224 protein-coding genes, 8 tRNA genes and 2 pseudogenes (2 of these 234 running past the window's edge) are annotated in these 227,962 nt (G+C 58.0%); 92 read left to right on the top strand and 142 right to left on the bottom strand.

What is annotated here, in order from left to right; all coding sequences use genetic code 11:
- The 9 genes from NXC24_RS08345 to NXC24_RS08305 form a co-directional block, all read left to right on the top strand.
- Nucleotides 1-427, top strand: partial view of an ABC transporter permease subunit gene (locus NXC24_RS08345; RefSeq protein ID WP_104822857.1) — the 3' portion only. Its footprint begins 416 nt before the window's first position; 427 of the gene's 843 nt are visible here — the last part of the coding sequence; its start codon lies off the left edge, out of view; the stop codon is at nt 425-427.
- Between the two features lie 566 nt (nt 428-993).
- Nucleotides 994-2,367 (top strand): FAD-binding oxidoreductase, encoded by a 1,374-nt coding sequence (locus NXC24_RS08340; protein WP_199773540.1) that lies wholly within the window; start codon nt 994-996, stop codon nt 2,365-2,367.
- A 29-nt stretch (nt 2,368-2,396) separates the two neighbouring features.
- Nucleotides 2,397-3,281 carry a dihydrodipicolinate synthase family protein gene (locus NXC24_RS08335; RefSeq protein ID WP_104822856.1) on the top strand — a complete coding sequence of 295 codons (885 nt, stop codon included), beginning with the start codon at nt 2,397-2,399 and terminating at the stop codon, nt 3,279-3,281.
- A 62-nt stretch (nt 3,282-3,343) separates the two neighbouring features.
- Nucleotides 3,344-4,849 (top strand): aldehyde dehydrogenase, encoded by a 1,506-nt coding sequence (locus NXC24_RS08330; protein ID WP_104822855.1) that lies wholly within the window; start codon nt 3,344-3,346, stop codon nt 4,847-4,849.
- 13 nt (nt 4,850-4,862) lie between these two features.
- Nucleotides 4,863-5,876: a hypothetical protein gene (locus tag NXC24_RS08325; protein ID WP_104822854.1), complete on the top strand. Its 1,014-nt coding sequence runs from the start codon at nt 4,863-4,865 to the stop codon at nt 5,874-5,876.
- Nucleotides 5,877-5,886: 10 nt separating this feature from the next.
- Entirely contained in the window at nt 5,887-8,337 is a 2,451-nt protein-coding gene (locus NXC24_RS08320; RefSeq protein ID WP_199773570.1) for an FAD-dependent oxidoreductase, read from the top strand.
- A gap of 38 nt (nt 8,338-8,375) precedes the next feature.
- Nucleotides 8,376-9,158: an SDR family oxidoreductase gene (locus NXC24_RS08315; protein ID WP_104822852.1), complete on the top strand. Its 783-nt coding sequence runs from the start codon at nt 8,376-8,378 to the stop codon at nt 9,156-9,158.
- Between the two features lie 11 nt (nt 9,159-9,169).
- Entirely contained in the window at nt 9,170-9,979 is an 810-nt protein-coding gene (locus NXC24_RS08310; protein ID WP_104825071.1) for an SDR family NAD(P)-dependent oxidoreductase, read from the top strand.
- A gap of 240 nt (nt 9,980-10,219) precedes the next feature.
- Nucleotides 10,220-11,212, top strand: coding sequence for a LysR substrate-binding domain-containing protein (locus tag NXC24_RS08305; protein ID WP_158704442.1), 993 nt, complete (start codon nt 10,220-10,222; stop codon nt 11,210-11,212).
- A gap of 28 nt (nt 11,213-11,240) precedes the next feature.
- On the opposite strand, the gene NXC24_RS08300 is transcribed toward NXC24_RS08305, so the two are convergent.
- Nucleotides 11,241-12,320 (bottom strand): GlxA family transcriptional regulator, encoded by a 1,080-nt coding sequence (locus tag NXC24_RS08300; protein WP_104822850.1) that lies wholly within the window; start codon nt 12,318-12,320, stop codon nt 11,241-11,243.
- Between the two features lie 78 nt (nt 12,321-12,398).
- Nucleotides 12,399-13,160: a class II aldolase/adducin family protein gene (locus tag NXC24_RS08295; protein ID WP_104822849.1), complete on the bottom strand. Its 762-nt coding sequence runs from the start codon at nt 13,158-13,160 to the stop codon at nt 12,399-12,401.
- Between NXC24_RS08295 and NXC24_RS08290 the strand changes: the two genes are divergently transcribed.
- A complete protein-coding gene (locus NXC24_RS08290) occupies nt 13,136-14,158 on the top strand; it encodes a GntR family transcriptional regulator (RefSeq protein WP_158704441.1) in 1,023 nt (340 codons plus the stop codon). The two genes, NXC24_RS08295 and NXC24_RS08290, sit on opposite strands and share 25 nt — an antisense overlap.
- Before the next feature lie 475 nt (nt 14,159-14,633).
- On the opposite strand, the gene NXC24_RS08285 is transcribed toward NXC24_RS08290, so the two are convergent.
- From NXC24_RS08285 to NXC24_RS08255, 7 genes are all read right to left on the bottom strand, one after another.
- Nucleotides 14,634-15,587: a hypothetical protein gene (locus NXC24_RS08285; protein WP_104822847.1), complete on the bottom strand. Its 954-nt coding sequence runs from the start codon at nt 15,585-15,587 to the stop codon at nt 14,634-14,636.
- Between the two features lie 254 nt (nt 15,588-15,841).
- Nucleotides 15,842-16,738: a hypothetical protein gene (locus tag NXC24_RS08280; RefSeq protein WP_158704440.1), complete on the bottom strand. Its 897-nt coding sequence runs from the start codon at nt 16,736-16,738 to the stop codon at nt 15,842-15,844.
- A gap of 188 nt (nt 16,739-16,926) precedes the next feature.
- A complete protein-coding gene (locus tag NXC24_RS08275; RefSeq protein ID WP_245463950.1) occupies nt 16,927-17,718 on the bottom strand; it encodes a DUF3800 domain-containing protein in 792 nt (263 codons plus the stop codon).
- Nucleotides 17,719-17,881: 163 nt separating this feature from the next.
- Nucleotides 17,882-18,403 (bottom strand): hypothetical protein, encoded by a 522-nt coding sequence (locus NXC24_RS08270; protein ID WP_104822845.1) that lies wholly within the window; start codon nt 18,401-18,403, stop codon nt 17,882-17,884.
- Nucleotides 18,404-18,438: 35 nt separating this feature from the next.
- On the bottom strand, nt 18,439-18,723 hold the full coding sequence (locus tag NXC24_RS08265) for a hypothetical protein (RefSeq protein WP_104822844.1): 285 nt from the start codon (nt 18,721-18,723) through the stop codon (nt 18,439-18,441).
- Nucleotides 18,724-18,947: 224 nt separating this feature from the next.
- Nucleotides 18,948-20,156, bottom strand: coding sequence for a trypsin-like peptidase domain-containing protein (locus NXC24_RS08260; RefSeq protein ID WP_104822843.1), 1,209 nt, complete (start codon nt 20,154-20,156; stop codon nt 18,948-18,950).
- Between the two features lie 169 nt (nt 20,157-20,325).
- Nucleotides 20,326-20,679, bottom strand: a complete 354-nt coding sequence (locus NXC24_RS08255; RefSeq protein WP_104822842.1) for a hypothetical protein — start codon at nt 20,677-20,679, stop codon at nt 20,326-20,328.
- Nucleotides 20,680-20,817: 138 nt separating this feature from the next.
- Here NXC24_RS08255 and NXC24_RS08250 point away from each other — a divergent pair, with 138 nt between their 5' ends.
- The 5 genes from NXC24_RS08250 to NXC24_RS08230 all read left to right on the top strand — a co-directional run bounded on the left by NXC24_RS08250 (nt 20,818) and on the right by NXC24_RS08230 (nt 32,453).
- The gene (locus tag NXC24_RS08250) at nt 20,818-22,092 is read left to right on the top strand and encodes a hypothetical protein (RefSeq protein WP_104822841.1); all 1,275 of its coding nucleotides are present in this window, start codon (nt 20,818-20,820) and stop codon (nt 22,090-22,092) included.
- Nucleotides 22,093-22,233: 141 nt separating this feature from the next.
- Nucleotides 22,234-26,982 (top strand): DUF3320 domain-containing protein, encoded by a 4,749-nt coding sequence (locus tag NXC24_RS08245; RefSeq protein WP_104822840.1) that lies wholly within the window; start codon nt 22,234-22,236, stop codon nt 26,980-26,982.
- A 377-nt stretch (nt 26,983-27,359) separates the two neighbouring features.
- Nucleotides 27,360-29,624 carry an AAA family ATPase gene (locus NXC24_RS08240; protein ID WP_158704439.1) on the top strand — a complete coding sequence of 755 codons (2,265 nt, stop codon included), beginning with the start codon at nt 27,360-27,362 and terminating at the stop codon, nt 29,622-29,624.
- Nucleotides 29,621-30,673: a hypothetical protein gene (locus NXC24_RS08235; protein WP_104822838.1), complete on the top strand. Its 1,053-nt coding sequence runs from the start codon at nt 29,621-29,623 to the stop codon at nt 30,671-30,673. Before NXC24_RS08240 ends, NXC24_RS08235 begins: the two co-directional genes overlap by 4 nt.
- Before the next feature lie 778 nt (nt 30,674-31,451).
- Entirely contained in the window at nt 31,452-32,453 is a 1,002-nt protein-coding gene (locus NXC24_RS08230; protein ID WP_158704438.1) for a hypothetical protein, read from the top strand.
- 110 nt (nt 32,454-32,563) lie between these two features.
- Here NXC24_RS08230 and vsr read toward each other — a convergent pair whose 3' ends face one another.
- Nucleotides 32,564-33,040, bottom strand: coding sequence for a DNA mismatch endonuclease Vsr (vsr, locus tag NXC24_RS08225; protein WP_104822836.1), 477 nt, complete (start codon nt 33,038-33,040; stop codon nt 32,564-32,566).
- 2 nt (nt 33,041-33,042) lie between these two features.
- Complete coding sequence (locus NXC24_RS08220) at nt 33,043-34,410, bottom strand: hypothetical protein (protein ID WP_104822835.1); 1,368 nt, start codon at nt 34,408-34,410, stop codon at nt 33,043-33,045.
- A 275-nt stretch (nt 34,411-34,685) separates the two neighbouring features.
- On the opposite strand from NXC24_RS08220, the gene NXC24_RS08210 reads away from it, so the two are divergent.
- The 4 genes from NXC24_RS08210 (at nt 34,686) to NXC24_RS08195 (ending at nt 37,431) form a co-directional block, all read left to right on the top strand.
- Nucleotides 34,686-35,129, top strand: a complete 444-nt coding sequence (locus tag NXC24_RS08210; RefSeq protein ID WP_104822833.1) for a polynucleotide kinase — start codon at nt 34,686-34,688, stop codon at nt 35,127-35,129.
- Between the two features lie 139 nt (nt 35,130-35,268).
- Nucleotides 35,269-35,727, top strand: a complete 459-nt coding sequence (locus NXC24_RS08205; RefSeq protein WP_104822832.1) for a hypothetical protein — start codon at nt 35,269-35,271, stop codon at nt 35,725-35,727.
- Complete coding sequence (locus NXC24_RS08200) at nt 35,728-36,867, top strand: hypothetical protein (protein WP_104822831.1); 1,140 nt, start codon at nt 35,728-35,730, stop codon at nt 36,865-36,867.
- Between the two features lie 90 nt (nt 36,868-36,957).
- Nucleotides 36,958-37,431: a hypothetical protein gene (locus NXC24_RS08195; protein WP_245463949.1), complete on the top strand. Its 474-nt coding sequence runs from the start codon at nt 36,958-36,960 to the stop codon at nt 37,429-37,431.
- A 50-nt stretch (nt 37,432-37,481) separates the two neighbouring features.
- On the opposite strand, the gene NXC24_RS08190 is transcribed toward NXC24_RS08195, so the two are convergent.
- The 3 genes from NXC24_RS08190 to NXC24_RS08180 all read right to left on the bottom strand — a co-directional run bounded on the left by NXC24_RS08190 (nt 37,482) and on the right by NXC24_RS08180 (nt 40,411).
- Nucleotides 37,482-38,732, bottom strand: coding sequence for a hypothetical protein (locus NXC24_RS08190; RefSeq protein WP_158704437.1), 1,251 nt, complete (start codon nt 38,730-38,732; stop codon nt 37,482-37,484).
- Between the two features lie 480 nt (nt 38,733-39,212).
- Nucleotides 39,213-39,845: a glycoside hydrolase family 25 protein gene (locus NXC24_RS08185; protein ID WP_104822829.1), complete on the bottom strand. Its 633-nt coding sequence runs from the start codon at nt 39,843-39,845 to the stop codon at nt 39,213-39,215.
- Between the two features lie 314 nt (nt 39,846-40,159).
- A complete protein-coding gene (locus NXC24_RS08180) occupies nt 40,160-40,411 on the bottom strand; it encodes a hypothetical protein (RefSeq protein ID WP_158704436.1) in 252 nt (83 codons plus the stop codon).
- A gap of 270 nt (nt 40,412-40,681) precedes the next feature.
- Between NXC24_RS08180 and NXC24_RS35055 the strand changes: the two genes are divergently transcribed.
- On the top strand, nt 40,682-40,858 hold the full coding sequence (locus tag NXC24_RS35055; protein ID WP_158704435.1) for a hypothetical protein: 177 nt from the start codon (nt 40,682-40,684) through the stop codon (nt 40,856-40,858).
- 181 nt (nt 40,859-41,039) lie between these two features.
- The gene (locus tag NXC24_RS08175; protein WP_104822827.1) at nt 41,040-41,285 is read left to right on the top strand and encodes a DUF6429 family protein; all 246 of its coding nucleotides are present in this window, start codon (nt 41,040-41,042) and stop codon (nt 41,283-41,285) included.
- Here the strand turns inward: NXC24_RS08175 and NXC24_RS08170 are convergent.
- Genes NXC24_RS08170 through NXC24_RS08160 form a run of 3 tightly spaced genes read right to left on the bottom strand, consistent with a single transcriptional unit; the run spans nt 41,254 to nt 43,720 of the window.
- Nucleotides 41,254-42,897 carry an IS66 family transposase gene (locus NXC24_RS08170; RefSeq protein ID WP_104822826.1) on the bottom strand — a complete coding sequence of 548 codons (1,644 nt, stop codon included), beginning with the start codon at nt 42,895-42,897 and terminating at the stop codon, nt 41,254-41,256. The two genes, NXC24_RS08175 and NXC24_RS08170, sit on opposite strands and share 32 nt — an antisense overlap.
- 47 nt (nt 42,898-42,944) lie before the next feature.
- Entirely contained in the window at nt 42,945-43,295 is a 351-nt protein-coding gene (gene tnpB, locus NXC24_RS08165; RefSeq protein WP_104822825.1) for an IS66 family insertion sequence element accessory protein TnpB, read from the bottom strand.
- Entirely contained in the window at nt 43,292-43,720 is a 429-nt protein-coding gene (locus NXC24_RS08160) for a transposase (protein ID WP_104822824.1), read from the bottom strand. The genes tnpB and NXC24_RS08160 overlap by 4 nt, the downstream gene beginning before the upstream one ends.
- 682 nt (nt 43,721-44,402) lie before the next feature.
- Between NXC24_RS08160 and NXC24_RS08155 the strand changes: the two genes are divergently transcribed.
- The 7 genes from NXC24_RS08155 (at nt 44,403) to NXC24_RS08120 (ending at nt 54,988) form a co-directional block, all read left to right on the top strand.
- On the top strand, nt 44,403-45,449 hold the full coding sequence (locus NXC24_RS08155) for a hypothetical protein (RefSeq protein ID WP_104822823.1): 1,047 nt from the start codon (nt 44,403-44,405) through the stop codon (nt 45,447-45,449).
- A 105-nt stretch (nt 45,450-45,554) separates the two neighbouring features.
- Nucleotides 45,555-47,861, top strand: a complete 2,307-nt coding sequence (locus NXC24_RS08150) for a DNA cytosine methyltransferase (RefSeq protein ID WP_104822822.1) — start codon at nt 45,555-45,557, stop codon at nt 47,859-47,861.
- A gap of 832 nt (nt 47,862-48,693) precedes the next feature.
- On the top strand, nt 48,694-48,882 hold the full coding sequence (locus NXC24_RS08140; RefSeq protein WP_104822820.1) for a hypothetical protein: 189 nt from the start codon (nt 48,694-48,696) through the stop codon (nt 48,880-48,882).
- A gap of 129 nt (nt 48,883-49,011) precedes the next feature.
- Complete coding sequence (locus NXC24_RS08135; RefSeq protein WP_104822819.1) at nt 49,012-49,854, top strand: hypothetical protein; 843 nt, start codon at nt 49,012-49,014, stop codon at nt 49,852-49,854.
- An 11-nt stretch (nt 49,855-49,865) separates the two neighbouring features.
- Nucleotides 49,866-52,097, top strand: coding sequence for a Mu transposase C-terminal domain-containing protein (locus NXC24_RS08130; protein WP_104822818.1), 2,232 nt, complete (start codon nt 49,866-49,868; stop codon nt 52,095-52,097).
- Nucleotides 52,098-52,112: 15 nt separating this feature from the next.
- Nucleotides 52,113-53,180, top strand: a complete 1,068-nt coding sequence (locus NXC24_RS08125; RefSeq protein WP_104822817.1) for an ATP-binding protein — start codon at nt 52,113-52,115, stop codon at nt 53,178-53,180.
- Between the two features lie 8 nt (nt 53,181-53,188).
- Nucleotides 53,189-54,988, top strand: coding sequence for a TniQ family protein (locus NXC24_RS08120; protein ID WP_104822816.1), 1,800 nt, complete (start codon nt 53,189-53,191; stop codon nt 54,986-54,988).
- A gap of 267 nt (nt 54,989-55,255) precedes the next feature.
- Here NXC24_RS08120 and NXC24_RS08115 read toward each other — a convergent pair whose 3' ends face one another.
- Complete coding sequence (locus NXC24_RS08115) at nt 55,256-56,461, bottom strand: alpha/beta fold hydrolase (RefSeq protein ID WP_245463948.1); 1,206 nt, start codon at nt 56,459-56,461, stop codon at nt 55,256-55,258.
- Nucleotides 56,462-56,614: 153 nt separating this feature from the next.
- On the opposite strand from NXC24_RS08115, the gene NXC24_RS08110 reads away from it, so the two are divergent.
- Entirely contained in the window at nt 56,615-58,237 is a 1,623-nt protein-coding gene (locus NXC24_RS08110; protein WP_104822814.1) for an ABC-F family ATP-binding cassette domain-containing protein, read from the top strand.
- Between the two features lie 24 nt (nt 58,238-58,261).
- Here NXC24_RS08110 and NXC24_RS08105 read toward each other — a convergent pair whose 3' ends face one another.
- From NXC24_RS08105 to NXC24_RS08090, 4 genes are read right to left on the bottom strand one after another with little or no spacing between them, the layout of a single operon-like run.
- Nucleotides 58,262-59,275: an OmpA family protein gene (locus NXC24_RS08105; RefSeq protein ID WP_104822813.1), complete on the bottom strand. Its 1,014-nt coding sequence runs from the start codon at nt 59,273-59,275 to the stop codon at nt 58,262-58,264.
- On the bottom strand, nt 59,269-60,294 hold the full coding sequence (locus NXC24_RS08100; protein ID WP_104822812.1) for a hypothetical protein: 1,026 nt from the start codon (nt 60,292-60,294) through the stop codon (nt 59,269-59,271). The genes NXC24_RS08105 and NXC24_RS08100 overlap by 7 nt, the downstream gene beginning before the upstream one ends.
- Nucleotides 60,294-61,112, bottom strand: coding sequence for a hypothetical protein (locus NXC24_RS08095; RefSeq protein WP_104822811.1), 819 nt, complete (start codon nt 61,110-61,112; stop codon nt 60,294-60,296). The genes NXC24_RS08100 and NXC24_RS08095 overlap by 1 nt, the downstream gene beginning before the upstream one ends.
- Nucleotides 61,090-62,538 carry a hypothetical protein gene (locus NXC24_RS08090; protein WP_104822810.1) on the bottom strand — a complete coding sequence of 483 codons (1,449 nt, stop codon included), beginning with the start codon at nt 62,536-62,538 and terminating at the stop codon, nt 61,090-61,092. The genes NXC24_RS08095 and NXC24_RS08090 overlap by 23 nt, the downstream gene beginning before the upstream one ends.
- Before the next feature lie 313 nt (nt 62,539-62,851).
- Between NXC24_RS08090 and NXC24_RS08085 the strand changes: the two genes are divergently transcribed.
- The 6 genes and pseudogenes from NXC24_RS08085 to NXC24_RS08060 all read left to right on the top strand — a co-directional run bounded on the left by NXC24_RS08085 (nt 62,852) and on the right by NXC24_RS08060 (nt 66,304).
- A complete protein-coding gene (locus tag NXC24_RS08085; protein WP_104822809.1) occupies nt 62,852-63,868 on the top strand; it encodes a 2-dehydropantoate 2-reductase in 1,017 nt (338 codons plus the stop codon).
- Nucleotides 63,869-64,041: 173 nt separating this feature from the next.
- Complete coding sequence (locus tag NXC24_RS08080) at nt 64,042-64,269, top strand: hypothetical protein (RefSeq protein WP_104822808.1); 228 nt, start codon at nt 64,042-64,044, stop codon at nt 64,267-64,269.
- Nucleotides 64,270-64,296: 27 nt separating this feature from the next.
- Entirely contained in the window at nt 64,297-65,223 is a 927-nt protein-coding gene (dapA, locus tag NXC24_RS08075; RefSeq protein WP_245463947.1) for a 4-hydroxy-tetrahydrodipicolinate synthase, read from the top strand.
- A gap of 141 nt (nt 65,224-65,364) precedes the next feature.
- Entirely contained in the window at nt 65,365-65,562 is a 198-nt protein-coding gene (locus NXC24_RS08070) for a hypothetical protein (protein ID WP_104822806.1), read from the top strand.
- A gap of 30 nt (nt 65,563-65,592) precedes the next feature.
- Nucleotides 65,593-65,861 (top strand): annotated as a pseudogene (locus tag NXC24_RS35665) (hypothetical protein).
- Nucleotides 65,862-65,971: 110 nt separating this feature from the next.
- Nucleotides 65,972-66,304 carry a DUF1883 domain-containing protein gene (locus tag NXC24_RS08060; protein WP_104822805.1) on the top strand — a complete coding sequence of 111 codons (333 nt, stop codon included), beginning with the start codon at nt 65,972-65,974 and terminating at the stop codon, nt 66,302-66,304.
- Nucleotides 66,305-66,312: 8 nt separating this feature from the next.
- Here NXC24_RS08060 and NXC24_RS08055 read toward each other — a convergent pair whose 3' ends face one another.
- Nucleotides 66,313-67,629 (bottom strand): replication-associated recombination protein A, encoded by a 1,317-nt coding sequence (locus tag NXC24_RS08055; protein ID WP_104822804.1) that lies wholly within the window; start codon nt 67,627-67,629, stop codon nt 66,313-66,315.
- Nucleotides 67,626-69,029 carry a DegQ family serine endoprotease gene (locus NXC24_RS08050; protein WP_104822803.1) on the bottom strand — a complete coding sequence of 468 codons (1,404 nt, stop codon included), beginning with the start codon at nt 69,027-69,029 and terminating at the stop codon, nt 67,626-67,628. Before NXC24_RS08050 ends, NXC24_RS08055 begins: the two co-directional genes overlap by 4 nt.
- Before the next feature lie 175 nt (nt 69,030-69,204).
- On the opposite strand from NXC24_RS08050, the gene NXC24_RS08045 reads away from it, so the two are divergent.
- On the top strand, nt 69,205-69,552 hold the full coding sequence (locus tag NXC24_RS08045; protein WP_104825068.1) for a lysozyme inhibitor LprI family protein: 348 nt from the start codon (nt 69,205-69,207) through the stop codon (nt 69,550-69,552).
- A 60-nt stretch (nt 69,553-69,612) separates the two neighbouring features.
- Here the strand turns inward: NXC24_RS08045 and ilvD are convergent, their stop codons facing one another.
- Nucleotides 69,613-71,451: a dihydroxy-acid dehydratase gene (gene ilvD, locus NXC24_RS08040; protein WP_104822802.1), complete on the bottom strand. Its 1,839-nt coding sequence runs from the start codon at nt 71,449-71,451 to the stop codon at nt 69,613-69,615.
- A gap of 343 nt (nt 71,452-71,794) precedes the next feature.
- On the opposite strand from ilvD, the gene msrP reads away from it, so the two are divergent.
- Together msrP and msrQ are read left to right on the top strand one after the other, a co-directional pair.
- Nucleotides 71,795-72,745 carry a protein-methionine-sulfoxide reductase catalytic subunit MsrP gene (gene msrP, locus NXC24_RS08035; RefSeq protein ID WP_104822801.1) on the top strand — a complete coding sequence of 317 codons (951 nt, stop codon included), beginning with the start codon at nt 71,795-71,797 and terminating at the stop codon, nt 72,743-72,745.
- A complete protein-coding gene (msrQ, locus tag NXC24_RS08030) occupies nt 72,742-73,398 on the top strand; it encodes a protein-methionine-sulfoxide reductase heme-binding subunit MsrQ (RefSeq protein ID WP_104825067.1) in 657 nt (218 codons plus the stop codon). Before msrP ends, msrQ begins: the two co-directional genes overlap by 4 nt.
- A gap of 52 nt (nt 73,399-73,450) precedes the next feature.
- Here msrQ and NXC24_RS08025 read toward each other — a convergent pair whose 3' ends face one another.
- The 5 genes from NXC24_RS08025 to NXC24_RS08005 all read right to left on the bottom strand — a co-directional run bounded on the left by NXC24_RS08025 (nt 73,451) and on the right by NXC24_RS08005 (nt 77,873).
- Entirely contained in the window at nt 73,451-74,344 is an 894-nt protein-coding gene (locus NXC24_RS08025) for an HlyD family secretion protein (protein ID WP_104822800.1), read from the bottom strand.
- Nucleotides 74,341-74,550 carry a DUF1656 domain-containing protein gene (locus NXC24_RS08020; RefSeq protein ID WP_092844950.1) on the bottom strand — a complete coding sequence of 70 codons (210 nt, stop codon included), beginning with the start codon at nt 74,548-74,550 and terminating at the stop codon, nt 74,341-74,343. Before NXC24_RS08020 ends, NXC24_RS08025 begins: the two co-directional genes overlap by 4 nt.
- Nucleotides 74,551-74,554: 4 nt before the next feature.
- Nucleotides 74,555-76,627, bottom strand: coding sequence for an FUSC family protein (locus tag NXC24_RS08015; RefSeq protein ID WP_104822799.1), 2,073 nt, complete (start codon nt 76,625-76,627; stop codon nt 74,555-74,557).
- On the bottom strand, nt 76,624-77,100 hold the full coding sequence (locus NXC24_RS08010) for a MarR family transcriptional regulator (protein ID WP_104822798.1): 477 nt from the start codon (nt 77,098-77,100) through the stop codon (nt 76,624-76,626). The genes NXC24_RS08015 and NXC24_RS08010 overlap by 4 nt, the downstream gene beginning before the upstream one ends.
- A gap of 146 nt (nt 77,101-77,246) precedes the next feature.
- Nucleotides 77,247-77,873, bottom strand: coding sequence for a TetR/AcrR family transcriptional regulator (locus tag NXC24_RS08005; RefSeq protein ID WP_245463946.1), 627 nt, complete (start codon nt 77,871-77,873; stop codon nt 77,247-77,249).
- Between the two features lie 70 nt (nt 77,874-77,943).
- Between NXC24_RS08005 and NXC24_RS35050 the strand changes: the two genes are divergently transcribed.
- Entirely contained in the window at nt 77,944-78,120 is a 177-nt protein-coding gene (locus tag NXC24_RS35050; protein ID WP_158704434.1) for a hypothetical protein, read from the top strand.
- An 11-nt stretch (nt 78,121-78,131) separates the two neighbouring features.
- Here NXC24_RS35050 and NXC24_RS08000 read toward each other — a convergent pair whose 3' ends face one another.
- A complete protein-coding gene (locus tag NXC24_RS08000) occupies nt 78,132-78,545 on the bottom strand; it encodes a DUF2809 domain-containing protein (protein ID WP_245463945.1) in 414 nt (137 codons plus the stop codon).
- A gap of 194 nt (nt 78,546-78,739) precedes the next feature.
- Here NXC24_RS08000 and NXC24_RS07995 point away from each other — a divergent pair, with 194 nt between their 5' ends.
- Nucleotides 78,740-79,609 (top strand): DUF817 domain-containing protein, encoded by an 870-nt coding sequence (locus NXC24_RS07995; protein WP_104822796.1) that lies wholly within the window; start codon nt 78,740-78,742, stop codon nt 79,607-79,609.
- Between the two features lie 94 nt (nt 79,610-79,703).
- Here the strand turns inward: NXC24_RS07995 and rplQ are convergent, their stop codons facing one another.
- From rplQ to rpsL, 31 genes are all read right to left on the bottom strand, one after another.
- Entirely contained in the window at nt 79,704-80,126 is a 423-nt protein-coding gene (gene rplQ, locus NXC24_RS07990; RefSeq protein WP_104822795.1) for a 50S ribosomal protein L17, read from the bottom strand.
- A 47-nt stretch (nt 80,127-80,173) separates the two neighbouring features.
- Nucleotides 80,174-81,184 (bottom strand): DNA-directed RNA polymerase subunit alpha, encoded by a 1,011-nt coding sequence (locus NXC24_RS07985; protein WP_028753958.1) that lies wholly within the window; start codon nt 81,182-81,184, stop codon nt 80,174-80,176.
- Between the two features lie 103 nt (nt 81,185-81,287).
- Nucleotides 81,288-81,677, bottom strand: coding sequence for a 30S ribosomal protein S11 (rpsK, locus tag NXC24_RS07980; protein WP_004118426.1), 390 nt, complete (start codon nt 81,675-81,677; stop codon nt 81,288-81,290).
- Nucleotides 81,678-81,810: 133 nt separating this feature from the next.
- Complete coding sequence (gene rpsM / locus NXC24_RS07975) at nt 81,811-82,179, bottom strand: 30S ribosomal protein S13 (protein ID WP_004118424.1); 369 nt, start codon at nt 82,177-82,179, stop codon at nt 81,811-81,813.
- A 209-nt stretch (nt 82,180-82,388) separates the two neighbouring features.
- Nucleotides 82,389-83,048 carry an adenylate kinase gene (locus tag NXC24_RS07970; protein WP_104822794.1) on the bottom strand — a complete coding sequence of 220 codons (660 nt, stop codon included), beginning with the start codon at nt 83,046-83,048 and terminating at the stop codon, nt 82,389-82,391.
- A complete protein-coding gene (gene secY / locus NXC24_RS07965) occupies nt 83,045-84,385 on the bottom strand; it encodes a preprotein translocase subunit SecY (RefSeq protein WP_104822793.1) in 1,341 nt (446 codons plus the stop codon). Before secY ends, NXC24_RS07970 begins: the two co-directional genes overlap by 4 nt.
- 224 nt (nt 84,386-84,609) lie before the next feature.
- Nucleotides 84,610-85,080 carry a 50S ribosomal protein L15 gene (gene rplO / locus NXC24_RS07960; protein ID WP_104822792.1) on the bottom strand — a complete coding sequence of 157 codons (471 nt, stop codon included), beginning with the start codon at nt 85,078-85,080 and terminating at the stop codon, nt 84,610-84,612.
- 16 nt (nt 85,081-85,096) lie between these two features.
- Entirely contained in the window at nt 85,097-85,309 is a 213-nt protein-coding gene (gene rpmD / locus NXC24_RS07955; protein WP_007690786.1) for a 50S ribosomal protein L30, read from the bottom strand.
- Nucleotides 85,310-85,322: 13 nt separating this feature from the next.
- Nucleotides 85,323-85,892, bottom strand: a complete 570-nt coding sequence (gene rpsE / locus NXC24_RS07950) for a 30S ribosomal protein S5 (RefSeq protein ID WP_104822791.1) — start codon at nt 85,890-85,892, stop codon at nt 85,323-85,325.
- Nucleotides 85,893-86,020: 128 nt separating this feature from the next.
- The gene (rplR, locus tag NXC24_RS07945; protein WP_104822790.1) at nt 86,021-86,383 is read right to left on the bottom strand and encodes a 50S ribosomal protein L18; all 363 of its coding nucleotides are present in this window, start codon (nt 86,381-86,383) and stop codon (nt 86,021-86,023) included.
- Between the two features lie 12 nt (nt 86,384-86,395).
- Entirely contained in the window at nt 86,396-86,929 is a 534-nt protein-coding gene (gene rplF / locus NXC24_RS07940) for a 50S ribosomal protein L6 (protein WP_104822789.1), read from the bottom strand.
- 42 nt (nt 86,930-86,971) lie between these two features.
- The gene (gene rpsH / locus NXC24_RS07935) at nt 86,972-87,370 is read right to left on the bottom strand and encodes a 30S ribosomal protein S8 (protein ID WP_104822788.1); all 399 of its coding nucleotides are present in this window, start codon (nt 87,368-87,370) and stop codon (nt 86,972-86,974) included.
- A 12-nt stretch (nt 87,371-87,382) separates the two neighbouring features.
- Entirely contained in the window at nt 87,383-87,688 is a 306-nt protein-coding gene (rpsN, locus tag NXC24_RS07930) for a 30S ribosomal protein S14 (RefSeq protein WP_028753966.1), read from the bottom strand.
- A gap of 33 nt (nt 87,689-87,721) precedes the next feature.
- Nucleotides 87,722-88,279, bottom strand: a complete 558-nt coding sequence (gene rplE, locus NXC24_RS07925) for a 50S ribosomal protein L5 (protein ID WP_004118404.1) — start codon at nt 88,277-88,279, stop codon at nt 87,722-87,724.
- The gene (gene rplX, locus NXC24_RS07920) at nt 88,272-88,580 is read right to left on the bottom strand and encodes a 50S ribosomal protein L24 (protein ID WP_104822787.1); all 309 of its coding nucleotides are present in this window, start codon (nt 88,578-88,580) and stop codon (nt 88,272-88,274) included. Before rplX ends, rplE begins: the two co-directional genes overlap by 8 nt.
- A gap of 11 nt (nt 88,581-88,591) precedes the next feature.
- Nucleotides 88,592-88,960: a 50S ribosomal protein L14 gene (gene rplN, locus NXC24_RS07915; RefSeq protein WP_003573790.1), complete on the bottom strand. Its 369-nt coding sequence runs from the start codon at nt 88,958-88,960 to the stop codon at nt 88,592-88,594.
- 225 nt (nt 88,961-89,185) lie between these two features.
- Entirely contained in the window at nt 89,186-89,425 is a 240-nt protein-coding gene (rpsQ, locus tag NXC24_RS07910; protein ID WP_028753969.1) for a 30S ribosomal protein S17, read from the bottom strand.
- Nucleotides 89,426-89,437: 12 nt separating this feature from the next.
- Nucleotides 89,438-89,638, bottom strand: a complete 201-nt coding sequence (gene rpmC, locus NXC24_RS07905) for a 50S ribosomal protein L29 (RefSeq protein ID WP_007690763.1) — start codon at nt 89,636-89,638, stop codon at nt 89,438-89,440.
- A gap of 11 nt (nt 89,639-89,649) precedes the next feature.
- Nucleotides 89,650-90,063, bottom strand: a complete 414-nt coding sequence (gene rplP, locus NXC24_RS07900) for a 50S ribosomal protein L16 (RefSeq protein WP_004118395.1) — start codon at nt 90,061-90,063, stop codon at nt 89,650-89,652.
- 36 nt (nt 90,064-90,099) lie between these two features.
- Nucleotides 90,100-90,825: a 30S ribosomal protein S3 gene (rpsC, locus tag NXC24_RS07895; protein ID WP_104822786.1), complete on the bottom strand. Its 726-nt coding sequence runs from the start codon at nt 90,823-90,825 to the stop codon at nt 90,100-90,102.
- Nucleotides 90,825-91,214: a 50S ribosomal protein L22 gene (gene rplV, locus NXC24_RS07890; protein ID WP_004118391.1), complete on the bottom strand. Its 390-nt coding sequence runs from the start codon at nt 91,212-91,214 to the stop codon at nt 90,825-90,827. Before rplV ends, rpsC begins: the two co-directional genes overlap by 1 nt.
- 2 nt (nt 91,215-91,216) lie before the next feature.
- On the bottom strand, nt 91,217-91,495 hold the full coding sequence (rpsS, locus tag NXC24_RS07885) for a 30S ribosomal protein S19 (protein ID WP_004118389.1): 279 nt from the start codon (nt 91,493-91,495) through the stop codon (nt 91,217-91,219).
- A 15-nt stretch (nt 91,496-91,510) separates the two neighbouring features.
- The gene (gene rplB / locus NXC24_RS07880) at nt 91,511-92,347 is read right to left on the bottom strand and encodes a 50S ribosomal protein L2 (RefSeq protein WP_104822785.1); all 837 of its coding nucleotides are present in this window, start codon (nt 92,345-92,347) and stop codon (nt 91,511-91,513) included.
- Nucleotides 92,348-92,358: 11 nt separating this feature from the next.
- Entirely contained in the window at nt 92,359-92,652 is a 294-nt protein-coding gene (locus tag NXC24_RS07875; RefSeq protein ID WP_015339600.1) for a 50S ribosomal protein L23, read from the bottom strand.
- Nucleotides 92,649-93,269: a 50S ribosomal protein L4 gene (rplD, locus tag NXC24_RS07870; RefSeq protein ID WP_104822784.1), complete on the bottom strand. Its 621-nt coding sequence runs from the start codon at nt 93,267-93,269 to the stop codon at nt 92,649-92,651. The genes NXC24_RS07875 and rplD overlap by 4 nt, the downstream gene beginning before the upstream one ends.
- Nucleotides 93,270-93,283: 14 nt before the next feature.
- On the bottom strand, nt 93,284-93,925 hold the full coding sequence (gene rplC / locus NXC24_RS07865) for a 50S ribosomal protein L3 (RefSeq protein WP_028753974.1): 642 nt from the start codon (nt 93,923-93,925) through the stop codon (nt 93,284-93,286).
- 39 nt (nt 93,926-93,964) lie between these two features.
- Nucleotides 93,965-94,273 (bottom strand): 30S ribosomal protein S10, encoded by a 309-nt coding sequence (gene rpsJ / locus NXC24_RS07860; RefSeq protein WP_003547547.1) that lies wholly within the window; start codon nt 94,271-94,273, stop codon nt 93,965-93,967.
- A 311-nt stretch (nt 94,274-94,584) separates the two neighbouring features.
- Nucleotides 94,585-95,760, bottom strand: coding sequence for an elongation factor Tu (gene tuf / locus NXC24_RS07855; protein WP_104822771.1), 1,176 nt, complete (start codon nt 95,758-95,760; stop codon nt 94,585-94,587).
- A gap of 67 nt (nt 95,761-95,827) precedes the next feature.
- On the bottom strand, nt 95,828-97,927 hold the full coding sequence (gene fusA, locus NXC24_RS07850) for an elongation factor G (protein WP_104822783.1): 2,100 nt from the start codon (nt 97,925-97,927) through the stop codon (nt 95,828-95,830).
- A 30-nt stretch (nt 97,928-97,957) separates the two neighbouring features.
- Nucleotides 97,958-98,428: a 30S ribosomal protein S7 gene (gene rpsG / locus NXC24_RS07845; RefSeq protein ID WP_028755233.1), complete on the bottom strand. Its 471-nt coding sequence runs from the start codon at nt 98,426-98,428 to the stop codon at nt 97,958-97,960.
- Nucleotides 98,429-98,505: 77 nt separating this feature from the next.
- Nucleotides 98,506-98,877 (bottom strand): 30S ribosomal protein S12, encoded by a 372-nt coding sequence (gene rpsL / locus NXC24_RS07840; RefSeq protein WP_003507760.1) that lies wholly within the window; start codon nt 98,875-98,877, stop codon nt 98,506-98,508.
- A gap of 507 nt (nt 98,878-99,384) precedes the next feature.
- On the opposite strand from rpsL, the gene NXC24_RS07835 reads away from it, so the two are divergent.
- Entirely contained in the window at nt 99,385-99,678 is a 294-nt protein-coding gene (locus tag NXC24_RS07835) for a transcriptional regulator (protein WP_104822782.1), read from the top strand.
- A gap of 106 nt (nt 99,679-99,784) precedes the next feature.
- Here the strand turns inward: NXC24_RS07835 and rpoC are convergent, their stop codons facing one another.
- From rpoC to NXC24_RS07775, 12 genes are all read right to left on the bottom strand, one after another.
- Nucleotides 99,785-103,996 (bottom strand): DNA-directed RNA polymerase subunit beta', encoded by a 4,212-nt coding sequence (gene rpoC, locus NXC24_RS07830; protein WP_104822781.1) that lies wholly within the window; start codon nt 103,994-103,996, stop codon nt 99,785-99,787.
- Nucleotides 103,997-104,186: 190 nt separating this feature from the next.
- Nucleotides 104,187-108,329 carry a DNA-directed RNA polymerase subunit beta gene (rpoB, locus tag NXC24_RS07825; RefSeq protein ID WP_104822780.1) on the bottom strand — a complete coding sequence of 1,381 codons (4,143 nt, stop codon included), beginning with the start codon at nt 108,327-108,329 and terminating at the stop codon, nt 104,187-104,189.
- A 263-nt stretch (nt 108,330-108,592) separates the two neighbouring features.
- Nucleotides 108,593-108,976, bottom strand: a complete 384-nt coding sequence (gene rplL, locus NXC24_RS07820) for a 50S ribosomal protein L7/L12 (protein ID WP_104822779.1) — start codon at nt 108,974-108,976, stop codon at nt 108,593-108,595.
- A gap of 58 nt (nt 108,977-109,034) precedes the next feature.
- Nucleotides 109,035-109,553 carry a 50S ribosomal protein L10 gene (gene rplJ, locus NXC24_RS07815; protein ID WP_104822778.1) on the bottom strand — a complete coding sequence of 173 codons (519 nt, stop codon included), beginning with the start codon at nt 109,551-109,553 and terminating at the stop codon, nt 109,035-109,037.
- A 332-nt stretch (nt 109,554-109,885) separates the two neighbouring features.
- A complete protein-coding gene (rplA, locus tag NXC24_RS07810; protein WP_104822777.1) occupies nt 109,886-110,584 on the bottom strand; it encodes a 50S ribosomal protein L1 in 699 nt (232 codons plus the stop codon).
- Nucleotides 110,585-110,588: 4 nt separating this feature from the next.
- Nucleotides 110,589-111,020: a 50S ribosomal protein L11 gene (gene rplK, locus NXC24_RS07805; protein ID WP_104822776.1), complete on the bottom strand. Its 432-nt coding sequence runs from the start codon at nt 111,018-111,020 to the stop codon at nt 110,589-110,591.
- A gap of 178 nt (nt 111,021-111,198) precedes the next feature.
- Entirely contained in the window at nt 111,199-111,729 is a 531-nt protein-coding gene (gene nusG, locus NXC24_RS07800) for a transcription termination/antitermination protein NusG (protein ID WP_028755226.1), read from the bottom strand.
- 18 nt (nt 111,730-111,747) lie between these two features.
- The gene (secE, locus tag NXC24_RS07795) at nt 111,748-111,948 is read right to left on the bottom strand and encodes a preprotein translocase subunit SecE (RefSeq protein ID WP_028755225.1); all 201 of its coding nucleotides are present in this window, start codon (nt 111,946-111,948) and stop codon (nt 111,748-111,750) included.
- 197 nt (nt 111,949-112,145) lie between these two features.
- Nucleotides 112,146-112,221: transfer RNA gene (locus tag NXC24_RS07790), tRNA-Trp, on the bottom strand.
- Between the two features lie 214 nt (nt 112,222-112,435).
- Complete coding sequence (locus NXC24_RS07785) at nt 112,436-113,293, bottom strand: 3-deoxy-manno-octulosonate cytidylyltransferase (protein WP_199773568.1); 858 nt, start codon at nt 113,291-113,293, stop codon at nt 112,436-112,438.
- A gap of 44 nt (nt 113,294-113,337) precedes the next feature.
- Entirely contained in the window at nt 113,338-114,024 is a 687-nt protein-coding gene (locus NXC24_RS07780) for a glycosyltransferase (RefSeq protein WP_104822775.1), read from the bottom strand.
- 335 nt (nt 114,025-114,359) lie between these two features.
- Nucleotides 114,360-115,253, bottom strand: coding sequence for an NAD(P)-dependent oxidoreductase (locus NXC24_RS07775; protein ID WP_104822774.1), 894 nt, complete (start codon nt 115,251-115,253; stop codon nt 114,360-114,362).
- Nucleotides 115,254-115,397: 144 nt separating this feature from the next.
- Between NXC24_RS07775 and NXC24_RS07770 the strand changes: the two genes are divergently transcribed.
- Entirely contained in the window at nt 115,398-115,901 is a 504-nt protein-coding gene (locus NXC24_RS07770; RefSeq protein ID WP_104822773.1) for a GrpB family protein, read from the top strand.
- Nucleotides 115,902-115,932: 31 nt separating this feature from the next.
- On the opposite strand, the gene NXC24_RS07765 is transcribed toward NXC24_RS07770, so the two are convergent.
- The 4 genes from NXC24_RS07765 to NXC24_RS07750 form a co-directional block, all read right to left on the bottom strand.
- The gene (locus tag NXC24_RS07765) at nt 115,933-116,451 is read right to left on the bottom strand and encodes an AAA family ATPase (protein ID WP_104822772.1); all 519 of its coding nucleotides are present in this window, start codon (nt 116,449-116,451) and stop codon (nt 115,933-115,935) included.
- Between the two features lie 77 nt (nt 116,452-116,528).
- Nucleotides 116,529-117,704 carry an elongation factor Tu gene (gene tuf / locus NXC24_RS07760; RefSeq protein ID WP_104822771.1) on the bottom strand — a complete coding sequence of 392 codons (1,176 nt, stop codon included), beginning with the start codon at nt 117,702-117,704 and terminating at the stop codon, nt 116,529-116,531.
- Nucleotides 117,705-118,155: 451 nt separating this feature from the next.
- Nucleotides 118,156-118,229 (bottom strand) — tRNA-Gly (locus NXC24_RS07755).
- Nucleotides 118,230-118,253: 24 nt separating this feature from the next.
- Nucleotides 118,254-118,338: transfer RNA gene (locus NXC24_RS07750), tRNA-Tyr, on the bottom strand.
- 198 nt (nt 118,339-118,536) lie between these two features.
- Here NXC24_RS07750 and rlmB point away from each other — a divergent pair.
- The 3 genes from rlmB to NXC24_RS07735 all read left to right on the top strand — a co-directional run bounded on the left by rlmB (nt 118,537) and on the right by NXC24_RS07735 (nt 121,092).
- Nucleotides 118,537-119,445, top strand: a complete 909-nt coding sequence (gene rlmB, locus NXC24_RS07745) for a 23S rRNA (guanosine(2251)-2'-O)-methyltransferase RlmB (RefSeq protein WP_104822770.1) — start codon at nt 118,537-118,539, stop codon at nt 119,443-119,445.
- Nucleotides 119,446-119,484: 39 nt separating this feature from the next.
- Nucleotides 119,485-120,183 carry an AprI/Inh family metalloprotease inhibitor gene (locus tag NXC24_RS07740; protein ID WP_104822769.1) on the top strand — a complete coding sequence of 233 codons (699 nt, stop codon included), beginning with the start codon at nt 119,485-119,487 and terminating at the stop codon, nt 120,181-120,183.
- A 114-nt stretch (nt 120,184-120,297) separates the two neighbouring features.
- Nucleotides 120,298-121,092 carry a class I SAM-dependent methyltransferase gene (locus NXC24_RS07735; RefSeq protein ID WP_104822768.1) on the top strand — a complete coding sequence of 265 codons (795 nt, stop codon included), beginning with the start codon at nt 120,298-120,300 and terminating at the stop codon, nt 121,090-121,092.
- Between the two features lie 73 nt (nt 121,093-121,165).
- Here NXC24_RS07735 and NXC24_RS07730 read toward each other — a convergent pair whose 3' ends face one another.
- The 5 genes from NXC24_RS07730 to NXC24_RS07710 all read right to left on the bottom strand — a co-directional run bounded on the left by NXC24_RS07730 (nt 121,166) and on the right by NXC24_RS07710 (nt 124,880).
- The gene (locus NXC24_RS07730; RefSeq protein ID WP_104822767.1) at nt 121,166-121,450 is read right to left on the bottom strand and encodes a hypothetical protein; all 285 of its coding nucleotides are present in this window, start codon (nt 121,448-121,450) and stop codon (nt 121,166-121,168) included.
- Nucleotides 121,451-121,537: 87 nt separating this feature from the next.
- Nucleotides 121,538-121,807 (bottom strand): hypothetical protein, encoded by a 270-nt coding sequence (locus NXC24_RS07725; RefSeq protein WP_104822766.1) that lies wholly within the window; start codon nt 121,805-121,807, stop codon nt 121,538-121,540.
- Nucleotides 121,808-121,999: 192 nt separating this feature from the next.
- Nucleotides 122,000-123,181 carry an MFS transporter gene (locus NXC24_RS07720; protein ID WP_104822765.1) on the bottom strand — a complete coding sequence of 394 codons (1,182 nt, stop codon included), beginning with the start codon at nt 123,179-123,181 and terminating at the stop codon, nt 122,000-122,002.
- A gap of 156 nt (nt 123,182-123,337) precedes the next feature.
- Nucleotides 123,338-123,856 (bottom strand): cyclophilin-like fold protein, encoded by a 519-nt coding sequence (locus tag NXC24_RS07715; RefSeq protein ID WP_104822764.1) that lies wholly within the window; start codon nt 123,854-123,856, stop codon nt 123,338-123,340.
- A 7-nt stretch (nt 123,857-123,863) separates the two neighbouring features.
- Nucleotides 123,864-124,880 (bottom strand): zinc-dependent alcohol dehydrogenase family protein, encoded by a 1,017-nt coding sequence (locus tag NXC24_RS07710; protein ID WP_104822763.1) that lies wholly within the window; start codon nt 124,878-124,880, stop codon nt 123,864-123,866.
- 165 nt (nt 124,881-125,045) lie between these two features.
- On the opposite strand from NXC24_RS07710, the gene NXC24_RS07705 reads away from it, so the two are divergent.
- Nucleotides 125,046-125,942 carry a LysR family transcriptional regulator gene (locus NXC24_RS07705; protein ID WP_104822762.1) on the top strand — a complete coding sequence of 299 codons (897 nt, stop codon included), beginning with the start codon at nt 125,046-125,048 and terminating at the stop codon, nt 125,940-125,942.
- A 156-nt stretch (nt 125,943-126,098) separates the two neighbouring features.
- On the opposite strand, the gene NXC24_RS07695 is transcribed toward NXC24_RS07705, so the two are convergent.
- Nucleotides 126,099-127,337, bottom strand: coding sequence for a site-specific integrase (locus NXC24_RS07695; RefSeq protein ID WP_104822761.1), 1,239 nt, complete (start codon nt 127,335-127,337; stop codon nt 126,099-126,101).
- Nucleotides 127,338-127,363: 26 nt separating this feature from the next.
- Between NXC24_RS07695 and NXC24_RS35660 the strand changes: the two genes are divergently transcribed.
- The 9 genes from NXC24_RS35660 to NXC24_RS07650 all read left to right on the top strand — a co-directional run bounded on the left by NXC24_RS35660 (nt 127,364) and on the right by NXC24_RS07650 (nt 134,774).
- Complete coding sequence (locus tag NXC24_RS35660; protein WP_245463944.1) at nt 127,364-127,726, top strand: helix-turn-helix domain-containing protein; 363 nt, start codon at nt 127,364-127,366, stop codon at nt 127,724-127,726.
- Nucleotides 127,723-127,932, top strand: coding sequence for a hypothetical protein (locus NXC24_RS07685; RefSeq protein ID WP_104822760.1), 210 nt, complete (start codon nt 127,723-127,725; stop codon nt 127,930-127,932). Before NXC24_RS35660 ends, NXC24_RS07685 begins: the two co-directional genes overlap by 4 nt.
- Nucleotides 127,933-127,952: 20 nt before the next feature.
- Complete coding sequence (locus NXC24_RS07680; RefSeq protein ID WP_104822759.1) at nt 127,953-128,222, top strand: hypothetical protein; 270 nt, start codon at nt 127,953-127,955, stop codon at nt 128,220-128,222.
- Complete coding sequence (locus tag NXC24_RS07675; protein ID WP_104822758.1) at nt 128,203-129,852, top strand: AAA family ATPase; 1,650 nt, start codon at nt 128,203-128,205, stop codon at nt 129,850-129,852. Before NXC24_RS07680 ends, NXC24_RS07675 begins: the two co-directional genes overlap by 20 nt.
- A gap of 167 nt (nt 129,853-130,019) precedes the next feature.
- Nucleotides 130,020-130,898, top strand: a complete 879-nt coding sequence (locus tag NXC24_RS07670; protein WP_104822757.1) for a hypothetical protein — start codon at nt 130,020-130,022, stop codon at nt 130,896-130,898.
- Nucleotides 130,899-131,142: 244 nt separating this feature from the next.
- On the top strand, nt 131,143-131,586 hold the full coding sequence (locus NXC24_RS07665; RefSeq protein WP_104822756.1) for a hypothetical protein: 444 nt from the start codon (nt 131,143-131,145) through the stop codon (nt 131,584-131,586).
- On the top strand, nt 131,567-132,781 hold the full coding sequence (locus NXC24_RS07660; RefSeq protein ID WP_281060666.1) for a phage portal protein: 1,215 nt from the start codon (nt 131,567-131,569) through the stop codon (nt 132,779-132,781). The genes NXC24_RS07665 and NXC24_RS07660 overlap by 20 nt, the downstream gene beginning before the upstream one ends.
- On the top strand, nt 132,778-134,325 hold the full coding sequence (locus NXC24_RS07655) for a phage major capsid protein (protein WP_104822755.1): 1,548 nt from the start codon (nt 132,778-132,780) through the stop codon (nt 134,323-134,325). Before NXC24_RS07660 ends, NXC24_RS07655 begins: the two co-directional genes overlap by 4 nt.
- 68 nt (nt 134,326-134,393) lie before the next feature.
- Entirely contained in the window at nt 134,394-134,774 is a 381-nt protein-coding gene (locus NXC24_RS07650; RefSeq protein WP_104822754.1) for a hypothetical protein, read from the top strand.
- A gap of 507 nt (nt 134,775-135,281) precedes the next feature.
- Here the strand turns inward: NXC24_RS07650 and NXC24_RS07640 are convergent.
- Entirely contained in the window at nt 135,282-135,479 is a 198-nt protein-coding gene (locus NXC24_RS07640; protein ID WP_158704433.1) for a hypothetical protein, read from the bottom strand.
- A gap of 128 nt (nt 135,480-135,607) precedes the next feature.
- Here NXC24_RS07640 and NXC24_RS07635 point away from each other — a divergent pair, with 128 nt between their 5' ends.
- Genes NXC24_RS07635 through NXC24_RS07625 form a run of 3 tightly spaced genes read left to right on the top strand, consistent with a single transcriptional unit; the run spans nt 135,608 to nt 137,893 of the window.
- Complete coding sequence (locus NXC24_RS07635; RefSeq protein ID WP_104822751.1) at nt 135,608-135,901, top strand: head-tail connector protein; 294 nt, start codon at nt 135,608-135,610, stop codon at nt 135,899-135,901.
- A complete protein-coding gene (locus NXC24_RS07630; RefSeq protein ID WP_104822750.1) occupies nt 135,901-136,302 on the top strand; it encodes a phage terminase small subunit P27 family in 402 nt (133 codons plus the stop codon). The genes NXC24_RS07635 and NXC24_RS07630 overlap by 1 nt, the downstream gene beginning before the upstream one ends.
- Nucleotides 136,271-137,893 carry a terminase TerL endonuclease subunit gene (locus NXC24_RS07625; protein WP_104822749.1) on the top strand — a complete coding sequence of 541 codons (1,623 nt, stop codon included), beginning with the start codon at nt 136,271-136,273 and terminating at the stop codon, nt 137,891-137,893. Before NXC24_RS07630 ends, NXC24_RS07625 begins: the two co-directional genes overlap by 32 nt.
- Here NXC24_RS07625 and NXC24_RS36175 read toward each other — a convergent pair whose 3' ends face one another.
- A complete protein-coding gene (locus NXC24_RS36175; RefSeq protein ID WP_281060665.1) occupies nt 137,894-138,022 on the bottom strand; it encodes a hypothetical protein in 129 nt (42 codons plus the stop codon).
- A gap of 158 nt (nt 138,023-138,180) precedes the next feature.
- Between NXC24_RS36175 and NXC24_RS07620 the strand changes: the two genes are divergently transcribed.
- Nucleotides 138,181-140,364 carry a hypothetical protein gene (locus NXC24_RS07620; RefSeq protein WP_104822748.1) on the top strand — a complete coding sequence of 728 codons (2,184 nt, stop codon included), beginning with the start codon at nt 138,181-138,183 and terminating at the stop codon, nt 140,362-140,364.
- Here NXC24_RS07620 and NXC24_RS07615 read toward each other — a convergent pair.
- Nucleotides 140,350-142,311 (bottom strand): acyltransferase family protein, encoded by a 1,962-nt coding sequence (locus NXC24_RS07615; protein ID WP_158704432.1) that lies wholly within the window; start codon nt 142,309-142,311, stop codon nt 140,350-140,352. The two genes, NXC24_RS07620 and NXC24_RS07615, sit on opposite strands and share 15 nt — an antisense overlap.
- Before the next feature lie 175 nt (nt 142,312-142,486).
- Nucleotides 142,487-142,726, bottom strand: a complete 240-nt coding sequence (locus NXC24_RS07610; protein WP_104822746.1) for a helix-turn-helix transcriptional regulator — start codon at nt 142,724-142,726, stop codon at nt 142,487-142,489.
- A gap of 93 nt (nt 142,727-142,819) precedes the next feature.
- On the opposite strand from NXC24_RS07610, the gene NXC24_RS07605 reads away from it, so the two are divergent.
- Both NXC24_RS07605 and NXC24_RS07600 read left to right on the top strand, forming a co-directional pair.
- The gene (locus NXC24_RS07605; protein WP_104822745.1) at nt 142,820-143,221 is read left to right on the top strand and encodes a hypothetical protein; all 402 of its coding nucleotides are present in this window, start codon (nt 142,820-142,822) and stop codon (nt 143,219-143,221) included.
- 13 nt (nt 143,222-143,234) lie between these two features.
- A tRNA-Arg gene (locus NXC24_RS07600) sits at nt 143,235-143,311 on the top strand.
- Nucleotides 143,312-143,663: 352 nt separating this feature from the next.
- Here NXC24_RS07600 and NXC24_RS07595 read toward each other — a convergent pair.
- Nucleotides 143,664-143,906 carry a hypothetical protein gene (locus NXC24_RS07595; protein ID WP_104822744.1) on the bottom strand — a complete coding sequence of 81 codons (243 nt, stop codon included), beginning with the start codon at nt 143,904-143,906 and terminating at the stop codon, nt 143,664-143,666.
- 226 nt (nt 143,907-144,132) lie between these two features.
- Nucleotides 144,133-144,208 (bottom strand) — tRNA-Thr (locus NXC24_RS07590).
- Nucleotides 144,209-144,374: 166 nt separating this feature from the next.
- On the opposite strand from NXC24_RS07590, the gene NXC24_RS07585 reads away from it, so the two are divergent.
- Nucleotides 144,375-145,148: an NAD kinase gene (locus NXC24_RS07585; RefSeq protein WP_104822743.1), complete on the top strand. Its 774-nt coding sequence runs from the start codon at nt 144,375-144,377 to the stop codon at nt 145,146-145,148.
- A gap of 88 nt (nt 145,149-145,236) precedes the next feature.
- Here NXC24_RS07585 and prfB read toward each other — a convergent pair.
- From prfB to NXC24_RS07570, 3 genes are all read right to left on the bottom strand, one after another.
- Nucleotides 145,237-146,368, bottom strand: a protein-coding gene (prfB, locus tag NXC24_RS07580) for a peptide chain release factor 2 (RefSeq protein ID WP_104822742.1) whose coding sequence is annotated in 2 segments (ribosomal slippage) — nt 145,237-146,298 and nt 146,300-146,368 — 1,131 coding nt in all. Because the reading frame shifts where the segments join, the coding sequence is not laid out codon by codon here.
- Nucleotides 146,369-146,494: 126 nt separating this feature from the next.
- Complete coding sequence (locus NXC24_RS07575) at nt 146,495-148,960, bottom strand: penicillin-binding protein 1A (protein ID WP_104822741.1); 2,466 nt, start codon at nt 148,958-148,960, stop codon at nt 146,495-146,497.
- A gap of 260 nt (nt 148,961-149,220) precedes the next feature.
- The gene (locus NXC24_RS07570; RefSeq protein ID WP_104822740.1) at nt 149,221-150,435 is read right to left on the bottom strand and encodes an N-acetylmuramoyl-L-alanine amidase; all 1,215 of its coding nucleotides are present in this window, start codon (nt 150,433-150,435) and stop codon (nt 149,221-149,223) included.
- Nucleotides 150,436-151,128: 693 nt separating this feature from the next.
- On the opposite strand from NXC24_RS07570, the gene NXC24_RS07565 reads away from it, so the two are divergent.
- Nucleotides 151,129-154,017: a ribonuclease E/G gene (locus NXC24_RS07565; protein ID WP_104822739.1), complete on the top strand. Its 2,889-nt coding sequence runs from the start codon at nt 151,129-151,131 to the stop codon at nt 154,015-154,017.
- A gap of 212 nt (nt 154,018-154,229) precedes the next feature.
- On the opposite strand, the gene NXC24_RS07560 is transcribed toward NXC24_RS07565, so the two are convergent.
- Nucleotides 154,230-155,387, bottom strand: a complete 1,158-nt coding sequence (locus NXC24_RS07560; RefSeq protein WP_104825062.1) for an aminotransferase class I/II-fold pyridoxal phosphate-dependent enzyme — start codon at nt 155,385-155,387, stop codon at nt 154,230-154,232.
- A gap of 211 nt (nt 155,388-155,598) precedes the next feature.
- Here NXC24_RS07560 and NXC24_RS07555 point away from each other — a divergent pair, with 211 nt between their 5' ends.
- From NXC24_RS07555 to NXC24_RS07530, 6 genes are all read left to right on the top strand, one after another.
- Nucleotides 155,599-156,366 carry a DsbA family protein gene (locus NXC24_RS07555; RefSeq protein ID WP_104822738.1) on the top strand — a complete coding sequence of 256 codons (768 nt, stop codon included), beginning with the start codon at nt 155,599-155,601 and terminating at the stop codon, nt 156,364-156,366.
- 226 nt (nt 156,367-156,592) lie between these two features.
- A complete protein-coding gene (aroQ, locus tag NXC24_RS07550) occupies nt 156,593-157,030 on the top strand; it encodes a type II 3-dehydroquinate dehydratase (protein WP_104822737.1) in 438 nt (145 codons plus the stop codon).
- 23 nt (nt 157,031-157,053) lie between these two features.
- Nucleotides 157,054-157,524: an acetyl-CoA carboxylase biotin carboxyl carrier protein gene (gene accB, locus NXC24_RS07545; RefSeq protein WP_104822736.1), complete on the top strand. Its 471-nt coding sequence runs from the start codon at nt 157,054-157,056 to the stop codon at nt 157,522-157,524.
- Between the two features lie 5 nt (nt 157,525-157,529).
- Complete coding sequence (gene accC, locus NXC24_RS07540; protein ID WP_199773538.1) at nt 157,530-158,882, top strand: acetyl-CoA carboxylase biotin carboxylase subunit; 1,353 nt, start codon at nt 157,530-157,532, stop codon at nt 158,880-158,882.
- A gap of 3 nt (nt 158,883-158,885) precedes the next feature.
- Nucleotides 158,886-159,509 (top strand): leucyl/phenylalanyl-tRNA--protein transferase, encoded by a 624-nt coding sequence (aat, locus tag NXC24_RS07535; RefSeq protein WP_104822735.1) that lies wholly within the window; start codon nt 158,886-158,888, stop codon nt 159,507-159,509.
- 70 nt (nt 159,510-159,579) lie between these two features.
- Nucleotides 159,580-160,536 (top strand): DUF2167 domain-containing protein, encoded by a 957-nt coding sequence (locus NXC24_RS07530; protein ID WP_104822734.1) that lies wholly within the window; start codon nt 159,580-159,582, stop codon nt 160,534-160,536.
- A gap of 163 nt (nt 160,537-160,699) precedes the next feature.
- Here the strand turns inward: NXC24_RS07530 and NXC24_RS35045 are convergent, their stop codons facing one another.
- Nucleotides 160,700-160,867, bottom strand: a complete 168-nt coding sequence (locus NXC24_RS35045; RefSeq protein WP_158704431.1) for a hypothetical protein — start codon at nt 160,865-160,867, stop codon at nt 160,700-160,702.
- 34 nt (nt 160,868-160,901) lie between these two features.
- Here NXC24_RS35045 and NXC24_RS07525 point away from each other — a divergent pair, with 34 nt between their 5' ends.
- Complete coding sequence (locus NXC24_RS07525; protein ID WP_104822733.1) at nt 160,902-161,540, top strand: DUF1062 domain-containing protein; 639 nt, start codon at nt 160,902-160,904, stop codon at nt 161,538-161,540.
- Between the two features lie 81 nt (nt 161,541-161,621).
- Here the strand turns inward: NXC24_RS07525 and NXC24_RS07520 are convergent, their stop codons facing one another.
- From NXC24_RS07520 to NXC24_RS07510, 3 genes are all read right to left on the bottom strand, one after another.
- Complete coding sequence (locus tag NXC24_RS07520; protein WP_104822732.1) at nt 161,622-162,062, bottom strand: DUF2155 domain-containing protein; 441 nt, start codon at nt 162,060-162,062, stop codon at nt 161,622-161,624.
- Between the two features lie 104 nt (nt 162,063-162,166).
- Nucleotides 162,167-162,565, bottom strand: a complete 399-nt coding sequence (locus NXC24_RS07515; protein WP_104822731.1) for an NADH:ubiquinone oxidoreductase subunit NDUFA12 — start codon at nt 162,563-162,565, stop codon at nt 162,167-162,169.
- Between the two features lie 105 nt (nt 162,566-162,670).
- The gene (locus NXC24_RS07510) at nt 162,671-163,138 is read right to left on the bottom strand and encodes a GNAT family N-acetyltransferase (protein ID WP_104822730.1); all 468 of its coding nucleotides are present in this window, start codon (nt 163,136-163,138) and stop codon (nt 162,671-162,673) included.
- Between the two features lie 53 nt (nt 163,139-163,191).
- Here NXC24_RS07510 and NXC24_RS07505 point away from each other — a divergent pair, with 53 nt between their 5' ends.
- Nucleotides 163,192-163,851, top strand: a complete 660-nt coding sequence (locus NXC24_RS07505) for a hypothetical protein (RefSeq protein ID WP_104822729.1) — start codon at nt 163,192-163,194, stop codon at nt 163,849-163,851.
- Here NXC24_RS07505 and NXC24_RS07500 read toward each other — a convergent pair.
- From NXC24_RS07500 to NXC24_RS07490, 3 genes are all read right to left on the bottom strand, one after another.
- A complete protein-coding gene (locus tag NXC24_RS07500) occupies nt 163,844-164,344 on the bottom strand; it encodes a GNAT family N-acetyltransferase (protein WP_104822728.1) in 501 nt (166 codons plus the stop codon). The genes NXC24_RS07505 and NXC24_RS07500 overlap by 8 nt on opposite strands.
- A gap of 6 nt (nt 164,345-164,350) precedes the next feature.
- Nucleotides 164,351-165,856, bottom strand: coding sequence for an Asp-tRNA(Asn)/Glu-tRNA(Gln) amidotransferase subunit GatB (gene gatB, locus NXC24_RS07495; protein ID WP_104822727.1), 1,506 nt, complete (start codon nt 165,854-165,856; stop codon nt 164,351-164,353).
- Nucleotides 165,857-165,933: 77 nt separating this feature from the next.
- Nucleotides 165,934-166,443: a GNAT family N-acetyltransferase gene (locus tag NXC24_RS07490; protein WP_104822726.1), complete on the bottom strand. Its 510-nt coding sequence runs from the start codon at nt 166,441-166,443 to the stop codon at nt 165,934-165,936.
- Between the two features lie 299 nt (nt 166,444-166,742).
- On the opposite strand from NXC24_RS07490, the gene NXC24_RS07485 reads away from it, so the two are divergent.
- The gene (locus tag NXC24_RS07485; protein ID WP_104825060.1) at nt 166,743-167,000 is read left to right on the top strand and encodes a YjhX family toxin; all 258 of its coding nucleotides are present in this window, start codon (nt 166,743-166,745) and stop codon (nt 166,998-167,000) included.
- Between the two features lie 74 nt (nt 167,001-167,074).
- Here the strand turns inward: NXC24_RS07485 and gatA are convergent, their stop codons facing one another.
- The 3 genes from gatA to NXC24_RS07470 form a co-directional block, all read right to left on the bottom strand.
- Nucleotides 167,075-168,556, bottom strand: a complete 1,482-nt coding sequence (gene gatA / locus NXC24_RS07480) for an Asp-tRNA(Asn)/Glu-tRNA(Gln) amidotransferase subunit GatA (protein ID WP_104822725.1) — start codon at nt 168,554-168,556, stop codon at nt 167,075-167,077.
- 56 nt (nt 168,557-168,612) lie between these two features.
- Nucleotides 168,613-168,900 (bottom strand): Asp-tRNA(Asn)/Glu-tRNA(Gln) amidotransferase subunit GatC, encoded by a 288-nt coding sequence (gatC, locus tag NXC24_RS07475; protein ID WP_104822724.1) that lies wholly within the window; start codon nt 168,898-168,900, stop codon nt 168,613-168,615.
- Between the two features lie 88 nt (nt 168,901-168,988).
- A complete protein-coding gene (locus tag NXC24_RS07470) occupies nt 168,989-169,693 on the bottom strand; it encodes a metal-dependent hydrolase (RefSeq protein WP_104822723.1) in 705 nt (234 codons plus the stop codon).
- A 118-nt stretch (nt 169,694-169,811) separates the two neighbouring features.
- Here NXC24_RS07470 and ruvX point away from each other — a divergent pair, with 118 nt between their 5' ends.
- Nucleotides 169,812-170,306, top strand: coding sequence for a Holliday junction resolvase RuvX (gene ruvX, locus NXC24_RS07465; RefSeq protein ID WP_104822722.1), 495 nt, complete (start codon nt 169,812-169,814; stop codon nt 170,304-170,306).
- Here the strand turns inward: ruvX and NXC24_RS07460 are convergent.
- From NXC24_RS07460 to NXC24_RS07450, 4 genes are all read right to left on the bottom strand, one after another.
- A complete protein-coding gene (locus NXC24_RS07460; protein ID WP_104822721.1) occupies nt 170,243-170,575 on the bottom strand; it encodes a DUF6105 family protein in 333 nt (110 codons plus the stop codon). The two genes, ruvX and NXC24_RS07460, sit on opposite strands and share 64 nt — an antisense overlap.
- Complete coding sequence (locus NXC24_RS35445; protein ID WP_199773537.1) at nt 170,572-170,745, bottom strand: hypothetical protein; 174 nt, start codon at nt 170,743-170,745, stop codon at nt 170,572-170,574. The genes NXC24_RS07460 and NXC24_RS35445 overlap by 4 nt, the downstream gene beginning before the upstream one ends.
- Nucleotides 170,746-170,874: 129 nt before the next feature.
- Nucleotides 170,875-171,534 carry a TetR/AcrR family transcriptional regulator gene (locus tag NXC24_RS07455; protein ID WP_104822720.1) on the bottom strand — a complete coding sequence of 220 codons (660 nt, stop codon included), beginning with the start codon at nt 171,532-171,534 and terminating at the stop codon, nt 170,875-170,877.
- A 103-nt stretch (nt 171,535-171,637) separates the two neighbouring features.
- On the bottom strand, nt 171,638-172,255 hold the full coding sequence (locus NXC24_RS07450; RefSeq protein WP_104822719.1) for a GNAT family N-acetyltransferase: 618 nt from the start codon (nt 172,253-172,255) through the stop codon (nt 171,638-171,640).
- 85 nt (nt 172,256-172,340) lie between these two features.
- On the opposite strand from NXC24_RS07450, the gene NXC24_RS07445 reads away from it, so the two are divergent.
- Both NXC24_RS07445 and NXC24_RS07440 read left to right on the top strand, forming a co-directional pair.
- Entirely contained in the window at nt 172,341-172,541 is a 201-nt protein-coding gene (locus NXC24_RS07445) for a type II toxin-antitoxin system VapB family antitoxin (RefSeq protein WP_104822718.1), read from the top strand.
- Nucleotides 172,538-172,936 (top strand): PIN domain nuclease, encoded by a 399-nt coding sequence (locus NXC24_RS07440; protein ID WP_104822717.1) that lies wholly within the window; start codon nt 172,538-172,540, stop codon nt 172,934-172,936. The genes NXC24_RS07445 and NXC24_RS07440 overlap by 4 nt, the downstream gene beginning before the upstream one ends.
- 16 nt (nt 172,937-172,952) lie before the next feature.
- Here NXC24_RS07440 and NXC24_RS07435 read toward each other — a convergent pair whose 3' ends face one another.
- A complete protein-coding gene (locus NXC24_RS07435) occupies nt 172,953-174,611 on the bottom strand; it encodes an acyl-CoA dehydrogenase family protein (protein ID WP_104825059.1) in 1,659 nt (552 codons plus the stop codon).
- A 185-nt stretch (nt 174,612-174,796) separates the two neighbouring features.
- Here NXC24_RS07435 and NXC24_RS07430 point away from each other — a divergent pair, with 185 nt between their 5' ends.
- The 10 genes from NXC24_RS07430 to rpmG all read left to right on the top strand — a co-directional run bounded on the left by NXC24_RS07430 (nt 174,797) and on the right by rpmG (nt 186,384).
- Nucleotides 174,797-175,753, top strand: coding sequence for an aspartate carbamoyltransferase catalytic subunit (locus tag NXC24_RS07430; protein ID WP_104822716.1), 957 nt, complete (start codon nt 174,797-174,799; stop codon nt 175,751-175,753).
- On the top strand, nt 175,750-177,039 hold the full coding sequence (locus NXC24_RS07425) for a dihydroorotase (protein WP_104822715.1): 1,290 nt from the start codon (nt 175,750-175,752) through the stop codon (nt 177,037-177,039). The genes NXC24_RS07430 and NXC24_RS07425 overlap by 4 nt, the downstream gene beginning before the upstream one ends.
- Before the next feature lie 29 nt (nt 177,040-177,068).
- A complete protein-coding gene (gene plsY / locus NXC24_RS07420; protein WP_199773536.1) occupies nt 177,069-177,689 on the top strand; it encodes a glycerol-3-phosphate 1-O-acyltransferase PlsY in 621 nt (206 codons plus the stop codon).
- On the top strand, nt 177,689-178,840 hold the full coding sequence (dprA, locus tag NXC24_RS07415; protein ID WP_104822713.1) for a DNA-processing protein DprA: 1,152 nt from the start codon (nt 177,689-177,691) through the stop codon (nt 178,838-178,840). The genes plsY and dprA overlap by 1 nt, the downstream gene beginning before the upstream one ends.
- A 240-nt stretch (nt 178,841-179,080) precedes the next feature.
- Nucleotides 179,081-181,768: a type I DNA topoisomerase gene (topA, locus tag NXC24_RS07410; protein WP_104822712.1), complete on the top strand. Its 2,688-nt coding sequence runs from the start codon at nt 179,081-179,083 to the stop codon at nt 181,766-181,768.
- Nucleotides 181,765-184,143, top strand: coding sequence for a ribonuclease R (rnr, locus tag NXC24_RS07405; protein WP_104822711.1), 2,379 nt, complete (start codon nt 181,765-181,767; stop codon nt 184,141-184,143). The genes topA and rnr overlap by 4 nt, the downstream gene beginning before the upstream one ends.
- Before the next feature lie 30 nt (nt 184,144-184,173).
- Complete coding sequence (locus NXC24_RS07400) at nt 184,174-184,629, top strand: DUF983 domain-containing protein (RefSeq protein WP_104822710.1); 456 nt, start codon at nt 184,174-184,176, stop codon at nt 184,627-184,629.
- A complete protein-coding gene (locus NXC24_RS07395) occupies nt 184,626-184,925 on the top strand; it encodes a hypothetical protein (RefSeq protein ID WP_104822709.1) in 300 nt (99 codons plus the stop codon). The genes NXC24_RS07400 and NXC24_RS07395 overlap by 4 nt, the downstream gene beginning before the upstream one ends.
- Before the next feature lie 10 nt (nt 184,926-184,935).
- Nucleotides 184,936-186,120 (top strand): MFS transporter, encoded by a 1,185-nt coding sequence (locus NXC24_RS07390; protein ID WP_104822708.1) that lies wholly within the window; start codon nt 184,936-184,938, stop codon nt 186,118-186,120.
- A 96-nt stretch (nt 186,121-186,216) separates the two neighbouring features.
- Entirely contained in the window at nt 186,217-186,384 is a 168-nt protein-coding gene (gene rpmG, locus NXC24_RS07385; protein ID WP_003587245.1) for a 50S ribosomal protein L33, read from the top strand.
- Between the two features lie 813 nt (nt 186,385-187,197).
- Here the strand turns inward: rpmG and NXC24_RS07375 are convergent.
- On the bottom strand, nt 187,198-188,571 hold the full coding sequence (locus NXC24_RS07375; protein WP_104822706.1) for a PleD family two-component system response regulator: 1,374 nt from the start codon (nt 188,569-188,571) through the stop codon (nt 187,198-187,200).
- A 15-nt stretch (nt 188,572-188,586) separates the two neighbouring features.
- Nucleotides 188,587-188,958, bottom strand: coding sequence for a response regulator (locus tag NXC24_RS07370; RefSeq protein ID WP_007531841.1), 372 nt, complete (start codon nt 188,956-188,958; stop codon nt 188,587-188,589).
- A gap of 131 nt (nt 188,959-189,089) precedes the next feature.
- On the opposite strand from NXC24_RS07370, the gene NXC24_RS07365 reads away from it, so the two are divergent.
- Together NXC24_RS07365 and NXC24_RS07360 are read left to right on the top strand one after the other, a co-directional pair.
- The gene (locus NXC24_RS07365) at nt 189,090-189,398 is read left to right on the top strand and encodes a DUF3572 domain-containing protein (protein WP_104822705.1); all 309 of its coding nucleotides are present in this window, start codon (nt 189,090-189,092) and stop codon (nt 189,396-189,398) included.
- Between the two features lie 2 nt (nt 189,399-189,400).
- Nucleotides 189,401-190,048 (top strand): hypothetical protein, encoded by a 648-nt coding sequence (locus tag NXC24_RS07360; RefSeq protein ID WP_104822704.1) that lies wholly within the window; start codon nt 189,401-189,403, stop codon nt 190,046-190,048.
- A 17-nt stretch (nt 190,049-190,065) separates the two neighbouring features.
- Here NXC24_RS07360 and NXC24_RS07355 read toward each other — a convergent pair whose 3' ends face one another.
- On the bottom strand, nt 190,066-190,647 hold the full coding sequence (locus NXC24_RS07355; protein ID WP_104822703.1) for a GNAT family N-acetyltransferase: 582 nt from the start codon (nt 190,645-190,647) through the stop codon (nt 190,066-190,068).
- 79 nt (nt 190,648-190,726) lie between these two features.
- Between NXC24_RS07355 and NXC24_RS07350 the strand changes: the two genes are divergently transcribed.
- On the top strand, nt 190,727-192,016 hold the full coding sequence (locus NXC24_RS07350) for a DNA polymerase IV (protein ID WP_104825057.1): 1,290 nt from the start codon (nt 190,727-190,729) through the stop codon (nt 192,014-192,016).
- Here NXC24_RS07350 and NXC24_RS07345 read toward each other — a convergent pair.
- Nucleotides 191,986-193,746 carry a GNAT family N-acetyltransferase gene (locus NXC24_RS07345; protein WP_104825058.1) on the bottom strand — a complete coding sequence of 587 codons (1,761 nt, stop codon included), beginning with the start codon at nt 193,744-193,746 and terminating at the stop codon, nt 191,986-191,988. The two genes, NXC24_RS07350 and NXC24_RS07345, sit on opposite strands and share 31 nt — an antisense overlap.
- Nucleotides 193,747-193,938: 192 nt before the next feature.
- Between NXC24_RS07345 and NXC24_RS07340 the strand changes: the two genes are divergently transcribed.
- Nucleotides 193,939-195,204 (top strand): L,D-transpeptidase family protein, encoded by a 1,266-nt coding sequence (locus tag NXC24_RS07340; RefSeq protein ID WP_104822702.1) that lies wholly within the window; start codon nt 193,939-193,941, stop codon nt 195,202-195,204.
- A gap of 97 nt (nt 195,205-195,301) precedes the next feature.
- Here the strand turns inward: NXC24_RS07340 and dnaE are convergent, their stop codons facing one another.
- Nucleotides 195,302-198,799, bottom strand: coding sequence for a DNA polymerase III subunit alpha (gene dnaE, locus NXC24_RS07335; RefSeq protein WP_199773567.1), 3,498 nt, complete (start codon nt 198,797-198,799; stop codon nt 195,302-195,304).
- A 356-nt stretch (nt 198,800-199,155) separates the two neighbouring features.
- Here dnaE and NXC24_RS07330 point away from each other — a divergent pair, with 356 nt between their 5' ends.
- Both NXC24_RS07330 and NXC24_RS07325 read left to right on the top strand, forming a co-directional pair.
- Complete coding sequence (locus NXC24_RS07330; RefSeq protein ID WP_104822701.1) at nt 199,156-199,743, top strand: hypothetical protein; 588 nt, start codon at nt 199,156-199,158, stop codon at nt 199,741-199,743.
- Between the two features lie 84 nt (nt 199,744-199,827).
- Nucleotides 199,828-200,295, top strand: coding sequence for a DUF5680 domain-containing protein (locus NXC24_RS07325; RefSeq protein WP_104822700.1), 468 nt, complete (start codon nt 199,828-199,830; stop codon nt 200,293-200,295).
- A gap of 9 nt (nt 200,296-200,304) precedes the next feature.
- On the opposite strand, the gene NXC24_RS07320 is transcribed toward NXC24_RS07325, so the two are convergent.
- The 26 genes and pseudogenes from NXC24_RS07320 to NXC24_RS07195 form a co-directional block, all read right to left on the bottom strand.
- Entirely contained in the window at nt 200,305-200,988 is a 684-nt protein-coding gene (locus tag NXC24_RS07320; RefSeq protein ID WP_104825055.1) for an ABC transporter ATP-binding protein, read from the bottom strand.
- Between the two features lie 15 nt (nt 200,989-201,003).
- Nucleotides 201,004-202,314: a lipoprotein-releasing ABC transporter permease subunit gene (locus NXC24_RS07315; RefSeq protein ID WP_104822699.1), complete on the bottom strand. Its 1,311-nt coding sequence runs from the start codon at nt 202,312-202,314 to the stop codon at nt 201,004-201,006.
- A 22-nt stretch (nt 202,315-202,336) separates the two neighbouring features.
- Nucleotides 202,337-203,659: a proline--tRNA ligase gene (gene proS, locus NXC24_RS07310; protein ID WP_104822698.1), complete on the bottom strand. Its 1,323-nt coding sequence runs from the start codon at nt 203,657-203,659 to the stop codon at nt 202,337-202,339.
- Between the two features lie 639 nt (nt 203,660-204,298).
- Nucleotides 204,299-204,577 (bottom strand): DUF1467 family protein, encoded by a 279-nt coding sequence (locus NXC24_RS07305; protein WP_104822697.1) that lies wholly within the window; start codon nt 204,575-204,577, stop codon nt 204,299-204,301.
- A gap of 131 nt (nt 204,578-204,708) precedes the next feature.
- A complete protein-coding gene (gene mce, locus NXC24_RS07300; RefSeq protein ID WP_104822696.1) occupies nt 204,709-205,122 on the bottom strand; it encodes a methylmalonyl-CoA epimerase in 414 nt (137 codons plus the stop codon).
- Nucleotides 205,123-205,157: 35 nt separating this feature from the next.
- Entirely contained in the window at nt 205,158-206,831 is a 1,674-nt protein-coding gene (locus NXC24_RS07295) for a ribonuclease J (protein WP_104822695.1), read from the bottom strand.
- Between the two features lie 13 nt (nt 206,832-206,844).
- Nucleotides 206,845-207,612 (bottom strand): biotin--[acetyl-CoA-carboxylase] ligase, encoded by a 768-nt coding sequence (locus NXC24_RS07290; RefSeq protein WP_104822694.1) that lies wholly within the window; start codon nt 207,610-207,612, stop codon nt 206,845-206,847.
- Nucleotides 207,612-209,054: an NADH-quinone oxidoreductase subunit NuoN gene (gene nuoN, locus NXC24_RS07285; protein WP_104822693.1), complete on the bottom strand. Its 1,443-nt coding sequence runs from the start codon at nt 209,052-209,054 to the stop codon at nt 207,612-207,614. The genes NXC24_RS07290 and nuoN overlap by 1 nt, the downstream gene beginning before the upstream one ends.
- An 18-nt stretch (nt 209,055-209,072) precedes the next feature.
- Nucleotides 209,073-210,584, bottom strand: coding sequence for an NADH-quinone oxidoreductase subunit M (locus tag NXC24_RS07280; protein ID WP_104822692.1), 1,512 nt, complete (start codon nt 210,582-210,584; stop codon nt 209,073-209,075).
- A complete protein-coding gene (gene nuoL, locus NXC24_RS07275) occupies nt 210,584-212,578 on the bottom strand; it encodes an NADH-quinone oxidoreductase subunit L (RefSeq protein WP_104822691.1) in 1,995 nt (664 codons plus the stop codon). Before nuoL ends, NXC24_RS07280 begins: the two co-directional genes overlap by 1 nt.
- Nucleotides 212,579-212,585: 7 nt before the next feature.
- The gene (gene nuoK, locus NXC24_RS07270) at nt 212,586-212,894 is read right to left on the bottom strand and encodes an NADH-quinone oxidoreductase subunit NuoK (protein WP_004122490.1); all 309 of its coding nucleotides are present in this window, start codon (nt 212,892-212,894) and stop codon (nt 212,586-212,588) included.
- Nucleotides 212,895-212,925: 31 nt separating this feature from the next.
- On the bottom strand, nt 212,926-213,540 hold the full coding sequence (locus NXC24_RS07265) for an NADH-quinone oxidoreductase subunit J (RefSeq protein ID WP_104822690.1): 615 nt from the start codon (nt 213,538-213,540) through the stop codon (nt 212,926-212,928).
- Between the two features lie 150 nt (nt 213,541-213,690).
- Nucleotides 213,691-214,182: an NADH-quinone oxidoreductase subunit NuoI gene (nuoI, locus tag NXC24_RS07260; protein WP_104822689.1), complete on the bottom strand. Its 492-nt coding sequence runs from the start codon at nt 214,180-214,182 to the stop codon at nt 213,691-213,693.
- Between the two features lie 40 nt (nt 214,183-214,222).
- A complete protein-coding gene (gene nuoH, locus NXC24_RS07255; RefSeq protein ID WP_104822688.1) occupies nt 214,223-215,266 on the bottom strand; it encodes an NADH-quinone oxidoreductase subunit NuoH in 1,044 nt (347 codons plus the stop codon).
- Nucleotides 215,267-215,278: 12 nt separating this feature from the next.
- Nucleotides 215,279-217,360 carry an NADH-quinone oxidoreductase subunit NuoG gene (gene nuoG / locus NXC24_RS07250; RefSeq protein WP_104822687.1) on the bottom strand — a complete coding sequence of 694 codons (2,082 nt, stop codon included), beginning with the start codon at nt 217,358-217,360 and terminating at the stop codon, nt 215,279-215,281.
- A 249-nt stretch (nt 217,361-217,609) separates the two neighbouring features.
- Nucleotides 217,610-218,353 carry a 5' DNA nuclease gene (locus tag NXC24_RS07245; protein ID WP_104825054.1) on the bottom strand — a complete coding sequence of 248 codons (744 nt, stop codon included), beginning with the start codon at nt 218,351-218,353 and terminating at the stop codon, nt 217,610-217,612.
- Between the two features lie 8 nt (nt 218,354-218,361).
- Nucleotides 218,362-219,666 (bottom strand): NADH-quinone oxidoreductase subunit NuoF, encoded by a 1,305-nt coding sequence (gene nuoF, locus NXC24_RS07240; RefSeq protein WP_104822686.1) that lies wholly within the window; start codon nt 219,664-219,666, stop codon nt 218,362-218,364.
- 49 nt (nt 219,667-219,715) lie between these two features.
- A pseudogene (gene nuoE, locus NXC24_RS07235) lies at nt 219,716-220,501 on the bottom strand (NADH-quinone oxidoreductase subunit NuoE); the annotation flags it as partial.
- Nucleotides 220,502-220,516: 15 nt separating this feature from the next.
- A complete protein-coding gene (locus NXC24_RS07230; RefSeq protein ID WP_104822684.1) occupies nt 220,517-220,834 on the bottom strand; it encodes a hypothetical protein in 318 nt (105 codons plus the stop codon).
- Nucleotides 220,834-222,024, bottom strand: a complete 1,191-nt coding sequence (locus NXC24_RS07225) for an NADH-quinone oxidoreductase subunit D (protein ID WP_104822683.1) — start codon at nt 222,022-222,024, stop codon at nt 220,834-220,836. The genes NXC24_RS07230 and NXC24_RS07225 overlap by 1 nt, the downstream gene beginning before the upstream one ends.
- A gap of 60 nt (nt 222,025-222,084) precedes the next feature.
- Complete coding sequence (locus NXC24_RS07220) at nt 222,085-222,480, bottom strand: four helix bundle protein (protein ID WP_281060674.1); 396 nt, start codon at nt 222,478-222,480, stop codon at nt 222,085-222,087.
- 27 nt (nt 222,481-222,507) lie between these two features.
- Nucleotides 222,508-223,110, bottom strand: coding sequence for an NADH-quinone oxidoreductase subunit C (locus NXC24_RS07215; RefSeq protein ID WP_104822681.1), 603 nt, complete (start codon nt 223,108-223,110; stop codon nt 222,508-222,510).
- 18 nt (nt 223,111-223,128) lie between these two features.
- Entirely contained in the window at nt 223,129-223,710 is a 582-nt protein-coding gene (locus NXC24_RS07210) for an NADH-quinone oxidoreductase subunit B (protein WP_104822680.1), read from the bottom strand.
- Nucleotides 223,701-224,066, bottom strand: coding sequence for an NADH-quinone oxidoreductase subunit A (locus NXC24_RS07205; RefSeq protein ID WP_028754004.1), 366 nt, complete (start codon nt 224,064-224,066; stop codon nt 223,701-223,703). The genes NXC24_RS07210 and NXC24_RS07205 overlap by 10 nt, the downstream gene beginning before the upstream one ends.
- A 260-nt stretch (nt 224,067-224,326) precedes the next feature.
- Nucleotides 224,327-224,403, bottom strand: a tRNA-Asp gene (locus NXC24_RS07200).
- Between the two features lie 50 nt (nt 224,404-224,453).
- Nucleotides 224,454-224,530: transfer RNA gene (locus NXC24_RS07195), tRNA-Asp, on the bottom strand.
- Nucleotides 224,531-224,921: 391 nt separating this feature from the next.
- Between NXC24_RS07195 and NXC24_RS07190 the strand changes: the two genes are divergently transcribed.
- A tRNA-Val gene (locus NXC24_RS07190) sits at nt 224,922-224,997 on the top strand.
- 278 nt (nt 224,998-225,275) lie between these two features.
- Here NXC24_RS07190 and NXC24_RS07185 read toward each other — a convergent pair.
- A complete protein-coding gene (locus NXC24_RS07185; protein WP_104822679.1) occupies nt 225,276-226,616 on the bottom strand; it encodes a capsular biosynthesis protein in 1,341 nt (446 codons plus the stop codon).
- Nucleotides 226,616-227,962: the 3' portion of a sulfatase-like hydrolase/transferase gene (locus NXC24_RS07180; RefSeq protein WP_245463942.1), read on the bottom strand. 231 nt of this gene lie beyond the right edge of the window; the window shows 1,347 of its 1,578 coding nt (coding positions 232-1,578); its start codon lies off the right edge, out of view; it ends in the stop codon at nt 226,616-226,618. Before NXC24_RS07180 ends, NXC24_RS07185 begins: the two co-directional genes overlap by 1 nt.

The following is a 227,962-nucleotide window of genomic DNA, read 5'->3' as shown; positions in this document are numbered from 1 at the left end:
ATACCTCATCCCTGCCGTTATCTTCTTCAGCCTTGGTCGGACGCCCGCGCTGATTGCCACCGTCATTTACGGTGTACCTCCCATGCTCCGCTTTACGACCCTCGCGCTGATACAGGTACCGACACCTTTCCTGGAACTCGGGAAGGCTGTTGGTGCGACCAAAATGACCACCCTATGGAAGATTGAGCTGCCTTTGGCAAAGCCCACGCTTCTTGTCGGTCTGAACCAATGCATTCTTCTTTCGCTGTCCATGGTTGTTCTCGCTGGACTGGTTGGTGCAGGTGGCCTGGGCGGTGAGGTTACGCGCGGCCTAACCAGAATGCAGCTCGGACTTGGTCTCAGATCCGGCCTTTGCATCGTTGCAATCGCTTTGCTACTCGATCGGTTATCACAAGCAGCACTCACTCGATCGCCGAAGCGCAGCTAGAAACACTTCCAACAGAATCCTTATGAAAAATTCAGCGCCGTGTGATCTTCACACGGCGTTCTGGTTTTTGGTGACCCGGTTGGTCGGAACCGGCATAAGGATACGAGGGGGACTGCAACCTTTCCGCGTCCATCTACTGTCACTGAAGAACTACCACGCTTTTCAGATTATCTGTTTTCGCTCTCCAAGCGATTTTTGGGCCAGTCTAGTGACAAACGCCTACCATCAGTTCCGCCAACTTCGGAAACAACTGATCCAAGTGCAAACCCCGCGTGGCTGTGGAAATCGTCAAACGCTGTCACTCATCCCTACCCCTTTCTGCCCTGTAAATGAGTGACCGTTTATGCGGCTCGGCATATCGCGCACGGCCGGTTCGAGAACGGCATCAGCTACTCTTTAACTCATAAATCCATTCTATCAAAGACGTGAAAAAATGCCGCTGTCTTTCGGTAGTTTTTGCTCATCAAAACCCAGCAATCATAATAAAGTAGTCATCATCAAAGGCCGGTGCAGAACAACTAGCCGCACAGCCTTAACCCAATCCTTTTTATCGAAAGCGGCACATCATGGGGCTTCACGACGTCAAGAAAACCGAGCCATCACCGACGACTCAGCGGGTCGTGAAGATTGAGAAGTTTCCATCTGAAATCAGTATGAGCGGTTGGTTCGCCACATTGCCGAATGTCAGCCTAGCACCCTCTCTCAAGGGGCGCGTTGAAGCCGATTGGGTGATCATTGGTGGTGGTTGGTTTGGGGTAAACGCGGCTCGCCGCATCGCCGAATTGCGTGGCCAGGATGGCGTAATTCTCCTTGATGCGGGTGCAATTGGAAACAACGCGGCAGGTCGTTGCGCAGGCTACGCCATCGACCTGGCACACAACCCACGCAACGCAAATTTTGCGGAAGACGAACAGGGCAATATTGATGAGCGGGACATCAACGTTGAAGGCATAAACTACCTTCGCGATGGACTTCAGAGATACAACATTCAGTGCGATTGGAGCGAAGAGGGAAAGACGCACGCGGCCGTGACCGATCGCGGCGAAGCTTGCCTGACAACATTCGCTCAAGCACTCGACCGCATTGGCGTGAAGTACGAGTGGTATAACCAGGCCCAGATGCGCGAGATGGTGGGTAGCAAGTATTATACCCTCGGCCTGCACACCCCTGGTACGGTCTTACTTCAGCCTGCAGCGATGCTACGGGGTATTGCAGCAAACCTTGGCAACAACGCTACCGTCTACGAAAACTCCCCCGTAGTTGAGATCCGTTACGGGAGCCCATGGCATGTTGTGCGAACGGCTAATGGCGAAGTCCACGCTAGAAACGTCATTCTGGCCAACAATGGTTTCATCAGCCAATTCGGATTCTACGAACACAGCGCCATTCCGGTTTACACTTACGCGAGCATGACCCGTCCGTTGACGGTGGCCGAAATTGCGAAGATCGGTGGCCGCAATACCTGGGGTCTTATTCCCGCAGAAAGTTTCGGGACAACCGTCCGCCGTACCGCCGACAACCGTCTTTTCATCCGAAATATCTATGATTATGCCGACGGCTTCCACACAACGCAGCCTCAATTGGAACGAGCCAAACGGAGCCACCAGAAGTCGTTCGACCGACGCTTTCCGGAAATTTCGCATATCGGGTTCGAACACACCTGGGGCGGCGCCCTAAGCTTAGCTCAGAACGGCGGAACAGTATTCGGACAACTCGGTGACCGCGTGTTCGGCGCTGCTTTCTGCAATGGCACGGGCGTGTCCAAGGGCGCCATATTCGGCAAGTCGATTGCCGAACTTGCCTGCGGTCAAGACAGCAAAGCAATTCGAATTCTTAAGAACAAGGCACGGCCAAGCCGAGCTTACCCGAAGATCATCACTTCACTGGGCGTAAAATGGTCCACGCGATACCGGCTATGGAAAGCCGGTCTCGAAGTCTGAACAGCCATATCAATTCAGGAGTTTCTAACATGGCGAATCTACGCGGTATCAACCTCGCAATGCAGACCCCTTTCAACCAAGACGGGTCGATCGAATATAAGCGTTGGGATCATCTTCTTGACCAGTATCTCGACACGGGGATGCATGGCTTCGTCCTTAGTTCAGGAACGGGTCAGCACGCCTATCTGACCGAGGACGAGTGCAACAAACTCTTCACAACAGGCGTAAAGCGCATCAACGGCCGTGCGTCCATCACAGCTCAGACCTCTGCGCTTAACTTGCAGGAAGTAATCCGCCGGTCAAAAGCAGCCCAAGACGCAGGTGCTGACGCTCTTATGATCCTCCCGCCCTTTTTCGAAGGTCCCAAGCACGACGACGGAATTTTCGCGTTCTACGAAGCCGTCTGTAAGGAAGTTTCGATCGACGTCATTGGCTACAACATTCCTGCCGCAACCGGCATTGAGCTGACCCCTGCCCTCTACACCCGCCTTATGGAATTGGACAATTTCAACTTCATCAAGGATAGCTCGGGCGATTTGCTCAAGCAGCAGGCACTCCTCGCCTGCGGCGGTCAGATTCTCAATGGTGCAGACCCGATCGCACCGTTCTCATTCATGATCGGAACTTCGGGAACCATCTGGGGTTGCGCGAACATCTTCCCGCGCGAAGCGATCAAGCTGTTCAATTTGATTGAGGCCGGAAAGCATCAGGAGGGCCTGAAGCTTTGGAAGACCATGTTCCCGATCGTCCTTTACTGCTGGCAGAACGACTACATTCCAGCAGTTAAGGCGGCAGCCCGCCAGATGGGCTTTGACGGCGGCACGGTCCGAGCACCGGTCTGCGAAGTCGGGCCGGAAGAGGAAGCCAAAATCGCCGAGGCCCTCAAGTCCCTCACGTTGGCAAAGGCAGCTTAACTCCAACATCAATTGCGGCAAAGCGCAGGCAAAGACCAAGCGCTCGGAACGGAAGAAGATCAATGACAAACTTTACTCGGGATGACGCGGTTGCAGTGGCTGCAGCGCTCAGGCTGCCTACGAGACCTTTCATCAACGGCGCCTATCGCAAGACCACCGGCGGTAAGCTTCTCGAAAGTGTCAACCCTGCGACGGGTAAGGCTTTTGCCGAGATTGAAGCTTGCTCAATTTCAGACGTGGACGCAGCGGTAGCAGCAGCGAAAGCTGCATTTACGTCTGGGGTTTGGTCTGCCAAACATCCCGCCGAGCGAAAGGCGGTGCTTCTGCGCTTTGCCGACCTCATCCGGGCAAATCTCGTTGAGCTGGCAGTTATGGAGAGTCTGGACTCGGGCAAGCCAATCACAGACTGCCTAACGGTCGACGTGCCAGCGACCGCCGATTCCATCGCGTGGCACGCAGAGGCGCAAGACAAGCTGTTCTCGCGGGTCTCATCAACTGACAAGGATACGCTTGGCCTTATCGTTCGTGAGCCCTTAGGGGTTGTAGGCCTGGTTCTGCCCTGGAACTTCCCAATGCTTATGGCTGGGTGGAAAGTCGGTCCGGCACTCGCGACTGGCAATTCCGTGGTACTCAAACCATCCCAAATGACGACCCTAACCGCGCTCGCAATGGCCGAGCTGGCACTTGAGGCCGGGATACCCGAGGGCGTATTCAACGTTGTCACCGGATCCGGCGCAGTTGGAGAAGCGCTAGGGCTACATCCGGACGTGCGCATCATCTCGTTCACGGGTTCGACGGAAGTCGGCAAGAAATTCCTAGATTATTCTCGCCTGTCCAATCTTAAGCGGATTGTTTTGGAGTTGGGCGGAAAGAATCCGGCGGTCGTGCTAGCCGATGCTCCAAATCTGGACTTCGTCGCAGAGCAGCAGGCGTTCTCCATCCTCACTAACATGGGACAGAACTGCGCCTCGAATAGCCGCTTAATCGTCCACAAAGCAGTCAAAGAAGAGTTGGTCGAGAAGCTCGTATCTGTCTGCAAGGGCTGGAAACTGGGCGACCCGCTCGATCCGACTACGCAGTTGGGTCCTGTCATTGGCGAGAACCACTGCAAAAGCATCGAGCGATATCTCGATAAGGGCAAGTCTGAGGGAGCCCGTCTAGCATGCGGCGGAAATAGATTGGACCGCGACGGGTACTTTATCGAAGCTACTGTCTTCGACCGGGTAACGCCTGAGATGACGATCTACCGCGAAGAAATCTTTGGCCCGGTGCTCACTATCATCGAAGCGCAGAATGATGACCATGCCATCGAACTCGCCAACGATACCGAATATGGGCTCACCGCCTCGCTCTACACCACCGACGTTGGCAAGGCACACCGGCTTTCTCGTCAGATCAATGCGGGTACGGTCTCTGTGAACTGCTACTCCGAAGGAGATATGGCAACGCCTTTCGGCGGCTTTAAACAATCTGGCTTCGGAGGCCGAGACAACGGGCTTGAGGCACACGAACAGTACACCGAAGTGAAGACCGTTTGGATGAATCTGAACGCGCCGTCTCGTAGTTAGGAAGAGGCGCAACATGAAAGCCGTTAGAGTGGTCGACGAGATCAAGGAGTTCGTTGTCAGAGAGATCGAACGTCCCGCGATGCCGACCGGCGCCGTCCGTGTCAAAATTGAAGCCGCATTCCTTCCGCCCTACTTCGAGCATCTGCCCGAGGGATCGTGGCGGACACCTCCCCGCCCCTTCACTGCGGGTCAATGCGCAATCGGCACCGTTCTTGAGACAACTCAAGGCGACAGCCCTTTCAGGCCGAGGCAGTTGGTCTACTGCGATATGTATATCCAGGGATCCGGCTCTGAGGCTGATCATGGCTTTATCGGATGCTTCGGCCTTACACCTGCGGCTTCGCGTCATCTGGCTGTCTGGCCTAATGGGACCTTTGCCGAAGAATTCGTGGGTCCTGAACAATGCTTCACACCGATCCCGGATGGCGTGACAGCGCCACCAGAGATTCTGTGCCGGATTGGTTGGTTCGGAACGGCTCTGGCGGCCTTTCAGCGCGGAGGCTTTAAGCCGGGGATGACCGTGGCGATTAACGGTGCTGCTGGGCTTCTAGGCGCTTCTGCGATGCTGGTCGCGCTGGCGATTGGCGCCTCTCAAGTTCGCTTGATTGGCCGACGGACGAACCTGCTGCATGAACTAGCCGGTTTGGATCGCCGTATCGTGGTCGAGGAGGCCGGTGACAAGACCCCAATCGATTTCGTGCTCGATTGCTCTGGCGGCGAAGACGTCGCCAAAACCGAGACACTTGCAGAGAGATTGCGTCGCTTCGGCGCTCTTACATTCGTAGGTGCATTGACTAGACGAGCATCGTTCGACACCAGCGCATTGATGCGTAACAGCAATTCGTTGGTTGGGTCATTTTGGTTCCCGCACGCCGTCGCTGCAGAGGTCTTGAGCCTAATCGCTTCTGGCGCACTCGATCTCTCGAAAATCCGTGCCGAATGCTTCGGTATCGAAAACATCAAAACAGCGATGGAATACAGCGTCCAAAAATCGGGCGGTCTGCTGCACGTCGCGTTGAAACCGTAAAGTGAGGTTCATTATGTCTGCCCTTCCGGAAGAGGTTCAGGTCGTCATTATCGGCGGTGGGATCGGAGGCGCTTCGATCGCCTACCACCTGGCAAAACGCGGCGTCTCAGATGTATTGCTGCTCGAACGTGGCCAGCTTACTTGTGGCACGACATGGCATGCCGCTGGACTGGTCGGCACACTGTGGCCTACTAAAAATATGACGCAGCTGGGCGCCTATTCGCACCGGCTCTATCAGGAGCTTGAAGCCGAGACCGGCCAGGCCACCGGCTACAAGCGTAACGGCTCGATCTCTCTTGCTCAGACGACGGCGAGGCTAGAGGAGCTGACCCGTACTGCAGAGATGGCGCGGGTTTTCGGTGTTGAGGTTGATGTTGTTGGCCCCAAAACGCTCGGAGAACTTTATCCCGGCATTGATACCAGAGACATCGTCGGCGGCTTGCACCTACCCAAGGATGGTCAGACTAACCCCATCGACGTGACCATGGCTCTTGCCAAGGGGGCACGTATGAACGGTGCAACCGTCCGCGAGGGGGTCACCGTCACAAAAATTTTGACTGACGGCGACAAGGTCACTGGCGTTGAAACAACCCAGGGCACGGTACGCGCAAAAAAGGTCGTGCTTACAGGCGGCATGTGGTCGCGTGACCTAGCCAAACAGGTGGGAGTGGTCTTGCCGCTCTTTGCATGCGAGCACTACTACGTGGTAACCGACGCAATTCCAGGTTTGCCCAAGAACCTGCCAATCATGCGTGACCTCGATCATGGCGTATATTTCAAAGAAGATGCGGGCAAGCTGCTGATCGGCTTCTTCGAGGATAACGCGAACCCACTGCCGATGTCGAAGGTCCCTGCTGATTTCAGCTTTGGCGAACTTCCGTATGAGTTTGACCACTTCGAGAAATACCTTGAACGGGCGATGATCCGCTATCCAGCGTTGGAAAACGTTGGGATTCCGACGTTCTTCAACGGTCCGGAAAGCTTCACGACGGACAATCAACACCTTATGGGCGAGGCCCCTCTCCTGAAGAATTTCTTCGTCGCATGCGGCTTCAACAGCCGTGGTATTGGCGGTGCTGGCGGGATCGGCAAGGTGATGGCCGAGTGGATCGACCTTGGCTACCCGCCGGTCGATGTCTGGGAGAGCGACTGCCGTCGAGCGATGCCTTTTCAAGGTGACGAGACCTATCTCGAAAATCGCGTTGCAGAAGCGCTTGAGCGCTCTTACGCGATGCATTGGCCATATTACCAATACCGCTCCAGCCGAGGAATTCGGAAATCGCCTTTCTACGACCGGCTCGTGCAGCTGGGAGCAGTCCATGGAGAGGTGGCCGGATGGGAACGCCCCAACTGGTACGCACCTGAAGGCGTCAAGCCGGAATACGAATACAGCTATGGGCGCCAGAACTGGTTCCAGTATAGTGCCCAGGAACATCTGAATGTCCGCGAGAACGTCGGTTTTTACGACCTGACGTCACTTGCGAAGTTCAAAGTCACGGGCAGCGACGCGGAGACGTTGCTCCAGCGTCTTTGCTGCGCAGATGTAGCTGTCCCGGTTGGCAAGCTCGTCTACACCCAGTGGCTGAATGAGCGTGGCGGCATCGAAGCCGACCTTACCATCAGCAAGATGGGCGATGATGAGTTCCTCATTACCACGCCGTGCGGCAGCCATGTGAAGGATTGGTCTTGGCTGCATAGGCACGCTGGAAAAGGCCACGATGTCAAAATCGAAGATGTGACTGATGATTACGGCGTGATCGCCCTGCAGGGTCCAAATGCGCGTAAAGTGTTCCAGACGCTCACTGATGCGGATCTGTCGAATGAAGCTTTCGCATTTGGCACGGGTCGCTGGATAAAATGCGGAGGGGTAGAGCTTTGGGCGCAGCGTATCTCCTACGTGGGCGAACTCGGCTGGGAAATCTTCATTCCTAGAGGCAACGCGCTACGCTTCCTCGACGCGCTGCTTGATGCTGGTAAGAGCTTCGGCCTGCGGCCGCTGGGCATGCATGCGGTTGATGCGCTGCGAATGGAAAAAGCGTTCCGTCACTGGGGACACGATGTCGTTTATGAGGACAATCTCGTCGACGCAGGGTTGGCATTCACTGCCAAGCCGGAGAAGAACGTTGAGTTCATTGGTCGAGAAGCGTTTCTTCAGCAGAAGGCGGGTGGCGTCAGCAAGAAGCGCATGATCTCATTCCTTCTCGAAGATCCCGATCCGCTTCTCTTCCACAATGAACCGATTTTGATGAACGGCAAGGCAGTCGGATACCTGACGTCCGGCAACTATGCGCATCATCTGGGGGCGGCCATCGGCATGGGCTACGTGAGTGCCGACGAACCGCTTACCGCTGATCTTCTCGCGAAGAGCCAATTTGCAATTCAGGTCAATGGCAAGGCACAACCCGCGAAGGCAAGCCTGAAGCCGTTCTTTGACCCGACATCGGCGCGGATGCGGGCCTAAATCCAACACCCTACCGTACTACAATCAGGACAGATGTAATGAAGAACCCCTTCTCACTCGACGGCAAAGTCGTATTTATCACAGGGTCAACCCGAGGTCTCGGATGGGCGTCGGCACGTGCTGCGGCAGAGGCTGGCGCGACGGTAGTGCTGCACGGCCGTACTGAAGAGGCGGGACGCGCTCGGAAGGCCGAACTTGAAGCAGATGGTTTGAAGGCCGACTATCTGGCATTCGATATGGCAGACCACGCAGCAGTGGCGGCCGCTGTGCCCACGATCGTCGAACGGCATGGCAGCATCTGGGGGCTGGTGAACAACGCCGGTATGCTGCTCCACGACTCTATATGGGACGAGACGACAGAGAGCTATGAGAAGATCATGGCTGTACACATGATCGCTCCGTTCATCCTCACCAAGGCCGCTGCGTCAGAAATGAAGAAGTCAGACGCAAACGACCGTGGTCGTATCGTGAACGTTTCCTCGATCGCCTTTACGAGCCCGAGGGCGGGCATCTGCAATTACACCTCTGCGAAAGGGGCGATTGTGGGCTTCACGCGAGCCGCTTCTGCGGAGCTTGGCCGGTTCGGCATTCGTGTGAACGCAATCGCGCCAGGTTACTTTGTAACGGACATTAATAAGGAACGTCTGCAGGACGAGGCCTTTGCAAATAAGATCAACGTTCGGACGCCCGCCGCTCGCTGGGGCGATCCGGCTGAACTTGGTGGACCGACTGTCTTCTTGCTTTCGGGTGCGTCGTCTTATGTCAGCGGCCAGTTGCTGAACGTCGACGGCGGAATGAGCCACTTCCTTCACAGCGTTTAATGGAGATAGAGATGACGGGTCGTCTTAATGGAAAGTCGATACTGGTAACCGGCGCTGGCTCGATGGGGCCGGGTTGGGGCAACGGCAAGGCAGCGGCAGTGCTGTTTGCACGCGAAGGTGCGAAGGTTCTCGCAGTTGACCTCAATGAGGCTGCAGCCGCCGAGACCGTAAAGATCATTCGCGAAGATGGCGGCCAGGCAGAAGTTTTCGCGGGTAACGTTACCGACGAAGCTTCGGTCAAGCAGATGGTGGCCGCGTGCGTTGATGCTTTTGGAAGCATTGACGTTTTGCACAATAACGTTGGCATTCTGAAGGCGGGCAGTCCAGTCGACACTACAGTCGAGGATTGGGATCTCGTGATGAACGTCAACACGAAGGCGTTCTTCCTACCTTGCAAGCACGCCCTGCCCCACATGATCAAGCAGGGTAAGGGCTCGATCATCAATATTTCTTCAATCTCGGGCTTTAGAAATCTTGGTGCTCCTTACATCGCGTACAACGTCTCGAAGGGCTCTGCGGTATCCTTTACTCGCAACCTCGCGGCCACGTACGCTGCGAACGGCATCCGAGCGAACTCTATCCTGCCTGGCATCATCGATACCCCGATGGCTCGGGACGCCACCATCCAGAATAGTGGCAAACCGGAATCCGAGATCAACTTTGAGGAACTGGCGAAGACTCGCGCCGCCCGCGTCCCGCTAAGGCGGACTGGCACGGCTTGGGATATTGCAAACGCAGCGCTGTTTCTCGCCAGTGACGAGTCCTCGTACATCACCGGATCCGAAATCTACGTGGATGGCGGCCTCAACTGCGTGGCGTAAATCACGCCCTAGCCTCTCCCCGTCGCGGTTCCACGCGACGGGGCTACAATGAACGAAGGCTCCTTGCCGGTGTGATCCTCCCAAGCCACCGGCCGGGACATTGATTAGGTTGATGTGACACCCTGTCACCAGTCACCCATCAATTTGCGTAAGGCCCCTCACAAAGCCGCGACCCCGCTAGCGGAACGACAAAGTCGTTTGCGCCAACGATAAATCAGGCTTATGTTTAAGGTTGCTGCCATGGCTAATCTCTCAAGGGTCCGTATGTCGGATAGTTTGCGTAGACAGATCTCATCTCCTGTGGCCCTCTTCGTATTCGAGGCAACGGCACGGCTCGGAAGCTTCCATGCCGCAGCTCTCGAAATGAACGTTACTCAGCCTTCGGTCTCCTATCAGATAAAAAATCTTGAAAAGCATCTCGGCACCCGTCTGTTTGATCGCAAAGGACGCAATATCGAGCTGACTGACGATGGTGAAATCCTGTTTAAGTCGGTGGAGCGAGGTTTCGGGAATATCCAGACTGGCCTTGCGGAGATCGCGCACAAGGCAAACGGCAATCTGGTGACATTTTGCGCGTCATCCTCTGCTGCAGCGCACTTCTTGCTCCCGCGCTACCTGGAACTTCGTGCCTCGGCACCCGATATTGATTTGAGCTTGAAAATAATGAGCCGGGACATCAATCCCGCTGCCGAGAATGGTGATTTTTCAATCCGGCTCGGCCATGGGCATTGGGAGGACCTCGATGCATGGCGGCTTTTTGATGAAGTTTATTTCCCACTTTGCGCCCCTCGCTACTTTGAATCAGTCGAAGGCCCTGTGACGTTAACCCAACTTAAATCCAGCAATCTTCTTTACCTAAAGGAACGCTTCCGTCCTCGTGAAGATTGGCGTGACTATTTCGAAAAGGCTGGATCGCCCATCGGTAGTACGCATGAGCGTATTACGTTTTCTGACCAGCAAGCCTTGCTGGCTGCTGCAATCGAGGGTCAGGGGATTGGCCTTGGTTGGCTAGGTATGACCGACCATCTTCTTGATACTGGGGCGTTGATTAAGCCAGCTACCTATGAAGTCCACACTGATCGCTCGTTTTACCTTGTGGCCCCAGCGGGAATGCGCCTCACCGGAATGGCGAAGCGCTTCCGAGATTGGATGATCGAAGAAGGTCGCAAGATCCAAGAACGCTGGGAAGCGCAGAATGCAACCAACGGGATTTTCTCAGCCAAAGCTTCCTGACAATCAAGACGAATTGCAAGGCGGCGAATTACGCTGCTTTTGCAAAGCGATGAGATCTTGCATCCGTCGACGCCACGCCCGGTCGCATGCCAGTTTCGCCGATCCTCCACGCCGCTTTTCTTTCGCCTCTAGCATCACGCGGCGCCATTCCAAAGGCATCACGAAATACCTTCGAGAAATGTGATGTCGAGACAAAACCGCAGGCAATAGCGACGTCGATGACCTGCATTTCGGATTGCATGAGTAGTAAACGTGCTCGGTCCAGCCTGAGTTCTCTGTAGTAATTGACCGGCGACCGATTAAGCTCTTGTCTGAATAGCCTCTCGATCTGACGCCTGGAGAGAGAGATACGCGAAGCAACTGTAGAAATCGAGATTGGCTCAGCAATGTTCTGTTCCATTTGCTCGATCGCTCTTATTATCGATTGGTTTTGCAACCCTAACCGTCGCGAAATTGGTATGCGTTGGCGCGATTCTGCCGCACGCGCGTGCTCGACAACTGCATATTCACAAATGCTGGCAGCTGCGGCTACACCAAAGTCCCGCTCCACGATACTTAACATCATATCGTAGGACGCGGCGCCACCTGCGCACGTCCAGATGTCGCCATCCGAGGTGTAAATGGAGGCGTCGAGGTCGACCGTCTTGAATCTTTCAGCGAAACTGGGTTGCATCTCCCAATGGATGGTGCATCGCTTATTCGCCAACAGCCCTGCATTTGCCAGCACATAGGTTCCCGTTCCGAGCGCACCCAAGACAATCCCGCGCTTCTTACAATCTCGCAGCCAGGCTTCCAAAGCCTTGTTCGTGTGTGTCTCAATGCGATCTTCTGCGCAGACTATCGTCATATACTGCCTGCGTGCTTCGAGAAGCCTGCGTTCGTTGGCTAGACTACTTGTGACCCTGAAAAGCAGACCGCAGTTTGCTAGCACGGGCTCACCGTCTTCCGATACCATGCGCCAGCTATAAGCTTCATACCCCAACAGCCGATTGGCCAAGCGAAGCGCTTCCAACGCAGAGGAGAGCGTGTACATCGAAAATTCGGGCACGAGGTAGAAGACGAAAGCTATCGCTCCACGGGGCGAAGATTTCGAAAGATCACTGGTCATTCGTTTTACTCCCACGCGGCCGATTAAGGCCTGCACACGATTTCTCGCTGTAGTCTTTGGATGCTGCCATCAGGGCTACTAGTCTTTGAAGCTTGGGTCGTCCTCGTCGAGCATGTCCTTCAATTGCTCAAAGTGGGCATAGGCTTGATTCGTGTAGGCGAGCCATTCCGCAGCAGTCTTGAGGGCGAGGTCGTGAGACATGATCGATAGAGGCTGTCCTGACGAGTATGCCAAGATCATATTTTTGGCCGCTCGTTCAAATAGGTAAAGGTGCTCAAAGGCCTCGGGAATTGTTTTCGCGGAGACGGTCACGCCATGGTTACCCATCATGAGGATGGGTGCCTCTCCCAGGGCGGCAGCCAACCTTTCCGCCTCTCCGTCACCATCAGCAAGTCCGCCGAAACCCAAATCGACATTCACTAGCCCATAAAATCGCGCGGTCGTTTGATCGATCGGCTTCAGACCAGGGTCACGCAAACTGGATAAAGCAGTCGAGTAAGGGGGGTGCGCGTGCAGGACAACCCGGGCATCAACGTTTTTGCGATGCACCGCGCCGTGAATTGACCAGGCTGTAGCATCCGGCGCGTTCGCTCGACGCATAGTCTCCGGATCACTGACATCCAGCAACAGAAGGTCGCTTGCCCTAATACGGGCGAAGTGCTTCCACTTGGGGTTCAATAGGAATTTGCCGCCGTCCGCGCCTACTGCGCAGCTGAAGTGATTGCTCACTGACTCGTTCCAACCAAAGCTGGCAGCGAGCCTGAACGCGGCGGCTAAGTCGATGCGAAGCTCAGTCTCATTCTGGAGCTGACTTTGTGAACCCATATTGGCTTGATCCATGTTCGCTTTTCTTCGATCGCCAAAGCCTCCAGATTGCAGCGCGCCCAACAGTCGACGCTATGAAACCTGAGAGTTTGCGACGCTCTCTTCCGACAAATCTCGCGGAGAATAATACAGGGAAACTGCCAGAATGGAAGACGAAAATTGTCGATGGTCGACCATTTTTAGATAGAAACATGCTGCTACAAAACGTCTGTCGACAATTTTTCTGCTATCCATTAACGTATGCACATGAAAATGGTCGACCACATGAGGGCGCGTTCTTGCAAAATTTCGGCGTGGAGAAAATTGTCAAAGTTCCTGCGGAGATTAAAGCTGCAGACGTTATCCGAAACGCGATCATCGACGGGACGATCGCGCCGGGGAGCCGCATCACAGAGGGTCAGCTCTCCGAAGAACTGGAACTGTCGCGGGCAACAATCCGAAGTGCTCTCCAGCAGCTCGCAACTGAAGGGCTAATGAGCCTTAAGCGATACGCTGGATGGTCTGTTGCCTCCCTGTCGTCTACTGATGTGTGGGAGCTTTACACGGTACGATCATCGATGGAGCGCTTGAGCGCACTGTTGGTGGCCAAGTCAATTGATCCACGATCGACCTCGGTTCTAAAAAAGGCGCTTGGCCACCTTGAGAAGCAATGTGATGGAGGGTCGTGGAGCAAGATCGCCGAGGCAGATTTTAAGTTTCACAAAACCATCGTCGAGCTGGCTGGGAACCAACGCCTGATAGCCCAATACGCTTCGATAGAGTCTCAGATACGAATGTACATTCGTTCAGTCGACTCATTGCTGTTCGAGCCAGCAACTATCGTGTCACAGCACGAGGCGATTGCAGGAGCAATCATGTCGGGCGACGCCATTAAAGCGAGCGAATTGGCAGAGGCACATAACCTCGTGGATGGAGAGCGATTGGCCAAGCATCTCGCAGCACAAGAGTTTGAGGCCACCCTCCGATCCGCCACCGGCAAGGCCACATCATCTAAGCAGTCCACATCTCTCTAGCGGAAGCGTCTGAGCGGAGGCCTATGAGCCATCTAGTTTTTCCAAACTTCTCTATAGCAAAATCCAGGCAACGTCGGAGTTTAAGCGTCATCTGACGGCGGGGGCATAGAGCATTGGCAATTGGCGATTGGGCAGGCGATAATCGCAAAGAATCGGCTCCAAACGACCGGCCTTGATGTCAAGGCCCTAACGAGTTCTTCCGGCTGGAGCACAATTCCCAGCCGGAAAGCCGATCTTACATCGAGAGCGAGCGTAAGCGGTTACCCGGACGTGTGAGGCCGTTTCCAGCGGATCGCTGATTTTTGTCTCACTCCGCAGGACGAAAAGCCTCCCATCCTAGTTCAAAGAGTGGGTCCCCTCGTTCGTGACCAATGAACCACCGCTTCCACCTCTGAGGTCCTGTCGATGATAGCTTTGTTAATTGTGCACAGCACGGGCTTTCGGTCCATTCGGGCCTTCCCAACGCGGTCCCTAATCACCAACCGCTAGCCTTGAGATTGATTTTGATGTTCCCGCAGGTCAGCTTACCAATCACGTCGTTGGCTGTGCCGTCGGATTCAGGTGCTGCTCTCAAATCACTGATATGATAGGAGCCAAAAAACGCCAACACATTGCTTTCACTGACGTTTTTCACGGGGTCGCAGCTTCCGGGCAACCACAGCCTGTCGAATGGGTCGATGTAAACTCCGTAAACGCTGCGGTCCGCACCGTCAGGTGTCTCGTCATTGCCGTCGACAGTGAGCTTACCGTCGTCCGCTATCCCAAAGAATCTGTCAAAGGAAAGGTCATTCGTCTCACTAGACCCCGAGTTGGGACAGATATGTCTTTGGTTCTCAGCAGCTGCAATGACGACGAGGCATCCATCGACCATTTTGTGATCAAACTTGACCTCGCTTTCGCCGTCCCCGTCGTCGATCGAAGCGTCGACCCGCGCGACCTTTCGGAGTTTTTTTCCTTCAAGTGCAAAGATTTCGATTATGGGAACGGAGCTTTGGGAGGGTGTCGCGATGAGGAACGGCCCATCGTTTTCCACGTCCAGTCCAATAAAACCATATCCGGAAAAATCTCCGGCAAACTCGTAGTGATTTTTACGAAACGCGAATACGGCTGCAGACACGGGTGGAGGATATTCTCCGGTTTGACATGTGCCGTCAGGGCTGAAAAAGAACCAGGCTATCAAGTCGTTTTGGCGACCATCCTCATCCAGCGCAACGGGCTGAGCACTTTGAAAGCAAGCCCGTCCCTCATAAATCTCGGCAATCTTCCTGCGGGCGATAAAATTGCTTCCAATATTGGTGAGCAGAATTGCGGTAGCAGATTGTTCGGCTGCATAGGCGAGTCCACCGACCGTCCAATCATACAGCTTCCAACCATTTGTCAGAAGGGCGACGACAATACCTGTACCCGCCGCGTATGCTGCGAAAGTCATCCACGCCTGTTGAATTCTGCCTTTTCTAGGCCTGCGTGCTTTCCCTCCAAGTCGATGGGTCACCCCGCATCCCCTTAGCCGCCAATCCCGCTCCAGCCGACTGCAATCCGCCGCCGTACCATTGACATGCAAGCTATCACACCACCCCCCGGAATGCATCGGGTGCGCGCGTTCTCGGCCCGCGATGCTGTGTCGAATCTGCATGAAGAACCGCCCACAACTTCAGGCGGGACCGCCGCCCGATGCCCAAACAGTTATTTGCTCTGGTTTTTAACCGCTGCACGAATAAAGGAGAAAATTTCGCGATCAATCGATCGCACCTCTTTTCGCTTTTCGTCAAATAGCTTGCCAATGGGCTTGTCGGCCGCTCGCGGGCTCTCTTCACTTTGAGAGAGGATGAGATGACATGCAATGACGGCGATATACAGTATCGTCAGACCGTTGATGACATGCTTTTCGTCATATTCTTCGGGGACCCCGTGGCAAACGCGGTGGCGATTCGGAATTTTCGCAAAAGCACGACGATATCTTTGCCTGATGTCTTCATTTGATCGGGCATATGCGAAGTCGATCGCGCCGAGGTTTGTGAAAATGAACCTCTCAGCGGCCATAGCAGTTCCAGCTGTCCCGAGCGGGGCATCTATATAGAGGTTGACCATACCCAAGCGCATGTCGAAGACGCTTGCGAGGCTGCCTTCTTCGCCCGGCTCGTAAAAGTGTCGCCGAACAACCGCCTCCACTTCTGGGAAAATGGCCCGCAGGGAATATACAGGCGGCACGATCTGCACGAATTTGCCGATCGCCTCCATGATCCGCGCGTCTTCCAAGAGTCCCATCGCTTCTAGCGAGGCAGCATATCTCTGCGAGACGGATCCCGCTTCTACTGGCTGCGATTCCGCGACGTGTTCGCACAAAGGCAGCGATGGCAGAAGACCCTGTCGAAGAAATCGAAAACGATTTTTGGCCCTTTGATCTATCTGGTAGGGAAATTTGAGTAACATCTCGAACGCTTGCTGCACTTCTGGGCGCTTAAGCCATCCATCCAACTTTTGCAGTGCGTCCGAGATGAATGCTGCCAGGCCTCCGATACCTTTGAAGTCGAGCGTCTGTGGTTCTGCCAAAGCCTTCCTGCCTTCGATATGCGAGATCACTCTTCGACTCGCGTTGTTTCGACTTGTACCTGCTTCGAACCACCTATCGCGAGCATCAGTTCTTCCGCGATGTCGTTCAGGTGGAGAGCGAGAAGGTCGTGAGAACAGCGGTTGCGAATCTCGCAACTTCTCACTACCCTTTATAATGTCGGTGTGGACGAAGCCCTGGGTTTCAAACCAGATCGCCTCTAACCGAGGCTAGTCCCTCCGGCCGCGCTCTCCTTCTTGAGCTTTGGGACAGCATTCCATCTGTTCAACTTCTTCTTCTGCCAGCAATTCCCATGGATATCTGGCCATTCGGTCAGTTCGAACGCCAAGGTTGCTAACCGCTTCTTGGTGTCGCTGATCCCTTCTTTCTCGTGTCGCCCGTTCCTGTAAGCCGCCAGTGCACCTAACGTGCAATCGAGAAGCTGCAGCATCGGCTCACGTTCCGAGCTGCGTGGCTGCACCAGCTTGACGATATTCTGAGCACCGCACATTCGGCGGCCGACGAAGTTCAGGGCGTTGATCTGATCGGGCAGCTGCTTCGTGCAGTCGCCATCGTCCGGATGAACATAGAGGTCAGCTTCAGCACCGTAAAACGCGACCGGGCGATGCAAGAGCAGCTGGAAAAACGCCTTGCTGACGGTGTCAATCTTCCGTCGAGGGCCCGACCTCCTATGGTCGTATTCGTCCATTCGGGAAAAGCGGATGTGAAAGTGAAGCCTACCCTCTGCCACAAGCTTGAACAGAAGCTTGATGTAGGCCTCATGGACCAAGCCATTACGGCTCTTCGCGTTCTTCCACTTGACTTCACCCTGCTTGCCGTAGGTCGTCCTAATATCCGTTATTTTCCCGAGGATATACGGAATGGCATCACGCGCCACCGCGATACCCGCGACGGCCATGTAGGTGTCGTCGGATTGAGAGCTTTCATCGCAAAAATAGAGGATTTGCTTGCGAGGCTTTTCTTCAGCAGTCGGCTCTGCAGGCTCAGGCATCGGCAGGAAAATCGGCGTAGTCTCCAGCGATTCAAATCATCTGCGGATTATATACCGAAAAAATCTTCGCCAATCCAAACGACAGCGCTGCGCCCAAGGAACTTTGTTCTTTCTATTGTTCTGATTTATTCCTTGAATTCGGTCAGCACGCGGCCAGTAGCCCCTAATCCTCCAGAGGCCGCTCATCTTCTTCCCACAGTCCCTCATCAGCCAGGAACTGCTTCCACTGGTCAGCCATGTCTTGGAACAACTCGATCACGAAGAAGCGCTCTTCGTTGACGATGATATACGCGTACGCGAAGACGGTCTGACCCTTCGTAGGACCCTTTACAGCGTTATAGCTCGGGTTGAACCGTATGGATCGTCCTGTTTCGATGCCATCTATTGGCTTGCGGCGCGTCAAAACGACGTGCTTGCTGTGGTTGGCAATATCGCGACAGAATGCGAGCGCTCGCAACCTGTCGCCGCAGACGTGATCGAACCCCTTTAACGAAATATCGTTGTCTTTAGAAATGGGTTTGCCCGTTAGACGGATGTGATGGTCGTTGTCGACAGCACGTAGAACCCAGTCTGCCAGATGCGTGGCATCGATGGCACAGTCCATTGCAGCATAGGCAACGGACGCAGACGATCCACCAGACCGCAGCCGCTCGATGTCAAAGAGGAGCTTCTTGTGAAGGTCCATCGGCGTCTGTAAGCCAAATGTCCTGGTCGGCGGCGTCACGAGAAGCTGGCTGCCAAATTGACGGCGTGCGCATCCGATATTGTGCACGTAATCCGCTTTTTTACCGGTGCGGAGATCTGTGGTGCTTTGCCAATGACCAGCTTATCCACACCGCCCGTCAGCCGTAAGACTTCGTAGTCTCCAGACTGGCTCAGGTGATGGATGTCCACTCCAGGCCCACCGCCTATTGCATCGATCATCTCCCGATCACTTGGATCATCTGGCAGGGTGACGGTCTTCACGTTCTTGGCGCCGTCAACGATCTTGGCTTCAATAGGCATGCGACCTCCTGGTTGCATCCTTCTTACTGCAGGAAACATTGTTTCTCCAGATGAGGAACTAAGAACGGTTGTTTCGACGCCCAAGGCCATCGGCACTGCAATAACGGCCTTCCTGCTATTCCAATAGTCGGAGCCGCGATAGTGAGCTTGTGGAGCCTCGTTTCCGAATAGCCGGGCACAAGCTCGCGTCGTCTCCATTGGCTCTAGCGCATGCTCTCCCGACGCTACTTCACGCCTAGCTCAACCCCCTTCGTGGCGCGTGGGTGACCCAGCGAATCCTTGAGCCAGCACTCTGACTTCTTGGGGATATAGGAGAACGCTTTGCACGCATTGTCACCGATACAGGCCGTAAAACACTCTAGGTAGTTGGTGTTCCGCAACCGCTTATAATCGCCGCCAGGAGTGTCCATTCCTGAATAGCTGGTGAAATCGGACACTATGACGCTGGCTGCCTTCGTTGAAGAGTATGCCGCCAGCGCATCGCCATTCCTGATCAATGCAACAACGTTATCTTTCAGAAAGCAGACGCCGTATTTTGTGTTGTAGGTTATCGCCTTGCAACGGTCGTCGCCTTCGCAAATCTGGTGGCAATCGGCGTAGGTGACGTCTTTCAATGTCCGATAGTCGAAGCCAATCGCGTCATAACCACGGGCGTCTATCAGAGATGGAGTGACGGGCTGAGCCGGAAGGCTTGTCGAGGCTTCCGGCGGTTTAGTCGATGCCTGCATGTCCGGCTTGCCGTAGCAGAGTATCTGAAACACTGACGGCGTTAGTTTTTCGGCGAGATCGGCCGTCGAGATCGCCTGCTGATCTGGGGCTCTATCGCCTGACTGACTGTCGATACTCTGCGATTGCATGAATAGGTCCGCGACCGAAGCCCGTATCGCGAAGTGCACATTCTGCGCCGTTATGCCAATTTGATCGGCGGTCTCCTTTGAAAGCGTTGCGCTGGTGATGCCCATCAGGAAACCATCGCGATCAACCACCGGGCCGCCGGAATTGCCCGGTTGGATCGGCGTGGATATTTGGATGTACCGCGTATCGTTTCGCAATCCGGCAAGCGCGTTGACGTTCCCGGTTGTTACCTTCACGGAGTCCGCTAACAGGGTAGCAAGAGGATAGCCGATGGCGATGAGGTCCTCACCAAGCCTTGTCGGTGCGCGTCGAAAAACGAGGGGCTTCAGCGGCTCCGGAGCAGCAATCTTAATAAGGGCGAGGTCGTTGTTCGCGTCGACACGCGGGTCACTGGCATCGCCCTTTCCCCTCACCTCAACCCGCACACATCCTTCAACGACGTGGGCATTCGTGAGCAACCATCCGTCGCTGGTGACCGCAAAGCCAGTGCCATAAGAGGTTGGGCTGTCAGCCAGGCAATTTGACGCGATGCTGGCACACGAAACTAAAACGAAAAGAACGCGAAACAGAACCGACATGCGAAGCTCCCCAAAGTATTGGGACACTAGAACTCAGCGGCACGGTTACGCAACCGGATCTTGTGTGCAAGGTTTGCTGTTCTTGAACGAGTGCTCTATTTGTGCTGAGCGAATGGCCCAGAGCATACCCCTCATAGCCGCTAAATTTCCGCGCTGAATAATTTGACGTTCAGAACAGCTCGCCTACTGCCTGATCCAGGAGTCTGCACGCTTCTCGCAACGGATCATCCTTGTCATCATCGCTGAGAAGAGGCTCCAACTGTGTGTAAGCCAACGCCATACTCTGAATCGCATCGTCGACCGACCCGTTGCGAAGATCGGCCACGTTCAGTTGAATTCCTTTCAGAACGTCTGCGGTTGAGTTGTTCTTGACGTCGCCTTCTCTCAGATATTGCTCGCGTTGGCGAATGATTGCTTCCGCCGCCGCTGCTGCCTCCCAAACACTCTCCAGATCGGTATCAGCGCGTTCTTTGATAGGCTCGCCCCATATGAACGTTGATATTTGACGTAACCAGTGAGGCATTGCACGTTATCTCACAACTGTCGCTAGATAGTACCCGATGCCAATATCGGGGACCACAACCATAAATACAAGGAGATTTACCCAATAGCCATGAGGACAGTGTGATATCAACCGGCGTTGAGATCGGGATTCTTCACCATGAAATTGACACGTCTTCAGCTTTACGAGCGGGTCTGTGGCTTACCGCTTAGTAAGCTCGCGCCGGAATTTGGCATTTCCGGCACGGCACTGGCAGCGGTCTGCAGACAGCATCAGATTCCGTACCCCGGATCTGGCTATTGGACACGTAAATCACTCGGGCTAGCGGCAGAGCTGCCAGTGCTGCCAGAAGCATCCAACGAAACCATTGAAATAATACCTTCGAGCCCGAAGCCACGGCAAAAGAGGTTGCTCGACGATAGCCCTGCCCGTAAGACCAAGGCCGTCAAAAAGGCCCGTCGCATGGAACATCATCCATTGCTCTCTGGTGTCGAAGAGCAATTGCGGAAGACCCGGGATATAAAAGAAGGGGAGTTTCTGCGGCCATATAAGAGAATCCTGCCCGACCTGATATCATCGGAAGCTGGCCTACCTCGTGCGCTCTCGATCGCCAACGATCTTTACCTAGCACTGGACCAAGGGGGATATCGAGTGCACATCGCCCCACCCAGCGATGAACTACATCGCACTCCCGTCAAGGAGCAGGAGGTCGAGCACAAAGATAGAAAATACGGGCGCTATCATACAGGTAGAATCTGGGGACCGGACCGGCCGACGATATTCTACATCGACACCGTGCCGATAGGACTGGCTCTCACCGAAATGACAGAGAGGGTTACGATGCGATACCTTAACGGCGATTACCACCGTGAGGACAGCAGGCTTGTCCAATCAGCCAAGCCCTGGCAGCTGACGCATTCCTGGACAACCGAGCAGGATATACCCTCCGGCCGCTTTCGGGTCATTGCCTACTCTCCAAAGAAGGGCGTCGACTGGACCCTTAGCTGGCAGGAGACGCAGCTGGAGTCGCTTAACAAGATGATCCCAAAAATCATCGAGACTTTGCAATCGTCAAAAAACAATCTGCAACGCCTTATGACAGCCGAAGATCAGGCGGCAGCCAAGCGAAAGAGAGAAAGGGAGGACGAGTGGGAACGTTACGAACGACGCGAGGATGCCCGCAAGGTCGCTCAAGCTCAAACAGACAGTCGACAGCAGCTTGCCGAGGTCATCGAGAAATGGGGCAAGGCAATGACAATCGAGCGCTTTTTCGCCGATGCCGAGGAGCGACTGAGAGGCGTTGATGAAGAGCGCCGCCAGCGCGTGGTAGAACGGCTGACGCTTGCACGGGCAATGATGGAAAGCGTGGATCCTCTGGATTTCATCGAAAATTGGCTGGCCCCCGACGAAAGATATCGTTCCAAATTCAGCTAGCCCGCTGTGCGACTAGGAGACCCACCATCCCGGCCTGCGGCGCCAATCAACCTAAATGGGGATTTCTAAGTCTCTTCAAAACGTATCGGTTGCATGATAGCCACCTGCCGATATTCTCCCTCCTATTGTTGAGGGACTGTCATGGATACTTTGGCGACTGGAAACACGCTTCGCGATCAGCTTTTGGCAGATCGGAAGAACCTTCTCGATCTCGGCACGCGAAACCGACTGATCCATTTACCGCTCCGCTCCAAAAACAACAGGATCGTGGAGATCGTCGACGAAAAATCGGTCGAGGTTTGCAGGATGTTGTCCGAAGGGCGCGGCATGACGTTCTTGCCTGGCGTCAAGCTTACAGAAGAAGAAAAGAAAGAACTTGGCCTCGATGGCGACGACATGGTTGGAGGTATCCCGCAGCCGGATGACCAAGACCTCGACGAAAAGGGCATCGCGCGCCGACACACGGATAGCCGCCTCCAAACTAGACTGACATCAGAGGGGCTGCAGAAGCGGCTCTTCGACATTTGGTACGATAGCCGCACGCTGGAAGAGGAACAGGGTGTCAACATTCTCTATTTGGCTATCGGGCTTTTGCGTTGGTTCGAAGATGACAAGTCGGATGTCGAGCGAAACGCTCCGCTAATTCTGCTGCCAGTCAAGCTCGAACGAACATCCGCGTCTGAGCGCTTTACGCTCAAGGGGCGTGGCGAAGCGCCGTCAACCAACCTTTCTTTGCAAGAGAAACTCAACGGGGAATTTGGCATCAAGCTTCCTGACCTTCCCGACGATGATGATCTGAATGTCGAGAAGTATCTGCAGGTTGTCTCCGAGGCCGTCTCAGCAAAATCACGTTGGAACGTGATGGCCGACGCGATAGTGCTAGGTTTCTTTTCCTTCTCGAAGTTCCTGATGTATCGAGACCTTGATCCTGAGAATTGGCCGAGTGGCGACAAGCTCGATGAGCATCCGGTTGTTGCCGGTCTGTTGCGCGACGGCTTTCCTTACCGCGATTCTATTGTTCCGGAAACTGGTCGTATTGATGAGGAGATTACACCCGAGCGCATATCGCATGTCGTCGACGCAGATTCTTCCCAATCCATCGTCATCGAGGAAGCCACACGTGGCCATCATCTGGTCGTTAAAGGACCTCCAGGTACAGGCAAAAGCCAGACAATTACCAATATCATCGCTTCAGCTGCCGCAGAAGGAAAGCGCGTACTGTTTGTGGCGGAGAAAATGGCCGCTCTTGAGGTCGTGCACCGGCGTCTTCGCGACTCCGGTCTCGGCGCTCTCACTTTTGAACTGCATTCGAACAAAGCGAACAAAAAAGGCGTACTGGAAGAGCTGAGAAAAACTAAGGAACTAGTTACTCGGCAGCCGAAGTCCGACGTCACCGTGATTGAGCGGCTGAAGGACATCCAGGCGACTTTGAACGGCCACGCCGACCTGATGCATATTCGGCAGGATCCGAGCGGCCTGACTCCGTTTGCCCTCATCGGCCACCTTATGCGAACGCGAGATCATGGGATCGAAGGCTTCAATCTCAAGGACCCGCATACCTGGACGCCCGCTGATTTTCTGAAGCGAGTAGATTGTTGTGACGAGCTTGCCGATCGTCTCAGAACGACCGGAGCACCGCCTGATCACCCCTGGTACGGCGTGCAGCGCGACGCGCTAATGCCTGAGGACATCGACCGACTGTCGAAGGATGTTGGGGCTTTGCACGATGAACTCGGGGCTCTAATGGAAGCCTGCGAAACCACCCGTGCAATTCTCGAACTCAGATCCCCCAGCACCTTGGATGATATCGGTTTGCTGATGAAGATCAGCGAGGCGGCTGTCACCTTCCCTGGCGATAGATCGAAAATGATTGATGCCAACTGGGATGATCCCGCAGCGGTTGCGGAACTCGTCAACGAGGGGCAAAAACTGCGTGAGATAGTTGGCAAGATCGATGCCACTTTCTCGGAAGCCGCATGGGACGCGAACCCCGCGGAGACGCGATCTGCAATTGCTGCACACGGAGCCTCCCTATTCCGCTTCCTGAACGGAGGCTATCGGAGCCAGCTTTCCGTTCTTCGATCGTATATGAAGGCCGATCTACCCAAAGGGCAGAAAGCCCGGTTGGACGCCATTGATCTCCTCATGGCTGGACAGAAGCGGCGGAAGGCCATCGTTGCGCATAGCGAGCTTGGAAAATCAGTCTTTGGAAACGACTGGAAAGGCGAAGCGTCAGATTGGTCCAAGCTTTCACGGATCGTTTCGTGGGACATGCAATACCGCCCGGTGCTGGACGCCGAAGCCAGAACCAGGATTGCCAAGGTTTCCGATATTGCTGCTCTCAAAAACAGCCTGCTTGCTCTCGACGTTCACTATCGTGAAGTGGTTCGGCAGTGGGGAGAATTGGTCCAATTTATCGATCTCAACGAGCTTCATGCGATTGGGAGCAATGAGCTGGCGAAAGCGCCACTCGAAACAATCCGTGCAAAGGTCGACGCCTGGCACGCGAACGTCGAAAGCATTACGAAGTGGATTTCCTTCGTCGATAGATGCCACCACGCCTCGTCCCTGGGTCTGCAGGAAATAGTCGTTGCAACGACGGCGGGCCGCCTTGATGCTGCGTCGCTTAGGCCATCCATGGAACGTGCCTACTACCAGGCAATTCGCAACGCCTTTTTCGAAAAGATGCCCGAACTCAAGCGGTTCGACGGCGATCTGCACAGTCGTACGGTCGGAAAGTTTCGAGAGCTGGAGGCCGCACGAGTTAGCCTGACACGCGAAAAGATCGTGACCAGACATGCTGAAGAATTGCCACGTGGGAACGCCGGAATCGGGCCATTGGGAGTGCTGAACGCGGAACTGGCGAAGAAGAAAAATCATCTGCCCATCCGTATGCTTTTGGAACGCGCAGGACCGGCGATCCAGCAGATCAAACCGATTTTCATGATGAGCCCACTTTCGGTGGCTCAGTTCCTGAAGCCAGGCGCGGTGGCTTTCGATCTTCTGGTGATCGACGAGGCTTCACAGGTTGAGCCCGTCGACGCACTGGGCGCCATCGCACGTGCCAAGCAGGTCGTGATCGTTGGCGACGAGCGTCAGCTTCCCCCTACCCGCTTCTTCGCCAAACTGACCACCGACATTAATGAGGCTGATGAGGACGCGGAGGATGTCACGCTACGAGCTCGCGACGCGGAATCCATTCTCGATCTCTGCCTCGCCAAGGGCATGCCCGACCGAATGTTGCGGTGGCACTATCGAAGCAAGCACCAATCCCTCATCGCGGTTTCCAACCGAGAATTCTACGACAACCGCCTGTTTATTGTCCCTAGCCCCTACGATGCGATCGCAGGCATGGGCCTGCGGTTCAACTATCTGCCGAATGCCCATTACGACCGGGGTAACACTCGGACGAACCCGATCGAGGCACGGACGGTTGCCGAAGCAGTCATTGCCCACGCTAGATCGAATCCGGGCCAATCGCTTGGCGTTGCAACGTTCAGCGTTGCTCAGCGGCAAGCCGTTTTGAAAGAGCTTGAACTCTTGCGACGACAGAATCCTGACGTCGAAGATTTCTTCAACAAAGTCTCGACTGAACCGTTCTTTGTGAAGAACCTGGAGAACATTCAGGGGGACGAGCGCGACGTGATTTTCATCTCGGTTGGCTATGGCCGGACCCAGCAAGGCTACATCTCCATGAGCTTTGGTCCGCTGAATAGCGACGGTGGTGAGCGACGTCTTAACGTTTTGATCTCTCGTGCCAAGCTGCGCTGTGAGGTATTCTCTTCTATTACCGGCGATGACATCGACCTTGAGCGCGTAAGGAGCCGGGGCGTCGTAGCGTTCAAACTCTTCCTGACCTTCGCTCAAACCGGAAAGTTTGGGATCGCCGAAGCGACGGGCAATGACGCGGACTCTATATTCGAAGAGCAGGTTGGCGATCGGCTCCGGAGTCTGGGCTACGATGTCAAAAACCAGATCGGATCAGCGGGCTTTTTTGTGGACCTCGCGATTTCCGACCCTGAAAAGCCAGGCCGGTTCGTGCTCGGCATAGAGTGCGATGGCTATCAATACCATTCGTCGCGATCCGCAAGAGATCGCGATCGGTTGAGGCAGAATGTTCTCGAAAGCCATGGATGGATCATTCATAGGATCTGGTCGACAGATTGGTATCTGCGTCCGCAAGACGAGCTCAACAAAGTCGTCGCCGCGATCGAGGCGGCGAAGGGCGAATGGCGTGCCCGCGATGAAGATCTTGCCCGACCGAAGCAAGCAGTTCCCCTCCACTTCACCGTCGAAGAGCGGGAAGAGGTCGACGTGGTAACGGCACATGCCGCGCCCGAACGGAAACAAATCTCTATACCTTACGAAGAAGCCAAGATCGGCGTTCGAAGGGACTGCGAGCCTCACGAGGTAAGTGTCGGTGAAATGGCCCGCTATGTTACCTCCGTGGTCGCGGCGGAATGTCCAATCCATAACAGCGAAGTCGTCGTCCGGATCCGTTCTGCATGGGGCCTGGCACGAGCCGGAAATCGTATCCGAGACGCAGTTGAAGCCGGTCTGTCCGCAGCAGTGCGATCCGGCTCAATCGTTGGGAACGATGGCTTCTACACAGTGGCGAACAAGGAAATCGTGATCCGAGACCGTTCAGATGCTTCCCTAAGCGTGCGTCGACCGGAAGCGCTCCCTCCTTCTGAGATCGCGGCGGCAGCCGTTGCCGTTCTGAAGGAAAATTTCGGGGCATCCAAGGATCAACTAGTCCTTGCGGTCGCTAGAGTGTTCGGCTTCCTATCGACCAGCTCTCAACTGAGGTCGGTTTTAGTATTAGCTATCGATGGCGCTGTTGCTGCAGGCCAGATCGTTGAGAAGGACGGAATGTTCGTCGCACATTGAGGCGCCCGATCGGCCGAAGGTTGCCGGGAGCGGTGAATGATGTTGAAAATTGCGGGCTCCGTGTTCCTGGGTATCATTTTTTGGCGGCCCGAAGCGAACTGACAATTCATTGTGTGGGACTGCTGCTTTGTGACATCGTGAAACATGCACTCCAGAAGACCGTCTATATCGGACAGCCGACCTTTTCATTCTGACCGTAGTTGATGGCCTTCGTCAGTGCGTCCGTCTGGCCGCACTGGGGGACGAGCATGACGCAGTGGTCGGAGGATTGCTTCTTGCCGTCCGCACTAGGACACGGCGAAACGAGCGTCTTTACGAAGCAATAAACCTGAGGTAGTCGAACATTTAAACGCAGTTGAGAGATGGATTCGAGCTCGATGATCAGGATTGATCGAGATAGTGTATCGGCGCCTGACATTCTCCACCGATCTCCGGGGTCGAAAGCAGATAGGGAATTTCAAGCGGCAAGTAGATTTTACGAGAACTTTGCAGGAAATCGTCAGCGCGGCGCTTTCGAGTTTAGGATTTTTCGGGACCCTTCGGTCAAAGAGGCGCTTCAAAGGTTATTCCATAACAAGTGCGCCTATTGTGAATCGGTGATTGCAGCGACCGGTCCCGGCGATATCGATCAGTTCCGGCCCAAATCGGGCTTGATTTCAGACGATGGGCAGCATTTTCCGCTACATTATTGGTGGCTCACCAACGAATGGTCAAATCTCTACTTGAGCTGCATGGAGTGCAACCGCATCTCCTATCGTTCATCGTCGGGATCGGGATCGCGATCGCGCTCAGGAAAGGGTTCGCAGTTTCCATTGGAAGACGAAAGCCTGCGCGGAGAAGTGCTTTCGAGCGTCGAGCAACTGGCGGCGGAGCGCCCTCTCCTTCTCGATCCGTGCAGTGACGACGTAGAATCGATTCTGGTCTTTTCTTTCGATGGCACGGTCTCAAGCGCCGATCGAAGGGGCCTTACCACGATCACTCTACTGGGCCTGAATCGAACAGGTCTCGTTGAAGAAAGGCGGAGAACAGCGGTTAAGGCTTCCGATCTGATGAACAACATGGTTCGCGCAGTCGAATTTAACAACTACGATCTAGTCGGGAGTATGATCGAACAGTTAAAAAGTATGATGAGGCCGTCTGCCGCCTATGCCGGAATGTGCAGACAACTCATCGGTCGAGCAATCTCCGAACTGCCAGGAGAAGGGTTTGCAGAATTTCCTGAGATTATGGAATTGGCACGACCGGGTGTTGTTGAGGCAAATCGAAGGCAAGAACGGCTTGCTCAAAGGGCGCTAATTGACTTTGAGGTTCAGCGTGAAAGTTACTCGCTCGAAGAAGACAGCGCAGATTCAACGAACGCCTATCGCCAGATTGGTAGTCGCTTCATCGAGTCTATTTCCATCCAAAATTTCCGAGCTATTTCCCGGCTGGATCTGAAGATTGCTGACGGTTCAGAGCGAGCCCCTTGGCTAATGTTGTTAGGCGAAAACGCCGCCGGAAAGAGCACCATACTACAAGCGATCGCGCTGGCGTTGCTCGGAGAGCAATACCGCAACAGTCTGACCGGTGCGCTGAATCTCGATTTGGGTGGTATGGTCAAGGCTGGAGCAGAATGCGCCGAAATACACCTCAACCTCAGCGGCGCTCGCGATCCTCGAATTTTGAAAATCTATCGCGATGGTAGTGTTTCGACCGGTGGCCGTGCTGCCCAACTAATTCTCGCCGCTTACGGCTCGACAAGGCTTTTGCCGCGACGGCCAGAGCAAATTCCTACCGGTGCGCGCTATGCTCGGATAGAAAATCTTTTCGATCCGTTCGTTCCTTTGATTGACGCAAGAAATTGGCTGCTCGATGCAACTCCCGAGGAATTCGACTATGCCGCGATCGCAATCAAAAATGCTCTCGCCATCGACCTAGACCGCGAACTTGTCCGTCGTGACGGTGACGTGGGACTGTTCGAGTTCGGCAAGTTCATACCGCTAGGTCGGCTGTGTGACGGATATCAAACGGTTATCGCACTTGTCGTCGATATCCTCTCACTCGTTCTGCCGACATGGAAGACACCGGAGCTTGCTCAGGGCCTGGTGCTGATCGACGAGGTAGGAAACCATCTGCACCCCTCGTGGAAGCTGCGGTTCGTCGAGAGCATGCGTTCCGTTTTGCCCGGAATGCAAATTATAGCAACGACGCATGAGCCCCTCTGTCTTCGAGGCCTACGCCACGGAGAAATCGCGGTTCTGCACAAAGGTCCCCGTGGAGGCGTGAAACTCGTCTCGGATTTACCCTCGATTGAAGGCATGCGCGTTGACCAAATCCTCACTTCCGAACACTTCGGTCTTGCTAGCACTCTCGATCCAGCACTGCAGGCTCAGTTCGATCGATACAATTTCTTGCTAAGAAAAACGACGCCAACTGAGCGGGAAAAGGCAGAAATTCTGCGCCTGCGCGATGAAATCAATCGCGTACAACAATTGGGAAACACCGAACGTGAGCGACGGCTTCTGACTGCGATAGATCGCTTTTTGGCGCTACGGTCTGATATCGAAAACGAGACAGAGCAGACGCAGAGCGAGGAAGATCTGAACGCAGAATTGGCGGCCATTTGGCAGGAAGCCGCTCGCCGCAGTGGACCCCAAACATGATCAGAATAGAACGGGGACCGGCGGCGGATGCCGAAGCGGCTCTGCAGAGGCTTGGCCGAAATGGTCTCACGGAAAGCGAACATGCGCTTTGGTTCTTTGGGGGAATCGAGCCGGTGAGACCGGGACTTCCGCCAGCACCAACCAAAGCACCAAAATTCTCCGTCTACAAATCTGAAGCGGTTAAAGAAGCTCTGGAGGCACTTTTCGGAACGAGATGCGCATATTGTGAGAGCCCATACGCGCACACCAACTCGATGGAAGTCGAGCATTTCCGCCCGAAGGGCGGCTACATCGATGACGATGGTCGACGTTGTGCCCCAGGTTACTACTGGTTAGCCGCAACTTACGATAACCTTTTGCCATCATGTGTAGATTGCAATCGTGAGCGGAAGCAGTTTCATCGACTGAAGAATGGCGAGCGCGTTTTGCGCAAATCTGGCAAGGCGAACCGCTTTCCGATTAGTCCGGGCACGCCCCGAGCAACTTGCCAGGCCGAGCTAGTCAACGAATGCCCGTTGCTCTTAAACCCTTGCACTGATCAGCCTACTGATCACCTTCGCTTTCTATCCAACGGCTTTGTCGAGCCGATCCAAAGCCCGCAGGAAGCGATTGCACCTAAAGGTCAGACGACGATCGACGTCTACGGATTAGTCCGTGAAGCGCTCGTCGGCGAGCGGCATTCCTGGTCCAAGCGAATGCAATCCGAGATGCAAAAAGTATTGTCGGCTGAGCGAAATCGACGCAGACACCCCGACGATGAGGAAATGGAAGCTCAACTCGCGGCAGCACAGGTCGAACTGGACTCTTTTTTGAATTTAGGGTCGAAGTATCTTGCGCTGACGCGTGCGATGGCCTCTACATTCGCCAGACTCAAGCCGGTAGCAATCGATTATCTCTTCGCGCGGTCCGCTTGGATAACATCGAGATCCGCAGAACATCGAGCCGAATTGGTTGCCTGCACCGCAAGGGTTCAGGAGCTGCTGAGCGATCCGAGCCTGGACCACGATCTTATAAATCGACTGATCGAGCCAACTGGCGTCTTAGCATAGCTCTGGCAGTTATTCCGACCGGCCGTGAAAACCGTTAGCGTGTATCTCGGACGCCTGTCGCCTCATCACTTCGAATTACAAGACATTTGGAACCAATGTCAGATATTACTCCAACTCAAGAGCGTCATACAGAATTTACTCTTCCTCTGGCACGCCATCAAAATACAACACCTGCGCGAGCTTCTGCTAAATCATCAACAAGTTTATTTGGCAAACCTCGATCCTGGAGGATCGACTTGATGAAATGTATTCGGGCGCCATGACGACATTTGTCTGTCGGTCCTCGTCATCCATGGTATGCCGGATGTAATTTTGCTCAGAGCCGAACGAGATAATTGGTTTTGAGCGGCCTCGCTGGTCAAGGCCAGCACCGCGTCGCGCAGTTCGGTGAAATAACGCCGCCGAAGACTAGTCGCTGAGCTCGAGTGCCAAAAACTAAGGCGTGCGGACTCGCTTTTGCGTCAATCGGCCAATGTAGCGATCCGGATTATGGTTCAACACCCCCGAATTTGCCTTGATGAGGACATCAATGGTTTTGGGAACTCATGTTGCGGCAAATCCGCGAACTGTCTCGCCCTTAATGCAACAGCAAATGCCGGTACCGCTTTTGTTGGCCCGTGCCACGCGCGAACGCCCGTTACAAAATCAACCTGAGATACAGAATCCGCTTCCTTGATTTGAAAATCATAGTAGGCTCACTCCCAAATAATAGGGGTGAGAAGTCATGCGATATACTAACCTTACTTTACTATCTTTGCTCCTACTCAGTGGATGCGGCGTGACACCATCTTTTGACATGGTAGGAACAGACGAAACAAACGAAGCGGCGACTCGATCTAGACTTGCCTCCATTATAGCGAACTTCAAGTGCGAGCTTTTTCAGGCCACTAACAGTTCGAGATCACTTCCACTGTACTATAATACCCCAAAGTATTCGGGCGAAAGCCAACTTCGGCCACTTCAAACCAAAAACGAGGAGCAGGAATTCACACTTAAGAACATTTTCTCGGCGATCGAATATATCGGCGGTGTCTCAGTGACGATGGATGCTACCAACACAGTCGGAAGCAGTGCCAAGGCCGATTTCTCGAAATGGGGAGCAGCGAAATATCCCCTCAGCCTGAACCTCGACGCTTCAATCAGTGAGGCAAGCCATCTTCAGAACCATTATTATTTTAGCGCGGATTTCTCACGCCTCGTGGGAGATAATCCTTCGAAGGCGCATTTCTATCCTCGCATCGTCGATGATCAAGCGCAAAGGACGAGCGCTGTTCCAGGCTGCGGGGGTGGGAATGAATTGGAAGGAAAGCTACGCCTCTTTGGGACCCTTGCGAACGGGATTATGCTTGGCGATGAAAATGATATTTCGGTTTGGCCCGGAAACGCAGACTACCCAGCCGCGTCCAAGACAGCGCTCGATTCAAAGTATTCCGGCGAGATCGATACAACTGTTGATTTCACGACAACTAGTTCGTTCGCCGGTGGACCGACATGGGAGTTTACCCACGTCTCGCTCCCTAACGGAAACGATGGTCTGCTAAATGCCAGAAGGGTGGCAAGAAACGAGCTGTCCGCCGTATTCTTCCCGATCTGCATCACGGCGAAATATCACGTCCAAAACAAATCCGCGCCCTACGAATACAATCCCCATCTGCCGTTCGGCACGCCCCGATGGGCTAACTATCTCCCACAATGCGGAACTCAGAAGGCAGTCGAGAATAAAATCGACCTTTTCAGGCACGCTATCGACACAATCAAGCAGCGCCAGATTGAGTTCTAGCCCTCGTTCTAACACGCCCGGCGCTCAATTAGCGATATGGCTTATCGCGTCGCACAAGTGCCCACTGCCAGTAGTATAGCTGGTCCATTGCTATTCGGGAGTCGTTGCTTCTAACCAAACGGCTCTCCCGACGCCACGCTCTTAGCCTTGCTCTGCTCCCCATCAGTTGCTCCCTTCACTGCTCGCGCTATGCTAGCGGCGGCCTCGCCGATAGCCTTCATCGACGATAGCTCGCATTCCCATACTATGTTCACTTGCCAGCCGAGGCGGGATAGTTCATCCGCAACACGTAAATCCCGCTGTACATTCCGCTCGAACTTGTCGAGCCAAAACTCGGTGTTCGATTTTGGCGTCGTAGCAACTTTGCAATCCTCATGGCGATGCCAGAAGCATCCGTGCACAAACACCACTGATTTGTATTTCGGAAGCACGATGTCGGGTTTACCCGGCAATCGCCTCGATCCAAGCCTGAAGCGAAACCCGAGTGCATGGAGCGCCTTCCGCAACGCGACCTCGGGAACGGTATCCCGGGACTTGATACGTGACATGCGCTTCGATCGTTCCTCGGGCGTTAGGAAGTCTACCATCTTCAGCTATCTTGATCGTGCCGACCTCTCATGAGCTCGAAAAAAGGCAGGCCACGGATCATTTCTCCGGGTGTATCGTGTGTATTGTAGAGGCACTGGTGATTGGCAAGGCCCTCTATCCGCTCTGCAACTTCAGAGGCCGCCATTGACAAGCCTAGTTTCGAAAGCTCCGCAGCCGTAATGTTGGGCACCTTGTGTACGAACCATGTCAACAAGGGCTCCCTGTAGTCCGTCGCGTTTACCTTGAAATGGCGGAGATATTGTGACGCGAGGATCACGCCGGCGCCAAACTCTCGCCCCTGCAGGAGAAGCCTCTTTAGCACGTCGAGCTCGTACTTCATGATGTTGTCTGCTTCATCGACCAAGAGGTAGGAATCGATGGCGCGCAGTTGCGGCTCACTCCCGATAAATGGGCGTTTTGGCGTTTGCAACATGTTCTCATAGAACATGTTCAACATCACCGCGACCAGCATGTTCTTGCTGTAGTCGTCAGTCCCGAGCGCATCGAGCGAGATTACCACGACCCCATCGAAGAACTCGTTGAAGGGAATGGCTTCTTGGTCCCTGCTTGCGAATATCTCCATGTCGACTAGGTCGCCAATGATGGACAGTGGGGAATCGACCTTGCCCTCGACAATCCCGGAGTATGCCCGATGCACATCGTTGAGCGTAGGTTGGCGGCCAGGTCTAACGCCTTCGTAGGCGCTTTTCACGGCCCTTTTCAGGTTATCCCTCTGGACGGCGCCTATGTTGGAATAGATCTTGGACAGCACGTCCGCGAAGAAGCGAAAGCGATCGAGCCAAGGCGCCACGGTCTCCGGCATTTGCCTTGTATCGAAAAGGTTTAAGGGAATACGGTGCGGCTTGATAACCTTCGCTCCGGTCGCAGCCACGAAATCGTCGCTGCCATAGTCCTTCTTGTAGTCGAAGATAAGGAAACGCGGCTTGATGCCACGGTTGTACCGTGCCGAAGCCGAGATTTGCATAATGAGCGACTTGAGCAACTGCGTCTTGCCGGTCCCAAGGTCACCGACAACGCCGATATTCAACTGGTTGAGCTTCGTATCGGAGAGGTTGAGTTGCAGCTGCCGCGTCCGGAAGCCATCGATCGTGCTCCCAATCGACAAGACAACTCCCGTTCCGGCATCGCCCGGCGTACTGCCGCCTGCCCCAGCCGATCCCCCAACTTGCTCGGCTGGGAGCCCGGCCGTTGCGGTCGTTCCATCTCGTGGTCCGGGAGGATTGCCATCCCCGGAAGTAGGCTCCTCGCCAGAAGGTGGCATGCCACCAATGAAGGGCAGCATTCCCCAGTCGCCTAGCCGAGCCCGGACAAGTTCATAGTAGGGGAAGGGATCGCCAGCAACGATCAAGCCCGCTTCCTCGCGTCCGATCGTTATGGTTTCCTCAAAGCCATCCCCGTCGCTGTCGCGAGGTTCACTGCGGGCGCTAGCCCCGGCATGGCTGACTACTGCTCGGTCCTGCAAAGATTTATTGAAGCCAAGGGGCTAAACAGCATTCGAAACAACTACGCACACCGTACTGCCGAGGCGCTTGCTGCCGACCATAGCCACGAGCTATGCACCTTGATCCGGCGCAGCACCCGCGAGCAAATCGACAACATCCGGCAGATACTAGAGGCCTACAATTGAAGCCGGTGGTCGTCTTCGACTTAGACGGCACTTTGGCCGACATCAGCGCAAGGCGTATCCATCTCGAGGGCGACAGACCGGACTGGACCAGTTTCAACGGCGAAATGTGGTCTGATGTTCCCAATCACGCGATCGTAGAGCTCTACAAGGTCCTCTGGCAAAGCGACCAGTTTAACGTCATCCTTACATCAGGGCGCAACGAGCGGCATCGACAATTTACCGAGAACTGGCTTTTCTGGAATAACATCCCCTTCGGCAAGATCTACATGCGACCCGACGGCGACAATCGTGCTGACCATGCCCTCAAGAGCGAGTTCCTCGCCGATATTAGGAGGCATCATGGCGATGTCCTTTTCGCCGTTGATGACCGGCAGAAGGTGGTAGACATGTGGCGTAGCAACGGCATCGTGTGCCTCCAATGCGACCGTGGCGACTTCTAGTCCGGGCACAACGCAGGAAATACTACAAGCGAGCTACTCTAAACGCACGATTGTAAATATGCGCAAGTTAGCTTAAATATTTCGAGCGCGGCCGCAGGATAATTAGGATTGCGAACGGGATGGTCGCCGGGAGGTAAAATTGACGCGCCTTCTCGAGCCCATAGAACCGGGCCTCGCTGGTAAAACTCGCGGCGATGGTTTTCTTTCCAGATTGGCTAAGTTCATTCCCAGCGAGACCGGGACCCTATTTACGATTTGCAATGCGACGCTTTCGGACAATCTGGGGCCGGAAACCAGTGGCAAGCTGTTTCTTGGCCTCAACTACTGGAGTTGGTCGCTCGTTGTGCTCCTTGCTTGCTTTCTCGGGAATATCCTGCTGCTAAGCCGAATGTACGACAAAGAGTACAAGGGCGTCGAAATTAAAAGGCTGCTGAAGGCACGACATATATTTGCGAGTTCCTGCGGGTTTGTCATCTGGGCCTACGCAATCAAGTCTCCGGTCTTCAGCGACTATTACAAAGAATTCTTTTCGCTTTTGCTCATTGGTCTCTTCCTCATAATCGTCGACAGGGTGAAACCACCAAAATTGGGGGGCTAGATGCAGGAACTCCAGAGTTTTTCCCGAACCGACGAATTCCGCGCTTTCGTTGATCGGGTCCACCAGCAAATCGACCCCGGCGAGAATAAATTCTTCCTCGGATTCGTCGTCACGCGCCATCCATACTGGAATAGCCTAAAGCAAATTCGAGCGGGAGGGTTCGACCTCCTGTACCCTAATTATTGGCCTCCTCCTCTAGGACCATATTGGGTCGATTCTGATATGTTGCGCCCTCCGATGTACTATACCTCGGACAACAACGATGACTATCTTACGTCGAAGTGGGCTAATTTTTCTGAGAAGCAGTCGTTTCTGGTGAAGGTATGCTTTGCGCCTACTGAAAAAGCCTCGTTGGGGCTGCGCAGACGTTTGGAAGCCGTTTGCCAAGCGGAGCGCAACTTCTTCGCCATCGTCGAGGACCGTGCCCCCGCGCGGCTAGCATCTCACGAGGGCGGCAGGCAGCTAGTCACCGGAGGCCAGAATGGGACCATAGGAGGCTTCCTCCGCGACCAAAATGGCCGCTTCCACGGCCTCACCTGCGGTCACGTTGCGCGCACTAAGGGTGACGTCGTCAGTGCTGATGATGCTAGCAACGTACTAAAGACGCTAGGGAAGGTTGGTGAGACGAATTGGCCGCTTAATCCTATTGGCGGCAATACCCTCTGCCAGCCCCACCCAGGGAATCACGACCTTGATATCGCGATCGTAAACGTGGCAAGCGGTGTAGTTCCACAAAATACCGTTAGGGGGATTGGCCAAATAACCGACATCTACGGCTTGAGCCAGTTGGGTTCGGGTCATCAGGTACGGATGAGCGGCGCTCAATCGGGTGCAGAAGACTACACGATTACTGGCTATGTCGTAACGTACCGGACGCCCTACCAGGGCCATTACTATTGTTTCTCCGACGTGTTCGAGATCTCCGGCATACCCTCGACGACGTGGTTCCAGTTATTCGGCCAATATATACCAACGCCAAGCCTTGGCGATTCGGGTGCCTGGGTAACCACGGACACGGCGACAGGAAACGCGCTCTGCGGCATGTTATACGCAGTCGACAACGCCCGTGGCTATGTATGCTTCACCGACCAGATCCAATCCTGGACAAGGCATCATGGATGGGACCTCTCCGTATTTTAAACCGATAGCAGCGCTCCTGCCTGTAAACTTGCCGATTCGTCCGGAGTCGATCTGCCAGTACCGGAGCATCAATACTCCTCGATAGCGCCGATGGCGATCCAGCCCAGTCGCGAGGTTCTCATGCCAAAAGGAAAACAAAAGCGGCGTCCAAGGCTCTCATGGCCAGAAATTGAAGTCGGTGCCTGGCTAGGTGAGTTCGCTGGAGGACCGTCCGGCGCCATTGGGCAACATGTACAGCCAGGCCCTCCCTGTATGGTAGTAGAATTTACCTATCTAATTGTCGGCGCGGCAGTCGTTTCACCAATTTCCAAATTTCGTTGGCCTGCGGTAGTCTCGTTCTGGGTGCGGACCCCGTTAACGCCGGACGGAATTGAAGCCGGTTTCATGTTTAAATCTGAGAACTCCCCTACTCTCAATATCAGTTTCGAGGTTACACGGCAGCAATTCACCGAGACTGCTTGGCTGTTTAGGGAAAAGCTTATGAAAGACTTCCATTTCACCGCTGGACCCGGGGCCGACCAACATTGGCCGCTGGAAAGCTGGGGCGCTGGCTTCAAGCTATAGAACGGCAACCGAAGTCAGGCTTTGCAGGTCAGGTCTACTCGAGCCCGACTTCATTGCGTCGCTGCAGAAAGTTGCCGCCTCTCTGCAGATTGTGCTGACTTCTTCAAACGACGGTGGCAGATGCATTGGCACAGATACAATGCTATAACTGAAGCAGAAATATTCAGGAAACTTATAATAAGAATATAGTCAATTGCAATTGATTGGTGAAAATCGAAACGCAATCGTACAATTGCGTAAAAACATGACAGAGCTGCAACCGAAACTATCATCGCAATTATGTATTTTATTGAAACACCAGCTGTTTTAGTTTGTCCTCTAATTACATAATTTAGAATAACAATACACACAGACATTGATATAATTGCGTGAAGAACATTATACGGTATCCACCTAGCTATAAAAATCCAAAATGAAGTAGTTATGACGTTATTGTACATTCCATAATCAGACATCATTTGTATATAATCAAACAAAAAAACAACTATAGTTATGGAAAGTAGCAATACTGCATGTTTCTCAAATATTCCTCTGAAGGTTATATTTTCCATCTCTGTCCCGGCCGACGGGGAAAGCGAAATTACCAGTATAGTTACGGCCAAAAGAACAGGTATCGCTTGAGCAAGCAAATAGAGACCGGATATTGTGAGCTCGTCCTCGCCATGAGGCCAATACTCCAGCGGCGGCGGTCCATTCAACCAGTCCACAACCGGCCCTAATAGGGGAATGGCGAACCAGAGTATCGTCAGCGCCACGAGTGACAGCAGGGCGCCGGCAACGAGTCCCCTGATGGGAAGGTTCATGGAAGGCGGCTCATGCACGCCTAGGTCACGCGCAAGCCTTCTAAGCGCTATTCCTCCTCCCTTACGCACAGTGGCGATGGAAGCAACGTATACAAGTTGTTCAAGTAGACTTTTCAAATCCTTTTCGGAGCTTGTGGATAAGTTCTCAAGGGCATCGGCTCGTCGAGAAATTTCAGCCTCATAAAACGTAATATCTGCATATGGCCTAATCTTGTTGCGCCAATTAAGCTTCGTCCAATTGCTCAATTCAGCGGCCCGTTGCTGATTAGTCTCGAGCTTGTCCCATAGTTCAGTAGAGAAGTCTGTCGCAGTATTCGCGACAATCCTTGGAACTCCAACGAGGTCATGAAATATGTCTCGTTGCAGGTTTGCAATCTTCGAGAAGCCCGGGATTGCCTCGTGAGTTAAGCCCATGAACGCCGCTGATATAAACAGCGGATATGGAACAGATTTGATTAGCTCTTGAAATTTTTCGACATCCCCATCTTGCGTGGTCACACGAAGCCAGCCGGAGATTACCGATGGGGAAATAAGGCAAGCGAACAAATATCCTACAAAAGTAACCAACAAGAATAATAGTAGCGTACCCATATAAGACCGGAGTCTAAGAAAGTCCCTGGCTCGCAGGTTCGGTACCGCGCCAAACCAGCGTTTCAAGTCCTCGTCTTGATCGTTGAGTTCGCTATATTTCCCAATTTGAAAGCAAAGAAGAAGTACAGCGCCAAGCCAAAACTGCGTGGAAGTCAATAGATCCGACATAGCGTCACCGAGGAGGACATCTGCCGTTCGGACAGGCCTGCGCGTGCGTCTCAGAACCAAAAAGCGGATTGATAGCCAATGATGTGGTCGCCAAACAACTGAGAATTACGAACCACTTCAATACTTTAGACATCATCTCTCTCCCAGAAGATGGAAAGCGTCAAGGCCAAGGGATGTCAGCAGCAAAAGGCCTTAGGCCCCTAGACGTGCCTTCTTGAGTTAGCGTCCCCACCAGGTGGACAAAGCCTCTTCAGTTCCTTGAAAATTGTTGCGATCGCATCTTCCGATTCCATCAACTTCATGCGGAGCTTCACCGACAGCGCCATCTGTATACTGCCACAAGGTCCAGGTAGTCCAACAAGGTGGGACTACGGGTGTCGGGCCGTATTGTGCGAGCCAAAACCAGCAGTTAGCCAACACGGGATCAGAAGCAACACCGAGGGCACGTTTGATCGTATGCCCGCTGTAAAAACCGGGCCATCGACCCGTCGCGGCCTTAACGTGCGTCACAAATGCACGTGCTTCTTCAAGCGACATACTCCCGCCGGTAGGGTTATCCTCGAAGTCGAGGACCAGAAGCGTTTTCTCAGTCGGTTGAACCACATCTAAAAAGTGTGCAGCCTGTGAAACTCCATTAGCGCCCGTCCCGAAGTGGTACGCGCCAAACAATAAGCCCGTATCAAGAATTCGTTGGCGATTGGCGACTAGCGTTGGATCGACGTACAGCTCACCTTGGGTGGCCTTGTGAATTACGCCCAGAACACCGCCCTCCTTTGCTCGGTCGAAACGGAGCCGAGTGCCGTTATGATGTGAAATGTCTATGACCGAATTACTGATTGAAGCGCTCGCCATCGAATCGCCCTCCCGATGACCAACTGTTCTGCACAACTATTTATGCAGCTAACAATCTTGCGACGATCGCGAAACGAGTGCAAATATCCAATTTTAGCTAAATATAAAATTCAATCAAATTGCTTATTTCCTAGCTAAAAGCACGCAAATATTACAACCATTCTCCCAAGTCGCTCACACGCCTCAGCAGAGCTCGCCGAAGTCACTATGAAGTGCGCTGATTTTGAGTCAGCGGGAGCTCGAATTTTCCGGTTTAAAGCTCAGCCTACAGGTGTGTCTATGATTGGCTCCTGGGCGGGATATGCAGCAAGTTATTACATTTCCAGCCCGCCATCATCAACAGGTCCCCCTTTAATGAGCAAACGACGAGCATCGTTCGAAATGTGAGCGTGCGCAATCGTAACGACGAATTGTTCCGTTCCTTGCTCGATCACCACGGTGCCGCGCGCGCGAAGAACCTCAAGGAAATCCGCGAGTGATTCCTTTCCAGTAAGAACAAGAATTTCTTGCCGCTTTGCCAGGGGGTGCGATCCGGTATTGTCAGCGTATAGATGACTGTCGCTCACTCGCTCGCCGTTGTCGAGAATTCCTTTGGCGTATATTCCAGGATGTACCTCGCCTCGATCGAAACCCGGGAGCATCCGATGGCCGTACACCTGTTATGCCGAGCTTCACGAATTGATTCAGTTAAGCCCTACTAACACCCTCGCCCAATAGGGCTATCGGTCAGGCGATTGACCACAGGATTGTGGGCGTTCATCGTCGCCAACTTCAACGAATACGGAAGCAGCAGGAGCGCGAAACATTCGGAGATTGTGATCAGAGGAGGCTCTCCAATGGGCATGGCATTCATACTCGACACATCAGTCCTGTCTGAAACCAGCAAATCCCGGCCAGACGCCAACGTCGTGCGATTTCTCGAAGAGGCCGATGATCTAAACATCCCGGCCGGGGTCATAATGGAGATAAACCTTGGCATCTCGCTCATATGTGGGCGCAAGCCGTCAAACTGAGCGAGTGGTATCAACGCCTGCTCAATAGCGGCCTCAAGATCATCAATACCGATACACGCATCGCTGAAACATGGGGAACGCTCCTCAGCGCACGCGATCTTTGGAGCTTAATGTTCCCGACTGGTATCCATCCGAGGTAGGCCGCAGGGATCTTTGGGGTCGCGCGTGGTAAGCTTGCGGAATGGAGATCGACGAGGACAAAATTGACGACACGGTGCTGGCGTTGCTATGGCTGACGCTTCACAACGAGCGTTGCGCCTGGAAGGGGTTTGAGTGGGCGACGACTGATCGCTTGTATCAGAAAGGCCTGATCGGCGATCCGGTGAACAAGTCGAAGTCACTGGTGCTGACGGACGAGGGTCTGCGCCGGTCGGAAGAGCTGTTTCGGAAACTGTTTACGCGGCAGCCGGGATTTCCATCGCCTTGATCACCTTCCACTCCCAAGGCAAGAGCTCATGCAGGCGGGAGACGGGAAGCTCGGCGATGCGGGCCAGCACGTCGGCAAGCCAGACCTTTGGATCGATGTCGTTGAGGCGAGCCGTCGTAATCAGGGTCAGCATGATGGCGGCCCGGTCGGCGCCGCGATCGGAACCGGCGAAGCTCCAATTTTTTCTGCCGCAAGCCACGCCGCGCAGGGCTCTTTCCGCCGCGTTATTCGTCATGCAAATCCTGCCGTCATCGGCGTATCTGGCAAAATCGACCCAGCGCGACAGCATGTAGTTGATCGGTTCGATGACCGGTGAGGAGCGTGAGAGGCCCTCCTGTTCCTGGCGCAACCAGGCCTCCAACTCGATGAGCAGCGGCTTGCTCTTTTCCTGGCGCACGGCAAGCCGCTCCTCGGCGCTTGTGCCGTTGATATCGCGCTCGATGGCAAACAACGCGTCGATGCGTTTAACCGCTTCCAACGCCGTCGCCGAGACAGGCCGTGCGCCTTTACCGCGGCGCGCACTGCGAGAGACGTCGGCCAGCTCGAAGAACTTCCGGCGCGCGTGGGCAAAACAGAAAGCCGGCGTCACCGGTATTTGTTTCTTCGTACGATCAAAGAGCGGATTGAAGCCATTATAGCAGTCAGCTTGCAGAATGCCTTTGAACTCGGCCAGATGTCGTTGTGGATGTTCGCCACGCCGGTCGCTGGAGGCGTAGAAGACGGCGGCCGGTGGCGACTGTCCCCCAAAGGGCCTATCGTCGCAAACGTAGGTCCAGATCCGGCCGGTGATGCACTGCCCTTTGGCGAGAATCGGGATAGTGGTGTCGTCGCCATGCAATCGCTCGGCCGCAAACACGTGCGTCTCGATGAGATCGAAGAGCGGCTTGACGGCGGCGCTGACGTAGCCAACCTGGTCGGCAAGCGTCTGGGTGGACAGATCAATTCCCTCGCTGCGGAAACGCCGGCTCTGGCGGTTGAGCGGCTGATGCTCGGAGAATTTGTCGAAGACTATAGTGGCGAGAAGGTTGGGGCCGAGAAAGCCGCGCGGTGTGGCATGGAACGGCGCCGGCGCCTGGCTGATGCAGCCGCACTCCCGGCAAGTAAACTTATCCCGGACGGTCTCGACCACCTTGAAGCGGCGTGGGATCTCCTCCAGCGTCTCGGTAGTATCCTCGCCCAGCTTCGACAGCCGTTCGCTACCGCAATGGATGCAGGCGCCAGGAGCTTCGATGACGACACGTTCCCGCTCGATATTGTCCGGCCAGGGTTTGCGCACCGGCCGCTTGCGAGTGAAGGCCCGAACGGTCTGGCTTTTGGCAGAGGCCGCTTCGGACGCAAGCTCGTCCTCGGTCGCGTCGGCGACCAGCTCTTCGAGCTGCAATTCCATCTGGTCGATCAGCCGCTGGGTGCGCTCCCGGCTCGGACCGTGTTTGTCGCGTTCCAACTTGGCGATCAGCAATTGCAGATGGGCGTTGAGCGCCTCGATGCTGGAAAGCTCTGCCTTGGCTTTGGTCGCTTCGGCCTCCGCCTGCAACCGCGCCTCGCGTTCCGCCAGCAGCGCGGCGTGGGCGCTGGCAAGATCGTCCGGAAGGGAAAGCGGTGGCAATGACATGCAAATTTTAGAGCATATTTCCTGAACAAATTCAATGAAGAAGGCGCTCAAACCCGTGTCGGACGCCAGGTTTCCTGCGGCGCCCGCCAGTCAATTCCCGACAGCAAATAAGAAAGCTGTGCGGCCGAGATCGCGACGGCGCCGCCTTCAACATTGGGCCAGATAAACCGCCCGCGCTCCAATTTTTTCGTGAACAGGCAGGCGCCTTGGCCGTCATGCCAAATTAATTTTACCAGATCACCTCGTCGACCCCTGAAGCAGAACAGATGACCGCCCAGAGGGTCATGTTTCAACACCTCCTGCACCCGAAGGGCCAGCGAAGGAAAGCCGCACCGCATGTCTGTATGTCCCGTCGCCAGCCACACCTTGACCCCCGTTCCCATCGGAAACGGGTTCATCGCAACGTCTCCAGACCACAAATGAGCCGCAGCAGGACGTCCACGTCGACATCCCGACCGACGATCACACGCCGGCCGTTCGCACTCACCACCTCCATGCGACCGGGCGCGGTGACAGAAGGCGGCACAGCGACAGTCGCCGCAGGTGGCGTATTCGCAACATTAGGCTCGGTAACAACGATCGCTGGAACAAATCCGTTCGCCGAGCGGGGGACAAGCCGTCCTTCCCGCGCGGCCCTGCGCCAGGCATTCAACTGCCAGCGCGTGATCCCATGACGCTGCGCCGTGGCCGTCACCTGTCGCGGGCCGTTATAACTCTCAGCCACGATCGCCAGCTTCGCTTCATCCGTGAAACGCCGGCGACGCCCGCTATCGACAATCTCCATCCGGCTGAAATGCCCGGTGAGATCATTCCTCAAGTCCATGTGTGAAGCACCGTCTATATTGCCGTCTATATAGACAGAGCATCCACACTCTCACTCACTGCACAATGCGGCCCAACTCGGATGCGTACCCCGACTGCAGGATCGGAACGCATCAAAGGTGGACAAGATCTACATATAGCGGCCGCCGCTCTCATTCACCGGCTGCCCATCGCGAGTCTAAACCCGAAAGACTTCTTGAGAATTCACAGCGTCTTTCCGATCCCAGGCCTTTACGATCCACGAAGCGACATCTGGCACGTTCAGCCGATGTCGGTAGCGGATTTTAAACCGAAGCGGGTTCGGCTCACCGAAGTGGCTAAATGCTGATTGGCTGCTTTTGCCCCATATGGCTCAAACCGAGAACGCACTGCAATTTCAGCTTACATCATGCCAAATTGCACTCGATCTCACATTGGGTGCAATTTTCTAATGACAGAAAATAACGAAGCCCGGGTCGTCTACGCGAATCCCCTAATATCGATCCCCGGATCTCTGCGGACCGACAAGCTTCGGAAGCTACGTCGGAACGGCTGAACTGATGCTCAAAGAGCATCCAGACCCGAAGTCGATACTTGACCAGCATGGAATATTTGCGCCGTGCCGACCCTCGGCCTGCGAGAGGCAAGATTGGTGGTAAGCGCCGCCGACAGCAATCCTCGATTTAACATAACGAGGATTTGCGATGTTCGACCCAAAGTTACTCGAAGAAGCGGCCACCGCGTCGCGTGAGATATTGGCCACGACCGATGGCAGCCGCATGTTCTATTTGGTCGACCAAAGTCTCGTCCGCCTCATCATCGCGGACGCCCAAGCTGGGCGAGACTGGCGAAAGATCATATCGCAGCAGGAACAACGAAATGTCCTGGCTTGGATTCGAACCGCAATCGCCAACGACGAGGAGTGGACCCGAGATTTATTGACTTCCGCAAACCGCATGCGTGCGATTCCGACATTGTCTGATCTAGTCACCGAGGCAACAAAAGCCAACCTTATCCAAAGGATCTGGAGAGCGAAGCTCGTGGGTCGAAATGAGAGCCTTTTCTACAAGGATGAGAAAACAAATCTCTTTTTCGTTCGTCTGCACAACGAAGATGCACTCATTCGCGAGTGCGCCACCATGCAGCATAGAATGGAGAAGACACCGAACGATGTCGCCCTCTCCTATCTATCGCTTCGAGACGCCAGTGGCAGACGTCACGCCACTATCGAATTCGTGGGTCGGAAAGTCGCGCAGGTGCTCGGCGCACATCGCCGACCGATTGAGGGAAGATGCCTGGACGCTGCCATTCGATACATCGACGAAAGGAACTTGAAGTGCGTCGCGCCGCTAGCGCACCTAAACCGGATCATGAACAAGGATGGGGTATGGCTCGATGGCTCCAATTTGCAACCAGGCACAGTCACGCTTGGCGATCTAGACATGGTAGACTCCACCCTTAAGTCGCTGCCAGAACACCTCACGGTAACCGGCGACCTCAGGGTTAAGGGCTGCTCCCTTGTCGATCTTCCTGATCATCTTACGGTCAATCAGTCGCTCGACCTACGGGGCACCCATTTTCCACGATTGCCTGACCATCTCAAGGTAAGATGGACTCTCAATATCGAAGCCACCAATTTCGAGGTGATGCCAGAAGGACTGAAAGTCGGCGACCTGCTCGCAAAAGGAAGCAGCCTTGCTAAATACCCGCTTGGGCTGATGGCCAAAATCAGGGGCGAAGTTTACCGCTGAACGAAAAAATAAACCTCTGATTGTCGCGTATTTTACCTAACCTGTTTCCCTAGTCGAAATTCCCGGAATGATACATCTCGGGCGTTCAATCGGGGACAGACCCAAATGCCCAAGACCCAAAAGGCCGAAGCACAGCGTACTCCTGCCGAACGCTGGCGGCTTGCGCGTGCTCAGATCAAGACATCTCGCCGTCTGAGCGCCGCGTCCGCTTTGAAACTCGTTCAGGCCGTTCTGGAATTGACCGGCACCGAGGATGACATCTCGGACGACGTTGCTAACCGGCTGTCGTTCGAGTGCGGAATTTCAATCGAGGAATTGGACGCTGTGCGCCTCATCAAGAAGGCCACGGGCGAAGATCGGGAAAGGCTCATATCAAGCGGCTTGTCGCTCTCTGTGATCTCGGCAATATTGGTCGCGAGTGATGCGACACGAGAAGAAACCTTCCGCAGGATAGAAGACGACGAGCACCTCACTGGCTCGATCATCGGGCAAATCGACAAAGAGGAAAAGGAAGCTGCAACGTCGTCTGCCGAACTTCTTTTGAAACAATGGCAAAAGATCATGCGCCAGAAAATCAAAGAACACGGTCAGAGGGCGATAGACGAACTGCAACGTTCAGCGCGGCAACTTTTGGCTATGTATGGCGAGTATAAAGAGATCTTTGGCTCACACGTAGACGATGATGATACAACAAAGCCGCAAGATGTTCCCGAGAGCGTGCTTCTAGGCCATGAGGCGGCGATGCGGGAACAGGCGAAGCGTCTGCATCCAACATTCGTCAAGCTTTTTGGCGATGATCACGCTGATGAGGTGCAATGGGCTTTTATTGCCATCCACGATCCAGACACCGCATCGATAGCACGCGTCGCTTTTGTTCTTCGAAAAATGTGCCAGGGTGAATTTGGTGTTGGCCAAACATACGGCGGAGTGCATTGTGGCGTCGATTTCATGTTCAGTTCTCTGGCTTATTTAGCCGGGACCTTCGTGGCTGCTGGTCAGCGAGATCGACGTCGGCCGCTCAAAAAATTGAAGTCGATCATTTTGAACGCCGGAATCGGCGGCGAAGCCATTGGCTTGCGAGGCGCAAACTTTTATCCGGCTGCGTTGTTTGAGGATGTGGACGAGTATCGTTCCGTGATCAAAAAAAGCATGGCCCACTGGCCCGTCAGCGATGCAAGACTAGGCACCAACAATATTCGGACAGAGATCGCCAAATTGCGAAAGGACCTGGCCGTTGTATGCGGTGGTCTTCTGAGTGCCTACAACGTTCAGCGCAACAAGGACACGATCGATCTCATTCGCCTCGCCGACCCAAAGGCGTTTTTCTTCGGCCTGCCGCCTCGCATCTCGCGAAACATGAGAAACACGATCAACGAAAATCTTATCGGGCTAGTTGAAAGCGGCTATGAAATTGAGCCGTTTAGATTGTCCTTATCAGACTTCGGTCTGGCGCAGAACGGCAAATGCGAGGTGATCGTCGGCCTGAAGCCTGAGTACGCAAAAAACTTTATACTCCCCCAAATGCGTCCGGTCGAAGTTGATGGCAGCCTCCTACCCCAGGATTATCTTGATCCAATATCCGGAGAAACCCGCGCATCAATGTTAGAGCGATATGCGCGGCTCGACTCCAACCTCTCCGACTATATGGAAGCGCTGATTAAATCGGACGTTAAGATTGGGCACTATCGGATAACGCGCGGCGATCGAAAGTTCGAAAATCGAGCCCGAGAGGAAGCGCGAGAAGAGGCACGAGCGCGTTGGTGCGCCACGTATGGGACGAATAAGGTTCCGATGCTGACCCCTTGGACGAAGAACCCCGGCGACAAACGGAAAAAGGATTGGAAGGCAGCAGGATTTAAGTTTAGCGCGATGTCACAATCCGTTGAGACGACCATAGCTACTGGCGACTTTGAGGGTTGCATTGGACTCAGCGTTCACGCCTATAAGGCTCTCCAAGGATTCCCCCTCACCTGGAAAACTGAGGGAATGAGGAGGGCAACGGCCTCGAAAGCCATTGCTCTGTGCCTCCCGCCGCCCATTTCGACAGCGATCGGGTTTTGCCTTTACGCTGCGATTACCGGCAAGAAGATTCGCATTGCCGACGGACTGCGTGCGCCACCAATTCCGGCTGAGGCAATCGGTATCGTCGCTCTGGCCAAAGGCCCAGGTTTGAATTTGGCCGCCGTTATGCCCAAACGCCACCCAGATCCAGAGATTGCTCTTGCCGAAGAAATACGAGACCTCGTGATTATGCCCGACCCTTTTCCAGATCAGCTAGGAGAAAATGATCCCGCGCCCAAGCGACCTAAAACGGAAGCGCCGAGGTTTCCGCCGCCCCCGAAATTCAAGCGGTTCGAGATAGGCTATCGCGAACCTCCTGCTGTCGGGGTGCATCGCTGCCGAGCATACTAGTCCTTCCACGGAGGCCGCCGAGGCCGCCCCCACTTTCTCGTGCGAATTCGGTACAATTTTAGCTAATAGGGATTATCGACATCAAAACGGAGCCATGGCACGTTGGGATAACACAAACTAAGGGAGCCACCATGCTGGCCGAAGAGATATGTAAAACGCTCTGGTTTGGCGCTGACTGATCTCGATTGATGCTGGTCAATTTTCGTTTTTCCGTGATTTTTCAAGCGCTTTTACTCTGCACGGACTTCCTCCACAACCTTCGGAGCAAGTAGCGCATGACCTCCGTTAGTTCCATCCACCCCAATGCTCGGTCCTTGATGGCACCCTTCGCCTGTCTCCTGTCCGGCGTCGCCCTGTTCTGCAAAATCTACGAATTTTCCATACGTTTATAGGCTGCCTCCGACACTTTCGCGATTGATTTCGTTGAGCTATTTCCAGCTTAACAAGAAATTGGAGCGCAACGTCATGTCAGCAGTTGGCAAATTCGACTTTCAATCCGAGCGTTTCGAAACCTCCGATGTTTCCGGAGCTAGCTTGCTCATTTGCCGGACGTTCCGTCAGGCAGCTCTCCCCATAAGCAGGTTCGGTATCGGCCCGCGCGCGTTCGACACGATCGTTGAACGTAGCGGGCCGAATGCTGTCGGGCGTCAAGCGTGTCCGCAGCCGAAAGGCTCGGGCGTAGGGCCTCCGCCGCCCTAATACAAACAAACCCTATGCAGGAACACGCAGTTGAACGCGGGCAAAACCCGCGACCGGCGAAGCCATGCCTTCACCCACGTGCCTTCCGTTTCCTCGACTTCTTGAATCTTCAGACGCAAATCAGGACACAGCAATGACCATTTTGAAAGATGCATTTCAATTTATGGCCGATGGCGACGCCTTCGATACATTGATCGACCGAAATGAGCGCGGTGCTCGCGACCACCGCTATCGCCAGGAGCCCCTTGGTTTCACATCGGAACGCGACCGCAATTCATTGGACCGGAGGTTCGGGTTCAGCAAGCGAATACCGCGCCTCTAACATGTGATACCACATACCAATTGAGCGGAGGCCTCCCGCCCCGCTCCAGTGACCAATCCAAAATCGATATGGCCGCTCTCCCTCGACGAAATCGGGGATCGATCAGTCGCGTCATGAAAGTCGAACATCATGCTGGAAGCTCGTGTCCACCAAATGCTCAAATGCGAACAACGTGGCCTTCGCTTTGAAATCCCTGAAACCTTCAAATTCGCAGATCCGGACCGGCCTGTCGCCGGGCGCTTCGTTATTCCCGGGGTAACCCACGACGATGATCCCGGCCTTACGTTTGCGGAGGCAGAAAGCCGTATGGATGTCGCTTGGATTCCGCCTAGCAAATCGCTCGCCAGCAGAAACATTTCCCTGAAAAGCATGGCGTCTGTGCGTGGCCACATGGTCGACATCAGGCAAAACCAAGTCCTGATTTTCGAGAGCATCCTCGAATATTTTTTCACCAATGTCCTATTGGCACAGAAGCAAATCGTGAAGGTCGAAGATCAGCCGGGCGAACTCGAATACGAGCTGGATGGTCAGCGCGCATGGCATACCCTCGACTATCGATCGACCGACCATTCGAACCGCCGAGTGGCATATCAAGTCAAACCGTCTGAGATGCTAAAGCCCGACCGGACCTTGGAAAAGCTCAACGCGCTAAAAGCGATTCACGTCCCAACTTTCGCGCTTGATATCATCGCTGTGACCGAGAGACAAATCACGCGAGGTAAGGCCCTGAACGCAATCGATATCAACAACGCAAGGAAGGAGCGGCGGCAGGAAGATTGCGATAGAGTTCTGGATGTCGTTCGTGGCATCGGACGGCCAATTGAGATGTGGCGTCTGCAACTCCGGATGGGCGATCCGGGTACGGTCTGGAACGCCCTACTCTGCCTCCATTACGACCGGCTGATCAATATCTCGCGACCAGGCGAGCGCTTCCACGACAATTGCCTCGTTCAAGCCCGCTGGGTCCAGTGAAGGAGTCGGCTATGGCCATTCGTCCCGGTGTGCCTCCACTGCCGATCTCCGCCTTCGACCGTGCCAAATTAGACGGGAAGGAACTTCACGTCGTCCAGGAGAGTCCACACGGGAAGGTCTTCGCCGCTATCGACGGTAGCGGCGCACCCATTCCGGTATCGAACGCTGAAATTGCGAGCTGGCTCGGCGACGGATCGCTCACCATCGAGAAACGTTATTACGATCCTCGTCGCATTGCATTGGCAGAGAAATGGCCTTGGCTGCGTAATCTGTCGAAGCGGCAGCAAATGGTTGTTGCCTTCAAGCTGGAGTGGATCACCCGGTTCAATGATAAAAAAGCCGAGTTAGGCCGGGTCTCCAGTGATGCCCTCATGGTTTCGATCATGTTTGACATCCGCAAAGAATACGAAACCGATCTGGAAATCGCCGAGGCAAACGCCGACTACAAGGGTGGAAAGCACTATAAGCTTGACGTTTCAGGAAAAGATTCGAAACCTCAACTCGTAAATGTTACGGCAAGGTCCGTCCGGGGCTGGTGTAAAAAATATGAAGACTCGGGCAATGACTGGCGCGTCCTTATTGACAATCGTACTAGCGAACGTCGGGAAAGCAAATTTTCTTCCCTTGAGCTGAATATCCAGGGTCGGTTTGTATGGCGTTACCTGTCCACGACGCGCACCAAAGCCCCCTACCTCTTCCGCTTGATGAAGGCGATGGAGCGCCGGATTAACAAGCCGAGAAACAAGGAAGATTGGATCAACCTTGGCAGCAGATCGACGTTCTATAATCGGATCGATGCGCTTCCTGACTATTTGAAGTACAACCGAAAGTGGGGCGAGATCAAAACCGCCCAAAGATATACTATCGTGGTGGCCAAGGAGCGTGGCTATCCAATGGATTTGATCGAGGCCGACGAATGTCGCCTTAACCTCGTCACGATCCTGAAAAACAGCAAGGTTTGGGATGAGTTATCGGAGGAGGTGCAGAAAGCCTATCGTGAGGCTTCGCGTAGACTTTGGTTCTCAGCCGTCATCGACTATGCCACAAACTCATTTTTGTCCTTTCGTATCCATGTCCGCAATCCCTGCACCGAGACGGCATTGGCTACGTTCCAATTGGTTGAGCGAGACAAAACTACGATTGCCAAGGCAGCGGGTTGCAAGTCGTCATGGCCAATGCGTGGCGGTCTGCGGCTGATCCGCGTCGATTGCGCAAAGTGGTACACGAATGCATCTGTCACAGCCACGCTCCTGGATGCAGGCGCTACGAAGATCCACCCTCCCGCAAAAATCAGCACACTCAGAGGTACGATCGAACGCATCTTTGGGATCGTCGGCCATCGCGGCGATCAAGACCCACGCAAGGGTGCTTCGGTGAACGTCGATAGGCTTCATGACGTCTTTGTGCGAGCCATTGTCGACGTTTGGCACAACATTAGGCACGGCGGCAAGCTTGGAGGCATGTCGAGCAGGCAAGCTTGGCTGTTAGGGTGCGAAGCTAAACTCCCACCCAACCCACAAAAAGACTATCTCTTGCGTACCATCTACGGCGTGAATCTTAAGCGCGTAATTGGACGCGAGGGAATCCGCTTTCTCGGCTTCTATTACCAGAGTGACGAGATCCAACGCATGTTCCGTGAGAACACAGGCACCGAAGTCGACATCCGCGTCGATTTTTGGGACATCGGCGAAATCACTGTGTTCGACGGGAAGTTTTCCTATCGTGTAGGCTCGCAGTTCGGCTTCCTTAAGGGCGTTTCCTTCTGGAAGGTGACAGCGTTGCTCGAAGAAATAAACCTTGTTGATACCGAGTACACGGATCGCACGCAGGACACCGTCGATGAAGCTTTCGAATACATCGACGGCATCGCGGAAATTTCGCGAGCCATGCATAATTTGGCAAGCCCGGTACCAACCTCCGAGATGTGCGACCGGCTTGAGCGTCGCATCCGCCGCGCGCTCCACATCGTCCCTGAGTCTGACTACACCCGCGCCGTACGCGACCAGGATTGGCGGCTGACGCCATTTCTTGAGGAAGCTTGGGGTCTCGGAGACGAGTTGGAAGAGGATGATTTGGACGTGCCCTCCAGCCAATCCAAAAAGGCGCAAGAGGAAAAATACGGCGCTCCAACGAGAGGTAAACCCAGCGCGGACCAAAAGGCAAAGGCAATTGAAAATCCCCGGTCCACTGAACAGCTCTCTCTGCCTGCCAGCAAAACCGCGATCTATCGCGACGATTTTTAACAGGAGAAACGAGTGATGGAACCCTCTCTGCTAAACCTGCGACGCGCATCAATCGAACATCTTCGTAGCACTATGGCACCCAAAGACTTGGACCTCAGTGACTTCATGGCCAATCTCCGAGCCCAACACTGCGCAATCGAGCCCCGTGATGCAATTTTTGCCGACCTCGTGCACGCGCAAAAAATGAGCTTGTTGTCGCCGCAAGCGGATGACGACAAGGAGAGAAAGATTCTCTTCGTCGTGGGAGGCAGCGATGCGGGAAAATCCAAAATGATCAAACACGCGATCGCTACCGATCCAGCGTTTGCACTGCGTCACGACGAGTACGGCAGGCCAGTCAACCCGATCGTGAGAATTCGCGCCCCCAATCCATGTTCGCTCCGCAACATTGGCATATTGCTGCTGGAGGCTGTTGGCTATCCAATCAGGAGCGATGCGAAAGAAACGTATGTGTGGCCATTGGTTCCAGGGCAACTCGCGCGGCGCGGAGTCATGTTCGTCGTGATCGAGGAAGCTCAGCGTGTCATGAAGCTCGACGATTGGTACGAACAGAGTAAGGTCTGGGATACGTTGATCAACCTTGTGGACAACGAGCACTGGCCCGTCAGACTTATTCTGGCTGGCATGCCCATCCTGGAGAAATTACGAGAGGCCGAGGAGCAGATCCAAAACCGCTCTAAGATCCAAAAACTGATGCCAATTCCAGCTACAAAATATCCAATTGTCAGCACCTGGATCAAGACCATCATCTCCGAACACGCAGGATTAGAATTGCGAAATCTTCCGGTCGACGACGTCAGCAAGCGTCTCATTCACGCTAGCGAAGGAAATACCGGAGCAATATTCAAGCTGATTATGTCATCGGTCGAGCTTGTTATGTCATTGGGCGACCGCAAAACCGTTACAACGATCGATTTCGCGCAGGCTTATCACAACGCGACCGGCTGCTCGATCGACACAAACATCTTTGAACAGAGCAATTGGAAAAACTTGCCGAGCGGTGCCGCCAAAACCAAGAATCCTAAGAAAGATCTCCAAAACGTCGCCGGAAAGGCAAGGAAGGCGGGAGATCGGCCCCGGTGAGAAGGTTGATGCTGACGGTACCCTTTTATGAAGACGAAACCATCACCAGTTTCGTCTCGCGGCTCGCGATCGCGAATTTCGTAGAGGACGTTTGGGAATTCTGCCGTCATATGGGGCTCAGCTATCGTCGGATCATCGACGGCGAGCTGTCAGAAATTCGAAGGGTCCTAGATCTGGCAGGGCATACGTCGATCGAAATCGGCAGCAGACACGTCGAGCGCATCGACAGGCACGTGCAAATCAATGGCGAAGCTCTCTCCAGAGCCTCCTTTCATCGATATCGTCTTCGATACTGTCCCCACTGTATCGAAGACGATATCAAAACGCGCACGGGCGATCCTCTGTGCAGGACCTATGGTCGCCTTCATTGGTGTGTCATCCACGTCCGCACCTGCTCAAAGCACCATGTACCACTCCTTCAAACGGACATCTCAGCTCTAGCTGGTTCTCACAATATTGCGGCGATGATTGCCGCTAGGCCTTCTGCCACCTTTCAGAACGAACCACAGCAGTTCAGTCCCTTCGAGGCCTACATTGAAGACCGGTTATGGGGCCGATCGGAGCGGAAGTCTTGGCTCGATCGGCTACCATTGTTTGTGGCCGGGAAACTGTGCGAAATGGTCGGGGCGACTAAGCTATTCGGCAAGAGCTACTTTGCCGAAGAAATCAGTGAAATTGATTGGATCAAGTGCGCGCAGACCGGGTTCGAGATCCTCTCTCCGGGTGAAGATTCATTCCGCGATTTTTTGCGGTCCCTCCATATCGATTTTTGGAAACAAGAGAGTAGCTTTGGCGGCCGTCTGCTCTACGGCAGACTGTACGAACGACTGGCATTTGAAATCGACGACGCCGCCTACGACGGCATCCGCGATATTATGCGGGATGTCGCTTTGTCGTCAGTCCCCTTTGCAATTGGAGCCGAGCTTTTCGGCCCCGTAACGGTGCGCCGATTACATTCGATCCACTCCGCCTCACGCCAATATGGCATCCACGCGGCGACCGTCAGAAAGCTCCTTGTCAAAGCGGGATTATTGGACGCGAACCAATCTATTGCGACGGACAGTCGCACCGTTTTTGCTGCAGCGCGGGTGGACGAATTGATGGAGGATTTTACATCGAGCATGAAGCCAGCTGCAGCGCGAGAGTATCTTTCCACGGGGCGAACACTCTGGCGAACCTTGGCCAGAGGGAACTATGTTGAGCTGGCACTAGCAAGCGGACCAGACGTCAGCTTGACCCCATTCTATTTCAAAAGGGATCTGGATGGTTTTCTAGATCGAGCTACCAAATGCGTGACAAGAGAGTTCAATCAGGAGGCCGGATACCTCACATTTGCAGAAGCGGTTAAGGCGGCGAACTGTCGCTTCGAGGAAATCCTCGATCTCATGCTAGGCGGCAGTTTGAAAAACGTGTCAACTAACCCTGGCAAAATGGGCCTTGACGCCTTTCGATTTGATGTTGAGGAAATCCGTCGTCTCACAATGCTGCCAGATCATGGCGGCCTCAGTCTTTCGGATGCGGAGAAAAGATTAAGGTTGGCGCGACCTGTATTGGCGGCGCTGATCGACCAAGGCTTCATAGAGGCTGAGCATGCGATCAACCCGGTCAACAGATGCCTCCAACGCATCGTCCGGCCGGAAGTCGCTGACAGGTTTGCCGCTGAGTACGTGACACTGATTGCCTACGCCAAAGAGCGGCAACGTCATTTCGCGGGCATGAAGAGAGATCTGACCGCCGCTGGTATCCTGCCAGTGATAACCAAAGAGAGCGTTGGCAGTACGTTTTACCGTCGCGCTGAATTGCCTTAGTTGACGCCCGTTTCATTTTCAAACCAACCCGGCCGTCAGCCGGTTTTTTTTGGCATCTTCAGGAAAAGTATTTTGGATGAAGGAGAACAATTTTGGAAAAGATGGTGGGACTGGCTTTCAAAAGCAGCCGCCCAGGGAAAAGTAGATTTGGACGCGACAGATTGAAACTGTAGACATTGGAAAGCCCCGAAGCTCTCGCTTTCGGGGCTTTTAATTCGACTGAATTAGATCCATTCCGAGGGGAAATCGATAATCCAAGAAGAGGAGTTACGGTAACGCTCCCGATCCTTTTGCCGTCCCGTCGATGACCGGGCAAGATGGCGGCATCGGTCGATCAAACAATACCGCGATGCCGCAATCCGATGTGAACATCGCTTCCTCGTCATGTCCGACGCCGGGCACCTCTACGACCTTCTGGTTGAGGTCGGACGGATGCCGCTTTTCCATATAGTCGAAATAGGTCAGCCCGCGTGCAAGCCGGTAAGGGCCTTGCGCCATCGCGGCGCAGGAGCGGTCGATGAAATGGGTGTACGGGTTGGTGTCGGCCTCACCCAGCAGGTAGATAACGTTCCGCGCGGCATATGCGGCCTCCATATCCCTGGGATTTTGCGAGGACACATATTGCGGTGCGGACGTCAGCCCGTATCGCCATTGCGTCGCCTTCGGGCATGAAGCCAAACCGCCGGATTGATCCGGTGCGGCCGGCCGCTCGTTGTCGAAATACAAATAGCTCGATGGATTGGCGACCAGGTAGCGAACGGAGACGCCGTCGCTCGCCAAGGTTTCCGCCTCCCGTCCGACCACCGCATAGCGCTGCACCAGTTGAGCGCCCGCCGAATGACCCATTACGACGACAGACTTCAGCGAAGGATACAAGCGGCGATCCGCGAAATGCTGAAGCAAGGCATCAAGCGCAGAAAAGGAGCTAATCGGCGCGGCTTGGCGTGCCGGCTCACCGCTCTTCCAGCCGCTCTGCGTCCAGGCCAGGGTCTGGGCGGACAGCGAGAAAGCTTTGGCATCGGATCTTATCAGGAACTGAGGTGCGACAACCATGGTTCCCTTCGCCAAATCACCTGCTTTTGCGAGCAGCCTCTGGCCGGCGGCATAGTAGGCATCGGCGTTTCGAAGCGTGCCGTGGATCACGATCAGCACTTTCGTCACGTCGGGTGCTGCCGCATCAATCGCATGATCCGCGTAGAGGGGCATTTCCCCTTTCCCCTCCGCTGTATCGATCAGCAGGCGTTGATCCGCGACCTGCTTGACCGGTTCATGGAGCCGCGCATGTTGAGAGGCTGCGTTGGCAGGCCATGCCTCACTCGATATGCCGGTTGCAAACAATGCTGCCATTGACAGTAGGATACAGGCCCTGGTCCGGATGCTTCCCAGAATGTCCATTTGCAAAAACTCGGCTGAGGAAAGTGCACGATCGACTATCTCGACTTTTCGTCGGCCTGAAGACGGCCGGCCCTTCAATCAAGCACCTGTGAATGGCTGCTCCGGACCTCAGAAATCGCCAGCCATGAACACCGATCTGCAACGGATATCATTCTCCTTCCCAAAAAGCTGCGACAGAGCGCACGACCCGTGGCATAAGGCGCCAAAACTTTCTTCGGGCCTCGCGTAGACATGATTCGTATCGAAAACATCAGCAAGCAGAACAGCCATCGCATCCTCTTCATCGAGGCGTCCGCGGCGCTCAACAGGGGTGAAAGCGTCGGGCTCGTCGGTCCCAACGGGGCCGGCAAGACGACGCTTTTCCGGATGATCACGGGACAGGAGCTGCCCGATGAGGGGCAGGTTTCCGTCGATAAGGGCGTCACCATCGGCTACTTCAATCAGGACGTTGGCGAAATGGCGGGCCGCAGTGCCGTCTCCGAAGTGATGGAAGGCGCAGGCCCCGTCAGTGCGGTTGCCGCCGAGCTGCGCGAGCTGGAAGCCGCCATGGTCGATCCGGACCAGGCCGACAAGATGGACGAGATCATCGAGCGCTATGGCGAAGTGCAGGCACGCTACGAGGAGCTGGACGGCTATGCGCTCGAAGGACGCGCTCGCGAAGTCCTGGCGGGCCTCAGCTTCAGCCAGGAGATGATGGACGGCGACGTCGGCGCGCTGTCGGGCGGCTGGAAGATGCGCGTGGCGCTCGCCCGCATTCTCCTGATGCGCCCCGATGTCATGCTTCTCGACGAGCCGAGCAACCATCTGGATCTGGAAAGCCTCATCTGGCTGGAAGAATTCCTGAAGGGTTATGAGGGCGCGCTACTGATGACGTCGCACGATCGCGAGTTCATGAACCGCATCGTCACCAAGATCATCGAGATCGACGCCGGCTCATTGAGCAGCTATTCGGGCGACTACGCATTCTACGAACAGCAGCGGGCGCAGAACGAAAAGCAGCAGCAGGCCCAGTTCGAGCGCCAGCAGGCGATGCTGGCCAAGGAAATCAAATTCATCGAACGCTTCAAGGCACGCGCCTCGCATGCCTCGCAGGTGCAGAGCCGCGTCAAGAAGCTGGAGAAGATCGATCGTGTCGAGCCGCCGAAACGGCGTCAGACCGTCGCCTTCGAATTCCAGCCGGCACCGCGCTCTGGCGAAGACGTGGTCAACCTGAAGAGCGTTCACAAGAAGTACGGCAGTCGCGTCATCTATGAAGGACTGGACTTCATGGTGCGGCGCAGGGAGCGCTGGTGCATCATGGGCATCAACGGCGCCGGCAAGTCCACCCTGCTGAAGCTGGTCGCGGGCTCGACGCAGCCGGACGAAGGCAGCGTCGCTTTGGGCGCCAGTGTGAAGATGGGATATTTTGCCCAGCACGCCATGGACTTGCTGGACGGCGAACGCACCGTCTTCCAGCAGCTCGAACACGAGTTCCCGCAGGCGGGACAGGGCTCCTTGCGCGCGCTGGCGGGATGCTTCGGTTTCTCCGGCGATGATGTCGAGAAGAAGTGCCGGGTGCTGTCGGGCGGCGAAAAGGCGCGGCTTGTCATGGCAATGATGCTCTTCGACCCGCCGAATTTCCTCGTGCTGGACGAGCCCACGAACCATCTGGACCTCGATACGAAGGAAATGCTGATCCAGGCCCTGTCGCAATATGAAGGCACCATGCTGTTCGTCTCGCACGACCGGCATTTCCTGGCCGCTTTGTCCAACCGCGTGCTGGAATTGACGCCCGAGGGCATTCACCAATATGGCGGCGGCTACACCGAATATGTGGCGCGCACGGGCCATGAGGCTCCGGGCCTGCGGAGTTAAGCCGCGTCTGGCTGGGACACGTAGCTAGCGTATGCTGATGGGAACCGCCGTTGCATCATTGATCACGGCAACGGGCGTGGTCCTGCCGCGTACCCGGATTTCGATGCGCCGGCGGGATTCCACGGAACCCGCCTGCCCTGCCGTGATCGTATCGCCGGGCAGGATCAGTTGCGCGGCCGACATCGGCAAGATGGTGACGTTCTTCAGCTTCGGATTGGCCTTGAGGACATTGGCCACAGCGATGGCGCGCGCAAGTCCCAGCCCGGCATTATCAGCCGGCTCGACTGCCGATATCGGCAATTTGCCATCCATCGCCCCGATCAGCGTATCGTCGAGATTCGAGCTTCCCCGCGATACCCGCTGTTCGTCCGTGTGGCCGATCACCTCGACAATGTCAGCGTCATAGAGGCTCAAGTTGCTGGCAATCTCATTCGAGATCGTGGTGTCGAGCATCCGTTCAAAAGTCTTGGTCAATTCGGCGCTGCCCGACTGGAAATAGTTCTTCTTGGCGTCGTCGAGATTGATGATCGGCGGCCAATCATGGGCCCCCTTTCCAGAACGCTCGCCTGCCAAAAGCTTGGCTACCGTGTCGGGCGCCTTGGAAAGATCGACGCCATGCTGCTTCAGCACTTCCGCGAGTTTGGCAAGCTCCTGCAGATCCTCCGGCTTCGTGCCATCAGCGCCCATGCTGTCCAGCGTGTCGCGCGCGACCACCAATTCACGCCATTCCTTTTCCAGCGTTGCGCGGTCCGCCGCCGAGAGATCGCCGGAAATCAGCTTCGATTGCAATTGCACGATGCGCGCCGCCTGTTCGGACTGCCTCTTTTCCAGGAGCACGAGCCGTTGCTCGGCGTCTTTCAGTTTCCGCTCGGTCTCGTAGCGATGATTCCTCTCCGCCGAAATCATCGCCGCTGCCACCAGAAGCAGGCAGAAGACCAGCAGCAGCATGGATTCGGCCATGGTCAGGCCGAGGATGAGGCCACGATTATAGCCCTTGTGTTCCAGCTTCGGCGTGGTGTCCGAGACGCGCATCACCATAGATACCACCGGCGTTTGCGTCGCACCTTATCGGCCGGCGGTTCGTTTTCATTGGCCGAGAGGACCGTGACAGGCTCGGAGAGCACTTCATCGTCCACGGATGCAACCGGATGATCTGACGGTTTTTCCGCCTGCAGATCGAGCGGTTTGGGCTCAGGCGGCAGCGATCGGCCCGGCATATCGGCCATACGGCTCAGTGTCTGTTCGATATTTTTCAGTGGCTGCAATTGCGCCTCAGCCATCTCCTTGATGGCAGCGATCGCCGGCGCCAACTGGGCGCGGACGACATCCTCAGGCGAATGAATCTCCTCAAGTTTCTTGCCGACGGTTTCGACCGCCGTGCCGAATTTGTCGATGATCTCGGCGAGTTGCGACGTCGTTTCCGTCAGTTGCGCGGCCGCCTCGTTGATGGGTTTGACCGCCTGCTTCGCCAAGACCTCCAGGATCTTCTGAATTTCCTCGCCGTTGCGTTCCGCCTGGCGCGCGATCTCCTCGAAACCTTCCGACAGCATCTGATTGCTGACGCGCCGGTAGTGAGAAAATTCACGTGACGACGAATCCAGCTCCGTGCGCACGCGCCGCGTCATTTCGGCCAGTTCGTGGCGGACGCTGCGCTCTATGTCGATCGGATCGCGCCGCATTTGGTTGAAGAGAATACGCAGCGTCACGCCGGCGATGGTCGAGGTGACGGCGATACCGAAATTGCGGACGATCGTCTCGATCGAGGTCTCGCCGGCAAAGAGGTAGAGCGATACGCCGAGGCTCGACAGGGTGAACAGAAATCCCATGTAGTAGAGATTGTCGCCCGCCTGCTCGTTGTGCAGGCGAAATCCGGCGAAAGCCAGCGAGACCACGAAATAGACCGCCATCAACAGCAGCGGCACGCCGGTGACGATCGGCAGCGGCCAGCCCAGAAGCTTGGACGTCCAGATGAAGATCATGCCGCCGACGGTGACCAGCGCGAAGAGGACCATCGGCCCGTAGTCGCGCATGGCTAGCCTCGCCTCAACATCGGCCATCAGCGTATCCCCTCCAATCGGATGAAGCCGTCGAAATCGCCATTATTGCCCTTGATCCACTGCGCCCAGAAATTTGCCAGATCCTCCATACTGAACTTCATGTTCGGCCTTTGAAAGGCGAGGATCTTGATCATGACACCATCCAGTGACGTCCGGAATTTATTCCGCGCGGGGCTCTGCTGGAATTTCTGGTAGGAGGCGCCGTCGCGATAGTTCGAGAAGGCGTCGGTATGCTCGATCATGTCGGAGGCGATGTAGAGATGTTTCGGAATGCCGCCGGCAGCGCTCGCAAAGACCTCCAGATTGATCTTCTGGATGCCGGCCATGATCGGCGATTGCTTGCCGGCCTCGCCGACGCTCAGCTTGCCGGCGATATCGGCAAGCGGCTTTGCGAAGCCTTTTTCCCAACGCGCCTGCGCCAGGCGCGGATTGCTGGTCCACTCGTCGACATTGGCGCCGCTTCCAGGGTTGCAGCCATGGAAGGTCTGGATAAGCTCGCCCTCCTTCTCCGTCAGCGCATAAATGTCGATTGCGCCGCCGACGGGCACATCGGCCACGATCTTCTGGAACTGATTGCGCAGGTCGAGCGCCGTCGTGTCCGAGATCGGATCGGTGACGTCGAGCAGGATCGCCGTTTCCGCCTTCGGTCCATCCACCGGGCAGAGCGAAGCCTGGTCGACCGCGACATTGCCGCTCGCCTTGTAGCGCAGCCAGCCATAGGCGCCGACAATACCGAGGGACAGAACGGCGAGGCAAACCGTCGCCATGATAAGACCGGCCGAGCTGCCACCTCGGCTACGCCGCTTGCGTCGTGCCAATGATGCTCTCCGGGAAAAGATTATCGAGCTTGTGGTATTTCTCGATGGCGCTTTCGAATTCGTCGCCGATTCGCTTGATCTGCTGGGTCAGCTCGGCCTGCGCGCTCTGAATGCGCTCGCCAAGCACTTTGTCGTCCCATTCCTCTCCGGTCTGCAGAACGGGCATCAGGCGCTCAAGCTGATAGCCGGATGAGAAATAGGCCGGCTCCGGCTCCGTGCGCGTGCCTCGGTTGGCCTCGCGATAGACGGTCAGAAGCGTGTTGGCGGTGCGCTCGAGATGATTTTGATGTTCGATGAAGAGGCCGGCCGTTCGGGCGCGATGGGCGATGATGGCGGCGGTCTCCTGCCGGCGCATGCTGAGATCGCGGATGATCTCTTCGATCTTGCCATTGTGTTCATCGCGGATATCCCGAAGATCGTCGATCAGATCGAGCTTGCGGTCGATGTAGTTACTTCTCGCCGCATCGAGGCGTTTCTGCACGCCGGCAAAGCCTGGATAGGGATCTGTCAGGTAACAGCCGTCTATGAAGGCGAAGAGCGAGAACATCAGGCCGACGGCAAACAGCATCCAGGAATTCAGCTCCTGCAGACCCAGCGGCGCGGCCTTCAGCCGTTGCATTACCTCGGCTCCGGCACCGGTCAGAATGGTTGCCGACACTTCGCGGTAATGCGCCAGTGCGATGTTGATCGCGAGCGCTACGGCGACATAGGCGACTAGGCCAAACAGACCGAGCAGCTTCAGGAAAAACGAACGATGCACGAGGAAGCGAACGCAGAAGAAGGAAAACATCAGTGCCGAGCCGATGTTCACAAAGGCGAAGGCCGCCGCTTCCGTGACGCCGCCGACAATCCCCTGCTCGCTTCCCTTGGCGAGGAAGCTGCCGTTCATCACCATCTCGATGAGGACGAGGAAGACGATCAGCGCGACCTTGAAGCCCCAGGCCGCCTTGCTGGAGACCTTCGCCGCGCGCTGCAGCCTGTGCCGGGACTTGAAGTCCACCATCTCGTCCTCGGCAGTCTTCAAATTGCGGCGCAGGCCATGCAGCTCGTCGACGCCGCTTGCGACCTCCGCCTTGAAATCTGAAACGCTGGACGCATTCGCCTGCCGGATCAGTCCGAATTGGCCTTCGAAATCGAGATTGCGCAAGCGGCTGTCGAAGGTCTGGAACTGATCTTCGAGGACCTGATAAGAGCTTTTCTTCTCCGCCTCGACCCAAGCGATGATACGCTGCTCGGTTTCATCGAGGGACTGAGCGCTTTGCCCCGGCCGGTTGAGACTGCCGTTGGCCGCGCCCTGCTCCTTCAGGCTAAGCGTCGTGCCCAGCTTCTCGACATCGACAACGGGAAACACATCGGTAGAGGCCCGAAAATCATGGCTGGTCTCCCGAGCAGTCTCCCAGATGCGGTTTAAGGCTTCGAAACGCAATGATCTTCCTCGGCGACATGATCAACTTTAAAAGGACCACCGACAAACCGATACCGCACTGGTTGTTTCTGGTCCAGCATTCCCGCCGACGTTAAAATGCGATTGTGGTAAAGAATAGCCCGAACAGACAATGCCGGGCTTGAAGACGATATTGGTTTCATCAGGATATGGTATTGGGCTGATCCAGGTTGGCTCTTTGCCGGCTGAGCTGCGGTTCAAGGCCGCAGAATTGCGATTACCTCAATAAACAGCTCGCCAAATCATGGCGGTGACCTAACTTGCTCCGATCGGTATAGCCCCGGAGATCAAGGCCATGGCATCCCCTTCCCTCAAAACTATCTGCGTCTATGGCGCAGGTGCGCTCGGCGGTGCAATTGCGGCGAAACTGGCTTTGGGATTGAGGGGGCAGGCAACTGTTTCTGTCGTGGCGCGCGGCGGGCATTTGGAAGGCATTCGTGCGGATGGCTTGCGGGTCTGGGAGGCCCAGGCAGAGAGCCCGCTCGTGGCACAGGTGACCGCAACCGACGATCCGGCGGAACTGCCGCCACAGGACCTGGTGATAACGGGGCTGAAGGGCCACCAGCTCGGCGCGGCAGCCCCTGGACTTGCCAGGCTCCTGCATGCCGGGACGCGCGTCGTAATGGTCCTGAACGGCATACCCTGGTGGTATTTTCATCGGGATCGGCTAAGCGGTCATGCCGAGCGGCAGATGGAGGAGCTCGATCCGAATGGCGATCTCTGGCGGTTGATCGGGCCTGAGCGCGTTATCGGCTGCGTCGCCTATCAAGGCGCCGAGGTCATCAATCCCGGCGAGATCAAGCTCAGCAACAACGGCCATTTCGTTCTCGGAGAGCCCTCTGGCGAGGCGACTGGCGACATCGAAGCGATCGCAGCTCTCTTGAAGCAAGGCGGGATCAATGCCTCGGTCTCGCCGCGCATTCGCGACGAGATCTGGAGCAAGCTGATGGGCAATGCCGCCTTCAATCCGATCAGCGCCCTGACACGGGCGCTGATGTCCGACATCATGGGCAATCCGGCTCTGTCGGTCATGGTCGGCCAGGTGATGAACGAGGTGCAGGCGGTTGCGGAAGCCCTGGGTGCGCGTCTGGCGATTTCCGTCGAAGAACGTCTCGAACGCTCCCGCCAGATCGGCCCGGTACGCACGTCTATGTTGCAGGATCTACTGGCCGGCAAGGCGCTGGAAATCACGCCGCTGGTCGGCATGGTCGTCTCGCTTGGCAAGCTCACCGGTGTCGCGACGCCGACCTCGGCGACAATCCTGGCGCTGGTGACGGAGTTGGAGCGGCAGAACTTGCGGGCGGCGGGATAAGCCTGCCACTCCCTCCGCGCGGTTCGGTGCATTGCTCCCGCCATTTAGAACGGTGGCGCGGTTCGCACCACGTCAGCGTCTTTATATCTCGCCTATATCTTCGCCTTCTGCCTCGAATGGATTTCCTATGCTGCTCGGCGCTACCCTCGGGATCGAATGCAGAGGTAGACGCTATGCTCGATACACATTCCCCCAATCTCACCGAGGCCATCCGTTCTCTTGTGCGCGACAGCCGCGAAAGACGCCATCCCATCACTGCTTCTGCCCCCGTCGGCAAAGCCCAACCGAAGCGGCGGCTTCGCAACCGGCAGGTTCGCGAAAGGCGCACTTTCTATGCGATGTTCGCCTTCGGGCTATTGCTAAGCGGCCTCGAGCTTTTCATCGTGCTGCATGCTCTCTGAGCGGCCAAAGAGATGATGAGACCGGCCTTGCAAAGGCGCATCGGCGGCGCGATCACGGCACTCGTCACGCCATTTCGCGGCGGTGCGATCGATACCGTCGGCCTGATGGCGCATGTGGAATGGCAATTGCTAAGCGGCATCGACGGTTTGCTTGCCTGCTCTTTGACCGGTGAAGGACCTGCGCTAACCGAAGCAGAGCGGGTGCGGATCATCGAGATCTGCGTCGAGCTGGCGGAGGGCAAGGTCCCCGTCATCGTCGCCACCGGTACCAATGACACGGCGGCGACGATCAAGGAGACGCGGCAAGCCCAGAAACTCGGCGCCGACGCCGCTTTCGTCACTCTTCCCTATTATTCCAAGCCAAGCCAGAAGGGCGTAGTCCATCACTTCGAGCAGTTGGCGGGCAGCACCGATCTGCCGCTGATCATCCATAACCTGCCTGCCCATACCGCCATCGACCTGATGCCGGCGACAATCGCGCGGCTGGCGGAAATCCCGACCATCATCGGCATTGCCGACGGCAGCGGCGACGTCGCCCGCGTCGGCGCATGGCGTGCTTTGCTGCCGGAAAGGATCGCGCTCTATTCGGCCCATGATGCGAGCGCCCTCGCCTTCACCATGGCCGGCGGACGCGGTTCGTTTTCAAGCGCCGCCAACATCGCGCCGCGGCTTTTCCATTCCATGCAGCTATCGGCCGGATGCGACCATATGGCGGCGGCACGGCTGATCGACGATCGGCTTCGGTTGTTGTTCAAGGCGCTTGCGCGCGAACCCGAACCGGCGACGGTAAAGCATGCCCTTTCTCTGATGCGGCACATGAGCCCGGACGTGCGCCTGCCGCTAACCGGCGTCGAGACCGAGACGGATACGGTGATCCAGGCGACGATGGCGTTACTTCAAGCTGGCTGCCATAGACACGCGCCCTCGCCGCTGACTTTCCGCCTGGGATTATAAAAACGCTCTATCCCTATGAGATTTTTATATTTTAGCCTTTCCTGCCAAATGGAAATCATACCCGATCACTCATAGTTTATTTGCATGGCGCTTGCGTCGTTCAAAATCGACCGTAGCGCCAGTGACACTTGGAAAGGAACTATGATGTCACGCTACATGCAATACGGCACTGCTGCCGACCCGCTCCAACGCCCTCGTACCGCTGCCCTCGGAGGCGCCAAGCGTCCGACCCCTTCGCATGCGCTGCTAAACGGCCTGCGCGCCATCGCGCCGCGCCTGGCGTTCGTCTTCTTCGCCGCTGCCATCATCCAGATGCTGGTGCACTGGGCCGGCAATTGAGCACACGAAGCCATCTACGAGGGAAAACACATGGCAGACACACAGCATATTCAACGCCGCTCGGCTCACATCGCAGCCTCGCCGGCCCCCGCCCGCTTCACAGTCGGCCGCGACCGGCGCGGCGCCTGATCGTCCAGGACCGGCAAGGTCTCGTCGGCGGGCTCTTCACCAACGAAGCGGCCGCAGTGCACTTTGCCGCCGAAGAGTGCAATCATAATCCCGCCGATATCTGCCTCGCACCCGAAGGCTCGGTGCTCGATCTCGACGGCTTCGCAACGCCATTTCCAAACCTGCATTAAGGCGTAGCAATTCGAACAGCCTTCGACCGTCCCAGATGCACCCGGCCCAACGCTTCCTTAACCCACGCTTGGGTAGAATATCGGCCGGGTGTCACCAGAGTAAAAGAGCAATGTCGAAGCCTGCCTTCCGTTACAGCCACTATGATCTCAACGAGCAGCGCGCCGGAACCGTGATCGAAATCACGCTGTCGGCCATCGCCAATGTCCGGTTGATGAACAGCTCGAATTTCGAGCGCTTTACGGAAACTCTGAAGCACCAGTTCCTTGGCGGCGTCGCCAAGAAATCGCCCATCCGGCTGTCCATTCCCGAGTCGGGCCATTGGCATCTGGTGGTCGATATGGAAGGCCATAACGGCATGGCGGAATCGAGCGTCAAGATGATCGACAAGGCCCCCGCGCCGCGCATACAGAAGGCCGCCTCGGAAAACATCACCGCTCGGTGATATCGGATCTACTCTTCACCACGCTCCTTGCGCAGCTTTGCCCACCAATCCAGCCGCTTGCGGATTTCGCGCTCGAAACCACGCTCGGGCGGATCATAGAAGGTCTGACGGCCCATTTTCTCCGGAAAATAATTCTGGCCTGAAAAAGCATCGGGCTCGTCGTGATCATAGCGATAACCGTCGCCGTAACCCTCCGTGCGCATCAGCTTCGTCGGCGCATTGAGGATATGCTTGGGCGGCAGCAGCGAGCCGTTCTGCTTGGCAGCCTGTGTGGCAGCCTTGAAGGCGGTATAGACGGCGTTCGACTTCGGGGCGGTGGCGAGATAGACGCAGGCTTCCGCCAGCGCCAATTCACCTTCCGGCGACCCCAGATAGTCATAGGCGTCCTTGGCAGCGTTGCAGATGACCAGCGCCTGCGGATCGGCAAGGCCGATATCCTCCACCGCCATGCGCACCAGCCGCCTTCCAAGATATAGCGGGTCTTCGCCGGCATCGAACATGCGAGCGAGATAGTAGAGCGCCGCGTCGGGGTCAGAGCCGCGCACCGACTTATGCAGAGCCGAAATCAGATTGTAGTGGCCGTCCTGCGCCTTGTCGTAGACCGGCGCACGGCGCTGCACGATTTTGACCAGCGCATCGGGATCGAAGAGCTCGTCCTTGCGCGCGGCGCGCCAGACTTCTTCGGCGAGCGTCAGCACGGAGCGGCCATCGCCATCGGCCATGCGGATGAGGCTGGCGCGAGCATCCTCGGTCAAGGGCAGCGGCCGGCCCTCCGCCGTCTCGGCGCGGCGCAGCAACTCCTCCAGGCTTTCCTCGTCATGCGGGCGAAATGTCAGGACGCGCGCGCGGGACAGGAGAGCGGCATTCAGCTCGAAAGACGGGTTCTCGGTGGTCGCGCCGACCAGAATGACGGTACCGTCCTCCATGACGGGCAGGAAGCTATCCTGCTGGGCGCGGTTGAAGCGATGGATCTCGTCGACGAAGAGCAGCGTCTGGCGGCCATCCATGCGGCGCAGACGCGCGGTTTCGAACACCTTCTTCAGATCGGCAACGCCGGAGAAGATTGCCGATATCTGCTCGAAGGCAAGGCCCGCCTCGCCCGATAGCAGCCGCGCCACCGTCGTCTTGCCGGTGCCGGGCGGCCCCCAGAAGATCATCGAGCCGAGCGAGCCGGAGTCGATCATCCGCCGCAGCGCGCCGTCCTCGCCCGTCAGATGTGGCTGGCCGGTGACATCGGCCAAGGTTTGCGGCCGCAGACGATCGGCAAGAGGCCGCCTCTTGGCGACCTCCTCCGGTATCCTTGGTGCAAACAGATCGTCACTCATCGGAAGAACTGCCGGATGCGTTGGCCGTCACGCTCGATTTCGACGCGCCAGAAGCTCGGACTGCCAGTAACGGCCTGCTGCAGCACGTCCGTCGAGGTGATCGCGACGCCATTGACGGAAACGACGATATCCTTCGGCGCAAAGCCAAGGCGCTCGGCCGGCGAATCCGCCTTCAGGTTCTCGACGACGACACCGTTCGTATCCGCCGGCAGGTGCAGTTCATCGGCGACGCGCGGCGAGAGGTTGGCGACGGTCGCACCCGAGAAGGGATTGTTGCCCTGGATCAGCTTCTCGTTCCGCGGCGTGGATTCCGGTGCCGCGGCAAGCGTCATGCTCTCCTGATGCTCTTTGCCATTGTCGAGAACGGTCAAAGCAACGGTGGCGCCGAGGCCGGCCGTCGTCAGGCGATAGCCAAGCGCGTCCGGATGCTCGACCGGGATATTGTTGATGGCCGTGACGACCTCGCCGGCCTTCAGGCCAGCCTTCGCTGCAGGCCCACCATCGACCACCTTGGTCACCAGCGCACCGCGCACCTTGTCCAGCCCGAGCGCTTCGGCAACGTCTGATGTCACCGGTTCGAAGGAAGCGCCGATATAGGGGCGATCGAAGGTCTTGTCGCCACGATCGGCGGCTGCGAGGAAAACCTTGACCAGATTGGCGGGGATGGCAAAGCCGATGCCATTCGAGCCCCCGCCCTGGGAAAAGATTGCGGTGTTGAGGCCGATCAGCTCGCCCGTCATGTTCGTCAAAGCGCCGCCGGAATTGCCAGGATTGATCGAAGCGTCAGTCTGGATGAAGAAACCGACTTGGTTCTTCACTTGGTTGCGGGCAAGCGCCGACACGATGCCGCTCGTCACCGTCTGGCCGACGCCGAAGGGATTGCCGATCGCCAGCACGAGATCGCCCACTTCGACGGCATCGGAATTGCCGATCGGCAGGACGGGGAAGTTCTGGTTCTTGGATTTGATCTTCAGAACGGCGAGATCGACCCGATCATCCTTCAGCACGACGTCGCAGGGAAATTCGCGGCCGTCCGACAGCGCGATCTTGATATCGTCAGCGCCGTCGACGACGTGATTGTTGGTGATGACCGTGCCATTCGCCTCGACGATCACGCCGGACCCTAGCGAAGACTGCTTCTCGGTGCGATTCGGCATGCGCTGGCCGAAGAACTGTTCGAAGAAGGGATCGCCAGCAAAGGGCGACTGCCGCTGCACCATCCGCTCGGCATAGACATTGACCACGGCGCCGGCCGTCTGCTTGACAAGCGGCGCAAACGAAAGCTGCATTTGCATCTGGCTCTGCGGCACAGACTTCGCAGTCTGCGCCTCGGCGGAAAGCGGCATCGTCATGATGAGGGCGATCATCGAAACGGCGGTGCGCTTCAGCAGGACCTGCATGGAATTTTCCTTCTTTAATGCTCTTGAAACAACGTTGTAGCGTCCGACGCTAGAAAGGAAAGAGGGCGGAAGCATGAAGTATAATTGGTCGCTTGCGCGCATGAAGAACAGGCGTTGTGAACAAAAACGCGTGATCGCGCATTTCGTTTCGGAAACCGGCAGATGGAGCAAAAGCATGCGATCAACCAGCCTTGCGGCAATCTTTCTCGTTACCTCTCTCACCGCGGCCAACACATCCCAGGCCGCGAGCTTCAATTGCGAGTCGCCGAACCTTCAGCCGGACGAGAAGACGATCTGCGATAACAGGGCGCTCAACGATGCCGACGTGAAGATGGTGACGACCTTCGACCTGCTCTCCGGCCTGCTGGCCATGGGCTCGCGCGGCACATTGCAGGACGAGCAGACAGCCTGGCTGAAGAAGCGGCAGGCCTGTGGCGCGGATGCCGCCTGCATCAAGGGCGCTTATGACGAGCGGCTGAAAGCGCTGGAGGAGACGTATAAGCGGATCAATCGGCCGCTATAAAGCATATGCCACCTTCTCCCCATCCCTTCGACAAGCTCATGACGGGGCGAAGGGGTTTGATTACTTCCCGCCGAGATCTCTAACAGCACCCCGGTCAGCGCTGGTCGCGAAAGCAGCATAGGCCTTCAGCGCCGTGGTGACATTGCGCTTGCGTGCTTCGACCGGATGCCAACCGCTGGCGTTCTGAGCTTCGCGGCGAGCGGCAAGTTCCTTGTCGTCGACGCGCAGGCTGATGGTACGGCTCGGGATGTCGATATCGATCATGTCGCCTTCGCGCACCAGGCCGATCATGCCGCCGTTTGCCGCTTCAGGCGAAACGTGGCCGATGGAGAGGCCAGAGGTGCCGCCGGAGAAGCGGCCGTCGGTGATCAACGCGCAGGCTTTGCCCAGGCCCTTCGACTTCAGATAGCTCGTCGGATAGAGCATTTCCTGCATGCCGGGGCCGCCCTTCGGGCCTTCATAGCGGATGACGACAACGTCGCCGGCCTTGATCTCGTTGCTGAGGATGGCCTTGACGGATGCGTCCTGGCTTTCGAAGACCCTGGCCGGACCGGAGAATTTCAAGATCGATTCATCGACGCCGGCCGTCTTCACGATGCAGCCGTCCAGCGCCAGATTGCCCTTGAGAACGGCGAGACCGCCATCCTTGGAGAAGGGATGCTCAACGGAGCGGATAACACCGTTCTGACGATCGGTGTCGAGTTCTTCCCAACGGGCGTTTTGGCTGAAGGCAACCTGGGTCGGAATGCCGCCCGGTGCGGCGCGGAAGAATTCACGCACGCTTTCGCTGTTGGTGCGGGTGATGTCCCAGCGGTCGATGGCGTCCCCGAGAGTTTCGGCGTGAACGGTCGGGCAATCGCGGTTGATGAGGCCGCCCTTGTCGAGTTCGCCGAGGATCGACATGATGCCGCCGGCACGGTGCACATCTTCCATGTGAACGTCGCTCTTGGCCGGTGCAACCTTCGACAGACAAGGCACGCGGCGCGACAACGCATCGATGTCAGCCATGGTGAAATCGACTTCGCCTTCATGCGCGGCCGCGAGAATATGCAGAACCGTGTTGGTGGAGCCGCCCATGGCAATATCGAGCGCCATGGCGTTCTCGAAGGCCTGCTTCGAAGCGACGGTGCGCGGCAGGACGGAAGCATCCTCCTGCTCGTAATAGCGCCGGGCGAGATCGACGATCAGATGGCCGGCCTCGACGAAGAGACGCTTGCGGTCGGCATGGGTGGCGAGCGTCGAGCCGTTGCCGGGCAGCGACAAACCAAGCGCTTCCGTCAGGCAGTTCATCGAATTGGCGGTAAACATGCCCGAGCAGGAGCCGCAGGTCGGACAGGCCGAGCGTTCGATAACCTGCACATCTTCGTCGCTGATCTTGTCATCGGCAGCGGCAACCATGGCGTCGACCAGATCGAGCGCATGCTTCTTGCCGTGCAGGACCACCTTGCCGGCTTCCATCGGGCCGCCGGAGACGAAAACAGTCGGGATGTTGAGGCGCAGCGAGGCCATCAGCATGCCGGGGGTGATCTTGTCGCAATTGGAGATGCAGACCATGGCGTCGGCGCAATGAGCATTGACCATATATTCGACGCTGTCGGCGATCAGCTCGCGCGAAGGCAGCGAATAGAGCATGCCGTCATGGCCCATGGCGATACCGTCATCGACGGCGATCGTGTTGAATTCCTTGGCGACACCGCCGGCAGCTTCGATTTCGCGCGCGACGAGCTGGCCGAGATCCTTGAGGTGGACGTGGCCTGGCACGAACTGGGTGAAGGAGTTCACCACCGCAATGATGGGCTTGCCGAAATCGCTGTCCTTCATACCCGTCGCGCGCCAAAGGCCGCGCGCACCCGCCATATTGCGGCCATGGGTCGTGGTTCTGGAACGATAAGCTGGCATGGTGTCTTCCTCGTCGTCTTGGAAATGTGAGGCGTCGGCCGGCCTGGGCTTTGCGCCGAAGGGAGCGCCGACATTCCTGCTTTTTGAAATTGTCCTAATCCAATCGCACTGGACTGTCACTATCAACTCGATCGAATCCGGTACGCCGTAGGGGCGAACATAGCCTCGAGCTCAATCATCAGCCAGATGATACGGACAACGCAGAAGGCCGTTTATTCCATCACGAACCAACACAAAAAGTTGGTTTCCGTTCAAAAGAAATAACGTCGTAAGACGGTAACAAACCGTGCTTCTCCCGCGTAGAGATCGTATCATCTCTACGATCGTAGAAAGGAATATCGTAATGCCTTCCTATCGCCCGCCGAAGATCGCCTCTTCCGAGATCACGCCGCGCTCGGTGTATCTCAAGCGCCGCGAATTCCTGACGGCAGCGGCCGCCGGTATCGGCATGGCGGCCATCGGCAGCAAGACCGCAATGGCCGAGGCGCTGACAGCGACCAAAAGCAACTATACGGTCGACGAGAAGCTGACGCCAATCAAGGATGTCACCACCTACAATAATTTCTACGAATTCGGTCTCGACAAGTCCGACCCGGCCAACCTCTCCAGCAAGTTCAAGCCACGGCCCTGGACCGTCAAGGTCGATGGCATGGTCGGCAAGCCCGGCACATTCGATATCGACGCGCTGATCAAGGAATTTCCGCCGGAAGAACGCGTCTACCGCATGCGCTGCGTCGAGGCCTGGTCGATGGTCATTCCCTGGGACGGCTTTCCTCTTTCCGCACTGCTCGACAAAGTCGAGCCGCTCGGCAGCGCCAAATTCGTCGCCTTCGAGACGGTTGTGCGGCCGGAAGAGATGCCGGGGCAGTCAGGCGTTTTCCAGTCCCTCAACTGGCCCTATGTCGAAGGCCTGCGGCTCGATGAAGCGCGTAATCCGCTGACGCTGCTCGCCGTAGGTCTCTATGGCGAGACACTGCCGAACCAGAACGGCGCTCCGATCCGTTTGGTCGTGCCATGGAAATACGGCTTCAAGGGCATCAAGTCGATTGTGCGCATCACGCTCACCGACAAGCAGCCGCTGAACACCTGGCAGGCGACCAACAGCCAGGAATATGGCTTCTATGCCAACGTCAATCCGGCGGTCGATCATCCGCGCTGGAGCCAGGCGACCGAACGCCGCATCGGCGAAGGCGGCTTCTTCGGCGCCAACCGCCACCCCACCCTGCCCTTCAACGGCTATGCCGATCAGGTCGCAAGCCTTTATGCCGGCATGGACTTGAGGGCGAATTTCTGATGGCTCTTTCCCTCGCCTTGCCCAAACGCTGGCAACCTGCTTCCGTCTGGGCGCTTTACGTCGTCGGCCTGATACCGGCCGCATGGGAATTCTATCTCGGCGCCACGGACCAGCTCGGCGCCGACGCGGTCAAGACTTTCGAGCTCTTCCTTGGACTCTGGGCAATCCGCTTCCTGCTCTTGACACTCGCCGTCACCCCGGCGCGCGATCTGTTCGGCTGGAACTACCTGCGCTACCGCCGGGCGCTCGGCCTGCTCTGTTTCTACTACGTGCTGATGCATCTGGCGGTCTACATGGTCCTCGACCAGGCGCTCGACGTGCAGGCTGTCATCAACGACGTGCTGAAGCGGCCTTTCATCATGTTCGGCATGGCCGGGCTGGTGATGCTGCTGGCACTGGCCGTGACCTCCAACAATTTTTCCATCAAGCGTTTGGGCAAGAAATGGATCTGGCTGCATCGGCTGGTCTATATCATCGCCGCCTGCGGCGCGCTGCATTTCGCGCTGTCGACCAAGGTGCTCTCGCTGGAGCAATATATCTATATCGGCCTGCTGATGGCGATGATCCTCTATCGGTCGTATCGCCCGATCATGATGGAGAAGCGCAGAGCGGCGCGGACACCGGCCGCGCTTTCCCGCTCCAAAGCAGCTTAAGATTGGAGTTGAAGCCGGATGGTGAGCGGCAGCCATCCGGGGCATCCATTCGTTATTCGATGGCCGACCCGAGGGCGACCTTGCTTTGCTGCTGCGAAACCTCCACCGTCGCCGTCAGGCCAGCGATCAGCTTCGTGCCGTCAGGCACCTTGTCGAGAGCGATGCGCACGGGTACGCGCTGTGCCAAGCGGACCCAACTAAAGGTCGGGGTAATATTGGCGAGCAAGCTGCCCGAGGTGCGTTCGCGATCCTCGATTCCATAGGCGATGCTGTCGACATGGCCTGTCAGCTTCTCGACCTGCCCCATCAGATGAATGGAAACTTCGTCGCCGACATGGATGCGCGGCAGCTTGGTTTCTTCGAAATAGCCTTCGACGCGCAGGGAATCGGTGTCGATCAACGCTACCTTGGCGGTGCCGGCAGAGACATAGTCACCTGGGCGCAGGGTGAGGTTCGAGATCGTACCATTGACAGTAGCGCGGACCTCGGAACGGTCGAGGTTTAACTGAGCGAGTTCGCGATTTGCGGTTGCCTGCCGGAGAGAGGCTTCGGCCTGCTGCTCGGTGGTCTGCGCCTGCTCCTTCTGCTGCAGGGAAGCGGCATCGCCGAGGCGTTCCTGGCGCTGGCTTTCGCGGCGGGCCTGATCGAGAGCCGCTTTGCTGCTGGCGAGCGCAGCATCCGCCTGCTCGAGAGCGATAGCGAAACGATCGCGATCGACACGGAAAAGGACATCGCCCTTCTTGACGGACTGGTTGTCCTTGACGAGCACATCGCTCACCAAGCCGGAAACATCGGGCGCAATACCGACGACATCAGCCCTCAGGCGCGCATCGCGCGTCCAGGGTTCGTCCATGTAATGGCCCCAGAGCTGGCGGCCGACATAGACGGCGGCAACGACGAAGATGAGAGTGACGGCCACACGGCCGATGAGTTTGAACGCGTTCATGTAAAATACCAACGAGAGACAGAGGAGACGGCGCCGAGCAGCAAGACGTAAAGCGCGAGATCGAAAAGACCGCGATGCCAGACCAGAGTGTAGGCTCCGATCCATGCGAGCAGGCGTCGAAGAATGATGACGGCAAACAGCGTCACGAGCATGAGAACGAGAAGGCGTGGGATGTAGACGCCATAGAGATCGAATTCTGCGGGCATGATATTACTCGGCGGCAATGGGAAGAGGTTGAGTTGTATCCGATAGGGGCGGCCGCCAGCTCGCCGGCGGCTCGGCATGGGGGAAAAGCGCCCTGCGAAGGCCGACGAGCGCATCGAGGCTCGCCCGGCCGGAATGCCGCTTTTCCTGCGCGACCGCTTCGAGACTATGGTCGATCGACACGCGCAATTCGTTGGAGGGATCCACCGCACGCTTGGCCTTTAGCCTCGAGCGATAGAAATCCGAAACGCCGATCAGGACTTCACTGACGGATGCGGCGGCAGCAGCGCTCAGTTGCCCACGCTCCTTCTGCAGCATCAGCACGTTGAAGCCGAGGCGGACATCGGCGTAACCGTCGACCTTCTTCAATTCGCGATCTTCGATGCCTGCAAGGCGCGGCACAAGTTGCCCGAGGCGATCCAGAATGCGGCCGGAAAGTCGCTCGTGATCCGCGCGGCGGATGCCAGCCGCGGTTTCGGCGAGATCGGTCCAGCCGGCTCTAACCAACCGCCAGGCGGCAAGTTCTGCGCCGAAGGGACGGGTGAGCAAGGTCCAGACCAGGGCAAAGCCGACACCCGCCAGAGCCGCGATCGCGCTGTTGGCGAAGCTGGCGAAATCGGCCGTATAGCGGTCCTGCAGCGCTATGAAGGTCGCGCCATTCACCGCCAGCAGCATGGCGAGCATGTTGGTTTGCGGGCGCGGGATCAACAGGCCCATCACCAGGAAAGGCGGCGCGAAGACCAGTACCAACATTTCGAAACCGGAGATCGACGGCAAGATGCCGAAGATATAGACGCAGGCGATGAGCAGGCTCATGGCGCACCAGATGAACATCGAGGTGATGAAGGGTGCAGGCCGATCAAGCGAGGCGAAAAACGAACAGGCGACGGCCGCCATGGTGACGAAGCCGGCGCCGTCTTGCCATCCGGAATAGATCCAGAAGAAGCAGGCGACGGCGATACCGACGACGACTGCACCGGCCGAGAAAGCAAGCAAGGCATAGTCATAGTGCCGGCTGCGCCCAACGACATTGCGGTGACGAAAGGCGGGCCGCCATGTGCCCACCTGCCGGCCGGACACGATCTGGTCGCGCAGCGTCAGGCAATCCTGCCAGAGATCGACGATTTCTTTGAGGCGATCGAGCGCACTCGACCGGACGAGATCGTCCCAACTGAGATTCAGATCATCCTGTTGCAAGTCGCCAATCTTTTTGAGCAAGCTATCGGCGGTATCGTCGGCCTTGCCGCGACCGCCCTGCCCTAGCCAATCGGCCACTTCATTGAGCACCGTGACCAGTTCCTGCGGCAGCGGCTTTCCACCGGCTTTCAGCGCATGCAGGCGATCGGCAAGAGACGAGAAGAGCGGCAACAGCATCAACAGACGGCCGCGCAGCTCGCGCGAATGCCTGACGATATCGCGGCTGCCTGCATCATAGCGCAACTGGCTGATGACGAGATCAAGGCCGGAGACGTCAGCGGCGAGCTTCTGCCGCTTCAGGGGCGTTGCGGGAGAAGCCCCTTCGCCGCGCAGAATCTCGTCCGCCCAGATGCCGGCATCATCCAACCAGGAGCTGATGCGCTGGCCAAGTGCCGGACCGACACTGCTCGGAAAGACGATAGCGCTGACAACGCTCGCGCAGACGATGCCAATGATGATCTCCTCGGAGCGGGCAAGCGCCACATCGAAGACGGTTTCGGGCGCGCCGACGGTCGGCAGCGCGATCAGCGGCAGCGAATAGCCGGCCAGCATGAAGACATAGCTGCGCGAGGTGCGATCGAGCATGGAGATGAACAGCAAGGTGCCGGTCCAGAGCGCGACGACGACGGACAGCAATTCCGGCGCATTGACGAAGAGCGGGACAAGGATCACCGACGCGGTGGCGCCGAGGAGCGTACCCAAGGCACGATAGAGCCCCTTGGAGCTGGTTGCCCCGGCAAGGGGATTGGCGACGACATAAACGGCGGCCATCGCCCAATAGGGGCGCGGCAAATCCAGCGACAGCGCTATGAACAGCGCCATGATTGCCGCAATGAAGGCTTTGACCGAAAACAGCCAGTCACGCCAGGAGGGAATGCTCATAAGACCTTCTCCCGTTCCTGCTCGGCGTCAGCCGCCTTCGGCGGCTCGAATTCCTCAAAAGCCTTCAGGACGCGAATGGCAGCTTCGATATCGGCCGGGTCCACATTGGCCAGAATGTTGCCGCGCAGCTCGTCGAGCGCATCTTCCATACGGGAAGCCAGCTTTTCGCCCTCCGGCGTCAGCCACAGACTTTTAGCACGCCGATCTGTCGGATCATCCTTGCGGATGACGAGATCCATGCTTTCGAGCTGATCGAGCAACCGGACGAGAGACGGGCCTTCGATGCCGACATAGGTGGCGAGAGCCACCTGCCGCACGCCTCCCCCCAGACGGCCGATCCAAAGCAGCGGCGCGGCCGCGGCCTCCGATATGCCATAGGAGCTCAGCGCAAGATCGACGACCCGGCGCCATTGGCGGCCGGTCGTCAGCAGATTGGCGGTGAATATGCGTTGCAGAGCGTTTAGCGATTTCATGAAATTCCATTAGCACTAAACTAATTAGAATTCAAATTATTATGATCCGAAGTGGTATTTGAAATGCGAAATGCAGCCATGCGAATAGCGAGGAGAGACTGTATTCCCGCTAGGTAGCGGGGCCGCCTCGTCGCTCGAATCACTTCCTATCGATCGACGCCGCCAAGATAAGTGCAGATCATCTTGATTAGTTCCTGCTTCAACTCCGGCGAATCCAATGTGCCCTTTCTGGCTCCATTATGGATCACGCCTTCGACGACGCCGGATAGAAGCTGTGCAAGGACATCGTTGGAAGGCCCGGCATCGGCACTTCGATGTGCTGCAACAAAAGCCCTGTAATGATTTTGATAATCTGCCAGGAAGGCATCATGGGCCGACCTCGACCCCTCAAGCCCCGGCACCTCATCCAGCAACACCCTATGAAGGTCGGGATTGACGCTATGCGCAGCGATCATCCCCTGGACAAGAGCTTCGACACTCTGCCGCAGCGGCAAATCGCTGGCGACCGCCTGGCGCAGGAAGGCCAGGACCTCGTCGAAATGGCGGCGCCTTATGGCTTCGACCAAAGAGAGCTTGTCCGGAAAATACTGATAGAGCGAACCGATGCTGATGCCGGCAACGGCCGCGACGGTATTCGTCGTGAACCCGACCCATCCGCGATCACCCAAAATGCGAGCACCCGACTCGATAATCGCATCGACCGTTGCCCGCGAACGCGCCTGGCTCGGCTCTTTGCGCATCGGTAAACGCGACTTTTGAATGCGAGTAGACACGCGCTCCCCACTCCATAAAATGTGAACATTCTACTCGCATTTTTCCGCCGACGAAAAGGGCAACGTCATTATGAGCGAATCGTCATTACTGCAGACTCTTTTCCGCTATCAGGCCTGGGCGAATGAGGAACTGCTCGATAGCATCGGCCACCTCGACCCTGCCGAGCATGGCAACGAACGCCATGTCTCTATGCGCTTGATGAATCATTCGCTGGTAGTCGCGCGGATAGCCGCAGCCGCCGAATAAGACGCTAGGATTCAAACCGAAGCTGGCCTCGACAGCGCGTAATCAAGCACCAGTGCCGCCGCGATACCGGCGGCATAGGCCAGGATATTCCAGAGCGAAAAGACTCGTCCCAGCAACAGGGCTCCGGCGGTGGTCAGCCGAAATGCATCCAGCGTCGGCGTGTGCCAAAGCCTGAAAAGCTCGACAAGGACAGCAACGATCAGCGCCGCTGCGGCGATCCTGAAACGCCCTGTCGCAACGAAAAGGGTAGCCAAAAGCCAGTAGACCATCGCTCCCCACAATAATGAGCCACCATATTTGACTGCGACGAAAGGCAGATGCATCGCATAACCATAGCGCCGGAGCGCGAGGCCGCTGGCTAATGTCAGCAACAAGGCTGAGCACAGCAGGATCCTTTTCCCTCTATATGGTGTCAAAGCTTTCAATGCGGCTCCATCCCGCGAAAACGGACATGAGTTTCAGGGCACGTTTGCCGCGGCAGCCGGGAAAAGCAATGCCCTTCGCCGATTTTCAACGGAAGAGATAGATCGCGCCAATACAAGGTTAAGCTGTAATTTTGCCATGCTCCTCGTGTCAGCAATCAGTCCGGCGATTCACCGGCGCCGCGGGGGAGCATTTGATGGCCAAAGTCGTTTCATGGGAAAATCGCACGCCGGACGGCGATAGCTGCCTTGATCCAAATCCGCGCCCTTCCGACCTGACAGGCCTTCATCGTTTTGCAATCGAATTCCTTTTCTTCGGGCTGAAAGAGGCCCGCGCCTGTCTCTTCGCGGGATTGTTCTTTCTGGCGGTCTTCACAGTTCCCCGCGCCGGGCTTCTTCATATTCCGCGCTACGATGTGTTGCTGATCATTGCGCTGGCCATCCAGATTTGGATGGTTTGGGCAAAGCTTGAAAGCTTTGATGAGCTAAAAGCCGTTTGTCTCTTTCATGTCGTTGGCTTTGCACTCGAAGTCTTCAAAACCTCCGGCAACATACAATCCTGGGCCTATCCGGATCATGCCTACACGAAGCTGCTTGGTGTTCCGTTGTTCTCGGGCTTCATGTACGCCGCGGTTGGCAGCTACATCATTCAGGCTTGGCGGCTTTTCGATCTTCGCATCAAACATCACCCGCCCTATTGGATGGCCGGTGCATCAGCCTTGGTGATCTACGCCAATTTCTTCACGCATCACTATATTGGTGACTATCGCTGGTATATTGCCGCTTGCCTCATGGGCCTTTATGCGCGCTCGACGGTGATATTCCGCCCTTATGATCGTGACCGGCGGATGCCGCTCTTACTGTCATTCGTCCTGATCGGCTTCTTCATTTGGCTGGCGGAAAATATCAGCACCTTTCTCGGCATATGGAAATATCCAAATCAGCTCGGTGCTTGGTCGATGGTACACATCGGCAAGTGGAGTTCATGGTGCCTTCTCGTCATCATGACCTTCACCATTGTCGCCAATCTGAAGCACATCAAACAGCACGTCCATATTCCGGAGTAAGGGCGCGCATCAAAGCTGGCATTTCAAAGTCGTAAACGACAAAAGGCCGGATGATCGCTCATCCGGCCTTTTAATCTTGTATGCGAAGCTGGCCTTAAGCGGCGGCAGCTTCTTCTTCAGCAGCAACGCGAGCCTTGTCGGCTGCGCCCTTGGCATTGATATCGCGATCAACGAATTCGACAACTGCGAGGGCGGCATTGTCGCCTTGGCGGAAGCCTGCCTTCATGATGCGCAGGTAGCCGCCGTTGCGGGTGGCGTAACGCGTTGCAATCGCATCGAAGAGCTTCGAGACGACAGCGGCGTCGCGGATCTGCGAGATGGCCTGACGACGAGCGTGCAGGTCGCCGCGCTTGCCGAGGGTAACCAGCTTCTCGACGATCGGACGAATTTCCTTCGCCTTCGGGAGCGTGGTGACGATCTGCTCATGGGTGATGAGCGAAGCCGCCATGTTGGCGAACATCGCCTTACGGTGGCTAGCGGTTCTATTCAGCTTGCGGCCGGCTTTACCGTGGCGCATGGCTATTCTCCTTCACTTGCAGGCATCGCTCGCCTGCAGTTTGTTGGTTAGTATTGGTCTTCGTAACGCTTAGCGAGATCTTCGATGTTCTCGGGCGGCCATGCCGGCACTTCCATGCCGAGGTGCAGGCCCATGGAAGCGAGAACTTCCTTGATTTCGTTCAGCGACTTGCGACCAAAATTCGGCGTGCGGAGCATTTCTGCTTCGGTCTTCTGAATGAGGTCGCCGATATAGACGATGTTGTCGTTCTTCAGGCAGTTTGCCGAGCGAACAGACAGTTCCAGTTCGTCCACCTTCTTGAGGAGCGCCGGGTTGAAAGCAAGTTCGGTGACTGCTTCTTCTTCGGCTTCCTTCTGCGGCTCGTCGAAGTTGACGAAGACGCCAAGCTGATCCTGGAGGATACGAGCCGCGAAAGCGACGGCATCTTCGCCGGTGATCGAGCCATCGGTTTCGATCGACATGCTCAGCTTGTCGTAGTCGAGAACCTGTCCTTCGCGGGTGTTTTCAACCTTGTAGGACACCTTCTTGACCGGCGAATAAAGGCTGTCGACCGGGATGAGGCCGATCGGAGCATCTTCCGCACGATTGCGCTCGGCCGGGACGTAGCCCTTGCCGTTGTTGACGGTGAATTCCATGCGGATTTCGGCGCCCTCGTCGAGCGTGCAGATGACATGCTCGGGATTGAGGATTTCGATGTCGCCGACCGTCTGGATGTCGCCAGCCGTTACTACGCCTGGGCCCTGCTTGCGGACGACCATGCGCTTGCTGTCATCGCCATCCATCTTGATGGCGATTTCCTTGATGTTCAGCACGATGTCCGTCACGTCTTCCCGAACACCCGGGATAGAGGAGAACTCATGCAGCACGCCGTCGATCTGCACGGCCGTCACAGCGGCGCCGCGCAGAGAGGACAGCAGAACGCGGCGCAGCGCGTTGCCGAGGGTGAGACCGAAGCCACGCTCCAGCGGTTCTGCCACGAGCGTAGCCTTGGTGCGGCCGCTCGAGGAAAACTCGACCTTGTTTGGCTTGATCAGTTCCTGCCAGTTTTTCTGAATCATGTTCTTGCCTTCCGTTCGTTGCCACCATCCAATCGTGACAACCGAGCTTGAGAAGCACCAAGCCGGACGCATATGCGCCGGCCGGTGTCGTGAGTGGCGATGATCAGACGCGGCGCTTCTTGCGCGGGCGGCAACCATTGTGCGGGATCGGGGTCACGTCGCGAATGGACGTGATCATGAAACCGGCAGCCTGGAGCGCGCGCAGAGCGGATTCACGGCCGGAGCCCGGGCCGCAAACTTCGACTTCCAGCGACTTCATGCCATGTTCCTGGGCCTTCTTGGCGCAGTCTTCAGCAGCGATCTGAGCAGCGAACGGGGTCGACTTGCGCGAACCCTTGAAGCCCTTGGCACCAGCGGACGACCAGGCAATCGCGTTGCCCTGTGCATCGGTGATGGTGATCATCGTGTTGTTGAAGGTCGAATTGACGTGCGCAACGCCCGACGTGATATTCTTGCGCTCGCGACGGCGAACGCGGACGGCTTCCTTGGCCATGGTAGTCCTTTCTTGGATCTCTTCACCGCCGTAATGCCAGCGGCTACACCGGAACGGCACCTACATGGTCCCGCTCCAAACTCAAAAGAGGCCGGCGCAGACCGCCAGCCTCCCAAATCCGGTTTCCCGGAAATTACTTCTTCTTACCAGCAATAGCCTTTGCCGGACCCTTGCGGGTGCGGGCATTGGTATGGGTGCGCTGGCCGCGAACCGGGAGGCCGCGACGATGACGCAGGCCGCGGTAGCTGCCAAGGTCCATCAGACGCTTGATGTTCATCGCGGTTTCGCGACGAAGGTCGCCTTCGACCTGATAGTCGCGGTCGATGGTTTCGCGGATCTGCAGAACTTCAGCATCCGTCAACTGGTTGACGCGACGCTCGGCCGGGATACCGACCTTCTCGCAGATTTCCTGTGCAAACTTAGGTCCGATCCCGTGAATGTAGCGAAGCGCAATTACAACGCGCTTTGCAGTCGGGATGTTGACGCCAGCGATACGAGCCACGCCTGTTCTCCTTGCATTCCCTCTGCCTGAGCAAAAGGTTTTGTTATGCAGCCCTGGAGCTGCTTGTTCAAACTTGGGTCCGTAACACGTCAAAACGACCGTACCCGGACCTCCCTACGGAAATCCGCGCCGATCGCATGGCATGTCGCGAGTTGGCGCGGTGTTTAGCGGAATCAGCGCAAAAAAGCAACCGCCCCGGCAAGTTTATTTTAGGCCATCCAAAGCTTGGACAGGATGGCATCGATATCGGTGGTCACATGCTCGATATCGGCCATTCCGTCGACCGACTGAAGCTTGCCCTTGGCGTAGTAGTAACCGATGAGCGGCGAGGTTTCCTTGTAGTAGACCTGCAGGCGCTCGACCACCGTTTCCCTGTTGTCGTCGGCACGGCGCTTGAAGTGCGTGGAACCGCAACGGTCACATACGCCTTCCACCTTCGGCTTCAGGTTTTCGTCGTGATAGCCGGCGCCGCAGTTGGCGCAGGTATAACGGCCCGAAATACGATCGGCGAGCACGGCGTCATCAACCTTGATCTCGATCACGACGGACAAGTTGAGGCCTTTCGCCTTCAACATTTCCTCGGTCGCGTCGGCCTGAATGAGCGTGCGCGGATAACCGTCAAGAATGAAGCCCTTGGCGCAATCCGGTTGATCGATGCGCTCGGACACGATGGCATTGACGATTTCGTCTGAAACAAGCTTGCCGGCATCCATGACGGCCTTGGCGCGCTTGCCCACTTCAGTCCCGGCCGCCACCGCAGCCCTCAGCATATCGCCCGTGGAAAGCTGCGGAATGCCGTACTTTTCCACGATACGCTGGGCCTGGGTCCCCTTACCTGCGCCCGGCGGCCCCAAAAGTATTAATCTCATCGCCCCCTCTTTCCTCCACGCAGCTTCGATTTCTTGATCAGGCCTTCATATTGCTGTGCAATCAGGTGACCCTGAATCTGCGCCACCGTATCCAGCGTTACGCTAACCACGATCAGAAGCGAAGTGCCACCCAGAGACAGCGGAATACCGGTCTGGGACACGAGAATTTCGGGCAGAATGCAGACGAAGACAAGATAGATCGCGCCAATCACCGTGATTCGGGTCAGCACATAATCGATATATTCGGCAGTGCGCTCACCCGGGCGGATGCCCGGAATGAAGCCGCCATGCTTCTTCAGATTGTCGGCCGTATCTTTCGGATTGAAGACCAGCGCCGTGTAGAAGAAAGCGAAGAAGGCGATCAAGGCACCGTAGAGCACCATGTAGATCGGCTGACCATGGCCAAGGGCCGCGACGATGGAGGTAACCCAGGTCGGCAGGGCCGTGTTGTTGCCGAGACCGGCGACGGTCGCAGGCAGCAGCAGCAGCGAAGATGCGAAGATCGCCGGAATAACGCCTGATGTGTTGAGCTTCAGCGGCAGGTGCGAGGTATCGCCCTGGAACATGCGGGTGCCAACCTGGCGCTTCGGATACTGGATCAAGAGGCGGCGCTGGGCGCGCTCAACGAAGACGATAAGCCCGATGACCAGGACAGCAACGACAAGCACAGCCAGAATGAGGCCGGTCGACAGAGCGCCCGTGCGGCCGAGTTCCAGCGTACCGGCAAGCGCGGTCGGCAGACCGGCTGCGATGCCTGCGAAGATGATCAGCGAAATACCGTTGCCGATGCCGCGCGAGGTAACCTGTTCACCAAGCCACATCAGGAACATCGTGCCGCCGAGCAGCGTGACGACCGTCGAAAGGCGGAAAAACCAGCCTGGGTCGAGAACCACGCCATTACCGTGCTCAAGGCCGATCGCAATGCCATAGGCCTGCAAGGCGCCGAGCAACACCGTGCCGTAACGGGTGTACTGGTTGATGATCTTGCGCCCCTGCTCGCCTTCCTTCTTCAGGTTTTCGAGCGCCGGCACGACCGAGGTCATGAGCTGCACGATGATCGAAGCGGAAATATAGGGCATGATGCCGAGCGCGAAAATCGCCATGCGCTGCACGGCGCCGCCGGAAAACATATTGAAAAGGCCGAGGATGCCGCCGGACTGATTCTGAAAGGCCTGGGCATAGGCCGCCGGATTGAGGCCCGGAAGCGGGATGTGGGTACCCAGACGGTAGACGAGGAGAGCGCCGAGCGTGAACCACAGTCGCTTCTTGAGATCCTCGGCTTTGGCAAAGGTCGAAAAATTGAGATTGGATGCCAATTGTTCCGCTGCAGAAGCCATGCAAATCTCCGCATTACCAATTCCGGCATAATCGGCCGGGTCCGGAATCAGTCTTTAATTGTTCAAAAGCCGGGTTTTGGACGGATTGCACTGCAATCGGATGCCTCACCCTTGATTCCCGTTATTCCCTGAAAAGACACTGCTGCATCGCTCAGGTTCGTGAGGCTCACATATGGGAGCAAAATCGCCCGGTGTGAAGCACCCCGGGCGATTTATTGATAAGATTATTCTGCGACAGAAGCGAGCAGCTTGATGGAACCGCCAGCCTTTTCGATCTTTTCGACCGCCGGCTTGGAGGCGCCTGCAACTTCCAGCGAAAGCTTCGCCTTCAGTTCGCCGTCCGAGAGAACACGAACGCCGTCCTTGACGCGGCGAATCACGCCCGCAGCCTTCAGGGCTGCTGCGTCGACGGTTGCCTTGGCATCGAGCTTGCCGGCATCGACGGCAGCCTGGATGCGAGCCAGCGACACAACGACGTAGTCGGCAGCGAAGATGTTGGTGAAGCCGCGCTTCGGCAGGCGACGGTAGATGGGCATCTGACCGCCTTCGAAGCCGTTGATGGCAACGCCCGAACGGGACTTCTGACCCTTCACACCACGGCCGCCGGTCTTGCCGGAGCCGGAGCCGATGCCGCGGCCGAGGCGCTTGCGGCTATGGGTCGAGCCTTCGTTATCCTTGATCTCATTCAGTTTCATAGCGAATACCTCCGGCTCACTTCTCGTCGACAACGCGAACGAGATGCTGGACAGCACGGATCATGCCACGAACAGCCGGAGTGTCTTCCAGCGTGCGGCGACGGTGCATCTTGTTCAGTCCGAGACCGATCAGCGTCTTCTGCTGAACATCCGGACGGCGGATCGGGCTGCCAATCTGCTCGACCGTAACGGTCGCCTTGGCTTCAGCCTTCTTGGTCGTCTTGGCCATAGGTCAAACTCCCTTATTCTTCGGAGGCGTTGCCCGAGGACGCGCGGCGAGCCTGCAGAGTGGCATACTTGATGCCGCGCTGAGCTGCGATGTCCTTCGGGTGAACCTGGTGCTTCAGGGCGTCGAACGTGGCGCGAACCATGTTGTACGGGTTCGACGAACCGGTCGACTTGGCAACGACGTCGTGAACGCCGAGCGTTTCGAAAACGGCGCGCATCGGGCCGCCGGCGATGATACCGGTACCGACCTTGGCCGAGCGCAGCAGAACCTTGCCGGCGCCATGGCGGCCATGAACGTCGTGATGCAGCGTACGGCCGTCACGCAGCGGTACGAAGATCATGTCGCGCTTGGCGCTTTCGGTTGCCTTGCGGATCGCTTCCGGCACTTCGCGTGCCTTGCCATGACCAAAGCCTACGCGGCCCTTCTGGTCACCGACGACGACGAGAGCGGCGAAACCGAAACGGCGGCCACCCTTTACAACCTTGGCGACGCGGTTGATCGCGACCAGCTTGTCGACGAATTCGCTATCGCGCTCTTCACGGCTCTGGCGGTCTTCCCGCGGAGCCCTCTTTTCCTGTGCCATTGTCCTCTTCCTTTTTCTTTTCCGGGTGCAATCGGCAAACAAAACGAAGACCGCATCGACCTCCCGAAGGAGATCAGCGGTCCGGTGATATCCGGCCGGCGCTCGAAAGCTGCCGGCCGGAAACTTGATCAGAAGGTCAGGCCGCCTTCGCGGGCTGCATCGGCCAGGGCCTTAATGCGGCCGTGGTAGATGAAGGCGCCGCGGTCGAACACGACTTCCTTAACGCCGGCCTTGGAGGCACGCTCGGCGACGAGCTTACCTACAAGAGCAGCGGCTGCGGTGTCGGCACCGGTCTTCAGAGAACCGCGAAGATCCTTGTCGAGGGTGGAGGCAGACGCAAGCGTCTTACCAGCCACATCATCGATGATCTGGGCGTAGATGTTCTTCGACGAGCGATGAACCGACAGGCGCGGACGGCCATTGGCCACCGACTTGAGTTGACGGCGCACGCGGTTGGCACGACGTGCAAGTGCTTCTTTCCTGCTAGCCATTTCGCGTGATCCTTACTTCTTCTTGCCTTCTTTGCGGACGATCCGCTCGTCGGCATACTTGACGCCCTTGCCCTTGTAGGGCTCAGGACCGCGATATTCGCGGATTTCAGCGGCAACCTGGCCGACCTGTTGCTTGTTGATGCCGGAGACGACGATTTCCGTCGGCTTCGGCACAGCAATCGTGATGCCGACCGGCGGCTCATAAACCACGTCGTGGCTGAAGCCGAGCGCGAGCTGCAGGTTCTTGCCCTGCATGGAGGCACGGTAGCCGACGCCGTTGATTTCGAGCTTGCGCTCGTAGCCGTCCTTAACACCCTTCAGGATGTTCTCGATCATCGTGCGGGACATGCCCCACTTTGCGCGAGCATCCTTGGAGTCGTTGAGCGGCGTCACGACAATTGCATTATCTTCCAGCTTGAGACCGATTTCGTCGTTAGCGACGAAAACCAGTTCGCCCTTGGGGCCCTTAGCAGTCACCTTCTGGCCATCAACCGAGGCCGTGATTCCTGCAGGCACCTGAACGGGCTTCTTACCGATACGAGACATTTTTTCAAACCTGTCTGTTTCGAGGGAGATCTCTGTTCGATCTTAGAAGACCGAGCAGAGAACCTCGCCACCAACATTCTGTTCGCGAGCCTGGTGATCGGCCATCACACCCTTCGGAGTCGAAAGGATGGTGATGCCGAGGCCGTTCGCGACCTGCGGAATGGACTTGACCGAGACATAAACTCGGCGGCCCGGCTTGGACACACGGCCGATCTCACGGATCACCGAAGAGCCTTCATAGTACTTGAGCTCGATGTTGAGCTCAGACTTGCCGTTGCCGAAATCGACGACGGAGTAGCCACGGATGTAGCCTTCAGCCTGCAGAACATCGAGAACACGCGCACGAAGCTTGGACGCAGGCGTCGAAACCGACGACTTGCGGCGGGAAGCGCCGTTGCGGATGCGGGTGAGCATATCACCCAAAGGATCAGTCATAGTCATCTAATCTGCTCCTTACCAGCTCGACTTGACAATACCCGGCACCTTGCCGAGATTGCCGAGTTCACGCAGCGCGATACGCGACATGCGCAGTTTGCGGTAATAGGCGCGCGGGCGACCAGATACTTCGCAACGGTTGCGAATGCGGGTCTTCGATCCATCGCGCGGGAGCGATGCCAGCTTCAGAGTGGCCTTGAACCGGTCTTCGATCGGAAGAGACTGGTTCATGATGATTGCCTTCAGGGCAGCCCGCTTCGCGGACTGGTTGGCAACCGTATTGCGGCGGCGCTTGTTCTTTTCGACTGCGCTTGTCTTCGCCATATCAGGGTTCCTTTTCTACGCTCGTCGTTACGGTTATTGACGGAACGGGAAGTTGAACTCTTTCAGAAGAGCCCGTGCTTCGTCGTCGGTCGTCGCCGTCGTGCAAACGATGATGTCCATGCCCCACATCTGATCAACCTTGTCGTAGTTGATCTCAGGGAACACAATGTGCTCCTTGATGCCCATGGCGAAGTTGCCACGACCGTCAAAGCTCTTCGGGTTCAGGCCGCGGAAGTCGCGAACGCGCGGGAGCGCGATGTTGACCAGACGATCCAGGAACTCATACATGCGGGCGCCGCGCAGCGTCACCTTGGCGCCGATCGGCATGTTTTCGCGGACCTTGAAGCCAGCGATGGAGTTGCGCGCGCGGGTGATGACCGGCTTCTGGCCGGCGATCGCTGCGAGGTCGGCAGCAGCAACGGTCGGCTTCTTCGAATCAGCCGTTGCTTCGCCAACGCCCATGTTGATCACGATCTTGTCCAGCTTCGGGATCTGCATTTCGTTGGCGTAGGAGAACTTCTCCTGCATCGCTGCGCGAATGCGGGCGACATATTCCTTCTTGAGCCGCGGCTCGTACTTTGCCTCAGCCATCGATCACTTCTCCCGAGGTCTTGGCCACACGGACCTTCTTGCCATCTACAACCTTGAAACCGACGCGGGTCGGCTTGCCGTCCTTGTCGACGATCGCAATGTTGGACAGGTGAAGCGGGGCTTCCTTGCTGATGATGCCGGCTTCCTGGGTCTGCGTCTGGCGCTGGTGGCGCTTGATGACGTTGACGCCACGGACGACCGCGCGGTCTTCCTTCGGCAGCACTTGAATGACTTCGCCGGTACGGCCCTTGTCCTTGCCGGCCAATACGACAACCTTGTCGCCTTTACGGATCTTTTGCATCGCTCCGCTCCTTACAGTACTTCTGGAGCCAGCGAGATGATCTTCATGTGGTTCTTGGCGCGAAGTTCGCGCGGAACCGGTCCGAAGATACGGGTGCCGATCGGCTCTTTCTTGTTGTCGATGAGGACTGCTGCGTTGGTATCGAAGCGGATGACGCTGCCATCCGGACGACGGATGTCCTTGGCGGTGCGAACGACAACCGCCTTCATCACGTCACCCTTCTTCACGCGGCCGCGCGGAATGGCTTCCTTGATCGAAACGACGATGACGTCGCCGATCGAGGCATACTTGCGCTTCGAGCCGCCCAGCACCTTGATGCACATGACACGACGTGCGCCGGAATTATCCGCCACGTCGAGGTTTGTTTGCATCTGAATCATGTCAGGTCGCCTTCTTGTTGTTACCGGAATGGTTGGGCTAAACAGCCCCCTACCCCGGCTTATGGACTAGTGTCTTGTCTGATTTCTCCGGCAGTCAGGACCACCTGGGTCACCTTCGCCGGCCATCAATAAAGCAAAAGAACGCCCGTTCTCGAGCGTCCTGCTTCCAAGCTCGTGCTTCATACAGATATTTCGCCCAAGCGCAAGGGCCTGAGCGAAATTCTGTTACTTGGCCTGGGCGGAAACGACCGTCCAGGTCTTGTCCTTGGAGATCGGCGCGCATTCCTCGATGGAAACGACGTCGCCGACCTTGTACTGATTGTTTTCGTCGTGAGCCTTGTACTTCTTGGAACGACGAACGGTCTTCTGAAGCAGCGGGTGAGCGAAACGACGCTCCACGCGGACAACTACCGTCTTCTCGTTCTTGTCGCTGACCACGACGCCCTGCAGAATGCGCTTCGGCATGTTATTCTTCCTTTAGGCCTTTGCTTCTGCCGCCTTCTGGCGGGCAATGGTTTTCACGCGGGCGATGTCCTTGCGGACTTCGTTGATGCGCGAGGACTTCTCAAGCTGGCCGGTCGCCTTCTGAAAGCGCAGGTTGAACTGCTCCTTCTTCAGCTTGGCAAGCTCGTCCTTGAGTTGGTCGGCGCTCAGGGCGCGAACATCTGCGGCTTTCATGAGCTTCTTCCTTACTCTGCAATGCGCTGCACGAAGCGCGTCTTGACCGAGAGCTTGGCGGCGCCGAGGCGCAGAGCCTCACGAGCGATTTCCTCGCTCACACCATCGATCTCGAACATCATACGGCCGGGCTTGACCTTGCATGCCCAGTATTCGACAGAGCCTTTACCTTTACCCATGCGGACTTCGGTCGGCTTTGCGGTTACCGGAACATCCGGGAACACGCGGATCCATACACGGCCGGCACGCTTCATATAACGCGTGATCGCGCGGCGAGCCGCTTCGATCTCACGAGCGTTGACGCGGTTGGGCTCCTGCGACTTCAGACCGAATTCGCCGAATGCGAGGTCAGAACCACCCTTGGCAACGCCCTTGATGCGGCCCTTAAATTGCTTGCGGTACTTCGTACGCTTTGGCTGCAACATTTTCTTATTCTCCGAACTTATCTGCCACGAACGCTATCAAGCGTTTTCGCGGCGGCGGTCTCTATCGCGATCGCGGCTAGCCGGACCCTGGGCGTCGCCTTCGAGCGCGCGGCGTTCGGAGGCCATCGGATCGTGCTCAAGGATTTCGCCCTTGAAGATCCAGACCTTGATGCCGCAGATACCGAAAGCGGTTTCTGCTTCAGCCGTACCGTAGTCGATGTCGGCGCGCAGCGTATGCAGCGGCACACGACCTTCACGGTACCATTCCGTACGAGCGATTTCCGCACCACCGAGACGGCCGGCGCAGGTGATCTTGATGCCTTCGGCGCCAAGACGCATCGCGGACTGAACGGCGCGCTTCATGGCGCGACGGAAAGCTACACGGCGCTCGAGCTGCTGAGCGATCGACTGGGCAACCAGCGTCGCGTCGATTTCCGGCTTGCGAACTTCAACGATGTTGAGGTGCGTTTCGGAATTCGTCATGTCCGACAGCTTCTTGCGGAGCTTGTCGATATCAGCGCCCTTCTTGCCGATGATCAGGCCCGGACGAGCCGAGTGGATCGTGACGCGGCACTTCTTGTGCGGGCGCTCGATGACCACCTTGGAGATACCGGCTTGCTTCAGTTCGTTCATGACGAACTTGCGCATCTTCAGGTCTTCGTGGAGGAGCTGGCCATACTCGGCATTGTCCGCAAACCAGCGGCTATCCCAAGTACGGTTGATGCCAAGACGAAAACCGATTGGATTGATTTTCTGACCCATTATGCGGCCTCCCCTTGAGCTTCCACTTCACGAACGACGATCGTCAGGTGCGCAAACGGGCGCTCGATACGAGACGCGCGGCCACGGCCACGAGCGTGGAAACGCTTCATGACGATCGACTTGCCGACGTAGGCTTCCGCCACGACCAGCGAGTCAACGTCGAGATCATGGTTGTTCTCAGCGTTGGCGATCGCAGATTCGAGCGTCTTCTTCACGGCGCCAGCAATACGCTTGCGCGAGAATTCCAGCTCTGCGAGCGCGCGGTCAACCTTCTTGCCGCGGATCGAAGCCGCGACCAGGTTGAGCTTCTGCGGGCTGACACGGAGCGTGCGCGCAACTGCCTGCGCCTCATTGTCCTTCAGCCGGCGTTCGGTTTTTGCCTTGCCCATTGTTACTTCCTCTTCGCCTTCTTGTCCGCACCGTGACCATAATAGGTACGGGTCGGGGCGAACTCGCCGAACTTGTGACCGACCATGTCTTCGTTGACGCTGACCGGAATGTGCTTGCTGCCGTTGTAAACACCAAAGGTGAGACCAACGAACTGCGGCATGATCGTGGAGCGACGGCTCCACATCTTGATTACTTCGCTACGTCCGCCTTCGCGCACCTTCTCAGCCTTCTTGAGAAGATAGCCGTCAACAAACGGACCTTTCCATACTGAACGAGCCACTTGAGACTTCCTCTCTTACTTCTTGCGCTGATGGCGCGAGCGCATGATCATCTTGTCGGTCGACTTGTTCGACCGCGTACGCTTGCCCTTGGTCGGCTTACCCCATGGGGTCACCGGATGGCGACCACCGGAGGTGCGGCCTTCACCACCGCCGTGCGGATGGTCAACCGGGTTCATGACAACGCCGCGGTTATGCGGCTTCTTGCCACGCCAACGCGAACGACCGGCCTTACCGTCGTTGATGTTGGCATGATCCGGGTTCGAAACCGCACCGATCGTTGCAAGGCAATTGCCATGTACGAGGCGCTGTTCGCCCGAATTCAGGCGAAGGATCGCCATGCCCTGGTCACGACCAACGAGCTGAGCGTAGGAGCCAGCAGAACGAGCGATCTGACCGCCCTTGCCCGGCTTCATTTCCACGTTATGGATGATGGAGCCGACCGGGATGAACTGAAGCGGCATGGTGTTGCCCGGCTTCACGTCCACTGCCTTTTCCGAAGCGACGACCTTGTCGCCAGCAGCGAGGCGCTGCGGAGCGAGGATGTAGGCCAGTTCGCCGTCCGTGTACTTCACCAGAGCGATGTAAGCGGTACGGTTCGGGTCGTATTCGATGCGCTCGACTGATGCTTCAACGTCGAACTTGCGACGCTTGAAGTCGACCAGACGATAGCTGCGCTTGTGACCGCCACCCTGGAAACGCACGGTGATGCGGCCGGTGTTGTTGCGGCCACCCTTGGAGGTCAGGCCTTCCGTCAGCGTCTTGACCGGCTTGCCCTTGTAGAGCGAGGAGCGATCGACGATGACCAGCTGACGCTGGCTCGGGGTCGTCGGATTGAATGTTTTCAATGCCATTTTCTTATTCCTCAGAGACCGGTGGAGACGTCGATCGACTGGCCTTCGGCGAGCGTCACAACAGCCTTCTTCACGTCCTTCTGCTTGCCGACGAGACCCTTGAACCGCTTGGTCTTGCCGAGGCGCAGCAGAGTGTTAACGGCCGTCACCTTGACGCCGAAGAGCGCTTCGACGGCAGCCTTGATTTCAGGCTTCGTCGCGGTCTTGGCAACGTTGAAAACAACCTGGTTATTGTCCGAAAGCAGCGTGGACTTTTCGGTGATCGCAGGAGACACGATCACATCATAATGGCGAAGATCCGTCACTTGAATCGCTCCTCTAGAGCTTCAACTGCAGCCTTGGACAGCACGAGCTTGCCGCGGCGCAGGATGTCGTAAACGTTGATGCCCTGGATCGGCAGAACATCGATGTTCGGGATGTTCTGAGCCGCGAGCTTGAAGTTGCTGTCGAGCTCAGCGCCACCGATGAAGAGTGCATTGGTCAGGCCGAGCGTCTCGAAAGTGCTGGCCAGAGCCTTGGTCTTTGCATCGGCTGCAACCAGGCTGTCGATGACGATGACGTCTTCGGACTTCAGCTTGGCGGACAGAGCATGACGCAGGCCGAGGGCGCGAACCTTCTTCGGCAGGTCGTGCTCATGGCTGCGAGCGACCGGGCCGTGAGCCTTACCACCGCCGCGGAACTGCGGAGCGCGAGCTGAATGGTGACGAGCGCGGCCCGTACCCTTCTGCTTGTACATCTTGGCACCGGTGCGCGCTACGTCTGCGCGGCCCTTTGCCTGATGCGTGCCCTGCTGCTTCTTGGCGAGCTGCCAGCGAATGACGCGTGCGAGGATGTCCTCACGCGGCTCGAGGCCGAAAATCGCATCAGAAAGGGAAACCTTCCCAGCGTCTTTTCCCTCGAGGGTCTTGACGTTCAATTCCATTGGTTTGGCTCCCCTTACTTCGCAGCCGACTTGACGGCATCGCGTACGATGATCCAGGCACCCTTGGAGCCGGGAACCGCACCCTTGACGAGGATCAGACCGCGATCTTCATCGGTCGATACCACTTCGAGGTTCTGCGTCGTGACGCGGGTCTGGCCCATGTGACCAGCCATCTTCTTGTTCTTGAACACCTTGCCCGGATCCTGGCGCGAGCCGGTCGAACCGTGCGAGCGGTGCGAAACCGACACACCATGCGTGGCGCGCAGACCGCCGAAGCCGTGGCGCTTGATGGCGCCGGCAAAGCCCTTACCGATCGTCGTGCCGGTCACGTCGACGAGCTGGCCCGCCGTGAAGTGAGCGGCCTTGAGCTCGGTACCAACTTCGAGCAGGTTGTCGTCCGTAACACGGAATTCAACGAGCTTGGCCTTCGGCTCAACGCTGGCAACGGCGAAATGACCGCGCAGGGCCTTCGTCGTGTTCTTAACTTTTGCCTGGCCAGCACCGAGCTGAACTGCGGTGTAGCCATTCTTTTCTACTGTGCGCTGGGCCACGACCTGGCAGCCATCCAAACGCAATACCGTTACCGGGACGTGCTCGCCGGCGTCGTTATAGACGCGGGTCATTCCCACCTTCTGTGCAATCACACCTGAACGCATCGGTTCAATCCTTCTCACTCAGCTCGAGGACCAGAGGTCTCAGAGCTTGATCTCAACATCGACACCGGCGGCGAGATCGAGCTTCATCAGCGCGTCTACCGTCTGCGGGGTCGGGTCAACGATGTCGAGAAGGCGCTTATGCGTGCGCATCTCGAACTGCTCGCGGCTCTTCTTGTCGATGTGCGGGGACCGGTTCACCGTGAACTTCTCGATACGAGTCGGAAGCGGAACGGGGCCCCGGACGCTAGCACCGGTGCGCTTCGCCGTCGACACGATCTCGCGCGTGGAAGCATCGAGAATCCGGTGATCGAACGCCTTCAGGCGAATGCGGATATTTTGGCCGTTCATTCGACGTTATCCTTGTGTTTTGTTATCTCGCGTGCCGCTCAAAAAGGGCACGGATTTTTCTTTTTCCTAAGGCGGACCACCGGTTTCAAAGATCGAGAGGGACGCCGGCGACGGCATCCCCATCCACTTTTTTAGACCTTTCGGCCCACCTTATCGTTAATCTCATTGGCCGCTTCGTTATCCGAAGCAGGGCGCAAATCGCGCTCGCGCGCCATTTGCAACATTTCCATGTCATAAGCAAGCGGCTACTGCCGCTTGCATCATATTATTGTCATCGAATCGGCCACTCGGATGGAGTGGCCGACTTCGAATTACTCGACGATGGAGGCGACGATGCCGGCGCCGACGGTACGGCCGCCTTCGCGGATAGCGAAGCGCAGCTTTTCTTCCATCGCGATCGGAACGATCAGCTCAACGGCAACCGTGACGTTGTCGCCAGGCATAACCATTTCCGTGCCTTCCGGAAGCGTCACGATGCCCGTCACGTCCGTCGTGCGGAAGTAGAACTGCGGACGGTAGTTCGTGAAGAACGGCGTATGACGGCCACCCTCTTCCTTCGTCAGGATGTAGGCTTCGGCCATGAACTTCTTGTGCGGCTTCACAGAACCCGGCTTGCACAGGATCTGGCCACGCTCGACGCCGTCACGGTTCACACCGCGGACCAGCGCGCCGATGTTGTCGCCGGCCTGGCCCTGGTCGAGCAGCTTGCGGAACATTTCAACGCCGGTAACCGTCGTCTTCGACGTCGGACGAATGCCGACGATTTCGACTTCTTCACCAACCTTGACGATACCACGCTCGACGCGGCCCGTCACAACCGTACCACGGCCGGAGATCGAGAACACGTCTTCGATCGGCATCAGGAACGGCTGGTCGATCGGACGCTCTGGCGTCGGGATGTAGGCGTCAACCTGGGCCATCAGCTCGCGGATCGCGTTTTCGCCGATTTCCTTGTTGCTGTCTTCCAGGGCAGCAAGCGCCGAACCCTTGACAACCGGAATGTCGTCGCCCGGGAAGTCGTAGGACGACAGCAGTTCGCGAACTTCAAGCTCGACGAGCTCCAGAAGCTCGGCGTCGTCAACCTGGTCGACCTTGTTCAGGAACACTACGATCGCCGGAACGCCAACCTGGCGGGCGAGCAGGATGTGCTCGCGCGTCTGCGGCATCGGGCCGTCGGCAGCCGAGCAAACCAGGATCGCGCCGTCCATCTGCGCAGCACCCGTGATCATGTTCTTCACATAGTCAGCGTGGCCGGGGCAGTCGACGTGCGCATAGTGACGAGCAGCCGTCTCATATTCAACGTGTGCCGTCGAGATCGTGATACCACGCGCCTTTTCTTCCGGTGCCGCGTCGATCTGGTCATACGCCTTGAACTCACCGAAGAACTTCGTGATCGCTGCCGTCAGAGACGTCTTGCCGTGGTCAACGTGGCCGATCGTGCCGATGTTAACGTGCGGCTTATTGCGCTCAAACTTACTCTTTGCCATTTTCGGCTCTCCGTTTTTCCTGTCCCCGAGGGGATCAATTCTTGTTATCGGTCAATTGGTATTCCGGTCACTTCTGACCGGAATACTTTGCCTGGATTTCCTGTGCGACGTTCGACGGGACCGGCGAATAATGATCGAAGGTCATGGTGTACTGCGCACGGCCCTGAGACATCGAGCGCAGGTTGTCGACGTACTTGAACATGTTTGCCAGCGGGACGTTCGCGTTGATGACAACGGCGATACCGCGGCTTTCCTGACCCTGGATCTGGCCACGACGCGAGTTCAGGTCGCCGATGACGTCGCCGACGTAATCTTCCGGCGTCACGACTTCGACCTTCATCATCGGCTCGAGGAGCTGGGCGCCAGCTTCGCGAGCTGCTTCACGGAAGCAGGCACGTGCAGCGATTTCGAAGGCTAGAACCGACGAGTCGACGTCGTGGAAGGCACCGTCGATGAGCGTCGCCTTGACGCCGAGCATCGGGAAGCCAGCCAGCGGACCCGAAGACAGGACGCTTTCGATGCCCTTCTGGACGCCCGGGATGTATTCCTTCGGAACAGCACCACCGACGATCTTGGACTCGAACTTGAAATCGTCGCCTTCCGGGTTCGGTTCGAACACGATCTTCACGCGAGCGAACTGACCGGTACCACCCGACTGCTTCTTGTGGGTGTAGTCTTTTTCGGTCTGACGCGTGATGGTTTCGCGGTAAGCAACCTGCGGCGCGCCGACGGTGGCTTCAACCTTGAATTCACGACGCATGCGGTCGACGATGATGTCGAGGTGAAGTTCACCCATGCCGGCAATGATCGTCTGGCCCGATTCCTGGTCGGTCTTCACACGGAAGGACGGATCTTCGGCAGCCAGGCGGTTGAGCGCGAGGCCCATCTTTTCCTGGTCGCCCTTGGTCTTCGGCTCGATCGCGATCTGGATGACGGGCTCCGGGAATTCCATGCGCTCGAGGATAACCGGCTTCAGCGGATCGCAGAGCGTATCGCCAGTGGTGGTTTCCTTGAGGCCGGCCAGAGCAACGATATCGCCAGCGAAGGCTTCTTCGATGTCTTCACGCGAGTTGGAGTGCATCTGCAGCATGCGGCCGACGCGCTCGCGCTTATCCTTGACCGTGTTCATGACCGACGCGCCCTTTTCGAGCTTGCCGGAGTAGATGCGGGCGAAGGTCAGCGAACCGACGAAGGGGTCGTTCATGATCTTGAACGCCAGCATGGACAGCGGCTCAGCGTCGTCAGCATGACGGTGGATTTCAGCTTCCGTCTTGACATCAATGCCCTTGATCGCCGGAATGTCGATCGGAGACGGCAGGTAATCGACGACGGCGTCGAGCAACGGCTGAACGCCCTTGTTCTTGAAGGCGGTGCCGCAGAACATCGGATGGAACTTGACGTCGATCGTGCCGCGACGGACGAGCGCACGGATCTGGTCGTTGTCCGGCAGATTGCCTTCGAGGTAGGCTTCGGTCGCAGCTTCGTCGATCTCGACAACCGTCTCGATCAGCTTTTCGCGATATTCTTCAGCCTTGGCCTTCATGTCTTCCGGGATTTCGACAACGTCCCACTGTGCGCCGAGCGACTCGTCGCGCCAGATGAGGGCGTTCATCTCGATCAGGTCGATAACGCCCTTGAAGTCGCTTTCAGCGCCGATCGGGAGCTGCATGACGACAGCGGTCGCGCCGAGGCGGGACTTGATCATCTCGACCGAGCGATAGAAGTCAGCACCGGTCTTGTCCATCTTGTTGCAGAAGATCATGCGCGGAACATGATACTTCTCAGCCTGACGCCAGACGGTTTCCGTCTGCGGCTCAACACCTGCGTTAGCGTCGAGCAGCGCGATGGCGCCGTCGAGAACGCGCAGCGAACGCTCGACTTCGATGGTGAAGTCGACGTGGCCAGGGGTGTCGATGATGTTGAAGCGGCGCATCTTGCCGTCACGGCCCTTCCAGAAGGTCGTGGTGGCAGCAGAGGTGATCGTGATGCCACGCTCCTGCTCCTGCTCCATCCAGTCCATGGTGGCTGCGCCGTCGTGAACTTCGCCGATCTTGTGCGACTTGCCGGTGTAGTAAAGAATACGCTCGGTGGTCGTGGTCTTGCCGGCGTCGATGTGCGCCATGATACCGAAATTGCGGTAGTCTTCGATTTTATATTCGCGAGCCATAGTGGACTGCCTTTCGGAAACCGTTCGGGATTACCAGCGATAATGCGAGAACGCACGGTTGGCATCAGCCATCTTGTGCGTGTCTTCGCGCTTCTTGACGGCAGAGCCGCGGTTATTGGAGGCATCAAGAAGTTCGCCGCAGAGACGGTCGACCATGGTGGTTTCGTTGCGCTTACGGGCAGCAGCGATCAGCCAGCGAATGGCAAGAGCCTGACGACGCTCGGGACGAACATCGACCGGAACCTGATACGTAGCACCACCAACGCGGCGCGAACGGACTTCAACGTGCGGAGCGATGTTATCCAAAGCCTGATGGAACACGCCGAGCGGCTCCTGCTTTGCCTTGCCCTGCACGGCGTCGAATGCGCCGTATACGATGTTTTCAGCTACGGACTTCTTGCCGTCCAGCATGATGGCATTCATGAACTTCGTGACGACCAGATCTCCGAACTTCGGGTCCGGATTGATCTCGCGCTTTTCTGCTCTGTGACGTCGGGACATACTTCTCGTCTCTCAACTGTTAGCGGCGCTTTACAACGCGGAGAACCTCGCGCAGCGCCGGATTATCTGAAACCGAATTACTTCGGACGCTTTGCACCGTACTTGGAACGGCGCTGCTTGCGGTTCTTGACACCCTGGGTATCGAGAACGCCGCGGATGATGTGGTAGCGAACACCCGGAAGGTCCTTCACGCGGCCGCCACGGATCATGACGACAGAGTGCTCCTGAAGGTTGTGACCTTCACCCGGGATGTAACCAATGACTTCGAAGCCGTTGGTCAGGCGGATCTTTGCGACCTTACGCAGAGCCGAGTTCGGCTTCTTCGGCGTCGTCGTGTAGACGCGGGTGCAAACACCACGCTTCTGCGGGTTCTCCTGAAGAGCGGGAACCTTATTACGCTTTACCTGCGCCTGGCGAGGCTTGCGGATTAGCTGGTTTACGGTAGGCATTCAACCATCCCTTGTAAATCTGTCTCGACACCCTTGCGGGCTTAACTCTCGCCGTCTCCGGCAACGACACACGTTCGCCTCAATGCGCAAAACGTGGCCCGATCCGCTTTCGCAGATGGACCACAAAAAAGCAGAGGACGCATTGAATTGCGTCTTGCGTGCAGCATTCGTGTCTTCAACGTGCGTTTAGAACCTTGTTTGAGGTGAACTCCAGAGCGCGTCGCTCCGAACAGCCATGCCTCACATGGGTCCTGATGGCGGCGGTACTACTGGTTTCCCGCAGGTTCGTCAAGGCCGGTTAAGAATTATCTTTGTCACAAACCCTGAAAAGACGGGCCAAACCAGCCATTTGACGCCTCAGATGACGAAATGGCATCGCTTCCGCAAGATGGACTTGGGTATTTCGTTAAAATCCCTATAAGGAATCACAGAAAGACAATTTCACCGGACGGCAAAGAGCAACTCAGAGAATCGCTCGGCCGAATCGATACCACCGAAGGAAGACTTATGATCACTGCGCCAGACAACGACAACAATTTCGACGGCCCCATGGTCTTCATCATCATCGGCAAGGGATATGAAACCGACGGCGGCGAAGGTGTCGATCTGCATGTCATGCTGAAGGCGCCGGATGACGACACCGCCGTGCGCGAAGCGCTGAACGCCCTTGCGGAGGAAGGCTTCATCGAGGCTGATCTCGATCAGATCGGCATGCTGACCGACGTGCCGGATGAGGAGCCTCATGCCTCGGCCTATCAGGGAGCACTGGAAGGGGAAGTGGCGATCATCCGCTTCCGCTAGACGGGACCCTGCTGTCCCGCCCTCGCCGGCTCTTCACAACATAGATGCAAAAAGAAACCGCCCGGATCGCTCCGGGCGGTTTTGATTTTGTTCGAACTCCAGCCGCTTATTCAGCGGCCGGGGCGTTCTCGTTGGCCATGTCCTGCAGCATCGGCGTGGCGACGGCGGCACCCGTGCCCTTGCGGCGCTCTTCCAGGATCAGCTCGTCGCGAGCCGTCGCGATGCGGCGGATCTGCGTCATGGTGCCACCGGTACCGGCCGGGATGAGACGGCCGACGATGACGTTTTCCTTCAGGCCCTGCAGACCATCGGTCTTGCCAGCGATCGCAGCTTCCGTCAGCACCTTCGTCGTTTCCTGGAAGGATGCGGCGGAGATGAAGGACGGCGTCTGCAGCGACGCCTTGGTGATGCCGAGCAGAACCGGATCGCCGTAAGCGGGCTTCTTGCCTTCTTCGATCAGGCGGTCGTTGGCGTCTTCCAGTTCGATACGGTCGACATTGTCGCCGACGATGTACTGGCTGTCGCCTGCGTCGGTGATTTCCACCTTCTGCAGCATCTGACGGACAATCACTTCGATGTGCTTGTCGTTAATGACAACGCCCTGGAGGCGGTAGACTTCCTGGATTTCGTTGACGAGGTAGGAAGCCAGAGCCTCCACGCCCTTGATCGCCAGGATATCGTGCGGAGCCGGGTTACCGTCGAGGATGTAGTCACCCTTTTCGATATAGTCGCCTTCCTGAAGGTGGAAGGGCTTGCCCTTCGGGATCAGGTATTCGACCGGCTCGACACCGTCTTCTGCCGGCTCGATGATGACACGACGCTTGTTCTTGTAGTCGCGGCCGAGGCGGATCGTACCATCGATCTCTGCGATGATGGCGTGGTCCTTCGGACGACGGGCTTCGAACAGTTCGGCAACGCGCGGCAGACCACCGGTGATGTCCTTGGTCTTGGCGCTTTCCAGCGGCGAACGAGCAAGAACGTCGCCCTGCGACACCTTCGTGCCCGGCTCGACGGACAGGATCGCGTCAACCGAGAGCAGGAAGCGGGCTTCACCGCCACGCGACAGCTTGGCGACATTGCCGCTGGCGTCCTTGACGACGATCGCCGGCTTCAGATCCGAACCGCGCGGTGTCGAACGCCAGTCGATAACCTGACGCTTGGTGATGCCGGTCGACTCGTCGGTCGCTTCGAGAACCGAGAGGCCGTCGACGACATCTTCGAAGTGAACCGTACCGGCCACTTCCGTCATCATCGGACGGGTATACGGATCCCATTCTGCGAGACGCTGACCGCGCTTCACCTTGTCGCCGTCGTCGACATAGAGCTTGGAGCCGTAGGCAACGCGCTGCGAAGAGCGTTCAACGCCGCGTTCATCCAAGATCTGAACCGTCATGTTGCGGCCCATGGCAACCAGGTTGCCTTCGGAGTTGCGCAGCATGTTGCGGTTCTTGATCTGAACCGTGCCTTCATACGAGGCTTCCAGGAACGACTGGTCGACCACGGTAGCCGTGCCGCCCAAGTGGAAGGTACGCATGGTGAGCTGCGTGCCCGGCTCACCGATCGACTGAGCGGCGATAACGCCGACAGCTTCACCGATGTTGACCGGCGTACCGCGAGCAAGGTCGCGGCCGTAGCAGACAGAGCAGACCCCCGTCTGGATTTCGCAGGTCAGCGCCGAACGGATGCGGATCGACTGGATACCAGCCTTTTCGATCTCGATGACATCCGGCTCGAGGATCATCTTGCCGGCGTCGACGATGCGCTCACCCGTGACCGGATGATCGATATCATCCAGCGCCGTACGGCCGAGGATGCGGGCGCCGAGCGAGGCAACGACCTGACCGGCATCGACGATGGCAGTCATGGTGAGGCCAGTTTCGGTGCCGCAATCGACGTGCGTCACGATGCAATCCTGCGCGACGTCGACGAGACGGCGGGTCAGGTAGCCGGAGTTCGCGGTCTTCAAGGCGGTGTCTGCCAGACCCTTACGGGCGCCGTGCGTCGAGTTGAAGTACTCGTTCACGGTCAGGCCTTCCTTGAAGTTCGAGATGATCGGCGTCTCGATGATTTCGCCCGACGGCTTGGCCATGAGGCCGCGCATGCCGCCCAACTGACGCATCTGGTTCGGAGAACCGCGGGCGCCTGAATGGCTCATCATGTAGATCGAGTTCATCGGCTTCTGACGACCGGTCTTCTCGTCGAATTCGACGGCCTTAATGCGGGCCATCATTTCTTCGGCGACCTTTTCCGTGGCCTTGCCCCAGGCGTCGACAACCTTGTTGTACTTTTCGCCCTGGGTGATCAGACCGTCATTGTACTGCTGCTCGTATTCCTTCACGAGCGCTTCGGTATCGCCGACGATCTTCGCCTTGGTGTTCGGGATGACCATGTCGTCCTTGCCGAACGAAATGCCAGCGCGGCAGGCATGCGCAAAGCCGAGCTGCATGATGCGGTCGCAGAAAATGACCGTGTCCTTCTGGCCGCAGTGACGGTAGACCGTGTCGATCATCTTGGAGATGTTCTTCTTGGTCATTTCCTGGTTGCAGATGTCGAAGGTCACCTTGCCGTGCTTTGGCAGCAGTTCGCCGATCAGCAGGCGGCCAGGGGTCGTTTCATAGATCTTCGAATAGGGCTTGCCCTCTTCGTCGATCGACTTGAAGCGGCCGCGGATCTTCGAGTGCAGCGTCACGACCTTGTTTTCCAGAGCGTGATGCAGCTCGCCGAGATCGGAGAAGGCCATGCCTTCGCCCGGCTCGTTCTGGTTCAGGATCGAGAGATAATAGAGACCGAGAACCATGTCCTGCGACGGAACGATGATCGGCGCGCCGTTTGCCGGATGCAGGATGTTGTTGGTCGACATCATCAGCACGCGGGCTTCGAGCTGTGCTTCGAGCGACAGCGGCACGTGAACGGCCATCTGGTCACCGTCGAAGTCGGCGTTGAAGGCCGTGCAGACGAGCGGGTGCAACTGGATCGCCTTGCCTTCAACCAGCATGGGTTCGAAGGCCTGGATGCCCAGGCGGTGCAGCGTCGGCGCGCGGTTCAGGAGAACCGGATGCTCGCGGATGACCTCGTCGAGGATATCCCAAACTTCCGGCTTTTCCTTTTCAACCAGCTTCTTGGCCTGCTTGACGGTCGAGGAATAACCCTTCGCGTCGAGACGGGCGTAGATGAACGGCTTGAACAGTTCGAGCGCCATCTTCTTCGGCAGGCCGCACTGATGCAGCTTCAGCTCCGGACCGGTCACGATGACCGAACGGCCGGAATAGTCGACGCGCTTGCCGAGGAGGTTCTGACGGAAGCGGCCCTGCTTGCCCTTCAGCATGTCGGACAGCGACTTCAGCGGACGCTTGTTGGCGCCGGTGATGACGCGACCGCGACGGCCGTTGTCGAACAGCGCATCGACAGATTCCTGCAGCATGCGCTTTTCGTTGCGGATGATGATGCCCGGAGCGCGCAGTTCGATCAGGCGCTTCAGACGATTGTTACGGTTGATGACGCGGCGGTACAGATCGTTCAGATCCGACGTTGCGAAACGGCCGCCGTCGAGCGGCACCAGCGGACGCAGATCCGGCGGGATGACCGGGACGACCTTCATGATCATCCATTCCGGACGGTTGCCGGATTCCATGAAGTTCTCGACGATCTTCAGGCGCTTCATCAGCTTCTTCTGCTTGAGATCCGACGTGGTGTCGGCAAGCTCAGAGCGCAGGTCGCCGGCGATCTTTTCGAGATTCATGCTGGCCAGCATCTCGTAGATCGCTTCAGCGCCGATCATGGCGGTGAACTGGTCTTCGCCATATTCGTCGACGGCGAGCATGTACTCTTCTTCCGTCAGGAGCTGATGCTCCTTGAGCGCGGTCAGGCCCGGCTCGGTGACGATGTAGTTTTCGAAGTAGAGAACGCGCTCGACATCCTTCAGCGTCATGTCGAGCAGCGTGGAAATGCGGCTCGGCAGCGACTTCAGGAACCAGATGTGGGCAACGGGAGCGGCGAGCTCGATATGGCCCATGCGCTCACGGCGAACGCGCGACAGCGTTACTTCGACGCCGCACTTTTCGCAGATGATGCCCTTGTACTTCATGCGCTTGTACTTGCCGCACAGGCATTCGTAATCCTTGATCGGCCCGAAGATTCGCGCGCAGAACAGACCATCGCGTTCCGGCTTGAACGTACGATAGTTGATCGTCTCCGGCTTCTTGATCTCACCATAAGACCAGGAAAGAATCTTCTCCGGCGATGCGATCGAAATCCGGATGGAATCGAAATTCTGTGCAGGCACCTGCGGATTGAAAAGATTCATGACCTCTTGGTTCATGCCTGTCTCCTTTAGGGGCGAAACGCCCTCGAATTGCGATCAGTGCCGGCAAATTCCCGGGAACCGGACTGACGCCTTAAAACGACAATAACCGCAGAATGCGGCGAAATCGTCCCTGCCTAGCGCCACACGAATTCGGGCACCGGCGGGAACGGTGCGCGCTGACGGACAGCGCGCACCCTATCGGCTATTACTCGGCTGCGTCCGGAAGCTGGCCCGCTGCCTGCAGATCGTCGACCTTGGAGTTTTCCAATTCGACGCTGAGGCCCAGCGACCGCATTTCCTTGACGAGAACGTTGAAGCTCTCCGGAATGCCCGCTTCGAAGGTGTCGTCGCCACGGACGATGGCTTCGTAGACCTTGGTGCGGCCGGCCACGTCGTCCGACTTGACCGTGAGCATTTCCTGCAGCGTGTAGGCTGCACCGTAAGCTTCGAGCGCCCAGACTTCCATTTCGCCGAAGCGCTGACCGCCGAACTGCGCCTTACCGCCCAGCGGCTGCTGGGTGACGAGCGAGTACGGGCCAATCGAGCGGGCGTGGATCTTGTCGTCGACCAGGTGGTTCAGCTTCAGCATGTAGATGTAGCCAACCGTGACCTGGCGGTCGAACTGTTCGCCGGTACGACCATCATAGAGCGTCGACTGACCGGTCTGCTTCAGACCTGCCATTGCGAGCATCTCGTTAACATCGACTTCGCCGGCGCCGTCGAAGACCGGGGTCGCAATGGACACGCCACGCTTCCACTGATCGGCCAGACGCAGAACCGACGCGTCGTCATACTCGTGAACGTCGTCGCTCTTCGGACCGTCGCCGACGACCATGTCGATCGTCTGGCGCAGAGGCTCGATGTTGCCGCTTGCCTTATACGCTTCGATCAGCTCGCCGATCTGACGACCCATGCCGGCGCAAGCCCAGCCGAGGTGCGTCTCAAGGATCTGACCGACGTTCATGCGCGACGGCACGCCGAGCGGATTGAGCACGATGTCGACATGCGTGCCGTCTTCGAGGAACGGCATGTCTTCGACCGGCACGATGCGCGATACGACACCCTTGTTGCCATGACGGCCGGCCATCTTGTCACCCGGCTGGATCTTGCGCTTCACAGCGACGAAGACCTTGACCATCTTCATGACGCCCGGAGGCATTTCATCGCCGCGCTGGACCTTCTCGACCTTGTCCATGAAGCGCTGTTCGAGGCGCGACTTGGATTCGTCGTACTGGCCACGCAAAGCTTCGAGCTCGCCCTGAACCTTTTCGTCCTCGACGGCGAACATCCACCACTGCGAGCGCGGATATTCGGAGACGACGGCGTTGGACAGTTCCGTGCCCTTCTTGAAGCTCTTCGGACCGGCAAGCGCTACCTGGCCACGGAGCATTTCGATCAGGCGGCCGTAGACGTTACGGTCGAGGATCGCCTGCTCGTCGTCGCGGTCCTTCGCGAGGCGTTCGATCTCTTCGCGCTCGATCGCCATTGCGCGTTCGTCCTTCTCAACGCCGTGGCGGTTGAAGACGCGAACTTCGACGACCGTACCGTAGGTGCCGGGCGGCATGCGCATGGAGGTGTCGCGAACGTCGGACGCCTTTTCACCGAAGATGGCGCGCAGAAGCTTTTCTTCCGGCGTCATCGGGCTTTCGCCCTTCGGCGTGATCTTGCCGACGAGGATATCGCCCGGCTGAACTTCAGCGCCGATGTAAACGATGCCGGCTTCGTCCAGGTTCTTCAGCGCTTCTTCCGAAACGTTCGGAATATCGCGGGTGATTTCTTCCGGACCGAGCTTGGTGTCGCGCGCCATCACTTCGAATTCTTCGATGTGAATGGAGGTGAACACGTCGTCGGCAACGATACGCTCGGAGAGCAGGATCGAGTCTTCGTAGTTGTAGCCGTTCCACGGCATGAACGCGACGAGCACGTTACGGCCGAGCGCCAGATCGCCGAGGTCGGTCGACGGACCGTCTGCCAGGATGTCGCCCTTGTTGACCACGTCACCAACGGTGACCAGCGGACGCTGGTTGACGCAGGTGTTCTGGTTCGAACGCTGGAACTTCATCAGGCGGTAGATATCGACGCCGGACTTCGACGGATCGAGGTCTTCGGTAGCGCGGATAACGATACGCGTTGCGTCGACCTGGTCAACCACGCCGCCGCGGCGGGCACCGATAGCAGCGCCTGAGTCACGGGCGACAACCGGCTCCATGCCAGTGCCGACGAACGGGGCTTCGGCGCGCAGAAGCGGCACGGCCTGACGCTGCATGTTCGAGCCCATGAGAGCGCGGTTGGCGTCGTCGTTTTCCAGGAACGGGATCAGAGCGGCAGCGACCGAAACAAGCTGCTTCGGCGAGACGTCCATCAGGTTGATGTTGTCGCGCGGAGCGAGCATAACTTCGCCAGCATGACGGCAAACAACGAATTCCTCAATGAAGGAGCCGTCGGCGTCGAGTTCGGCGTTGGCCTGAGCAACGTAGTACTTCGCCTCTTCCATGGCGGAGAGGTAGAGCACGTCGTTGGTCACCTTACCGTCGATGATGCGGCGGTAGGGGCTTTCGATAAAGCCGTACTTGTTGACGCGGGCAAAGGTTGCCAGCGAGTTGATGAGACCGATGTTCGGACCTTCCGGCGTTTCGATCGGGCAAATACGACCGTAGTGGGTCGGATGCACGTCGCGGACTTCGAAGCCGGCGCGCTCGCGGGTCAGACCGCCCGGGCCAAGAGCCGAAAGACGGCGCTTGTGGGTGATTTCCGAGAGCGGGTTCACCTGGTCCATGAACTGCGAGAGCTGCGAGGAGCCGAAGAATTCGCGAACGGCGGCAGCGGCCGGCTTCGCGTTGATCAGATCCTGCGGCATGACCGTGTCGATTTCGATCGAGGACATGCGTTCCTTGATCGCGCGCTCCATGCGCAGCAGGCCGAGACGGTACTGGTTTTCCATCAGCTCGCCGACCGAGCGAACGCGGCGGTTGCCGAGGTTGTCGATGTCGTCGATTTCGCCCTTGCCGTCGCGCAGTTCGACCAGCATCTTGACCACGGCCAGGATGTCGTCCTTGCGCAGGATGCGAACGGTGTCTTCGACGTCAAGGTCGAGACGCATGTTCATCTTCACGCGGCCGACAGCGGAGAGATCGTAGCGCTCCGCATCGAAGAACAGCGAGTTGAACATGGCTTCGGCCGATTCCATGGTCGGCGGTTCACCCGGACGCATGACGCGGTAGATGTCGAACAGAGCGTCCTGACGGTTCTCGTTCTTGTCGGCGGACAGCGTGTTGCGGATGTAGGCGCCGACATTGATATGGTCGATGCCGAGAACCGGGATTTCGTCGAAACCGGCCTTGAGGATGATCGGCAGTGTCTTTTCGTCGATTTCGTCGCCGGCTTCGAGATAGATCTCACCGGTCTGGAAGTTGACGATGTCTTCCGCCAGGAAGAGGCCGTACAGCTCTTCGTCGGTGGCCTTCAAAGCCTTGAGGCCCTTTTCCTGCAACTGGCGCAGCAGGCGCGGGGTCAGCTTCTTGCCGCCTTCGACAACGACTTCGCCGGTATCGGCGTCGATCATGTCGGAAACGGTCTTGGCGCCCTTCAGCGTTTCCGCCTTGAAGGGAATGCGCCAGCCCTGGCCGTCGCGCTGGTAGAGCGATTTCGTGTAGAACGTCGACAGGATTTCTTCGCCGTCCATGCCGAGCGCCATCAGAAGCGACGTCACCGGAATCTTGCGGCGGCGGTCGATACGGGCGTAGACGATGTCCTTGGCGTCGAATTCGATGTCGAGCCAGGAGCCGCGATACGGAATGACGCGAGCAGCGAAGAGCAGCTTGCCGGAGGAGTGGCTCTTGCCCTTGTCGTGGTCGAAGAAGACACCCGGCGAACGGTGCATCTGGGACACGATAACGCGTTCGGTGCCGTTCACGATGAAGGTACCGTTGTTCGTCATGAGCGGCATGTCGCCCATGTAAACGCTCTGTTCCTTGATGTCCTTGATGGACTTCGCGCCGGTGTCCTCATCGATATCGAACACGATCAGACGGAGAGTGACCTTCAGCGGCGCGGCATAGGTCAGGTCGCGCTGGCGGCACTCGTCGACGTCGAACTTCGGCGGTTCGAATTCATAGGACACGAACTCCAGCATGGAAGCGCCGGAGAAATCGGTGATCGGGAAAACCGACTTGAAAACGGCCTGGAGACCCTCGTCAGGGCGGCCGCCCTTGGGCTCTTCGACCATGAGGAACTGATCGTAGGACGCCTTCTGAACCTCGATGAGGTTCGGCATCTCTGCGACTTCCGGAATCTTACCAAAAAACTTGCGTACGCGCCTGCGACCGTTGAACGAAAGGGTCTGAGCCATCGTCGCTCCTTTAAAATCCTGCACCCGGGCCTGCAACGGATGGGAACCGCTGGCCAGGCGATCCCATCAATCAATGAGTAGTTCAATCTCGTCTAACTGACCGAAAACCGCTCGGCACGGATTGCGTCGCGGTTCAGTCTCAGACCATCCTCTTGAAGAACCCATTACCCAAAAGCCGTTTTAGCCGCGGCTTTTGGGTAATTTGTTCAGAAAAACGGCAAATGGGAGGCGGCAAAATGCCACCTCCCAAAGCAGTTTCAAGCTTACTTGACGTCGGCCTTTGCGCCAGCGTCTTCGAGCTTCTTCTTGATGTCAGCGGCTTCAGCCTTGGAAACGCCTTCCTTGACAGCCTTCGGAGCAGCCTCAACGAGGTCCTTGGCTTCCTTGAGGCCGAGACCGGTGATGGCGCGGACTTCCTTGATGACGTTGATCTTGTTCGCGCCGGCATCCGCGAGGATGACGTCGAACTCGGTCTTTTCTTCTTCAACAGCAGCAGCAGCGCCGCCAGCACCACCGGCAACGGCAGCAACAGCTACCGGAGCAGCGGCGGAAACGCCCCACTTTTCTTCGAGAAGCTTGGACAGTTCTGCGGCTTCGAGAACGGTCAGCGAGGAGAGGTCTTCAACGATCTTTGCGAGATCAGCCATTTTTGTAGTTCCTTTTGTTCGGTTCGAACTGGTTGATTATGAACAGCGAAAAACCGCCTTACGCGGCTTCGTCCTTCTTGGCGTAGGCCGAGAACACGCGAGCAAGCTGGCTTGCCGGTGCTGCAACCACACCTGCGATGCGGGTAGCCGGCGTCTGGATCATGCCCAGCAGCTTCGCACGCAGCTCGTCCAGCGAAGGCAGGGTCGCGAGCGACTTAACACCTTCGGGGTTGAGCGTGGTTGTTCCCATGGCGCCGCCCAGAACAACGATCTTATCGTTGGTCTTGGCGAAATCCACGACGACCTTCGGAGCGGTAATCGGATCAGTGCTGTATGCGATCAGCGTCTGCCCGGTGAAGAGATTGGAAATCCCTTCCGCATCCGTGCCCTGAAGAGCAATCTTGGCCAGGCGGTTCTTCGCGACTTTGACGGTGCCGCCAGCAGCGCGCATCTTGGAACGAAAATCGTTCATCTGTGCGACTGTGGCACCAGCATAGTGGGCCACGACAACCGAGCCCGAAGCCTTGAAGACTTCGTTCAGTTCCGTGACGAATTCGCGTTTTTCCGCTCTTTCCACTGCTTTTCTCCAGTTGACAGGACCGCGATAAACGGACCTGCCGGGTTGCCTTTTGCCTCCTGGGATCAGCTAAGAGATCCCAAGCGACGCTTGAGGATCCTGTCCCCTCGCGCTCGAGCCCTAAGGCTCCAAGGCACAAGGCATCCAAGGCTCGAACCGAGTTTATCGAAGCAGAACTTCTTCAAAATTCGGGTCTTACCCGTCTCATGCAGGCAAAGTGATTAAGGTCTCAACCACCTGCAATCTCGGACAGGAATTCCGGATTTCTCCGGTATCCTGGCCCCGAAGGGCCAGGAATTCTTAAATGCCGGGCAGCAGGCCCGACAGAACCATTAGGCGCTCGGCGCCGTAACCGTCGACGGCTCGATCTTGACGCCCGGGCCCATGGTCGAAGAGATGGCTACGCGCTTGACGTAGTTGCCCTTTGCACCGGCCGGCTTCGCCTTGATGACGGCGTCAGCGAAGGCGCGGATGTTTTCTTCCAGAGCCTTGGCATCGAAGGAGGCCTTGCCGATACCGGCATGGACGATACCAGCCTTCTCGACGCGGAACTCGACTGCGCCGCCCTTGGAGGCTTCGACAGCACCCTTGACGTCCATGGTGACGGTGCCGACCTTCGGGTTCGGCATCATGCCGCGCGGGCCGAGAACCTTACCGAGACGGCCGACGAGCGGCATCATGTCCGGGGTAGCGATGCAACGATCGAAGTCGATCTTGCCGCCCTGAACGATTTCAACCAGGTCTTCCGCGCCAACGACGTCAGCACCGGCAGCCTTGGCTTCGTCAGCCTTGGCGCCACGAGCGAAAACGGCAACGCGAACCGTACGGCCGGTGCCGTTCGGCAGATTGACGACGCCGCGGACCATCTGGTCAGCGTGACGCGGGTCAACGCCGAGGTTCATGGCGATTTCGACGGTTTCGTCGAACTTGGCGACGGCCCGCTCCTTGACCATGCCGATAGCCTGGGTCAGAGCATAGAGCTTGGTGGGATCAACGCCTTCGCGGATCTTCTGAATACGCTTTGCAACCATGGTCTTAACCTACCACTTCCAGGCCCATGGCGCGGGCGGAGCCCTCGATCATGGCCATTGCGCCTTCGATATCGGCGGCGTTCAGATCCTTCATCTTGGCTTCGGCAATCGACTTGACCTGAGCCTTGGTGAGCGTGCCAGCCTTGGCACCCTTGCCCGGGGTCTTCGAGCCGGACTGGATCTTCGCTTCCTTCTTGAGGAAGTAGCTGACCGGCGGCTGCTTCATTGCGAAGGTGAAGGACTTGTCCTGGTAGTAGGTGATGACGACCGGGATCGGCATACCCTTTTCCATTTCCTGCGTGGCGGCATTGAACGCCTTGCAGAATTCCATGATGTTAATGCCACGCTGACCAAGCGCAGGACCGATCGGCGGCGACGGATTCGCCGAGCCGGCCTTAACCTGCAGCTTGAGCTGGCCTGCAACTTTCTTAGCCATTTCTCTCTGCCTTTCTACACGACCGGTTGCCCAGTCTACTATGCCAGATCGCTCCGGCGGCTGCGGTTGCGTGGTGCGGATCAAAAGGTCCGGCTAAGACCCCTGCCCTTCCACGCGGATTGCGGCATGGCCGCGAGATGCAAGCAAACACTTGCTTGCATCCAAACTCAAACGAAGATCAGACCTTCTCGACCTGACTGTATTCCAGCTCGACCGGCGTAGCGCGGCCGAAGATCGACACTTCCACCTTCAGGCGCGAACGCTCCTCGTCCACATCCTGAACCGTGCCGTTGAACGATGCGAACGGGCCGTCGGAAACGCGGACCTGCTCACCAATCTCGAAGGATACAGAAGCCTTCGGCCGCTCGACACCTTCCTGGACCTGACCGAGAATGCGCTCGGCTTCATAATCCGGAATCGGAACGGGCTTATTGTCGGAGCCGAGAAAGCCAGTGACCTTCGGCGTATTCTTGATCAGGTGATAGGCTTCATCCGTCAGATTGGCGCGCACCAGCACGTAACCCGGGAAGAACTTGCGCTCGCTGTCAACCTTACGGCCGCGGCGCACTTCAACCACCTTCTCGGTCGGCACAAGGATCTTCTCGAACAGATGATCGAGACCCTTCTGCTTGGCCTTCTCCTCGATGGATTCAGCCACCTTCTTTTCGAAATTAGAATAAGCGTGGACGATGTACCAACGTGCCGCCATGTTCATCTCCACCCGATATCAATTGCCGGTATTCAGCACGTAGCCGAGAATCCAGCCTATGAGCTGGTCAGCAGCAAAGAAAAACAACGAAGCGAAAATGACCATGACAAGCACCATCACCGTCGAGATCATCGTCTCGCGGCGGGACGGCCAAGTGATTTTCGACGTCTCGGAGCGGACCTGCTGCAGAAACGCAAGTGGATTCGTTTTGGATGCCATTGACTGCCCACGCAATTACGGCGCGTAAAGCTGAACATATCAGCCCCACGCACCGCGTGTCTGTTGAACCCTACATAAACATCGATTCCCAATTTAACAAGAGGGAATTCGGTGCCTTCGAAAATTTGCCTGCCATTCCGGCATAATCCCTAACCCAAGAAGCAGCGAAACCGACGCGCCAGTCAAATCAAGGAAAATGGCAGGGGCAGCAGGGCTCGAACCTACGACCTGCGGTTTTGGAGACCGCCGCTCTACCAACTGAGCTATACCCCTTTATGCTTCGATCATCCGCGCCGTGCGGTTGCCTGCCAGCGCCTTCCGAAAACATGGCGCTCCTTTAAGACGGGACGAAACGATTGGCAAGTGCGTTTTTTGTTTTTTCCCAAGAGAGTCCGCAGCTTCGAGCGCCCCGGGCAATTGACGAGACCGCCGACCACAGGGATTGCGGGCTTCGCAGCGCCTCCCGAATGCATCGCGCCGGCGCTTCTCAGCCTTCCTTCGGCTCCCCCGGCGTTCCCTTGGGCTTCCGTTTGAGGAATTTCGGTTTGAGACGACGCAGGAAATTGTCTGTCGAGCGAATCACATTGGTCAAGGAGATCAGCTTGTCCACTTCGGCGTCAGCATTGCCGAGCCGCTCGGAGAGTACCTCTGCCGCAGCCAGCGCGATTTCGGCCGGGGGAACCTCAGAGAAGCGCTCGGCGAGCCTGATGTAGGGATTTAGCGATACCCCGCCATGGATGGTGATCTTCCCCAAGCGGGCGAAGAGGCGCAGGAAAGTCTGCTCGAAGGTCCAGTCGTGAACCGACACCACCCTCCATTTTTCGCTGCGCTTGGCCGAGAAGCCGGCAAGCACGATGGCGCCGGGCAATTTCAAGTCGCTCAGCCAAAGCGCCATGGCAAAGCCGCTGGTCGGCGTCTTGGCCTCCGTGTAGAAATCGCCGCAGAAGCCGACGAGATCGAGATGGCCGGTCGGCGCGCCCTGGAAATCGGCGGCCGGATTCAGTTTTTCCTCGGGCCCGAGGCGGATGTTCATGATCCCGAGGAAATAGTCCTTCGGGAAGAACTTGACGACATCGCCCACCTCGCCCCGATAGACGATGTTGGCGCCGCGCGGCTGTCCGCGCGAAATCAGTAGCGAATGGCCGTGGAACGGACGATCCAGGACCTTGTAGACCTTATTGAAGAAGATGAAGAGCGCTGTGGACGGAAACTGCGCCTGAAGGCTGGCGATATCGACCGCATCGCTGTTTGCGACAAGAACGATATGGGAGAAGGCCGCCAGTATGGACCGCCACTCTTCGGCGGTCGTCAAACCTGCGGCGGCCCCTGCAGCCGGAAAGCCAATCTTGCCGGTTCCTGTTTCGGAAGTCACGCTCTGATCCAGCCCCGTCACTTCTGCTGGACGTGCAGCATGCGATCACGCATGGCGAACCATTCCTCGGCGTAGTCGTCGTTGCGATATTCGTCGAAATACGGGCCGCCATCGGTGAAATGCACGAGTTGCGCATCCGGCCGGTAGTCATATTCATTGACGAGGTAATTCCAGGTCACGGGGATCTCCCCGATCTGATCGTCGCTCTCCAGCCACTTAAACTGGTGAAGCTGCAGGCCCGTGGCGGTATTGACGTAATCCTTCGTCAATGCCCGGCATTTGGCATTGTTGAAGAGGATCATGCTCGACCAATTCTTCTTTTCATATTTGGTCTGGGTCTGGCCGAGGAATTTCGTCTCGATCTTCGGCTGGTAGTCGTGCTTGACGCACATTGCGGCATAACGGTCGTCGCGCAGCTTCCAGAGCTCGGCAATATCGGCGCGGGCGAGCATGTCGCAATCCATGAAGATGCTCCAGCCCTCGTAATCGCTGAGGTAGGGAACCAGAAAGCGGGAGAAGGAAAATTCGGTCGATTGCAGCGGATTGCGCTCGCGCGTGAAAACGCCGTCGAGATTGCTGAGAACGATCGGCGAAAACACCACCGGGATCGAAGAGCGCTCGATTATGCTTTGTGCGAGAACGTGATAGGCGACGACTTCCTTGGAATCGAAGCCGACAAAAATACGTGCAACACCGTCGTTCATAGTCCCTCCGAAGCGGCTGACCCTCAAGAGATCAGCCGGTTGAATAGCTTTCTATTGCAACGCAAATTACGCTGCCGAACATCCCGCCGGCTCGTAGGCGATATGATGCTCATTCCAAAATGAATCCCGACTGTATCGTGGAAAGCGACTGCAATTTCCATGATACGCCTCGCGAAACGCAAGCCTACTTACTTCAACCCAGATATTTGTCGAGTGTTTGCGGAAGCATTTTTGGTTTTCTTCCGTAACAAATGGAGAGGCATCCCTGCTCTTGGCAGGGTTTCGGCCGGGCGTCGCGACGGCGCCCAGCTTTCAGTTCTTTTGGCAGCGCAGCCTCAAACCTTCACATAACGGCGCCAGTTATGCTCTTCCTTGAAGCCCAGGACTTCGCGAATCTTCCGGTTGGAGAGCAGGCCTTCATACTCGCCGATCTCGCGGGTGAAGGGCACGTTCGGGTAGTATTTGGCGGCAAGTTCCCGGGACGGCGTGTTGGCCGATACCGTGTCGTTGGCCGCGTTGAAGACCTGAAAACCGAGACCGCCTTTTTCGATGCAGAGATGGACGATCTGGCCGAGATCGCGGGCATCGATATAGCTCCAGGCTATGCGCTTACGGATGTCGGTGTCAGCGAAATATTCCGGGAAGCGCTCATATTCGTAAGGCTCGATGACGTTGCCGATGCGCAGCGCATAGACGTCGATGCCGAAACGCTCGGCGAAGGCGCGCGCCGTCTTCTCGTTCAGGACCTTGGAGAGGCCGTAGGAATCCATGGGATTGACATCGTAATCTTCCTCCAGCGGAAACTGATGAAAATCGCGATGGCCCTCGGCAAAGCAAACGCCATAAGTCGTTTCGCTGGAGGCGACAATGATCTTCTTGACGCCGAGCTTTGCCGCCGCTTCGATGACATTGTAGGTGCTCATCGTATTGATGCGGAAGGTCTCGTTATCAGGCTTGATCAGGATGCGCGGAATGGCAGCGAAATGCACGACGGCGTCGTAAGGCTGCACGCCCTTCCCCTGATCGAGATCCGGGAAATCCCGATGCATGGTCAGCACGTTGTAGACTTGTCCCGCATCAGTGACATCGGCCACCAAATTGGTGACGCCGGGGCTGTCCAGCGGCACCAGATCGACATTGTGGACCTCATAGCCGGCATTGATCAGCCAGGGAACGGTATGACGCCCGGCCTTGCCGCTGCCACCCGTGAACAATATGCGCTTTTTCATGCAATCTCCTCCTGGTAAAATCGAGCGATAGATAGACCCTTTCCTCAGTTCCGCAAGGCGGTCGACAGGGACGGATTGCCTCAGTCGGTCACAAATGAATGATCTGCTGGAGACAGGGGCGTCAAAGAAAGGTTGAAGAGCGCCATGCCGATCAGGCTCGTTGACTACGATCCGGGCTGGCCCACTCTCTTCCTGCGCCGCCGTACGGCCATCGCCGCCTTCTTGTGCCGTCCCGCCGATATCCATCATATAGGCAGTACATCCATCCTCGGGCTCTGTGCCAAGCCTAAGCTCGATATCGACGCAGTGCTGACGACGGCTGATGACAGGCTCTTCGCGACCGAACGCTTGATGGAGGCCGGTTATACCTTCCATGGCGATCCGTATGGCGCGGACAGATGGATATTCACCAAAGACGAAACACCTTACGGAACTCGTCTTTATCTATGCCTCCTCGACAATCCCGCTCACCGCGACCGCATCCTCTTTCGCGACTATCTTCGTGCCCATCCAGAAGCGGCCAGGGATTATGCAGCATTGAAGCGACGACTGGTCATCGAAGCGAACGGCAATTGGGATCACTATACCGGCGGCAAAAGCGATTTCGTTGCCGATGTCCTGCGCTGCGCCCTAGCCGAGCGGAGCTAAGTCACCAGCCGGGGACTGTCGATGGATTGCTTCACCTCGACTGCTCTCGCAAATGCTCCAGCACATGCGCAACGCATTGATCGAGCGAAAGCTCGCTGGTATCGAAGATCTCGCAACCGTGCTGAACGGCCTCCCCGCGCAGATAGGCCGCCCAATCCATCATATTTTGATCCGCGAGCTCCGGCTGGCGTCTTCCGACCGTCAAGCGCCGCGCCCTCGTTGTGTCGTTGCAATCGACCAACAGCAGCCTGTAGCTATCGACATTTGCCGCCGCGGCCGCTTCAGCGATGAAGGAAATCCGCATCTGCCCTTCGAACAGGACCGACTTTCCACTCTGCGCAACTTTTGCAAGACGCGCCATCCATTCGATGGTCTTGTCCCGCTGCCAGGCCTCCGGCGAACCGTGATCCCTGATCATCGTATCCACCGTCGGCACGCCGATGCTATCGAACCGATAGATCGCGAACTCGTCCGGACATCTCTCGGCGATGGCGTCGGCGATTGCCGTTTTTCCAGAGCCGGATGCGCCTGTCAGAATGATCAGATCCACTCAGTCTCCTCCATGCCGAAATGCGAAAGGCCCCGCTGTTTCCAGCGGGGCCTTCGTAACCACGAATAATCCGGGGATTACTCGACGATGGAGGCGACGATGCCGGCGCCGACGGTGCGGCCGCCTTCGCGGATAGCGAAGCGCAGCTTTTCTTCCATCGCGATCGGAACGATCAGCTCAACGGCAACCGTGACGTTGTCGCCTGGCATAACCATTTCCGTGCCTTCCGGAAGCGTCACGATGCCCGTCACGTCCGTCGTGCGGAAGTAGAACTGCGGACGGTAGTTCGTGAAGAACGGCGTATGACGGCCACCCTCTTCCTTCGTCAGGATGTAGGCTTCGGCCATGAACTTCTTGTGCGGCTTCACAGAACCCGGCTTGCACAGGATCTGGCCACGCTCGACGCCGTCACGGTTCACACCGCGGACCAGCGCGCCGATGTTGTCGCCGGCCTGGCCCTGGTCGAGCAGCTTGCGGAACATTTCAACGCCGGTAACCGTCGTCTTCGACGTCGGACGAATGCCGACGATTTCGACTTCTTCACCAACCTTGACGATACCACGCTCGACGCGGCCCGTCACAACCGTACCACGGCCGGAGATCGAGAACACGTCTTCGATCGGCATCAGGAACGGCTGGTCGATCGGACGCTCTGGCGTCGGGATGTAGGCGTCAACCTGGGCCATCAGCTCGCGGATCGCGTTTTCGCCGATTTCCTTGTTGCTGTCTTCCAGGGCAGCAAGCGCCGAACCCTTGACAACCGGAATGTCGTCGCCCGGGAAGTCGTAGGACGACAGCAGTTCGCGAACTTCAAGCTCGACGAGCTCCAGAAGCTCGGCGTCGTCAACCTGGTCGACCTTGTTCAGGAACACTACGATCGCCGGAACGCCAACCTGGCGGGCGAGCAGGATGTGCTCGCGCGTCTGCGGCATCGGGCCGTCGGCAGCCGAGCAAACCAGGATCGCGCCGTCCATCTGCGCAGCACCCGTGATCATGTTCTTCACATAGTCAGCGTGGCCGGGGCAGTCGACGTGCGCATAGTGACGAGCAGCCGTCTCATATTCAACGTGTGCCGTCGAGATCGTGATACCACGCGCCTTTTCTTCCGGTGCCGCGTCGATCTGGTCATACGCCTTGAACTCACCGAAGAACTTCGTGATCGCTGCCGTCAGAGACGTCTTGCCGTGGTCAACGTGGCCGATCGTGCCGATGTTAACGTGCGGCTTATTGCGCTCAAACTTACTCTTTGCCATTTGAATGCTTCCTGTGAACGTAAATGGTGGCCCCGGCGAACCGGTTTAGTGCCGCCGTTTAAGGCTTTCGTCGCATTTGCGCAAGACTTAATTGCAGGCCCTATTCTTGGCGAAGTGTAGCCGATGACGGACAATGCGCGCCGTCGGCTTTGATTCGCCCCGCAGGTTTCGCCGGCCGATCCGGAAAGATGTAAAAGCATTTGCCGGTTCAGACGCTTAGATAGGCACGCTGAGGAAATAATCCAGGTGTCCGAAGCCGCTTCTCGGAATTGACTAGGTCTGCAGAGACCGATCTTGCAGAGGTTCGCGAATAGGTATGTATCGCCCGCCAGAATATAAGCCATTCCTCACGCGGAGGATGTGAATCGAATATGGCGGAGAGGAAAGCTGGGATTCAGGGCAGCAGGTCTGTCGCAAGACCTGCCTGACGGAGATGAAGGACTGAAAATCTTGGAGCGGGTAGCGGGAATCGAACCCGCGTATTCAGCTTGGAAGGCTGCTGCTCTACCATTGAGCTATACCCGCGGGTGGCCAAGATCCTGTGCGGAATGGTGGAGGGAGTTGGATTTGAACCAACGTAGGCTGAGCCAACGGATTTACAGTCCGTCCCCTTTAACCACTCGGGCATCCCTCCAGTTTTCCGACTGGATCTTGCGACCAAGCTTGCTAGACCGGACGTCGCCGCCGCGATCTGCGCCGCGTATATGACCGGACCGTTTCCTTCTGTCAACATGAGGTCCGGGCAAAAATGACGAAAAAATTTCAACTTGCTGCAAAAGCCCACTGACGAAAGAGGACTATGCGCTCAAGGGCGCTCTCGCTATAAAGCCGCATGAGCAAAGACAGAACATCCGGCCGTTCCGGCCCTGACAACACCGTCGGCGATAAGTCGGCCAAAGACACGCATTACGCCACCTTGCGGCGCGCGCATCGCGACGCCAAGCGCGAGCGCGGCGAAATCCCGACGCCGCCGCCACAGAAGCGCAAGCGGGCCGGCGCGGATGATTGGAAGCCGCCGGCACTCGCTCCAGACCAGGTCTATCTATATGGCCTGCATACGGTGCGCGCAGCCCTTGCCAATCCCGAGCGGAAGAACATCAAGCTGTCAGCGACGCAGAATGCGTTGGTGCGGCTGGAAATCGGACCGGCGGCCGAACTCGGCATTCCCGTCGAGATGGTCTCGCCGCAGGATATTGACAAAGTGCTGGGTCCGGAAGCGATCCATCAGGGCGTCATGCTGGAGACGCGTCCCCTGCCCGTGCGCCGGCTGGAGGCCCTGAAGGACAGCCCGCTGCTGCTGGTTCTCGATCAGGTGACCGATCCGCACAATGTCGGCGCAATCATGCGCTCAGCCGTCGCCTTCGACGCCGGCGCCGTCATCACCACACAGCGTCATAGCCCGACCGAATCGGGCGTGCTCGCCAAATCCGCCTCCGGTGCGCTGGAGCTGATACCCTATATACAGATCACCAATCTCGCCGACGCGCTCGGCGAGCTGCACCGCCTCGGCTTCGTCACCATCGGTCTTGATTCGGAAGGGCCGGCGCCGCTCGAAGGCACGTTTTCGGGCGAGAAGGTCGCCCTCGTTCTTGGCTCCGAGGGCAAGGGGCTGCGCCAGAAGACACGGGAAACGGTGAACGCGCTGGCGCGGCTCGACATGCCGGGCGCGATCAAATCACTCAACGTCTCGAACGCGGCCGCGATCGCTCTCTACGCAGCGCGGTCTTATCTGAAAATCTAGCGGCACGGGGGTGCCGCAGCAGATTTGGGGGGAACTGCCTTGATCCGCACTTTTTGTCTCGCGGCGGCTTCTGCCGCCTTCATTCTCGCCGCCGGGCAACCGGCTAGTGCCGCCGACGAGGAACTCATCAAGTCGCAGGCGGGCACATGGCTGCTGGCGCCGGAAGGTGGCGCAAAGGGCTGCCGCCTCACCTTCGAAACCAGTCCGGTGACCGGCGGCTACGCTGTTAGCGGCGCGGATGCCTGCGCGACCGCCCTGCCCGCCTACGCCAAGGCGGCCGCCTGGAATTTCAGCGAGGACGGCTCGCTCGCCCTTATGGACGCGACGCAGAAGGTGGTGGCCCGTTTCCAGGAAGAAGAGGGGTCGCCCTGGGAAAGCGAAGAAGGCGATCCGACGTGGCTGCTGCCGGCGCTCGGAGACGTCGATCATGTTCCAACCGTCGCAAGCCTCGCCGGCACCTGGCAAGTCGAGCAGCCCAACGGCAAACTCATCTGCAACATCACGCTGTCCAGCGATACCGACGAGGATGGCACGCCGAAAATGTCACCGGGCGGCGACTGCCCGGCCGACGTTGCTGACCTCAAGCTTTCCCTCTGGGTCGTGGAGGGTTTTGGCCTGGTGATGATGGGCACTGACGGCTCTTCGCTCTCCTTCGATATGCGGCCGGACGGCAGCTTTCAGAAATCCGAAGAGGAAGAGGGACAGCCGATGGTGCTTGTCCGCAAACAGGGCGGCTAAAGGAGCCGATATCCCGCCTATGGCTTGACGTCCGAGAAATGTGACTATGTTAGCTTGGGCCGGTCCGAACCCGGCCCTTATTGTCACATATTGGGAAATATAGGTACAGGGCGCATGATCTTATCGAATATCCGCAAATTCATCTTCCACGAATTGCGAAGTGTAGAAGGATATATCGACCCGCCGGATGCCCTTGTTTACCTTTCTATTCTGGAACGCCAGAGGGGACATGGATTGGGCGGCGGAATTGCTGAAATCGGGGTCTATTTCGGTCGTTCTTATTTTCTCCTGAAAAAGATCACATCGCCGGAAGATCGTGTGCTTGGCATCGATCTCTTCGACATCGGAGAGATGTCGAATGGCGTTTCCAAGCAATACCGAACATTTATCGAGAATGGCGAGCGGCTCGGCCTGCCTGTCGACGAGGACCTGCTGTTCGTCGGCGATAGCGCGGAGCTGTCGCCGAAAGACGTAGCGAGCAAGGTCGGCAAGGTGCGCTTCTTCAGCATCGATGGCGGACACACCTTGTCGAACCTGAAAGCCGACATCCACCTGGCGAAGGAGACGATCGCCGACCATGGCGTCATCGTCTTCGACGACACGTTCAATCCTGCTTGGCCGGAAGTCACCGTCGGCGTCGCGGATTTCCTCCGCGACAATGATGAGATCTTCTCGGCTTTCTGCATGACGAAATACAAGACCTATGTCTGCCGGCGTGAATTCCACGATTTCTACCGTGCGGCTATTCTGCGCGCGCCCCATCTCAGAGCCTTCGAACTGGCGGAAACGCATTTTCTTGGGTCCGACGCCGTCCGCCTGCACAATCCATTCGGCCGGCGCATACTCTACGAACTCATGACCCGCTCCGGCATGAGCGCCATTTCGGAGCGCGCATACCGCTGCCACTAGAGTAATTCGAGGAAAAGTGCGCAGCGGTTTTTCGTCCGGAATTGCGGCAAAAACAAAGGGACAGAAAAACGGATCAGCGAACTGCAATCGGCTGCGGACGCCAGGCCGATTGCAGCGTGGGCGACCGCTCCGTGATCGGGCATCCATCCTGCAGCTTCAGCCATGAGGTGACATTCAGGTTCATCTCGCATTGCGCGAGATAGCTCTTGCCGTTCACGGTCATGCAGGCGACTTCGCCGATCGCATGCTGCTTTCCGTCTACGTTTTTGCAGTAGCAATCCTGTCCGGCCAACGCCGGCGCATCTGCCATCACAGCAAACGGCAATCCCAGGACAATAAGCTTCAAAACCTCGCGCATGGACGTTCCCTCGCCCGCCGTGGATGGGAAAGTGTATGCCTATTTCAGACGTTGTAAATGCGCGAGGCCGAAGCGCGCCGGCGCAGCCTAGTGAATCGCAGGATCCGATTCGTCGAAGAAAGTCCTGATACCATCGCGCGCGATCGTCGCCAGGAACTCATCGAAGGCCTCGCGGTCAGTCGCGAAGGGCTCTTCCCATTCGATAAGATCCTCCTCCGGCGTGATGACCTCCATCCGCCAGTCTTGCTGGGTGCCTGCCGGGCGAAAGATATCGACGAGCACGGTCACGCCATCCTCGGTAAATTCACCGGATAGTTCGGAGTGTTCGAGTTTGGGCTTCTTGGGCTTAACGGTCATATCTTCCCACATGCAGCAATGACGAGAATCGTAACTTAGTGATCGTTACGACCATTTCAAAGTGCAGCGGCGTTACAATTGAATGAAGCAGCCGCCGATTTCCTGCATCGAGGGCTGCAGGGAAAACAACTCGGTTAAGCCGCTGAATGAGCGTGTCTATTGCCGAAGCAGGTCGAACGTCACTGCATGGCGTCACCTCGGCCGCAAGCGTGTCACGCCGACCGCGACCACGCTCGAAACCATAAAGAGGATAGCGCTGTACGCGAACGGGCTCCACCAGCCGGCACTGTCGAAGAGCATGCCGCCTGTGAAGGCACCAAATGTTATGGCGAACTGGATGAGCGCAACCTGAAGCCCGCCTCCCGCTTCAAGCTCTGACGGTATGATGCGCGTCAGCCAGGTACCCCAAGCCACTGGAATAGGAGTGGCAAACAGGCCGAAAAGAGCAAGGAGCGCCGCTATTGTCAGGGCAGATGGGCCAAGCGGTATCAACAACACCGCGATGAGCATCAGCACGGCGGGGAAACCCACCAGAACCGTGCTCAGATGCGAGCGCAGCAGGAAGCCGATCAACGAGGTTCCCAGAAGGCCTGCCAGGCCGATCCCAAGGAGAACGAGCGAAAGGCCGTTGACGTCAAGGCCGGTCACATCCCCAAGGAACGGCCGCAAATAGGTGGACAGTGCAAACTGTCCCATGAAGAAGAAGGTCATGGCCGCCATACCGATGGCGAAGGTACGATTGCGCAGCAGCCCGAATGTACCGCGAACCGAACCGGCCCCGCCTCCCGGTATTTTCGGCAGTGCAAAGACCTGCCATATGAAGGCTATGATCGCGATCGGCACCATAATAAAGAATGCGCCTCGCCAGCCGATCAACCCGCCGAGGAAACTCCCCAATGGTTGAGCGACAACACTTGCAAGGGCGCTTCCTCCTTGCAGCATGGCAAGAGCTTTAGGTAGGTCCGGGCCGGATACAATACGCGCCATGATAGCCGTGGACAGCGACCAGAAGCCGCCAATCGACACGCCGATCAGGGCGCGGCCGACCATGAACACGAGGTAGTTGGGCGCGAATGTGATTGCCAGACCGGAAAGCACGAGAACGCCTGTGTAGGAAAGCACCACTGCGCGTCGGTCCAGGCGTGCCAAGAGCGCATTGCTGAACAGGCTGGTGACGACGGCAAAGAACCCCGAAACGGAAATCGCTTGTCCGGCCTGCCCCACCGTTATGCTCAGTTCGTCGGCGATTGGTGTCAGCAGGCTGACAGGCAGGAATTCCGAGGCAACGAGCGTGAATGTCATCAGCGTCATGCAGATGACAATACCCCACGGACTTGCCGTGCTTTCGATCTGGTTGTCGTAGGTGGTTTCCATATTGCTTTCCGTCAATGGCTTGGAGCGGATCGTTCAGGACGTATTGGAGTGTCTGAGCCTGCTGAGGGAACGACAGGGATCGTGCCGGCGCGCCGGCCTCACCCAGCTTGAGTCTCATGCGATCAGGTTTTCGAAGATGCGCGCGGGCCGCGCCGCCTAGTTCTCGTTCTTGCCCGTCAGTCCGTTGCTGACCTCGATGGTTACCGGTGCACCGTCCGGGATCGCGCGAACTTCGTCCACGCTCGCGTGAATGCGTCCCAGCGGGACTTTTCCTGGCCAGTAGCCGATGTAACCATAATAAAGCGCAATCCATTGACCGGGCTCGTAATAGCCCACTTCCGGGATCTCAGGCTCGTCGCCACGAGGCGCCCCCTTCATTGAAAGCCCGTCTTTCAGCCGGATGACCTTCTCGTCATAGCCAGGATAATTGCCGGCTTTTAAGGTGAGCGGCAGTTTGGTGATCAGGTCTTTGGCCGTCTCGTTGTCGTAGAGATCGACAGCAAACGTCTTTTCACCGATGCGTATCGCGATTGTCTTGTCGCTCGGCTTTCTCAAATTGCTGTGCACGGCGCTGTCTTCTGTCGTGTTACTCGATTTGGCTTGAATGATGCCCGCTAGTCCCAGGCATCCCAATGCAAGCACCGCCGCCAACCTCGTAGATCGTTTCAGGGTCATGACGTCCTCACATCCGAAGGAGCGTCTTGATGGCACTGCGTTCGTCCATGGCCTTGTAGCCTTGGGCGACATCGGTGAGCGGCACTTCGAGATCGAAGACTTTGCCGGGATTGATCTGCCGGGTCATGATGAGATCGATGAGATGCGGCAGGAAGCGACGCACCGGTGCCGGACCGCCCAGCAGGTTCTTCTGTTGGAAGAACAGCATCTGCCCGTCCAGCTCAACGCCATGCGGCACGCCGACATAGCCGATCGAGCCGCCTGGACGGGCGCAGTTGATCGCCTGCAGCATCGATTCCTGGGTGCCGACGCACTCAAGGACGGAATCGGCGCCAACGCCTCCGGTCAATTCCTTCACTCTTGCAACGCCCGCGTCGCCCCGCTCTGTGATGATGTCGGTGGCGCCATATTCGAGGGCGAGTTCCTGGCGCTGCTTATGGCGGCTCATGGCAATGATGTGCCCGGCGCCAAGCTGTTTTGCCGACAGCACGCCCATGAGGCCGACGGCGCCGTCGCCCACCACAACCGCCGTGCAGCCCGGCGTCACGCGCGCGGCATCAGCGGCATACCAGCCCGTGCCGAGCACGTCGGATGCGGCGAGCAGGCTCGGGATCAGGTCTTCGGACGGCATGGTGTCGGTCGCAACCAACGTACCGTCAGCCAGTGCGATACGCGCGTATGGCGCCTGCGCGCCGGACATGAATTCGCGGTGTTCGCAGGAGGACTGGAAACCGTACCGGCAATGCGGGCAGGTATTGTCCGAGAGGCAGAACGAGCCGACGACGAACTGGCCGGGCCGGATAGTCTTCACGTCGCTTCCAACCTCGACCACGACGCCGCAGTATTCATGGCCCATATGCTGCGGCGCGGTCACGGCCTGAATTCCGCGATACGGCCAGAGATCGGAGCCGCAGACGCAGGACGCCGAAAGCTTGATGATGGCGTCGGTGGGCCTCAGGATTTTGGGTTCTGCGACTTCCTCGCAGCGGATGTCGCCGGGGGCGTGAAGGACTGTTCCGAGCATGGATTTCTCCGGTTCTTTGGCCATCGGGGCGAAGTGCCCTTGTTCAAACTTGATGGGAGAAACAGATAGCACCGATCGATAGCCTGCATTAGCCGCGCCAATTTGCATGGACTTATCGAAATTCGCTTGTAATAGATATCGATCGGATCAGGCGGAGGACCTGTTGTGGCGCGGGAAAACTTCAACGAATTACTCTTATTCCTCGCGGTTGCCGAAGAACGCAGCTTCACCAAAGCCGCGGCAAAGTTGGGAATTGCCCAATCCACCCTCAGCTATGCCGTCAAGCAACTCGAAGCACGAATGGGGCTTCGGCTTCTGACCCGCACGACGCGAAGTGTGGGAACGACGGAGGCCGGCGAACGTCTCCGGCAATCCCTGGCGCCGCGCATTTCTGAAATAGAAGCCGACATAGAGGCGTTGATGGCCTATCGGGACAAGCCGGCCGGTACCGTCAGAATCACATTGTCCCATCACGCCATGGAAAGCGTCGTTTGGCCCAAACTATCCCCCATGCTCGCGGACTATCCGGACATCAAGCTGGAACTCAGCGTCGATAGCAGCTTCCGCAACATCGTTGAGGATGGCTTCGACGCTGGTGTGAGACTCGGCGAAAGTCTTGAGAAAGACATGGTGGCGGTGCGGATCGGACCGGATTGGAGATTGGTGGCTGTTGGGTCTCCCGGTTATTTCATGACGCGAGCCGTGCCAAGGACGCCGCAGGAACTCATGCGCCATAATTGCATCAACAGGCGCATTGACAGGATCGGAGCGCTCTATGCCTGGGAGTTCGAGAAGGATGGCGAGGAGGTTCGCGTCAGGGTCGAAGGGCAGCTTACTTTCAACACGGATGCCGAGATGGTCGATGCCGCTCTTCGAGGCTATGGCATAGCCTACGTACCGGAAAGCTTCGTCGAGCAGCATCTGGCAGAAGGGCGGCTGCAGCTCGTGCTCGACGACTGGTCACCGAAATTTGCCGGATATTACCTCTACTATCCCAGCAGGCGCCAGAATTTGCCGGCATTTTCTGTGATCGTGGACGCGCTTCGGCAAAGGAGCTGGTAGCCTGTGAGGCATTTTCCAGAAAGTCTCGAGCCGCAAAATAGGTCGCAAATTTCAGAAGATTGGGGAAAGCATAGTGATCTCTGGATCATGATGGTGCCCCCGGCAGGGTTCGAACCCGCGACCCCCTGATTACAAATCAGGGTATAAAGCCTTATTTCACAGTGCTTCTTCGGCATCATGCGCCATTTGTGCGCCATCGCCGAAAATGGAGGGCGAAATCTGATCCATGACATTGCGGTGGGTATCACTCGGGAAGAGGTGCCCATATCGAGACATGGTAACGGCCAGAGAGGAGTGGCCGGCGAAGGTCTGAACCGTCTTTGGCTGAAGGCCAGCCTCAATCCAAAGCGAGATGGCAAAGTGCCTTAGGGCGTGCCAGTTGAATGGCTTGAACTTCCGGCCTTCCTCTTTTGCTTTGGCTGCAGCGGCCTTCATCAGGGGGCGAAACTCGCGCTTCAGGATGTTCTTGTGATCGAGGAATCCGCCCTTGGTGTTTGGAAAGACAAGATCATCGGCTTCCTTCTTCTTTGCGGCTTCCTTCCATGCCAGAAGCTCAGCCAGCATGGCCGATGAGAGAGGAACTTGCCGGATGCCCGCAACCGACTTCGTTGTGTCTTCATTCTTGTAGGCGTCTACCCTGCCATCAATGGTTAGCTCGCCGGCATTGAAGGCAACATGCTTCCATCGCACGGCGTACAGCTCAGATGCTCGCACACCGGAGGATGCCGACAGGCGCACGCGGACCGCAAGGCTTCCCCTGGCCTGCGCTAGCGCAATGGCTAGATCTGCCTTCGATGGAGGCGTTACCTTCTTACTGCCCTCGCCGCGCTTGCCGGTTACGCGAATATTGGTGGCCGGGTTTACGGCCAACAGATCATTGCCGACCGCGTGCTGCAGGGCGCGCGACAGACTGCCGAGAATACGGCGCGTTGTGACAACTCCGACTCCTGCGTCTCGCAGACGATCGCGGAAGTCACCGACCACCTTGGCAGTACACTGGGAAAGCTTAACTGTGCCGATGCCGCCGTCAAAAATGATCCGGGTCTTTTCCGACTGCTTTAACCGATGCTCTTCGGTCGGCGCCACGTAATTCCGCAACTGACCTTCGACGGTCCTGTAGTAGTGCTCCGTTACATGCTCGCCGCGGTCACGGCGACCGGCCAGCAGCTTTAGATAATCTGTAACAGCGTCGTCGACAGTGGTGCTTGCAGCTTCTGCGCGATACGTGCCGGTAACGACTTGATGCGTCACCTCAGTGCGGCGAGCCTCGGCATCGCGCTTCTTTTCGAACTGCTCTTTGTGCCGCTTGCCGGCCGCATCAGTGAAGGCCAACACCCAAGCTTCGCGCTCTTCGCCCTTGCTTGTCTTCCATTTTCGTTTCGTGATTGTCGCCATTCATGACCTCCTGATTTGGATGGCGCATGAAAGCACGGCACAGCGAGGCAGGCAAGGTAAACCTTGACAAAATTGTCAAATTGACATATACAAAAATGAGAGATGAGCAAGATAACCCAATTATCTTTATAACCCGTCAAACTACCAGATGTCAACACCCTGCTGGAGGAAAAATGCAAAAAAGTTTGGAAGTAGCGAACGACAATATTGATGGAGACCTGCTTATGGGCGCGAACGCTATTGCGAGGTTCCTCGGCATCACACCGAGGCAAGTCTATCGTCTGTGTTACGATGGCCTGGCGCCCCACTTCAAGCTTGGTGGCACCGTGGCGGCGCGAAAGAGCAGCCTGGCCAAGTGGATGGCAGAAGCTGAGAGGGCTGCAGCATGAGCGACTACAGCGACCTTCTTGAACTATTCAAAAATCGCCGTCGAATCTTCGTCGACCAACTCGATCATGACGATGAACAAGCTACCGCGGAAAAACTTGCCGTTGTTCAGGCATGCATCACTGCGATCGAAGCGGTGATGGCTGAGCCGCCTGAAAAGAAGACCGGACCAAAGGTCGTCTACGACGCCAAAGGCTGGCCGGTTTAACTCCACCCAAGGAATCCCAAATGGAAATATTCGATTTTGAACTCGCCAGCGGCTACGCCGGCGAGGGTTCGAGAGTGCTTGCGCGCTTCTCAGCCCAAATCTCGCCCGATGTAAGGCTTTGCGGCCTGCGCCTGGTGGATACGCCAAAGGGGAGTCGCACGTTCTTTCCCTCAGTGAAGGGCGGCGGTCGCTCCGCCACCGTTTCCCACAAACTCGCCAAACTGATAACGGCGGCTGCGGCTGCAGCTTTTGAAAGGCACGAAATCGCCTATGACCGCAGCGCAGCCTAAGCCAGATCCACGACCACATCTCACTGAATTTTACCGTGTCAGCGACCTTGCCCATAAGTTGGCCGGCGACGTGGTTCTCGTCCCAGATCCAGACAATCTTGATGGGCTAAAGCGGGACGACTTGGTGAAGTTGTCACATTGGGCCAACAAGGACGACGATGGCAATCACCTTCTGACTCCTGACAACTGTGACCGCCTGGCCGTACTAACCGATTCATTCTTCCGTTTCATGGATGACGGCGAAGACGCCAGCGTGATTACGCTGTGGCGCGAAGGTACCCCCATTATTCAGCAGATCGACGGCGAGCCATGCTCCGCCGCTCTGGATGCCGTGATGGATGCAGTGACCAACATGAGCCCCCTACGCGAAAAGTGGCATGGATTGCCGCCGTTGGAGGCTGAGATCGAATTGCTTGCCTATCAAAAAGGTTACGCTGCCGGCCACCGTCCGCGTTGGCTGGAGCGTGTAGCGCGCCAGAACATACTCGAGCGTGAAGCTAAGACTGAGACAGAAGAGGTAGCTCCTGCTGCAATGCCCGTTGCCGCGAATGACAACAATCCTTTGAACTTCATCAATCCGGCTGATTGGCACGGCCAGCCGATTCCGGCACGGCAATGGTACTGCGAAGGTCTGATCCCCTTGCGGCAAGTGACCATCCTCAACGGCGACGGTGGCGTCGGAAAGTCGCTGCTGGCGCTGCAAATTGCTGCTGCTGGCGCTATGTCCCTCGATACGCTGGAAATGGAACCATGGGCCGGCCGAACGCTATATGTCGGCGCCGAAGACGAGGCTGAAGAGTTTCACCGACGTCTGACCGATATCGCGACTGCTCATGGCAAGGAGTTGGACTTCCTCTTCATGTTCCGGCTGCTTTCGCTGGCCGACACAGACGCGTTGCTGGCGGTTCCAGATCGTGCCGGCAATATGCAGCCGACTCCCTTGTGGGCAAAGATCGTCGAATTCGCACGCGAGTTCCAGCCCCGGCTGATCGTTCTCGACACCGCAGCCGATTTGTTTGGCGGTGACGAGATAAAACGCGGCCAAGTCAGGCAATTCATCGCAATGCTTCGGAAGGTAGCAATTAGCTTGGATTGCGCCGTCATCCTGCTGGCACATCCATCGGTGCAGGGCATGCAATCAGGCACCGGTTCGTCCGGGTCTACGGCTTGGAACAACTCTGTCCGCTCTCGCCTCTACCTAACGCGACCCGAAGGCAAAGATGCGGATCCAGACTTACGCATCCTGAAGACCATGAAGGCGAACTACGGCACTACCGGCGGCGAGATAAAGCTGCGGTGGAAAGATGGCGTATTCGTCCTCGATGACGGCAAGCCAGCGGCCGGCTCGATGCTGCTAGCCGCCAAGGCCGAGCGAGTGTTCCGTGACCTGCTATCGCTGTTCAACAGAACCGGCCAGAACGTGTCGGACGTCACCGGCACGAATTACGCGCCGGCCAAGATGGCTAAGCACCCTGACGCTGCAGGCATAGGCAAGAAGGCGCTCGCCGACGCGATGCAGCGACTATTGGATTCGGGAGACGTGCGGATCGTGATGGAGGGGCCTGCCTCCCGTCAGCGCAAGCGTCTAATTCTAGCGTCCGAAGACTACGGCCCAGGTCGTGCGGCGTGAGTTCCACCGCATCTTCCACCGGGCTTCCACCGACCTACCACCGCCTTCCACCGGGGTTAGCCACCACCCCCCTATAACCCCTGGCGGTGGAAGCACCGCTGGCCAGTGGAATCCGGCCAGTGCTTCAACACACCAAAGTAGAAAAGTAAAAGGAGGACAGCATCACCATGCCATTCATAACGGATGAGACTTGGAAACCGTCGACTTATCGGATCGCGCTCAACGCGTGGCAGTTAAACTCGCTACAACGTGAGACTGACATCATGCCACGGAAAGCGAAGCAGACGGCGAAGCCAAAGCATAGCGATCTATCAAAAAAGCTGCGCAGTCTTCTGACTTGGCGCGCGATGGCATCTGGCTCTGACTGGACCAGCGTTGCTGCCAACGATAACAGCGAGCCGTCAACAAAGCCAAATGTCGATTCTCTCCATGAGGTTCGTCCGCGCGTGTCCGAGATCATATCGCTGCTCAAGGACATCGAGATGGCGGAGCGGAGGGAGGCAAAACTTGGCGGCGGCGGTGATGTGGTTTTAATGCCCATCGGCGAAGACGTGGAGCGAGGACAAACGAAGCGCCAAGGCAGGAAGCAGAAGCCCGATTGCATCATCAGAGTCGGTCGCCTTCACTTCTCCAATGGCGCGATCGAAGAGCCCGCGGTGGTTCGCGACGAGGCCGGCAAGGTAACCCGCGGATCGGTTCGTATTGCTTTGGGAGGATTGACGAGGGTTGGACCATTGCGGCCGCGCGACATTTTCCGCCATCGCAAGGGCGCTGCGAATGACAACTCGCTGACGGCCGGGAAGTCACTCACTGCATCGCCCGGTGCTTTTGATTTCGTCGACCCCCTCGCCGACCAGCAAACAGCCGTCCACGTCCGCAAGGCGGTAGGTTCAGCTAACGCAGGCATCCTAGACCACGCTCTTGTCGCAGCAACGTTCGGTGAAATAGGCGAGCGACTTGGTTTCGTAGGAAAGACTGCCGAGCGTCGCGGCAAGGCTGCGGTTATCGCCGCATGCGGCGCCCTTGAAAAAGAGTTGGCGGCATAGTCCCTAAATCGTTGCTCGAACGGTAATAGGTATAGGGTAGCCGTAAAGCTTCCACGAACATTTCCAGCCGTCCTCCGTGGCGGCTTTTCTATTCCGGAGTCGCGGATGTACCGGCACGGAATACCAATCCTGGCGTTCGTGTAGACCGTCGCCAGTTGATCGAGACCGGCCGCCGGTGCGTCCTGCTACGGTGGCCGGTTTTTGTTTTGCCCAACTGAAATTCTTACTATTGAAAGGGGCCGAAATGGCCGACTGGACTACGCGCGACTTCACTGTCGCCGAGGCCGCCGACATGGCTGGCCTTCACCGAGCAACGCTCGACGTCATCATCCATCGCGCTCGCGATCTTGAGGTGCTTTTCAGCGAGAAGCGCAAAAGTCGTCGCTGGTTTTCGCCTCGAGACATTGCAGTGCTGCGCATCGGCTACGAACTGGAGCGAGCAGGCCGAGATTGGGCTACAGCGCTTGCGCAGGCTTTCGAACACCTTGGCCAGCCGCCACCTTCTGACGCGTTGCTCATCATTCCCATCATGTCCGTATCGGCTCGCTCTGGCCGCATTGTCACCGGCCTGGCTGATCTCGTGCCGACCGCATCGATGGCAGTCGTCCCGATCGGCAGCATCGTCGCTGACATTATCGCGGCATGCGAAACCTTGAAGGAGGCGCCCGTTGTGGCCATTCCCAAATAAACAGGCACCCATCGTCGAACAAAAATCCCTCGGTGACCCAACGGCCGAGTTGCTGGAGCTCTTCGGCGCCATGCCTGTTGGCACGTCGATATCAAATGCAGAGGCGCTTTCCGTGCCGGCTGTGTCGGCCGCGGTGCGTTTGATTTCCGAAGCCGTCGCATCGCTCGACGTGAAGGTTAAGCGAAAAGTCGGCGACATCGAAGAGGATGCACCAGACCATCCCGCAGCGTCCATTCTGACGCGACAGGCCAACGAATGGACCAGCGGCTACGAGCTAATCCGTGATTTGGTCGCTGGTGCACTCACCAAGGACGTGGGCGGCTTGGCCTATGTCACGCGTGTTTCCGGCGAGGCGCGCGAGGCGATCGTATATCGCGACAGCATCATCACCGTCGAATTCGACCAAGTCACAAATGAGCCGCGCTATCGGTTGAGCAATCAACCCGTACCCGCCTCTAGCATCATTCACCTCCGCGGCGTGTTTTCCCGTTGTCCTCTGTCCATGGCACGAGATGCCATCTCCATGGCAAAGGCTATGGAAGACTACTCAAACGGCTTATGGACGAACGGAGCGCGGCCTGGCGGCGTGATCCAGACCCCAAACAAGTTGGGTACGGATGGCGTAAAGGCCATGCTAGCCGGCTGGAAGGCCGCATTTAGCGGCAAGGCGAACGCTGGCAAGACTGCCGTCCTGTATGAGGGCGCAACCTACCAGCAGATGGCTTTGACATCCGTCGACGGGCAGTTCAACGAAAGCCGAACGTTTCAGGTGCTCGAAATCGCCCGTGCCTTCAGGTGCCCCCCCGGCATGCTTTTCGAGCTTAGCCGCAACACGTGGTCGAACTCAGAGCAGCAAGCAAAAGAGTTTGTCACTTATTGCTTGATCCCGTGGATACGCGCGCTGGAATCGGCCCTGAACCGCGCACTTTTTAAGCCTGAAGAGCGCAGCGAATATCGCGTTTGTTTCGACGTTGACGACACAAGCCAAGCAGACCTCACGGCCCGCGCTACTGCAATATCAACGCTGATCGCGGCACGCGTCATCAACCCTAACGAGGCCAGGGATTGGCTCGGCATGGAAGCGCGCGCCGGCGGTAATGAATATGCAAATCCGGCGATCGACGTCTCCCCGAAATTGGGGACACCCACGCCGGCAAACGACAACAATCCGCCACCGAAACAGGAGGCTGCATGACAATCGAACGCCTTGAATTTAAGGCCGCGTTCACCGCTGATGACGCAGGCGCCATCGAGGGCAAGGCGTGGGATTTCTCAAGCCCAGACCGCGTAGGCGATGTCATCGAGCCTAAAGCATTCGTCGGCGCAATCGGAAAATCCCTGCCGATGCTCTTTGCCCACGACCAGGCGCAAGTTTTGGGAACATGGGACAGCGTGACCGTCGAGGCGGATGGGCTCAAGGTCAAGGGCAAGATGCTCGTCGACGACGTCGCCCGTGCCAAGGAAGTCAGAGCGCTCCTTCGGGCAAAATCGGTCACCGGCCTTAGCGTCGGATTCATGACCAAGAAGGCTATGCCGCGCAAAGGCGGGGGCCGGACAATCAGTGATCTCGATCTCGTCGAGGTTTCCATCGTTGCTGTGCCGGCACATCCGGACGCGCAAGTATCTCAAATCAAGGAACTTGAAATGACCACTGCTGCAGTTGCAGAAAACAAGACCACCGAAACCGAAGTCAAGGCCGCCGACCTGAAGGCCGCCAATGACAATATCGCCGCCCTGGCGAAGCGCCTCGAGGACGCTGAAACGAAGCTGGCCCGCCCCGCGATTACCGGCAAGGCTGCTAACGATAACGAACCTTCTGCAGAACAGAAGTCTTTCGACGCCTATCTGCGGCATGGTGACAAGGCCGGCCCGGAAGAACTGAAGACGCTCACGGTCTCCAGCGACCCGCAGGGCGGATATCTCGCTCCGGCTGAAATGTCGACTGAGTTCGTGCGCAATCTTGTGCAGTATTCGCCCATCCGCGCCATCGCCAGCGTCCGCTCGACGGGCTCGCCCTCTGTGATCTACCCGGCTCGTACCGGCATCACCAACGCGAAATGGAAGGGCGAAACGCAGACTTCCGAAGCGTCGGAACCGAGCTTCGGACAGGCCGAAATCCCGGTCAATGAGATCAACACATTCGTTGATATTTCGAATCAGTTGCTTGCCGATTCGGCTGGATCCGCTGAAGCCGAAGTCCGCCTCCTTCTCGCCGAAGATTTCGGCCAGAAGGAGGCGTCTGCCTTCCTCATCGGCACCGGCTCTAACATGCCGAAGGGTCTTTTCGTCGACACGGCTATCGCGTCCAAGGCTGCCGCAGCAGCAGCAGCTATCAGCTTCGACGACTTTATTACCGTGTTCTACGATCTGCCGGCCGTATATCGCAACGCGGGCACTTGGGGAATGAATAGCAAGACGCTCGCCGCGGCCCGCAAGCTGAAAGACTCGACGGGAGCGTATCTGTGGCAGCCAGCCCCTGCGCTCGGACAGCCCGAAAGTATCCTCGGTCGCCCGGTTGTCGAACTCCTCGAGGCCGATGACATTGGCGCCAACAAGTCGCCCGTTATTTTCGGCGATTTCAGCGGCTACCGCATCGTGGACCGTTTGGCGCTGTCGATTCTTGTCAACCCGTACATCATGGCAACGAACGGCATCACGCGCTTCCACGCGACCCGTCGCGTCGGTGGTGCTGTGCTGCAGCCGGCAAAGTTCCGCAAGATGACGAACCCGGCTTCGTAATAGAGGCTCAATTTGAGCCACTAATCGGGCGGCCATCGTGCCGCCATCCTCATTTTTAGGAGACCCACATGCGTTCACTCGCATCTAATCTCGGTGCCAAGTCGTCGATAGATCCGGCCGTACAGGCTGCCAGCATCACAGGCACCAGCATCGATACGCTTGGCTGTAACAGTCTGGCATTTCTCGTGCAGACCGGCGCCATCGTTGGCGCTGGCGCATTCGGCGTTTCGCTTGAAGACTCCGACGACAACGCCACCTTTGCGGCTGTCGCGGCTGATCAGGTCAAGAGCAATGCCCCGGCAGTGCTGGCGGCAAGCTCCACGTACAAGGTCGGCTATCATGGTTTTAAACGCTATGCGCGCCCGGTCCTGACCAAGGCGTCTGGTACGTCCATTGCTGCCGGCGCAGTTGCCATCCTCGGCGACGCCGCATTGCGGCCCGTAGCTTAACACTTTCCTGGCGGCTGATCTCCTGAGGTTGGCCAACCCTTAGCCAGCAGCGTAGCCGCCACCCTAAGGGACAATTGGCGCTGCTGGCATGGCACGTCGGCCTGGTAAACCGCGTGGCGGCGGTCAGGGTGAACCTGACCGCCTTCATCTCATGGAGAACACAATGCCTAACGTGATTTGCCCTTGCGGCTTCTCTGTCCCCAAGGGGACTAAGTGCGATTGCCGGCAGAAGGCAGCAGCGGCCCGCCAAAAGGCCAACGACGCCAGGCGAGGCAGTGCGGCAAGTCGTGGCTATGACAGCAAGTGGTCGCGCGAGAGCAAGGCATGGCTGGCATCGTTGGGAGAACCGCTGTGCGCCTGTGGCTGCGGTCGCCATGCGGATATGGTTGACCATCGGATCGCGCCGAAAGGTGACATGAAACTGTTTTGGGATCGATCGAATTGGCAGCCCTTTGCAGGTGTGTGCAACCGCCGAAAGGCCATCAGGCTTGAGGGTGGGTTTGGTCGTTAATCCCGCAGGTCATCAATACCTTTACCTAAGGCTCGCTCGATCCCTTTGCGCACGCCCATAAGAAACGGCGTGCTGTTGCCACGAGTACCTGGCTGCCCAGGAGTGCCTGGCATACCGACTGCCGTTCCCTTGATGGCTCTGTAGCCCACTTCGAAGCCCTCACTAAACGTACCTTCGCGGATGATATCTGTCATTGTCTCGCGCTCCTCTCGACTCGCCTCAAAGTGGCATGAACTGGGGTGGGTCGTCAATTTGGCGCCGACGGCCACGAACCACTGGGCCTCCACAACTCGCAATTCACATTAAATAGGAATTTGAACCTATGGCAATCGTCACCCTTGACGACATCAAGGAGCACATGCGCATCGACTTCGACGATGACAACGAGCTTATTGATGGCAAAATCGATGCAGCTCAGGCGCACTTAGAATCTCTTCTTGGTTATGCGATAGCCGACCAATTCCAAACCCCGCCGGATGATCTGAAAGAGGCCGTTCGCCAGCTCGTCGCCTCTTGGTACGAGACCCGCGAAGCCACTGTCACTACTGGCTTGATGGATACTCCGCTGAGCGTCTGGGACGTGGTCAGGGAGCGGCGTTCGTACGCCTTTGAATAATGCGTGGACGTAAGCCAGAAATCACTGCGCTCGACGGTGCACTATCCCATGTTCCTGCGCCTCCGAAGTGGCTTCCGCCGCACGGCAAGGCTGAATGGCGGCGCGTTATGCCGCGGCTGGTCGGCGATCGGAAGATAGCCGCCCATGAGCTCGGAACAGTCGAGGCATATTGCCTTGCGGTCGCGACAATGCGGCAAGCCGAAGAGGCGGTTCGGACGCACGGCATGACCTTTGAATCCGACAGCGGGCCGAAGCGCCGGCCGGAAACGACCATCTTGAAGGAAAATCTTGAGGCCGCTCGCCGCCTCGCTGCGGAGCTCGGCTTAACGCCGGCAAGCCGCACAAAAAATAAGGGAGGCGTCACTGGAAATGACGAAGACGACGCCCTCGGGGATATCTGATCATCTGAAATGGATATTCGATGACAGCCCTATTCCGGATCCTCACGGCAAGGGCGAACGAGCCGTAGCCTTTATCAAGGCATTGAGGCATCCAAAGAGCTCGCTCCCTGGCCGACAATTCCAGCTTGATCGATGGCAGGAGCGGATCATCCGGCGCGTCTACGGCGACACCAAGCCGGACGGTTCGCGGCTGATCAAAACTGTCTTCGCGCTCATCCCCCGCGGCAATCGCAAGACGACGCTCGGCGCGGCTCTGGCCATGCTGCACCTCGGCCCGGAGCGCATTCCTGGCTCTCAGGTCGTCTCTTCCGCGGTTGACCGTGACCAGGCGCGTATCGCGCTCGAGGAGATGAAGGGCGTCATCGGCGCGCATCCGCGGACCGCCGAAGCCTTCCAAATTCAGGACACGAAGAACCGAATTACGCACCGCAAGTCAGGCGCCTTTTACCGCGCCATGTCTGCAGACGCGGCAACAGCGCATGGTAGAACGCCGGTTTTTGCCCTCGTCGACGAGCTCCACGCCTGGAAGAAGCGCGATTTGTGGGACGCCATCAAAACCGGCCTGGTAAAGACACCGGGCTCGCTGCTGGTGGTGACCACTACGGCCGGCATCGGGCACGAAAACATCGCCTACGAGATGTACAGGTATGCCTCAGCGGTGGCTTCTGGGCAGATTGAAGACGACGCCTTCCTGCCGATCCTATTCGAGGCAGACAAGGACGATGACTGGAAAGATGAGGAAGTCTGGCGGCGGGTAAATCCTGGCCTTTCGTGCAATCCGCCATACCCCGATATTGACGGCATGCGGCAGATGGTGCGCGAAGCAGAGCACCGGCCTGCCGATCGGGAGATGTTCCGCCAGCTTCATTTAAATGTCTGGCTCGATGGCGCAGCGAATCCCGAATGGTCACTGGACGTTTGGGACGAGAACGCCGGCGATCTGGACCTCTCGGCTCTGGAAGGGCGGCCTGCATGGGTCGGAGTCGACCTTGCGAAGCGAATAGACCTGGCTGCCGTCTCAGTGTCTATCCCAATGGTAGATGGGCGAATGGCGTTGCACGTTCAGTCATTTTGCCCCGAAGGAGCCATCCGTAGGCGCAATGACGGCGTGCCGTATGCCCTATGGCGCGATCAAGGATATCTGACAGCCACGCCAGGCGACACTATCGACCTATCGGCGATCGAATCCCACATCCGCGGTCTTTGCGAACGCTTCCAAGTCGAAGAAGTCGCTTTCGACAGGTGGCATGCACAGGACGTGATGAAGTCCCTTGAGGATGACGGCCTGCCTGTTGCGGAGTTTCCGCAGAACATAGCCACATTCGCTAGGCCGGTGATCGATTTCGAGGCCCTCATGTTCGAGCGAAAACTCGTCCATGGCGGCAATCCACTGCTGCGGTGGGCGATCGGTAACGTCGTCCTGTACACTGACGCCAGCGGCAACCGTCGGCCGCTCAAAGAACGATCTATCGACAAGATAGATCCAGCCGTTGCGGCGATCATCTCAACCGGCCGCGCCGCGCAAGGCGTTTCTGGGCGTAGCAGCTATGAGGATGCTGACGTGACGGACCTTAGCCTGTTCGTCGTCTAGCTAGCTGAAGAAATGACAGCCAAGTGCCACGGCGAAAATGCCAAACGGCCATGCCAGCACCAGAACGGCGCTGGCCCACTCCTGCTCGACGGGCGGCAGATTTTCTTTGTCGTTTAATGCTGATTTCATGGTCCCCTCCCACGATTAAGCTCAAACCCTATCAGGCATTTTAGCCTTGTCGCATCAAAGATGATGTCGCCGCGTTACGCGGCCGGCATCTCCTAATCACCTCCCATCATTCCAACCTTTCAGCCCGCCCTCGCGCGGGCTTTTTTCATGGAGATCCTATGCCGCAACTGGCATCAAACATTTGGGCCGACGGTCCTTATACCGATCCGTACACCCCGCTAAAATCGGACATCCGCGCATGGGGCACTTGGCTGGAATCATTGGTCAACGCCTTCACCTCTAACGGTGGCCTGCTCTATACCTCGCGCGCCGCTCTTTATGCCGATCTGGCTCACGCCGCGCCGGCTATGGCTTGGGTGCTTGGCGACGCGACGACGGCGTACAACGGCATTTACGTCAAGGCTGGGGCGTCCGGATCTGGCTCGTGGTCGCGTGCTGGAGACCTGCCGTTCAGCTTTATTGTTGCGGAAGACACCGGCGCGGGCACACCGAACGCCATTCAGGCAACGAGCTCTATTCCGATCAGCGCGTCCGCTCTCGTAGTCACCAATGTCTACGAGACGAACACCTTGAGCCCGGTGACGATCCAGTTCAACGGCGGCGCAATTCTTACGGTCAAGACCAACTCTGGCAACGATATTGCCGCCGGCGGCATTCCACCTATTCTGTTCGGATATGTGCAGGGCTCGACGTTCCGTTGTGTGAATGATGAGGTTTCCGCTGCCATTGTAGCGGCTGCAGAAGCCGCGCAAGTAGCCGCAGAGGCCGCCGCCGCAGCAGCGGCCAGTTCTGCAGCATCCGTAAATCTGCCAACGTCTTTGGTGGGCCACGGCGGCTATTATTCGCGCGTCAAGGCAGATGCCAGCGGGCGTGAGGATGTCGCACCCGATGTAGTTCAGGATGCGATTAATACCCTGACTGCGATTCGCATGACTGGAACGTGGACACCTGGCGCCGTGCCGGCACGTTTCGGCAAGAAGATGATCGCCGCGGCAAACGACACAACACTGCCGGAGATTGGCGACTACATTGAGCTAAACCAGACAGTTGAGCCTACAGGACCGGCCGGAACAGTTTACAAGGTTGGCCACGGCGTTCTCGTAAAGAGCACGGCGACAGCGCCAGAGCTTTACGCCGCGAATTACATCACGGATGGAAAAGGCGGCCCCGGATACGGCACGCTCTATGTCCAGGAAAACGATATGAATAACCGCGGCGCGCATGCTGACACGCTTGCCGCCGCAAACGGCGTCTATGGCTATGTAGCCGCTACTGGTGCAATGCGCGGCACGGCCGGTTTCTGGTCGGCCGGCTATTTCGACGCCAGCAAATACAATTACGGTTTTGCGGCGCATGGCTACCACGCCAAGGCCGGCTTCATCGAGGCCACAAGCGCGCCCTCTGCTTATAAAGTCGAAGGTGCACATACCTACGGTCTCGACATGCTCGGTGTTGCCGCATTGAACTACACACTGGCACTGCCGAATGCAGTACCCATGGTGCAGGCCAATTCGACGGGCACGCTTCTCAGTCTCCTGAATCTCGATGCCACCAATATTCTGCAGCTCGGGCATCCCGCCGTTGGTTACATCCAAACAAACCAGTCGATTCTGCCGGTCAACGATAATGCCTATCAACTTGGCAACAGCACCCATCGCTTCACGACGGTTTGGGCGGTGAACGGAACGATTCAAACCTCCGATCCTCGTCTAAAGACCGATATTGAGAAATTGCCGGATGTTTGGGCGCTCTTCTCCGCGATCGATCCCATTACCTTCAAATGGGAGAGCGGGGGCCAAGAAGCCTACGAGGTTGAAGAAGATGGCGAGGTGCAGGCCACCGAGGAAGTGGAAGTAACGGCAACGGAGATCGTCGACGGCAAAGCTGTCGAGGTGACGCGAAAAGAAACGCGCCCCGTTTATGATGCGCTTCCGATCCATGACGCCGACGGCAACGAGTTGTTCACGGTGCGGCCAGCGACCACCGACAAAGACGGCAACATTATTCGCGAAGAGCAGCGCATCCCGCGCGTTCATTTCGTTCCACGCATGGTGCCAGGCAAGGTCAAGCGCACAGCAACACGCGACCTGCCGGGGAAGCGCACCCATTGGGGCTTCAATGCCGAAGAGGTCAAGAATGCCTTCGATGGTCTTGGCATCGACTTCGGCGGATATGTCGAAGACGAAGATGGAACGAAGGGCCTGCGCCCTGATCAGCTAATTCCTGTACTGTGGAAGGCTGTTCAGGATCTGAATGGCATTGTCGATGCTCAGTCGGCGGCGATTGATGCGCAGGCGGCGGCGATTGCCGAATTGACGGCTTTCTATTCACCCCTTAGATAGCCTTGCGACCTGTTGGGATATATTAGAGAAAAGACCATCGAACCTGCCGATGGACTTAAGGTAAGCAATGCCGCTTCGGCTTAGGTGCGTAGCGTCATTGTAAACCGCCAGACCTTGGTCGTCTCTGGTGGCGCAACCAGAAGTTACGCATACCAAAGACAGTAAATCCAAGTATCCAGCACCCTGGACGCTGCCAAGCGCAGCGTTTATTGCTGGAGTTTTTGGGTCGATGTATTTTGAAAGATTCTGCTCAAGCCCACGCAAGCTCCCATATCGCAGGGCGATCTTGCTCGGGCTGTCGCTGAAGTTCTTGAGTCCAGCGAAGATGACTGGCGCCTTTGTATGCTTGCGCAACTCCGCTAACGCGTCGCCGGCCAATCCGACGGAATAGTCTCGCCAATAGTATGCTATCAGAATTTCGTCGGCTTCTTTGATGGCTGGAGAATTAGTGACGTCGTCCATCAAGGTTGAGCACCGGCTCACAAATGTTGGATCTTTCATTGTGAACTGATTCTCAGTTTCCCAAAATTTCTTCCTCTGTTCCGCAGGCAGAAGCGGAGCGCCGCATTCGTAATAAACGGTACGGGTTACGATCTCAAATCGATCCTCCATGCCAGTCTCGACCATAATGTTGGTTAAGTCCGCAGCTTGAGAATCCCCGATTATCAGTACCTTTGTTCGGCCGCCGCCTTGGAAATTGGCAGCATATCTCTTGTTCATGTTGCCCCATATATATGCGGCGGACTGAACCTGATCGATATCATCGATCTTGAGTAGTTCTGGCGCTATGCCCCATATTACTCCGTTTCGTGCCTGAACGACAGACGCTAGGCCAACCGATAGCATCGCTACAAAGCCGAACGAAATAGCAGCACGATATTTAACTGACGTTTTCTGATGCGCCTTTTCGATAAAGTAGTGCATAACCAACGCCGCAAAGAAGATCAAAAAAAGGAGGATGCCTAATTCGAGGCCAACTAGACTTCGTTGTGTGCCGTATAGTGCGAAGACGAAAATTGGCCAATGTACTAGGTAAAGGGAATAACTAATCTCGCCAATATAAGTTGCCGGGCGCACACTAATTAACCTTGCCATCTTTGCTTCTTTACCAAAGAAGATAGCGATAGCGGTACCTCCAGCCGGGATAATTGCAGAGGCCCCTGGGAATATTGTGTTTTCGTTGTAAGCAAAAACCGGCACGATTACCGCCGTCAAGCCGACGAGATAACCGATATTTGACCTGAGTTTTGACGCCCACGCAGTTCGCTCGAGCCCAATGATGCAGCCGCCTAGTGAAAACTCCCAGATCCTAAATGGAGTAAGAAAAAATGCGGCACTGCGGTCGGAATGCATCATGTAAGTAGATGCATAGTATCCCGCGATCGTGACGAGTGTCAGCGAGATGAGGCGATACAACTTTAAACGACAGATCGCGCCAATCAAGATTGGCCAAAACAAATAGAACTGCAACTCAACAGCAAGAGACCATGTGTGAAGCAGTGGTTTCAGTGTCCCGCTAGCGTCGAAATATCCCGACTCGCTCCAAAATAAGAAATTGGAGACGCCAAGAAGAGCGTATATTGTTGCGGAAGACATTCGCGCCATATCGCTAGGAAGCATAATTGCTACCGCAATTAGAAAAGATACAGCTATGGTGGCGACCAATGCCGGCACAAGGCGTCTTGCGCGCTGCAGGGAAAATCCGAGGTACGAGAAACTACCATCGTCAATAGCGTTGATGATTTTCGCCGTGATCAGGTAACCACTGATAACAAAGAATACGTCAACTCCAACGTATCCGCCCGTAAAATTCCATAAATGCAAGTGGTACAGGATCACCGCCATTACGGCAATCGCGCGTAGCAATTGGATATCTTCTCGTTTCAGCATATCTACAACCTGTTGAAGATAGCTGACAACTGTTTCCGCAACCGCGAATAAATTCAATCAGCTATTGTATTAGCTGTAGCTTTTAACGCGCAGAAATTTTGTATTGTGGCATTAGAGATACACTAGGGCTGCGCCTTGTCGGCCATCACCTCCCCCATAGGAATCCAAAGCGCGGCGAGACGGCAATTGCTGTGCAGTTATCGCTGCCGCTGGTGGCCATTGATACCGTCGTTTATCCCTGCCTATCACGCAGGCGAACGCCAGGACCGTTGCCGTTGGCGTCGATGAAGAGCACGCCGGCTGCTTCGAGGGCAGTGCGGATGGCGGTAAGGTTGTTGGCAATAGGGACGCGCTTGCCGGATTCAAAGTTCGCGATCGTAGCTGGCGAAACCTTGGATGCTTCAGATAACTGCGACTGTGGCCACCCAATGAGACCTCTGGCCGCCCTGCACTGACCCGCAGTGAGTGACATATTTTCTATAACCTTGTAAAATTTATGTTGACGACTTTTTCTCTATCAGGTTATATAAATTATATAACGTTGATTTGCAACGAGGATCCCAAAATGACGCAAATGTTGGTTAACAAATTGAGAGCAAACGTCACCGACCTCCGGCCGGACCTCTTTCCGCTGTTCCGTGAGACGGTAGAAAAAATCGATGACGCCGACGCCGTTGGATGTGAAACCACCCGCGACATCGGATACGCCACCGTCGACGCCATTCTTGATGCTGCCGTCGATATCGTTCCGCGAGACATCGAGAACGCTATTCATCGCATTGGCTGCGCCCATCACCTGCTCGACACCGTATACGATCGCGCCTACCGCGGATTGGAGATCGAGGACGTCATCAAGAAGATTGCCGGTCTTCTTACTGGCACCGCCGTTGGACTTGCTGAGGCTTGCGAAATCGACATGCGAGCCACGAGGTTGGATTTCTATTTGCCGAGACAGCAGAGACAATAGTCATAGTAGATTCGGCCCCTTAGCTCAGTTGGATAGAGCACCTGCCTTCTAAGCAGGTTGTCGCAGGTTCGAGTCCTGCAGGGGTCGCCACCAGTTACCAATGGCCAGCGCTATCACCACCCTCGCCAACACCAGAGGAGCGCTGGCCGGTTTTCAACTACACACGACTGCGTTATTGTGGAAGAGAAGCAGATCCCGCCGGCTTCGAGCGGCAGGACAGGCGGTGCGCTTGAACACGTACCGCGACCGTCGGCGTTGCCGCTCTAGGCGCGTCGGCGGCTTTAAATGTGTCGCCTCTTCGGTCTTGCCCGGTATAGGGAGCGAGCGGGCCGCTAGAGAGATGCCGGATTCGGGGCGGTGGCCTCTTCCGTCGCTTCTCTTGCTTTCAATCTGGACACCGTGTCCGGATTGATTGGCGTCACCGTCAGCAATCCGCATCCACTCAGTCTCGTGGTCCGCGCGCTGCAGGCGGTCCAGATCGCTGCAATTTAGAAGCAATCATGTCTCGATGATCGCGGTGGATTTTCAGCATATCCACGAACAACTCAAGAAGCCTTTCGGCACCCACAGTGTCATAACCCTTGGCAGTGAAAATTGTGATCAGCATCTCTTGCTCGACGATGTGCTTTTCACCCAACGAGATATGGCTCTCGGCCATTTCCAAATCCACGGTCGTGTAGGCCATCGCAATCCCCCAGCCGACTAGGGCCGCGTTGATTGTAAACCTGATTGGCGGAGGTACCTAATGGAGAGCAGGCCGCCGTCATGCGCCATCCATGTTCCACCGAATCCCCGCTACTCTAAGGGAAAGCCAGGAAAACATGGTAATTCTGGTTAAATCAGTGGCGCATGAAAAACCCGCCAACTGAGGGCGGGTTAATCATTAAGTCATTGATCTGACTGTGAATTTTTGGTGCCCCCGGCAGGGTTCGAACCCGCGACCCCCTGATTACAAATCAGGTGCTCTACCAACTGAGCTACAAGGGCACATCGGCATGCCAAGTAGCAGATTTTGATTTCCTGTAAAGGGAAAATCGGCAGTTTGGCTTTGATGGAGCGGATCGAAGCGCCTGCCTATTCACCAGTCTTTGCAAAACGTCTTGTCGCGTAGGGGGAATATCATTACCTAGTACGATTATTCAAAGGACATTGCATGTCACGCGCTTTTCAGTCTGTTTGTTTTCTCGCATCGACCGCGCCGGAAGCCCAAAGCGCGCGGGAGGAATTGATTCGTCTTTACGGCCAAACGCCGCAGGAAGATGCGGATATCGTCGTTGCGCTCGGCGGCGATGGCTTCATGCTGCAGACGCTGCACAATACGATGAATTCCGGCAAGCGCGTCTATGGCATGAATCGCGGCTCCATCGGCTTCCTGATGAACGATTATCGTACCGAATGCCTGGCCGAACGCATCGAAGCGGCTGTCGAAAATGCCTTTCATCCGCTGCAGATGAGCACGCGCAACGCAGACGGCAGCACATCCGTCGCGCTTGCCATCAACGAGGTGTCATTGTTTCGCCAGTCCTATCAGGCGGCCAAGCTGAAGGTCGAGATCGACGGCCATGTCCGTCTGCCGGAACTGATCTGCGACGGGCTGATGGTGACGACGCCGGCCGGTTCCACCGCCTATAATCTCTCCGCTCACGGCCCCATCCTGCCGCTCGAGGCACCGCTGCTCGCCATCACCCCAGTCAGCGCTTTCCGCCCTCGCCGCTGGCGCGGCGCCCTCCTGCCCAACAAGGTGACGATCGACATCACCGTGCTGGAGGCAGAAAAACGCCCGGTCAATGCGGTTGCCGACAACACCGAAGTCAAATCGGTCGTGGGCGTCAAGATCGCCCAGACCGAAGACACGACGGCGCGTATTCTCTCCGATCCAGACAGGTCGTGGTCGGAGCGGATATTGGCGGAGCAGTTTTCGGATTAAGAAATACTTGCGCATCGCAAGAGCGGCATTCCAGCCAACAAAAAAGCCCCGTCTCCGGGGCCTTTCTTCGATCCAATAAATCTTGCTCTTAATCCACGTCGTCCACCACCGCGTCGGCCGCGCCGCTGATGCGGTGCGCGAGGGCAGCTTCCATGAACTCGTTGAGATCGCCATCGAGCACGTCATCTGGGGCCGTGCTGGCGACGCCGGTGCGCAAGTCCTTGACGAGCTGATAAGGCTGCAGGACGTAGGAGCGGATCTGGTGGCCCCAGCCGATATCGGTCTTCGAGGCGGCTTCGGCGTTGGCGGCCTCTTCCCGCTTCATCAATTCCGCTTCGTACATGCGGGCGCGCAGCATGTCCCAGGCCTTGGCGCGGTTCTTGTGCTGCGAGCGTTCCTGCTGGCATTGCACGACGATGCCGGTCGGGATGTGCGTGATACGCACCGCCGAGTCGGTCGTGTTGACGTGCTGGCCGCCGGCGCCGGACGAACGATAGGTGTCGATGCGGCAGTCGCCCTCGTTGATCTCGATCTGGATCGAATCGTCGACGACCGGATAGACCCAGATCGACGAGAAGGAGGTGTGACGGCGGGCATTGCTGTCATAGGGCGAGATGCGAACCAGGCGGTGAACGCCCGATTCGGTCTTCAGCCAGCCATAGGCATTGTGGCCCTTGACCAGCAGCGTCGCCGATTTGATGCCGGCTTCTTCGCCGTCATGGACTTCGAGCAATTCCACTTTGAAGCGCTGACGCTCTGCCCAGCGAGTGTACATGCGCAGCAGCATGTTCGCCCAGTCCTGGCTCTCGGTGCCGCCGGCGCCGGAATGGACTTCGAGGTAGGTATCGTTGGAATCGGCCTCGCCCGAAAGCATGGCTTCCACCTGCCGGCGCGCAGCTTCCGTCTTCAAGCTCTTGAGGGCCTCTTCGGCCTCGCGGACGACGTCGGCATCGCCCTCTTCCTCGCCAAGCTCGATCAGTTCGACATTGTCGGCAAGCTGCTGCTCAAGCGCACGCACGCCGTTGATGCCGTCATCAAGCTGCTGGCGCTCGCGCATCAGCTTCTGCGCTTCGGAGGCATCGTTCCAGAGGGTCGGGTCCTCTGCCTTGTTGTTCAACCAGTCCAGTCGTCTTATCGCCTGATCCCAGTCAAAGATGCCTCCTCAGCAGGCTTATGGCCTGCTTGGTTTCGTCGACTACATTCTCGATTTCCGCTCGCATGTTCCTGCTTCTTTATTCGGCCGTTCGCTATGAACGGCTGTTCAATTCAAAGAGTGCTGGTGACATAGATACACATGCCGCGACTGTAAAGCCCCGCCGCATGATCATTGGACAAATCGACCAGGATCAGAAGAGACCGCCCGCACCTGATGTGACTGCCTGGTTCGCCTGCGGCGAGGTCTTCAGAATTTCCTCGGGCGCGACCTGCGCCGACGCATCGCCGCCGCCGATGACCGTATAGGTGGTCGCAGGACCAGTGCCGGGCTTGAAGGCTTCCATGATGGCATCGGGATCGCCGGGCTGCGCGGCCATGCCGGTCGCGCGGTTGACGGCCATCATATTCATGCCCGCCGGAACCTGGAATTTCTCCGGCTGCTCATCCTTGGTGGCGGCCTGCATGAACTCGTTAAAGATCGGCGCGGCGATCGAGCCACCGGTCGCGCCGCGGCCGAGTGTGCTCGGCGTGTCGTAGCCGACATAAAGGCCGGCAACGAGGCTCGGCGTAAAGCCGACGAACCAGGCGTCCTTTTCATCGTTGGTCGTACCGGTCTTGCCGGCGACATCGGTGTTCAGCTTGATCTTGCCGGCGGCCGTGCCGCGGATGACGACGCCCTGCATCATCGAAGTCACCTGATAGGCAGTCATCGGATCGAGCACCTGCTCGCGGTTGTCGGCGATGACTGGCTCATCCTGATTCTGCCAATCGCTGACATTGCAGGCGTCGCAGACGCGCTCTTCGTGCTTGAAGATGGTCGCGCCATAGCGGTCCTGAATGCGGTCGATCAATGTCGGCTTGATCTGCTTGCCGCCATTGGCGATGACCGAATAGGCGGAAACCATGCGCAGCACCGTCGTCTCGCCGGCGCCAAGCGCCATGGCAAGAACCGGGTTCATGCGGTCATAGATGCCGAAGCGGTCGGCATATTCGGCGACCAGCGGCATGCCCATATCCGCAGCGAGACGCACGGTCATCAGGTTGCGCGAATGCTCGATGGCAAAGCGAAGCGTATGGGCGCCGCCGCCCTCGCCTTCGTAGTTTTCCGGCTTCCACACCTGTCCGTTGCTGAGCGTGATCTGGAGCGGATCGTCAAGAATGACCGACGCCGGTGTATAGCCATTGTCCATGGCCGCCGCGTAAACGAAGGGCTTGAAGGACGAGCCGGGCTGGCGTTTAGCCTGGGTAGCGCGGTTGAACTCCGACTGCGCATAGGAGAAACCGCCGACCATGGCGAGCACGCGGCCGGTATGCGGGTCCATCACGACGAGGCCGCCCTGCACTTTCGGAGGCTGGCGCAGGCGATAGGCGCTCGAATCGGCATCGCCGCTCTTCTGGACATAGATCACGTCACCGGGGTTCAACACGCCGGTCGGCGATTTCGCCGTCTTGCTGCCACCCGCCGAGCGGAAAGCCCAACGCATGTCGGCTACGGCGATCGTACCACGCTTGCGATCGTTCGCGACCTTACCCGCGGCGTCGACACTTGGCTGCAGGCCGATATCGACCGTTTGATCGGACACGGAAAGCACGACGGCGAGCTGCCATTCCGGCACATCACTCAAGGCCGGGATCTTGGCGAGTTCCGGACCCCAATCCTGCGATGTCGCGATCTGCTTGATCGGGCCATGGAAGCCGCGGCGCTCGTCGTAGTCGACCAGTCCGTCCTGCAACGCCTTGCGTGCTTCGATCTGGATCTGCGGATCCAGCGAGGTGCGGACCGAAAGCCCGCCCTCGAGGAGGGTTTTCTCGCCATATTGGTCGATCAACTGGCGGCGGACTTCTTCGGCAAAATAATCGGAGGCGAAGAGCGACGGGCCACTCTTTGGCGGCGCAACGCCGAGCGGCTGCTTCTTGGCTTCTTCGCCGTCGCTCTGGCTGACATAGCCATTCTCGACCATGCGGTCGATAACCCAGTTGCGGCGGGTCATCGCAGCATCGGGGTGACGGAACGGATTGTAGTTGGACGGGCCCTTGGGCAGCGAAGCGAGATAAGCCGATTCGGCAATCGTCAGCTCGTTGACCGACTTGTCGAAATAGGTCAGCGCCGCACCGGCGATGCCATAGGAATTGAGGCCGAAATAGATCTCGTTCAGATAGAGTTCGAGGATCTTGTCCTTGCTGTAGGCCTGTTCGATGCGGAAGGAGAGGATCGCTTCCTTGATCTTGCGGTCGAAGGTCTGGTCGGCCGAAAGCAGGAAGTTCTTGGCGACCTGCTGGGTGATGGTCGATGCGCCAACGAAACGGCGGCCGGAACCGATATTCTGAAGGTTTACGGCGACGGCGCGCATCAGGCCGCCGACATCGACGCCCGGATGATTGTAGAAGTTCTTGTCTTCTGCCGAGAGGAAAGCGGCCTTGACGCGATCGGGAATGGCCTGGATCGGCAGGAAAAGCCGGTTCTCGCGCGAATATTCCTTCATCAAGGCACCGTTGCCCGCATGAATGCGGGTCGTCACCGGCGGCGCGTATTTGGCGAGCACCTCATAATCCGGCAGATCCTTGGAAACGACGCTCAGATAAATAGCCGCCGCCGCCGCCGCACCCAGGAACAGGAGGCAGCCCAGCCCAAAGAAATATCCAATCAGTCTGACCATATGATGCTACCGGTGCTTCTTCTTCATGCGGCGCATGCGCGAGACCATCGCACATTCACGGGCGTTTTGCACGCTCGGGGCGTGAATGCAAGACGGCAACGGCATAAAGCCGTGCATGCCGACCGCGGCAAACAATACTTTGGTGTAACGGCGGGAATGTGAGCAAAATAGGGCTCACCGCTGGTATTCCTCACTTCATCCCAGCCCATTAGCAACGGCTGTTACATGGAAGACACGAACGGCGCCGCTATTCTACCGTCTCAGCCGCCATTCGCGATGGTCGAAACGCGGTACTGCTGTACCGCATCAGTCAGCCGATCCGCCAATTTCTGCCGCCAATCGGGATCGAGTAAAAGTTTCTCATCATCCTTGTTCGAGAGGAAGCCAAGCTCGAGGAGAATGGAGGGAACATCCGGCGCCTGCAGCACGCGGAAGCCGGCATGGCGATGCGGGTTGTTGATCATCGAGATCTGGCCATTGAACGAGGTGAGCACATCCCGCGCCAGCGAGATGGAAAAAGCCTGCGTCTCACGCCGGGTCAGGTCCATTAGAATATCCGCGACGGCGGCAGGCTGGGCCTGCGTCTCGGCGCCGGCAAGCTGGTCGGAATTGTTTTCGCGGTCGGCGACTTCGCTGGCGAGCTTGTCGGAGGCCTTGTCGGAGATCGTATAGACCGTGGCGCCGCGGATATCCTTCTGCTTCAGCGTGTCGGCATGCAGCGAGATAAACAGTGAGGCGTGATTCTGCCGGGCGATGGTCACGCGCTGCGACAGCGACAGATATTCATCATTGTCGCGCGTCAGGAAAGCCTTGATGCCGGGCTTGGCGTTCAGCTTGTCGGCCAGGAGCTTGGCAAAGGCGAGTGTGATGTCCTTCTCCTGGGTGACGCCATCGCTGGCCGTTGCGCCGGCGTCGATCCCGCCATGACCGGCGTCGACCGCCACGAGGAAGCTGCTCGGATCGGCCCTTTCGATCGGTGCCACCGGACCGACATCCTTTGCGGTGTCATCGTTGGTCCAGCTCTGCTGCTTGATAAGATCCGCAAACTGCCCGGCAGGCAGTATCTCAGCATCGAGCACGAGGCGATGCCCCTTGCCGCTTTCGTCGGGCTGCACCTTGGCCATGACCAGCTTCACCGGCTTGGCCGCCGTCAGCACGATGCGGGCGCTGTCCTCATCCATGGTGCCGTAGCGGATATCCTTGAAGAGGCCGATCGGCTTCAGATCGGCTGCGGGGAAACCGAAGGCGGTTGCCGGAAGGTCGACGATGACGCGTACGGGGTTGTCAAGATAATGGACCGTGAAGGTCGGCTCGCGATCCATATCGATGACGATACGGGTGCGGGCATCGTCGCCGGCGATGCGTGCGCCATAGGCGAGCAATGGATCGGCGGCGGCCATGGCCGTCGCAAGCGGCGAGAGAATCGGAAGAGCCGTCACTGCGAGGGCCACCGCTGCAATTCGCAAAGCCCTCACGCCATTCTCCGTCGCATGCCGCAATCCCTTTAACTATCGCCCACCGCGCCCCATATTGATTTCGACGTTGTTTTTGAAGTCCAAAAATAACGGGAAAACCACGGATGACGCGATAGTGCCGATGTGATGGCGTGCCGGGAGAAGAATCGGAAACGCCGTCCCCGCACCTTCATCATCCGACGAATCCATCAATATTATGGCATACTTGGCTTTCCCCTTGCTATTGTGACAGATAAAACATACAACGCATATTAGGGTAGAAGTGTTGACGGGATAGAGTCGCCGCAAAGGCAGCCGCCTCGAGTACTAGGCGCCATAAGCGGCCGTCATCCGCCGTCTACAGTGCTTCTGCTCCCATACTGGATATCTGAATTTCCGGTTTTGCGCGGGAAATTCATCGGTGGAGAGCCACCAAACGCTCTTTAAAGAGAGCACATTCATCGGACCCGTTTGTTGGGTCTAAGGCATTGTCGATCTCGCTTGGTTACGGATGGTACCGCAGCAGCTTTTTCAAGAAGTGAACAGACCCCGGGGAACTGATGTCCCGGCCGCTGTCTGGCTGCTGTCATCGTCATCGCAAAACAACCAATCGCGACTTTCATTATCCGGTGCAGCAATAGTGGAGTGCAACCAGCCTGTCCTAGCGACCGGCCGGCGCCTTTCCGCATGCCGGCGCCGAGGAGCACAGCTTACATGGCAGACAAAATGCTTATCGATGCGTCTCACGAGGAAGAGACGCGTGTTGTTGTCGTTCGCGGGAACCGCATAGAAGAATTTGACTTCGAGTCGCAGCACAAGAAGCAAATCCGCGGCAATATCTATCTCGCCAAGGTGACGAGGGTTGAGCCCTCGCTGCAAGCCGCTTTCGTGGATTACGGCGGCAACCGGCATGGCTTCCTGGCCTTTGCCGAAATCCATCCCGACTACTACCAGATTCCGCTCGCCGACCGGCAGGCGCTCCTGAAGGCGGAAGCCGAAGAGCATCGCCGCGACGACGATGTCGAGCATGTCGAAACGGCGCTCGATCTTTCCCAGCAGGAACAGCCCGACATCGGCATCGTCCAGAAGGACGAGGCGGAAGTCGCGGTGACGGAAGAAGCCCTTGCCCCTGAGGTAGCGGCTGCTCCCGTCGAGGAAGCTCCGGCGAAGAAGGCCAAGCCACGCCGCAGCCGCAAGAAGGTGGTCGCTGAAGCTGCCGCCGAGGAGGCTCCTGCAGCCGAAGCGATCGCTACAGTCGACGCGCCGAGCGAAGATGAAGAAGGCGGCCCGTCCGGCGAGATGGCCGCGATGGTCGAAACCGATTCGATTTCCGAGGATGTCGATGTTTCCAAGCGCCGTCACGACGATGACGACGACGATGATCACGACCAGGAAGAAGAAGTAATCGAATCCGTCGGCGCCGAAGACGCGATGGAAGAGGTTCCGGACCGCACGCAGCGCAAGCCGCGGAAACAGTATCGCATTCAGGAAGTCATCAAGCGTCGGCAGATCCTGCTGGTGCAGGTTGCCAAGGAAGAGCGCGGCAACAAGGGCGCAGCACTTACCACCTATCTTTCGCTCGCAGGCCGCTACTCGGTTCTGATGCCGAACACGGCGCGCGGCGGTGGTATCTCCCGCAAGATCACCAATCCGCAGGACCGCAAGCGCCTGAAGGAAATCGCCAAGATGCTCGAAGTGCCGCAGGGCATGGGCGTCATCCTGCGTACCGCCGGCGCCAACCGCACCAAGGTCGAGGTCAAGCGTGACTTCGAATATCTGATGCGCCTCTGGGAAAACGTCCGCACGTTGACACTCGCTTCGACAGCGCCTTGCCTCGTCTACGAAGAAGGCAGCCTGATCAAGCGCTCGATCCGCGACCTTTACAACAAGGATATCGGCGAGATCATCGTTGCCGGCGAAGAAGGCTATCGTGAAGCGAAAGACTTCATGAAGATGCTGATGCCGAGCCATGCCAAGGTGGTTCAGCCCTATCGCGACATCCATCCGATTTTCTCGCGCTCCGGCATCGAGGCGCAGCTCGACCGCATGCTGCAGCCGCAGGTGACTTTGCGCTCGGGCGGCTACCTGATCATGAACCAGACGGAAGCGCTGGTTTCGATCGACGTCAACTCCGGCCGCTCGACCCGCGAACACTCGATCGAGGACACCGCGCTCCAGACCAATCTGGAAGCTGCCGAGGAAATTGCCCGCCAGCTTCGCCTGCGCGACCTTGCCGGCCTGATCGTCATCGACTTCATCGACATGGAAGAAAAGCGCAACAACCGCGCCGTCGAGAAGAAGCTGAAGGAATGCCTGAAGAACGACCGCGCCCGCATCCAAGTCGGCCGTATCTCGCATTTCGGCCTTCTGGAAATGTCGCGCCAGCGCATCCGCGCTTCGGTTCTCGAAAGCACGACGCAGATCTGCTCGCATTGCGGCGGCACCGGTCATGTTCGCTCGCAGTCCTCCGTTGCGCTGCATGTTCTGCGCGGCATCGAGGAATACCTGCTGAAGAACACGACGCACGACATCACCGTGCGTACGACGCCGGACATTGCGCTCTATCTGCTCAATCACAAGCGTCAGACGATCGTCGATTACGAAAACCGCTTCGGCGTCGCCATCGTCATCGGCGCGGACAATGCCGTCGGCACGCAGCATTTCGCGATCGACCGCGGCGAGCCGGTGGAAAATCCGGTGAAGATCGAATCCCTGTTCAACTTCGCCGCCATTCCGGAGGATGATGACGACGATATCGTCATCGAGGCAGATGAGGACGAAGACGAAGAGCTCGAAGAAAAGGCCGCTAGCGTCGAACAGCAGCCCGCAGCGCGCTCCGAAAATAATGAAGGTGGCCGCAAGCGCAAGCGCCGCCGCCGTCGTCGCGGTCGTGGCGGTGACGCCCAGGTAGCCTCCGAATCGGCCGATGCATCCCGCGAGGAAGGCGATGACGAAGCGGATGAAGGCGACGAGGACGATACCGGCAGCAGCGGCGAAGTCGCGGCCGTGTCCAGCGATGATGGCCAGCAGAAGCGCAAGCGCCGCCGCCGCGGCAAGCGTGGCGGGCGTCGCAATCGCGACGGCGAAGGCAACGAATTAGCCGCCGGCGGTGAAGCCGGTTCCGACGAAGGCGCTGACGATGAGGATGACGGCGAAAGCGATGTCGCTGTAACCGTTGCCGATATCGCGGTCGCCGAAGGCGAAGCCGCCGTCGAAAGCGAGCCGGCAATGGCGGCTGTCGAAACCGCGGCCGTCGTCGTTGAAGACGTGAAGCCCGCCAAGGGCCGCAGCCGCCGCAAGCCGAAGGCGGAAGCATCGCCCGTCGAGGTACCGGTCACTGAAGAAGTGTCCGTGATCGACGCCGAGGCTGAAACGGTTGCCGAAGTTGCCGGCGATCTCGACAAGGCCGCCGAACCGGTCGCCGCTGCGGAGCCCGAAGTGATCGAGGCCGCAGCCAAGCCGGCTCGCGCCAACCGCGAGTCGAACGTCTCCTCCTCCGAGCCGGTGGTCAAGTCCACCCGCACCAGCGAGGGCGGCGACGGCGATGGCGAGCCGACCAAGCCGAAGAAAGCCGGCTGGTGGCAGCGCCGTGGCTTCTTCTGAACGCTGCTGTTCGGAACGAAATAAACAAATCCGGCAGTGGCAACGCGGCCGGATTTTTGTTTTGGAAGACGGCAAGCAACCGCGGCCGATGATCGGCATTTCCGCGAACTGAGGCGCATTTCAGCGGATAGGGTGGAATTGCCGCGGAGGACGGAGTGATCTCCGTTCGGTGCAAATCTTCAAAACTCGCCGTAAACCTCTGATCGAAGAGCCTATTTCAGCCACGCCGCCATGCGTTCTGCCGCTTCCTCGATCTCCGCGTTCGAGCCGGCATAGGAGATGCGCATCGCGCGGTGTCCTTCGATCGGATCGAAATCGAGGCCCGGTGTGGCGGCGACGTTGATTTCAGCCAGCATCTTGCGGGCGAAGGCCATGCTGTCGTTGGTAAAGCGGCTGACATCGACATAGGCGTAGAAGGCGCCGTCCATCGGCGACGCGATGGAAAAGCCAATTTCGGGCAGACGGCGCATCAGGAAATCGCGGTTATGGCGGTAGCTTTCGCGGTAGACGTCCAATTCGGCCCCTGCCCCGAGTGCTGCGGCGGCGGCGATCTGCGAGAGCTCCGGCGCCGAAATGTAAAGGCTCTGAGCAACGCGCTCGATCGGGCGCACCAGGCGCTCCGGCAGCACCATCCAGCCGATGCGCCAGCCGGTCATGCAATAATATTTCGAAAAGGAATTGATGATGATGGTCTGATCGGTCAGTTCCAGAGCGCTCGTCTCTTCGCCGACGAAGGTCAGTCCATGATAGATTTCGTCGGAAATGAAAGCGATCGAACGGTCGGCACAATAATCGGCAAGCGCCTTCAGCGCCGCCCTGCCGGTCACCGTGCCGGTAGGATTGGCGGGGCTTGCAAGCAGTACGCCCTTCAGCCGCTTGCCGCTGGCCGCTTGCGCCGCCTCCAGGCTTTCCGGCGTCAACGTGAATTGCGTTTCGGCGGTGACGGGCACTTCGACGACATCGAGCCCGAGAGCAGCAAGAATATTGCGATAGGCTGGATAGCCGGGCCTTGCGATGGCGACGCTGTCGCCAGGATCGAACAGCGTCAGAAAGGCGAGGTTGAAGCCGGCCGACGAACCTGTCGTGATCGCGATCCGCATGGGATCGATGCTCAGCCCATGGCGAACCTGGTAATGAACCGCTAGCGCCTGTTTCAGCGCCAGCGTGCCCAGTGCGTCCGTGTAGCCGATGCGTCCGTGCCCGAGTGCCGTGCGTGCTGCCTCAAGTGCTGCCTTGGGCGTCGGATGCGACGGCTGGCCGACGGCCATCGAAATGACGGCATGCCCCGCCTGACGCCGACGGGTCGCCTCCGCCAGCACATCCATGGCGTGGAAGGGTTCGACATCGCTGCGTTTGGATAGGGAAAACAAGGTCAATTCTTTCTCGGATCGGATTAAAGCCAGACAATTGCCGCAATATTAGCCTGTTCACAATCCCGCGATTGCGGCTTTGTCGTGAAAATTCCTGTTTCTGGAAATAAGCATGCACCGTAAATTGCCGATACAAATTTCGGGATTTTAACCTGGCGGTGATATCCCGAACCGGACGATGAGTCTCAGCACCTACTCAAACGAGGACCCAATGACCCTTTTTTCCAAAACCCTGCTGGCCGCCTCAGCGATCGCCATTGCCGCGTCGCTTGCCATGGTTCAGCCCGCGGCCGCGCTGGATGACCAGCAGAAGAAGGAATTCGGGGAGTTCATCAAGGAATACCTCGTCGAGCACCCGGAAGTGCTGTTGGACGCGCAAGCGGCGCTTGAAAAGAAACAGGACGAGGCGCGCCTCGCTCAGTCGGCCCAGGCTGTTACCCAAAATAAGGATGCCATCTTCAATTCCAAGGATGACGTTACGATTGGCAATCCGAAGGGTGACGTCACCGTGGTCGAGTTCTTCGACTATAATTGCACCTATTGCCGCCATGCGCTCCCCGACATGGACGCGCTGCTCAAGCAAGACCCGAATGTGCGTTTCGTGCTGAAGGAATTCCCGATCCTCGGACCGGATTCGGTTGCCGCGGCACGGGTTTCCGATGCGTTCCGCAAGCTGGCGCCGGAAAAATATGCTGAATTCCACCATGCGCTGCTTGGAAGCGACGGCCGCGCATCGGAAGACAGCGCCATCGAAGCTGCGACCTCGCTCGGCGTCACTGAAGCGGCAATTCGCGCTGAAATGGCCAAGAGCCCGAACAGCGATTCGATCAAGGCCACGTACCAGCTCGCCACCGATCTCAACGTCACCGGCACGCCGGCCTATGTCATCGGTAATGAGGCGATCTCCGGCGCAATCGGCCTCGACGCCATTCAGCAGAAGATCGCCAATGTCCGCAGTTGCGGCAAGACGAGCTGCTGAACCGTGGCAATGTCTGCGCCGCGCATCTTTCAGGATGCATAAAGGACACAGTGGCGCCTCAGAAGATGTATGAGCCTTTCCGAAGTCGAACCGATTTCGGGCTTATGCGTAAAATCGCCAAAATCGGGGCGTTTCCACACCTAGACACGCGCAACCTACGTCCTGAGGGCTTTCCTACGCGCCCTCGGGAGTCTATAGGTTGCGCTGCACTTTGACGGAACCTCTGATGGCGCAAACCATTTTCGTCCTAAACGGACCCAATTTGAATGCCCTCGGCAAGCGCGAGCCGGGCATCTATGGCGGCAAGACGCTCAAGGATATCGAAGCCGACTGCAAATCCGTGGGCGAAAGCCTTGGCTTTGTCGTCGACTTTCGCCAGAGCAACCATGAAGGCGTGCTAGTCGACTGGATGCACGAAGCCGGCGACGTCGCCGCCGGCGTCGCCATCAACCCCGGCGCCTATGGCCACACGTCGATCGCGCTTCATGATGCGATCCGCGCCATTTCCATTCCGGTGGTGGAGGTTCATATCTCCAACATCCACGCACGCGAAGAATTCCGGCACAAATCGATGATCGCGCCCGCCGCCAAGGGCATGATCTGCGGTTTTGGGCCCCACAGCTACATCCTGGCGCTGCATGCGCTGAAATCCATCACGCAATAACAAGAATACAGGGCTAAACATCCATGGCTGACAAGAAATTGGGTATCGACCAGGCGCTGATCCGCGACCTCGCCAATATTCTCAATGAGACCGATCTGACCGAGATCGAAGTCGAGCAGGAAGATCTGCGCATCCGCGTATCGCGCGCCGGCACGACTCAATATGTTCAGGCACCGATCGCAGCACCCGCCTATGCCGCAGCAGCTCCTGCCGCCGCTCCCGTTGCAGCGGCCGCACCTGCCGGCAAGTCGCGCAATCCGGACAACGTCGTCAGCGCGCCGATGGTAGGCACGGTCTACATGGCACCCGCTCCAGGCGCTGCCGCTTTCATCGAGGTCGGCGCCTCCGTCAAGGAAGGCCAGACGCTGCTGATCATCGAAGCAATGAAGACGATGAACCAGATCCCCGCGCCCAAATCCGGTATTGTGACCGAAATCCTCATTCAGGATGGACGCCCGGTCGAATACGGCGAAGCCCTGGTCGTCATCGAGTAGGCCCCATGCCCATGATTTCGAAGATTCTCATAGCCAATCGCGGAGAGATCGCCCTTCGTGTGCTGCGCGCCTGCAAGGAGCTCGGCATTGCGAGCGTCGCCGTGCATTCGACCGCCGACGCCGACGCGATGCATGTGCGCCTGGCGGATGAAAGCGTGTGCATTGGCCCGCCGCCGTCGCGCGAGAGCTATCTCAACATCCACCAGATCGTCGCGGCCTGCGAGATCACCGGTGCCGACGCCGTTCATCCGGGCTATGGGTTCTTGTCGGAGAACGCCAAGTTCGCCGATATTCTCGAAGCACATGGCATCACCTTCATCGGCCCGACGGCGGATCACATCCGCATCATGGGCGATAAGATCACCGCCAAGACGACGGCGCAGCAGCTCGGCATTCCCGTCGTTCCCGGTTCGGACGGCGAAGTGAAGACCGAAGCGGATGCGCTGAGGACCGCGAAGGAAATCGGCTATCCCGTGCTGATCAAGGCGACCGCCGGTGGCGGCGGACGCGGCATGAAGGTGGCGCGCACGGAAGCCGATGTACTCGAAGCCTGGTCGACGGCGCGCACCGAGGCGGCAGCCGCCTTCGGCAATGAATCCGTCTACATGGAAAAATATCTCGGCAAGCCGCGCCATATTGAAATCCAGGTATTCGGCGATGGCGAAGGGAATGCCGTGCATCTCGGAGAGCGCGACTGCTCGCTGCAGCGCCGCCACCAGAAGGTCTGGGAAGAAGCCAATTCACCGGCGCTCAACGTCGAGCAGCGGATGAAGATCGGCCAGATCTGCGCCGACGCCATGAAGAAGCTGAAATATCGCGGCGCCGGCACGATCGAATTCCTCTATGAAAACGGCGAGTTCTATTTCATCGAAATGAACACCCGCCTGCAGGTCGAGCATCCGGTTACCGAAGCGATCACCGGCATCGATCTCGTGCACGAACAGATCCGCGTGGCCTCGGGCGGCGGTCTTTCCGTGACGCAGGAAGACGTGCATTTCCACGGCCACGCCATCGAATGCCGCATCAATGCCGAGGACGCGCGCACCTTCGTGCCCTCGCCCGGCACGATCACGCATTTCCACGCACCGGGCGGCCTTGGCGTTCGCATCGATTCGGGCGCCTACCAGGGCTACAGAATCCCGCCCTATTACGACAGCCTGATCGGCAAGCTGATCGTGCATGGCCGCACCCGCGTCGAATGCATGATGCGCCTGCGCCGCGCGCTCGACGAATTCGTGGTCGATGGCATCAAGACCACGCTGCCTCTGTTCCAGGATCTGGTTTCCAACCAGGATATCGCCAACGGCGATTACGATATCCATTGGCTGGAAGACTATCTGGCGAAAGGTTCGGCTTAACCTATGGCAGGGCCGCGCGGCAGAAATCCTGGCATTACTCCGGAAATTCTGCTGCGCGCCTATTCCATCGGTCTCTTCCCCATGGCGGAATCGGCTGACGATCCGGAAATCTTCTGGGTCGAACCCGAACTGCGGGGCGTGCTGCCGCTCGACACTTTCCACATTTCGAAAAGCCTGACGAAAACGATCCGTCGCAAGCCCTTCGATATTCGTTTCAACACGGATTTCGATGCCGTTATCGCCGCCTGCGCTGAGCATACCAGCGGCCGGCCAAGCACCTGGATCAACAAGACCATCAAGTCGCTCTATTCGACCCTCAACCATATCGGCCATGCGCACTCCGTTGAGGCTTGGGAGGGCAGCAAACTGGTCGGTGGGCTCTATGGCGTATCGCTAGGCTCGGCCTTCTTCGGGGAGAGCATGTTTTCACGCCGCACCGACGCCTCGAAGATCTGTCTTGTCTATCTGGTCGAGCGCCTCAAGCAGCGCGGCTTCACCCTCCTCGATACTCAATTCACCACCGAGCATCTGAGGACATTCGGCGCGATCGACGTGCCAAAGGATCAATATACAAGGATGCTCGAGAAAGCGATGGAATCGCCCAATCTGAGCTTCTCCAACGGTTGAGAACCCACGTACATACGTTGATTTAAACCAGAAATCCGCTACGTTCGGCACAACAGCCGGGGGTAGTATCTTGAAAACATATCTTGCAATCGCCTTTCTCGCCGCACTGGTCGCAACGCAGGCCGAGGCCAAATCCTTTCACGACATGTTCGGCACCGACGCGCCCGAGGGCGGCGCGGGAGCCATACTGAAGACCATCGACTTCCAGCAGGGACCGATCAAATTGCCCGGCGCCAATGCGACGCTGAACGTTTCCGATCAGTTCTACTATCTCAATCCGGCCGATACACGAAAAGTACTGGTTCAGCTTTGGGGCAATCCGGGCAATGCCGCCGAAGGTACGCTCGGCATGATCTTCCCGGCGAAATATGCGCCGACGGATCAGCGTACCTGGGGTGCGGTCGTCGAATATGACAATGGCGGCCATGTCTCCGACGATGACGCCGCGTCGACAGACTACAACGCGTTGCTGAAACAAATCCAGGACGCGATCAAAGGAGACAATCCCGAACGCGAGAAGCAAGGCTACCCTTCGATCACTCTGGTCGGCTGGGCTGAACCACCGCACTATGACAAGGCAACCCATGCACTCCACTGGGCGCGCGACCTGGTCTTCGGCAAGGACCCCAGTGGTCCGCATACGTTGAACTATTCGGTGCGCGTGCTCGGTCGCGAAGGCGTCATGGAGCTCGATTTCGTAGCCGGCCTCAACCAATTGCAGGAAATCAACAATGCCATCCCGAATGTCATCAACACCGTGCAATATGACAGCGGCAAGCGCTATGCCGACTTTGTCAACGGCGACAAGATCGCCGCCTACAGCATGGCGGGAATGATCGCGGCCGGTGCCGGCGTGAAGATTGCAGCAAAACTCGGCTTTCTGGCCGTCGTCCTCGGCTTTTTCAAAAGCTTCGGCGTAGCGCTCCTGGCATTGAAGAAAGGGCTGATCGTCATCATCGCCGGCATTGCCGCCTTGGGGCGCAAGATTCTTGGCCTGTTTCGCCGGGATAAAAGCACCGACGCTTGAGCGCGGTCCGGCCGGCTGGTGTAGAGAAAGGCCGTTGGCCTCCAGTGCGTCACGGCTTCAAATCCGCGTTTTAATCTGCTAACGCTCGTTTGAAGAGCGTTGGTGCATTGAGGTTCTACTTTGCCGTCGTAAATACCGGTCTCATCCAATTTCACCCCGTATGTCAGGGCAGCTTCATCGCCGCCGGATGTATGATCATGTTCATCGGGTGGTGGCCTGAGACCGGTTTGGCATTGTTGAAATGCGCCATGCGCAGCCATTGCTGTCTCAGCTCTTCAGCCGTCCGAAACATCGCCACGCCGCGCCCGTAATGGGCTTGTCTTACCGCCAACTTGGTGAACTTCCGAACGGAAGACCAAGACGGTATGTGCAACAGTCTCAAGGTCCGATGGACCATCAATCCTCGAACTGCCCCTCAACCATGGATCGTCTGCAGCGGATGCGGCTGCCCCAAGCCTTTCAAGTCCAGCGGCAAGACCAGACTCAACGCCAACGGCAAGAAACTCGACGCCTGGCTCGTCTATAAATGCGTGGACTGCGACAAGACATGGAACCGGACGCTCTTCGAGCGCCAGACCATTCGTGATCTTGATCCGCTTGTTCTGGAAGCGCTGCAAGGCAACGATTCCGACTGGATACGAGCCAGAGAATTCGATCTCGATGCGCTGCGGCGCAAGACCCAACGCATCGACGAATTTGCCGATGCAGATGTTGAAAAAGAGATACTGAGCGAACCGGATTGCTGGACAATGCTGGAAATCGATCTGGCGGTTACGCTTCCTTTCAACGTCCGTCTCGATCGCCTGCTTGCCTCTGAACTCAACGTCTCACGCTCCCGGCTTCAGGCTCTGCACGAAGACGCGAAACTTCGGGTGCATACGGATCGCGCCGATGCGATGCGGCGTAGGATCAAGAATGGCTCATGCATCGTCATCGATCTCTCTGACGAGGCCGATCGACATTTGATCTGGAAAGCCGCCGTTTTGGGCAAAGAGATCAGCTGACCGGATGCCGTAGGATTGCTCGCGACGAATTGACCTTCGCGCGCCAATCTTGCGGCATTGCTATGGCTGAAGAGGAATATGTTACTTGGCGCCGGCGCTGTCCGGCGGCGGGATGTCCGACTTCTGCTTGCACTCTTTCAGCCAGACGTCATAGATCGGATGTTCAACGGCGTTGAGGCCCGGGCTGTCGGCGAACATCCAGCCGGTGAAGATGCGGCGGATGCGGCGGTCGAGGGTGATCTCGTCCACCTCGACAAAGCCGTCGACCTTCTGCTGCTCGGTATCGTCACGGGAATAGCAAGCCTTCGGCGTCACCTGCAGCGCGCCGAACTGCACGGTCTCGTTGATGTAGACATCGAACGTGGTGATGCGGCCGGTGATCTTGTCGAGGCCGGAGAAGACGGCGACGGGGTTGGAGATGCGGGCAGCCTCGGCGGACGGCGGCAAAAAGACGCCCGCAGCAAAGGCAAGCGCCACTCCCGATATCGCACGCAAAGAAGCGCTCCGCGTGAAAAACGTCATATCCGCCAATCTCCGCTTGGTCTCGGTCAAAGCGCCGAGCACGAGCCGGCAAGTTCTGCGCCTAAAGGCCAATTGTGGCCAAAGGACGGGCCGGCCCTCTAGGCTCAGTTGCCGGGCGTCCAGGCGTCGTAATCGCCGGTCACGCGCGGACGTTCGCCGGCAACGGACAGCGAGCCGGGCGGACGATAGGCCTGCGGCGAACCCGTCGGATTGGCGCGGTGCGCCTTCTGCCATTCCTTGGCGACGTAATTGTCCTTGGTCGGCGGAACGTCGGTGCGGTGATGCATCCAGCCGTGCCAGCCCGGAGGAATAGCGGACGCCTCGGCATAACCCTTGTAGATCACCCAGCGCTTCGGAAGGCCGTAGGAGGACATGCCGCCCTCGTAGTAGACATTGCCGAATTCATCCTCGCCGACGCGCTTGCCGAACCGCCAGGTCGCAAAGCGGGTGCCCATCGTCTGACCATTCCACCAAGTGAAGGTTTGCACGAGTAAATTCCACATGTCTTTATCCTTGTGCCCGTTGGGAGCAGGCGAAACCAGAATTCGATCGTTTGCTTATGCCGTCTGACAAACGGATTGTCCAGAGATTCGCATGGGAAACGCGCTTCATTTCAAGGCCATCTTGAAGCCGAGATGGCTCGGCTTGAAACCCAATCTCTCATAGAAACGATGGGCATCCTTGCGAAGGGCGTTCGAGGTTAGTTGCACGAGCCGCACGCCGCGGCCTTTTGCCTCGGCAATGCAAAAATTGATCATCATGGCACCGATCCCCTGCCCGCGCAGATCGCTCCGCGTCTGGACGGCCTCGATGATCATCGACGAGGAGCCGCGGCCGGTCAGCGATGTCGTGATCATGGTCTGGAACGTGCCGACGACCTCGCCCGCCAGCTCGGCGACATAGAGCGCCTGATCCGGCGAGGATTGGATGGTCCGGAAGGCGCGGAGGTAATCCTCGTAAGCGGTGGGATCGGTCGTGTCGGCGTGACCGCCGAGAGCATCGGCGGCGAAGAGGGCGATTAAGGAAGGGAGATCGGATTCTTTTGCTTCGCGGATAAGTAGTTCTTGTGAGGGCAATGTGTTGTACCTACGTCTAGCTTAACGGCAACGCTGTTACTCGGAAGGGCCGAATGTCTGCGAGCGAAACTCACTCATTTCAATACTTTATGCCGGAACTCCACCTGAAAACATTCCTGCAAATATCCCTAATGCTGCTGCTTTTGTTTATGATCATAGTGTCAAACGCCGACACTGCATTGAAGCTTCTTTTAATTTTAATTTTGTTGCCGGTATCCTTCTATGTGGTTGTCGCGCTTCGAATAATTACCTCGCAATCCAAGAGTGCCATCGTGACCATCGGGCCGGAAGGCATATTGGACAGCCGATTTGGACTGGGTTTCATTCCGTGGTCCGCAGTAGAACGCATCGATGTGGACGCCCTGAAATTTAAACCGCGGACTCCTAATGAAGAGATCGTCCGTCTAATCTCTCGCGGTATTCCGCGCCTCCTGGCCATGTCTGGAATGTATGGGAAAGTAACAATTCCAAGCGATTTCAGCCTGTTCGAATATAGGGATAGACGTAGTATCAAGCTCTGGCTGCATTCTGGCGTACGCCTGGAGCAAACGACGCCCGCTGCGAGACTTCGGATAAAAGACAACCGAGACGGTACACAGCGAGTTTATATCGCGATGGCAAATCTTTTGGCTTCAAGGAAGGAACTTCTTGATCTCATGGTGGCGTTTCACAAGCAGTGCGCGGACATTGCATCCGCTACTCTAGTTACGTAGCCAGCCGCTTCTCAAACACCAGCGCCGGAATACCCGACTGCCCCGGGGCAGCATTCTCGTTGCGGCCGACCTCGGTGAAGCCGTGGGCTTTGTAGAAGGCGATCGCTTCGGCATTTTCTGGCTCGACGTCGAGGCGCATGACCTCGGCGTCCGGAAAGCAGGTTTCCAGCTCGGCGAAGATGTCGCGGCCGATGCCGTTGCGTTGCAGTGACGGACGGACATAGAGCATGTGCAGGAGAACGGTCTTGGTCATCTGCTCGGACATGACGGCATAACCCATGCCGCCAATATCCTCGCCATTATCGGCGACCAGAAACTCGGATTGCCGCTTCGCCAACCGCGCTTTCAGCTTGGCCGGCGAAAGCAGAAACTCGATCAGTTCATTGACCTTCGCCGCGCCGTAGTGCCGATCATAGGCGGCATGCCAGGTCTCTACGAGAAGGTCACGGACCTTCCCGAGATCCTGTTCGCCGGCCGTGCGGACGAAATACACGGGCGCCTATTCCTCTTCGATGCCGAGCTTGGCCTTGACGAGGGCTTGTACCGCCTGCGGATTGGCCTTGCCGCCGGTCGACTTCATCACCTGGCCGACGAACCAGCCGGCAAGCGTCGGCTTGGCCTTGACCTTGGCGACCTGATCCGGATTGGCGGCGATGATCTCGTCAACCGCCTTCTCGATGGCGCCGGTGTCGGTGACCTGCTTCATACCGCGAGCTTCGACGATCTCCATGGGATCGCCGCCTTCGGTAAGCACGATCTCGAACAGGTCCTTGGCGATCTTGCCAGAGATGGTTTCGGCCTTGATCAGGTCGATGATGGCGCCGAGCTGGGCGGGCGAAACCGGAGTCTCCTCAATGGTTTTGCCGGTTTTGTTCAAGGCGCCCAGCAAGTCGTTGATCACCCAGTTTGCTGCGATCTTGCCATCGCGACCGGCAGCGACGGCCTCGAAATAATCGGCAATCGCCTTTTCCGAGACAAGCACGGAGGCATCGTAGATCGAGAGACCGAGCTCGCGGACGAAACGCTCCTTCTTGTCGTCAGGCAGCTCCGGCAGATCGGCTGCGAGTTCCTCGACGAAAGCGTCGTCGAATTCGAGCGGCAGCAGGTCCGGATCGGGGAAATAACGGTAGTCGTGTGCATCCTCCTTGGAGCGCATGGAGCGGGTTTCACCCTTGTTCGGGTCGAAGAGGCGCGTTTCCTGCTCGATCACCCCACCGTCTTCCAAAATACGGATCTGCCGGACCGCCTCGGCCTCGATCGCCTGTCCAATGAAGCGGATGGAGTTGACGTTCTTGATTTCGCAGCGTGTGCCGAACTCGCCGCCCGGACGACGGACAGAGACATTGACGTCGGCGCGCATGGAACCTTCATCCATATTGCCGTCGCAGGTGCCGAGATAACGTACGATCGAGCGCAGCTTGGTCATATAGGCCTTCGCCTCATCCGACGAGCGCATGTCCGGCTTGGAGACGATTTCCATCAGCGCCACGCCGGAACGGTTGAGGTCGACATAGGACATAGTGGCGTGCTGGTCGTGCATGGACTTGCCGGCGTCCTGCTCCAGATGCAGGCGCTCGATGCCGATCTCGATGTCCTCGAACTGACCCTGGCGATCCGGACCGAGCGAGATGACGATCTTGCCTTCGCCGACGATCGGGTCCTTGTACTGCGAGATCTGATAGCCCTGCGGCAGGTCCGGATAGAAATAGTTCTTGCGGTCGAAGACCGAGCGCTTGTTGATCTGAGCCTTCAGGCCGAGGCCGGTGCGCACGGCCTGCCTGACGCATTCCTCATTGATGACCGGCAGCATGCCGGGCATGGCGGCATCGACCAGCGAGACGTTGGAATTCTGCGGCTTGCCGAACTCGGTCGAAGCACCGGAGAAGAGCTTGGATTTGCTCAGCACCTGGGCATGGACTTCCATTCCGACAATAACTTCCCAATCGCCGGTGGCACCGGGAATGAAGCGCTTCGGATCTGGCGTACGAACGTCGACAATGGTCATGAGAGGCTCTTGAAATGCTGTTCTTCTGAACTTTGTGAGGTAGAGCAATTGGCGGTGCGGCGCAAGACTTTCAGCACCTATAAGCCCGCGCCATACGTCCCGTCGTCGCTATCGAGCAGCGCTTTCGAAAGTCCGACCGTCGGCACGTCGCGATCGAGCTTCGGAGAATAGTCGACGGAAAGCCAATGAATGGCATAGCCGTGTGCCTTGAAGAATTCGATCGCATCGCTGTTTTCGGCGTGGGTCTGCACCGCGATCTTCTCCAACCCCTGCTCCCGAACATCCTTTTCGATCTGCGCCAGCAGCGCCGAACCAAGTCCCTGCCGCAGATGATCGGGATCGATCCAGAAATCGGAGATATTCTCGTCCAAGGCTTCACGGGCTGCCCAACCGGTAACCACTCCGTTCAGCTCCACGACCGTGATCGTCAGCCAGGCGCCGCGGGTGAAGTTCGAGAAGGCTTCGCTGGCACTTTCGAGCAGCGCGTCCGTGCCGCCGATCGACCCCATGGCCGCCTGCCATGAGCGCAGGCCGATATTGGCCAATATCTCCATCTCTCCTTCGTGCGCGTTGCGAATGTGGATCATCAGGCCCCCGCCGTTTTCAGCAGTAAAACACCGGAAAAGGGCTTTTTCCAGCCACCAAATGAGAACGGGCGCTGGATGGCGGCCTATGTTTAACGAGGGTGAAACTTGACCGGCGGGTACAACCTGCTTTAGATATGGCGCATCAATGGAGTCTTGATGTCCACCTTTTCTCAGACCCGGTAAAGGCCCCGCCCGCAAGTCTTCTTGCGCGCTGGGCCCGAAACGAAGCCCCGACTTTCCGCAAGGGAATGTCGGATCGTTTTGTCGCGCCTTACGGCGCTTTCCGGATCTTGAAAACCATGGATATTTCGCGCGCCGAACAGCGCATCCTGCATCTGCTCGCCCAAGGCGGGCGCATTGAAATCAACCGCGCCGAAAACAAGAAGATCGAGACGGTCCGCTGCTTCACACGCGACGGCTGGCTCTATCCCGGCTTCGGCCTCGATCTCTTCCGCAAACTCAAACGCCTAAGAGCCATCAAATCCTCGGGCGGTCATCCTTATCAGATTACCGAACAGGGACTGAGGCTAGTGAGGGCGCAGTTGGATAATAGGTAAAACTGACGAAAGTGGAGCCCTTGTCAGGCTCCACTTTATCCTTTGCCGCTTTGATGTTGGGCGCTAATCGCTGCTTACCACCACTTCGCCGGCGTGAACTTGCCGGCAGCCTGTTCGATGACGTGGGCGGTCTTGAACAGGGTTTCCTCGTCGAATGGCTTGCCGATGAGTTGCAGGCCGAGCGGCAGGCCCTTCGGGTCGAGGCCGGCGGGGACGGCGATGCCGGGGAGACCGGCCATGTTGACCGTCACCGTGAAGATGTCGTTGAGGTACATCTTGACCGGATCGGAAGCCAAGTTTTCGTCGGCGATGCCGAAGGCCGAAGACGGCGTGGCGGGCGTCAGGATGGCGTCGACGCCGGCGTGGAAGGCGAGTTCGAAATCGCGCTTGATCAGCGTGCGGACCTTCTGGGCACGCAGATAATAGGCGTCGTAATAGCCGGCCGAGAGCACGTAAGTGCCGATCATGATGCGGCGCTTGACTTCCTGGCCGAAGCCGGCAGCGCGCGTCTTCTCGTACATGTCGACGATATTCTCGCCGTCGACGCGCAGGCCATAGCGCACGCCGTCGTAACGGGCGAGGTTCGAGGACGCCTCGGCAGGCGCAACGATGTAATAGGCCGGCAGGGCATATTTCGTGTGCGGCAGGGAGATGTTGACGATCTCGGCGCCGGCATCCTTCAGCCAGGCGATGCCCTGCTGCCAAAGAGTCTCGATCTCTTCCGGCATGCCGTCGACACGGTATTCGTTCGGGATGCCGATCTTCATGCCCTTGAGCGATTTACCCAGCGAGGCTTCGTAATCCGGCACGGGCAGATCGACGGAGGTCGTATCTTTGGCATCAACGCTCGCCATCGACTTCAGCAGGATGGCAGCGTCGCGAACATCGCGAGCGATCGGGCCAGCCTGGTCGAGCGACGAGGCGAAGGCGACGATGCCCCAGCGCGAGCAGCGGCCATAGGTCGGCTTGATGCCGACCGTGCCGGTGAAGGCGGCGGGCTGGCGAATGGAGCCGCCGGTGTCAGTAGCGGTGGCGCCCGCGCAGAGATGCGCGGCAACGGCAGCGGCCGAACCGCCCGAGGAGCCCCCGGGAACGAGCTGCTGGTTGGAGCCTGCGGCGCGCCAGGGGTTGATCACGGGGCCGTAATAGGAGGTCTCGTTGGAGGAGCCCATGGCGAACTCATCCATGTTGAGCTTGCCCAGCATGACAGCACCGTCGTTCCAGAGGTTCTGCGTGACAGTCGATTCATAGTGCGGCTCGAAGCCGTCCAGGATGTGGCTGCAGGCCTGCGTATGAATGCCTTCGGTGCCGAACAGGTCCTTGATGCCGAGCGGAATGCCTTCCAGCGCGCCGGCTTTGCCTTCAGCAAGGCGGGCGTCCGAGACCTTGGCCATTGCAAGCGCCTTTTGCGGCGTCACCTTCACATAGGCATTGAACTGAGCATTGGCCGCCTCGATCGCCGAAAGATAGGCCTCGGTCAATTCGGTGGCGGTGATATCCTTGGCGCGCAGTTTGTCGCGAGCTTCGGCGATGGTCAGGCTGGTCAGTTCACTCATCTTGTTTCGCTTCAGATCTAATGAGGGCAATGGGTCGGAACAGGCTCGTGCGGCCGTTATTCAACAACTTTGGGAACGAGGAAGAAATTCTGATCGGTATTCGGCGCATTGGCGACGATGTCGGAGGCCTTGCTGCCATCGGTGACACCATCCGTCCGCTTCTTCATCGCCATCGGCGTGACGGAGGTCATGGCTTCTACACCATCGACATTCACTTCGGAAAGCTGCTCGACGAAGCCCAGAATGCCGTTCAACTCGCCCATCATCCGCTGTGCTTCGTCCTCATTGACGGCGATACGCGCAAGATGGGCGACGCGTTTGACGGTGGCGAGATCGACGGACATGGCATTCTCCGGATAGTTGATTAATCAACAAACAATTGATTTTCACCACGCTATAAAGGCCATGTCCGCCATACGCAACGTACTTTTGTCAGGCGGAAACGCTGCCGCCCGGCTTCGGTGCCGCGACGGCCGTCTTCGAACCTTCCAGGCCGGCGATGAACTTTTCCGGCGTCTGGTCGATGATCGGGAAAGTGCCGTAGTGGCAGGGAATGGCGGTCTTGAAGTTGAAGTAGCGCTGGCAGGCGAGCGCGGCAACCGCGCCGCCCATGGTGAAGCGGTCACCGATCGGCACGATGCCGATATCAGGCTGATGCAGTTCGTTGATCAGGGCCATATCGGAAAAGATGTCCGTATCGCCCATGTGGAACAGCGTCGGCTCGTCGTCGAAATGCAGCATCAGGCCGTTCGCGTTGCCGAGAGAATGCGAAACACCGTCCTCAGTGAGTTGGGCAGAGGAGTGCAGCGCGTTGGTGAAGGTCGCCGAGAAGCTACCCAAAGAGATGGTGCCGCCGGTATTGCCCATTTCCAGCTTCTCGACACCCTTGCTGCCGAGCCAGGCGGCGAGATCGGCATTGGCGAGAACGACGGCGCCGGTGTCCTTGGCGATCTGAATAGTGTCGCCGACGTGATCGCCATGACCATGGGTCAAGAGGATGTGGGTGATGCCCGCGGTGGCGTCCTTCATATCGAGGCCGGCAAAGGACGAATTATAGGTCAGGAACGGATCGATAAGGATTTTGGCCTTGGCCGTTTCGATGCGAAAGGCGGAGTGGCCGAGCCAAGTGATCTTCATGGATTTCTCCTTAATACTTGATTTCTAATGCAAGACTGGTGTCTTAGGACATATCCGAAACCGTCACAAAGAAAAGCGGTGCGGACTTCAATTTGTTTTGACGGGGGACGATAGCCTGATGACGACGCTGACCATCGAAGACCTCGCCGTGATGCTCCTGCCCGGCCAGCCGATCGCCGGGCTCGATCTCGGCACCAAGACCATCGGGCTCGCCATGTCCGATCTCGGCCGGCGGTTTGCCACGCCGCGCCCGGTGATCAAGCGTGTGAAGTTCACCCAGGATGCGCAGGTGCTGCTTTCCTTCGCTGAAAAGGAGAAAGTCGCGGCCTTCGTCATCGGCCTGCCGATGAACATGGATGGTTCGGCAGGGCCGCGCGTGCAGGCGACACGGGCCTTCGTGCGCAGCATGGCTGACAAGACCGACCTGCCCTTCGTCTTCTGGGATGAGCGGCTGTCGACGGTCGCCGCTGAGCGGGCGCTGCTGGAAATGGACGTCTCGCGTGCGAAACGCGCCGAGCGCATCGACTCGGCAGCCGCAAGCTTCATTCTTCAGGGCGCCTTGGACAGGCTTTCGGCACTCGGCAGGCCGGTTTTTCCCGATCTCGAGACCTGACGGCTCTTCCACCATTCCAGGATAACGGCGCGCTTGCGGAAGCCTATGATGGCGAAGACCAGCAGGCTGTCGAAAGCGATGGCGCGGGCGACCAGCGGCGGAATGGTTTCGGGCGGGATGCCGAGGATCTTGCCGTAGATATCAAAAACGAGATCGTGCATCTGCCGCGTGAACATGAAGACGCCGAAACTCATGTCGTAGTAGGAAAGATAGTACCACGCCCCGAGAAACGAGACGGGTGCGGCCCAGCATATCAGCAACCACTTCATGCGGTTTCCCTTCGACGCGGGTATTGCGTCGCTTCAGTCGAAAGGACAAGCCAGTTCGACAGTGCCATGGCGCTCAAAACCAGTGCCGGTACCGCTATGTCGAGTGCCAGTACGGCGAAGAACATCATCGCCGCGACAAGGAACACGATTTTTGCGGGTCTCGACCCCATGGCTGCACGCTCGGTGGTTAACAATTTATCCACCTACAGTGGCCAGTTAACCGTTGCGGCGCAATGTAAACCATTTGTTAAGGTTAACGCCCAGGCGCGGCTGTGGATATCTCCTGCGCGGCTGAAATGTCAGCCGTAAACGCCGCGCACGATCCGCTTCAGGGCGGTAGCGGCCTTCTCCCAGTCCTTCGACGTTTTCAGGGCAAGACCGGCGCATTGGCCGCTGACGGTCGCCGAAAGCACGAGATGCTGGATGGCGGCGAAGATCATGGCATTGACGCCGATCGCATCGATCCCCTTCGGCGGTGTAAGCGAGCCGCGCATGCGCTCTATCCAGCCAGCCAGCGCTTTCGAGCGGGCTTCCGACAGCCGCCGCACCTGCTCGGTATTTTCGGACACCTCCCACGCGACGATGCGGCGCATCAGCGGATCGGCGCGCAATGCATCGAGGAAAAGCAGGGCCAATCGTTCCATCAGGTCGCCATAGGTCAGCAGGAACATGCCGCCGGTATCGTCGGGAATGCGATCCGTCACCCAGCTTCCGAGATCGGTGCCGATCGCCTCCACCAGGCCATCGAGACCGCCATAGTAGCGATAGATCAATTGCTTGTCGCAGCCGGCACCGCGGGCAACCGCGTTGATGCCGAAATTCTGGAAGCCTTCCTCCGCCAGGAGCCGTTTCGCAGCATCCAGGATCGCCTGCTCGGTGGCGGCGCGGTTGCGCACCCGCTTCTCCGGCTCGGCGGGTGTTTCGATCGGTTTTCTCAAAACGGCGTTTGCGCTTGGCATTATCTCGGCCCCAACCTGTCACCAGACGGTGAATAACAAGCCGCACAGAAGGGAACAACGAGCCGATGAACTTCGACAGAGTTAAAGCTGTGCAATCCACAGATTAGAGAGATTGGCCGAACCAGACGGTGGTCTGCGATGTCAATTCTGGCGGCAGTTCCAGCCGGGAAAATCCGCGCGATGCCCAGAAGCGCATGCCATTGTGGTTACCGATATTTGCCCCCAGATGCACGCCCTTGACGCCTTGGGTGCGGGCATTGGAAAGCCATCTGTCGAGAAGCGCGCTACCGATGCCCTGCCCCTGCGTGCGCGGTAAAAGATTCATATGAATATGCGCCGGGAACGGATCGGTAAGAGCCGTGGGCGCTCGCTTCGGATGGTGGATCGTAAAGCTTCTCTGCTGATCCGCATCCCAGGTCGAAGCATCGCCGGATGGCTCCGCATAGCGTTTGCGCAGCGCCGGCCACCACTCACGTTCCAGCCTTTCCTCGAAAGCAACCGTATCGAAGACCCCGGCAATATAGCCGCAGACACCCTCCCCATCTTCGGCGACGAAAACGGTTTCCGGGCTAAGGGTCGCATAGGGCACCGAATAAATATGCCCTATCAGCCGTCCATCACGATGGAGCGCCGTGGCATCCATGCCGGCATCGCCGGTGACCAGGGAGATGATATAGAGCTGATCGATGTCATCGGGTTGGACCGGGCGGAGATTGATCATGGATACCCTCAATGGCTGCTTTCGCGTTTGCGATCCCAGGGATCGATGTGTATAATTCTTTATTGGCATACACACGAGATTGCAAATGCGAACAAATATAGAAATTGATGACGCGCTAATCGCAGAAGCAATGGCTGCGACAGGACAGTCGACAAAAAAAGCGACCGTTGAGGAAGCTCTGCGGAGTGTAGTTCGTTGGCATCGCCAGAGACGAGCGCTCGAGGACCTTGCAGGGCTTGGATGGGAAGGCGATCTGGAAGAGATGCGAAGAGATCGACAACAGTGATCGTCGTTGATAGCTCTGTTTGGATTTCCCTTTTGCGCGACGCAGAGACGGAAGCCGTGCGTCGTCTCCGAAATATGATAGCAGCAGGACCTCCCGATATTTTGGTTGGAGATCTTATACTTCTCGAAGTTCTTCAGGGTGCCCGTGGTGATCGGCATGCGGCTCTAATCGAAAGAAGTCTTCGCCAATTTACGGTTCGACCGATGCTGAACGATGCATTTGCAGTCAAAGCGGCACGCAACTATCGTTTTCTACGAGAGCGTGGAATTACTGTACGAAAAACCATAGACGTCATCATCGGCACGTTCTGCATCGAGGAAGGGCACGTGCTTCTTCACGATGATCGGGATTTCGATCCAATGTCTGAGCATCTCGGTCTACAAATAGCTGGATAAATCCGAGCCGGGGCAATCAAGTCGCCGGCGGATACAACAAATCGACGATGTAGCTCGCATCGAAGCGGGCATCCAGCATGCCGTAGGTGGCGCGCCAGCCGCCCGCAAGGCGGGTTTCTATGAAAGCATCGGCGATCTTGCCTGCGCCCAGGCGATAGAGTTCGGCGGCGCCGGCGGCCAGTGCCATCTGCTCGATCAAGAGGCGGGCTGCTCCTTCGTCCTGTTCGCAAAGCGCCATGGCGGCGCGTAAAACATCGATGGTTTTCTTGCCGGCCGGGCCGAGGTCGCGGGCAAGGCCGGCAAAGACGGTTTCGAACAGATCCCTGCCCCGGTTCAGAACGCGCAGCACGTCGAGCGCCATGACGTTGCCGGAGCCTTCCCAGATCGCATTGACCGGCGCCTCGCGGTAATGCCGGGCGATCGGGCGCTCCTCGATATAGCCGCTGCCGCCGATGCACTCCATCGCCTCGTAGATCAGCGCGGGCGCGATCTTGCAGCACCAATATTTGGCAACCGGCGTCATGACGCGGGCATAGGCGGCATCTTCGCTGCTGCTGCTTGCCTTGTCGAAGGCCTCCGCCAAGCGGAAGGCGAGTGCGGTCGCCGCGGCGACATCGAGCGCCATATCGGCAAGTACGCGCGTCATGATCGGCTGATGGACCAGCATCTTGCCGAAGACGCTGCGGCCACGGGCATGATGCACGGCTTCGGCGAGCGAAGCCCGCATGATGCCGGCGGATGCCAGTGCACAATCGAGGCGCGTCAGCGTCACCATATCGAGAATGGTGCGAATGCCGCCATCCGGCGCGCCGAGCAGGAAGCCGAAGGTATCGCTGAACTCGACTTCGGAGGACGCGTTCGAGCGATTGCCGAGCTTGTCCTTCAACCGCTGAAACTGCAGGCCGTTGGCCGAACCGTCTTCGAGGAGGCGCGGCACCAGGAAGCAGCCCATGCCGTCCTTGGTCTGCGCCAGCATGATGAAAGCATCGCTCATCGGGGCCGACATGAACCATTTGTGGCCCGAGAGCCGATAGATGCCGTCGCTGACCTTATCGGCGCTCGTCTTGTTGGCGCGCACATCCGTGCCGCCCTGCTTTTCCGTCATGCCCATGCCGATGGTGACGGCGCTTTTCTGCATGGCCGGTTTGTTGGACGAATCATATTTGCGCGAGAGAATCTTCGGCGCCCAATCCTTCTGCACGGCCGGAGATGCCATCATTGCCGCGACCGAGGCGCTGGTCATGGTCAGCGGGCAGAGATGGCCGCATTCCAATTGTGCGGTCAGATAGAAGCGCGCGGCGCGGACCTTGTGCGACTGGCCCTTGGCCTCCGGGTCTGCCTGCGGATCCCAGATCGAGGAATGCAGGCCCGACGCCATGGAGCGGCGCATCAGCGCATGCCAGGCCGGATGAAACTCGACCACATCCAGCCGTTCGCCACGCGGGCCGTGGGTGCGCAGTTGCGGCGCGCCCTGGTTCGCCATGCGCGCCAGTTCCTGCGCCTCATGCGAGGTGACATAACGGCCCATCTGCTCCAGATCTTCGCGCGTCGAGCGCGGCAGACCGGACGTCAAATCGACGATCAGCGGATCGGAACGATAGGCATTGATGCCGGACCAGAGGCTCGGCTGGTTCAGTTCGGCAAATGTGTCGTCAGTCCGGGTCGGTTGGGTCATGGATCGCTTGTAGAGCAAGAGGGTTGCAAAAGGAAACTGGAACTTTCGTCTCCCAACAGCATAGCTGCTGTAGCGGGATTCGAGCGAAATTGCATGGGGAACAAGCGGGCGTAACGAAAGCCCGCGCTTGCCCCTGAGGCGCTCCCTCTTTATAGACCCCCTGACGAAATCCGGAGGGCAGCGTCATGTTCTTCTTCCCCCACCGCCACCTCATCGGCATCAAGGGCCTCACCGAACAAGATATCACCTATCTTCTCGACAAGGCCGACGAGGCAGTGAAGATCAGCCGGCAGCGCGAAAAGAAGACATCGACGCTTCGCGGGCTGACGCAGATCAATCTCTTTTTCGAAGCCTCGACCCGCACGCAAGCATCCTTCGAACTGGCCGGCAAGCGGCTCGGCGCCGACGTCATGAACATGTCGGTCGGCAATTCCTCCGTAAAGAAGGGCGAAACGCTGATCGACACGGCGATGACACTGAACGCCATGCGTCCCGATGTCCTCGTCATCCGCCACTCCAGCGCCGGTGCTGCCTCGCTGCTGGCGCAAAAGGTCTCCTGCTCCGTCGTCAATGCTGGCGACGGCCAGCATGAGCATCCGACGCAGGCGCTGCTCGACGCACTGACCATTCGCCGCGCCAAGGGCAAGCTCTCGCGCATCATCGTCGCGATCTGCGGCGACGTGCTGCATTCGCGTGTCGCACGCTCCAATATCCTGCTGCTGAATGCCATGGGTGCGCGTGTCCGGGTCGTGGCTCCCGCCACGCTGCTGCCCGCCGGGATTGCCGACATGGGCGTGGAAGTCTTCCATTCGATGAAGGAAGGACTGAAGGACGCCGACGTGGTGATGATGCTGCGGCTGCAGCGCGAGCGGATGTCCGGTGCCTTCGTGCCGTCGGTGCGCGAATATTACCACTTCTATGGGCTCGATGCCGAGACATTGAAGGCGGCCAAGGAAGATGCGCTGGTCATGCATCCCGGCCCGATGAACCGCGGCGTCGAGATTGCCTCCGAGGTGGCCGACGGCCCGCAAAGCGTCATCGCCGAACAGGTGGAAATGGGCGTCGCGGTGCGCATGGCGGTCATGGAGGCGCTGCTGATCTCGCAAAACCAGGGACCGCGCACCGAGGGAGCTGGCGCATGAGCAACTCGATCGTCCTCCAGAACGTCCGCATCATCGATCCCTCGCGCAATCTTGACGAAGTCGGCACGATCATCGTCGAAAACGGCGTCATCCTCGCCGCCGGCAAGGATGCACTCGGGCATGCCGCGCCGAAGGGCGCTGAAGTACGGGACTGCACCGGCCTCGTCGCCGTGCCCGGCCTTGTCGATGCCCGTGTCCATGTCGGCGAGCCCGGCGGCGAACATCGCGAGACCATCGCTTCGGCGAGCCGCGCGGCGGCAGCCGGCGGCGTGACCTCCTTCATCATGATGCCGGACACTGATCCCGTCATCGATGACATCGCCCTCGTCGAATTCGTCAAGAAGACGGCGCGCGATACGGCCGTCGTCAATGTCTATCCGGCAGCGGCGATTACCAAGGGGCTTGCCGGCGAAGAGATGACGGAAATCGGTCTCCTCAGGGAAGCCGGCGCCGTGGTCTTCACCGATGCGCATTCCGGCGTCTACGACACGCAGGTCCTGCGCCGCATCATGACCTATGCGCGCGAATTCGGCGCGGTCGTCTCCTGCGAGACCCGCGACAAATATCTCGGCGCCAACGGTGTAATGCATGAGGGGCTGCTGGCAAGCTGGCTCGGGCTATCCGGTATTCCGAGGGAAACCGAGCTTATCCCGCTCGAGCGCGATCTCAGGATCGCGACGCTGACCCGCAGCCATTATCACGCAGCGATGATCTCCGTGCCGGAATCGGCAGAGGCCATCCGTCTTGCACGCTCGCGCGGCGCGAAGGTCACCTGCGGCACCTCGATCAACAATCTGGCGCTCAACGAAAACGACATCGGCGAATACCGCACCTTCTTCAAACTCTACCCGCCGCTACGCTCCGAGGACGATCGCACGGCCATGATCGAGGCGCTTGCGGACGGCACCATCGACATTATCGTCTCGGCGCACGACCCGCAGGATGTGGATACCAAGCGCCTGCCTTTCGGCGAGGCCGAGGATGGCGCAATCGGGTTGGAGACGCTGCTTGCGGCCGCACTTCGCCTGCATCACAGCGGCGAAGTCAGCCTCATGCGGCTGATCGACGCCCTTTCAACCCGGCCGGCGCAGATCTTCGGTCTCGATGCCGGCACGCTGAAGCCGGGTGCAAAGGCGGATATCACCTTGATCGATCTCGACGAGCCTTGGCTTGTTGCCAAAGACATGCTTCTGTCGCGCTCGAAGAATACACCGTTCGAAGACGCAAGAATGACCGGCAGGGCAGTCGCGACCTATGTCGCGGGCAAGCTGGTTCACAGTCTCTAGGCAAAGCTGAGGCTTATGGGGAATAGAAAGTGATGGCGGATTTCTGGACATGGCAGTTGACCCTGCCAACGGCGCTGGCAGCTATTGTCATCGGCTACCTGCTCGGCTCTATCCCCTTCGGCCTGGTTCTGACACGCATGGCCGGTCTCGGCGATGTCCGCAAGATCGGCTCCGGCAACATCGGCGCGACCAATGTGCTGCGCACCGGCAATAAGCCGTTGGCGGCAGCAACGCTGCTGCTCGACGCCTTCAAGGGAACGGTCGCAGTGTTGATCGTCTCGCATTTCTTCGGTGAGGATGCGAGCGTGCTCGCCGGCTTTGCCGCCTTCATCGGCCATATCTTTCCGGTCTGGATCGGCTTCAAGGGCGGCAAGGGCGTGGCGACCTACCTGGGTATTCTCCTGGGCCTCGCGCCGTTGATGGCGCTGATCTTCTCCATCATCTGGCTGGTCATCGCCTTTACGACCCGCTACTCCTCTCTTTCCGCGCTGGTTGCAACCCTTGTCATTCCGGTTGCATTATGGATATTGGGTGCCGACAAGATCGCCGCGGCCATGGCGTTGATGACCGTTATCGCCTGGTACAAGCACAGAGCCAATATTGCCCGGCTGACCGCCGGCACGGAAACCAAGATCGGAGCGAAGGGGTAATGGGAAGAGGCAGCGCAGGACGAACCGGAATTGCGCTGACGGAAAAACAAAGGATAGCCTGGCTCCGTCTGATCCGTTCCGACAATGTCGGCCCCTCCACCTTTCGCGACCTTATCCGTCACTACGGCTCAGCCGAAGCCGCACTCGCCGCGTTGCCGGAGCTGTCACAGCGCGGCGGCTCGACACGTGCTATCCGTATTGCCAGCGAGCAGGATGCACTGCGCGAACTGGAAGCGGCGGATCGTTTCGGCGCGCGCTTCGTCGGTATCGGCGAACCGGATTATCCGCAGGCGCTGAGGGAGATCGATGGTGCGCCGCCGCTTCTTGCCGTCAAAGGCAGCTTGCCGACGGCAACCCGCCCGGCGATCGGCATCGTCGGCTCGCGCAATGCCTCGATCAGCGGCGCCAAATTCACTGCGATGATCGCCCGCGCTTGTGGCCAGGCCGGCTATGCCGTGGTCTCGGGCCTTGCCCGCGGCATTGATACGGCAGCTCACCGCGCCAGCCTGGAAACGGGCACGATCGCCGCCATGGCCGGCGGGCTCGACCAGCCCTACCCGCCCGAAAATATCGGCCTGTTGCATGACATATGGGACGGCAATGGACTCGCCGTCAGCGAAATGCCCTTCGGCTGGGAACCACGCGCACGCGATTTCCCACGCCGCAACCGGCTGATAGCAGGCATCTCACTGGGCGTCGTGGTGATCGAGGCGGCAACGCGCTCCGGCTCGCTGATCACCGCGCGGCTCGCGGGCGAATTCGGCCGGCTGGTATTTGCCGTGCCGGGCTCTCCGCTCGATCCACGCTGCGAGGGCACCAATGGTTTGCTGAAGGATGGCGCGATGATCGTGACCAGCCCGGATGACGTCATCGAGGCGCTGAGGCCTCTCGCCGAGCCCGATCTTTTCCGCCCGCAGCTTGCCGAAGCGCCCGCTGAAAAGAACGACAAACCGCTGTCCTTGCCACCGGACGATACGGAGCGCTGGGAGATCATCGACGCACTCGGGCCGACGCCGGTGGAAATCGACGATATCATCCGGCATACCGGCCAGTCGGTGTCCTCCGTTCATTCCGTGCTTCTCGAACTCGACATGGCCGGCCGGTTGCATCGGCATCCCGGCGGACTGGTGTCGATCTCGATGCTGGATTGAAAGTGTTGCCGGCTGTTCCGATATGATGACCAGAACCTACGGGGAGCGTCCAAAGGCGCTTATTCAGGATTGTAGCATAGATGCCATCTTGCAAGGATCGCATCGCCGCGCTGACCGCAAAAATCGACTTCGCCTCTTGACCGCGGCGAATTCCCTGTCCATGTCGGAAGGCCGGGGAAACGAAATACCCCGTCTCTCCCGCGCCTTTTTCCGGCGCGACCTCGCATTCAGAGATTGATGATGAACGTTGTAGTGGTGGAATCGCCTGCCAAGGCCAAGACAATCAATAAATATCTGGGACCCGGATATAAGGTTCTTGCTTCCTTCGGCCATGTGCGCGACCTGCCTGCCAAGGACGGCTCGGTCCTTCCCGAGCAAGACTTCGAGATGCTCTGGGAAGTCGATGGCGCTTCGCAAAAGCGCATCAAGGACATTGCCGACGCAGTGAAATCCTCCGACGGCTTGATTCTCGCGACCGACCCGGATCGCGAAGGCGAAGCGATTTCCTGGCACGTGCTCGACCTATTAAACAAGAAGCGCGTCATCAACGGCAAGCCCGTAAAGCGCGTCGTCTTCAACGCCATCACTAAGAAGGCCGTGCTCGACGCGATGGCCGAGCCGCGCGATATCGACGTGCCGCTGGTCGACGCCTATCTTGCCCGCCGTGCCCTCGACTATCTCGTCGGCTTCAATCTGTCGCCGGTGCTGTGGCGCAAGCTGCCGGGCGCCCGCTCGGCCGGCCGCGTGCAGTCGGTGGCCTTGCGCCTCGTCTGCGACCGCGAGTCGGAGATCGAACGTTTTATCTCCGAGGAATACTGGAATCTCTCGGCGATCTTGAAGACACCGCGCGGTGACGAATTCGAAGCGCGGCTCGTCGCCGCCAACGGCAAGCGCCTGCAGCCGCGCTCGATCGGCAATGGCGAAGAGGCCGGCAACCTGAAGGCGCTGCTGGAAGGCGCCGCCTATGTCGTCGACACGGTCGAGGCAAAGCCGGTCAAGCGCAATCCGAGCCCGCCATTCACCACGTCCACCCTGCAGCAGGCCGCCTCCTCCAAGCTCGGTTTCTCGGCATCCCGCACGATGCAGATCGCGCAGAAGCTCTATGAGGGGGTCGATATCGGCGGCGAGACTGTCGGTCTCATCACCTATATGCGTACGGACGGCGTTCAGATGGCGCCGGAAGCGATTGACGCGGCACGGCGCTCCATCGCCGATCAGTTTGGCAATCGCTACCTACCGGAAAAGGCACGCTTCTACTCGACCAAGGCGAAGAATGCCCAGGAAGCGCACGAGGCGATCCGTCCGACCGATTTCGATCGTTCGCCGGATCGCGTGCGCAAATTCCTCGATGCCGATCAGATCAGGCTCTATGATCTCATTTGGAAGCGCGGCATCGCCAGCCAGATGGCCTCGGCCGAGATCGAGCGGACCACCGTGGAAATCCTGGCTGACAATGCCGGCCAGAAGGCAGGCTTGCGCGCTGTCGGTTCGGTGATCCGCTTCGACGGCTTCATCGCCGCCTATACCGACCAGAAGGAGGACGGCGAGCAGAGCGACGATGCCGACGACGAGGATGGCCGCCTGCCGGAGATCAATGCGCGCGAAAATCTCGCCAAGCAGAAGATCAATTCGACGCAGCATTTTACCGAGCCGCCGCCGCGCTATTCGGAAGCATCGCTGATCAAGAAGATGGAAGAACTCGGCATTGGGCGCCCATCGACCTATGCGGCAACACTGGCGACGCTGCGCGACCGCGACTATGTCACGATCGACAAGCGCAAGCTGGTACCGCAGGCCAAGGGCCGGCTCGTCACCGCCTTCCTCGAAAGCTTCTTCACGAAATACGTCGAATACGACTTCACCGCCGATCTCGAAGAAAAGCTCGATCGTATCTCCGCTGGCGAATTGAACTGGAAGGATGTATTGCGCGATTTCTGGCGCGATTTCTTCGCCCAGATCGAGGATACAAAGGAACTGCGCGTCACCAATGTGCTCGACGCGCTGAACGAAGCGCTTGCTCCACTGGTCTTCCCGAAGCGGGAAGATGGCAGCGATCCGCGTATCTGCCAGGTCTGCGGCACGGGCAACCTGTCGCTGAAGCTCGGCAAATACGGCGCCTTCATCGGCTGCTCGAACTATCCGGAATGCAACTACACGCGCCAACTCTCCTCGGAAGGCGGCGCGGAGGCTGAAGCCAGCGGGTTGAACGAACCGAAGGCGCTCGGCACCGATCCGGTCACCGGCGAAGAGCTGACGCTGCGCTCCGGTCGCTTCGGGCCCTATATCCAGCGCGGCGACGGCAAGGAAGCCAAGCGTGCGTCGCTGCCGAGGGGCTGGAAGCCCGAGGATATCGACTATGAAAAGGCCATGGCGCTGATCTCGCTTCCGCGCGATATCGGCAAGCATCCGGAAAGCGGCAAGATGATCTCGTCCGGCATCGGCCGCTACGGGCCGTTTCTGCTGCATGACGGCAGCTACGCCAATCTCGAGTCCGTCGAGGACGTTTTCACCGTCGGCCTCAACCGCGCCGTGACCGTTCTTGCTGAAAAGCAGAGCAAGGCCGGCGGCGGAGGAAGCCGCGGCGGCACGCCAGCAGCATTGAAGGACCTCGGCGAACATCCCGACGGCGGCTCGATCACCGTTCGCGACGGCAAATACGGACCCTATGTGAACTGGGGCAAGGTCAATGCGACCCTGCCGAAAGGCAAGGATCCGCAGGCAATCACGGTTGAAGAGGCGCTGGAGCTGATCGCGGCGAAAGCCGGTAAATCCGGCGGCGGGAAGTCGGCCAGAGCGCCGGCCAAGACCAAGACCGCGGCTGCCGCCACCAAGACGACGAAGACTGCCGCCAAACCGAAGGCAAAGGCGGCTGCAAAGGCTCCGGCCAAGGCGAAAACAACCAAGACGACGAAGAAGAGCGCAGAGTGAGCAGAGAACCGCGCGGCAGGAATTCATCGTCGGAGCGACGCCCCGGCAAGACTGGTCGTGCGGCGAAAAACAGCGGCGATGCGGAACCGATGATGGCGATCGTGCACGGCGTTTTGCCGCCGCGCGAAGTCCTCCTGCGCTTCATCGCCGATCACCCGCAGCAGGCTTCCAAGCGCGAGCTTGCCAAGGCCTTTGGATTAAAGGGCGAGAGCCGCGTCGAGCTCAAGAACCTCCTGCGCGAGCTTGAAGAAGACGGCATGGTGCAGAAGAGCCGCAAGTCGCTCATCCGCCCCGGAGCTTTGCCGCCGATCGCCGTCCTCGATATCACCACGCGCGACAAGGATGGCGAGCTGATCGGCCGTCCGACCGAATGGCCGGAGGAAAACGGCGTCGCGCCGGCCGTGATGATCAAGCAGTCCTCTTCCCCCGCCGGCCGCAACGGCAAGGGCAAGGCTCCGGTTGCCGGCATGGGCGACCGCATCCTCGCCAAGATATTCCCGGCTGTCGATCGCGGCGGCCCGGCTTATACCGCGCGCATCATCAGGGTTATCGACAAGCGTCTGGCCGCAACCATGGGCGTCTTTCGCGAGACGCCGGGCGGCGGCGGGCGGCTGCTGCCGATCGAGCGGCGCGGCGAGGAAATGGTCATCGATCCGGATTATACCGGCGACGCCAAGGAAGGCGACCTGGTCGAGGTCGAAGTTGCCCGCCTCGGCCGTTTCGGGCTACCGCGCGCCAAGGTGCTGTCGGTCGTCGGCTCCGTCGCTTCGGAAAAGGCGATTTCGATGATCGCCATCCATGCGCATGGCATCCCGCATGTCTTCCCGCAGGCTGCCATCGCCGAGGCGGACGCCGCCAAGGCCGCCACCATGTCGCATCGCGAAGATTGGCGCAGCCTGCCGCTGATCACCATCGATCCGGCCGATGCCAAGGACCACGACGATGCGGTCTATGCCGAGCTGGACCCCTCGCCCGACAATCCCGGCGGCGTGATCGTCACTGTCGCCATCGCGGATGTCTCCTGGTATGTCCGCCCCGGCTCCGCGCTGGATCGTGAGGCGCTGAAGCGCGGCAATTCGGTCTACTTTCCGGATCGCGTCGTGCCGATGCTCCCGGAGCGCATCTCCAACGATCTCTGCTCCCTCAAGGAAGGCGTCGACCGCCCTGCGCTTGCCGTGCGGATGATCTTTTCCAAGGAAGGCCGCAAGGCGGGCCATACCTTCCATCGCATCATGATGAAGAGTGCCGCCAAGCTTTCCTACCAACAGGCCCAGGCGGCGATCGACGGCAAGCCGGACGACAAGACCGGACCGATGCTGGAGCCGATCCTGAAGCCGCTCTGGCATGCCTATGAGGTTATGAGGCGCGGCCGCGACCGGCGTCAGCCGCTCGAACTCGACATGCCCGAACGCAAGATCCTGCTGAAGCCGGATGGGACGGTCGATCGGGTCTTCGTACCGCCGCGTCTCGATGCCCACAGACTCATCGAAGAAATGATGATCCAGGCGAATGTCGCCGCTGCCGAAACGCTGGAAAAGAAGCGGCAGGTGCTGATCTACCGCATCCATGACGGCCCGACGCTTGCCAAGCAGGAAGTGCTGCGCGAATTCCTCGCAACGCTCGGCATCTCGCTCGTCAAGGGCGGCAATGTCCGCGCCAACAGCTTCAACGGCATCCTGGCGAAGGCCGAGGGTACGGCGCATCAGACCATGGTCAACGAGATGGTGCTGCGCTCGCAGAGCCAGGCGATCTACAGCCCCGACAATATCGGGCATTTCGGCCTGAACCTGATGAAATACGCGCATTTCACCTCGCCGATCCGCCGCTATGCGGATCTGATCGTGCATCGCGCCCTCGTCGGCTCGCTCGGCTTCGGCGAAGGCGGCATCACGCCGGACGAGGAAGCAACGCTCGACGATATCGCCGCCGAAATTTCTACTTTCGAGCGCCGTGCCATGGCGGCCGAACGCGAGACGGTCGACCGGCTGATTGCGCATCATCTTGTCGGGCGTATCGGCGAGGAATTCGAGGCCCGGGTCGGCGGTGTCACCAAGTCGGGACTTTTTGTCACCCTGCCCGACTATGGCGCTGACGGCTTCATCCCTATATCTACGCTCGGCTCCGACTATTTCATCTATGACGAGGCGCATCAGGCGCTGACGGGTGAAAAGACGGGGCTCGGCTTCCGCCTCGGCGACAGCGTCACAGTGCGCCTTGCGGAAGCGATCCCGCTGGCGGGTGCCCTGCGCTTCGAAATGTTAAGCGACGGCCGCGCCATGCCAACGGCGGTGCGTTCCTTCCACAAGGCGACGCGACGCAACAAGACCCCGGCACGCAAGGCGCCGGGAACGAGACCGCCGCGCGGGCGCCGATAAACGGTGGCTGCCGGCAGGAAGGAAAGGTTCATGACGAGCAGCCCGTCCGATCCAATCATCCGCTTTGGCGGCCCCGACGAGGCTGAACGTCCGCTCGGACGCTCGATTGTCCGCGGCTTACTGAACCGCTGTCCGCATTGCGGCTCGGGAAAGCTCTTCAAGGCGTTCCTGAAACCAGCAGACCGTTGCGCCGTCTGCGAGGAGGAGCTGTTCCACCAGCGTGCTGACGACCTGCCGCCCTACTTGGTCATCCTGGTACTCGGCCATGTGGTGGTCGGCGGCTACATGCTGACGGATATGGCCTTTCATCTGCCGATCTGGGCGCATCTCGCCATCTGGGCGCCGATTACGGTGCTCACCGCCTTGGCGGCAATTCAACCGATCAAGGGCGGCGTCATCGGCCTGCAATGGGCGCTGCGGATGCATGGCTTCGGCGGCCATGACGACAGTCCCGAAGAATGGGATCGGGGAAACGGCCACTCGTGAACCAAACCCTCGAGCTGATATCACCAGCCTTGGCGGCCGGCGGGAGCGGGCATGCGCCGTTACTCCCTTCGGACGGAACCAGTATCGATCCGCCCTATATTCATGATTCGCGGGAATTGCTTGATCTCCAATGGCTTGACATCGGCGACATTTCTTGTCTGAACATGCCGGGCGTCGAAAGGATCATTGCGGAGGATATGATTGATCCCATGAAAGCCGACCCGTCACCTGGATTTGGCCGTGCCGTGCCTTTCTATCTCCCGCGTTGCGAACGATTCGTTCGCCACATGCTCTAAGGATCAATTCATGTTTGAACCGACGAACGGCAAGGCCGGCCATGTCGAAGAAATTCATTGGCCTTCGCTCGTCGCCGCCATTTCGTCCGTTTCCGCTGTCGGCATCGCCATCGGCCTCGGCCTTCCGCTTCTCAGCATCATCCTCGAAAAACGCGGCATTCCCTCAAGCCTGATCGGGCTCAACACGGCAATGATGGGGATCGCCGCGATGATAGCGGCGCTGATCACCACGAAGCTCGCCCACCGATTCGGTGTGGTGCAGACGATGATCTGGGCTGTCGTGCTCTCCGCGCTGAGCTCGCTCGGGTTCTATTACGCGGAAAGCCTGCTGCTGTGGTTCCCGCTGCGCCTGATCTTCCATGGGGCGACCACCACCCTCTTCATCCTGTCGGAATTCTGGATCAACGCCGCCTCCCCGCCCTCCAAGCGCGGCTTCGTGCTCGGCCTCTATTCCACGGTTTTCTCGCTCGGCTTTGCAGCCGGCCCCCTGCTTTTCTCGCTGGTCGGCAGCGAAGGGCTGATGCCCTTCGTCATCGGCGCCTGCATTATTTTGGCGGCGACAATCCCGATCTTCATCGCCCGCAACGAGAGCCCCATCGTCGACGAAAAGCCCGAGCTGCATTTTATCCGTTACGTTTTCCTGGTGCCAACGGCGACCGCCGCCGTCTTCGTGTTCGGCGCTGTGACCGTCGGCGGCGGATCATTGTTCACCAGCTATGCGACTCGGCTTGGTTTCAACGAATCACAAGCCGCACTGCTGCTGACCGTGATGGGCGTCGGCAACTTCGTCTTCCAGATTCCCCTGGGGCTGCTTGCCGACCGCTTGCGCGACAAGCGGCCGCTTTTGTCGATCATGGCAGCCATCGGACTGGTCGGTGCGCTTCTATTGCCCTCGCTGGCTTCGAATTGGATACTTCTGGCGGTTATCCTGCTGTTCTGGGGCGGCTGCGTTTCCGGCATGTATACGGTCGGCCTCAGCCACCTCGGAACCCGGCTGACGGGCGCGGACCTTGTCGCCGCCAATGCGGCATTCGTTTTCTGTTACGCAGTCGGCATGGTCCTCGGTCCGCCGACGATCGGAACAGCCATGGATATCGCCAATCCCAGCGGTTTTGCCTGGGCAATCGCCTTTTTCTTTGGACTTTACGTCCTGCTTTCGGCGATACGGCTGCTTTTCATGGGCAGCAGGGGTTGACTTTTCGGGCGCGATTTGTAGTTTCGCGCCAGAATTTGCCGTGGACCTCCGCACTGGCCGTCCACGGCTTTCATTTTTCTTAAAGGCAGGACGACCATGGCCAAGGCTACCACCATCAAGATCAAGCTGCTGTCGACGGCCGACACCGGTTTCTTCTACGTCACGACGAAGAACAGCCGTACGATGACGGACAAGATGACGAAGACGAAGTACGACCCGATTGCTAAGAAGCATGTCGAGTTCAAGGAAACGAAGATCAAGTAAGTTTCCTAAACTTCTGATTACAAAAGGGCGCAACCGTAAGGTTAGCGCCTTTTTTTATTTTTGCTGCCTTCTTTTTCTGTGCAAAACCTTATGCAGGCACCGGAAAAACAGAAAGGCCTAAAACTCAACTTTCTGATATTAACAAAGAAAAACGCCGCGCTTCCATTGGAAGGCGGCGTTTCGAATTGGGGGTCGGCTAGCCTGCAAAACGGCACGAGGAACCGCTTAAAATTGCTTGCCAGCCGACCGACCCCACGACCCAGGAGATGCGGCGGACCTGAGCATCATGGGGTATTCCCACGCCCTTGCGGGCCTGTCCTTGTACGGGACTAAATTTGCGCGAAATCGAAAGAAAATCAACAAATTCTTAATGATAAAAAATTCTTGTCTGCCCGAATGGTTAAAATTCCTGCCGTCATTCAGCTTTGTTGACCTGAAAAAATAACAATCGGAAAGCGAGTAGATCTCAAAATTAAAGAGGTAATGATCGTATGCATAGCAGATTCTGGCTACAGATATTTGAGCACATTTGCATACCACAGTGACAAACATGTTATGCATGGAATACTCATAGCTTTTCGCCATTTCAACTTCATTTATGGCAAAAATATCACAACAAATACACGCTATACATCAGTCTTCTACAAAATATAACAAGTATCTTCTGCGAACTTACTGAGGTAGAATAAAGGGGTTATTCTCCTGTGGAAATCTACGATCATTGTTATGGAACAAAGATTACAAATTTTTAATCCTTGTTCAAAACTACCAAAATCCCGTGGATATTAAGGGGAAGTCCGATGGCACCCCTGCTCAAGCAGCCGCTGCGACGACCCTGTTGCGGCCGGCATTCTTGGCCTCATACAGGGCGCGGTCGGCCTGCTTCATCAACTGCTCGGGGCTTTCGACCGTCTCCAAACGGGACGAGATGCCGAAAGAGGCGGTGACATTGAGAACGGCTCCTGTTTCTCGCAGCGTAACCGGCGTGGTTTCCACGGCAGCACGCAGCCGCTCGGCAACGGCGGCAGCGACTTCGGGGGACGTATCCGGCATGACCACCACAAATTCCTCTCCGCCATAGCGGCAGGCCAGATCGGCGCCGCGTACGGTGGAGCGAATACGGGCGGCAAACTCCTTCAGCACTTCATCACCGGCGTCGTGGCCATAGGTGTCGTTCACCTGCTTGAAGCGATCGATATCGGTGATCAGCACCGAGAGCGGCCGTCCACGCGTCAAGGAGCGATTGAAGAGGATCTTCAAGTGATTGTCGAGATAACGCCTGTTGTTGAGCCCGGTGAGCGCGTCGGTGACGGCGAGTTCGATCGTATGCTGCACACTGGCGCGCAGACGGTCGTTGTAACGCTTGCGGCGGATCTGCGTCAGGCAGCGCGCTACCAGCTCGTTCGGATCGAGCGGGCGGACGATATAGTCGTTGATACCGAGATCGAGCGCGCGGACGATCATCTCGTCAGCCCCCTGCTCCGTCACCAGCAGCACCGGCAGGAAGCGCGTGCGCTCTAGCGAGCGGAGCTGCGAGCAAAGCCGCAGCGGGTCGTAATTATCGAAATTCGAATTGACGACGACGAGTTCGAACGGCTTTTCCGCAGCTTCGAATAGGGCCGCCTGCGGATCGGATGTTGCGGTCACCTCGGCGATCGGCTTCAGGGCGCGGATGATACGCTCCTGCGAATTGGCGCGGCCGTCGACCAGCAACACATGGCCATTGTCGTCGGCGCGGCCTTCGCCGATGCGCAGAAGGTCGTCGATGCCGAAGTTGCGCGCCGTCTCGTTGCGCATGCGCAGCTCGTCGCTGAGTGTCTTCAGGCGCAGCAGGCTTTTGACCCGCGAAATGAGCTGCAGATCGTTTACCGGCTTGGTCAGAAAATCGTCGGCGCCGGCCTTAAGGCCGCGCACGCGGTCGGCGGGCTGATCCAGCGCCGTGACCATGACCACGGGAATATGCGCGGTGCGCGGATCGGACTTCAGCCGCTCGCAGACCTCGAACCCATCCATGCCGGGCATCATGATATCGAGCAGGATGAGATCGACCTGGGTGCTGTCGCAGATCGCCAGCGCCTTCAGGCCGTCCTCCGCCGTCAGCACGTCGAAATACTCGGCCAGCAGCCTTGCTTCGAGCAGCTTTACGTTAGCGGGTACATCGTCAACCACCAATATGCGCGCGGTCATCAGTCTTCCCCGCGCTCAGGCGTCGCCCAGATAGGTTTTAATGGTCTCGATGAATTTCGGCACGGAGATCGGCTTGGAAACATAGGCTTCGCAGCCGCCCTGACGGATTCGCTCCTCGTCGCCCTTCATCGCAAAGGCGGTCACCGCGATCACCGGAATGACGTGCAGATCGTCATCCTCTTTCAGCCACTTCGTCACCTCAAGGCCCGAAACCTCAGGAAGCTGGATGTCCATCAGGATCAGATCCGGGCGATATTTGCGAGCAAGATCAAGCGCTTCCATGCCATTTCGGGTCTGGATCGTCGTATAGCCGGACGCCTCGATAAGATCGCGAAAGAGCTTCATATTGAGCTCGTTGTCTTCTACAATCATCACCTGCTTAGGCATGGAGAGCTGTCCCTGCATCCGGTATTGCATCCATTCTATGAAAATATAACGTCGCGAGAAATCGATTCCAGAAATACTTGAATCCGACGCTAGCGGCATTTGGTTGAAAAATAGGTAACTCACCGCTCAAAATGCAAAGTAACTCCAAGAACCCGAAGAAGGCGGCCGCCGATCCGCAGGAAACCGCGATCGCCGTACTTGGCTGGCTGGCCAATGAGCCGGATATGTTCGGCCGCTTCCTGGCCTTGACCGGTGTCGAACCGGCACAGGTGCGCAACGCCATCAACGAACCCGCTTTTCTTGCCGGCATGCTGGATTTTTTGATGAACCATGAGCCGACATTGCTTGCATTCTGCCAGGCAAGCAGCATCGCGCCAGAAACGGTTGCCGCCGCATCCGCGCACTTCTCGCCACCCGGCCTTTCCTCAGGGGAATATTGACGATGGATGCCCCGATCGAATTGGACACATCGCATGTCCGCCTTGGCGACCGGCCGCTCATCGTCTGCGACGTCGACGATGTCGTGCTGCACTTCTTTGCGCCCTTCCTGCTCTTTCTCGATGGAGAAGGCCATGAATTCCTGCCGCGGTCCTTCCGGCTGACCGGCAACGTCATTTCGAAGGCAAGCGGTGAGGCGCTGGAAGAAATGGAGGTCCGTCGTCTGATCGACGCGTTTTTCGAGGCGCAGGAACAATGGCAGACACCCTTGGATCGCGTCGTCGACACCCTTGATGGCTTTTCCAAAGACGCCGATGTCGTCTTCCTCACCGCCATGCCGCCGCAGTTCTGGGCGCAGCGCCGCCGTCTTCTCGACAGGCTGGGCCTTTCCCATCCGCTGCTCGCCTCGCTGCAGCCGAAGGGACCGATCGTGCAGGCATTGCACGGCACGCGCACCCTGCCCGTCGCCTTCGTCGACGATATGGCGCACAATCTGCATTCGGTCCGCGACCATCTCGCAAGCTGCCTTCTCATCAACCTGAAGCCGGACTCGATCGTCCATCGCATGGCGCCGGCTGCAGCGGCCGACATTCCCCAGGCGAACGATTGGGCTCAGGCAGCGCCATTGATCCGCGCCCATATCGCCCGCTAGGTTCGCCCGCGCCGGCATTAGAGAACAAGGCGCATCAAGGGACGCCCGTCCTTTCGTTTGGCGACTTCGGAAAAGCCGGCCGCCTCGAATATGCGGAGCGAACCGACACAGAGGCCGACGGATTTCGATTGCTTCGTCCGTTCGATCGGACAGCCCTCGAGAATGCGTGCACCAGAGGCCTTGGCGAAGTTCACCGCCTCGGACAGCATGCGATGGCTGTATCCTTTACCGCGATCGCGCGAATTCATGAAAAAGCAACTGACGGCCCAGACCGAGCTGTCTTCGGCATCCTCCGGATCGAGCGGCCGTGAGACGGTTTTCGGAGAATTCCACTGCGGCAGTTCCGATCGCGGTCCAACCTGCGTCCAGGCAACCGGGCGCTCACCGATATAGCCGAGAAGGCCGGGGGGCGGGCCTGCTGAGACGCGGGCCTGCATGAATTTTTTCTTCGCCCCGCCATCCATCGTTTTGCGCTCGGATGTCGGAACGCGCAAATAGGTGCACCAGCAGCCATAACAGGCGCCGCTTGGCCCGAAGAGTGTTTCGAAATCGCCCCAGCGATCCGCCGTCAAAGGCACCGCTTTCAATTCCTCCAACATCTCCTCCCCGCTCTTTTCCGTCTTGAGACTCACAAGCTTAAAACATAAGGTGGCGATGTTCAATTTTTGTTCTATTTTCATGACCAGCGCGCCCGACAAAGTTTCCGGTTTTTGCCGCGATTGCCTGAGCGAGCAATCGGCAGAACGCGCGCGCTGTCGGGCCTGCGGCAGCCCACGGCTTGTCTATCATCGCGAACTCTATGGCCTGACGCTGGCGCATATTGATTGCGATGCCTTCTATGCCTCGATCGAGAAGCGCGACAATCCGGAACTGGCCGATAAGCCGGTCATCATCGGCGGCGGCAAGCGCGGCGTCGTGTCCACGGCCTGCTATATCGCCCGCATTCACGGCGTCCGATCGGCCATGCCGATGTTCAAGGCGCTGGACGCCTGCCCGCAGGCGGTCGTCATCCGCCCGAACATGGAGAAATATGTCCGGGTCGGCCGCGAAGTGCGCGGACTCATGCAGGAGTTGACGCCGCTGGTGCAGCCGCTTTCGATCGACGAGGCCTTTCTGGAGCTTGAGGGCACGCAACGCCTGCACCATGATCCGCCGGCCCGCATCCTGGCGAAATTCGCCAAGCGCATCGAAAGCGAGATCGGCATCACCATTTCGGTCGGCCTTTCCTATTGCAAGTTCCTCGCCAAGGTCGCTTCCGACCTGCAGAAACCACGCGGCTTTTCGGTCATCGGGCGGCAAGAGGCGCTATCGTTTCTGGAGCCGCGCCCCGTGACCACCATCTGGGGCGTCGGCAAGGCCTTTGCGGCGACTTTGGAAAGCGACGGCATCCGCACCATCGGCCAGCTACAGACCATGGAGGAAGGCGATCTGATGCGCCGCTATGGCGTCATCGGCCAGCGGCTCTTCCGCCTGTCGCGCGGCATCGACGATCGCACGGTCCATCCGAACGAAGCGGCAAAAAGCGTGTCATCGGAGACGACCTTCTTCGACGATATTTCTCGGCATGACGATCTGGTGCCGATCCTGCGCGATCTCGCAGAGAAGGTATCGCGCCGCCTGAAACGCAGCGGCATTGCCGGGCAGACTGTCGTGTTGAAGCTGAAAACGGCCGATTTCAAAAGCCGCACCCGCAACCGCCGTCTGGAAGACCCCACCCAGCTTGCCGATCGCATTTTCCGTACCGGCCTGCGATTGCTCGAGCATGAGACCGATGGGACCAAGTTCCGCTTGATCGGCATCGGCGTCACCGATCTCTGCGACGCCGCCCGCGCCGACCCGCCCGATCTGATCGACGAACAGGCAACCCGCCGCGCCGCGGCGGAGGCGGCGATGGACAAGCTTAGGGAAAAATTCGGCAACAAGACGGTCGAAACCGGCTACACATTCGGCGGCAAGCGCGAGAGTTGAATCACGGCCGGCAGCATGTCCGTCTCTTCGTCGAAAAGGGCTGCGCGATTGGCAATCGCCTGCTCGTAACTCGGCCTGATCGCAATCGCCTTTTCATAGCTCGCCAGCGCCTCGTCGGCACGACCCAGGCGGCGCAACGCGTTGCCCTTGTTGTTATAGGCAATCGCATGGCCTGGCTCCAGGGCGATCGCGCGGTCATAGCGGACGACAGCGCCTTCGAAATCCCTGGTCGCGGCGAGGATATTGCCATAGGTGCAATGGGCGGCAGCGGAGTCGGGACGCAGCTCCAACGCCCGTTCAATCTCCGCCTCCGCCTCCCTGGCCTCGCCCCGCAGTAGTAGCAATATGCTCAGCCGGTGCACGGCATCGAAATCTCCCGGGGTTTCGGCAATGGTTGCGCGACATTGCTTTTCCGCCTCGGCGCGGCCGACGACTTCTTGCTCGTCCGAGCCGATATTTGGAGCTTCATCGGGCGAGATCGCCTGCCAGAGGATGCGTGACGCCACGACTTCGCGATAGAGTGCCAGCACCTCACCATTTGCGGGTTCGATAGCAAGAACCTGTCGGCAGCCGATTTCGGCATCAACCAGATCACCCGCGGCATACCGCTTCCTGATACGGGCAAGCACGAAACGGAGGCAATGCGGGTCCAGCCGGTCACCGAGGTTCCGGCCCGTCCTTGTGTCGATCCGGAAGCGCTCGATGCGCCGGCTGACGGAGCCGAAAATATACTTGTGCTCATAATTGCCGGCACCGAGATCATAGATTCGAAAGCCGTTCTCTATCGCCCAGCGGATCGTATAGGCATGCAGGGTCAAGCCTGGGGACAGATCTCGGATCGAGACATCACGTGCGCTAAGGAAACAGATCAGGCTCTTCCTGGGACGATCGAGAAGGACGGCGGATGCGGCGATCGCTACGCCGTCTTGCCAGAGAACCGGTAGAAAGAGATCGCCGCTGCGAAAGCAATCCGGCAGAACCGATCGCGAATTATCGAGAACGTAACGCATATAGCCGGGATTGCGCCATCCCCATTGTTTCTCCCAAAGACGCAGCAGCGTCGCCAGATCCTCTTCGATGGTTGCGGCGTCGCCATGCGTTATCCGCAGTGCCGCCGACCCCTCCAGCTTGTGCAGGCAATGGCGGATATTGCGGCGCGCACGCCAATGCAGTTTCTCACGAAGGAACGAATCGAAATCCGCAGGCAGCGTCACATGGACGTAGATCTCCGGATCAATCCTTTCGGCCGCATCCGAAATCTGTGCCGGGCGCTTGACCCTGTCGCCGACAAAATCCGCCGGCGGGAAACGCTCGAGGAAGGCCCCGATGCGCGCAGACGATCGATCGATGTCGTCGAGATGCAAGCTGCGCCAATGAAAGGCGCGAATCCGATCGCCAAAGGCTGAGACAGCGGCATTGGCATAGGCCGGATCGCAGAGAATACCCGTATAGGAGGCAAAATAGGAGCCGCCCATGACGACGGTATTGTAGAAACCGTTGCTCCGGTCGAGCCCGGTACCGAGCTGGATCGGGAAGAAAGCCACATAGGCGCCGCCCTCATCTTGCTTTGCCGCCAGCACGAGCCAAGGGAGCGCACGAGAGGCGAACCAGCTCGACATCCAGGTCCAGGATAAAAAACAATGCGCCTCCGGGTCGATCTCATAGATCCGATCCCAGTCGTCTTTCAGCCCCTGCAGATCTTCCAGCTTTTCGATCACGTCCACATGCATGTCGACGCCCGCCCGGCTCCGCATCCTACAATTTAAGATTTACATAAAATACTTCCGGTCGCAATTGCGCCTATCGGACAAGCCTTTGAAGCGGGAAAAAAGCAATTCCGGTGGGCGGCTCCGCTTCAAGTCTTCCTTAAACTTCGAAGTCTAACCTGTGGCCATACGAGTATTGCGTTTTGGTATGTGTATATGAAGTCGCGTTTCTTTTTCGGGCTTGGCCTACTGTCGGCCACAGCCCTTGTTCATCCTGCCTTCGCGGAGGATGCCCGCACATTGCAGATCGTCGTATCGAAGGACCGGCAATCGCTTGCCGTCTATGACGGCGACCAGGTGGTGGCGACATCGAAGGTTTCGACCGGCAAGCGCGGCCATACGACACCGAGCGGCATCTTCTCCATTCTGGAGAAGGAGGTCTATCACGAGTCCAATCTCTATTCGGCGTCGCCGATGCCCTTCATGCAGCGGCTGACCTGGTCTGGTATCGCGCTGCACGAATCCAATTCGGTGCCGAACTATCCCGCCTCGCACGGCTGCGTGCGCATGCCCAAGGCCTTCGCCAAGATGCTCTACCAGATGACCGAACGCGGCGTGCATGTCGTTATCGCCGACCAGCCGCTGGTGCCGCAGCCTTTCCAACATGCCATGTTGTTTCAACCCGAAGTCGCACCCGCCGCCGCTCTGTTCTCCGATCTCGAACTGCGCCCGACGACGACCGGTTTTCTGCCGCAGGCGGAGCCGGTGCAAGTCGCCACGAACGATGTCGCCGCTCTGCCCATACCGGAGGCCGTACGGGCAGTGCCCACCGCCGACCAGGCGCCGCTTGGCATTCTCATCACACGCCGAGGTCTGCGGGAAAATGTCCGCGATCTGCAGGGCATCTTGAACGATATGGGCTTTGTTACCGGCACGCCGGACGGCATGCTTGGACCGGCGACGGTGCAGGCGATCGCGGATTTCAAGAAAGCCCACAACATCACGACATCGGGCGGACTGGTGAGCCCGGCGCTGATGAAGGCGGTCTATGAGGTCGCCGGCAAGGGCGCACCGCCGAACGGCGAAATCATGGTTCGGCAGAATTTCAAACCGCTGTTCGAAGCTCCCGCCATCATCGCCGAGCCACAGGAAGCCCTTGGCACGCATTTCTTCACCGCCCATACGATCGACAAGGTGAACGGCAAGGCGGACTGGTTCGGCGTGACGCTGGAAGACGATCTTTCCAAGGAGGCGAAGAAACGCTTCGGTATCACCAGCGAGGCGCAGGCGGAATCGCTCGACGCCGCCGACCGCGCGCTCGACCGCATCACCATACCCGATGACGTCAGGCGCAAGATCGAGGATCTGCTGACGGCAGGTTCGTCGCTGACGATTTCCGACACCGGCATCGGCCCGGAAACCGGCGACGGGACCGATTTCATCACCATCACCAATCGCGGCGCCCTTGGGAAAAACGGCTAGAGCGGCTAGCGTTTCACGGAATCTCAGAACCGCTCTGTCCTATTGTTCTCTCGCAATTCCGGACGGAAAACCGCTGCGCACTTTTCCTGGAATTGCTTTAGACCAGCTCGACGTCGATCACGCCGGGCGCGGTGCGTAGCGCGGCTGCAATCTCCGGCGTGATGCGGTATTTCTCCGGCAGCGCCACCTCCACCTCGCGCTTGCCCTCCTCCTTGATGACGATGAAGGAGACCAGGCCGTCGCCCTTGGCGTTGAGATGCGCGGCAACCGCTTTCAAAGGACCGGAATCGCGGACATAGACACGCAGCGCCTTCTGCATCTGCAGCGACTTTTCCTCCAGCGACTGCGCCGTCTGTAGGCGCAGACTGATGCCTTCCGGCCGTTCGTCCGCCTGCGCAGTGATGACGAAGGATTTGCCGACTTCCAGCACGTCGCGATACTGATTGAGCACTTCCGAAAACAGCACAGCTTCGAACTGGCCGGAGGCATCGGAGAAGACGAAGATGCCCATCTTGTTGCCGGTGCGCGTCTTGCGCTCCTGCTTGGAAATCACGGTGCCAGCCAAGCGACCGTTGCTGGCCCCCTGCTTCACCGCCGCCGAAAAATCGGCAAAGGTCTGCACGCGCATCTTGTTCAGGACGTTCTTGTAAGTGTCGAGCGGATGGGCCGTGAGGTAGAAGCCGAGCACCTGGAATTCGCGTAGCAGCCGCTCTGAGGCGAGCCAGGGGGTGAAAGGCGGGAATGAGATCTTCTCAGGTCCCGAGGCAGCGCTTCCGAACATATCGGACTGACCACTTCGCTTGTTTTCCTGCGCGACCTGCGCATAGCCCATGACCCGGTCCAGTCCACCGATCAGTTGCGCGCGGTCGATATCGAAGCAATCGAAGGCGCCCGCGGAGATCAGGCTTTCCAGCACCCGGCGATTGATCTGCTTCGGATCGATGCGCAGGCAGAAATCCTCGATGCCGGCAAAAGGCTGGTCGCCGCGCACCTCGACAATATGGTCGACGGCGGATTCGCCAACGCCCTTGATGGCGGCCAGCGCATAGTAGATCCGGTTGTCGCCCGTTTCGAAATGGCGGAACGAGGTCTGGATCGATGGCGCGATGACTTCAATGCCGAGGCGCTTGGCGTCCTGGCGGAAGTCGTTGACCTTTTCGGTGTTCGCCATATCGAGCGTCATCGAGGCCGCGAGGAACTCCACCGGATAATGCGCCTTCATATAGGCGGTCTGGTAGGAGACGATGGCGTAGGCGGCGGCGTGCGACTTGTTGAAGCCGTAGTTCGCGAACTTGGCGAGCAGGTCGAAAATGACGTCCGCCTGTCCCTTCGATACGCCATTCTTGACAGCGCCGTCGACGAAGCGTTCGCGCTGCTGATCCATCTCGGCCTTGATCTTCTTGCCCATGGCGCGGCGCAGAAGATCGGCCTCGCCGAGCGAGTAACCAGACAGGACCTGGGCGATCTGCATCACCTGCTCCTGATAGACGATAACGCCCTGCGTCTCCTTCAGCAGATAATCGATCGTCGGATGGATCGATTCGATCTCTTCCTCGCCGTGTTTGCGGGCATTGTAGACCGGTATGTTTTCCATCGGGCCCGGACGATAGAGGGCGACCAGCGCGATGATGTCCTCGATGCAGTCCGGGCGCATGCCGATCAGCGCCTTGCGCATGCCCGCACTTTCTACCTGGAACACGCCGACCGTCTCACCGCGCGAGAGCATGTCGTAAGTCTTCTTGTCGTCGAGCGGAATGCTGGCGAGATCAAGCGTAATGCCGCGCTTGGCGACGAAATCGACGGCTGTCTTTAGAACCGTCAGCGTCTTCAGGCCGAGGAAGTCGAACTTGACCAGGCCGGCCTGTTCCACCCATTTCATGTTGAACTGGGTGACCGGCATGTCGGAGCGCGGGTCTCGATACATCGGCACCAGCTTCGACAGCGGCCGATCGCCGATGACGATGCCGGCGGCGTGTGTCGAGGCATGGCGATAAAGGCCCTCGATCTTCTGGGCGATATCGAGCAGACGGGCAACGACCGGTTCCTTGTCGGCCTCCTCCTGCAGACGTGGTTCCTCCTCGATCGCCTTGCTGAGCGGGGTCGGATTGGCGGGGTTGTTCGGCACCAGCTTGCAGATCTTGTCGACCTGGCCGTAGGGCATTTCCAGCACGCGCCCAACGTCGCGAAGGGCGGCGCGCGCCTGAAGGGAACCGAAAGTGATGATCTGCGCCACCTGCTCGCGACCATATTTGGCCTGGACATAGCGGATCACCTCTTCGCGACGATCCTGGCAGAAGTCGATGTCGAAGTCCGGCATCGACACGCGCGACGGATTGAGGAAGCGCTCGAACAGCAGCGAGAAACGCAGCGGATCGACGTCGGTAATCGTCAGCGCATAGGCAACCAATGAGCCCGCGCCAGAACCGCGGCCCGGGCCGACCGGAATATCATGCTGTTTGGCCCATTTGATGAAGTCCGCGACGATCAGAAAGTAGCCGGGGAATTTCATGCGCTCGATGACGCTGAGCTCGAACTCCAGCCGCTCGCGATAGTCCTTCTCCGCATAGCCGGCCGCCATGCCGAGCGAGGAGAGACGCCGATCGAGACCTTCGACCGCCTGGGCGCGCAGTTCCGCCGCCTCGGCGCGTTCGGCTTCCTCCGGATCGTCGGTGGCGCCGGTAAAGCGCGGCAGGATCGGTTTGCGTGTCTTCAAGACGAAGGAACAGCGCCGGGCGATCTCGACGGTGTTCTCCAAGGCTTCCGGCAGATTGGCGAACAGCTTCGCCATATCGGCGCGGCTCTTCAAATAGTGATCCGGTGTCAGGCGAAAACGAGTGTCGTCCGAAACAATGGCATTGTGGGCGACCGCCATGAGGGCGTCGTGGGCCTCATAGTCCTCACGCGTCGGGAAGAAGGCCTCGTTGGTCGCGACCAGCGGCAATTCATGCTCATAGGCGAGCGCGATCATCTTCTGTTCGTGGCGACGATCATAGGTGCCGTGACGTTGCAATTCGACATAAAGCCGATCACCGAACAGGTCCTTGAGCGTCAGCAGACGCGACAGCGCCTGCGGCGCGTGGCCTTCCTTCAACGCCATATCGACCGGACCGCCAAGCGAACCGGTCAGCGCAATCATGCCGTCCGTGCCGATTTCCTTCAACCAGGAGGCGGTGATATGGACAGCCTGATTGCCTTCGCCGCCCAGATAGGCGCGGCTCACGAGATCGACCAGCCGCTCATAGCCCCGCTCCGTGGCGGCGAGCAACACGATGGACGGCAGCTTGGCGAGTGCCTGTTGCGGGCCGCGCTTTTCGCCCTCGACACTATCTTCCATGTCGATCGACACCTGGCAGCCGATGATCGGCTGCAGGCCCTCATCCATCGCCTTCTGGGAAAACTCCAGCGCGATGAAAAGGTTGTTGGTATCGGTGATGGCGATGGCCGGCTGATTGTCGCCCGCCGCCTTGGCGAGGATCTTCTTTAGCGGCAATGCGCCTTCGAGCAGAGAATATGCGGAATGGACGCGAAGATGCACGAATTCCGGCGTATCTCCGACCGGCGCACCCGCTGCGCCGCTGCTCATCATATCCGCCATCATATGCCTTTCCGCATGCCCAAATGAATCGGCTGCATTTTCGGCATAGCGGACGATAAAGTCCATAAGTTGACTTCATGATTCACGGGCGCATCGCAACACCCGTGGGGATAAGTTTCACATCGCCATCATGATGAGGGAAAAGCTGGCGACAAACATGACGATGGAGGTGAATGCTGCAACGTCTCGAATGATATCGGTCATTTACGCGCTCCTTACTCGTTATGTTTCTTTTTTGTTCTATTTATGTTCGAGAGTCAATAGCTGCATCAATAATTTTCATCATCAGTATTTTGAAGAGTACCAATGGACCGAAGCACAACCCCTAAGCTATGAAAACGCGAGGGGGGATCACGATGAAACCACTTGCCTGCGCTCTCATTCTGCTTTCGGTTACATCCGCGGCTCACGCTGACGATACCATTGCGCCCGACCGCATCATCGACGCGGCGGTCGGCGATTGGAACAAGGACGGTAAGCCGGACCTTGCTTTGCTGGCGTTGGCCCCGCCAGACGACGAGACCACGATCGGCATCTATATTTATCTCCGCGACAAAGAACATCAGTTGCTCAAGCTGGCGGCCGCCGCACCCGACAAAGTATGGGGCCGAGGCGAGCCGGGCGGTATCTTCGGTCAGGAGCCTTCGATCACGGCGCTGCCCAATGGTTCGATCGCCGTCATGTCCCAGAATGACGCGATCGGGCGCGACCGCTGGCATCAGACGCTCACCCTCGCCTTCCGCAACAACGCCTTCGTCGTCGCCGGCTACACCTTTGATTACCGGGACAATCTCGAAGCCGATAGAAGCTATAGCTGCGACTACAATGTCCTGACGGGCAAGGCGACGAAGAGTGGCAGGGAACTCCAGACTCAAGCCAAAACCATCAAGATCCAGGACTGGAAAGACGATATCGGCCGGAAAGTTTGTGGGGAAAACACGTAGCGGCTTTTCATTTGTTCACCGTATGTTCTTTACTTGCTATCGAGCGCGTGGCATTCTGTGCCCTCACCACGAATGGAGAGGGACATGCCGGATCTTGCCGCGCTGAACGATTTTATTGTTGCCGCGAAGGCGGAGACCTATGTCGGCGATGGCGAGAGGCTGCCGTCCTGCCGGAGCGGCTCGCATGACATCGGCTATGCCAGCGGCCGCTGCCGCTATCTCGATAGCTATTTCGGCGGCACGGATTTCGCCGGACAGGAAGTCGTCTGGTACGATGACGAGCCGGTCTGGGCGATGAATTATTTTGGACGAATCGTCGAGCCCGATCTGATAGATGGCAGGGCTGCAGGGATGGTCATCAAGGCGGCGCTCATGCGGCTCTACCTCGATGAGAAACGCTTTCTCGGCGGTTTCGAATTCACCCATTCATTTGGCCAGTATGTCGATCGCAGTACCGGCGGCTGCGATCATTTTATCGGCCATGAGGTCATCCTCGTAAACGGACGTAAGGCCTATGAGCTGGATTACCGCGGCGGACTGATCGTCCCTTGATGGGCACCGTCAGAATTCGACGACCTTACCGTCATGGATAGTCACGCGGCGGTCCATGCGAGCCGCCAGTTCGTGATTGTGCGTGGCGATCAGCGCGGCAAGCCCGGACTGACGCACCAGCGCCTCCAGCGCGTCGAAGACGTAATGCGCCGTATCAGGATCGAGGTTGCCGGTCGGCTCGTCGGCCAAAAGCACCAGCGGTGCGTTGGCAACGGCGCGGGCAATCGCGACGCGCTGTTGCTCACCGCCGGAAAGCTCGGCCGGGCGGTGATCGGCGCGATGACCAATGCGCATATAGTCGAGGAGCTGGGCAGCGCGAGCGCTTGCCTCTTTCCGGGAGAGACCGGAAATCAACTGCGGCATCATGATGTTTTCTAGCGCGGAAAACTCGGGCAACAGATGGTGGAACTGATAGACGAAGCCAATCTCGCTGCGACGGACGGCCGTGCGCTTTTCATCGGACAGTCCCTCACAGGCCTGGCCATTAATCGTCACCTCGCCGCCATCTGGATGTTCGAGCAGGCCGGCAACGTGCAGAAGCGTCGATTTCCCCGTTCCCGACGGCGCGACCAGGGCAACGATCTCGCCGCTGGTCAAGGCGAAATCGGCGCCCTTCAGGATCGACAGCCGCGTTTCGCCCTGCCCGTAATGACGCTCCACGCCCGTAAGCTGGAGAACGACGTTGCGTTTGATCAAATGTGGAATTCCTTATTCGTACCTTAGCGCCTGCACCGGATCGAGCCGCGAGGCACGCCAGGCCGGAAAGATCGTGGCGAGGAAGGAGAGCGTCAGCGCCATCACGACCACGGAGAGGGTCTCGCCGAGATTCATTTCCGCCGGCAACTTGCTGAGGAAATAGACCTCGGGATTGAAGATCACCGTGCCGGATATCCAGGAGAAGAACTGACGGATCGATTCGATGTTGAGGCAGACGACGACCCCGAGCGCGACGCCGGCGACGGTGCCGACGACGCCGATCGCCGCGCCCGTCATGAAGAAGATGCGCATGATCGCCCCCGACGTCGCGCCCATGGTGCGCAAAATGGCGATGTCGCTTCCCTTGTCCTTCACCAGCATGATCAGACCGGAAATGATGTTGAGCGCCGCGACGATGACAATCAGCGTCAGGATCATGAACATGGTGTTGCGCTCGACCTGCAGCGCCGAGAAGAAGGTCTCGTTCACCTGCCGCCAGTCTGTCAGAAAGACCTGCCGCCCCGCCGCCGCTTCGATCTGCGGCCTCAGTGCGTCGACATCATCCGGGTTGCTGACGAAAAGCTCGATCTTCTCGACGATCCCCTCGGCATTGAAAAAGAGCTGCGCCTCCTCCAGCGGCATGAAGACGACGGAGGAATCGTATTCCGACATGCCGACTTCGAAGATGCCGGAGATCGTATAGGCCTTGACGCGCGGATTGACCCCGAAAGGCGTCACGTCGCCCTCCGGCGCAGTCAGCGTAATCTGGTCGCCGACCGTCAGACCCAGTTGCCGCGCCAGACGCGAACCCACCATGACGCCCTGGCCGGCGGTGAAGCCGACCATGTCGCCATCGACGATGTGGTCCGAAACGGTCTTGAGCTTGGTGAGGTCTTCGGCGCGGATGCCGCGCACGAGCGCACCGGTTCCCGAACCGCCGCGACCGGAGGCAAGCGTCTCGCCTTCGACCAGCGGCAGGGCCATGGTGACACCGGGGACGGCAGCGAGCCTCTGTGCCAGCGCGGCATAATCATTCAGCGGCGAATCCACGGGCTGAACAACGACATGGCCGTTGAAACCAAGAATCTGCTTGAAGAGCTCGGCGCGAAAACCGTTCATGACCGCCATGACGATGATCAATGCCGCAACGCCCAGCATGATACCGACCAGCGAGAAGCCGGCGATGACCGAGATCGACGCCTCCTTGCGCCGGGCGCGCAGATAGCGCCAGGCGACAAGCCGCTCGAAGCCGGAGAACGGACGCGATGACGGGCCGGTTTTGAAGGCCTTCTCCTGCTGCTTCACTGCCTCGCCTACCGCCATTCGCTTCTCATCCTATCGTTTATCAGCCTGCCAGCCGATTGATCGCCGCTTCGACGGTGATCGTTTCGCGGGCGCCGGTCTTGCGATCCTTGACTTCCACTTCGCCGTTCGCGATCGAACGCGGCCCGACGATGATCTGCATGGGCACGCCGATCAGGTCGGCAGTGGCGAACTTCGTTCCGGCACGATCGTCCGTATCGTCAAGCAGAACGTCCTTGCCGGCCTTCGAGAGCGCCGCGTAGATCGTCTCGCAAGCCGCGTCGCAGGACTGATCGCCGGCCTTCATGTTGATCACGACGGCATCAAAGGGCGCGATCGACGCCGGCCAGATGATTCCGTTCTCATCATGCGATGCTTCGATGATGGCGGGAACAAGGCGTGTCGGGCCAATACCGTAAGAACCCATATGGACGGCATGCTCCTTGCCGTCAGGACCCTGCACTTTCGCGCCCATCGGTTCGGAATATTTCGTGCCGAAATAAAAGATATGGCCGACCTCGATGCCACGGGCCGACAGGCGCTCGCCTTCCGGAATGGCGTTGAAGGCCGCCTCGTCATGCATCTCGGAGGTCGCCGCATAGACCGACGTCCATTTGTCGAAGATGGCTTTCAGGCCAGCGACGTCATCAAAATTCGTGTCGTCTGCGGGGATGTCGAAATTGACGAAATCCTTGTGGCAGAAGACCTCCGATTCGCCGGTGTCGGCGAGGATGATGAATTCATGGCTGAGGTCGCCGCCGATGGGGCCGGTGTCGGCGCGCATCGGAATTGCCCTGAGACCCAGTCGATTGAAGGTGCGCAGATAGGCAGCGAACATCTTGTTATAGGAGTGCACCGCACCTTCGAGCGTCAGATCGAAGGAATAGGCATCCTTCATCATGAATTCGCGCGAGCGCATGGTGCCGAAGCGTGGACGGATCTCGTCGCGAAACTTCAGTTGGATATGATAGAGGTTCAACGGCACGTCCTTGTAGGACTTGACGTAGGAGCGGAAGATGTCGGTGACCACCTCCTCATTGGTCGGGCCGTAGAGCATGGGGCGCTCCTGACGATCCTGGATGCGCAGCATCTCCTTGCCATAGGCGTCATAACGGCCGCTTTCCTGCCAGAGCTCGGCCGACTGCAGCGTCGGCATCAGCAGCTCGATGGCGCCGGCACGGTTCTGTTCCTCGCGGATGATATTGTTGACCTTGTCGAGGACGCGCTTGCCCAGCGGCAGCCAGGAGTAAATGCCTTGCGACTGCTGGCGGATCATGCCGGCGCGCAGCATCAGCCGATGGGAAACAATTTCAGCCTCTTTGGGATTTTCCTTCAGAATGGGCATGAAGTAACGAGACAGGCGCATGGGCTGATTCCAGATGGTTTGACGTTCCGCATTTGGCGGAATCGTTAGAAATTTAACTGCTGGAGGAGTTCATAACTGCTTCGGCGCAGGAAAGAAACCCGCATTTAGCGCGAGTAAAGCGGACGAACACCCGCAAATGTTGGGCAACGTCATATATTTTTGGAAATTCGAAAAAATGCACGTTTATAAGGATTTGGGAGAGAAATGTGTCAACAGAAAAATTCTGCGCGACTGTAGCAAAAATGCAAAAAAACAGATGACAACGGCCAATCTTTGAGCTAATTTTAGCTCACAAAAGAGGCAAGAAGGCTAAATTCTTGTCGTTTCGCGGTCAAGTCTTGGGAGGATCAGATCTTAGGCGCGCTCGCTCGCAGCCCCGGCAACGGATAAGGATCACGCGATACTTAAAAACAAGGCTTACAGCCTTGTTTTTTTTTGCTTTTCTGCGGCCCTGATCACGACCTTTTCGAGCCGGCAGGCTTTGGAACCGTTCCCAACCGCAGTCAAGTCAACGCGACGGCATCATCGCCGTTGCGCAGCCTCTTTGCCTCAAACTGATGACAAGGGTATGACGGATTGCTGACTATTCGGTGGCGAAGGATTTCAGCCGCAAATTGCAAAGAATTTCAAGGATAAACGTCAGCCGTCGTAGCGTGGAATGATCGGTGGGATCGAGTTGAAGCCGATGCCCAGATAGTGGGAGCTGATGTACCAGGCGCCGTAGATCAGGCCGGATACCAGCGTCGTGATCAGCACCACTCTTAAACCACGGAATTTCGTCGGCGCACTTTCGACGGTGCCGAGGACCACATGATTGTCTTCGGCTTGGGTGCGCAACCCAAACGGCAGGATGGCGAAGAGCGTGATCCACCAGACAACGAAATAGACAGCGCATGTCGAAAAAATCTGCTGGACCATTATGCTTCCTCAAGACAGGCTTCAAACCGGCCCGCACTCTCCTCGTCCCAACCAGCTTATAGAGCCAAAGCTTCCTTGTTTCAAAGCGCAGTTCAGCGCTCTAATGTCACACTGCTGTGTCGAACGCCGATCTAAGGGGTCGCGCTCTGCTCAAGCTCGATGAGAGTCCCAAAAAAATCCTTGGGGTGCAGGAAGAGCACCGGCTTGCCGTGGGCGCCGATCTTCGGCTCGCCATTGCCGAGCACACGGGCGCCGGCGTCGAGAAGCCGATCACGTGCGGCCAGAAGATCATCCACCTCGTAGCAGATATGGTGCATGCCCCCATCGGGGTTCTTCGCCAGGAAGGCCGATATCGGCGAGGCGTCGCCGAGCGGTTCCAATAGCTCGACCTTGCCGTTCGGCAGATCTATGAAAACGACGGTGACACCGTGTTCCGGCAAGGGCTGCGGCGCCGAGACCTTGGCGCCGAGCGTATCGCGATAGGTGGCGGAAGCGGCGGCGATATCAGGAACGGCAATCGCGATGTGATTGATGCGTCCGAGCATGGCTGCCCCTCCCCCCCGACCAGATAGAAACGCTATTAACCGGGCACGCGCGTGACGAACACCGTCACGACCGGCTTCTTGCCCCAGCCATGGTTGGCAGCGGCGCGTACGGCGCGACGCACAGCTTCCTGCAGCATGTCGATATCCTTGCGGCGGGCGCGCGGGATGCTTTCGATGGCGCTGACGATGGCATCGAAGAGCGTGTCTTCCATATCCTCGCCTTCGTCGTCATAGGCCGGCAAGCCGATCGCGACGAGATCGGGATCGCCGACGATCTCATAACGGGCATCGAGCAGGACATTCACGGCGACATGGCCGACATAGGCGAGCTTCTTGCGCTCGCCTATGCCCATCTCGTCAAAATCGCCGATCAGCGTGCCATCCTTGAAGATGCGGCCATGCGGCGCCTCGCCGATCACCTCGACCGGGCCTGGAGCCAGCCGCAATATGTCGCCGTTGCGAACCCGTGGCACGATGGAAATGCCGGATTGTTCGGCCAATTCCTTATGTGCGGTCAGATGCGTCGCCTCGCCATGCACCGGCACGACGATCTTCGGCCGCGTCCATTCATACATCCTCTGCAGCTCGTTGCGGCGCGGGTGGCCGGAGACGTGGACCAGCGCTTCAGCATCCGTCACCACATGCACGCCCTGCTCGGTGAGCCCGTTCTTGATATCCTGGATGGCCTTCTCATTGCCGGGAATGGCGCGCGAGGAGAAAACGACGATATCGCCGGCGGCGAGCGCGACGTTGCGCATTTCGTCGCGCGAAAGTTTGGCAAGAGCAGCGCGCGGCTCGCCTTGGCTGCCGGTCAGGATGACGACCACCTTGTCGCGCGGGATATAGCCATATTCATCTTCGGCGATGAACGGCTTGATGCCCTCCATGATGCCGATGTCACGGGCAACATCGACAACGCGCTTCAGCGAACTGCCAAGCAGCAAAATCTCGCGGCCTGCGGCCTCGGCGGCCTCGGCAATGGTGCGGATGCGGCCGACATTCGAGGAGAAGGTGGTGATCGCAACCCGGCCCTCGGCATCCTCGATGATCTTGCGCAGGCTTTCGGAAACATCCTTTTCCGAGGGAGATACGCCGTCTCGCAACGCATTGGTGGAATCGCACATCAATGCCAGCACGCCTTCATCACCGAGTTGGCGGAAACGCGCCTCATCGGTCAGCGGTCCAAGCGATGGCTCGTGATCGATCTTCCAGTCGCCGGTGTGAATGACATTGCCAACCGGCGTGCGGATCACCAGCGACATAGGCTCGGGAATGGAGTGATTGACGCCGACGCCTTCGATGCTGAAGGGGCCGACATTGATACGATCGCCGGCCTTGAACGGCGTGATCGGGATTTCGCCCATCGCCTTCTCATAGTCGCGCTTGGCTTCCAGCAGGCCGGCTGTGAAGGCCGACGCATAGACGGGAACGTTCAGGCCCGGCCAGAGATCATTCAATGCGCCATAGTGATCCTCATGCGCATGCGTGATGATGATGCCTTTGAGATTCTTGCGTTCCTTGGCGAGGAAACGGATATCGGGGAGCACGAGATCGACGCCGGGCAGGTCCGGCCCCGGAAAGGTGACGCCGCAATCGACCATGATCCACTGGCGATGCTCCGGCGCGCCATAGCCGTAAAGCGCGAGATTCATGCCAATCTCGCCGACGCCGCCGAGTGGCAAAAACACCAGTTCGTCTTGGTTTGCCATATCTATCTTTTACCTACGATCTGAAAAAAACATCGCCCGCAGCAATCGGCAAAATCTTGCCGCCGCCAGTATCGAGCATCAACAAGCCATTATCATCGATTCCGGCAAAATGGCCGGAAATCGAACGGTCCGGCAGATTCACGGCGATCTTTTCCCCGATGCCGCAGGCAACCTCGCGCCAGCGTGCTGTAACCTCGCGAACACCTTTGCCGCTATTCCAGACCGCCAAGGCTTCGGCCATGGACGCATAGAGATGCGCAAACAGTTCTTCCGGCGATACGGTCGAGCCATGCTCATGCAGGCAGGTGACCGGATAGAGCGGGTTTTCCGGCTTGACGGCAATGTTGATGCCGATGCCGATCACCAGCGCATAGCGTCCATCGGGAAGAGCTTCTCCCTCGATCAGAATGCCGCAAGTTTTCTTGCGGCCGATCAGGATATCGTTCGGCCATTTGACCTCGACCGGTTCCGCGGCCAGAGGCAGCACGCTCCGCACCGCTTGGTGCACGCCAACGGCGACAGCCAGCGGCAGGGAGCCAAGGCGGTCCATCGGAGCCGGATCGATCAGAAGGAGGGAAGCATAAAGATTGCCGGGTTCGGACACCCAGGCGCGTCCGCGGCGTCCACGGCCACCCGTCTGGCGGCCCGCTGTTACCCAGAGATTGCCGGCATCACCTGCCCGCGCCCGCTCCAGGCATTCGCTATTGGTGGATGCAGTCTCTGAAAGGGCAACATGCCGGAAGTCGGCGAGCGACTTCCGGCTGTTCATGTCAGACGCCATCAAAACAACGTCGCGGCAGCGAGATCGGCCGCACCGCCGATAGCACCGCCGAAGAAGACATAGGTGACGACGAAGAGACCGGAAAGGCCGAAGACCAGACGCAGCGAACCGGCCGTACGGGTGAACTCGTCCTTGGCTTCATCGAACCACATCACCTTGATGACGCGGAGATAATAGTAGGCGCCGACGACCGATGCGAGAACGCCGATGATGGCGAGCGCATAGAGATGGGCCTGGATGGCAGCGACGAAGACGAAGTACTTCCCGAAGAAGCCTGCGAGCGGCGGGATACCAGCCAGCGAGAACATCAGCGCCGTCAATACGACAGCCATGAAGGGATTGGTCGTGGAAAGGCCGGCGAGATCGTCGACATTCTCAACCTGACGGCCGTCGTCGCGACGCATCGCCATGATGATGGCGAAGGAGCCGAGCGTCATGGCCATGTAGATGACCATGTAAAGCATGACACCGGAGACGCCGGTCTTGCTGCCGGCGGCAAGACCAACAAGCGCATAGCCCATGTGACCGATGGAGGAATAAGCCATCAGTCGCTTGAAGTTGCGCTGACCGATTGCGGCGAAGGAGCCGAGCAGCATCGAAGCGATCGAGATGAAGACGATGATCTGCTGCCAGTCGGCAAGCACCGGATGAAAAGCGGTGACGACGATACGGGTCAAGATCGCCATGGCCGCAACTTTCGGGGCGCCGGCAAAGAAGGCGGTGACCGGGGTCGGCGCACCTTCATAAACGTCCGGCGTCCACATGTGGAACGGCACGGCAGAGATCTTGAAGGCAAGGCCCGCGAGAACGAAGACCAGACCAAAGACGAGGCCGAGCGAACGGGTCTCGGAGCTGAGCGCCGTGGCGATCGCATCGAAGGTGGTGTGGCCGGTGAAGCCATAGACAAGCGACATGCCGTAGAGCAGCATGCCCGACGACAGTGCGCCGAGCACGAAATACTTCAGACCGGCTTCCGTCGACTTGACGCTATCGCGGTTGATGGCGGCAACGACGTAGAGCGCCAGGGACTGGAGCTCCAGCGATAGATAGAGCGAGATCAGGTCATGCGCCGAGATCATCAGCAGGATGCCGAGGGTCGCCAGCAGCAGCAGCACGGGGAATTCGAAACGATCGAGCTGCTGCTCGCGCGCATGTCCCATGCTCATGAACATGGCGACGATCGAGCCCACGAGGGCGACGATCTTCATGAAGCGCGAAAAGCCATCGGCGAGATAAGCGCCGCCGTAAGCCAGGCCTTCGCCCGGCACGAAGATGATCCAGAGACCGGCCACTGCGAGAACTGCAATGGCAAGGCCGGTGACCGTCGGTCCCGACCGTTCGCCCGCGAAGACGCCGATCATGAGCAGCACAAGCGCACCGACCGCGAGGATAAGCTCCGGGATGGAAAGATGCAGGCTTGCAAGAATTGTGTCAGCAGTCATGTCGAATAAGTCCCGTCATCAATTCATCGACAGCGCAACATTCTGCGCGGCGTGCAGGGCTGCGGTGTAGTTGTTCACAAGCAGATCCACCGAAGCGGCCGTCGCATCGAAGATCGGAGCCGGATAGACACCGAAGAAGATCGTCATCGCGATCAGCGGATAAAGGATGAGCTGTTCGCGCGGCGACAGATCCAGCAGCTTCTTGAGGTTTTCCTTTTCCAGCGCGCCGAAGATAACGCGGCGGTAGAGCCAGAGCGCGTAAGCGGCTGAAAGAATAACGCCGGTCGCGGCGAACAGTGCAACCCAGGTGTTGGCGCGGAAGACGCCGATCAGGGTCAGGAATTCACCGATGAAGCCGGAGGTGCCGGGCAGACCGACATTGGCCATGGTGAAGACCATCATCGCAACGGCATATTTCGGCATGTTGTTGACGAGACCGCCATAGGCCGCAATCTCGCGGGTATGGGTGCGGTCGTAGACCACGCCGACGCAAAGGAAGAGTGCGCCGGAGACGATACCGTGCGACAGCATCTGGAAAATCGCGCCCTGAACACCCTGCTGGTTGGCAGCAAAGATGCCCATGGTGACATAGCCCATGTGCGCGACCGAGGAATAGGCGATCAGCTTCTTGATGTCTTCCTGCATCATCGCCACCAGCGAAGTGTAGATGATGGCGATGACGGACAGAGCGTAGACGAGCGGCGCGAAATATTCCGACGCGTTCGGGAACATGCCGATCGAGAAGCGGATGAGACCATAACCGCCGAGCTTCAGAAGAATGCCGGCCAGAATAACCGAGCCTGCCGTCGGCGCCTGAACGTGCGCGTCGGGCAACCAGGTGTGAACCGGCCACATCGGCATCTTCACCGCGAAGGAGGCGAAGAAAGCCAGCCATAGCCACGTCTGCATCTGCGGCGGGAACTTGTAGGCGAGCAACGCCGGGATATCCGTCGTGCCGGCCTGCCAGTACATCGCCATGATGGCAAGCAGCATCAGCACCGAGCCGAGCAGCGTATAGAGGAAGAATTTGTAGCTGGCATAGACGCGATCCTTGCCGCCCCAGACGCCGATGATCAGGAACATCGGGATGAGACCGGCTTCGAAGAAGACGTAGAACAGCACGATATCCAGCGACGTGAAAACGCCGACCATCATCGTCTCGAGGACGAGGAAGGCGATCATGTAGTCCTTTAGGCGCTTCTCGATCGAGAGCCAGCTCGCCAGCACGCAGAAGGGCATCAGGAAGGTGGTCAGGATGACGAACAGCATGGAGATGCCGTCGACGCCCATGTGATAGCTGATGCCGGAGCTCAGCCAGTCATGCTTCTCGATCATCTGGAAGCCCGGATTGGCATTGTCGAAGCCAATCCAGACGAACAGCGACACGACGAACGTGAAGACCGTGGTCAGCAGCGATACGTTGAGGATGTTGCGGCGGCCGTTGGGTCCGTCATCCCGCATGAACGACAGGAGAAGGACGCCCACCAGCGGCAGGAAGGTGACCGTTGAAAGAATAGGCCAATCGGTCATCAGAGGGAACTCCCGAGCATCATCCAGGTAACGAGGGCCGCAATACCGAGCAGCATCGCGAAGGCATAGTGATAGAGGTAACCGGTCTGCAGGCGAACAACGCGGTTGGTGACATCGACGACGCGGGCGGCGACACCGTTCGGGCCGAACGTGTCGATGACCCCGATATCGCCCTTCTGCCACAGGAAGCGACCAAGCGCCTTGGCAGTGCGAACGAAGAGGAAGTCATAGAGCTCATCGAAGTACCACTTGTTCAGCAGGAATTCGTAGAGCACGCGATGCTGCTGCGCGAGGATGCGCGGCGTCTGCGGCGACCTGATGTACATGTACCAGGCCAGAACGAAGCCGAGCAGCATAGCGATGAACGGGCTGACGCTCACCCAAGCCGGAACATGTTCCATCTCTTCGAAGATGTGGTTGGTCGGCAGTGTGAACAGCGCAGTCTTCCAGAACTCGCCATAGGCCTCGCCAACGAAATCGTTTCTGAAGACCATGCCCGCGGCGGCAGCCCCGAGCCCCAGCAGATAGAGCGGGATCAGCATGACGTTCGGCGATTCATGCACGTGATGCATGACCTCATGCGAAGCGCGTGGCTTGCCGTAGAAGGTCATGAAGATCAGACGCCAGGAATAAAAGCTCGTGAACAGGGCGGCAATAACCAGCAGCGTAAAGGCAAAGCCTGCGGCCGGGCCTTGCGAGGCAAAGGCAGCTTCGATGATCGCGTCCTTCGAAATGAAGCCCGCGAAGCCGAAATGCGTGAAGGGGATGCCGACGCCGGTAATCGCCACCGTGCCGGTGATCATCATCCAGAAAGTGTTCGGAATATGCTTACGCAGACCGCCCATGTGGCGCATGTCCTGCTCGCCGTCGACGGCGTGAATCACCGAACCGGCACCGAGGAAGAGCAGCGCTTTGAAGAAGGCGTGCGTGAACAGGTGGAAGATGGCTGCGCCATAGGCGCCGACGCCGAGAGCGACGAACATGTAGCCGAGCTGCGAACAGGTCGAATAGGCGATGACGCGCTTGATATCGTTCTGCACGAGACCGACGGTTGCCGCAAAGAAGGCCGTAATCGCACCGATGATGGTGACGAAGGTCAGGGCGTCCGGCGACAGTTCGAAGATCGGCGACATGCGAGCGACGAGGAAGACGCCGGCGGTGACCATGGTCGCGGCATGGATGAGCGCCGACACCGGGGTCGGGCCTTCCATGGCGTCCGGCAGCCAGGTGTGCAGCAGGAACTGCGCCGACTTACCCATGGCGCCCATGAAGAGCAGCAGGCAGACGCCGGTCAGTGCATGCGCACGATCAAGATGCATGCCGAAGAGATTGAGCACGATATCGCCCGGCTGACCGCCCTGCCCCGCGGCAAAGCTCTGGGCGTTGCCAAAGATGACGTCGAAATTGATCGAGCCGAAGAGAACGAAGACGCCGGCGATACCGAGCACGAAACCGAAGTCGCCGACGCGGTTGACGATGAAGGCCTTGATCGCGGCCGCAGATGCGGACGGCTTCTTGAACCAGAAACCGATGAGCAGATAGGAGGCCAGACCGACGCCTTCCCAGCCGAAGAACATCTGGGCGAGGTTGTCGGAGGTCACCAGCATCAGCATGGCGAAGGTGAAGAGCGAGAGATAGGCGAAGAAGCGCGGACGATGCGGATCGTGATGCATGTATCCGATCGAATAGATGTGAACGAGGGTCGAAACCGTGTTCACGACGATCAGCATCACCGAGGTCAGCGTATCGATGCGCAGCATCCAGGAGACATCGATGCCGCCGGACTGGATCCAGCGCAGCACTTCCACCTTGATCGGGCCCTCGGCGTGACCAAGCGCGACCGTGAAGAAGACGATCCATGACAGAACCGCGGCGACGATCATCAAGCCGCTGGTAACGTATTCCGAAGCCTTGGCACCGATCCCGCGGCCGAACAGGCCGGCAATGATCGCGCCGATCAGGGGAAGAAAGACGATAGCCTTATATAAAAACATAGCTGTATCAGCCCTTCATCACGTTGACGTCTTCGACCGCGATGGAACCGCGGTTACGGTAGAAGACGACGAGAATTGCAAGACCGATGGCCGCTTCGGCAGCAGCGACGGTCAGAATGAACAGAGCGAAGACCTGGCCGACGATATCGTTGAGGAACGACGAGAAGGCGACCATGTTGATGTTGACCGCAAGCAGGATGAGCTCGATCGACATCAGGATGATGATGACGTTCTTGCGGTTCAGGAAAATGCCGAAAACGCCGAGCACGAAAAGGATGGCGCTGACCGTCAGGTAGTGGGAAAGTCCGATGACCATATTCTTGTTCCTTTGACCCTCGTGCCGCGCCTTAGACGCCCTGCCCCGGCTTGACCTTGACCACCTCGACGGCGGTCGCAGGCGTGCGGGCGACCTGTTGCGGAATGCTCTGGCGTCTGACGTGGGTGCGATGCCGCAGCGTCAGCACGATCGCGCCGATCATCGCGACCAGAAGCACAAGACCGGCGATCTCGAAGAAATAAACGTAGTTGGTATAAAGCACGTCGCCGAGTGCTGCGGTGTTCGTGCGGGTCGTCACCGCCGGGATCGGCATAGCGACCGACTTAGCGACAACAGGTGAAATCACGCTGCCGCCGATGACGACGATCAGCTCGGCGGCGAGAATGATGCCGATCAGCGCGCCGATCGGTGCATATTCCAAAATGCCTGCCCTGAGCTCGGAGAAGTCGATGTCGAGCATCATGACGACGAAGAGGAAGAGGACTGCGACGGCGCCGACATAGACGACCAGCAGGATCATCGCCAGGAATTCCGCCCCCATCAGCAGGAAGAGGCCGGCGGCATTAAAGAATACCAGGATGAGGAACAGGACCGAATGGACCGGATTCCGCGCCGAGATAACCATGAACGCCGACGCCACCGCGACAAAGGCGAAGATATAGAAAAAAAGAGCCTGCAGACCCATGTTGGTGCCTTTTTCGTCTTCCCCCGGGCAGCCGGGAGTGTCCCTGCCCGATGGGACTTGGCTGGACATGCGTCCGGCAAAGCCCCGGTCTCTATTCCACCGCGACGGCGACAATCTCAGCCGCCCGTCACGGCATATTCAAAATTCCGCTTAGCGGTACGGCGAGTCCATCGCGATGTTGCGCGCGATTTCGCGTTCCCAGCGGTCGCCATTTTCGAGAAGCCGCGCCTTGTCGAAATAAAGCTCTTCGCGGGTTTCCGTGGCAAATTCGAAGTTCGGCCCTTCGACGATGGCGTCGACCGGGCAAGCCTCCTGGCAGAAGCCGCAATAGATGCACTTCACCATATCGATGTCGTAGCGCACCGTGCGGCGGGTGCCGTCATTGCGGCGCGGCCCGGCTTCGATGGTGATGGCCTGAGCAGGACAGATGGCTTCGCAGAGCTTGCAGGCGATGCAGCGCTCTTCGCCGTTGGGATAACGGCGCAGCGCATGTTCGCCGCGGAAGCGCGGGCTGACCGGCCCCTTTTCGAAGGGATAATTGATCGTCGCCTTCTGCTTGAAGAAATAACGCATCGACAAAAAGAATGCGCCGACGAATTCCTTGAGGAACAGTGAGCTGACGGCGTTGGAAAGTCCGGCCATCTTCAACCTCCAAATCTGCTTGAAGCGAGGATCGACATCATCATGCCCATCCCGTCAGCTTCAGCACGAATGCAACGATAATGACCATAGCGAGCGACAGCGGCAGGAACACCTTCCAGCCAAGGCGCATGAGCTGGTCGTAGCGGTAGCGCGGCACGAACGCCTTGACCATCGCGAACATGAAGAAGACGAGGCACGACTTCAGCAGGAACCAGATGACGCCGGGGACCCAGTTCAAGATCCAGATATCGACCGGCGGCAGCCAGCCACCGAGGAAGAGGATCGTGGTCAGCGAGCACATCAAAACGACGGCGGCATATTCGCCGAGCATGAACATCATGTACGGCGAAGAGCCATATTCGACCATGAAGCCGGCAACCAGCTCCGATTCCGCTTCCGGAAGATCGAATGGCGGACGGTTCGTTTCAGCGAGCGCCGAAATGAAGAACACGATGAACATCGGGAACAACGACAGCCAATGCCAGTCGAGGAACGACGCCGGCAGGCCGAGCTTGGTACCGAGGCCGGTCTGCTGCGACATGACGATATCGGTCAGGTTCAACGAACCAACGCAGAGCAGCACGGTAACGATGACGAAGCCGATCGAGACTTCGTAGGACACCATCTGCGCGGCGGAACGCAGCGCGCCGAGGAACGGATACTTCGAGTTCGAAGCCCAGCCGCCCATGATGATGCCGTACACTTCCAGCGACGAAATCGCCAGAATGTAGAGGATGCCGACATTGATGTCGGCGATGACCCAGCCATGCGCCAGCGGCACGACGGCCCAGGTGGAGAGCGCCAGGACCACGGAGACGAGCGGCGCCAGCAGGAAGACGGTCTTGTTGGCGCCGGCCGGGATGATCGGCTCCTTGACCATGAACTTCAAAAGGTCGGCGAAGGACTGGAACAGGCCAAAGGGACCGACGACGTTCGGGCCGCGGCGCAACTGAACCGCCGCCCAGATCTTGCGGTCGGCAAGAAGGATATAGGCGATGAAGATCAGCAGGCAGACCAGGAGCAGCAGGGACTGACCGATGATAATCAGCGCCGGCCAAAGATAGGTCGAAACGAATGAATCCATAGTCCTCTGCCCTTACTCTGCCGCAGCCTGGAAATTGTTGCGGGCCAATGCCGAGCACTCGGCCATGACGGCCGAGGCGCGCGCTATCGGGTTCGTCAAATAGAAGTCTTTGATCGGCGAAGCAAATGCGGATTTGCCCATCGCGCCGGCTTTTTTCGCAAGTGCGACAATTTGGGCGCTATCGCCTTCAGCGATCTCGTCGATGCCGGCGAAATGCGGGAACGCAGCATAGAGCTTGGCGCGCAATTCTCTCAGCGAATCAAAGGGAAGCTTCTTGCCGAGCACGTCGGAAAGGGCGCGGATGATGGCCCAGTCCTCGCGAGCGTCGCCCGGTGCGAAACCGGCACGATTGCCCATCTGAACGCGGCCTTCTGTGTTGACCCAGGTGCCCGACTTTTCGGTGTAGGTAGCGGCCGGCAGAATGACGTCCGCATTGTGCGCGCCATTGTCGCCGTGCGAGCCGATGTAGACAGTGAACTTCGCACCCTTGCGGGTGAAGTCGAGCTCGTCAGCGCCCAGCAGGAAGAGGACGTCCATCGACGACAGCATCGCCGCAGCGTTGACGCCCTTTGCACCCGGCACGAAGCCGAGGTCGAGGCCGCCGACGCGGGAAGCTGCGGTATGCAGCACGGCAAAGCCATTCCAGCCGTCCTTCACGACGCCGACAGCGGCAGCGAGCTTGGCGGCATTCGCCAGCACTTCGGCGCCGTCTTCGCGGATGAGCGCGCCCTGACCGATGATGATCATCGGCTTCTGCGCATTCTTCAGAACGTCGGCGAAGCTGTGCGAACCGCCGACGACATCAGCCAGCGTATCCGGACCAGCGCCGAGATAGTCATAGGAGTAACGCAGGTCGGCATGTTCGCCGATCACACCGATCGGGAACTTACCCTTGCGCCAGCGTTTGCGGATGCGCGAGTTCAACACGGCCGCTTCGAAGCGCGGAGTGGCGCCGATGATCAGCAGCGCATCGGCAGCTTCGATGCCCTCGATGGTCGGGTTGAAGATGTAGCTTGCACGGCCAAGCGACGGATCAAGCGCCGTCCCGTCCTGGCGACAGTCGAGATTTTCCGACCCCAGCGACTTCAGCAGTTCGGAGAGCGCGTACATTTCCTCGACGGAAGCAAGATCGCCGGCGATCGCGCCGATCTTGTCGCCGCTGGTGGCGGCAACCGCAGACTTGATGGCGGCGAAGGCATCACCCCAGGTCGAAGCCTGCAGGCGGCCATCCTTGCGGACATAGGGCTTGTCGAGACGCTGCGTCTTCAGACCGTCCCAGATGAAGCGGGTCTTGTCGGAGATCCACTCTTCGTTGATCTGCTCGTTGACGCGCGGCAGCACGCGCATGACTTCGCGGCCACGGGTGTCGACGCGGATGGCCGAGCCGAGCGCGTCCATGACGTCGATCGATTCGGTCTTGTTCAGTTCCCACGGACGAGCCGTGAAGGCGAAGGGCTTCGAGGTCAGCGCGCCGACGGGGCAAAGGTCAACGACATTGCCCTGCAGCTCGGAGGTCATTGCCTGCTCAAGATAGGTGGTGATTTCGGCATCTTCGCCGCGGCCGATCAGGCCAAGTTCGGAAATGCCGGCGACTTCCGTGGTGAAGCGGACGCAGCGCGTGCAGTGGATGCAGCGGTTCATCACGGTCTTGACGAGCGGGCCGATGTACTTGTCCTCAACGGCACGCTTGTCTTCCTGATAGCGCGAACTATCGATACCGAAGGCCATGGCCTGGTCCTGCAGGTCGCATTCGCCGCCCTGGTCGCAGATCGGGCAATCCAGCGGGTGGTTGATCAGCAGGAATTCCATCACGCCTTCGCGGGCCTTCTTGACCATCGGCGTGTTGGTGAAGACTTCCGGAAGCTCGCCGTTCGGGCCGCCGCGGATATCGCGCACACCCATAGCGCAGGAGGCCTGCGGCTTCGGCGGACCGCCCTTCACCTCGACGAGGCACATGCGGCAATTGCCGGCTACCGACAGTCTTTCATGGAAGCAGAAGCGCGGGACTTCGGCGCCGGCTTCCTCGCACGCCTGGATAAGCGTGTAGTGATCCGGAACTTCGATCTCTTTACCGTCAATCTTCAGTTTTGCCATCGTCCACTCAGTCCTATGTCACGTCTGCCGCCGAACCTGGCTGCAGACAATTTCATGATCGCAACACCGTCTCGCCACCGGCGCGGCATTTTGAGCCGCATGGCACCGGTCTTGCTCACAATCACCTTTGCCGAACCTTGCCCCCACAAGATCAGCGTCCCGGCTGAAACATCGCGAGACCCCGCCCGCAACATGCCCACCGCCCTATTCACACTCTTCGGCCGCTTGGGGCATCGCCGAAGAAAACTCTCAACCCCGACCTCTTGGCTGGAGCGCTTTTGCCTGGCCAATCCAATCGTCGCGCCGGATACGGCCGTCGAAACCGAGTTCCGCATCGATCCGCTCGACATCCGCCTCGTTCCAAGCGGCGATATCGGCAAAGCGTAGAACGCCGCGTTCGTTCAGAACCTGCTCCAGCTTCGGACCGATACCCGAAATCCGCTTCAGGTCGTCGGTCTTCACGACGGCCTTGCGGTTGCGCGCTGGCGCCGCTGCAGGCTTTGCCGCAACTGGCTCGGGAGCAACAACCGCAGCCTTGGCGCGGGCTTTGGAGGGCGTCTTTACCGGCGCCGCTTTCGCCGAGACTGGCTTCGGTTCGGCCTTCCTCACCTCAACCGGTGTTGCTTGAACGGGCTTTGCTTCGACCGGCTTGGCAACGGGCGATGCCTTCACGACCTTCGCTTCCCCTGCCCCGTCAGTCTTTGCGCTCGGCTTCTCCTCGACCGCGGTATCGTCCGTCTCGTCAAGCGCGACAGAGAGCTTGTTGGTCGCCTCGACCGCGCCCTGCAGCGCGCCGAAGAATGCGCCGGCCATCTGCGACGAGAAGCCGAACCCGATCGCGGTCGCGGCGGCAAAGGCTGCCGCCGGATGCGCCATCAAAGGGTGGATCGGCAAAATGGGCGAATTCCGCAGCATATCCGCTGCAATACGGCCGAGATCGGCCGATGCATCGGCTGCCCTGCTGTTCTGCGTGGTATCTGTGCTCTTCGCCATCATCGTCCTTACTCGGCCGCTTCCAGCACCGCTCCGTGGCTCGTTGCATTGGCCGTGTATTGGTCAATGCGCTTTTCGATTTCCGGGCGGAAGTTGCGGATCAGGCCCTGTACCGGCCATGCGGCGGCGTCGCCGAGCGCACAGATGGTATGGCCTTCGATCTGCTTCGTCACCTGGAACAGCATGTCGATTTCGCGCTTCTGCGCATTGCCCCTGGCCATGCGCTCCAGCACGCGCCACATCCAGCCGGTACCTTCACGGCACGGCGTACACTGGCCGCAGCTTTCATGCTTGAAGAAGGCCGAGATGCGAGCAATCGCCTTGATGATGTCGGTCGACTTGTCCATGACGATCGCAGCCGCCGTACCGAAGGACGACTTGACTTCGCGCAGACCGTCAAAATCCATCGGGCAATCGATAATGTCGGCCGCCGGAACGACCGGGCACGATGCGCCGCCGGGGATGACAGCAAGCAAATTGTCCCAGCCGCCACGAATGCCGCCGCCATGCTTCTCGACGAGCTCGCGGAAAGTGATGCCCATCGTTTCTTCGACCGTGCATGGACGATTGACGTGACCGGAAAGCGTGAACAGCTTCGTGCCGACATTGTTCGGACGGCCGAAAGACGAGAACCAACCGGCGCCGCGACGCAGGATCGTCGGGGCAACGGCGATCGATTCGACGTTGTTGACGGTCGTCGGGCATCCATAGAGACCCATGTTGGCCGGGAACGGCGGCTTCAGCCGCGGCTGACCCTTTTTGCCTTCCAGGCTTTCGAGCAGCGCGGTTTCTTCGCCGCAGATATAGGCGCCGGCACCGTGATGAACGAAAACATCAAAATCCCAGCCGAGCTTATTGTTTTTGCCCAACAATCCGGCGTCATAGCATTCGTCGATCGCAGCCTGCAGGGCTTCGCGTTCGCGCATGTATTCGCCGCGGACATAGATATAAGCCGTGTTCGCACCCATGGCGAAACCGGCGATGACGCAGCCTTCGATCAGCGTATGCGGATCGTGGCGCATGATATCGCGGTCTTTGCAGGTGCCCGGTTCGGACTCATCGGCATTGACGACGAGATAATGCGGGCGGCCATCGCTTTCCTTCGGCATGAAGGACCACTTGAGGCCGGTCGGGAAGCCAGCGCCGCCGCGGCCGCGCAGACCGGATGCCTTCATCTCGTTGACGATCCAGTCCCGACCCTTTTCGAGGATCTGCTTGGTGCCGTCCCAGTGGCCGCGGCTCATCGCGCCTTTCAGGGACTTGTCCTTGAGACCGTAGATATTGGTAAAGATGCGATCCTGATCCTGTAACATACCTTACCTCTTACTCAGCCTTGTCGCCGACAGCCGTATTGTCTTCTTTGGCCGGAGCAGCCTTCGGATGCTCGGCGGACAGCGCCGTCTTGCCATCGGCCGGGCTCTTCAGCGCCGGATTGGTCTCGGCATCGCTGCTAACGGGCTTGGCTGCCTCGGATGGCGGCAGAGCAACCGTTTCGGCGGCAACTTTAGCACCGGCCTTCTTCTTCGTCTTCGTCGCCGGCGAATCCAGAAGCGACGTCAAACCACCTTCCGGTGCGGAGAAAACGCGATCGATCTGCGGACCGGTCGGAACTTCGCTGCCCTTGCCTGCGACGAATGCATCGATGATCTCTTCGAGACGTTCCGGCGTCAGATCCTCATAGGTATCCTTGCCGATCACGACCATCGGTGCGTTGACGCAGGCGCCCTGACATTCGACTTCTTCCCAGGAGAGCGTGCCTTCCGCGTTGCGCTCCAGCGCGTGGGCGGCGATCTTGCTCTTGCAGACCTTCACCAGGCCTTCAGCGCCGCGCAACATGCAGGGCGTCGTGCCGCAGACCTGAATATGAGCGCGGCTGCCGACCGGATGCAGTTGGAACTGCGTGTAGAAGGTGGCGACTTCGAGTGCCCGGATATAGGCCATATCAAGCATATCGGCGATCTTTTCGATGGCCGCCTTGGTGACCCAGCCGTCCTGCTCCTGCGCGCGCATCATCAGCGGGATGATCGCGGATTGCTGGCGGCCCTCGGGATATTTCTTGATCGTCTTTTCAGCCCAAGCCGCGTTCTCCTGGTTAAAGGCGAATGCGGCAGGCTGGAATTGATCTTCGGCTAGTCGACGAACGGACATCTTTCACGCCTTATCTCAGTTTAAGGACCCACACCGCGTATCCGTCAGGGACGAAAATTCGCAGGCATAGGCCGACTGGTCTTTCTGCATAAACACAACGAATTTGCCGCCGTTCGGCACGGCGGCCTTTATTTCATAGCCACGTGACACGAGATCGGCCATGGTCGATACCGCGCTCTGCGAAGCCGTATTTCCGCTCTTTGCAACATTCGAGCTTTTCGCATTCGAACCTTGCACGGAGATGCTGGGCAACGCCTGCGCCTTGCCGGCCTGCTGAGCCGAAGCTCCGGAAGCAACGAGAAGCGCAGTAGCGATGACCAGCCAAAGCTTCATCAGCGATCCACCTCACCGAACACGATGTCGAGCGAACCGAGCACGGCCGCGACGTCGGCAAGCAGATGGCCGCGGCACATGAAATCCATGGCCTGCAGATGCGCATAGCCCGGCGCCCGGATCTTGCAACGATACGGCTTGTTCGAACCGTCGGAGACGAGGTAGACGCCGAACTCGCCCTTCGGCGCTTCAACGGCGGCGTAAACTTCACCGGCCGGCACGTGATAGCCTTCGGTGTAGAGCTTGAAGTGGTGGATCAGCGCTTCCATCGAGCGCTTCATTTCACCGCGCTTCGGCGGCACGACCTTGCCGTCCAGCGAGGAGACCGGGCCAGTCTTGGCATCGCCAAGCAGGCGGTTGACGCACTGCTTCATGATGCGGACCGACTGGCGCATTTCGATCATGCGGATCAGGTAACGGTCGTAGCAATCGCCGTTCTTGCCGATCGGAATGTCGAATTCGAGATCGGAATAGCATTCGTAGGGCTGCGCGCGGCGCAGGTCCCATGCGGCGCCCGAGCCGCGGACCATGACGCCCGAGAAGCCCCAGGCCCAACAGTCTTCCAGCGACACGACGCCGATGTCGACGTTGCGCTGCTTGAAGATGCGGTTGCCGGTGAGAAGCTCGTCAATATCGTCGAGCGCCTTCAGGAAGGGATCGCACCAATCGCCGATATCCTCAACCAGCTTTTCCGGCAGATCCTGGTGAACGCCGCCCGGACGGAAATAGGCGGCATGCATGCGCGAGCCGGAGGCACGCTCATAAAACACCATCAGCTTTTCGCGCTCTTCGAAGCCCCAGAGCGGCGGCGTCAACGCGCCAACGTCCATGGCCTGCGTCGTCACGTTCAGCAGATGCGACAGGATACGACCGATTTCGGAATAGAGCACGCGGATCAACTGACCGCGGATCGGGATCTCGATGCCGAGCAGCTTTTCGACGGCCAGCGCGTAGGCGTGTTCCTGGTTCATCGGCGCCACGTAATCGAGGCGATCGAAGTAAGGAACGGCCTGCAGGTAGGTCTTCGTCTCGATCAGCTTTTCCGTGCCGCGATGCAGCAGGCCGATATGCGGATCGACGCGTTCCACAATTTCGCCGTCCAATTCGAGGACAAGACGCAAAACGCCGTGCGCAGCCGGGTGCTGCGGACCGAAATTGATGTTGAAGTTGCGAACGTTGTGTTCAGTCATTGCAATGCGCTCCGCTTATTGCAGGCATTAGCCAGTAGGCAATAGGCAATAGTGTAACCGTTAACTCTCATATCCGTGTCGTTCGTCCTGCAATCGGCGAATAAGCGATCGCAGCATCTTGCCGATTTCATCACCCAAGGACATCGTCGCCTTAATTCGCTCAAAAGCGACGATCTCTACTCGCGTTGACAATATCAGATGCGTTTCCAATTCCTTCAGCGACCCTTGTGCGATCTTTAGGTGATGAACGTAAGCCCCTGTAGCTTCTCGCCCAAAACCTTCCGCGATGTTTGCCGCGATAGATACAGATGCGCGCCGTATCTGTGAAACCAAGCCGTAAATCTCTTCCTTCGGAAATTCCTTGGTAAGAGCATAACATTCAACAGCAAGGTCCATCGAGCGCTGCCACACAGTAAGGTCCTGGTAGGAATTAATCGCCGTTTGCCATTCTCCTATTGCCTATTGGCTACTGCCTATTGCCTCTTACTGCTTCGCCTTCTCGTCACCCGGGAGCACGTAGTCTGTGCCCTCCCACGGCGAGAGGAAGTCGAAGTTACGGAATTCCTGCTTCAGTTCGACCGGCTCGTAGACCACGCGCTTGGCGGCGTCGTCATAACGAACTTCGACGAAACCGGTGGTCGGGAAATCCTTGCGCAGGGGATGGCCTTCGAAGCCATAGTCGGTCAGAAGGCGGCGCAAATCCGGGTGGCCGGTGAAAAGAACGCCGTACATGTCCCAGGTCTCGCGCTCGAACCAATCGGCGCCGGGATAGACGCTGCAAGCCGACGGCACCGGCTGATCTTCGGCGACCGGAACCTTGATGCGGATGCGCAGGTTCTTCTTCGGCGACAGCAGGTGGTAGACGACGTCGAAACGATCGGGACGCTGCGGCCAGTCGACGCCGCAAATATCCGTCAGGTTGACGAAGCCGCATTTGGCATCATCACGCAGGAACGTCAGCAGCGCGACCACGTTTGCTGCCGTCGTCGTCACGTTCAGCTCGCCATACTTGATCTCGGACGACGAAATCAGCGTGCCGCGAACTTCCGTGAGATAGGTGGCGAGTTCGTTCAGGGCTTCACTCATATTGCCTTGTCCCCTGCCTTACCGTTCGATCGTGCCGGTGCGCCGGATTTTCTTCTGCAGCAGAAGCACGCCGTACAGCAGCGCCTCCGCCGTGGGAGGACAGCCCGGCACATAGATGTCGATCGGCACCACGCGGTCGCAACCGCGCACGACGGAATAGGAATAATGATAGTAGCCGCCGCCGTTGGCGCAGGAGCCCATTGAGATGACGTAGCGCGGTTCCGGCATCTGGTCGTAGACCTTGCGCAGAGCGGGTGCCATCTTGTTGGTCAGCGTGCCGGCGACGATCATGACGTCAGACTGGCGCGGCGAGGCGCGCGGTGCGAAACCGAAGCGCTCGACGTCATAACGCGGCATGGAAACCTGCATCATTTCGACGGCGCAGCAGGCGAGACCGAAGGTCATCCACATCAGCGAGCCGGTACGGGCCCAGTTGATCAGCTCGTCTGTCGAAGTGACCAGAAAGCCCTTGTCGGCGAGTTCATTGTTGATCTCGCCAAAATACGGATCATTGCTGCCAACGGGCTTGCCGGTTGCGGGATCGATGATCCCCTTCGGCTGCGGCGCAACGAGCGTCGTGTTGCTTTGGACTACTCCCATTCGAGCGCCCCCTTCTTCCATTCATAAATAAAGCCGATGGTCAGCACCGCCAGGAATACCATCATCGACCAGAACCCGAACCAGCCGATCGCACCAAAGGATACGGCCCAAGGGAAAAGGAAGGCGACTTCCAGGTCAAAGATGATGAAGAGAATCGACACAAGATAGAAGCGGATGTCGAACTTCATGCGGGCGTCGTCGAATGCGTTGAAGCCGCACTCATAGGCCGACAGCTTTTCCGAATCAGGCGCCTTGAAGGCGACGGCAAACGGCGTGATCAACAACGCCAGGCCGATCACCACGGCAATACCAATGAAAATAGCTATCGGAATATAGGAACTGAGCAGTCCAGTCATCATGTCCATCCCTGCTTGCCATGTGCGCCGGGGCGGCGCCTCTGGGCAAATGCCCAAGCCAAGCGAAAGAGCGTTGCAACAGAGCCGTGGTTAGCGCAGCCGGAGCGCGGGCGCAAGCCTTTTGAATATGTCGTTTCAAGCACTACCGAACCGGACTTACCAACAGGCTGTAACGATATCGCGACAAATCCGCGCAAAGGCAAAACGGCTTTTTCGCAGTCGCAGCAAATTGATGATTGATTGTAATGGCTTGAAACAAATGGCGCGAGTGACGGGGCTCGAACCCGCGACCTCCGGCGTGACAGGCCGGCACTCTAACCGACTGAGCTACACCCGCGCATCGTTTGACCTTTCGGTCATGCGAAATCCGGCAATCATGCTTTAAAATGGCGCGAGTGACGGGGCTCGAACCCGCGACCTCCGGCGTGACAGGCCGGCACTCTAACCGACTGAGCTACACCCGCACTTCATTTCAAGCATTCCGGATGCTTTCGCATCCATCAAAGCGGCCTCGCCGTTCGATGAGCGGCTAACTACGGGGTTCGCGTTTGGGTGTCAAGCAGGTTTAAATACAAATCCATGACAGAGCACGAATTGTTTTCGCGACCGCCGCCGGCACGTTTCGGCTCCGTCGATTTGGCATGGCAGGTTCGCGCCTCACGCATTTCAAAAACGGCTCATAAACCCGCCCCAACCAAGCCGGGCTTCCCCAGCAGTCGCATGTGGCGATATCGTCCACTGATGCCGCGCCATCAAAAAAATCAAAAAATCTTCACAAACACTCTTGCGGTTTTTTGTCGTTCCGCATAGATCACGGCCACCGAACGCGGCGGGCCAGTGACCCGCTTGCTGCAAGGGCGATTAGCTCAGTTGGTAGAGCGCCTCGTTTACACCGAGGATGTCGGGAGTTCGAGTCTCTCATCGCCCACCATTTTCCAAATATAAATCGATTGGTTGAAATAACGGTTTTCAAGCTATTTGACAGCGCTCTTTGCGCACCAGAACGGTGCCAACGCCCCAGCGGCACCCGCTCAATAATTCCCCGTAATCACGATCGTCAGAAGTACCGCTGAAACAACCACAAGAGCTGCGATGATTGCGAGCAGCTCCTTCAGCATAAAACGTTCCATCTTGCCGCCATCCATGACGTTTGCTCCCCGCAAACTGCTTATTCGCGCTTTGTCCCAACATCGAATCGCTGCGTTAGGTTTAACGCGAATCTCCCATAGGCGGAGGGTATGTCAATTTCGGGTCGGGAATATCGATCTTTGTCGGCCTTTGCCGTGGCGGCGGGTCGATATAGGCGGCCGGGAGGTTGACGCTTCGCGATAGGAGCCGCTTAGCGATCTCAGCGGATGCCGCCCGTGCGCCGGCCCGCGAGTAAAAATTCCCGCGCACCTGCACCGATGCGGCAAGCAGTTTCAGAAATGCGCTGCGAAGGCCGGGCAACGGCTTTGCTGGATTGCCCCAGAAGAGGTCCAATGGCTTTTGGTCCGTCAGACGGTCGATATCGTAGATCGCCGCTCCAAGGGCTTTTACCGGTCTCTCAGCCTGCAGGGCGGAAAGTGCGGCGGTGGAATTGACCGTCACCATGCCCTGGCTTGCCGAAATCAATTTTTCGAGATTGCCGCCGTCGATAAAATGGATGCGGGAGGACAGGGCGAGCCTTGCGCCTATGCCGTGGATATAGCCCCTCCAGTCGACAAGCCCATTGTCGAGCGGATGAAGCTTTATAACCAAATGCATGTTTGGCGCTGCGTGCGCGGCAAACGACTGCATGATCTGCTTGATTGCATCCTGCTGTCGATGGAAGGGCGAGTGCGAGCGGAGTTGATAATCCGTCTGAAGCTGCAGGGGATAGACGAAGAATCGCGTCTCAGCGGTGATCAAGCACTCGATGGTCGCCTCCGCTTCCCGTGCACGCCTGCCGCTCGACGGCAGCCGGCGGAGCCAGCCCGCATATTCCACCAGCGGATGATAGAGCGCATGGCGCCGATAGCCGGGATAGAGAAACCACAGAAAAGCGTTGGGAAGATTGTAGAGGAGATCATAGGCCGCTTCGGCCAGGAAACTGTGACTGAAGCGACGGCTCCAGTCCGGCTCGGGAAGGCTCGCCGCGGCCTGGACGAGGTATAGCGGATCGACGGGAAAACGGGAATTGGATGACATTCCGTCACGCTCGAGCGTCACCCAATCCGGCCGCAGATATCCCATCTCGACGACATTGATACTAGCGGCTCGCCGCCTCGCCTCTTCGATGGCGACTTGATGGTACGGGCGCTCTTCCCCGAGAAGAATCAGGTCCGTGACCCTGTCGGCCTCGATTCGGCGGCGAACGTAGCTGCGCCAACCGGCAAAGCCGCCGCGATAATTGAAGGCGCCACGGCGGCGCCAGAATATCCAATCGCCCGGGTTGAGGTTGATGCGTATGCAGCGATGGCCTGCCGCTTCCAGCCCCCCGGCGATTTCAACGAAAAGCGGTGAGGACGGCCCTTGCAGGAAAAGAAAGACACGCGGAGAAGCCGCTGCATCCCCCTGCCCGTCAGCCATCACTCCGGAACCTCGGTGCTGAGGCCGGCGTAGCGCAGCAGCGTGCCGATGAGGTTCCAAGGCGCTTCTTCCTGCGGCGGCATCGGCTTTTGCGAGTGCGACCGCGCACGGCCGAGCGGAACGACGATGTAGTCCGTGCGCGGATCGGGGAAGGGATCGGCGAAGGCCTTCAGCAGCGGCGCGTGATCACCGTAGAATAGCAGCCACACAGGACGGTCGAGCCGATCCAAGTGATGCGCGAGATTGCCCAGCGCATGGTCGGCGCGCATCAGCAGCTCGCTATAGATATCGACCGGATTTGTCAGGTCGCCGCAGCGGCCGGGCTCCCAAGGGCCATGATTCGCCATGGAAGCGACGAAGACGAAATTTTTTCCGGCGCCATCCTCGTCGATCGCCCGAATCACGCTTTTCGTCAGCGACAGGTCGCTGACATAGGGGCCGTCGCGGTCGGGCCGGTGGTCGAATTCGTCCAGCATCATCATCCGGTCGAAACCGAGCTGCGGCATGGCCTTGTGACGCAGGAAAAAAGTTTTGTCGTAGGGGTGGATGAATTGCGTCTTCCAACCGGCCTTCCGCAGCCGTTGCGGCCAGACAACATCCTTATAGTGGCTGGCGCGCAAATAGGGGTAGCTCGCGTCGATATGGACGTTTTCGGGCAACAAGCCGCTCAGCACTGCGAACTCGGTGCGCAGCGTATAGCCGCCCTCGAAAACGCTTGTCATGCGGCCCCATTGGGCGGCCTGCTCCCGTAGCCGGTCAAGATTGGGCAGCTTGACGTTTTCCACGCCGAAATGCCGGAGATCGATGAAGGATTCGGATTGCCATATGACGATCAACGGTTCGTCGTCGCCATGCTCCCATAGTTCATGAAGAGCGGAAATGAAGCGTTCCGATAACTGAGTGACGATAGCCTCGCGCCTGACGCCCACCCAGATGACGAAATGAAAGACGACGGATTCAAAAGTGCCGAATCGGACCGTATCCTTCTTGACGTCGACCTTGCCGAGAACATTCTGTGTGAAACGACAAACGGGGCCGCTGACGATCCGGCTGAATAAGGCGAGCCAGGGGCCGAAGGCGATCGCCAGCATCACGAGAACCCAAAGGAAACCGTTGTGGCTGGGCAGGATCGAGGGCTCGAAATACATATAAAGCGCGCTGACGCCGAATACATAGGAGAGCGCGATGACCCAGAAGACGATGTTCAGAGACGTCGCGTAGAAAATCTCTTTGTATTTGAAAACATCGACCACTAGGGCGATGTCGGAAAAGACCAGGGGTTCGCGGATGAACTCGAATTTTGCGCGCGAAATTCCGGTGAAGATGACGAAGAAACTGATCGCACC

It is taken from the genome of Rhizobium sp. NXC24 (genome assembly GCF_002944315.1).
GTDB lineage: Bacteria > Pseudomonadota > Alphaproteobacteria > Rhizobiales > Rhizobiaceae > Rhizobium.
Note: the sequence above shows the minus strand (reverse complement) of the source record. Positions and strands in the feature narration are given on the sequence as shown.

What these genes read in the sequence shown, in the direction of transcription:
- NXC24_RS08340 (WP_199773540.1), top strand. Translation starts at nt 994, where the DNA reads ATGGGGCTTCACGACGTCAAGAAAACCGAGCCATCACCGACGACTCAG.
- NXC24_RS08335 (WP_104822856.1), top strand. Translation starts at nt 2,397, where the DNA reads ATGGCGAATCTACGCGGTATCAACCTCGCAATGCAGACCCCTTTCAAC.
- NXC24_RS08330 (WP_104822855.1), top strand. Translation starts at nt 3,344, where the DNA reads ATGACAAACTTTACTCGGGATGACGCGGTTGCAGTGGCTGCAGCGCTC.
- NXC24_RS08325 (WP_104822854.1), top strand. Translation starts at nt 4,863, where the DNA reads ATGAAAGCCGTTAGAGTGGTCGACGAGATCAAGGAGTTCGTTGTCAGA.
- NXC24_RS08315 (WP_104822852.1), top strand. Translation starts at nt 8,376, where the DNA reads ATGAAGAACCCCTTCTCACTCGACGGCAAAGTCGTATTTATCACAGGG.
- NXC24_RS08310 (WP_104825071.1), top strand. Translation starts at nt 9,170, where the DNA reads ATGACGGGTCGTCTTAATGGAAAGTCGATACTGGTAACCGGCGCTGGC.
- NXC24_RS08305 (WP_158704442.1), top strand. Translation starts at nt 10,220, where the DNA reads ATGGCTAATCTCTCAAGGGTCCGTATGTCGGATAGTTTGCGTAGACAG.
- NXC24_RS08300 (WP_104822850.1), bottom strand. Translation starts at nt 12,320, where the DNA reads ATGACCAGTGATCTTTCGAAATCTTCGCCCCGTGGAGCGATAGCTTTC.
- NXC24_RS08295 (WP_104822849.1), bottom strand. Translation starts at nt 13,160, where the DNA reads ATGGATCAAGCCAATATGGGTTCACAAAGTCAGCTCCAGAATGAGACT.
- NXC24_RS08285 (WP_104822847.1), bottom strand. Translation starts at nt 15,587, where the DNA reads ATGACTTTCGCAGCATACGCGGCGGGTACAGGTATTGTCGTCGCCCTT.
- NXC24_RS08275 (WP_245463950.1), bottom strand. Translation starts at nt 17,718, where the DNA reads ATGCCTGAGCCTGCAGAGCCGACTGCTGAAGAAAAGCCTCGCAAGCAA.
- NXC24_RS08270 (WP_104822845.1), bottom strand. Translation starts at nt 18,403, where the DNA reads ATGGACCTTCACAAGAAGCTCCTCTTTGACATCGAGCGGCTGCGGTCT.
- NXC24_RS08265 (WP_104822844.1), bottom strand. Translation starts at nt 18,723, where the DNA reads ATGCCTATTGAAGCCAAGATCGTTGACGGCGCCAAGAACGTGAAGACC.
- NXC24_RS08260 (WP_104822843.1), bottom strand. Translation starts at nt 20,156, where the DNA reads ATGTCGGTTCTGTTTCGCGTTCTTTTCGTTTTAGTTTCGTGTGCCAGC.
- NXC24_RS08255 (WP_104822842.1), bottom strand. Translation starts at nt 20,679, where the DNA reads ATGCCTCACTGGTTACGTCAAATATCAACGTTCATATGGGGCGAGCCT.
- NXC24_RS08250 (WP_104822841.1), top strand. Translation starts at nt 20,818, where the DNA reads ATGAAATTGACACGTCTTCAGCTTTACGAGCGGGTCTGTGGCTTACCG.
- NXC24_RS08245 (WP_104822840.1), top strand. Translation starts at nt 22,234, where the DNA reads ATGGATACTTTGGCGACTGGAAACACGCTTCGCGATCAGCTTTTGGCA.
- NXC24_RS08240 (WP_158704439.1), top strand. Translation starts at nt 27,360, where the DNA reads ATGATCAGGATTGATCGAGATAGTGTATCGGCGCCTGACATTCTCCAC.
- NXC24_RS08235 (WP_104822838.1), top strand. Translation starts at nt 29,621, where the DNA reads ATGATCAGAATAGAACGGGGACCGGCGGCGGATGCCGAAGCGGCTCTG.
- vsr (WP_104822836.1), bottom strand. Translation starts at nt 33,040, where the DNA reads ATGGTAGACTTCCTAACGCCCGAGGAACGATCGAAGCGCATGTCACGT.
- NXC24_RS08200 (WP_104822831.1), top strand. Translation starts at nt 35,728, where the DNA reads ATGCAGGAACTCCAGAGTTTTTCCCGAACCGACGAATTCCGCGCTTTC.
- NXC24_RS08195 (WP_245463949.1), top strand. Translation starts at nt 36,958, where the DNA reads ATGGCGATCCAGCCCAGTCGCGAGGTTCTCATGCCAAAAGGAAAACAA.
- NXC24_RS08185 (WP_104822829.1), bottom strand. Translation starts at nt 39,845, where the DNA reads ATGGCGAGCGCTTCAATCAGTAATTCGGTCATAGACATTTCACATCAT.
- NXC24_RS35055 (WP_158704435.1), top strand. Translation starts at nt 40,682, where the DNA reads ATGGGCATGGCATTCATACTCGACACATCAGTCCTGTCTGAAACCAGC.
- NXC24_RS08175 (WP_104822827.1), top strand. Translation starts at nt 41,040, where the DNA reads ATGGAGATCGACGAGGACAAAATTGACGACACGGTGCTGGCGTTGCTA.
- NXC24_RS08170 (WP_104822826.1), bottom strand. Translation starts at nt 42,897, where the DNA reads ATGTCATTGCCACCGCTTTCCCTTCCGGACGATCTTGCCAGCGCCCAC.
- tnpB (WP_104822825.1), bottom strand. Translation starts at nt 43,295, where the DNA reads ATGAACCCGTTTCCGATGGGAACGGGGGTCAAGGTGTGGCTGGCGACG.
- NXC24_RS08160 (WP_104822824.1), bottom strand. Translation starts at nt 43,720, where the DNA reads ATGGACTTGAGGAATGATCTCACCGGGCATTTCAGCCGGATGGAGATT.
- NXC24_RS08155 (WP_104822823.1), top strand. Translation starts at nt 44,403, where the DNA reads ATGTTCGACCCAAAGTTACTCGAAGAAGCGGCCACCGCGTCGCGTGAG.
- NXC24_RS08150 (WP_104822822.1), top strand. Translation starts at nt 45,555, where the DNA reads ATGCCCAAGACCCAAAAGGCCGAAGCACAGCGTACTCCTGCCGAACGC.
- NXC24_RS08140 (WP_104822820.1), top strand. Translation starts at nt 48,694, where the DNA reads ATGACCATTTTGAAAGATGCATTTCAATTTATGGCCGATGGCGACGCC.
- NXC24_RS08135 (WP_104822819.1), top strand. Translation starts at nt 49,012, where the DNA reads ATGCTGGAAGCTCGTGTCCACCAAATGCTCAAATGCGAACAACGTGGC.
- NXC24_RS08130 (WP_104822818.1), top strand. Translation starts at nt 49,866, where the DNA reads ATGGCCATTCGTCCCGGTGTGCCTCCACTGCCGATCTCCGCCTTCGAC.
- NXC24_RS08125 (WP_104822817.1), top strand. Translation starts at nt 52,113, where the DNA reads ATGGAACCCTCTCTGCTAAACCTGCGACGCGCATCAATCGAACATCTT.
- NXC24_RS08120 (WP_104822816.1), top strand. Translation starts at nt 53,189, where the DNA reads ATGCTGACGGTACCCTTTTATGAAGACGAAACCATCACCAGTTTCGTC.
- NXC24_RS08110 (WP_104822814.1), top strand. Translation starts at nt 56,615, where the DNA reads ATGATTCGTATCGAAAACATCAGCAAGCAGAACAGCCATCGCATCCTC.
- NXC24_RS08105 (WP_104822813.1), bottom strand. Translation starts at nt 59,275, where the DNA reads ATGGTGATGCGCGTCTCGGACACCACGCCGAAGCTGGAACACAAGGGC.
- NXC24_RS08100 (WP_104822812.1), bottom strand. Translation starts at nt 60,294, where the DNA reads ATGGCCGATGTTGAGGCGAGGCTAGCCATGCGCGACTACGGGCCGATG.
- NXC24_RS08085 (WP_104822809.1), top strand. Translation starts at nt 62,852, where the DNA reads ATGGCATCCCCTTCCCTCAAAACTATCTGCGTCTATGGCGCAGGTGCG.
- NXC24_RS08080 (WP_104822808.1), top strand. Translation starts at nt 64,042, where the DNA reads ATGCTCGATACACATTCCCCCAATCTCACCGAGGCCATCCGTTCTCTT.
- NXC24_RS08070 (WP_104822806.1), top strand. Translation starts at nt 65,365, where the DNA reads ATGATGTCACGCTACATGCAATACGGCACTGCTGCCGACCCGCTCCAA.
- NXC24_RS08060 (WP_104822805.1), top strand. Translation starts at nt 65,972, where the DNA reads ATGTCGAAGCCTGCCTTCCGTTACAGCCACTATGATCTCAACGAGCAG.
- NXC24_RS08055 (WP_104822804.1), bottom strand. Translation starts at nt 67,629, where the DNA reads ATGAGTGACGATCTGTTTGCACCAAGGATACCGGAGGAGGTCGCCAAG.
- NXC24_RS08050 (WP_104822803.1), bottom strand. Translation starts at nt 69,029, where the DNA reads ATGCAGGTCCTGCTGAAGCGCACCGCCGTTTCGATGATCGCCCTCATC.
- NXC24_RS08045 (WP_104825068.1), top strand. Translation starts at nt 69,205, where the DNA reads ATGCGATCAACCAGCCTTGCGGCAATCTTTCTCGTTACCTCTCTCACC.
- ilvD (WP_104822802.1), bottom strand. Translation starts at nt 71,451, where the DNA reads ATGCCAGCTTATCGTTCCAGAACCACGACCCATGGCCGCAATATGGCG.
- msrP (WP_104822801.1), top strand. Translation starts at nt 71,795, where the DNA reads ATGCCTTCCTATCGCCCGCCGAAGATCGCCTCTTCCGAGATCACGCCG.
- NXC24_RS08025 (WP_104822800.1), bottom strand. Translation starts at nt 74,344, where the DNA reads ATGAACGCGTTCAAACTCATCGGCCGTGTGGCCGTCACTCTCATCTTC.
- NXC24_RS08020 (WP_092844950.1), bottom strand. Translation starts at nt 74,550, where the DNA reads ATGCCCGCAGAATTCGATCTCTATGGCGTCTACATCCCACGCCTTCTC.
- NXC24_RS08015 (WP_104822799.1), bottom strand. Translation starts at nt 76,627, where the DNA reads ATGAGCATTCCCTCCTGGCGTGACTGGCTGTTTTCGGTCAAAGCCTTC.
- NXC24_RS08010 (WP_104822798.1), bottom strand. Translation starts at nt 77,100, where the DNA reads ATGAAATCGCTAAACGCTCTGCAACGCATATTCACCGCCAATCTGCTG.
- NXC24_RS35050 (WP_158704434.1), top strand. Translation starts at nt 77,944, where the DNA reads ATGAGCGAATCGTCATTACTGCAGACTCTTTTCCGCTATCAGGCCTGG.
- NXC24_RS07995 (WP_104822796.1), top strand. Translation starts at nt 78,740, where the DNA reads ATGGCCAAAGTCGTTTCATGGGAAAATCGCACGCCGGACGGCGATAGC.
- rplQ (WP_104822795.1), bottom strand. Translation starts at nt 80,126, where the DNA reads ATGCGCCACGGTAAAGCCGGCCGCAAGCTGAATAGAACCGCTAGCCAC.
- NXC24_RS07985 (WP_028753958.1), bottom strand. Translation starts at nt 81,184, where the DNA reads ATGATTCAGAAAAACTGGCAGGAACTGATCAAGCCAAACAAGGTCGAG.
- rpsK (WP_004118426.1), bottom strand. Translation starts at nt 81,677, where the DNA reads ATGGCCAAGGAAGCCGTCCGCGTTCGCCGTCGCGAGCGCAAGAATATC.
- NXC24_RS07970 (WP_104822794.1), bottom strand. Translation starts at nt 83,048, where the DNA reads ATGAGATTAATACTTTTGGGGCCGCCGGGCGCAGGTAAGGGGACCCAG.
- secY (WP_104822793.1), bottom strand. Translation starts at nt 84,385, where the DNA reads ATGGCTTCTGCAGCGGAACAATTGGCATCCAATCTCAATTTTTCGACC.
- rplO (WP_104822792.1), bottom strand. Translation starts at nt 85,080, where the DNA reads ATGAAACTGAATGAGATCAAGGATAACGAAGGCTCGACCCATAGCCGC.
- rpmD (WP_007690786.1), bottom strand. Translation starts at nt 85,309, where the DNA reads ATGGCCAAGACGACCAAGAAGGCTGAAGCCAAGGCGACCGTTACGGTC.
- rpsE (WP_104822791.1), bottom strand. Translation starts at nt 85,892, where the DNA reads ATGGCACAGGAAAAGAGGGCTCCGCGGGAAGACCGCCAGAGCCGTGAA.
- rplR (WP_104822790.1), bottom strand. Translation starts at nt 86,383, where the DNA reads ATGGCTAGCAGGAAAGAAGCACTTGCACGTCGTGCCAACCGCGTGCGC.
- rplF (WP_104822789.1), bottom strand. Translation starts at nt 86,929, where the DNA reads ATGTCTCGTATCGGTAAGAAGCCCGTTCAGGTGCCTGCAGGAATCACG.
- rpsH (WP_104822788.1), bottom strand. Translation starts at nt 87,370, where the DNA reads ATGACTATGACTGATCCTTTGGGTGATATGCTCACCCGCATCCGCAAC.
- rpsN (WP_028753966.1), bottom strand. Translation starts at nt 87,688, where the DNA reads ATGGCGAAGACAAGCGCAGTCGAAAAGAACAAGCGCCGCCGCAATACG.
- rplE (WP_004118404.1), bottom strand. Translation starts at nt 88,279, where the DNA reads ATGGCTGAGGCAAAGTACGAGCCGCGGCTCAAGAAGGAATATGTCGCC.
- rplX (WP_104822787.1), bottom strand. Translation starts at nt 88,580, where the DNA reads ATGCAAAAGATCCGTAAAGGCGACAAGGTTGTCGTATTGGCCGGCAAG.
- rplN (WP_003573790.1), bottom strand. Translation starts at nt 88,960, where the DNA reads ATGATTCAGATGCAAACAAACCTCGACGTGGCGGATAATTCCGGCGCA.
- rpsQ (WP_028753969.1), bottom strand. Translation starts at nt 89,425, where the DNA reads ATGCCGAAGCGCATTCTGCAGGGCGTCGTGGTCAGCGACAAGAACGAG.
- rpmC (WP_007690763.1), bottom strand. Translation starts at nt 89,638, where the DNA reads ATGAAAGCCGCAGATGTTCGCGCCCTGAGCGCCGACCAACTCAAGGAC.
- rplP (WP_004118395.1), bottom strand. Translation starts at nt 90,063, where the DNA reads ATGTTGCAGCCAAAGCGTACGAAGTACCGCAAGCAATTTAAGGGCCGC.
- rpsC (WP_104822786.1), bottom strand. Translation starts at nt 90,825, where the DNA reads ATGGGTCAGAAAATCAATCCAATCGGTTTTCGTCTTGGCATCAACCGT.
- rplV (WP_004118391.1), bottom strand. Translation starts at nt 91,214, where the DNA reads ATGGGCAAGGCAAAAACCGAACGCCGGCTGAAGGACAATGAGGCGCAG.
- rplB (WP_104822785.1), bottom strand. Translation starts at nt 92,347, where the DNA reads ATGGCATTGAAAACATTCAATCCGACGACCCCGAGCCAGCGTCAGCTG.
- rplD (WP_104822784.1), bottom strand. Translation starts at nt 93,269, where the DNA reads ATGGAATTGAACGTCAAGACCCTCGAGGGAAAAGACGCTGGGAAGGTT.
- rplC (WP_028753974.1), bottom strand. Translation starts at nt 93,925, where the DNA reads ATGCGTTCAGGTGTGATTGCACAGAAGGTGGGAATGACCCGCGTCTAT.
- rpsJ (WP_003547547.1), bottom strand. Translation starts at nt 94,273, where the DNA reads ATGAACGGCCAAAATATCCGCATTCGCCTGAAGGCGTTCGATCACCGG.
- tuf (WP_104822771.1), bottom strand. Translation starts at nt 95,760, where the DNA reads ATGGCAAAGAGTAAGTTTGAGCGCAATAAGCCGCACGTTAACATCGGC.
- fusA (WP_104822783.1), bottom strand. Translation starts at nt 97,927, where the DNA reads ATGGCTCGCGAATATAAAATCGAAGACTACCGCAATTTCGGTATCATG.
- rpsG (WP_028755233.1), bottom strand. Translation starts at nt 98,428, where the DNA reads ATGTCCCGACGTCACAGAGCAGAAAAGCGCGAGATCAATCCGGACCCG.
- rpsL (WP_003507760.1), bottom strand. Translation starts at nt 98,877, where the DNA reads ATGCCTACCGTAAACCAGCTAATCCGCAAGCCTCGCCAGGCGCAGGTA.
- NXC24_RS07835 (WP_104822782.1), top strand. Translation starts at nt 99,385, where the DNA reads ATGATCACTGCGCCAGACAACGACAACAATTTCGACGGCCCCATGGTC.
- rpoC (WP_104822781.1), bottom strand. Translation starts at nt 103,996, where the DNA reads ATGAACCAAGAGGTCATGAATCTTTTCAATCCGCAGGTGCCTGCACAG.
- rpoB (WP_104822780.1), bottom strand. Translation starts at nt 108,329, where the DNA reads ATGGCTCAGACCCTTTCGTTCAACGGTCGCAGGCGCGTACGCAAGTTT.
- rplL (WP_104822779.1), bottom strand. Translation starts at nt 108,976, where the DNA reads ATGGCTGATCTCGCAAAGATCGTTGAAGACCTCTCCTCGCTGACCGTT.
- rplA (WP_104822777.1), bottom strand. Translation starts at nt 110,584, where the DNA reads ATGGTTGCAAAGCGTATTCAGAAGATCCGCGAAGGCGTTGATCCCACC.
- rplK (WP_104822776.1), bottom strand. Translation starts at nt 111,020, where the DNA reads ATGGCTAAGAAAGTTGCAGGCCAGCTCAAGCTGCAGGTTAAGGCCGGC.
- nusG (WP_028755226.1), bottom strand. Translation starts at nt 111,729, where the DNA reads ATGGCGGCACGTTGGTACATCGTCCACGCTTATTCTAATTTCGAAAAG.
- secE (WP_028755225.1), bottom strand. Translation starts at nt 111,948, where the DNA reads ATGGCATCCAAAACGAATCCACTTGCGTTTCTGCAGCAGGTCCGCTCC.
- NXC24_RS07780 (WP_104822775.1), bottom strand. Translation starts at nt 114,024, where the DNA reads ATGAACGACGGTGTTGCACGTATTTTTGTCGGCTTCGATTCCAAGGAA.
- NXC24_RS07775 (WP_104822774.1), bottom strand. Translation starts at nt 115,253, where the DNA reads ATGAAAAAGCGCATATTGTTCACGGGTGGCAGCGGCAAGGCCGGGCGT.
- NXC24_RS07770 (WP_104822773.1), top strand. Translation starts at nt 115,398, where the DNA reads ATGCCGATCAGGCTCGTTGACTACGATCCGGGCTGGCCCACTCTCTTC.
- tuf (WP_104822771.1), bottom strand. Translation starts at nt 117,704, where the DNA reads ATGGCAAAGAGTAAGTTTGAGCGCAATAAGCCGCACGTTAACATCGGC.
- rlmB (WP_104822770.1), top strand. Translation starts at nt 118,537, where the DNA reads ATGAGCAAAGACAGAACATCCGGCCGTTCCGGCCCTGACAACACCGTC.
- NXC24_RS07735 (WP_104822768.1), top strand. Translation starts at nt 120,298, where the DNA reads ATGATCTTATCGAATATCCGCAAATTCATCTTCCACGAATTGCGAAGT.
- NXC24_RS07730 (WP_104822767.1), bottom strand. Translation starts at nt 121,450, where the DNA reads ATGCGCGAGGTTTTGAAGCTTATTGTCCTGGGATTGCCGTTTGCTGTG.
- NXC24_RS07725 (WP_104822766.1), bottom strand. Translation starts at nt 121,807, where the DNA reads ATGACCGTTAAGCCCAAGAAGCCCAAACTCGAACACTCCGAACTATCC.
- NXC24_RS07720 (WP_104822765.1), bottom strand. Translation starts at nt 123,181, where the DNA reads ATGGAAACCACCTACGACAACCAGATCGAAAGCACGGCAAGTCCGTGG.
- NXC24_RS07715 (WP_104822764.1), bottom strand. Translation starts at nt 123,856, where the DNA reads ATGACCCTGAAACGATCTACGAGGTTGGCGGCGGTGCTTGCATTGGGA.
- NXC24_RS07710 (WP_104822763.1), bottom strand. Translation starts at nt 124,880, where the DNA reads ATGCTCGGAACAGTCCTTCACGCCCCCGGCGACATCCGCTGCGAGGAA.
- NXC24_RS07695 (WP_104822761.1), bottom strand. Translation starts at nt 127,337, where the DNA reads ATGGCGACAATCACGAAACGAAAATGGAAGACAAGCAAGGGCGAAGAG.
- NXC24_RS35660 (WP_245463944.1), top strand. Translation starts at nt 127,364, where the DNA reads ATGAAAGCACGGCACAGCGAGGCAGGCAAGGTAAACCTTGACAAAATT.
- NXC24_RS07685 (WP_104822760.1), top strand. Translation starts at nt 127,723, where the DNA reads ATGAGCGACTACAGCGACCTTCTTGAACTATTCAAAAATCGCCGTCGA.
- NXC24_RS07680 (WP_104822759.1), top strand. Translation starts at nt 127,953, where the DNA reads ATGGAAATATTCGATTTTGAACTCGCCAGCGGCTACGCCGGCGAGGGT.
- NXC24_RS07675 (WP_104822758.1), top strand. Translation starts at nt 128,203, where the DNA reads ATGACCGCAGCGCAGCCTAAGCCAGATCCACGACCACATCTCACTGAA.
- NXC24_RS07670 (WP_104822757.1), top strand. Translation starts at nt 130,020, where the DNA reads ATGCCATTCATAACGGATGAGACTTGGAAACCGTCGACTTATCGGATC.
- NXC24_RS07665 (WP_104822756.1), top strand. Translation starts at nt 131,143, where the DNA reads ATGGCCGACTGGACTACGCGCGACTTCACTGTCGCCGAGGCCGCCGAC.
- NXC24_RS07655 (WP_104822755.1), top strand. Translation starts at nt 132,778, where the DNA reads ATGACAATCGAACGCCTTGAATTTAAGGCCGCGTTCACCGCTGATGAC.
- NXC24_RS07650 (WP_104822754.1), top strand. Translation starts at nt 134,394, where the DNA reads ATGCGTTCACTCGCATCTAATCTCGGTGCCAAGTCGTCGATAGATCCG.
- NXC24_RS07640 (WP_158704433.1), bottom strand. Translation starts at nt 135,479, where the DNA reads ATGACAGATATCATCCGCGAAGGTACGTTTAGTGAGGGCTTCGAAGTG.
- NXC24_RS07635 (WP_104822751.1), top strand. Translation starts at nt 135,608, where the DNA reads ATGGCAATCGTCACCCTTGACGACATCAAGGAGCACATGCGCATCGAC.
- NXC24_RS07630 (WP_104822750.1), top strand. Translation starts at nt 135,901, where the DNA reads ATGCGTGGACGTAAGCCAGAAATCACTGCGCTCGACGGTGCACTATCC.
- NXC24_RS07625 (WP_104822749.1), top strand. Translation starts at nt 136,271, where the DNA reads ATGACGAAGACGACGCCCTCGGGGATATCTGATCATCTGAAATGGATA.
- NXC24_RS36175 (WP_281060665.1), bottom strand. Translation starts at nt 138,022, where the DNA reads ATGAAATCAGCATTAAACGACAAAGAAAATCTGCCGCCCGTCGAGCAG.
- NXC24_RS07620 (WP_104822748.1), top strand. Translation starts at nt 138,181, where the DNA reads ATGCCGCAACTGGCATCAAACATTTGGGCCGACGGTCCTTATACCGAT.
- NXC24_RS07610 (WP_104822746.1), bottom strand. Translation starts at nt 142,726, where the DNA reads ATGTCACTCACTGCGGGTCAGTGCAGGGCGGCCAGAGGTCTCATTGGG.
- NXC24_RS07605 (WP_104822745.1), top strand. Translation starts at nt 142,820, where the DNA reads ATGACGCAAATGTTGGTTAACAAATTGAGAGCAAACGTCACCGACCTC.
- NXC24_RS07595 (WP_104822744.1), bottom strand. Translation starts at nt 143,906, where the DNA reads ATGGCCTACACGACCGTGGATTTGGAAATGGCCGAGAGCCATATCTCG.
- NXC24_RS07585 (WP_104822743.1), top strand. Translation starts at nt 144,375, where the DNA reads ATGTCACGCGCTTTTCAGTCTGTTTGTTTTCTCGCATCGACCGCGCCG.
- NXC24_RS07575 (WP_104822741.1), bottom strand. Translation starts at nt 148,960, where the DNA reads ATGGTCAGACTGATTGGATATTTCTTTGGGCTGGGCTGCCTCCTGTTC.
- NXC24_RS07565 (WP_104822739.1), top strand. Translation starts at nt 151,129, where the DNA reads ATGGCAGACAAAATGCTTATCGATGCGTCTCACGAGGAAGAGACGCGT.
- NXC24_RS07555 (WP_104822738.1), top strand. Translation starts at nt 155,599, where the DNA reads ATGACCCTTTTTTCCAAAACCCTGCTGGCCGCCTCAGCGATCGCCATT.
- aroQ (WP_104822737.1), top strand. Translation starts at nt 156,593, where the DNA reads ATGGCGCAAACCATTTTCGTCCTAAACGGACCCAATTTGAATGCCCTC.
- accB (WP_104822736.1), top strand. Translation starts at nt 157,054, where the DNA reads ATGGCTGACAAGAAATTGGGTATCGACCAGGCGCTGATCCGCGACCTC.
- accC (WP_199773538.1), top strand. Translation starts at nt 157,530, where the DNA reads ATGCCCATGATTTCGAAGATTCTCATAGCCAATCGCGGAGAGATCGCC.
- aat (WP_104822735.1), top strand. Translation starts at nt 158,886, where the DNA reads ATGGCAGGGCCGCGCGGCAGAAATCCTGGCATTACTCCGGAAATTCTG.
- NXC24_RS07525 (WP_104822733.1), top strand. Translation starts at nt 160,902, where the DNA reads ATGTGCAACAGTCTCAAGGTCCGATGGACCATCAATCCTCGAACTGCC.
- NXC24_RS07520 (WP_104822732.1), bottom strand. Translation starts at nt 162,062, where the DNA reads ATGACGTTTTTCACGCGGAGCGCTTCTTTGCGTGCGATATCGGGAGTG.
- NXC24_RS07515 (WP_104822731.1), bottom strand. Translation starts at nt 162,565, where the DNA reads ATGTGGAATTTACTCGTGCAAACCTTCACTTGGTGGAATGGTCAGACG.
- NXC24_RS07505 (WP_104822729.1), top strand. Translation starts at nt 163,192, where the DNA reads ATGTCTGCGAGCGAAACTCACTCATTTCAATACTTTATGCCGGAACTC.
- gatB (WP_104822727.1), bottom strand. Translation starts at nt 165,856, where the DNA reads ATGACCATTGTCGACGTTCGTACGCCAGATCCGAAGCGCTTCATTCCC.
- NXC24_RS07490 (WP_104822726.1), bottom strand. Translation starts at nt 166,443, where the DNA reads ATGATCCACATTCGCAACGCGCACGAAGGAGAGATGGAGATATTGGCC.
- NXC24_RS07485 (WP_104825060.1), top strand. Translation starts at nt 166,743, where the DNA reads ATGGATATTTCGCGCGCCGAACAGCGCATCCTGCATCTGCTCGCCCAA.
- gatA (WP_104822725.1), bottom strand. Translation starts at nt 168,556, where the DNA reads ATGAGTGAACTGACCAGCCTGACCATCGCCGAAGCTCGCGACAAACTG.
- gatC (WP_104822724.1), bottom strand. Translation starts at nt 168,900, where the DNA reads ATGTCCGTCGATCTCGCCACCGTCAAACGCGTCGCCCATCTTGCGCGT.
- NXC24_RS07470 (WP_104822723.1), bottom strand. Translation starts at nt 169,693, where the DNA reads ATGAAGATCACTTGGCTCGGCCACTCCGCCTTTCGCATCGAAACGGCC.
- ruvX (WP_104822722.1), top strand. Translation starts at nt 169,812, where the DNA reads ATGACGACGCTGACCATCGAAGACCTCGCCGTGATGCTCCTGCCCGGC.
- NXC24_RS07460 (WP_104822721.1), bottom strand. Translation starts at nt 170,575, where the DNA reads ATGAAGTGGTTGCTGATATGCTGGGCCGCACCCGTCTCGTTTCTCGGG.
- NXC24_RS35445 (WP_199773537.1), bottom strand. Translation starts at nt 170,745, where the DNA reads ATGGGGTCGAGACCCGCAAAAATCGTGTTCCTTGTCGCGGCGATGATG.
- NXC24_RS07455 (WP_104822720.1), bottom strand. Translation starts at nt 171,534, where the DNA reads ATGCCAAGCGCAAACGCCGTTTTGAGAAAACCGATCGAAACACCCGCC.
- NXC24_RS07450 (WP_104822719.1), bottom strand. Translation starts at nt 172,255, where the DNA reads ATGATCAATCTCCGCCCGGTCCAACCCGATGACATCGATCAGCTCTAT.
- NXC24_RS07445 (WP_104822718.1), top strand. Translation starts at nt 172,341, where the DNA reads ATGCGAACAAATATAGAAATTGATGACGCGCTAATCGCAGAAGCAATG.
- NXC24_RS07435 (WP_104825059.1), bottom strand. Translation starts at nt 174,611, where the DNA reads ATGACCCAACCGACCCGGACTGACGACACATTTGCCGAACTGAACCAG.
- NXC24_RS07430 (WP_104822716.1), top strand. Translation starts at nt 174,797, where the DNA reads ATGTTCTTCTTCCCCCACCGCCACCTCATCGGCATCAAGGGCCTCACC.
- NXC24_RS07425 (WP_104822715.1), top strand. Translation starts at nt 175,750, where the DNA reads ATGAGCAACTCGATCGTCCTCCAGAACGTCCGCATCATCGATCCCTCG.
- dprA (WP_104822713.1), top strand. Translation starts at nt 177,689, where the DNA reads ATGGGAAGAGGCAGCGCAGGACGAACCGGAATTGCGCTGACGGAAAAA.
- topA (WP_104822712.1), top strand. Translation starts at nt 179,081, where the DNA reads ATGAACGTTGTAGTGGTGGAATCGCCTGCCAAGGCCAAGACAATCAAT.
- NXC24_RS07400 (WP_104822710.1), top strand. Translation starts at nt 184,174, where the DNA reads ATGACGAGCAGCCCGTCCGATCCAATCATCCGCTTTGGCGGCCCCGAC.
- NXC24_RS07390 (WP_104822708.1), top strand. Translation starts at nt 184,936, where the DNA reads ATGTTTGAACCGACGAACGGCAAGGCCGGCCATGTCGAAGAAATTCAT.
- rpmG (WP_003587245.1), top strand. Translation starts at nt 186,217, where the DNA reads ATGGCCAAGGCTACCACCATCAAGATCAAGCTGCTGTCGACGGCCGAC.
- NXC24_RS07375 (WP_104822706.1), bottom strand. Translation starts at nt 188,571, where the DNA reads ATGACCGCGCGCATATTGGTGGTTGACGATGTACCCGCTAACGTAAAG.
- NXC24_RS07370 (WP_007531841.1), bottom strand. Translation starts at nt 188,958, where the DNA reads ATGCCTAAGCAGGTGATGATTGTAGAAGACAACGAGCTCAATATGAAG.
- NXC24_RS07365 (WP_104822705.1), top strand. Translation starts at nt 189,090, where the DNA reads ATGCAAAGTAACTCCAAGAACCCGAAGAAGGCGGCCGCCGATCCGCAG.
- NXC24_RS07360 (WP_104822704.1), top strand. Translation starts at nt 189,401, where the DNA reads ATGGATGCCCCGATCGAATTGGACACATCGCATGTCCGCCTTGGCGAC.
- NXC24_RS07355 (WP_104822703.1), bottom strand. Translation starts at nt 190,647, where the DNA reads ATGTTGGAGGAATTGAAAGCGGTGCCTTTGACGGCGGATCGCTGGGGC.
- NXC24_RS07350 (WP_104825057.1), top strand. Translation starts at nt 190,727, where the DNA reads ATGACCAGCGCGCCCGACAAAGTTTCCGGTTTTTGCCGCGATTGCCTG.
- NXC24_RS07345 (WP_104825058.1), bottom strand. Translation starts at nt 193,746, where the DNA reads ATGCATGTGGACGTGATCGAAAAGCTGGAAGATCTGCAGGGGCTGAAA.
- NXC24_RS07340 (WP_104822702.1), top strand. Translation starts at nt 193,939, where the DNA reads ATGAAGTCGCGTTTCTTTTTCGGGCTTGGCCTACTGTCGGCCACAGCC.
- dnaE (WP_199773567.1), bottom strand. Translation starts at nt 198,799, where the DNA reads ATGGCGGATATGATGAGCAGCGGCGCAGCGGGTGCGCCGGTCGGAGAT.
- NXC24_RS07330 (WP_104822701.1), top strand. Translation starts at nt 199,156, where the DNA reads ATGAAACCACTTGCCTGCGCTCTCATTCTGCTTTCGGTTACATCCGCG.
- NXC24_RS07325 (WP_104822700.1), top strand. Translation starts at nt 199,828, where the DNA reads ATGCCGGATCTTGCCGCGCTGAACGATTTTATTGTTGCCGCGAAGGCG.
- NXC24_RS07315 (WP_104822699.1), bottom strand. Translation starts at nt 202,314, where the DNA reads ATGGCGGTAGGCGAGGCAGTGAAGCAGCAGGAGAAGGCCTTCAAAACC.
- proS (WP_104822698.1), bottom strand. Translation starts at nt 203,659, where the DNA reads ATGCGCCTGTCTCGTTACTTCATGCCCATTCTGAAGGAAAATCCCAAA.
- NXC24_RS07305 (WP_104822697.1), bottom strand. Translation starts at nt 204,577, where the DNA reads ATGGTCCAGCAGATTTTTTCGACATGCGCTGTCTATTTCGTTGTCTGG.
- mce (WP_104822696.1), bottom strand. Translation starts at nt 205,122, where the DNA reads ATGCTCGGACGCATCAATCACATCGCGATTGCCGTTCCTGATATCGCC.
- NXC24_RS07295 (WP_104822695.1), bottom strand. Translation starts at nt 206,831, where the DNA reads ATGGCAAACCAAGACGAACTGGTGTTTTTGCCACTCGGCGGCGTCGGC.
- NXC24_RS07290 (WP_104822694.1), bottom strand. Translation starts at nt 207,612, where the DNA reads ATGGCGTCTGACATGAACAGCCGGAAGTCGCTCGCCGACTTCCGGCAT.
- nuoN (WP_104822693.1), bottom strand. Translation starts at nt 209,054, where the DNA reads ATGACTGCTGACACAATTCTTGCAAGCCTGCATCTTTCCATCCCGGAG.
- NXC24_RS07280 (WP_104822692.1), bottom strand. Translation starts at nt 210,584, where the DNA reads ATGACCGATTGGCCTATTCTTTCAACGGTCACCTTCCTGCCGCTGGTG.
- nuoL (WP_104822691.1), bottom strand. Translation starts at nt 212,578, where the DNA reads ATGTTTTTATATAAGGCTATCGTCTTTCTTCCCCTGATCGGCGCGATC.
- nuoK (WP_004122490.1), bottom strand. Translation starts at nt 212,894, where the DNA reads ATGGTCATCGGACTTTCCCACTACCTGACGGTCAGCGCCATCCTTTTC.
- NXC24_RS07265 (WP_104822690.1), bottom strand. Translation starts at nt 213,540, where the DNA reads ATGGGTCTGCAGGCTCTTTTTTTCTATATCTTCGCCTTTGTCGCGGTG.
- nuoI (WP_104822689.1), bottom strand. Translation starts at nt 214,182, where the DNA reads ATGGCCGGACTTTCCAACGCCGTCAGCTCACTGTTCCTCAAGGAATTC.
- nuoH (WP_104822688.1), bottom strand. Translation starts at nt 215,266, where the DNA reads ATGGATTCATTCGTTTCGACCTATCTTTGGCCGGCGCTGATTATCATC.
- nuoG (WP_104822687.1), bottom strand. Translation starts at nt 217,360, where the DNA reads ATGGCAAAACTGAAGATTGACGGTAAAGAGATCGAAGTTCCGGATCAC.
- NXC24_RS07245 (WP_104825054.1), bottom strand. Translation starts at nt 218,353, where the DNA reads ATGGCGAAGAGCACAGATACCACGCAGAACAGCAGGGCAGCCGATGCA.
- nuoF (WP_104822686.1), bottom strand. Translation starts at nt 219,666, where the DNA reads ATGTTACAGGATCAGGATCGCATCTTTACCAATATCTACGGTCTCAAG.
- NXC24_RS07230 (WP_104822684.1), bottom strand. Translation starts at nt 220,834, where the DNA reads ATGAAGCTTTGGCTGGTCATCGCTACTGCGCTTCTCGTTGCTTCCGGA.
- NXC24_RS07225 (WP_104822683.1), bottom strand. Translation starts at nt 222,024, where the DNA reads ATGACTGAACACAACGTTCGCAACTTCAACATCAATTTCGGTCCGCAG.
- NXC24_RS07215 (WP_104822681.1), bottom strand. Translation starts at nt 223,110, where the DNA reads ATGAGTGAAGCCCTGAACGAACTCGCCACCTATCTCACGGAAGTTCGC.
- NXC24_RS07210 (WP_104822680.1), bottom strand. Translation starts at nt 223,710, where the DNA reads ATGGGAGTAGTCCAAAGCAACACGACGCTCGTTGCGCCGCAGCCGAAG.
- NXC24_RS07205 (WP_028754004.1), bottom strand. Translation starts at nt 224,066, where the DNA reads ATGACTGGACTGCTCAGTTCCTATATTCCGATAGCTATTTTCATTGGT.
- NXC24_RS07185 (WP_104822679.1), bottom strand. Translation starts at nt 226,616, where the DNA reads ATGGCTGACGGGCAGGGGGATGCAGCGGCTTCTCCGCGTGTCTTTCTT.